157 protein-coding genes and 1 pseudogene are annotated in these 195,665 nt (G+C 36.0%); 76 read left to right on the plus strand and 82 right to left on the minus strand.

Translation table 11 applies throughout. The features are described from left to right. Positions 1 to 672: 672 nt before the first annotated feature. The 4 genes from IR022_RS06335 to IR022_RS06350 all read right to left on the minus strand — a co-directional run bounded on the left by IR022_RS06335 (position 673) and on the right by IR022_RS06350 (position 4,194). Positions 673 to 1,428 (minus strand): hypothetical protein, encoded by a 756-nt coding sequence (locus IR022_RS06335; RefSeq protein WP_194203081.1) that lies wholly within the window; start codon positions 1,426 to 1,428, stop codon positions 673 to 675. A gap of 17 nt (positions 1,429 to 1,445) precedes the next feature. Then, positions 1,446 to 2,183 carry a hypothetical protein gene (locus IR022_RS06340; RefSeq protein WP_194203082.1) on the minus strand — a complete coding sequence of 246 codons (738 nt, stop codon included), beginning with the start codon at positions 2,181 to 2,183 and terminating at the stop codon, positions 1,446 to 1,448. A 10-nt stretch (positions 2,184 to 2,193) separates the two neighbouring features. After that, positions 2,194 to 3,012 carry a hypothetical protein gene (locus tag IR022_RS06345; protein ID WP_194203083.1) on the minus strand — a complete coding sequence of 273 codons (819 nt, stop codon included), beginning with the start codon at positions 3,010 to 3,012 and terminating at the stop codon, positions 2,194 to 2,196. Positions 3,013 to 3,702: 690 nt separating this feature from the next. Further along, on the minus strand, positions 3,703 to 4,194 hold the full coding sequence (locus IR022_RS06350) for a hypothetical protein (protein ID WP_199330279.1): 492 nt from the start codon (positions 4,192 to 4,194) through the stop codon (positions 3,703 to 3,705). 434 nt (positions 4,195 to 4,628) lie between these two features. Between IR022_RS06350 and IR022_RS06355 the strand changes: the two genes are divergently transcribed. After that, on the plus strand, positions 4,629 to 6,119 hold the full coding sequence (locus IR022_RS06355) for a T9SS type A sorting domain-containing protein (protein ID WP_194203084.1): 1,491 nt from the start codon (positions 4,629 to 4,631) through the stop codon (positions 6,117 to 6,119). Between the two features lie 77 nt (positions 6,120 to 6,196). Here IR022_RS06355 and IR022_RS06360 read toward each other — a convergent pair whose 3' ends face one another. Together IR022_RS06360 and IR022_RS06365 are read right to left on the minus strand one after the other, a co-directional pair. After that, positions 6,197 to 7,906 (minus strand): RagB/SusD family nutrient uptake outer membrane protein, encoded by a 1,710-nt coding sequence (locus tag IR022_RS06360; RefSeq protein WP_194203085.1) that lies wholly within the window; start codon positions 7,904 to 7,906, stop codon positions 6,197 to 6,199. A 12-nt stretch (positions 7,907 to 7,918) separates the two neighbouring features. Then, a complete protein-coding gene (locus tag IR022_RS06365) occupies positions 7,919 to 10,966 on the minus strand; it encodes a SusC/RagA family TonB-linked outer membrane protein (protein WP_194203086.1) in 3,048 nt (1,015 codons plus the stop codon). 271 nt (positions 10,967 to 11,237) lie between these two features. On the opposite strand from IR022_RS06365, the gene IR022_RS06370 reads away from it, so the two are divergent. Both IR022_RS06370 and IR022_RS06375 read left to right on the plus strand, forming a co-directional pair. Continuing rightward, complete coding sequence (locus IR022_RS06370; protein ID WP_050708874.1) at positions 11,238 to 11,738, plus strand: GNAT family N-acetyltransferase; 501 nt, start codon at positions 11,238 to 11,240, stop codon at positions 11,736 to 11,738. A gap of 110 nt (positions 11,739 to 11,848) precedes the next feature. Further along, on the plus strand, positions 11,849 to 12,487 hold the full coding sequence (locus IR022_RS06375) for an HAD family hydrolase (protein WP_194203087.1): 639 nt from the start codon (positions 11,849 to 11,851) through the stop codon (positions 12,485 to 12,487). Positions 12,488 to 12,620: 133 nt separating this feature from the next. On the opposite strand, the gene IR022_RS06380 is transcribed toward IR022_RS06375, so the two are convergent. Genes IR022_RS06380 through IR022_RS06390 form a run of 3 tightly spaced genes read right to left on the minus strand, consistent with a single transcriptional unit; the run spans position 12,621 to position 15,355 of the window. After that, on the minus strand, positions 12,621 to 13,199 hold the full coding sequence (locus tag IR022_RS06380) for a hypothetical protein (protein WP_050708876.1): 579 nt from the start codon (positions 13,197 to 13,199) through the stop codon (positions 12,621 to 12,623). 30 nt (positions 13,200 to 13,229) lie between these two features. Then, on the minus strand, positions 13,230 to 14,753 hold the full coding sequence (locus tag IR022_RS06385; RefSeq protein ID WP_194203088.1) for a PKD domain-containing protein: 1,524 nt from the start codon (positions 14,751 to 14,753) through the stop codon (positions 13,230 to 13,232). 5 nt (positions 14,754 to 14,758) lie between these two features. Then, complete coding sequence (locus IR022_RS06390; RefSeq protein WP_050708878.1) at positions 14,759 to 15,355, minus strand: hypothetical protein; 597 nt, start codon at positions 15,353 to 15,355, stop codon at positions 14,759 to 14,761. Positions 15,356 to 15,936: 581 nt separating this feature from the next. Between IR022_RS06390 and IR022_RS06395 the strand changes: the two genes are divergently transcribed. Further along, positions 15,937 to 16,563, plus strand: coding sequence for an NUDIX hydrolase (locus IR022_RS06395; RefSeq protein ID WP_194203089.1), 627 nt, complete (start codon positions 15,937 to 15,939; stop codon positions 16,561 to 16,563). Between the two features lie 61 nt (positions 16,564 to 16,624). Here the strand turns inward: IR022_RS06395 and IR022_RS06400 are convergent, their stop codons facing one another. From IR022_RS06400 to IR022_RS06410, 3 genes are all read right to left on the minus strand, one after another. After that, entirely contained in the window at positions 16,625 to 17,491 is an 867-nt protein-coding gene (locus tag IR022_RS06400; RefSeq protein WP_194203090.1) for an alpha/beta hydrolase, read from the minus strand. 96 nt (positions 17,492 to 17,587) lie between these two features. Continuing rightward, positions 17,588 to 18,538 carry an aldo/keto reductase gene (locus IR022_RS06405; protein ID WP_194203091.1) on the minus strand — a complete coding sequence of 317 codons (951 nt, stop codon included), beginning with the start codon at positions 18,536 to 18,538 and terminating at the stop codon, positions 17,588 to 17,590. Positions 18,539 to 18,586: 48 nt separating this feature from the next. Continuing rightward, positions 18,587 to 20,323 carry a thiamine pyrophosphate-dependent enzyme gene (locus IR022_RS06410; RefSeq protein WP_194203092.1) on the minus strand — a complete coding sequence of 579 codons (1,737 nt, stop codon included), beginning with the start codon at positions 20,321 to 20,323 and terminating at the stop codon, positions 18,587 to 18,589. Positions 20,324 to 20,586: 263 nt separating this feature from the next. On the opposite strand from IR022_RS06410, the gene IR022_RS06415 reads away from it, so the two are divergent. The 17 genes from IR022_RS06415 to IR022_RS06495 all read left to right on the plus strand — a co-directional run bounded on the left by IR022_RS06415 (position 20,587) and on the right by IR022_RS06495 (position 34,791). Beyond that, positions 20,587 to 21,141: a TerD family protein gene (locus IR022_RS06415; RefSeq protein WP_050708883.1), complete on the plus strand. Its 555-nt coding sequence runs from the start codon at positions 20,587 to 20,589 to the stop codon at positions 21,139 to 21,141. Positions 21,142 to 21,196: 55 nt separating this feature from the next. Then, positions 21,197 to 21,751 carry a TerD family protein gene (locus IR022_RS06420; protein ID WP_050708884.1) on the plus strand — a complete coding sequence of 185 codons (555 nt, stop codon included), beginning with the start codon at positions 21,197 to 21,199 and terminating at the stop codon, positions 21,749 to 21,751. 84 nt (positions 21,752 to 21,835) lie between these two features. Then, the gene (locus tag IR022_RS06425) at positions 21,836 to 22,522 is read left to right on the plus strand and encodes a TerD family protein (protein WP_050708885.1); all 687 of its coding nucleotides are present in this window, start codon (positions 21,836 to 21,838) and stop codon (positions 22,520 to 22,522) included. Positions 22,523 to 22,750: 228 nt separating this feature from the next. Continuing rightward, positions 22,751 to 23,848: a toxic anion resistance protein gene (locus IR022_RS06430; RefSeq protein WP_194203093.1), complete on the plus strand. Its 1,098-nt coding sequence runs from the start codon at positions 22,751 to 22,753 to the stop codon at positions 23,846 to 23,848. Between the two features lie 97 nt (positions 23,849 to 23,945). Then, a complete protein-coding gene (locus IR022_RS06435; protein ID WP_194203094.1) occupies positions 23,946 to 24,908 on the plus strand; it encodes a hypothetical protein in 963 nt (320 codons plus the stop codon). Between the two features lie 9 nt (positions 24,909 to 24,917). Next, positions 24,918 to 25,556 carry a vWA domain-containing protein gene (locus tag IR022_RS06440; protein ID WP_194203095.1) on the plus strand — a complete coding sequence of 213 codons (639 nt, stop codon included), beginning with the start codon at positions 24,918 to 24,920 and terminating at the stop codon, positions 25,554 to 25,556. A gap of 115 nt (positions 25,557 to 25,671) precedes the next feature. Further along, a complete protein-coding gene (locus tag IR022_RS06445) occupies positions 25,672 to 26,310 on the plus strand; it encodes a vWA domain-containing protein (protein WP_194203096.1) in 639 nt (212 codons plus the stop codon). A gap of 43 nt (positions 26,311 to 26,353) precedes the next feature. Continuing rightward, the gene (locus IR022_RS06450) at positions 26,354 to 26,989 is read left to right on the plus strand and encodes a vWA domain-containing protein (RefSeq protein WP_194203097.1); all 636 of its coding nucleotides are present in this window, start codon (positions 26,354 to 26,356) and stop codon (positions 26,987 to 26,989) included. A gap of 44 nt (positions 26,990 to 27,033) precedes the next feature. Then, positions 27,034 to 28,098 (plus strand): TerY-C metal binding domain-containing protein, encoded by a 1,065-nt coding sequence (locus IR022_RS06455; protein WP_194203098.1) that lies wholly within the window; start codon positions 27,034 to 27,036, stop codon positions 28,096 to 28,098. A 50-nt stretch (positions 28,099 to 28,148) separates the two neighbouring features. Then, complete coding sequence (locus IR022_RS06460; protein ID WP_194203099.1) at positions 28,149 to 29,693, plus strand: PP2C family serine/threonine-protein phosphatase; 1,545 nt, start codon at positions 28,149 to 28,151, stop codon at positions 29,691 to 29,693. 2 nt (positions 29,694 to 29,695) lie between these two features. Beyond that, entirely contained in the window at positions 29,696 to 31,195 is a 1,500-nt protein-coding gene (locus IR022_RS06465) for a helix-hairpin-helix domain-containing protein (RefSeq protein WP_194203100.1), read from the plus strand. Continuing rightward, positions 31,195 to 31,872 (plus strand): HAD family hydrolase, encoded by a 678-nt coding sequence (locus IR022_RS06470; protein WP_194203101.1) that lies wholly within the window; start codon positions 31,195 to 31,197, stop codon positions 31,870 to 31,872. The genes IR022_RS06465 and IR022_RS06470 overlap by 1 nt, the downstream gene beginning before the upstream one ends. Next, the gene (locus IR022_RS06475) at positions 31,850 to 32,686 is read left to right on the plus strand and encodes a phosphoribosyltransferase family protein (protein ID WP_194203102.1); all 837 of its coding nucleotides are present in this window, start codon (positions 31,850 to 31,852) and stop codon (positions 32,684 to 32,686) included. Before IR022_RS06470 ends, IR022_RS06475 begins: the two co-directional genes overlap by 23 nt. A gap of 167 nt (positions 32,687 to 32,853) precedes the next feature. Beyond that, positions 32,854 to 33,135, plus strand: coding sequence for a hypothetical protein (locus tag IR022_RS06480; protein ID WP_050708896.1), 282 nt, complete (start codon positions 32,854 to 32,856; stop codon positions 33,133 to 33,135). Positions 33,136 to 33,150: 15 nt separating this feature from the next. Next, entirely contained in the window at positions 33,151 to 33,402 is a 252-nt protein-coding gene (locus IR022_RS06485) for an HU family DNA-binding protein (protein WP_194203103.1), read from the plus strand. Next, positions 33,399 to 34,283: a LysM peptidoglycan-binding domain-containing protein gene (locus IR022_RS06490; RefSeq protein ID WP_050708898.1), complete on the plus strand. Its 885-nt coding sequence runs from the start codon at positions 33,399 to 33,401 to the stop codon at positions 34,281 to 34,283. The genes IR022_RS06485 and IR022_RS06490 overlap by 4 nt, the downstream gene beginning before the upstream one ends. A gap of 46 nt (positions 34,284 to 34,329) precedes the next feature. Then, positions 34,330 to 34,791, plus strand: coding sequence for a hypothetical protein (locus IR022_RS06495; RefSeq protein ID WP_194203104.1), 462 nt, complete (start codon positions 34,330 to 34,332; stop codon positions 34,789 to 34,791). On the opposite strand, the gene hisS is transcribed toward IR022_RS06495, so the two are convergent. Both hisS and IR022_RS20235 read right to left on the minus strand, forming a co-directional pair. Further along, positions 34,775 to 36,133, minus strand: coding sequence for a histidine--tRNA ligase (gene hisS / locus IR022_RS06500; RefSeq protein ID WP_194203105.1), 1,359 nt, complete (start codon positions 36,131 to 36,133; stop codon positions 34,775 to 34,777). The two genes, IR022_RS06495 and hisS, sit on opposite strands and share 17 nt — an antisense overlap. A 258-nt stretch (positions 36,134 to 36,391) precedes the next feature. Beyond that, complete coding sequence (locus IR022_RS20235; RefSeq protein WP_050708900.1) at positions 36,392 to 37,285, minus strand: helix-turn-helix domain-containing protein; 894 nt, start codon at positions 37,283 to 37,285, stop codon at positions 36,392 to 36,394. Positions 37,286 to 37,457: 172 nt separating this feature from the next. Here IR022_RS20235 and IR022_RS06510 point away from each other — a divergent pair, with 172 nt between their 5' ends. Beyond that, on the plus strand, positions 37,458 to 38,441 hold the full coding sequence (locus IR022_RS06510; protein ID WP_194203106.1) for a hypothetical protein: 984 nt from the start codon (positions 37,458 to 37,460) through the stop codon (positions 38,439 to 38,441). A gap of 107 nt (positions 38,442 to 38,548) precedes the next feature. Here IR022_RS06510 and IR022_RS06515 read toward each other — a convergent pair whose 3' ends face one another. The 4 genes from IR022_RS06515 to IR022_RS06530 form a co-directional block, all read right to left on the minus strand. Then, positions 38,549 to 39,208 (minus strand): oxidoreductase, encoded by a 660-nt coding sequence (locus tag IR022_RS06515; RefSeq protein WP_194203107.1) that lies wholly within the window; start codon positions 39,206 to 39,208, stop codon positions 38,549 to 38,551. A 30-nt stretch (positions 39,209 to 39,238) separates the two neighbouring features. After that, positions 39,239 to 40,618, minus strand: coding sequence for an NAD(P)-dependent oxidoreductase (locus tag IR022_RS06520; RefSeq protein ID WP_194203108.1), 1,380 nt, complete (start codon positions 40,616 to 40,618; stop codon positions 39,239 to 39,241). A gap of 72 nt (positions 40,619 to 40,690) precedes the next feature. Beyond that, positions 40,691 to 41,464, minus strand: coding sequence for a peptidylprolyl isomerase (locus IR022_RS06525; RefSeq protein WP_199330280.1), 774 nt, complete (start codon positions 41,462 to 41,464; stop codon positions 40,691 to 40,693). A gap of 221 nt (positions 41,465 to 41,685) precedes the next feature. Further along, positions 41,686 to 42,129, minus strand: a complete 444-nt coding sequence (locus IR022_RS06530; protein WP_194203109.1) for a DUF937 domain-containing protein — start codon at positions 42,127 to 42,129, stop codon at positions 41,686 to 41,688. Positions 42,130 to 42,331: 202 nt separating this feature from the next. Here IR022_RS06530 and IR022_RS06535 point away from each other — a divergent pair, with 202 nt between their 5' ends. Further along, positions 42,332 to 43,888, plus strand: coding sequence for a M20/M25/M40 family metallo-hydrolase (locus IR022_RS06535; RefSeq protein WP_194203110.1), 1,557 nt, complete (start codon positions 42,332 to 42,334; stop codon positions 43,886 to 43,888). A gap of 95 nt (positions 43,889 to 43,983) precedes the next feature. Here IR022_RS06535 and carB read toward each other — a convergent pair whose 3' ends face one another. The 4 genes from carB to IR022_RS06555 all read right to left on the minus strand — a co-directional run bounded on the left by carB (position 43,984) and on the right by IR022_RS06555 (position 49,553). Next, positions 43,984 to 47,202: a carbamoyl-phosphate synthase (glutamine-hydrolyzing) large subunit gene (gene carB / locus IR022_RS06540; protein WP_050708906.1), complete on the minus strand. Its 3,219-nt coding sequence runs from the start codon at positions 47,200 to 47,202 to the stop codon at positions 43,984 to 43,986. Positions 47,203 to 47,252: 50 nt separating this feature from the next. Further along, on the minus strand, positions 47,253 to 48,323 hold the full coding sequence (carA, locus tag IR022_RS06545) for a glutamine-hydrolyzing carbamoyl-phosphate synthase small subunit (protein ID WP_050708907.1): 1,071 nt from the start codon (positions 48,321 to 48,323) through the stop codon (positions 47,253 to 47,255). 299 nt (positions 48,324 to 48,622) lie between these two features. Beyond that, entirely contained in the window at positions 48,623 to 49,099 is a 477-nt protein-coding gene (locus IR022_RS06550; protein ID WP_194203111.1) for a hypothetical protein, read from the minus strand. A gap of 10 nt (positions 49,100 to 49,109) precedes the next feature. Continuing rightward, positions 49,110 to 49,553 carry a hypothetical protein gene (locus IR022_RS06555; RefSeq protein ID WP_194203112.1) on the minus strand — a complete coding sequence of 148 codons (444 nt, stop codon included), beginning with the start codon at positions 49,551 to 49,553 and terminating at the stop codon, positions 49,110 to 49,112. A 299-nt stretch (positions 49,554 to 49,852) separates the two neighbouring features. Here IR022_RS06555 and IR022_RS06560 point away from each other — a divergent pair, with 299 nt between their 5' ends. From IR022_RS06560 to IR022_RS06570, 3 genes are all read left to right on the plus strand, one after another. Continuing rightward, positions 49,853 to 50,026: a hypothetical protein gene (locus tag IR022_RS06560; protein WP_185099945.1), complete on the plus strand. Its 174-nt coding sequence runs from the start codon at positions 49,853 to 49,855 to the stop codon at positions 50,024 to 50,026. Between the two features lie 77 nt (positions 50,027 to 50,103). Further along, positions 50,104 to 50,469 (plus strand): hypothetical protein, encoded by a 366-nt coding sequence (locus tag IR022_RS06565; RefSeq protein WP_194203113.1) that lies wholly within the window; start codon positions 50,104 to 50,106, stop codon positions 50,467 to 50,469. 401 nt (positions 50,470 to 50,870) lie between these two features. After that, entirely contained in the window at positions 50,871 to 53,336 is a 2,466-nt protein-coding gene (locus tag IR022_RS06570) for an endonuclease MutS2 (protein WP_194203114.1), read from the plus strand. Positions 53,337 to 53,344: 8 nt separating this feature from the next. Here IR022_RS06570 and IR022_RS06575 read toward each other — a convergent pair whose 3' ends face one another. Both IR022_RS06575 and IR022_RS06580 read right to left on the minus strand, forming a co-directional pair. After that, the gene (locus IR022_RS06575) at positions 53,345 to 54,493 is read right to left on the minus strand and encodes an endonuclease/exonuclease/phosphatase family protein (RefSeq protein WP_194203115.1); all 1,149 of its coding nucleotides are present in this window, start codon (positions 54,491 to 54,493) and stop codon (positions 53,345 to 53,347) included. 376 nt (positions 54,494 to 54,869) lie between these two features. Continuing rightward, on the minus strand, positions 54,870 to 55,322 hold the full coding sequence (locus IR022_RS06580; protein ID WP_050708913.1) for a hypothetical protein: 453 nt from the start codon (positions 55,320 to 55,322) through the stop codon (positions 54,870 to 54,872). A 234-nt stretch (positions 55,323 to 55,556) separates the two neighbouring features. On the opposite strand from IR022_RS06580, the gene IR022_RS06585 reads away from it, so the two are divergent. Together IR022_RS06585 and IR022_RS06590 are read left to right on the plus strand one after the other, a co-directional pair. After that, positions 55,557 to 57,371 (plus strand): DUF349 domain-containing protein, encoded by a 1,815-nt coding sequence (locus tag IR022_RS06585; protein ID WP_194203116.1) that lies wholly within the window; start codon positions 55,557 to 55,559, stop codon positions 57,369 to 57,371. A 182-nt stretch (positions 57,372 to 57,553) separates the two neighbouring features. Beyond that, positions 57,554 to 58,054, plus strand: coding sequence for a flavodoxin (locus tag IR022_RS06590; protein WP_194203117.1), 501 nt, complete (start codon positions 57,554 to 57,556; stop codon positions 58,052 to 58,054). Between the two features lie 178 nt (positions 58,055 to 58,232). On the opposite strand, the gene IR022_RS06595 is transcribed toward IR022_RS06590, so the two are convergent. From IR022_RS06595 to IR022_RS06615, 5 genes are all read right to left on the minus strand, one after another. Beyond that, positions 58,233 to 58,676 (minus strand): acyl-CoA thioesterase, encoded by a 444-nt coding sequence (locus IR022_RS06595; protein ID WP_050710620.1) that lies wholly within the window; start codon positions 58,674 to 58,676, stop codon positions 58,233 to 58,235. A 22-nt stretch (positions 58,677 to 58,698) separates the two neighbouring features. Then, complete coding sequence (locus IR022_RS06600) at positions 58,699 to 58,992, minus strand: DUF721 domain-containing protein (RefSeq protein ID WP_050710619.1); 294 nt, start codon at positions 58,990 to 58,992, stop codon at positions 58,699 to 58,701. Between the two features lie 2 nt (positions 58,993 to 58,994). Further along, a complete protein-coding gene (gene recF / locus IR022_RS06605) occupies positions 58,995 to 60,095 on the minus strand; it encodes a DNA replication/repair protein RecF (RefSeq protein WP_050710618.1) in 1,101 nt (366 codons plus the stop codon). 135 nt (positions 60,096 to 60,230) lie between these two features. After that, positions 60,231 to 60,986 carry a DUF5040 domain-containing protein gene (locus IR022_RS06610; protein WP_194203118.1) on the minus strand — a complete coding sequence of 252 codons (756 nt, stop codon included), beginning with the start codon at positions 60,984 to 60,986 and terminating at the stop codon, positions 60,231 to 60,233. 93 nt (positions 60,987 to 61,079) lie between these two features. Continuing rightward, positions 61,080 to 62,450: an APC family permease gene (locus IR022_RS06615; protein ID WP_194203119.1), complete on the minus strand. Its 1,371-nt coding sequence runs from the start codon at positions 62,448 to 62,450 to the stop codon at positions 61,080 to 61,082. Positions 62,451 to 62,922: 472 nt separating this feature from the next. Here IR022_RS06615 and IR022_RS06620 point away from each other — a divergent pair, with 472 nt between their 5' ends. From IR022_RS06620 to IR022_RS06630, 3 genes are all read left to right on the plus strand, one after another. Beyond that, the gene (locus IR022_RS06620; protein WP_194203120.1) at positions 62,923 to 63,507 is read left to right on the plus strand and encodes a hypothetical protein; all 585 of its coding nucleotides are present in this window, start codon (positions 62,923 to 62,925) and stop codon (positions 63,505 to 63,507) included. 8 nt (positions 63,508 to 63,515) lie between these two features. Next, positions 63,516 to 64,103: a hypothetical protein gene (locus tag IR022_RS06625; RefSeq protein ID WP_194203121.1), complete on the plus strand. Its 588-nt coding sequence runs from the start codon at positions 63,516 to 63,518 to the stop codon at positions 64,101 to 64,103. 177 nt (positions 64,104 to 64,280) lie between these two features. Further along, positions 64,281 to 65,105 (plus strand): endonuclease VIII, encoded by an 825-nt coding sequence (locus IR022_RS06630; RefSeq protein ID WP_194203122.1) that lies wholly within the window; start codon positions 64,281 to 64,283, stop codon positions 65,103 to 65,105. A 136-nt stretch (positions 65,106 to 65,241) separates the two neighbouring features. Here IR022_RS06630 and IR022_RS06635 read toward each other — a convergent pair whose 3' ends face one another. The 3 genes from IR022_RS06635 to IR022_RS20335 all read right to left on the minus strand — a co-directional run bounded on the left by IR022_RS06635 (position 65,242) and on the right by IR022_RS20335 (position 67,359). After that, a complete protein-coding gene (locus IR022_RS06635; RefSeq protein ID WP_242053118.1) occupies positions 65,242 to 66,534 on the minus strand; it encodes an ammonium transporter in 1,293 nt (430 codons plus the stop codon). Positions 66,535 to 66,643: 109 nt separating this feature from the next. After that, positions 66,644 to 67,009, minus strand: coding sequence for a P-II family nitrogen regulator (locus IR022_RS06640; protein ID WP_050710110.1), 366 nt, complete (start codon positions 67,007 to 67,009; stop codon positions 66,644 to 66,646). A 119-nt stretch (positions 67,010 to 67,128) separates the two neighbouring features. After that, positions 67,129 to 67,359 carry a hypothetical protein gene (locus tag IR022_RS20335; RefSeq protein ID WP_194203124.1) on the minus strand — a complete coding sequence of 77 codons (231 nt, stop codon included), beginning with the start codon at positions 67,357 to 67,359 and terminating at the stop codon, positions 67,129 to 67,131. A gap of 10 nt (positions 67,360 to 67,369) precedes the next feature. Between IR022_RS20335 and IR022_RS20340 the strand changes: the two genes are divergently transcribed. Further along, complete coding sequence (locus tag IR022_RS20340) at positions 67,370 to 67,468, plus strand: DUF2933 domain-containing protein (RefSeq protein WP_194203125.1); 99 nt, start codon at positions 67,370 to 67,372, stop codon at positions 67,466 to 67,468. 684 nt (positions 67,469 to 68,152) lie between these two features. Here IR022_RS20340 and IR022_RS06655 read toward each other — a convergent pair. From IR022_RS06655 to IR022_RS06665, 3 genes are all read right to left on the minus strand, one after another. Further along, positions 68,153 to 70,324 carry an alpha-N-acetylglucosaminidase gene (locus IR022_RS06655; RefSeq protein WP_194203126.1) on the minus strand — a complete coding sequence of 724 codons (2,172 nt, stop codon included), beginning with the start codon at positions 70,322 to 70,324 and terminating at the stop codon, positions 68,153 to 68,155. Between the two features lie 157 nt (positions 70,325 to 70,481). Continuing rightward, on the minus strand, positions 70,482 to 73,424 hold the full coding sequence (locus IR022_RS06660) for a calcium-translocating P-type ATPase, PMCA-type (RefSeq protein WP_194203127.1): 2,943 nt from the start codon (positions 73,422 to 73,424) through the stop codon (positions 70,482 to 70,484). 82 nt (positions 73,425 to 73,506) lie between these two features. After that, on the minus strand, positions 73,507 to 73,944 hold the full coding sequence (locus IR022_RS06665) for a septal ring lytic transglycosylase RlpA family protein (protein ID WP_194203128.1): 438 nt from the start codon (positions 73,942 to 73,944) through the stop codon (positions 73,507 to 73,509). 198 nt (positions 73,945 to 74,142) lie between these two features. On the opposite strand from IR022_RS06665, the gene IR022_RS06670 reads away from it, so the two are divergent. From IR022_RS06670 to dnaA, 7 genes are all read left to right on the plus strand, one after another. After that, on the plus strand, positions 74,143 to 74,439 hold the full coding sequence (locus IR022_RS06670; RefSeq protein WP_050708077.1) for a hypothetical protein: 297 nt from the start codon (positions 74,143 to 74,145) through the stop codon (positions 74,437 to 74,439). Between the two features lie 13 nt (positions 74,440 to 74,452). Beyond that, the gene (gene zapA, locus IR022_RS06675; protein WP_194203129.1) at positions 74,453 to 74,755 is read left to right on the plus strand and encodes a cell division protein ZapA; all 303 of its coding nucleotides are present in this window, start codon (positions 74,453 to 74,455) and stop codon (positions 74,753 to 74,755) included. 236 nt (positions 74,756 to 74,991) lie between these two features. Further along, positions 74,992 to 76,521: a ribonuclease Y gene (rny, locus tag IR022_RS06680; RefSeq protein WP_194203130.1), complete on the plus strand. Its 1,530-nt coding sequence runs from the start codon at positions 74,992 to 74,994 to the stop codon at positions 76,519 to 76,521. Positions 76,522 to 76,716: 195 nt separating this feature from the next. Then, positions 76,717 to 77,724: a 2-hydroxyacid dehydrogenase gene (locus IR022_RS06685; protein WP_050708074.1), complete on the plus strand. Its 1,008-nt coding sequence runs from the start codon at positions 76,717 to 76,719 to the stop codon at positions 77,722 to 77,724. Between the two features lie 128 nt (positions 77,725 to 77,852). Next, a complete protein-coding gene (locus IR022_RS06690; RefSeq protein WP_194203131.1) occupies positions 77,853 to 79,190 on the plus strand; it encodes an N-acetylmuramoyl-L-alanine amidase in 1,338 nt (445 codons plus the stop codon). Between the two features lie 43 nt (positions 79,191 to 79,233). Next, on the plus strand, positions 79,234 to 80,127 hold the full coding sequence (locus IR022_RS06695) for an MlaD family protein (RefSeq protein ID WP_050708072.1): 894 nt from the start codon (positions 79,234 to 79,236) through the stop codon (positions 80,125 to 80,127). A gap of 301 nt (positions 80,128 to 80,428) precedes the next feature. Then, positions 80,429 to 81,829: a chromosomal replication initiator protein DnaA gene (gene dnaA / locus IR022_RS06700; protein ID WP_050708071.1), complete on the plus strand. Its 1,401-nt coding sequence runs from the start codon at positions 80,429 to 80,431 to the stop codon at positions 81,827 to 81,829. 54 nt (positions 81,830 to 81,883) lie between these two features. Here the strand turns inward: dnaA and IR022_RS06705 are convergent, their stop codons facing one another. Next, positions 81,884 to 83,275: a carcinine hydrolase/isopenicillin-N N-acyltransferase family protein gene (locus IR022_RS06705; protein ID WP_199330281.1), complete on the minus strand. Its 1,392-nt coding sequence runs from the start codon at positions 83,273 to 83,275 to the stop codon at positions 81,884 to 81,886. A gap of 184 nt (positions 83,276 to 83,459) precedes the next feature. Between IR022_RS06705 and IR022_RS06710 the strand changes: the two genes are divergently transcribed. The 6 genes from IR022_RS06710 (at position 83,460) to IR022_RS06735 (ending at position 87,537) form a co-directional block, all read left to right on the plus strand. Next, positions 83,460 to 84,041: a LemA family protein gene (locus IR022_RS06710; RefSeq protein ID WP_050708069.1), complete on the plus strand. Its 582-nt coding sequence runs from the start codon at positions 83,460 to 83,462 to the stop codon at positions 84,039 to 84,041. Positions 84,042 to 84,153: 112 nt separating this feature from the next. Continuing rightward, positions 84,154 to 84,909 (plus strand): TPM domain-containing protein, encoded by a 756-nt coding sequence (locus IR022_RS06715; RefSeq protein ID WP_050708068.1) that lies wholly within the window; start codon positions 84,154 to 84,156, stop codon positions 84,907 to 84,909. A gap of 135 nt (positions 84,910 to 85,044) precedes the next feature. Beyond that, positions 85,045 to 85,557 carry a ferritin gene (locus IR022_RS06720; protein WP_050708067.1) on the plus strand — a complete coding sequence of 171 codons (513 nt, stop codon included), beginning with the start codon at positions 85,045 to 85,047 and terminating at the stop codon, positions 85,555 to 85,557. Between the two features lie 168 nt (positions 85,558 to 85,725). Continuing rightward, complete coding sequence (locus tag IR022_RS06725) at positions 85,726 to 86,244, plus strand: mechanosensitive ion channel family protein (RefSeq protein WP_050708066.1); 519 nt, start codon at positions 85,726 to 85,728, stop codon at positions 86,242 to 86,244. A 90-nt stretch (positions 86,245 to 86,334) separates the two neighbouring features. After that, positions 86,335 to 86,817 (plus strand): single-stranded DNA-binding protein, encoded by a 483-nt coding sequence (locus IR022_RS06730; RefSeq protein WP_050708065.1) that lies wholly within the window; start codon positions 86,335 to 86,337, stop codon positions 86,815 to 86,817. Positions 86,818 to 86,940: 123 nt separating this feature from the next. Next, on the plus strand, positions 86,941 to 87,537 hold the full coding sequence (locus tag IR022_RS06735; protein ID WP_194203132.1) for a hypothetical protein: 597 nt from the start codon (positions 86,941 to 86,943) through the stop codon (positions 87,535 to 87,537). Positions 87,538 to 87,638: 101 nt separating this feature from the next. On the opposite strand, the gene IR022_RS06740 is transcribed toward IR022_RS06735, so the two are convergent. Beyond that, entirely contained in the window at positions 87,639 to 88,280 is a 642-nt protein-coding gene (locus IR022_RS06740) for an ExbD/TolR family protein (RefSeq protein ID WP_194203133.1), read from the minus strand. A 554-nt stretch (positions 88,281 to 88,834) separates the two neighbouring features. On the opposite strand from IR022_RS06740, the gene IR022_RS06745 reads away from it, so the two are divergent. Together IR022_RS06745 and proS are read left to right on the plus strand one after the other, a co-directional pair. Then, on the plus strand, positions 88,835 to 90,616 hold the full coding sequence (locus IR022_RS06745; RefSeq protein ID WP_194203134.1) for a biotin/lipoyl-containing protein: 1,782 nt from the start codon (positions 88,835 to 88,837) through the stop codon (positions 90,614 to 90,616). 279 nt (positions 90,617 to 90,895) lie between these two features. Further along, the gene (gene proS / locus IR022_RS06750; protein WP_050710381.1) at positions 90,896 to 92,377 is read left to right on the plus strand and encodes a proline--tRNA ligase; all 1,482 of its coding nucleotides are present in this window, start codon (positions 90,896 to 90,898) and stop codon (positions 92,375 to 92,377) included. 100 nt (positions 92,378 to 92,477) lie between these two features. Here proS and eis read toward each other — a convergent pair whose 3' ends face one another. From eis to ilvA, 3 genes are all read right to left on the minus strand, one after another. Continuing rightward, complete coding sequence (gene eis / locus IR022_RS06755; protein ID WP_194203135.1) at positions 92,478 to 93,701, minus strand: enhanced intracellular survival protein Eis; 1,224 nt, start codon at positions 93,699 to 93,701, stop codon at positions 92,478 to 92,480. 156 nt (positions 93,702 to 93,857) lie between these two features. Continuing rightward, complete coding sequence (locus IR022_RS06760; protein ID WP_194203136.1) at positions 93,858 to 94,763, minus strand: endonuclease/exonuclease/phosphatase family protein; 906 nt, start codon at positions 94,761 to 94,763, stop codon at positions 93,858 to 93,860. Positions 94,764 to 94,924: 161 nt separating this feature from the next. Next, positions 94,925 to 96,187 (minus strand): threonine ammonia-lyase IlvA, encoded by a 1,263-nt coding sequence (ilvA, locus tag IR022_RS06765; protein ID WP_194203137.1) that lies wholly within the window; start codon positions 96,185 to 96,187, stop codon positions 94,925 to 94,927. Positions 96,188 to 96,411: 224 nt separating this feature from the next. On the opposite strand from ilvA, the gene IR022_RS06770 reads away from it, so the two are divergent. The 3 genes from IR022_RS06770 to IR022_RS06780 all read left to right on the plus strand — a co-directional run bounded on the left by IR022_RS06770 (position 96,412) and on the right by IR022_RS06780 (position 99,996). After that, on the plus strand, positions 96,412 to 97,476 hold the full coding sequence (locus tag IR022_RS06770; RefSeq protein WP_194203138.1) for a hypothetical protein: 1,065 nt from the start codon (positions 96,412 to 96,414) through the stop codon (positions 97,474 to 97,476). A gap of 101 nt (positions 97,477 to 97,577) precedes the next feature. Continuing rightward, the gene (locus tag IR022_RS06775; RefSeq protein WP_194203139.1) at positions 97,578 to 98,648 is read left to right on the plus strand and encodes a hypothetical protein; all 1,071 of its coding nucleotides are present in this window, start codon (positions 97,578 to 97,580) and stop codon (positions 98,646 to 98,648) included. Between the two features lie 79 nt (positions 98,649 to 98,727). Further along, positions 98,728 to 99,996 carry a replication-associated recombination protein A gene (locus IR022_RS06780; protein WP_194203140.1) on the plus strand — a complete coding sequence of 423 codons (1,269 nt, stop codon included), beginning with the start codon at positions 98,728 to 98,730 and terminating at the stop codon, positions 99,994 to 99,996. 99 nt (positions 99,997 to 100,095) lie between these two features. On the opposite strand, the gene IR022_RS06785 is transcribed toward IR022_RS06780, so the two are convergent. Then, positions 100,096 to 101,655: an NAD(P)/FAD-dependent oxidoreductase gene (locus IR022_RS06785; RefSeq protein WP_194203141.1), complete on the minus strand. Its 1,560-nt coding sequence runs from the start codon at positions 101,653 to 101,655 to the stop codon at positions 100,096 to 100,098. Positions 101,656 to 101,932: 277 nt separating this feature from the next. Here IR022_RS06785 and IR022_RS06790 point away from each other — a divergent pair, with 277 nt between their 5' ends. The 3 genes from IR022_RS06790 to hemH all read left to right on the plus strand — a co-directional run bounded on the left by IR022_RS06790 (position 101,933) and on the right by hemH (position 104,921). Further along, positions 101,933 to 102,379, plus strand: a complete 447-nt coding sequence (locus IR022_RS06790; protein ID WP_194203142.1) for a YhcH/YjgK/YiaL family protein — start codon at positions 101,933 to 101,935, stop codon at positions 102,377 to 102,379. 36 nt (positions 102,380 to 102,415) lie between these two features. Then, the gene (locus IR022_RS06795) at positions 102,416 to 103,393 is read left to right on the plus strand and encodes a type I phosphomannose isomerase catalytic subunit (RefSeq protein WP_194203143.1); all 978 of its coding nucleotides are present in this window, start codon (positions 102,416 to 102,418) and stop codon (positions 103,391 to 103,393) included. Between the two features lie 559 nt (positions 103,394 to 103,952). Next, positions 103,953 to 104,921, plus strand: coding sequence for a ferrochelatase (hemH, locus tag IR022_RS06800; RefSeq protein ID WP_194203144.1), 969 nt, complete (start codon positions 103,953 to 103,955; stop codon positions 104,919 to 104,921). A 60-nt stretch (positions 104,922 to 104,981) separates the two neighbouring features. On the opposite strand, the gene IR022_RS06805 is transcribed toward hemH, so the two are convergent. The 7 genes from IR022_RS06805 to IR022_RS06835 all read right to left on the minus strand — a co-directional run bounded on the left by IR022_RS06805 (position 104,982) and on the right by IR022_RS06835 (position 112,821). Then, entirely contained in the window at positions 104,982 to 105,506 is a 525-nt protein-coding gene (locus IR022_RS06805) for a gliding motility lipoprotein GldH (protein ID WP_242053112.1), read from the minus strand. Beyond that, positions 105,454 to 107,064 (minus strand): stage 0 sporulation family protein, encoded by a 1,611-nt coding sequence (locus tag IR022_RS06810; protein WP_194203145.1) that lies wholly within the window; start codon positions 107,062 to 107,064, stop codon positions 105,454 to 105,456. The genes IR022_RS06805 and IR022_RS06810 overlap by 53 nt, the downstream gene beginning before the upstream one ends. A 53-nt stretch (positions 107,065 to 107,117) precedes the next feature. Further along, positions 107,118 to 108,236 (minus strand): ATP-binding protein, encoded by a 1,119-nt coding sequence (locus IR022_RS06815; RefSeq protein ID WP_050709923.1) that lies wholly within the window; start codon positions 108,234 to 108,236, stop codon positions 107,118 to 107,120. An 89-nt stretch (positions 108,237 to 108,325) separates the two neighbouring features. Beyond that, positions 108,326 to 109,276, minus strand: coding sequence for a methylenetetrahydrofolate reductase (locus IR022_RS06820; protein ID WP_050709922.1), 951 nt, complete (start codon positions 109,274 to 109,276; stop codon positions 108,326 to 108,328). A gap of 107 nt (positions 109,277 to 109,383) precedes the next feature. After that, on the minus strand, positions 109,384 to 110,718 hold the full coding sequence (gene rseP / locus IR022_RS06825; protein ID WP_194203146.1) for an RIP metalloprotease RseP: 1,335 nt from the start codon (positions 110,716 to 110,718) through the stop codon (positions 109,384 to 109,386). 80 nt (positions 110,719 to 110,798) lie between these two features. Next, entirely contained in the window at positions 110,799 to 111,947 is a 1,149-nt protein-coding gene (locus IR022_RS06830) for a 1-deoxy-D-xylulose-5-phosphate reductoisomerase (RefSeq protein ID WP_050709920.1), read from the minus strand. 7 nt (positions 111,948 to 111,954) lie between these two features. After that, on the minus strand, positions 111,955 to 112,821 hold the full coding sequence (locus IR022_RS06835) for a murein hydrolase activator EnvC family protein (protein WP_194203147.1): 867 nt from the start codon (positions 112,819 to 112,821) through the stop codon (positions 111,955 to 111,957). A gap of 359 nt (positions 112,822 to 113,180) precedes the next feature. On the opposite strand from IR022_RS06835, the gene spt reads away from it, so the two are divergent. Next, complete coding sequence (spt, locus tag IR022_RS06840) at positions 113,181 to 114,392, plus strand: serine palmitoyltransferase (protein ID WP_050709918.1); 1,212 nt, start codon at positions 113,181 to 113,183, stop codon at positions 114,390 to 114,392. 107 nt (positions 114,393 to 114,499) lie between these two features. Next, entirely contained in the window at positions 114,500 to 115,813 is a 1,314-nt protein-coding gene (locus IR022_RS06845; RefSeq protein ID WP_194203148.1) for a gliding motility-associated C-terminal domain-containing protein, read from the plus strand. A gap of 81 nt (positions 115,814 to 115,894) precedes the next feature. On the opposite strand, the gene IR022_RS06850 is transcribed toward IR022_RS06845, so the two are convergent. The 5 genes from IR022_RS06850 to IR022_RS06870 all read right to left on the minus strand — a co-directional run bounded on the left by IR022_RS06850 (position 115,895) and on the right by IR022_RS06870 (position 121,625). Continuing rightward, on the minus strand, positions 115,895 to 117,226 hold the full coding sequence (locus tag IR022_RS06850; RefSeq protein WP_242053114.1) for a TldD/PmbA family protein: 1,332 nt from the start codon (positions 117,224 to 117,226) through the stop codon (positions 115,895 to 115,897). Between the two features lie 59 nt (positions 117,227 to 117,285). Further along, entirely contained in the window at positions 117,286 to 118,614 is a 1,329-nt protein-coding gene (locus tag IR022_RS06855) for an NCS2 family permease (protein WP_050709916.1), read from the minus strand. A gap of 12 nt (positions 118,615 to 118,626) precedes the next feature. Further along, a complete protein-coding gene (locus tag IR022_RS06860) occupies positions 118,627 to 119,337 on the minus strand; it encodes a DUF5020 family protein (RefSeq protein ID WP_050709915.1) in 711 nt (236 codons plus the stop codon). A gap of 94 nt (positions 119,338 to 119,431) precedes the next feature. Then, complete coding sequence (locus IR022_RS06865) at positions 119,432 to 120,148, minus strand: DUF1003 domain-containing protein (RefSeq protein ID WP_050709914.1); 717 nt, start codon at positions 120,146 to 120,148, stop codon at positions 119,432 to 119,434. A gap of 40 nt (positions 120,149 to 120,188) precedes the next feature. After that, a complete protein-coding gene (locus tag IR022_RS06870) occupies positions 120,189 to 121,625 on the minus strand; it encodes a TldD/PmbA family protein (RefSeq protein WP_194203149.1) in 1,437 nt (478 codons plus the stop codon). 188 nt (positions 121,626 to 121,813) lie between these two features. Here IR022_RS06870 and IR022_RS06875 point away from each other — a divergent pair, with 188 nt between their 5' ends. The 12 genes from IR022_RS06875 to dapA all read left to right on the plus strand — a co-directional run bounded on the left by IR022_RS06875 (position 121,814) and on the right by dapA (position 141,773). Further along, positions 121,814 to 124,612 (plus strand): triple tyrosine motif-containing protein, encoded by a 2,799-nt coding sequence (locus IR022_RS06875; RefSeq protein WP_199330282.1) that lies wholly within the window; start codon positions 121,814 to 121,816, stop codon positions 124,610 to 124,612. 269 nt (positions 124,613 to 124,881) lie between these two features. Then, complete coding sequence (locus IR022_RS06880; protein ID WP_194203150.1) at positions 124,882 to 127,926, plus strand: SusC/RagA family TonB-linked outer membrane protein; 3,045 nt, start codon at positions 124,882 to 124,884, stop codon at positions 127,924 to 127,926. Positions 127,927 to 127,945: 19 nt separating this feature from the next. Next, complete coding sequence (locus IR022_RS06885) at positions 127,946 to 129,481, plus strand: RagB/SusD family nutrient uptake outer membrane protein (RefSeq protein WP_194203151.1); 1,536 nt, start codon at positions 127,946 to 127,948, stop codon at positions 129,479 to 129,481. Between the two features lie 60 nt (positions 129,482 to 129,541). Further along, on the plus strand, positions 129,542 to 130,576 hold the full coding sequence (locus IR022_RS06890; RefSeq protein WP_194203152.1) for a glycerophosphodiester phosphodiesterase: 1,035 nt from the start codon (positions 129,542 to 129,544) through the stop codon (positions 130,574 to 130,576). Positions 130,577 to 130,599: 23 nt separating this feature from the next. Next, a complete protein-coding gene (gene bglX, locus IR022_RS06895) occupies positions 130,600 to 132,867 on the plus strand; it encodes a beta-glucosidase BglX (protein ID WP_242053121.1) in 2,268 nt (755 codons plus the stop codon). Between the two features lie 160 nt (positions 132,868 to 133,027). Beyond that, positions 133,028 to 134,392 carry a glucoamylase family protein gene (locus tag IR022_RS06900; RefSeq protein ID WP_194203154.1) on the plus strand — a complete coding sequence of 455 codons (1,365 nt, stop codon included), beginning with the start codon at positions 133,028 to 133,030 and terminating at the stop codon, positions 134,390 to 134,392. Positions 134,393 to 134,552: 160 nt separating this feature from the next. Continuing rightward, positions 134,553 to 136,307 carry a family 43 glycosylhydrolase gene (locus IR022_RS06905; RefSeq protein ID WP_194203155.1) on the plus strand — a complete coding sequence of 585 codons (1,755 nt, stop codon included), beginning with the start codon at positions 134,553 to 134,555 and terminating at the stop codon, positions 136,305 to 136,307. Positions 136,308 to 136,368: 61 nt separating this feature from the next. Further along, entirely contained in the window at positions 136,369 to 137,133 is a 765-nt protein-coding gene (locus IR022_RS06910; protein WP_194203156.1) for a prolyl oligopeptidase family serine peptidase, read from the plus strand. Positions 137,134 to 137,376: 243 nt separating this feature from the next. After that, positions 137,377 to 137,994, plus strand: a complete 618-nt coding sequence (locus IR022_RS06915) for a 4'-phosphopantetheinyl transferase family protein (protein ID WP_194203157.1) — start codon at positions 137,377 to 137,379, stop codon at positions 137,992 to 137,994. A gap of 165 nt (positions 137,995 to 138,159) precedes the next feature. Further along, the gene (ligA, locus tag IR022_RS06920) at positions 138,160 to 140,157 is read left to right on the plus strand and encodes an NAD-dependent DNA ligase LigA (protein ID WP_194203158.1); all 1,998 of its coding nucleotides are present in this window, start codon (positions 138,160 to 138,162) and stop codon (positions 140,155 to 140,157) included. Positions 140,158 to 140,170: 13 nt separating this feature from the next. After that, positions 140,171 to 140,692 (plus strand): DUF6913 domain-containing protein, encoded by a 522-nt coding sequence (locus tag IR022_RS06925; RefSeq protein WP_050709903.1) that lies wholly within the window; start codon positions 140,171 to 140,173, stop codon positions 140,690 to 140,692. Between the two features lie 187 nt (positions 140,693 to 140,879). Continuing rightward, a complete protein-coding gene (gene dapA, locus IR022_RS06930; RefSeq protein ID WP_194203159.1) occupies positions 140,880 to 141,773 on the plus strand; it encodes a 4-hydroxy-tetrahydrodipicolinate synthase in 894 nt (297 codons plus the stop codon). Positions 141,774 to 141,852: 79 nt separating this feature from the next. On the opposite strand, the gene IR022_RS06935 is transcribed toward dapA, so the two are convergent. The 13 genes from IR022_RS06935 to IR022_RS06995 form a co-directional block, all read right to left on the minus strand. Continuing rightward, entirely contained in the window at positions 141,853 to 143,910 is a 2,058-nt protein-coding gene (locus tag IR022_RS06935) for a dipeptidyl-peptidase 3 family protein (RefSeq protein WP_194203160.1), read from the minus strand. A 210-nt stretch (positions 143,911 to 144,120) separates the two neighbouring features. After that, positions 144,121 to 145,239 (minus strand): universal stress protein, encoded by a 1,119-nt coding sequence (locus IR022_RS06940; RefSeq protein WP_050709900.1) that lies wholly within the window; start codon positions 145,237 to 145,239, stop codon positions 144,121 to 144,123. 7 nt (positions 145,240 to 145,246) lie between these two features. Next, positions 145,247 to 145,501, minus strand: a complete 255-nt coding sequence (locus IR022_RS06945; RefSeq protein ID WP_050709899.1) for a hypothetical protein — start codon at positions 145,499 to 145,501, stop codon at positions 145,247 to 145,249. Positions 145,502 to 145,557: 56 nt separating this feature from the next. Then, complete coding sequence (locus tag IR022_RS06950) at positions 145,558 to 146,286, minus strand: phosphatase PAP2 family protein (protein WP_194203161.1); 729 nt, start codon at positions 146,284 to 146,286, stop codon at positions 145,558 to 145,560. A 3-nt stretch (positions 146,287 to 146,289) separates the two neighbouring features. Beyond that, complete coding sequence (locus IR022_RS06955; RefSeq protein WP_194203162.1) at positions 146,290 to 147,048, minus strand: SH3 domain-containing protein; 759 nt, start codon at positions 147,046 to 147,048, stop codon at positions 146,290 to 146,292. 7 nt (positions 147,049 to 147,055) lie between these two features. Beyond that, complete coding sequence (locus IR022_RS06960) at positions 147,056 to 148,891, minus strand: BatD family protein (protein ID WP_194203163.1); 1,836 nt, start codon at positions 148,889 to 148,891, stop codon at positions 147,056 to 147,058. A 100-nt stretch (positions 148,892 to 148,991) separates the two neighbouring features. Continuing rightward, the gene (locus IR022_RS06965) at positions 148,992 to 150,251 is read right to left on the minus strand and encodes a BatD family protein (protein ID WP_194203164.1); all 1,260 of its coding nucleotides are present in this window, start codon (positions 150,249 to 150,251) and stop codon (positions 148,992 to 148,994) included. 5 nt (positions 150,252 to 150,256) lie between these two features. Beyond that, positions 150,257 to 150,997 carry a tetratricopeptide repeat protein gene (locus IR022_RS06970; RefSeq protein WP_194203165.1) on the minus strand — a complete coding sequence of 247 codons (741 nt, stop codon included), beginning with the start codon at positions 150,995 to 150,997 and terminating at the stop codon, positions 150,257 to 150,259. A gap of 71 nt (positions 150,998 to 151,068) precedes the next feature. Beyond that, complete coding sequence (locus IR022_RS06975; protein WP_050709894.1) at positions 151,069 to 152,091, minus strand: vWA domain-containing protein; 1,023 nt, start codon at positions 152,089 to 152,091, stop codon at positions 151,069 to 151,071. Between the two features lie 70 nt (positions 152,092 to 152,161). Then, on the minus strand, positions 152,162 to 153,145 hold the full coding sequence (locus tag IR022_RS06980; protein WP_194203166.1) for a vWA domain-containing protein: 984 nt from the start codon (positions 153,143 to 153,145) through the stop codon (positions 152,162 to 152,164). 14 nt (positions 153,146 to 153,159) lie between these two features. Next, entirely contained in the window at positions 153,160 to 154,269 is a 1,110-nt protein-coding gene (locus IR022_RS06985; protein ID WP_194203167.1) for a hypothetical protein, read from the minus strand. Between the two features lie 96 nt (positions 154,270 to 154,365). Next, positions 154,366 to 155,244 carry a DUF58 domain-containing protein gene (locus IR022_RS06990; RefSeq protein ID WP_050709891.1) on the minus strand — a complete coding sequence of 293 codons (879 nt, stop codon included), beginning with the start codon at positions 155,242 to 155,244 and terminating at the stop codon, positions 154,366 to 154,368. A gap of 123 nt (positions 155,245 to 155,367) precedes the next feature. Next, the gene (locus tag IR022_RS06995) at positions 155,368 to 156,360 is read right to left on the minus strand and encodes an AAA family ATPase (RefSeq protein ID WP_050709890.1); all 993 of its coding nucleotides are present in this window, start codon (positions 156,358 to 156,360) and stop codon (positions 155,368 to 155,370) included. 579 nt (positions 156,361 to 156,939) lie between these two features. Here IR022_RS06995 and IR022_RS07000 point away from each other — a divergent pair. The 3 genes from IR022_RS07000 to IR022_RS07010 all read left to right on the plus strand — a co-directional run bounded on the left by IR022_RS07000 (position 156,940) and on the right by IR022_RS07010 (position 159,624). After that, positions 156,940 to 158,202, plus strand: a complete 1,263-nt coding sequence (locus tag IR022_RS07000; protein ID WP_050709889.1) for a phosphoglycerate kinase — start codon at positions 156,940 to 156,942, stop codon at positions 158,200 to 158,202. 154 nt (positions 158,203 to 158,356) lie between these two features. After that, entirely contained in the window at positions 158,357 to 159,160 is an 804-nt protein-coding gene (locus tag IR022_RS07005) for a helix-turn-helix domain-containing protein (protein ID WP_194203168.1), read from the plus strand. A 95-nt stretch (positions 159,161 to 159,255) separates the two neighbouring features. Then, on the plus strand, positions 159,256 to 159,624 hold the full coding sequence (locus IR022_RS07010) for a VOC family protein (protein ID WP_194203169.1): 369 nt from the start codon (positions 159,256 to 159,258) through the stop codon (positions 159,622 to 159,624). Positions 159,625 to 159,692: 68 nt separating this feature from the next. Here the strand turns inward: IR022_RS07010 and IR022_RS07015 are convergent, their stop codons facing one another. The 16 genes from IR022_RS07015 to IR022_RS07090 form a co-directional block, all read right to left on the minus strand. Beyond that, positions 159,693 to 160,391, minus strand: coding sequence for a hemerythrin domain-containing protein (locus tag IR022_RS07015; RefSeq protein WP_050709886.1), 699 nt, complete (start codon positions 160,389 to 160,391; stop codon positions 159,693 to 159,695). Then, positions 160,388 to 160,987 carry a LuxR C-terminal-related transcriptional regulator gene (locus IR022_RS07020; protein WP_050709885.1) on the minus strand — a complete coding sequence of 200 codons (600 nt, stop codon included), beginning with the start codon at positions 160,985 to 160,987 and terminating at the stop codon, positions 160,388 to 160,390. Before IR022_RS07020 ends, IR022_RS07015 begins: the two co-directional genes overlap by 4 nt. 151 nt (positions 160,988 to 161,138) lie before the next feature. Further along, positions 161,139 to 162,122: an alpha/beta hydrolase gene (locus IR022_RS07025; protein ID WP_194203170.1), complete on the minus strand. Its 984-nt coding sequence runs from the start codon at positions 162,120 to 162,122 to the stop codon at positions 161,139 to 161,141. A gap of 102 nt (positions 162,123 to 162,224) precedes the next feature. Then, positions 162,225 to 163,853: a glycoside hydrolase 43 family protein gene (locus IR022_RS07030; RefSeq protein ID WP_194203171.1), complete on the minus strand. Its 1,629-nt coding sequence runs from the start codon at positions 163,851 to 163,853 to the stop codon at positions 162,225 to 162,227. 69 nt (positions 163,854 to 163,922) lie between these two features. Then, positions 163,923 to 164,729, minus strand: coding sequence for a rhamnogalacturonan acetylesterase (locus tag IR022_RS07035; RefSeq protein WP_194203172.1), 807 nt, complete (start codon positions 164,727 to 164,729; stop codon positions 163,923 to 163,925). 6 nt (positions 164,730 to 164,735) lie between these two features. Continuing rightward, a complete protein-coding gene (locus IR022_RS07040; protein ID WP_194203173.1) occupies positions 164,736 to 166,364 on the minus strand; it encodes a rhamnogalacturonan acetylesterase in 1,629 nt (542 codons plus the stop codon). A gap of 55 nt (positions 166,365 to 166,419) precedes the next feature. After that, positions 166,420 to 167,970: a glycoside hydrolase family 28 protein gene (locus tag IR022_RS07045; RefSeq protein ID WP_194203174.1), complete on the minus strand. Its 1,551-nt coding sequence runs from the start codon at positions 167,968 to 167,970 to the stop codon at positions 166,420 to 166,422. A gap of 114 nt (positions 167,971 to 168,084) precedes the next feature. After that, the gene (locus IR022_RS07050) at positions 168,085 to 169,044 is read right to left on the minus strand and encodes a pectinesterase family protein (RefSeq protein WP_194203175.1); all 960 of its coding nucleotides are present in this window, start codon (positions 169,042 to 169,044) and stop codon (positions 168,085 to 168,087) included. A gap of 82 nt (positions 169,045 to 169,126) precedes the next feature. After that, positions 169,127 to 170,782 (minus strand): RagB/SusD family nutrient uptake outer membrane protein, encoded by a 1,656-nt coding sequence (locus tag IR022_RS07055; protein WP_194203176.1) that lies wholly within the window; start codon positions 170,780 to 170,782, stop codon positions 169,127 to 169,129. Between the two features lie 17 nt (positions 170,783 to 170,799). Continuing rightward, a complete protein-coding gene (locus IR022_RS07060; RefSeq protein WP_242053117.1) occupies positions 170,800 to 173,949 on the minus strand; it encodes a SusC/RagA family TonB-linked outer membrane protein in 3,150 nt (1,049 codons plus the stop codon). Between the two features lie 134 nt (positions 173,950 to 174,083). Beyond that, positions 174,084 to 175,256, minus strand: coding sequence for a glycoside hydrolase family 105 protein (locus tag IR022_RS07065; protein WP_194203177.1), 1,173 nt, complete (start codon positions 175,254 to 175,256; stop codon positions 174,084 to 174,086). A gap of 110 nt (positions 175,257 to 175,366) precedes the next feature. After that, positions 175,367 to 176,749, minus strand: coding sequence for a polysaccharide lyase family 1 protein (locus IR022_RS07070; protein WP_194203178.1), 1,383 nt, complete (start codon positions 176,747 to 176,749; stop codon positions 175,367 to 175,369). Between the two features lie 34 nt (positions 176,750 to 176,783). Further along, positions 176,784 to 178,421 carry a glycoside hydrolase family 28 protein gene (locus IR022_RS07075; RefSeq protein ID WP_194203179.1) on the minus strand — a complete coding sequence of 546 codons (1,638 nt, stop codon included), beginning with the start codon at positions 178,419 to 178,421 and terminating at the stop codon, positions 176,784 to 176,786. Between the two features lie 107 nt (positions 178,422 to 178,528). Continuing rightward, complete coding sequence (locus IR022_RS07080) at positions 178,529 to 180,142, minus strand: DUF5123 domain-containing protein (protein WP_194203180.1); 1,614 nt, start codon at positions 180,140 to 180,142, stop codon at positions 178,529 to 178,531. Between the two features lie 19 nt (positions 180,143 to 180,161). Beyond that, the gene (locus IR022_RS07085; protein WP_194203181.1) at positions 180,162 to 182,078 is read right to left on the minus strand and encodes a RagB/SusD family nutrient uptake outer membrane protein; all 1,917 of its coding nucleotides are present in this window, start codon (positions 182,076 to 182,078) and stop codon (positions 180,162 to 180,164) included. A gap of 13 nt (positions 182,079 to 182,091) precedes the next feature. After that, complete coding sequence (locus tag IR022_RS07090) at positions 182,092 to 185,316, minus strand: SusC/RagA family TonB-linked outer membrane protein (protein ID WP_194203182.1); 3,225 nt, start codon at positions 185,314 to 185,316, stop codon at positions 182,092 to 182,094. 401 nt (positions 185,317 to 185,717) lie between these two features. Between IR022_RS07090 and IR022_RS07095 the strand changes: the two genes are divergently transcribed. From IR022_RS07095 to IR022_RS19940, 6 genes and pseudogenes are all read left to right on the plus strand, one after another. Continuing rightward, positions 185,718 to 190,148, plus strand: a complete 4,431-nt coding sequence (locus IR022_RS07095; protein ID WP_194203183.1) for a two-component regulator propeller domain-containing protein — start codon at positions 185,718 to 185,720, stop codon at positions 190,146 to 190,148. Positions 190,149 to 190,552: 404 nt separating this feature from the next. Then, positions 190,553 to 191,809 carry a DUF4861 family protein gene (locus tag IR022_RS07100; RefSeq protein WP_194203184.1) on the plus strand — a complete coding sequence of 419 codons (1,257 nt, stop codon included), beginning with the start codon at positions 190,553 to 190,555 and terminating at the stop codon, positions 191,807 to 191,809. A gap of 105 nt (positions 191,810 to 191,914) precedes the next feature. Continuing rightward, positions 191,915 to 193,321 carry a glucuronate isomerase gene (gene uxaC / locus IR022_RS07105; RefSeq protein ID WP_050709869.1) on the plus strand — a complete coding sequence of 469 codons (1,407 nt, stop codon included), beginning with the start codon at positions 191,915 to 191,917 and terminating at the stop codon, positions 193,319 to 193,321. 67 nt (positions 193,322 to 193,388) lie between these two features. Further along, on the plus strand, positions 193,389 to 194,426 hold the full coding sequence (locus IR022_RS07110; protein ID WP_194203185.1) for a sugar kinase: 1,038 nt from the start codon (positions 193,389 to 193,391) through the stop codon (positions 194,424 to 194,426). 111 nt (positions 194,427 to 194,537) lie between these two features. Continuing rightward, positions 194,538 to 195,320, plus strand: coding sequence for a gluconate 5-dehydrogenase (locus IR022_RS07115; RefSeq protein ID WP_050709973.1), 783 nt, complete (start codon positions 194,538 to 194,540; stop codon positions 195,318 to 195,320). 146 nt (positions 195,321 to 195,466) lie between these two features. Continuing rightward, positions 195,467 to 195,665: pseudogene (locus tag IR022_RS19940) on the plus strand (bifunctional 4-hydroxy-2-oxoglutarate aldolase/2-dehydro-3-deoxy-phosphogluconate aldolase); the annotation flags it as partial.

The following is a 195,665-nucleotide window of genomic DNA, read 5'->3' on the forward strand; positions in this document are numbered from 1 at the left end:
CCAATTGATAAAACGCCTGTTAATAAGAAAATAATCTTTTTCATTTTATTACTTGTTAGTTATTATATAGTTAGTTAGTTTATTCAAAGAAAGCAGCAGCATGTAATCTCTACACGCTGCTGCCGGACATAGTTGTGCCATAAGTAAAAGGAAATATCGTACTGATTTTGAACGACAAAAAACAAATAAATCAGCTACACGAAAACCTTTACCTGAACAACTATATATATTGGGGAAATATGTAAAAGCTGAAAAGAATATGTATAAAAAACGCAATAACAAAAAAAGACGGAATAATCCGCCTAAAATATTTTTATTACCAGCATGTTCGCTAGTTAGTCTCTCTCTCTCTCTCTCTCTCTCTCTCTCTCTCTCTCTCTCTCTCTCTCTCTCTCTCTAACATTTCAACGCACACAACCAAATCTAAATCGTTAAACTTTAGATTGTTATTAGTGGATATGTTTGTTAATTTTATTCTCATTGTTTGACTAAAGAGGTGATTTGTAGATGCAAATATAACGTTTTTTTTTATTTAAGCAAACAAAAAGTAGGAAATGATCTAAACCAGCTTTTTCCTACTTTTTTGTTTATAGTCGTATCTGATGATATTGTCACAATTCGGTAAAGAATATTTTTTATAAATTATATCTAATCATTTCACGATAAATGTAACTAACTTTCGTTACCAACAGCTATAGACCATATATAAGAGTTGGTATTAGTTATATCGTATTCAAGATATTCTGCAGCGGATAATCCGCCGACAGCCCTAAGCCAAATATAAAATGTACGGGATGTGACAGAATACGGAATTGCATATACAGCAGCTAGTGTACTATAAGTTATAGCACTTGTAGTACTGATAGATGCAGAACTACAGACCTGTCCCAGACTGCTAAAAGCAGTAGACGATTCCGAAAGGTCACATTCTATATTTACCATTTTACCTATTGCCGAATTCTTAAAAGCTGTAACAAAAGTTATCTCATAAGCGCCTCCCGGTATTGTAATACTTACACCGCTGTATTTCCGGCTATTGGTAATCCTGAATGGAGACAAAATGGAACTCAGCTCCGGTTCTAGGTATAATTGAGGATATGGTTCTATTGCCCAGTTTGCAGTACCTGTGATATCTTTTGTAACTAAGACTTTATCAGATGCTTGAAAACTGTCATTTAGCCTGAAAGTTCCATTAATATCGAGCCGTGTATTACTAGCCGCTGTAGTGTTGCCAATCACAAAAGAACCTTCATTGTCTATTACGATATCGTTGTTAAAACGGTTTATATTAGTTGTTTGCGAATTATCACTGCCTGCATCTATATTAAATATACCGAATGGGGTTTCTGTGTTGATACCTATCTGGGCATAACTTATACTGAAACTATAACATATAGTATAACAGAGGATTATTATTATTTTCTTCATTTTGGATAATTATTCGTTTAGCTATTTACAGGTATTGCCCAGAGGAAGGCATTGTTATAATAATTTATGTAATCTCCTATTATAGTGGAAGGTAATACTAAAATGCATCCCCATATATAATAGTCCTTATTTGTAGAGGTGTTATTGTTAACGAAGTACATAGCCGATGTTTGTATCAAACCTCCTGACTCAGCCATATAACTAAGCACCCTTCCTCCTACGGGAATAGAGTTTTTAACAGTGCTCGAGTCGTCTAAGTCCCACCAGATACAATAATTGTATCCAGATATATTAGAGTGTGTAGATACAAAGTGAATTTCCCATTGCCCGGGAGGAATAGTAATATAAGCTCCGGAATATTTGAAAGTAGTTCCTAATCCAACCCCATTTTTCTGATTAAGAGCACTTACAAAGCCTTCGACCCTGTCTCCGATATTCTTGGGCTTCCATGTTCCAACTCCGTTATCATCCGATGTTAGTATGAAGTTTTTCGCCGCAGATCCGTCATCTATACGGATAGGTCTCCCTTCTGTATTAACTTCCAGAGTTTGTGTAGGAGTAATAGTTCCTATACCGATGTTCCCATTCGCTAATACAACGATATCATCCGAGGTATTCGAAGACCCGTAAGTGTCCCCTTTAGAATCAATATGGAAAACTCCTTTTAGCGAGTTATTCGCTATGTTTATTCCGACTTGACCGAATAAACTATCAGTTATCGAAAAAATCAATATTATAATATATATATATTTCATCACAATTATTTTATAGGGTTACAGGTAATGCCCATAGCCTACCTTCGCCTGTATATCTTAGCGAATCTGTAGCAGGAATATTCAGACACTCTACATGTATATAGAATGTTTGAGGTGAAGGAGTTGTATTTTTGAGAATAAACAATCCTGTAAACGGCAGATATATTTGACTATTAAGAGAATGAAGCTTAGATTGCTCTAAGCCTGATGAACTAAATCTTTTATCGACAATTGTGGCCGCGTTTAGTACTGTCTGAGATGTTGATATATACCAAATAAGGTTAGAGGGAGGGAGGGCTTCTGTAGCCCCGCTTTTTGGTCTTCCTCCAAAAGTTGCATTGTATATAACCTGCCAAGTACCTTCTGATAATGAAATGGAAACCCCTGTATATTTGGTTTGCCCTCCGTAAATACAAAAGTAGTCGGCTATATTAGAAGATCCATTTGTAAATACATTTTGTAATTTCCCCGAAGCATCATCAGCTTCATTTGCAAGAACTAAGCTGCGCCCATGAGGTAAACCCCAGTATGTATTGCCCGAAGCATCAGATCTTAGTATACGATCATTAGCTTGTGTACCATCAGCAATACGTATTTTACCTCTTACATCCAGCTTTTCTGTCGGAGCGGCAGTACCGATGCCAACTTTACCATCATTAGTAACAATAACATCATCCGAGTCGTCAGAGGGTGCAGATAATGTTCCACCTGTATTACCTTTAGTGTCAACATGGAAAACACCTAACGGATTCATTGTATTTATGCCGACCTGAGCATGAGTTAGCCCAATTGATAAAACGCCTGTTAATAAGAAAATAATCTTTTTCATTTTATTACTTGTTAGTTATTATATAGTTAGTTAGTTTATTCAAAGAAAGCAGCAGCATGTAATCTCTACACGCTGCTGCCGGACATAGTTGTGCCATAAGTAAAAGGAAATATCGTACTGATTTTGAACGACAAAAAACAAATAAATCAGCTACACGAAAACCTTTACCTGAACAACTATCAATATATATATTGGGGAAATATGTAAAAGGAGAAAAGAATATGTATAAAAAACGCAATAACAAAAAAAGACGGAGTAATCCGCCTAAAATATATTTATTAACAGCATGTTCGCTAGTTAGTCTCTCTCTCTCTCTCTCTCTCTCTCTCTCTCTCTCTCTCTCTCTCTCTCTCTAACATTTCAACGCACATAGCCAAATCTAAATCGTTAAACTTTAGATTATTATTAGTGGATATGTTTGTTAATTTTATTCTCATTATTTGAATAAAGAGGTGATTTATAGATGCAAATATAAAAAAAATCTAATACAGAAGCAATTATTACAATATTATTTCCAATAAAGAAAAGTTATTCAACTTTATCATAATGAATGATCGTACTACAGAATTGATACGTTTTAAAGTCAATATTGGAGATAGAGAGGAGGAATGTAAAAATTCCTCCTAATTGGTCAAAATGGCGTTTACACAGTGGTTTATCTTTGCTATTCTTGAAAGTATTTCAAGTATGCTATTTAGACTTCTTTTTGATCATGTCTGTTATATAATCTGCGGTCTTTTCTGTCATCTCATCATCATATAATAGAGAGTTGGGAATTCTCAATGTAAAATATCCTTTTAGAAAAGAGTGATACGTCCTTTGCAAATCGGAAAATGCTTGTTTTGTATTTGTATTGTGATGCTTTCCGTCTACTTCTATATTTATTTTTACTGAGGGTATGGCTATATCTATTTTTTTAAAGCCGTCAAATTTTTCAAGTTCGGCTTTTACTTTTCTTGCTTTTAGTGCGAAATATAGTGTTAATGCGTTATCTGTTGTTGTGCCATCTAGTCCGTTGAGCCAATTTTGACATTTTCTGCATAGCGGTAGCCCTATTACATTGAGAGAAAATTCTCTAACCTTTATTTCAAGTTTACAATCACATTCTAGGCAGTAGTTTGCATTCCAATAGATCTCTTTATGTTCTAGTTTTGTAAATTGTTTTGGTTTTGTAAATTTCATTATTTTTAGTTTTAGTTTTAGTTAGTTAAGTATTATATTTAAAAATAATGGTAATGGATTTAATTTAGGTAATCATGTATTTTGAATTAACTTTATTTAACTTTTAACTTAAGTTTTATCATCGAAAACCTTTAGTTCTAAAAAAGTTAAAAGCCGAGATTATTTACTTTTTTTATCAGGACTATTTACCCACAAAGAACCGAAAACAAAGCGATAATGTTATCAATATTACTCACGTTTTTTTTGTATCATATTTGTACCATAAAACAATAATCTACTTATAATCATATATTATTTCTTTTGAAGAAGTGAAATAATTACTATTTCTATATATTATAAAAAGGGATGACCGCATTGGTCATCCCTTTTTTATTTAGGTTTTTATTTACTATTTTCACCTTCGTTTTATAATTTTAATTTAACTAATCACAAACATGAAAAAGACTTTATTCCTACTCTTATTAATGTGCTTATCATCTTTCGGATATTCACAAACAACTAAAGAACTACTCATCACATTTATAGACAAAGGAGGTGAAAAACAATGGACAGACGGCGCCGTAATTAAAGTTAGCAAAGTAAATAACCCGAATGAAGAGATACTAATGCGCGGAGAAAGTAGCAATTTTATGACTATAGATCTTGAGCCGGTGGAATATCTATTTCAGATTTTAGAAACTCCTCAGGGGTGGATACTAGATGAGCAAGGTCAAATACATGGAGCGCACCAGCAATTAAACCCTAGAGAGTTTATCGTTAATGGTGCTAATATTGAATCGTATGTATACATTCCTATAATAGCCAACAAAAAGGAATTACTAATTACATTTATTGATAAAGAATGGGTGAAACAACAGACAGACGGTGCAATAATAAGAGTTAGTAAGGTAAATAATCCAAACGAAGAGACATTCATATATGGAAGCGGAAGTGCTGCTATGACAATTGACCTTGAGCCAACAGACTATTTATTTCAGATTCTAGAAACTCCTCAAGGGTGGATACTCGATGAGCAAGGTCAAATACAAGGAGCACATCAACAGTTAAACCCTAGAGAGTTTATTATAAATGGAGCCAATATTGAATCGTATGTATACATTCCTGTAATAGGCAATAAAAAGGAGTTGCTAATTACATTTACGAATAAAGAAGGAGATAAGCAATGGACAGCCGGTGCAGTAATTAGAGTTAGTAAAGTAAGTAATCCCAATGAAGAGATACTAATGCACGGAGGAGAAGCCAATTCTATGACTATAGATCTTGAGCCGGTGGAATACTTATTTCAGATTCTTGAAGTTCCTCAGGGGTGGATACTAGATGAACAAAGCCAAATACATGGAGCGCACCAGCAATTAAACCCTAGAGAGTTTATCGTTAATGGAGCTAATATTGAATCCTATATATATATCCCTGTGATAGCGAATAAGAAAGAGTTACTCATTACATTTATTGATAAAGACTGGGTAAAACAACAGACTGGCGGTGCAATAATAAGAGTAAGTAAAGTAAGTAACCCGAATGAAGAGATACTAATGCACGGAGGCGGAAGTCCTGCTATGACAATTGACCTTGAGCCAACAGATTACTTATTTCACATTTTAGAGACCCCACAGGGGTGGATACTAGATGAGCAAAGTCAAATACAGGGAGCCCAGCAACAATTAAACCCTAGAGAGTTTATCGTTAATGGAGCTAATATTGAATCCTATATATATATCCCTGTGATAGAAATGAATAGCACTAGATCTTTAAAAATTATTGATGAGGTTAAAAGAATAGATTACATAAAGATTTTTGATACCCGAGGCGTATTAATCAAAGAGACCAAAGACATTAATTATAGTACAAATGACCTCCCTTCGGGATATTATATTATAGTTACAAAAACAGATAAAGGCATATCTTCTCAGAAAATCATAAAATAAAAATTCAACAAAAAAGAAAGCCCTAACTCAATCGAAATGATTAGTTAGGGCTTTCTTTTTATAAGGTTTATCCAATTTTATGGATTCTGAGTTAATTCACTTGGATAAGCATTAATTTCTGCTTGTGGTATAAAATGAACAACACGTAGATCAGTTGCAGGAATAGCTGTCATTGCATCATGAGGTCCCGGATAATTGCGAACCATATCCTGTCCATTACGATATACATCATAAGTACGATGAGCCTCAAAGCCTAACTCTAGCTGACGTTCTTCATCTATCAGTTGAGCAGCATTAGTTGCATTCAACGATTTATACTCTCCGCCAACAATAGCTCTACCTCGTATCTTATTCAGATATATAAGTGCCTGTCCATAATTTCCTTTCTTTGCAGATGCTTCCGCAGCATTTAAATACAATTCAGCCAAACGTGAAACTATAGGTGAGTGCAAATGCGATTCATTATCCTGTAGAGAACATTTGGTAACATAGAACATCGGGAATACACGATTCAATAACATTAAATAATCTTTCTCTCCTATGTATGTTTTTCCATTATAAACAATTGAGTATTGATTCTCTTCTGCATTTACTACAGTTAAAGGATATACTTGATCTCCAATTTTAATGTATAAAGAATTATCCTCATTATATCTTAATGCTTCCTGAACATAAGTATAACCGGTTTGTACACCCGATGCATTTTTAAGATCTGCTATAAAACGAAATGCAGGAGTTTTCTGTCCAGCCTCATCCTCTATATATTGTGGATCAATAAATGCCCAGCGGGCATCTTTTCCCAGTCCTGCTTTACGTAATAAGTTCAAATATTTTGCACTTGCATACATTTCACCCCAGCCTTGTCCTTGAATAGTGGCATACATACCACCAATGGTATTATAATAATCGTCACCCGAAAATTCAGAAGAAAGTCTCTTTATCGCAAATATGGTCTCAGTTTGACTACTTCCATCAGGAGGAAAAATGTTATACTTCATAAAATTAACTCGATCTAACAAAGCATAACGTCCCGACTGAATAACCTTCTCTGCATATTCAATAGAAAGATTAGCATATTCTGTATTAGGATTCTCATAAGTACCGCTCATATATAGGTAGATTCTAGAAAGCATTGCTTGTGCTGCTTCTTTTGTAGCATAAGCAGCTCTCTTCTCCACAGTCATCAGACTTTCCGCTTTTTTCAAGTCACTTATTGCTTGCGCGTAAGTATCTTTTACGGTAGCTCTATCTGGTAGTTGCAGGTTACTTACATCATCAGGTGTTCCGTCTAATAAGATGGGAACTCCCAAATTAGTTTCGGGTGATTGGTAATATGGACGACCAAAAACACGACACAGATAGAAATAACACATTCCACGGAGGTAATACATTTCCCCTATTTTTTGCTTTCTTTCTTTTGTGCTGGTTTCTTCGTCTGACATATTTATTAGATCACTAGCTTGAGATATTACTTTATAACTAGTATTCCAAAAGGTCGTTAATCTATAATTATCTTTTATATGCTGATATGAAATAAATGGATAAAAAGCATCCGTACTAGTACCTCTGATCATTATATTATCGGATGGGTACTCACCTACTCTATGCATTACATCAGCCCATCCTTTAAGATGTCCATAACATCCATTTAATAATATCTGAAATGCTGCCTCTTTATCTGCCTCTATTTGTTCCTTTGTATATGCATTATCCGGCAACCGTTCTAAATCACAAGAAGTGAAAATCAAAGTGCATATGACAGTAAATATTATATGTTTTAGTTTCATAAGTCTAAATTATTAAAGTGTAAGATTTACTCCGAATACAAATCTGCGTGTTTGAGGATATACTGATGTTGCAACTCCTGTTATGGTTGATGACTCATTACGAGTATCATAACGAGGAGGTATCTCAGGATCTACTCCGGAAAAATGAGTAATTGTGAATAAATTTTCACCTGAAACAAACAACTTCAAGTTAGAAACATAAGGGATTTTACCTGTAAGATTATAGCCAATCGTAAGATTTCTCATTTTCAAATAAGTACCAGTTTCAAGAAAGCGAGATGATGCCTTATTGGAGTTACTTGAATTACTATATTTAGCTAATGGGTGAGTAGCTATATCTCCCTCTTTTTCCCAACGACTCCAGCCACTATGAAGATTCATCTGATTTCTATCGGTATATGCACCATCCGAATCAAACTCTGCACGGGCATAATTATATATTTGACCTCCTACCGAATAATTAAATATTGCAGCTAAATCAAAATTTTTATAAACTAAGTTTGTAGCAAATCCCCCGAAAAAGTCAGGAGTATATTTACCAATAGGAACTTGATTAGCTTCGCTATATTTACTTGTAGTCACACGATTTCCGTCTTTATCAGTTTTAAGCCATAAAGGATTTCCATTTGCAGGATCTACACCAGCCCATTCAGCCAAATACCAAGTATCGGCATCTCTGCCCGGTGTGATTAGCTTTGAAGCTGATCCAGCAATACCACTTCCATCGCCTTTTATTATTTCCTTCTTCTGTCCATATAACTTAGTTACTTTATTTCTGTTCAATCCGATATTAGCATCTACAGTCCATAACAAGTCTTTATTCTTTATAACATCAACACTTATTGTTGCCTCAAAACCTTTGTTTTGTAATTCTCCCTCATTTCTCCAAATGCTGGTTACTCCAATAACGCCAGGTAATGGAACATCATATAAAAGGTCTGATGTTTTCTTATAATAATAGTCTAATGAAATATTTACTCTATTATATAGAGAAACATCTACTCCAACACCTGTTACAAATGATTTTTCCCAACCTAAATCGGCATTTGCTAATTGAGATATTACAGCTCCCGGCTCTCCATTATAACTTAATGGTTTTTGATTTTTTCCCGAGTCTGTAGTAAGAGCATATAAAGCCAAATGAGGATATAAGGCAGTAGGACGATTACCTACTGAACCATAACTAGCTCTTAATTTCAGATTGTTTATTTGTTGAACCTTAAAGAATTTTTCTTTATGAATATTCCATCCACCACTTATCGAAAAGAATGTACCATATCTAGTATTAGCCCCAAAGTTAGAAGCTCCGTCGTGACGAAGTGAAAATTGAGCCAAATACGTATCATCATATGAATAATTTATATTAGAAAGATACGACTGAACTGCCCAAGCCGAACGCCAACTAATTGCTTTTTCTGCTTTAGAAGCTACGCTACCTACTTCAAAGCCTGGAGCAAATCCAGTAGACATACTTTCGGTGTTCTTAGACTTAAATTCATTCCACTCATAACCTGCTACTGCATTGATATAATGCTTACCCATAGCCTTATTAATACGTATCAATTGATTCGTATATAATCTGTTATAAGAACGCATACTTTCAGTGATACGACCATTTACCGATTCTCCTGAAGATGAACGAGGATCAGTATATTCTGTGCCAGTTTTATTGAAAAATTTGTAGCTATTAATCGAAGCAAAAGTCATCCAATCAGTAATCTTAACATCAAAATCCATATTACTCATTACCTCATAAGCTTCAGACTTGCTATAATTCCATTGCAGATCGTACATATAGTTAGATCCTGTAGTATTTACCCAAGTAGGATTGGGTGCATTTCCAACAAGAGAACCATCTTCGTGATAAGGGCTATCCCAAGGTAAATTACCATACATCGCACTTACCGAGTGTTGTTGATCATATATGTCTTTTCGTGATCCCATAATCTGTGGTCTGATTGTTAATCGATCCGAAACCTTATACTCAACTTTCACCAAAGCATTGTATCTTGTATAGTCATATCCTTTTATAGCACCTGTTTCATCAAAAAGACCAAGAGATACAAATGATCTTAGTTTTTCATTACCTCCACTTATCGATACATTATAGTCTTGCGCAAAACCTGTTTGCGTTGCGTTATCCCACCAGTCGAAATTTCTATTTCTTAGGTTCTTGTCTTGCCACCACCAAGTATTCGAGAAGTTTTCTTTATTAGGGAAAGTAGTATACAAATCATAAAGTTCTGTTCCGTTCATTATACTAAATCGCCCGGAGTTCAGATCAGTAGCAGCAAATTTCGCTGATACATTTACTTGGGTTTTACCCATTTTCGCCTTTTTGGTAGTTACTAAAATAACTCCATTGGCTCCCTGAGAACCATATACAGCTGTAGAAGCAGCATCTTTTAACACTGTCAAAGTTTCTATATCAACGGGGTTAATATCACTGGCACTACTACCCATGATTACACCGTCAACAACCCAAAGGGGATCGTTACTTCCGTTAATCGTACTTTTACCGCGAATTATTATTTTTCCGGCTTCTCCAGGTTGTCCCGACCCAGGACTAACATATACACCGGGAGATTTTCCGGTAAGTAGATTTTCAACAGCAGGTGTAGTTGCATCCAATAGTTGTTGACTATCTAACGTTTGTAAAGCACCCGTAAGGCTCTCACGTCTGATTGTATTATAACCAACTACAACAACTTCACTTAAAGCTCTTGCATCTTCCTCTAGAGTGGCATTTACCACCGAACGTGAGTTTACTGCAACCTCTTGTGTTTTATACCCTAAAAAAGAGAAGATTAGTACTGCATTATTTGCATCCTGAACGGATAATTTATAACTCCCATCATAATCGGAAACGGTTCCAATTACCGATCCTTTTACTTTAACACTAACTCCAATCATGGGTTCTTTTTGCCCATCGATAATGGTACCTGTAATTGTAGTCTGCGCTAATATACTTCCCGTTGAGAGGAAAAGCATTAACACCCAAAAAGAGACTTTACTAAAGTAGCTCTTTGCTAAGTTTGTTTTTCTAATCATGTTTTTCATTAAAAGATAGTTTAATAATAAAAAAGATTGTGCGTTATGGATTTTGTTGTTGTTTTAGCAAAAACAGAACTACAAATATAGCAAACAAGCTATATTTTTTCAATAAATTTATGTTAAATAAGACAGCAAGGTTAAGAAGGTTAAAACAAATACAAAAACTATATAATGCACACTCATAAATATTAAGCAAATACATCATCGAAAATATCACTTTGATATACTAAATAACATATTGTTTTTAGTATTTTTGTAGTACTAGAAGAATACTATAATGGAAATAATACAAGCCAACACAAGTCATATATCCACAATACAGAACATTGCACTTAAAGCATGGGAAATAACCTATGCAGACATTCTCTCTCAAGAGCAGATGAACTATATGATTGATATGATGTATAGTACCGAGGCTCTAAAAAAACAGATGACAGAGCTAAATCAGTTTTTCTTATTAATCAAAACTGATCCTTTATCAAATATCCTAGGATTCATATCCTATGAGTTTAATTACCAAAATCAACCTAAAACTAAGATACATAAGCTTTACCTTTTACCCGAATCCAAAGGAAAAGGAATGGGAAGAATCTTAATTGACAAAGTTGCAACATTAGCTCAAACAGAGGGAAACAGTTACCTATCTCTCAATATGAATCGAGACAATAAGTCCATAGGATTTTATAAGCAAATGGGGTTTGAAATTGTAGGAGAAGAAGACAATGATATTGGAAGTGGCTATTTAATGGAAGATTATATCTTTGAGAAGAAAATATAGAATGCAAAAGCAAGAGCAACAAGGTATTATATCTAGATTCATCGAACACCTAAGCTTCAATAATTCAATGAACAAAGAACAAGGTTTTGACCTGAAAAAATATATAAATAATGAAAAATAACATTTGCGTTTTATTTGATATGGATGGTGTAATGATTGACACCGAACCTCAATACGATGTATTCTGGAAACATGCAGGGGATAGATACAATACTGGAATAGTAAATTTTGAGAAAGTAATAAAGGGAACTACTCTTCCCAATATCCTAAAAAAATATTTCTCACATTTAACACAAGAAGAGTTAAATACTTTATCTGAGAATCTCGACAAATTTGAAGCTAATATGAACTTCGAAGAAATACCGGGTTCTGTTAAATTCGTTGAAGAATTAAAAGCTAAAGGAATAAAAGTAGGATTAGTAACCAGTTCAACCGACACTAAACTAACCGCTGTAAATAAAGCCAAACAATTTGACAAGCTATTCGACACTATTGTATCAGCAGCTCGTGTAACCGAAGGAAAACCAAATCCGAGATGTTTTCTTTTGGCTGCAGAAGATCTAGGGGTAGATCCTAAGGATTGTATTGTATTTGAAGATTCGTTTGCAGGTATAGAGGCTGGCAAAGCTGCAGGCATGAAGGTTATTGGTCTATCAACAACTAACCCTGCCAACTTACTGGAAGACAAATGCAGTAAAGTAATACCCGATTTTAAGAGCTTTTCTGTTGAAGATCTATTCACAATATAAATTTCAGAAATAAAACCTAGAGGCTTCAAATTAATGAAACTTTATATAAAACAGAAGAAGCGTTTAATCTAGATTAAACGCTTCTTCTGTTTTATATTGCAATACGATACTCAACCACCAGAAAAACGGATTATCACCTAATTACAAATATTATATTCATATAGGCATCAAAATTAGCATTCCGAAGTACAGTATAATCCATCACCCCATTAGCATCAATGCTATTTATTGTCAATAAGGTAGGGTCATAATAAGTTACATAATAATACAAATCGGTAGCTGCAGCAAAACTAGGTATTGATGCTGGTCCTCCCGCACTAATGCTCATAGGTGTACTGAATTGATCTTTATATATCTTATATAAGTCTAACTGGGCATTACCAGGAACTGTTGTTTTGATATTTATAGAAGGCATATATAAGAACTTTCGGTTAAAAAGAGTCAGACAAGTCCAGGCTGGAGCTATTTCTGAACCTAAATTTTGAGATATGCAATTCTTATCGGTATCATATACTAACAGACTATTAGCAGGATTTGCAATTGCATTTTTCTCACTAGTTGTCATAGTAGGCAAAAGCAATCCCTTGTCATTATTGGGTGCATTAACGTCAAGTGCAGCACTTCGATGTGGGGTTTCGGTATTTATCCCTATTTGAGAATATACAGATAAATTAAGCCAGAGTAAAAAGAATACTAAATATAATTGTGTCATAAATAGATCAGCGTGAAATCATTCAAAATTTTATTGTTGTAATGCCGAATTTAACAATCTGGTTCGAACCATACGGTTGGTCATAATACTGCAATCTAAAATTCTCACCGAATAGTTTAGTGCCTTCAATGGTGTATTATCTGCTTTATAGGGTGTCACGACGATTGTATATGTTCCTACTGCAGAAAAGACGTGAGATTGTTTATAAATAGTAGTACCTAGAGCCACGGGCTGCTCAATAGTCGGGCTGCCATCTCCAAAATCCCATATTAATTTGACAGCATTTTCGGCTGGCGTACCCGACATGGTTATTTCAACTGTATAAGTCGCCTCATTTCCCATACAAGCAAATGATTGCCCTTGTACATCTGCGACAAAAAAAGCTGACATAAAATTAGGTAACCCAAAAGCAGCATCATTAATTAAATAGTTGGGAAAAAAGCGTACATCTGCCGAGGCATAATCTTCCTCGGGATTCATCACGACTACCATATCTTTATGACTTATTCTTACTCCATATAGTCGACCATCAGCAGCAAGCTGCAAACTCGATACATATACAGTATCGGCGGGTATATATGTTGCTTCTTTTGTTGTATTTCTCAAGTCATTCCACGTTATTTGTTGCAGGGGTGTCCGGCTATTAGTTGGGGAATAATTTGATCCGGTAATAAACACATTTTTTCCGGAAGGAGAAAAATCAAAATTATACCAATCCCAGTGTAAAGTAGACGGGTTTCGAACCCGTACATCAGAAGGAACTCCTGTTTGGGGATTAAATAGACCACTTAAAATGCTCGCACGTGGTTTACCTCCAGGCACTGCCGATATGAATTTAGTTCCATCGGAGGATGTTTTAAGATAGCCGGAAAAGGCATTAAAAAAAACACTTCCCGGAGGCTGTACTGCAAATGTATAGATCTTATGATTCTCTATTCCGGTAGGGGTAACTTCCCAAACGTGAATAACACACCCAGCAGTATCTGAGAGAGAAAGCCTACGGTGAATCAACCAAAAATTGGGGCTATTCCTCTTACGAGTTGCAGTAATATTTTCGTCTGTAGGCCCCGCTAATATTTGTACATTTTTAGTACTTGTTACAGCTCCATTTCCCCCATTAAGAGACATATCGACTATAGAATAAGTTATTCCGGCAGCTCCTTCATTATTCATTACAGATACAGCATAATATAAACTATTGCTCCCCGGTACAGGCAATATAATTCCCGATTGAGTTGAAGATGATCCTCCTAACATACCCGTTCCATTTGCCATTACTGCATTAAGGGGATTGTAAATAGTGACCCCATCTCCTGACATTAAAAGATTTCCTTCGGAATCGGAGATTGTAAACGATCCTTCTCCTGTATTTAGAGGCCCTTTTACAGGGGTAGGCATATCCGGTGTCGAAAGCCCTGCTGACGAAGTTACTGTTTGTAAATTATTGAAATTTAATCCGGAGTTAATTCCAAAATACCACCAATTTGCTTCTTTCTGAGCATATGAACTCGAAACGCAAACAATAAGTAGCATTGATATTATAATAGATTTCATGAGTTTTATTTTGTTACGAATACAACATTCATAAAAGAATCATAGTTTGCCTCTTCTACTATAGTATAGGATACTTTACCATCAGTGGATATGCTATTGATCTGTATTACCTGATTATCATAATAGGTGATATAATAATATAAATCGGTTGCTGATGGAAAATAAGGGATCGTGTTGGGTGCTCCTGCACTCTTAAAGAATGTCGTCTGATCGGCTCCTGTAAATTGATTCTTGTATTCAGTATATAAATCTACAGTAAAACTTCCTTCTGTTGAAGCATCAATTGCTATGGATGGCATGTAAAAAAAAGACGATTGATTGTCTTTAGCAGACAATGGAACCCACGATGGTGCGGCAGCTGTTCCTGCATTTTGATAAATACCATTAAGGTTTGTATCATAAACTAATAGACCTGAGGCAGGACTAGATATAGATAACCGCTGAGAGCTTGTCATTCGAGGAATAAGTACTCCTTGAGTAGTAGAAACAATATCTAATGCAGTACTAGCATTAGGGGTAGTGGTATTTATTCCAACTTGAGCATGACTGATGTCTATAGTCAAAAGGTGGAATAGTAATAGTAATAAAAATTTACTCGTCATCCTAATATATATAATTAATCATTCTATACAAAAGCTTCAAAACCGCAACTTTATGTAAGTTGCATAGATACAAGATTTAGTTTAATCTTTAATGTCATATACTTCAACAAACATCAAGATACTTTCTGAACACTATAGTAATCTATTTATTAAAAAAGATGGGTAATAATTATGGTATAAAATACAAAAGAGGAGGACATCTCTAGAATGCATGAAACTACAATCTGCATTTATCGAAAAATGAAATTACTTTATTTACAATGAAAAAAGTAGATGAAAAGACACTATTTGGACACAAAACTTTTGACCGTTTTCTCGCAATCTTATCTTGCAAAACCTAATTAACACTTCAATATTTTAACTCACCTCTCATACTTTATGACACAAAGATATAACTATTCTATTAAAAAACTACCACATCAAAATAGTCCAAACTCTTCATATTCTCTCTTATTAACTAAAAAACATCCTTTTAGAGTATCTAATATAGAAATTAAAAGAAATATTAACCATTTTAACAGCTCTTGCTTTGTAATAATTGTCAGATTATTCAGTTTTTATAGAATAAAGAAACTTTGAAAATGGGAATAGAAAAAGAACTTTTAGAAATAGCTCAACGAATTAGGGCTTTGTCGCAAACAGGCTTAGTATACTCTGATAATGAATACAATACCGAACGATATGAAGAGCTTGTTCATCTAAGCAATTCTATGACAGCACTTATTACTAACAATAAAGTGTCGACTATAGAAGGTTGTTTTCGGGTAGAGGACGATTATGTAACTCCTAAAGTAGATATAAGAGCAGTAGTATTTAATGACAAAGACGAAATACTACTCGTACAGGAGAGAGCCGATGGAGCATGGGCAATACCCGGTGGATGGGCTGATGTAGGATATTCTCCTAAAGAAATAGCAGTAAAGGAAGTAAAAGAGGAAACCGGGCTGAATGTTAAACCAATTCGGTTATTAGCAGTGTTGGATAAAAAATGCCATAATCACCCTCCTGCACCGCATTATGCTTATAAGATATTTATACTTTGTGAACTGATTGATGGAGAATTTACCTCAGCTTTCGACATTTTAGATAAAGGCTTTTTCAAACAAGACGAACTCCCTCCTCTTTCAGAAGAGAGAATACTGAAAAGTCAGATTAATCTGATGTTTGAATACAAAAATAATCCTGACAAAGATGCCATTGTTGATTAAAGCTTCAGCCCTATCTATATACTTTGGATAGGAGAATATATGCAGCCAGCTCGACTATTAATTATTGCATTGCAGCAATAATTATTTCTTTTGCCTCTTTTGCCTGAGGTATATTAAAGAGAGGGAAAAGATGTACCATATTCTCATATTCGTGATAAGAAAGATTTACCCCTTTTTCTAAGCAAATTTCCTTAAATTTATGGCAGTCCGGATATAAAAGATCAAGTGTACCCACAATCAAGGTCATAGGAGAAGCATCTGTATATTCGCCATATATAGGGCTAACCAGAGGATTCTGTAAATCGCCCATAGAATATACTTGCCCTGCATATTTAAGACCTTCACAATCGAGGCTTGGATCAATAGGTTGGAGCCTCTCTATTTCGGGATTTATCATTGAAACATCCATCCAAGGGCTGATCATAATCATGTGCTCGGGTTTCCGAAGATTATACTTAGTAATCAATTGAGACAATCCCAAAACGAGACTTGCGCCTGCTGAATCTCCAACAACAAATAACCGTCCTTTATTTGAGGAAATCTCTTTGTATAAGTTTAGAATAAAGTCGTAAATCTCTATATAGTCTGACTTAGGAATTAATGGATAATCGGGTATTACAATCTTATAGCCTAAGTTATCAGCAAAATAGGTGATAATCTCCCAATGAATAAGCGACAGTCCACAAGCAAAACCTCCACCATGCAAATAGTAAATAGTATCTGTTACTACTTGATCTTTTACTGATAGTGTATAGATTTTCGAACCATCTACAATAACTGTTTCTATATCGTATTTATTAAAAAGGCGATTGGGAGGCGAAACACTATCGTAGAAAGCCCCACCTATATACATATCCGTTTCGAGATTAGCTATTAATTGTTTTGTTCCTAATTTCCACAAGGCAGCTTCAAGAGCATCACTAGTCATATCTATATTTATTTATTGAACTGCAAAAATAACAAAAGTCCGACAATAAATATTTACTGCCGGACTTCTCTCCTATTTTATTCTTATTAAATTCGATTATACTTTGCTTACTGAATTTAGTTTTTCAAGAGCTTCTTTTCTTAAATTAATATCTACTGATTTAAGAATATCCAACTGACTTGCTTTAGATACACTTGCAATAGGTGCAGTTACAGACGGACGTGCCAGTAACCAAGCCAAAGCAATTTGAGCAGGTGTTGCATTATATTCTTTTGCCACTTCATGTAAAGCGGTCAGAATATTCTGTCCTCTATCATTGATATAATTTTTCAATTGTTCTTTTCTATTACTATGTGCAATATCTTCAATTGAGTTATACTTACCTGTCAAAAAACCACTTGCCAATGAATAATAACTAACTACTCCTAAATGGTATTCTTTTACCAAATCTTCATACTTTGTCTCGTATTGATTTCTATCATACAAGTTATACTCAGGTTGCAGACATACATATTCAGGGAAATTATTCTTTCGGCTCACCTCTATTGATTCGCGAATACGGGCAGGAGTCATATTAGAGGTTGCAATATAGCGCACTTTACCCTCTTTTACCAATTGAGCATAAGCTTCCAAAGTTTCTTCAAGAGGCGTTGACAGATCATCATAATGGGTGAAATACAAATCGATATGATCCGTTTGAAGTCTTTTCAAAGATTCCTCAACTTCACTCAATATATATGCTTTCTTTAATCCTCTGTGAGTCTCCGAAATTTGAGCACCTACCTTGGTGGCAATTGTCAATTGCTTTCTTTTACCTGATTTTTTCAGCCACTTACCAATAATAGTTTCAGACTCTCCTCCTTTATTTCCGGGAACCCATGCCGAATATATATCTGCCGTATCGATAAAATCAAAGCCTGCATCAGCATATTTATCTAATATATTGAAGGATTCTTTTTCATCAGCTGTCCATCCGAAAACATTACCACCTAGAGCAAATGGTACAACTTCTAAATCTGATTTTCCTATTTTTCTCTTTAATCCCATAATATCTATATTTTTAAAGCATTATATAATATTAAAAATCAACTAATTTTAAAGAACATCACGCCAATGCTTTAAATTACTCTTGGCGGTATCCCACACCTCATCTACTCGTCCTGACAATATCAATTTTGTCATAGACTTCGCAAAGCCTGTCATTTGAGACAATTCCAATTTAGGAGGCATTGCCAACGCATTTGGATCTGTTTGCACCGAAATCAAAACAGGACCTGCAAAAGCAAATGCTTCTTTTAAAGTTTCTTCTACTTTAGAAGGCTCATTTACTCTGAACGATTGCATTCCCATAGCGGTAGCTATTGCCGCAAAATCGGGATTGAACATATCTGTTTCATAATCGGGTAAACCAGCAACTTCCATTTCGAGTTTTACCATTCCTAACGATCTGTTGTCAAAAACCACCAATTTGATAGGTAGTTTATATTGAACAATTGTAGCCAAATCGCCCATCATCATAGAAAGACCTCCATCTCCGCAAAAAGCTATCACCTGCTGATCGGGGCGAGCAAAAGCAGCACCTATTGCCATAGGCATTGCATTGGCCATAGAGCCGTGACTGAATGAGCCCAACATTTCGCGTTCGCCTGTAGCCTGCAAATAACGAGCACCCCATACGCAACACATACCTGTGTCTACTGTAAAAATAGCATCTTTGTTTGCAAGCTTATCGATTACCGTTGCCAGATACTCGGGAGCAATTGTATCTTCACTGCCCGATCTGTCGGCAGCCATCGCCAAATGTTCTTTTACTTTGGCATATACTTTAAGCTGAGTTTTCAAAAAATCGTCATTCGATTTTTCGTTAATCAAAGGAAGTAAAGCTTCCAAAGTATCTTTTACATTACCGCCCAAAGCCATATCTACTTTTGCACGACGACCAATACGTTCGGGACGTACATCTACTTGGACTATCTTACATTTTTCGGGCATAAAGGTTTGGTAAGGAAAATCTGTCCCTAATAAAATCAACAGATCTGCATCGTGCATAGCAGCGTATGCTGAAGGTAAGCCTAACAAACCGGTCATACCTACTTCGTAAGGGTTATCGTATTGAACTGCCATTTTACCCCTAAAACTATATCCCACCGGAGATTTAGTAAGCGAAGCCAATTGTACTACTTCATCATGTGCTCCCTTTGCTCCTATTCCACAATATATAGTTACTTTCTCTGTCGAATTTATCAATTCAGCCAAAGCTTTCAGTTCCGAATTATGAGGACGATATATTCCTTTTGATGGTAAAAGATTAACTGTCGTTGGACTTTCGGCTGCATTACCTGCGGCAATATCTCCAGGTAAACCCAAAACAGCAACTTCTTTTTTATGAACCGTATGCTGCAATGCAGCCTGTAACATACGAGAAAACTGAACGGGTGTTGTAGCTATTTGATTATATCCGCTACAATCGTCAAATAGTTTTATAGTATTTGTTTCCTGAAAATAAGACATTCCGAACTCCGATGTTGCACATGTAGAAGCTATTGCCAACACCGAGGCATTACTTCTATGAGCATCATATAGTCCATTTATCAAATGCACATGCCCCGGACCACTACTTCCGGCACAACATCCAATACCATTTAATTCTGCTTCTGCCAGAGCTGCATAAGCACCTACTTCTTCATGACGAACATGTACCCACTTTACTGTATCATGGGTTCTTACTGCATCATTTACTTCGTTAAGGCTATCTCCTGTTACTGCATAAATATGCTTGATACCTGCTTCGTAAATCGTTTCGATTAATTGGTCTGCTACTTTCTTTGCCATAGTTTCTATTTAAAATTTGTATCCACTATAATCTATTATAAACACTCAAAAGTAAGTTTCGGATAGTTAGTAAGCGACGATTTTAACTTTATTAACAAATCAAAGGAAAGCTTTCTTTATTAAAGAATATTACAAAATAGTTCGCTATTCTTTTAATTCAGAAATTTAGAATTTCAAAGGAATTATTATCTTTGTGAGTATTAGCTCCTTGTCTAAGAGTAAGTTTTTGACTATAAATTTAACGAAATAAATACATTAGCGACATGGCAATTAATTTAACAAAAGGACAAAGAATCGAGATCGGTTTATCTAAAGTAGGTGTTGGACTAGGATGGGATCCTAACGAAAGTACCGGATTTGATTTCGATTTGGATGCATCAGCCTTCATGGTAGGTGATAACAAAAAGCTTCCATCTGACGATTTCTTCGTATTCTATAATAATCCAAAATCACCGGATGGTGCAGTTGAGTCTTCTGGTGATGACTTAACAGGTGGTAATAGCGATGGTGATGATGAAACTATTACTGTAGATTTGACTAAGGTTGATCCTAAAATACAAGAAATAGTTTTCACTGTAACGATTCACGATTACGAAACACGTAAACAAAATTTTGGACAAGTTCGTAACTCGTTTATCCGCATATATAATGCTCAAACAAATGAAGAAATTGCCAAATACGAATTGGATGAAGATTTCTCTATTGAAACAGCTGTAGAATTTGGCCGCTTATACAAACGTAATGGCGAATGGAAATTCGAAGCAATGGGTATCGGATACAAAGGTGGTCTTGAATATTTCGTTAATAAATTTGTTTAAGGTCACAGACCTATATAAATATTTCTACAATTTAAATTAAACAAGAAATAACGATATGGCTATAAATTTAGAAAAAGGACAACGTACAGAGGTAAAGTTACCCAGATTTGTTGTAGGTCTTGGATGGGACACAAATTCTTCGAGCACAGGTGGCGATTTTGACTTGGATTGCTCTGTTTTTGTCCTTGGCGACAATAAAAAGATTCTTACTGATGATTTTTTCATTTTCTATAATAACCTAAAATCGCCAGACGGGTCGGTAGAACATACCGGAGATAACTTGACTGGTGCAGGTGATGGCGACGATGAATCAGTAAAAATAGACCTTTCTAAAATAGATTCAAAAGCAACCGAGATCTGTTTCGTTGTAACGATTCATGACGCAGAGAACCGCAAACAAAACTTTGGTCAAGTACGCAACTCTTTTGTAAGAATCTACAATCCTGAGAATAACGAGGAGCTTTTGAAATACGAATTGGAAGAAGACTTTTCGATAGAAACAGCCGTAGAATTTGGTCGTTTATATAAACGCAATGGCGAATGGAAGTTCGAAGCTGTGGGTGTAGGTCAAAAAGGTGGTCTAGCAGATTATCTACAAAAATATAACTAATACTAAATCACAAACCTATCTTGTCTCATACTGATACATAGGGATGTCATTAAATAATTAAATCCACATTAATAAAATACTACTATGGCAATTAATTTACAGAAAGGTCAACGTATAAACCTAGAGAAAAGTTCAGGCGCAAAACTTGTTCAGTTTTGTGTAGGCGTAAACTGGGGTGCTATTGAATATCAAGCCGAAGAAGGCGGTTTTCTTGGTTTTGGAAAAAAAACAGTAACTAAAACTAAGGATGTAGACTTAGATTTAAGTTGCGCTATGTATGATGAAAACGGTAACTTAGTAGACCACCTATACTCTCCATTATACAGACCCGAGCTTCTTGCTCAATTTGGTTTAAATGCAGGTAAATTAGTTTCAATTACAGGAGCTATGCGTCACACTGGAGATGATCTGGAAGGTGATAAAGGTGGTGATGACGGTCTTGATAATGAGATTATCACTGTCGATCTTTCTAAATTAGGAACTAACATTCACCGTATTTTCTTCTTTTTGAACAGTGTAGGTGAAGAAGATTTCTCACAAGTTCCTTACGCTAAAATCAGAATGTACGAAGGTACTCCTGCTAAAGTAGACAGCGTATATGCTGAATATAATGTGGTTTCTGAACCTCAATACAGAGGGAAGAAAGCTCTTATCATGGGAGAACTTTACAAGAAAGGTGATGATTGGAAATTTAATGCGATTGGTGATGCATTCGAAGATGTATTCCTTGGACAAACTATCCAACGCATCTCTCAAAACTATGCTAAATAATTTTTAAGCATAATATATTTTTATCCTTTTTGCTTTTGTGTATCTTTATCAAGATTACATTTTAGCAAAAAGGATTTTTAAGGTTTAAGACCTTTTTATTAATTTGCCAAATCATAAAATTTTGATTGACATATTTTAGAATTATACAAGCGTGTAATTTCTTGCTAAAACAATAAAATAGGTCTGTGACCTTAAAACATTACTGATATTTTAAATAATAAACATAATATGGATACTACTAATAATAACATCCCGACGCCCTCTCTTCAGAGAATAGACAATCAAGGAAATATAAATCTGGAGAAACTAGATCAAAACGAAATCAGCAGATTGTCTGAGCTAAATAAAAGCTTAGTAGTAACAGATGTAAACTCAGTTCTAAATTATGGAGCCGATTTACAATCGACCATGGAAAAATACAGTAATGACTTTCTAAGCTCGGTCAGAACATTCAACTCAGGTGAAGTTGGTACACATATCAGCGATCTTCTTACCGAACTTAACTATATAGATGTAGATGAATTAAATCAAAGTGGATTCAAAGCCTTTTTGAGCAAGATTCCTTTATTGAAAAATATGGTTGTCAACGTAAAAAGAATATTCCAGAAATACGATACCGTTATTTCTAATGTTGACAAAATATCAAATAAAATCAAAGCAGGTCGTATCAATTCTTTGAAAGACAATACTGCTTTACAAACAATGTTTGACAACAATGTTGAATACATTAAGCAAATAGAACAGCTTATTATTGCAGGACAACTTAAATTTCAAGAGCTACAAGTAAAATTGGCTGAGATGGAAGGCAACCCTGCAAACTATAAAGATTACGAGATTTCGGACCTTAGAGAATATATCATGCGTCTCGACAAACGTCTTGCCGACATGAAAATTATCCGCTACGTAATGATGCAATCGCTAGCTCAAATACGTGTCGTACAAAACAACAATACCGCTATTGCAGACAAAGCTCAATCTATTATTTCGACAACAATACCTGTTTGGAAAAATCAGTTGACTATTGCAGTCGCTTTATACCGACAAAAAGCAAATGTGGAAATGCAACGCAAGGTTGCCGAAACCACTAACACTATATTAGAAAAGAATGCCGAACTGCTTCGTCAAAATAGTATTGAAGTAGCTCGCGAAAACGAAAATACGGTAGTATCTATCGATACATTGAAGAAAACAACTCAATCGCTTATCAGCACATTAGACGAGGTGAAGAAAATACACGAAGAAGGTATGCGTAACCGACAAGTGTTAGATAAAGAATTGCAAACATTAGAAACTGAACTTAGAAAAAACGTTCAGGGAGTTCGTTAATAAGGTCTGAGACCTTGATTCATCCTTTAACAGGTATATTGCCAAAATAATTATAGAGGAAATATACCTGATAAAAGTTGAAAGCACCCCTTTTTAAATGACCGATTACAGAACCGAAATATTAGATGCTTCGGATAAAATAATTCAGAGATTATACGACCTCATTACTTTTTTTGAGGATCCTGTAATCATGAAAATTTATCTGCAAAGTCAGGTCATTCATAAACTCTTTGAAGAGAACCCCGACATTGATATTAATAAGCTCGAATTATATCATATACAGTTTACATCCACGCTTATAGACCTTCTCGAAAAAATTAGAAAGAAGAACGAACGTGTTGTAAATATGATGGAAAATGAGATAGAGCTTAATTCTGACATGATTGCAAAATTAAAACAAGCAATTACTCAAGAAGGAGGATTTGAGTCTGAAAAGTTACAACAAGCTCAACGCATCACCCGATCTATCTACAATCTGCATAAAGCATTATCATCTCAATCGTCAGAATATCCCTACACTGACAACATTAATGCTTTTAGTCTTAAATATTACAAAGATTATTTCTTTGATGCCGATCCTCAATTGTTGACTTCATTAACAACATACAATCATTCGGATGCTTATAGAAATACATTCGGTGCTATTGACAAAAAACTATTGACCGATCTTGTCAAGAAGAGCTATAAGGTTCAATTCTGTTTTGGGATAAGGATCAATAATACATTGATGGAAATTTATAAGATTTGGGGTGAAGAAAGTTATTTTTCTTTTCAACCAACTAAGAATAATTTTCTGCCTTGTGATATAAATGTATTTCCTTACAAAGAGTGGGAAAGTGAGTCATCCAAGAAAGAACGATCTATAAAGGAGTTGATGCAGAAAAACCGTCAGCTAGAAAAAGATATAAAGTTCAATCTGCGACATATAGATTCTGACATTTCATTACTTCTGGATGAAAACCTGAAAAGGATAACCGAACTCGATTTTCTGGCAGACTTAGAGAATATAGATATTCAAGCTAATACGTTAAGAACGATGATCGAAACAAAAATGATATAACGATATAATATGAGACGACTTCCTGTATATCTGCTTTTGGACACCTCAGCCTCAATGAAAGGTGAGCCTATCGAAGCCTTAATAAAAGGAATCGATACTATGATAAGGGCTCTGCGACAAAATCCGCAGGCAATAGAAAGCGTATACATAAGTATCATCACATTCAGTAATACAGCACAAGTACTAATTCCATTGACCGATTTGGGATCATTTCAGATGACCGAACTGAAAGCTACGGGACAAACCGCACTTGGTGCTGCTCTTAGATTGGTTACAGATAGAATAAATTCGGAAATCAAAAGAACGATGGAAGAAAAAGGTGACTGGAAACCTATTGTATTTATTATGACCGATGGTGTTCCAATTGACGACTGGAAGAAAGGAGCCGATTATTTTGCAACCTGCAAAACAGCATACACCGTTGCTTGTGCAGCAGGAAGTCATGCTGATACTTCCGTATTGAAGCAGATAACTCCGCATGTTATCAGCCTCGAAAAGGCAGATGAGGATAGTATGTCTCGCTTCTTTTTATGGATGTCATCTTCTATCGGAACAACCTCTGTGAGGGTCGAAAGTAACGGAGATACTCTCGGACTACCTAGTCTGGACGAATTACCTCCACCCCCACCCGATATAAATATTCTTTGAGCTCTCAGCTCTTTTTGTTGCTTTGGCAACTATAGAAGCCTGAGTTAGCTATCTTAAAAAAACTATTGCATTAAATAGTTGAAATTACTTGAAACAAACATAAAACCTAAATAGCATGAGAAGATTACCCGTTTACTTAGTTTTAGATACATCAGGATCGATGCATGGAGAGCCTATTGAAGCTCTAAAAAACGGTGTACAGGTTCTTATATCAACCTTACGTCAAGACCCATACGCATTAGAAACTGCATACTTGAGTATCATCACTTTTGATTCTTCTGTAAAACAGGTTGTGCCTTTAACCGAGTTATCGATGTTTCAGATGCCAGACCTCAAAGCAAATGGAACAACTGCTCTTGGAGAAGCTTTGAGCGTATTGGCAAAAACGGTAGATAGTGAGGTTCAAAAAACAACAGTTAAGGACAAAGGAGATTGGAAGCCATTGATTTTTTTAATGACAGATGGCGCTCCTACTGATGATTGGCAAAAAGGATTGGACGAATTCAAAAAACATAAATATGGTATGGTTATCGCCTGCGCAGCAGGACAGAATGCCAATACCTCCATATTGAAACAAATTACAGAAACAGTAGTACAATTGGATAATGCCGATAGTGGAACCATCAAGGCATTCTTCAAATGGGTATCAGCATCCATAAGTCTTGGAAGCCAGAAAATTGAATCAGGTGGACAAGAAATTTCAGGATTGAGCGAGCTTCCGCCACCTCCACCCGAAGTAAATATTGTACTATAAATTATTCATTAAAGGTCTAAGCCCTTAAGATATAAGAAATGTTATGAGAAGATTACCAGTATATTTATTATTAGATACTTCGGGATCGATGAAAGGCGAGCCCATCGAGTCCGTAAAAGTAGGATTAGAATCTATGGTTTCGAGTCTTAGACAAGATCCGTTTGCTCTTGAATCCGTTTTCATAAGTATTATTACTTTCGATAGAGAAGTAAAACAGATACTACCTCTTACTGAACTCGAAAACCTGCAATTACCCGAAATAGTTACTCCCGAATCGGGACCCACTCATTTAGGGGAAGCCTTAGAAGTATTATGCAAAAAGGTCGACTCGGAAGTAAAACTAAGCACTTCTGATGAAAAAGGAGACTGGATGCCTTTGCTCTTCATTATGACTGACGGTAAACCTTCTGATCTACAAAAATATAATCAGATGATACCCGAAGTTAAGAAACGTAACTTTGCAAGTATCATAGCATGTGCAGCAGGTGTAAAAGCTGATACTAAACCATTATTAGCTCTCACTAATCAAGTATATTCTTTGGATACTACTGACAGTTCAACATTCCGTCAATTCTTCAAGTGGGTATCGGCATCAGTAAGCGTAGGGAACAGAAGTGTAGGTACAAGCAATGATATTGCACTACCTCCTCCCCCTCCCGAAATTCATACAGTTATTTAAGGTTATACCCTTTTAATTTTGAAGATTCTATTCACAACACACCTATGAGACGACTACCTATATACTTTTTAATTGATGTTTCTGAATCTATGATTGGGGAACCGCTTCAACATGTACAATCGGGAATGGAAGCCATCATAAAAGAACTTCGTACCGACCCTTATGCACTCGAAACTGTTTGTGTCTCCATTATAGCTTTTGCTGGTAAAGCTAAAAAGCTAAATTCGATGGAGGAATTATATAATTTCTACCCTCCCAAGTTACCTATTGGCGGAGGTACCTCTTTAGGTAATGCGATGAACTTCCTGATGAATGACATCGACGTTTCTGTAAAGAGAACAACATTGGAAGCCAAAGGAGACTGGAAACCCATAATCTTTCTATTTACCGATGGAGCCCCAACTGATTTAACTGATACTGCTTTTAGCAGATGGGGTGAAAAGTATCGCAAAGGAGCAAATATGATTGCTATTTCTATTGGCGACAATATGGATACAAGCATATTAACCCAAATAACAGATAATGTACTTAAACTGAAAGATACTGACGAGGTATCATTTAAGGCTTTCTTTAAATGGGTAACAGCTTCTATCAAAATAACAAGTATGAGCATTAGCGACTTGAGTAGCGATGATTTGAAACTAGCACCTTTCTCAGAAGATATACTCAGCAAGATAGAAATGGAAATGAGCGCTCCAATAAAAGTGGATGAAAATTTCGCGGTCATTCTAGGGAAATGTCAAACAACTTCTCAACCCTATCTCTTGAAATATCAAAAACGAATAGGCTCTAACGATTTCTCTCATTTTACAAGAGTAGGAGGTCATAAATTCAAATTTGTAGGAGCCTACCCTATTGACAATTCGTACTTCGATATGATAGACGGATACGCTAACGGTAACTTAAGCGGAAGCAAAATAAATACAGATGAACTTGTAGGATTTCCATCCTGCCCTTGTTGCAGTAACCAGATTGCCATTGGTCTTTGCATGTGTGGGAGCATTATGTGCGTAGGTGACGAGCCTATGAGCCATTGCCCTTGGTGTGGCATTCAAGTGTCGTTTAAAGGCTCGAACGGAGGTATGGATATAGGACGTACACGAGGATAAGAAATCCTTAACATGATTCCACTGGAAAATGTGGTAAAATTTGAGACAATATGGATTTTGAAAAGATCATAGCTTATCTGAACATTCAGCCCGAAGATAAAGAGAAACTCGCTGAGTTTTTTGAAAGGGAAGAAATCAGAGAATTTCTTTTACAAGAATGGGAAGTGTTCCTAAAAACAGACTGTTCGCCGGTAGAGGAAGATATTATTAATAATGAAAACTGTATTTCAGATAACCCTGATAACGATATAAATATGGCGATGATACCCAACATTCCCGAAGATGAGGAAACAAAAGCTCGTCAAACGGTAAATAATCAATACACAGATTCAAAAGACAATGATCTTGACCGAAAGTTGAAAAGCAAGCATATACAACTACAAAACGGGAAAGTGAATCAAGCTTATCAATGTTTATTCGACATTACCGTTTTCGATATTGCAGATATTGGCGATTTTGAATTAGTAGGATTACAAGAAATAGGATTGAAATTTAATCCTTTAACCGATCTTATCGAGGGAATACCCAATAAGGCAGGAGATCATCGCATTATACTAAAATGTAAACGTAGTGAATGGGATGAAGGCGATCCTATTTTTGAGCGTCCAATCACACTTATTATCAATCCCGATCCCCGTTCATTATGGAATAATATCCCTACTCCAACCAATATCGAATATTACAAGCCCGACTCAGATTGTAAATATGTAAAGGTCGAAAAGACAAAAGGAATTTTTGGCTTAGGAAAGAAGGAGCAGAAAGATATTGTTGCAGCAAGCCAACGAGGACGATCGCACGCTCACGAAGGCACACCTCGCGATGATGATTTCAGCATTACACATCAAGACGAAGAAGGATGGTACATAATAACTGTTGCAGACGGTGCAGGTTCTGCCAAGTATTCGCGACAAGGCTCACTTATTGCATGCCAAACGGTATCGGATATATGCAATACTCAATTCTGCAAATACAATAAAGAGGTTGATGAGCTGATCAAGGATTTTGAAAAAGACAGCTCCGATGTTAAGCGAAAAAAACTAGGAGATGCTCTATATAATATTATAGGTTCGGCTGTTTTCAAAGCATACAAGAATATAGAAAAAGAGGCTCAAGACAAAGAGAATCAATTAAAGGATTATGCGACCACTTTACTTGTGACTGTTTCTAAAAAATTTAAGTTTGGATGGTTCGTTGCTGCTTTTTGGGTAGGTGATGGAGGTATTGGCATCTACAATAAAGAAACTCAATACCTGAAAATTATGGGAGAACCCGATGGAGGCGAATTTGCAGGTCAAACCCGTTTTCTTACCATGCCCGAAATAATGCAACCAACTGAAATATATAAACGTCTCCGCTTCGAAATTGTAGAAGATTTCACGGCATTGATACTTATGTCAGATGGCATTACCGATCCCAAATTTGAGACAGATGCCAACTTAAACCGAATAGAAAAATGGAATAAGCTTTGGGAGGATATTACCTCCTCTGTTGATCTGACTGACGACAACGAAAATTCGGCAGAGCAATTATTACAATGGTTAGATTTCTGGTCACAAGGTAATCACGATGACAGAACGATAGCAATACTTTACTAATAATGAGCGATAAAATCATAACAATAAAAGCAACTGACGGTTCTACCGTTCAGTTTGTTGATAAAATAATAGGTTCGGGAGGAATGAAAGATGTTTATTTCAGTCCCGACAAGTCGTATGTAGTTGGTTTTTTCAGAGACAAGCAAGACTTCAACGCTAAAGATCGATTACAGAATATAACAGGCATCTATCGCGAACGCATCTTCCAACAAGAAGGTGGCGATTATTGGCAGGACTTATATTGCTGGCCTACAAAAATTGTTGAACACAACGGAAAATTAGGGTTGGTTTGTCCCACCTATCAACCTTGTTTCTTTTTTAAATATGGCTCGGTAAACAATGACTTCTTAGGAATAAAAGGTCGCGAAAAAGAAGGTAAATGGTTTGCTTCGGCAAAAAATCAAAATAGATTCTTAGCTCCTGAAGAAAGAGGCGATTGGTTTAAATACTTGCAAATCTGTATTCGCATTAGCAGAGCTGTTAAGCGCATGCACTCGGCAGGATTGGCTCACTCCGATCTTTCATATAAAAACGTTTTGGTAGACCCTACATCAGGTAGGGCAGCCATTATTGATATTGATGGTCTTGTAGTTCCCGGAAAATTTCCGCCCGATGTATTGGGTACACCCGATTTCATTGCTCCTGAGGTAATAGCAACTAAGCATCTTAAAATAGATGACCCTAATCGCAAACTGCCAAGCATCACCACAGACAGGCATGCACTTGCAGTAATGGTGTATATGTATTTACTATATCGCCACCCTTTGCGAGGAGGAAAAGTGCACGATTTGGATTCGGGCAAAGATGAAGAGTTATCGATGGGTGAAAAAGCTTTGTTTATTGAGCATCCGACAGACGATTCTAACAGAGTTAAATCTGCTCAATTACAAGCAAGCCAACTGCCACAAGCCGACCCCACCAAAATACCTTACACGGTATGTGGTCCTTATTTAAAAGAACTATTTGACAGAGCCTTTATAGATGGGCTGCATAACCCTCAAGCACGCCCCACAGCCAACGAATGGGAGGATGCTTTACTTAAAACAGTAGACCTCTTGCAGCCTTGTCAGAACTCTAAATGCTGGCACAAATGGTTCGTATTCGACAACAGCCGAAAGCCTAAATGCCCATTTTGTGGAACTGATTATAAAGGACAATTACCAGTCCTCAACCTATATTCATCACGCCACGAGGGGACATTCACCCCTGATAATTACCGCTTGATGGTCTATAATAACCAATACCTCTATATGTGGCACGTTAATAGAAATATCTGGCCAAATGAAAAATTGACAGACGATCAGAAAAAGCCCGTAGCTTACTTTGTTTTTCATCAAAACAAATGGTTACTCATAAACCAACGTTTAAACGATCTCGAAGACAAAACCGAGGGCAAAAAGATAGATATTGGAGAAGCCGTAGAGTTAACCGACAATAAACAAATACTCCTTTCGAAAGAGAACGGAGGGCGATTGATTGTCGTACAAATGGTAAACAACTAATGAATATAAAAAATATTTCGTTCGACCTTTGGATGACACTTATCAGATCTCATCCAGAATTCAAACTAAAGCGTGCCGAGCTTATTTCAGATACATTCAACATAAAGACTATATCGCCAAAAGAGATAGGTGGTTTTATACGTTCTGTTGACAATGTTTTTGATCGTTATAATATGATTAGCGGAAAAAAATTGTCAGCAAATAAGATGTATAAGGAGCTTCTACAAAGATTGGTTCCCAAAAGTGAAGAAGTTACCCTAGAGGCGGCAATAAAGCTAAGAGAGCAAGCTGATACTTTGTTTTTAGAGTATCGCCCAGTATTTATGAATGACAATATTCCTCAAATACTTTCACAGCTCAACAATGATGGATATATATTAAACCTATCAAGCAATACGGGTTTTATTGAAGGTGAGACTCTTCGAATGACATTAGCTGATCTTGGTATTATTGAATACTTCGATTTTCTGATTTTCTCGGACGAAATAGATGCATCTAAGCCTTCATCTCATTTTTTCCAACATGTGTACAATCATATCAATGCATCCAAAGAAGAAGTTTTACATATTGGGGATAATCCCAAAGCCGACTATCAAGGAGCAAAAAACTTCGGATTTAATGCCTTACTAATTACAGATCCTAATTATACGATTAATGACATCAGAACAAAATTATAAGGGCAACATTACTCATTTTAGTGGATTTCTAATTGAAAATGAAAATCAATTTGGTTTCTCTCCCGACGATTACTCCAAATTTAAATACGGGGCAATCAATATTGCTAAAGAATTTGGTTACCTCTTAGCTGAACGATTCATTGAAAACTGTTTCAAGGATCATTACGATGGTAAACAGATTGTAGTTTTACCTAGCGCATATTCGTATATTCCGACAGCCTCTTTTTTTATGAAAGTTTTTTTTGTGGAGAAGCTAAATCTGTTCCTGTATAAAAACGGATACCCGATCGTACAAGAGACTAAAATAAATAGAACAGTTACTTATCGTGAAGACTATGGCGAAATGTCGGCAGAAGATCGCTACAACTTAATCAGTGGAGATAGTTTTCATATAGATAAAGAATATATTAAAAATAAGCAGCTACTATTTCTTGATGATATAAAAATAACGGGTACACATGAACGTATTATCCTTAAAATGCTGAATGATGCACAGATATCTAACGATTGCTACATGCTGTATTTTGCAGAATTAATTAATTCAAATATTTCTCCAAAATTCGAGAACTATTTGAACAACTATTTTGTTAAAGACTTGGAGAAAGTTGACTGGATCATTAAAAATGAAAAATTCGTATTCAACACTCGAGTTGTTAAATACATATTGAATGCAGATTCGGACAAATTTGAGACATTCATCAGCAGGCAAACACCTGATTTCAAAAGAGATATATTGCATAACGCAATAGGAAATGAATATTTTAAATTTGAAAGCTACCTGAAGAACATCAATATGTTAATCAAATTTAGCTAAACACCTAATTAATTACGTATTAGAAAAAATTGGTTCCTGAATTTAACGGAAATTAATTTAATTAAAAAAGGATTAATCTCTGTTCTTTCTTCATTTATGCCGATTTTATTTTTAATTTTGCAGCAACTAGGAGATTCAAAATATAACTTATAATAAAAAAACAAAAAATGGCAAGCAGAACGTCCTATAATTATCAGAAGGAGTTATTAGTAAAACTGAAAGAAACTTTAGAAGTATTTAGAGAAGACATGTCAAATGTTGCTAGAAACTATAAGAACTCAGTACAAAATCTTCACGATAAAGAGGGTTTAATGGATGAAACATATGATGAGTACTACATCAATTATTTGAATCCTACGGTTGAAATTCTTAATAGCATACTTGAACGTATAGATACTGAAGACGTAGCATTTATAGAGAAAGAAATCAACTTCTTATCTAGCAGATAATATAATTAAATGATTATGGACGAGTCCAAATTGTGTGATAACATTAGGAATAACCTGAAAGCAAAGGGAATAAACATATCTGAAAAAGATGTGCATAATCTCTATGTCTCTACCCTGTCAAATATGTACGCCATACTTGATGAAGGACAGACTATTGAGGTTCCTGATTTCGGCTCATTTTGGAGAAAAAAGACGGAACCTACATCGGTGACGTTCTTTAAACCTATCGAAAGGCTTCTTGAGCGTATAAATACCAAAAGGAAATGAATAAGCAGACAGATCAATTGGAATTAAATCGAATTATTGCTCAGCAAACTCTATTAGATGAGAGTGTTGTGGAGGCATTTATCAGTCAGCTATTCATCGAAATAGAAAAATCTATTATAGTAGATTCTCATATAAAAGTTGATGGATTGGGGATTTTCAGAATAATAAAGAGTGGTGACTCTCACCGCATTTTATATCTGGGAAGCAATACTCCCATAGATAACTCTATAGATTTATCTCACATCAGCAGAGAAGCTGAAAACAGATACTCCGATACCCGAGGAACAGATACTGAGTTAGAACCAACATCTTCTCTTGAAGAGAACATCATGACAGAAGAGAAGGAAGTTGAGAGTAAAGTTTCAATTCCACAAGATCCACAGGATGAGGCTGACGCTATTGTTATCAGAAATTTCCTCGATTCTGAGAGAAATACAAATAGAAACAGAGTAGTTACCCCAACTAATCATCGTAAATCGAACTTAGTTAAGACCTGTATCATCACCTTAATTATCTTAGCTGTATTAGGAATTGGCTACATCATTCTCTCTGGTTCTTCAATTAAACCTAAAGAGAAGGTTATGAACAATATAACCTTCAAAGAGATGGATAATACTGATACGATTAATTACAGCCGAATAATAATCCCTGAATCTGATGTATCACTACAATATATTGCAAGAACGTATTACGGCAATGATATCTATTGGCCTTATATCTTTGAAGCGAATAAAAATATTGTAAACAATCAGTTCATAATACAAGCAGGATCTATTACTAAAATTCCTAAAATCGCAGTAGATCTTGTAGATCTACATAATGGCAATGAGGCATCTACAGTTCAAGCCCTTGGTGATGAAATTTATAAAAGCATTCGATGATCGAACAGTTTATATTTCATTCATAATTTAAATTTCACAAGCAAAGATGGGAAAATCTGGCAAATCGAGAAGGAAGAAAAGAACAAATTCAAACACAAAACATATATTTATACTATTTGTTGTTTTGTGTGTTCTGGCAGGAGGTTATTATTATTTAAAGATATATTCTCACGAGGAAGCGGTGGTAAACCCTACACTTGACGAAACGGCTCAATATAGTATCTTAGAGAATAGCGACTCTAGCAAATATATGGCTATAATTATATACAGAGACAATGTAAGTATAAATAGTATCTCCTCTACTTTTTATAAAAGTGAAATCTTCTGGCCTTACATATATATAGAAAACAAAGATGTAATAGTAAATCCCCTAAATATGGGTAGAGATGTAGTGCTTAGAATACCACGTCTTTCCGATGAATTACTTAATACTAATGATACTGCCAGCGTTAGGATAACTAAAGATCTTGCTGACAGCATCCTTAATAGTGTTATAGAACCAATTTAAGACAATCTTCGACGCTCAACAATTGTTGATCTCCTGATTGCATATTTTTGAGTGTTAGCTTTTGTTCTCTCATTTCATCCTCCCCTACAATAATTACATAAGGAATTTTATTTGAATCTGCATAAGACATTTGTTTCTTCATCTTTGCAGCTTCAGGATAAATTTCAGCCGCAATACCGTTTTGTCTGAACTTCCCTATAATAGGCAAGATATAATCTTCTTCAGCAGCACCAAAATTAACGAACAATACCTTCGTACTTGTTGTAGAATCTTCGGGATAGAGCTCTAATTGATTCAGTACATCAAAAATTCTATCTGCACCAAACGAGATACCAACTCCCGATACATTAGGTAAACCAAAAATACCTGTTAGATTGTCATAGCGACCACCACCGGTAATACTACCTATCTGAACATCCAAAGCCTTTACTTCGATAATAGCGCCTGTATAATAATTCAAACCTCGAGCTAGAGTCAAATCTAACTCTACTTCTGAACGAATATTAAGTAGCTTGATTTTATTCAAGATAAACTCAATCTCTTCAACACCCTTTAGTCCTATTTCTGAAGCTGACAAACTGTTTTTTAAAGTCACAAGCTTAGAAACATTATCTCCTTCTAAAAGAATTATCGGCTGTAATTTCTCTATTGCTTCGGCAGATATACCTTTAGACTGTAATTCTTCATTTACCTTTTCCAAGCCAATTTTATCAAGCTTATCAATAGCAACTGTAATATCTACAATCTTTTCTGGTTCACCAATTATCTCAGCAATACCCGATAGTATCTTACGATTATTTATTTTAGTGCAAACCCTTATTTTAAGACGGTTAAAAACTTCATCTATTATTTGGATTAGCTCTACTTCATTGATCAGTGAATCAGAACCTACCACATCAGCATCGCATTGGAAAAACTCGCGGTAACGCCCTTTTTGAGGACGGTCGGCACGCCATACCGGCTGTATCTGATAACGTTTGAAAGGAAATGTTATTTCATTACGATGCATCACCACATAACGGGCAAAAGGTACTGTAAGATCGTAACGTAATCCTTTTTCCGATATTTTAGTAGTCAGGCGATTCGAGTTTTTGGCAATCAGCTCGTCTTCAGATATACCTGACAAATAATCTCCTGAATTTAAAATCTTAAACAGTAGCTTATCTCCTTCTTCACCGTATTTACCCATCAAAGTAGAAAGGCTTTCCATTGCAGGAGTTTCTATTTGTTTATATCCAAACAGTTTATATACTTCTCGTATTGTATCGAAGATGTAGTTTCTCTTAGCCATCTCTTCAGGAGAGAAATCTCTTGTTCCTTTAACTATAGAAGGTTTTTGCATCAATTTCATTAATTAAGTTAGCTTTAATAGCTATACACATACATATGTATAAAGCTATTTATGCAAAGGTATATAAAAAGATATAATCTTAGAATAGTTTTATTAGAGGGAGAGTACTAAAATCCACACTAATATATGAAAAGTAACAGATGAGAGACAAATAAGGTTATAAAGGCAAAGATATGCTCATTTCAGTAGACTTTTACTTTCCATTCAGAGTCTTTCAAGCCATTTATATTCAAAAAAAATAAACAGCTGTTACTCATTCCTATATTGGAGAGGAGAAACACCTACATGATGTTTAAAATATCGACCAAAATGAGATGGGGTGGCAAAATTTAGATCATAGCTTATTTGTTGAATATTTGCATAGGTTGATTTTAGCATAGCCTTAGCTTCGAGAATAGTATATTCATCTATCCATTCTTTTGCATGCTTCCCCGTTAATTTAAATATTAAAGTAGAAAAATATTTAGGAGTAAGATATGCTTTGGCAGCATAAAACCCTATAGCCCTTTCTTTCTGAAAATTTGTTTCAATATCTTTTACAAACTTACGGAAAACCTTCTCACTTGCATTTAACGTATTCTTGTTGTTATTCTCGTTCTCTATTAATAATAGATTTGAAACTTCGCAGACCATTACACTCAAATAATTATATACAATCTGCTTACGATATATATTATTCTCATCCTCAATTACGCTCTCGATATAACTGAACAGAATGGAAAACAGTTCCATCTTCGAAAGTGGCAAAGAATGGCAAGGATATTCTCTCAACATATTCTGCAGATTGAAACTGTATTGATCGTTACTAAAATCAAAAAAACCAGGTTTCAAGCATATAATTTTAGCCCTGAAATCGTCACTTATTTCCATTACCTGAGATACTTTCTCCGGATGTATAATTATAAAATCGTTTTTATGGATTACATAAGTATCGTAACCTATATTGATTTTCAACGAACCTTCTTCACAGATTATAACAACACTAATATCTAATCTGACAGGGAAATCTGTTACAACCAAACGGCTAGAACCTTGCTCATTTTCTGTATAACTATTAAAAATGAAAAATTTATCTGACAATGAATTTGCAGATGAATGATTCAAAATAGTCTTTGTTTTTATATCCTTAATCTCGTCTTTCACAAAAACAACTTTTAAGATATCAAATATACTTAATTATTCCTCTTTCCATCTCAATACTCGACCTTTTGGATATTATTACAGCTCTTTGTGACAGATTTGAGAATGAGTAAATACGAACTTTGTCTCACAGAAAATTAAAAAGTATCTACTATTAAATAATCTATAAAATTCAATGAAACGATCGGCAATCTCTTTAATAATACTGCTAACAACACTCGCAACCACCAGTACCGCACAAATATCAACAGACAGTCTAACCCGGGGAGTAAGAAGCTTCGTTGCACGTAACTTCTCCGAAGTCCGTACATTCAATTTATATTGGGAAACAACCCCTGATCATGATTATACATTGATGCAAAATGGAAAGGAAATAGAAAACGGAAAATTTAGATCAGCAAACACAGTCAAGTTCTCAGCAACAGTTCCCGTTTTACTTCTTAAAAACTTCTCATTATATGCAAACGGGCAATTCAATTCTTATCAGTTTGAAGCAAACAACAAAATAAATGGAAACGAATCAGCTATATTCTCGAAAAATGAAGATGGTTATAATTATTATGAAGGATCTGTTACCGGAACTTACCGGACAAAAGCTGTAGGCAAACCTTTAATACTGATTGCTAGTGCGCTTGGTGACGGATGGCATAAAGGTTTTGGAAAAGCACAAGGTCTGTTTTCGGCTATAATGGTATTTAAACAATCTCCAACTACCAGCTTTAGCGTTGGTTTATACGGAACCATACTCTATGAAAAGATACCTGTGATACCTATAATCACTTATTGGCACGAGTTTAATCCAAACCTCAGTGTTGACATAACTTTACCGAGCAGGTCTTATCTACGCTACCAGCATAATAATCATCGTTTTTCTGCAGGTGCTTCATTGAGCAGTGAACATTTCTATATGGAATCGGGAATGGAGAATGTTCCAGAAGTTTCATTTTTTAATAGAGCAACCATTAAGCCCGAAATTGTCTATGAGTATATTATAAATAAACACTTCTATCTGATTGCTCGCTGTGGAGGATCAGCCCTTATAAATGGAGGTCTTTACGGTACAAACCGCAAAGGCATAGATGGAGATCCTTATGTAAAATTTAAACAACCAATGACTCCTTTCGTTAATGTTGGATTCTCTTATAATTTATTTAAATAAAGAGAATCTATAGAATTAAATATCACCTCACGTATCAAATAAAAATGAGGGCATAATAAATGTCCTCTACATTTGCTTTCAGATACTCTAAAGCTAAAAGCTAAATTTTATAAAGACTGGATTTGATTGGATTCGTAGATACTAAATCCTTCTTTTGGAGATTGTGCAATAGTATACATTGCTTGTGCCACTTTTTCGGCTTGTACAGGCTTATATTTTTTTAGTTTTCCGACTAATAAGAATGAAACAAGTTTCAATACAGCTTCTCCTATTTTCTCTTGGGCTCGTACCTCTTTACGAGGGCCTAACAAAGAAGCAGGACGAAAGACTGATGTACTTGATAAATTTACTTTTTTAATAGCTTCCTCAGACTCGCCCTTGGTTTTCAAATAGAAAACAGACGAACCTGCATTTGCGCCTATCGAAGTCACCATTAAATATTGTTGTACCCCATTTTCTTTTGCCATCTCAGCAAATCGAAGAGGATAATAATAATCAACTTTCTTGAAAGCTTCACGTGTTTTTGCTTGTTTGATTGTAGTTCCCAAACAACAAAATAAATCGTCACCCTGTACTAAATTGGCATACTTATCTAATTGATCGAAATCAATAACATGCTCAACTAATTTGGGATGCTTTCTGTTTATTTCTTTACGAACAAAAATAACAACAGAGCTATACTCTTCACTTTTAAGTAAGATATCAAGCAAGAAACTTCCGACTAAGCCGGAAGCTCCTAACAATATTGCGGTTTTATTATTGTTCATTTTTTTAGCAGTTCTAGATGTATAACAACCTTATACTCCTAATAGTTTTACAGCATCTACATATTGAGAAATACCCGAAGCCACACGCTTAGCTTCACGCATTGCCAGTACAACTGTTTGTGGAGTATGCACTACATCTCCTCCGGCAAATACACCTCTACGAGAAGTCATACCATAAGGATGTTCTTTAGTTGTAATATATCCACGCTCATCCACATCAATACCTAATGAAGTAGATACTATTCTGTTAGCAGGTTTAGAGCCAACAGCGAGAAATATTCTATCCACAGGTAAAGTTATTTCGCCATCAGCAGTATCAACCTTTAAACCCGATAGTATACGATTACCTTTAATATCTGTTCCTACAAACTCTTTTGTAGCTGCTTCTAACAAGAATTGAACTCCTTCAGCTTTAGCTTCTAGAAACTCTGATCTAAGAGCAGGCATATCTTCTTCTTTCTTTCGATATACAATAGTAACACTCTCCGCCCCCATACGCAAAGCCGTACGAGCTGCATCCATTGCCACATTTCCAGCTCCAATAATAGCAACTTTATCACCCGGTCTCAAAGGAACTTCTTCTCGGGCAATATCTCCACTTGCAAATAAGCTTACCATACGTAAGAAATATGCAGACTGAGAAACACCAAATAAATTACCGCCTTCGATATTTAACGATTGAGGAACCGAAGTACCCGAACCGATAAAAACGGCATCAAAACCTTCTTCAAACATTGCGTCTACCGTGACACTTTCTCCCACAATACAATTGTTGCGGAAAGTAACACCCAGAGCTTCTATTTTTTTAACCTCACGACGTGTTATTTCGTTCGGTAACCTGTATTCAGGAATACCATATAATAAAACGCCTCCGGGCTCTTTTTGTCCTTCAAAAACTACGACATTAAAACCATCCCGAGCCAAGTCTCCTGCAACAGTAAGACCCGCAGGTCCCGAACCAATAACAGCAACCTTACCTCTTGTTTTAGCCTTTAGTCGCTCTTTCGACAATCCCATTTCACTGTCGAAGTCAGCAATAAAGCGTTCCAGTTTTCCAACCCGAACAGGATTACCTTTTTTATTGAGAATGCAATGACCTTCGCATTGTTTTTCGTGCGGACATACTCTGCCACAAATTGCAGGAAGATTACTTTTTTCATTAATCAATTCCATTGCTCCACCAATATTACCTTTCGATAATTGATGTATCCATTCCGGAATTTTATGTTCGATCGGACAACCTTGTACGCATAACGGATTCTTGCAATTCAAGCATCGTTTAGCCTCATCAATGGCTTCCTTTAAAGTATAACCAGCATGTAACTCAGCCAGTCCTATAATTTGCTCTCTATCTATATCGCTATTCACTTTTTGTTTATTATGATTGTTCGAGGTAACAAATATAATCATTTTATGACACTTCGAGTAATCAATAAAACATATCACTCATATATATATTCTATAACAAGTGTAGTAATAACTTTATTCCACTACTATTTTTATATCCATCTTTATGTTTTCCACAGGACGGTCACTAGCATTTGTCTTCACTTTTTGTATTTGCTCTACAACATCAAAGCCTTCTACAACTTCACCAAATACGGTATATCCACCATCTAGCTTAGGTGTACCTCCAATTTCTTTATAAGCTTTTCGCTGCTCGGGTGTAAATACATTTGCAACATTAGTTGCAGCCTCTTCCTGAGCCTCAGCATATAATCGTTGTCTAAATTCGGCTAAAGAATCACGATCGCCACTACTGTAAAAGTCTTTAATAGCACTTTTATATTCTACTTGAAGCTCGTTAAATCTCGTTTGTACAGTTCTAGCCTGGCGTTCTTTTTCTATTTTAGTCAGATCTTTATCTGAATATTTCTTTCCTGTAACGATATAAAACTGAATAGCTGATGATTCTTTCTGAGGGTTTACATCATCACCTGTACGTGCAGCAGCTAAAGCTCCTCGCTTGTGGAAATATGTAGGTAATCTGAATTCTGCCGGAACTGTATAATCAAGATCGCCACCTCCTAAAGATGAACCATCGGCAGCAACTCTCGATTGAGGATCGCCTCCCTGAATCATAAAATCTTTGATTACACGATGAAATAACAAATCCTTATATGCACTGTCATTTACCAACTTCAAAAAATTATCTCTATGTAAAGGTGTATCATTATACAACTTTAGCTTGATATTACCAAGTGTTGTTTCGATTACAACTAAAGTATCCTTTTCTTGTGAATTAATATTGCTCATTGTTATAAAAATAAATAGTAATAAGGCCACTGACCTCTTTATTGTTCTTGTAAGTGTTGACATAGCTGACATATAATAACATGTTAAAATGGAAAGCACAAAGGTAAGGTTTTTTACTTATTTCTGATACATAAAATGAAAGACTCTCACAATGTTTACACCACATTATAAGAGTCTTTCGTTTTATATTGACTCAGCCTAAATATATAACATAGGCTTATTTACTTACCAAACAAACCGCCTAAAGCTCCTAGAATTCCTCCACCGCCTTTTCCACCGAATGCTCCCATAATCGATTCGATGCTAAATCCTTTATCATTAGGATCATTCACTTTTTGAGAAAACAAGCCCATTATGGCAGGTACAACTGCCGAAGCAATACTATTAGCGATATCTTTATTCAATCCTACTTTCTCGCTCAACGCATTTACTACTGAACTTTGCAGACCGCTCACAATATCTCCGCCACCTGCAAATCCACCACCTGAGAAAAGGCTGGTAATTGACGCTAGATTATCGGGAGTAAAATGCTCCTTCAATCCATCTACTATCGTAGAAGTGGTTGTTTCTACTGCTGCCTCTTTCTTATCTGCAGGAATTGCACTATTGTTGGTAATTGCAGGTAAAACCTGATCTTTCACTAAATCTATAATACCTTCTAACATGTTGTTTTAAATTTATGATAAGACTTAAAATCTTTGTGCTTCTTTTTTATTAAAACATGATCATTAATTTTTTGTTCAATGCAGCCAAAGACAATTTACAGTAACAATAGCAAAGTGTTGAGTCTTAATCCGCTCTTTATTAGAACCTAAATAAACATTTCAAGTTTCTGTATGTTAGATTATAATATAAAACATTGATTATATGAAAATAAAAGTTATCATCAGCATTATATTTGCTTTAATACTAGCACTTGTTATTATACTTTTTGTAAAAACTTTAGTTCATCCTTTTTACAAAACAGAAAGCACGAACAATGGTTCAACATTAAACACGTCTGCTTCTGAGAAAGCTATTAAACGTTTTGCGGGAGGTATTCGCATACCCACTATTAGTACAGATAATTATGAAGAAACAAACTTCAAGCCTTTTGATGAGTTTAAAGCATATCTATCAGAAGCCTACCCTATCATCTATAAAAACATGGACACTTTAACCGTAAATAAATACGGACTTGTATTCCATTGGAAAGGTAAAAACAAGAGTTTGAAATCCATTTTGTTTTTAGCTCATTACGATGTAGTACCTGTTATTGGTTACGATCCACAAACGGATACAGCTACAGATACCTTATTTCAACCTAATGACAATCCTATTGCACGTATAGACAGTATACAATCAAAATGGGACTATTCTCCTTTCTCGGGAGCAGTAGTTGATGGACGAATCTACGGACGAGGAACAATAGATATGAAATGCATGTTATTCTCTCTTTTTGAAGCTGCCGAGACCTTGATAAGCGAAGGGTTTCAACCAGAACAAGACATTTGGTTCGCATTTGGACAAGATGAAGAGGTTGGCGGACAGCAAGGAGCTGCTCTTATTGCAAGCTATTTCAAAGACAAAGGTTTAATCTTTGATGCTGTTTATGACGAAGGAGGTATAATAGCAGCACCCGGTTCTGCTTTAGAATCAATAAAGAAGCCGATGGCTCTTATTGGCACAGGAGAAAAAGGATTTCTTACATTAAGAATAAAAGCATTTGGACTAGGAGGACACTCATCAATGCCTCCGGCAAAAAGTTCGCTGGTTTATATTGCAGAGATTATAGAAAAGCTCAATAAAAATCAGATGAAAGCTCAGATAATACCTCCGATCACTTCATTCCTTAATAATATCGGAGGGGAGATGGATTTTATTTCGCGTATGGCTATAGCTAATCAGTGGTTATTGAAGCCTCTCCTATTTAGCTCGTTAAGTAAAAGCCCTACTGCTAATGCACTTATACGAACCACTACTGCTATCACCATGGCAAGGGGTAGCGATGCTCCCAATGTGCTCACATCGGTATCGGAAGTAACGGTCAATTTCCGCATTCTTCCGGGAGAAACTATTAATGATGTTATAAATCACGTAAAAGAGCTATGTAAGGGCTATGATGTAGAAATAAAAACGATGATAGCAAGAGAGTCATCTTCAGTATCTCCCGAAAACATAAATGCTTTTAAGGTAGTAAAGAAAACAATAGAACAACTCTATCCCAATGCTATCGTTTCATCCTATATTACAGTCGGAGGTACCGATGCTTATCAATACCAGGCTGTAAGTGATAATATATATCGCTTCTTACCTATTGACTTGAATTTATACGAGCAACGAACAATGCATAATGAGAACGAGCATATTACAATCGATAATTATGGCAAAATGATATGGTATTTCCAAGAATTGATGAAAACATATCAGAACGGACAGAATTAAATCACTTTTAAATATAAAAGAAGAGCGGTAGGAAATAATTTCCACCGCTCTTCTTTGTTTAGTATATCTTTTATCTGTATGCCAGATAATCAAATTTATTCGTACTCATCCCATGCTTTGATCTCAAGATCATCAATATCTACCTTACAGAATGCTTGGATAAACGCTGATGCTAATCGAGAATTTGTTAACAATGGAACATTAAAGTCGATAGAAGCTCTACGAATTTTGTATCCGTTATTCAACTCACCACTTGAGAAGTTCTTAGGAATATTCACTACTAAGTCAATCTCTTTATTCTGAATCATCTCTAAAGCTCCCGGTTTTTGATCTTCCGATGGCCAGTATACCTGAGTTGCAGGTACTCCGTTATCCACCAAGAATTTCTGAGAACCTCCGGTTGCATAGATATCATATCCTTTTTCGTGAAGCAATTGTGCAGCCTCTAACAATGCAACTTTAGATTTAGCAGGTCCTGTTGAGAACAATACTGTTTTCTTAGGAATGCGATAACCTACCGATAACATCGATTTTAGCATTGCATCGTGGAAATTATCTCCGATACATCCTACCTCACCTGTCGAAGCCATGTCAACTCCTAACACAGGGTCAGCCTTTTGCAGACGAGAGAAAGAGAACTGAGAAGCTTTGATTCCGACATAATCCAGGTCAAAAGCATTCTGACTTGGTTTCTCGACATCTTTACCCAACATTACCTGAGTAGCCAGTTCGATAAGATTTATCTTTAAGATCTTCGATACGAATGGGAATGAACGAGATGCTCTCAAGTTACACTCGATCACCTTTATCTCATTTTCTTTGGCTAGGAATTGGATATTGAATGGTCCTGTGATTTGTAGTGCATGAGCTATCTCACGAGCTACTTTTTTCACTCGGCGGATAGTTTCTACATACAGACGTTGTGCAGGAAACTGAATTGTAGCATCTCCAGAGTGAACTCCGGCAAACTCGACGTGTTCAGAAATGGCGTACATAACGATATCTCCCTTGTTTGCCACAGCATCGAATTCTACTTCTTTTGCATTCTCGATAAACTCCGATACAACAACCGGATGTTTTTGAGAAACCTCAGCAGCCAATCCTAAGAAGTTTTCCAACTCCTGATCATTAGAACATACATTCATCGCCGCACCCGAAAGTACATACGATGGACGTATCAAAACCGGATAACCGACTTCGTCTACGAAGAGTTTGATATCTGCTAGAGAAGTCAATTCTTTCCAGCGAGGTTGATCTACTTTTATTCTATCCAACATGCTAGAGAATTTGTGACGATCCTCTGCATTGTCTATACTTTTAGCTGTTGTTCCTAAGATGTTCACTTTAGCTTCATCCAGACGGATAGCCAAGTTATTAGGTATCTGACCTCCTACCGAAAGGATTACCCCGTGAGGATTTTCCAGTTCGATGATATCCATCACACGCTCGTAAGTCAACTCATCAAAGTACAGGCGGTCACACATATCATAGTCAGTAGAAACCGTTTCGGGATTATAGTTGATCATTACCGAGCGGTATCCTTCTTTGCGGACAGTTTGCAGGGCATTCACCGAACACCAGTCAAACTCTACCGAAGAACCGATACGATAAGCTCCCGAACCGAGCACAATAACCGATTTTTTATCTCCTAAATATTGTACATCATTAGTTCTACCATTATAAGTCAGATACAAGTAATTGGTTTGTGCAGGATATTCCGCAGCCAATGTATCAATCTGCTTAACAACGGGTACTATCCCATTGTGTTTTCTTATTGTACGGATATCTCTTGCTGCATTGTCTACAAGACTAGCATCCTTGCAAATTGTTTTCGCAATTTGAAAATCCGAGAATCCTTTTTGTTTCGAAGTACGAAGCAAATCAATTGGTAGCGATTGTATATCGTCGTATCTCTTTAATTCTTCCGAACATTTAAAGATATAATGCAATTTTTGCAAGAACCATCTGTCTATTTTTGTAAGGTCATGAATCTTTTCGATATCATATCCTTTAGCAAAAGCCTGATAAATATAGAATATACGTTTATCTGTAGGGTTGCTCAATTCGTAGTCGATATCATCTACCGGAAGAGGCTTGTTAGCCGTAAATCCGTGCATACCGATATTCAACATACGAAGTCCTTTTTGGATAGCTTCTTCGAAGTTACGACCGATAGCCATAATCTCTCCGACAGACTTCATACTTGAACCGATTTCTTTAGATACTCCATGGAATTTTCCTAAATCCCAACGAGGTATTTTTACTACGATGTAGTCTAGTGCTGGCTCAAAAAATGCACTGGTTGATTTGGTTACCGAGTTTTTCAATTCGAATAATCCATAACCTAAACCTAGTTTCGCAGCAACAAAAGCTAAAGGATAACCCGTTGCTTTAGATGCCAAGGCAGATGAACGGCTTAGACGAGCATTTACTTCGATTACACGATAGTCCTCCGACTCGGGATCAAAAGCATATTGTACATTACACTCCCCTACTATACCGATGTGTCTTACAATTCGGATAGCAATCTCACGTAACTTGTGGAATTCTGTATTTGTAAGTGTTTGTGATGGTGCAACCACGATACTCTCTCCGGTATGAATACCAAGTGGATCGAAGTTTTCCATGTTACAAACAGTCATACAGTTGTCATACTTGTCGCGTACAACTTCGTATTCTATTTCTTTCCATCCTTTTAGAGATCTTTCTACTAAAAGTTGAGAAGAGTAATTCAATGCTTTTTCAGCAAGAGCGCGTAGTTCTTGCTCGTTGTTACAGAATCCTGAACCCAGTCCTCCTAAAGCATAGGCTGCACGTACAATGATAGGATAACCTAGTTCGGCTGCCGCTTTTACAGCATCTTCGATAGATCCTACTGCCATACTTTTGATGGTTTTCACATCTATCTGATCCAACTTTTGAACAAACAATTCACGATCTTCGGTGTCCATGATTGCCTGAACAGGAGTTCCCAAAACTCTCAGGTTATATTTTTCAAGAATACCTTGTTCGAATAGTTGAACCCCGCAATTCAATGCAGTCTGTCCACCAAAAGCAAGAAGTATTCCGTCAGGTTTTTCCTTTTGAACTACTTTCTCCACAAAGTATGGAGTAATAGGTAGGAAATATATTTTATCTGCACTTCCTTCCGAAGTTTGCACTGTAGCAATATTCGGATTGATTAGTACTGTTTCGATTCCTTCTTCCTTCAAAGCTTTCAAGGCTTGAGATCCCGAGTAGTCAAACTCTCCGGCTTCCCCAATCTTTAGTGCTCCCGAACCGAGTACCAGTACTTTCTTTATATTTTTATCCATGTTGGCGTATATTTTTAAGAATCAGTAATAATGAAAAGGTCTGCGACCTCTTACAGTTTATCAAAAAACATATCGAATATGAAATCTGTATCAGTAGGTCCACTAGCAGCTTCGGGGTGAAACTGAGCAGAGAAGAATGGCTTCGTTTTGTGACGAATACCTTCATTAGTTCCATCATTTAGGTTGGTGAACAATGGTTCCCAATCTTCGCCTAGAGATGAATTTGATACAGCAAATCCATGATTTTGAGAAGTAATGAAACATCTTTCACTATTTGCTAATCTTACAGGTTGATTGTGGCTACGGTGTCCGTATTTCAACTTGTAAACAGTAGCACCTCCTGCTTTTGACAACAGTTGATTACCCATACAAATTCCACAGATAGGCTTACCTGTTTCCATTGCTTTGCGTATATTTTGTACTGTTACTTCACAAAAATCAGGGTTACCCGGTCCATTAGAAATAAACAATCCGTCAAACTCTATTTGATTAAAATCATAATCCCAAGGCACACGTATAAGAGTGATGTCTCTCTTCAAAAGACAGCGTATTATATTGTGCTTCACTCCACAATCTACCATCACTACTTTCTTAGCTCCGGTTCCGTAAGTGATAACTTCTTTACAACTCGCTTTTGCAACCTGATTTTCGATATTAGGGTCAAGAAAGTCAATTTCGTTCTCATCTCCAAAAACGATTTTACCTTTCATCGAACCTTTTTCTCTAAGAATTTTGGTCAACTCACGTGTATCAATACCATAAACTCCTGGAACATTATGCTCTTTAAGCCATTCGCCCAGACTTTTCTTTGCATTCCAGTGAGAATATTCATGCGAGTAATCTGATATAATCAAACCACTAATCTGAATTTTTTCCGACTCAAAAAAGTCTGAAATACCATTGGTAAAAGAATCCTCTGGAACTCCATAATTACCAACTAAAGGAAACGTAACTGTGAGGATTTGTCCTATGTAAGAAGGGTCGGTTAGACTCTCTGGATAACCCACCATAGCAGTACTGAATACCACTTCGCCGGCAGCCGCAGTTTCGGCACCAAAAGACCTTCCGTCAAAGATAGTCCCATCATCAAGAATCAATCGTACAGGTTTGTCTGTCTGCATTTTGCGATAGAATTATTATATTAAAAATGAGTGTTTATTCGTTCACAGGTAGGTAAAAAAAAGGAACAAGAGTTACGAGAACCTGTTCCTTTTATACCTTATATATTTTTTCGTTGTAATCATCTATAAATATCGTCTCAAATACCCTATGAATATCTGAGTTACAAAAGTAATAATAATATTGTAATATTAAAGCATATTTTATTGATAAATAATTATAAATTCATATCTAAAAAAGGATGCAGGCAGAAAATCATTTCCACCTGCATTATTCCTTTAACTAAATTCCCTATTCGTATTTATTTTACATCCAATTCCATTTGTAAACGAAACTCCTCTTTCGTTTCTTCCCACCGGTCGGCGACATTACCGAAAAGATTGAATGTATCTCTATCCATAAAATCATTTGTGTTCTTATAACTATGTATCATCTGATCGTAATAAGCCTCGGGAATACCTGTTTTTAAGAATTCTTCGCGACTCATCTCAAAAACCATACGATTATCTTTTACTTTGGTATATTTAAGCATTAATGTAGTTATAGATATGGCTAACTTTTTCTGCTCAGGTGTATATATTTTCATAGGAGGAGTAATCGAATCGCCATTGAACAGAAGGCTATCAGGTATAATCAGAATATCTTTGATGCTGTCCGGCCAATGCCATTCTGCGTCTTGCGGAGTACTATTCACTGCATTCCCAATCAATCCACAGATAGGAAATATTGCTAAAACTAATAATATAAATAATCCTTTCTTTACAATTCCTTTATTCATTTTGATGTTTTTACTTCATTAATTCCCACGACCCAAATCCTCCGTATTGGTCTCCAATCTGAAGGTATAATTCACCATTGCAATTGCTACTCTTTAGAGCTATTTCCGTGGATCTAACCCAAAATTTTGTAGCATGCAGGCTATCTAAAGTAAAAGCACCGCTTTGTACAGATACTCCGCATGTGATTATCGTATAAGGTAAGCTTTTAGGCACACAAGAATGAAATCTCACTTTCTTATAGCCTGCTGGAATAAATATTTTTTCCTTTACTGCCTGCATATCACTAACCTTGAAAAATCCACTTGTTTTATTTGAAAAAAGCATTTTTTGAGAACTATCCAGATTAATTCTTTGCCCTCCATGCTTTTCCGATTCAGCCACTAACCTGTTAATTTTACCCAAATCTACTATACCCTTCGATATTCCAATGGAGAAATTCCCATTTTTAAGCATTCCTTTTCAGAAACACGCAAGCTGTATCTATTATTTTTTATATCAACATGCTTAAACAGCCCATCATTAATCTCCGCTGAACTATCTACTTTCATCTTCTGGCTTAATACATTACTTATTTGCTTCTGTCTTGTCTCCATTTGCTTTTATTTATAATCAATTGATAAAGCATAAATAGTATACTATACTTCATTACATAGATAATTTTTATAGAAAGTAATAGACGAAATGAGCGATTTATCCATACTAAGTATATTTATTGTATTTTTGTATTTTACAATTTAAAATAGAACGTTATTATGATGAAGCCCCGTCTTGGTATGACTGCCCGAACAGGAGAAAAATGCCCAAAAAGTGGAGTATGGAGAGCTATGGGAGTACCAGAAACTGTTACACAATCAGTTTCCAGAGGAAACAGAATGCCTGCACTTGGCAATAAAAATGTAGGCTGGAAACTTGTTATTATGTTCTAAAAACATACTCAATATAATCGCTATTTTGTAGTTTATAATTATGACTTACAAGATAGTACGATAAAATGCCGACTCCTATGAAAAACCTACTATTATTAATCTTACTAAGTATTATTACAGCAAATCTATCGGCTCAATACAATAGAGATAGAGATGATATATATAGAAATATATCAATTGATATATTGGGTGATTTACAATATTACAATAGTAACGGTTCTAAAGCATCACTCAAGAAAAATATATTTGATGATGTAATATATAATGATAGCAGAAACAATGAAAGCAAATATACAAAAGAGCAATGGGCTGAGCTTTTAGAAAAATTTAATGGTGATAAGAAAGACTGTTTTGCTTGGCTTATCAGGTTAAACAAAGGCTACGAAAATCAAAAAAACAGAACATTCAAAGAATATATTCGGAGACGAAATACGAAAAGATAATAGAGGTAATTCAGAAACCTATAAACGCGATATACTTGGCAATCTTGTTTACGAAAATAATAAAAATCAAAAAGCTACTTTCACAAAAGAATTATCAGATAGATGGAAATATGAGGATAGCAAGAACAACAGAAAGAGCTATTCTTATAGCGAATGGGAGAAACTTATAGAAAAATACCATTCCGAAGAAGCTATATTCAAACTATTAGTAAACCAATATCTACTGTCCGATTTGTAAGTAACCTCTATATCATTTAATTATTCCCTTCTCTTTATTATCTTTGCATCCTCAAAATAAGTGCGGTAAATAATTGATGCTGTTATTTTCTGGCACAACCATTGTAAATAGAAATGCTTAACAAAGCAATAAACAGGTCTGTGACCTTTAGAGAAATAGAAAAGTGATATACCCCGATAATTTTGAATATAAGATAGGCTTCGATAAGATCAGACAATTTCTTACCGACAAATGCCTGAGCACCTTGGGAGAAGAGAAAGTATTTGATATGGCTTTTTCTTCCGACTTCGACTTGATACAAAGTCAACTTTCGCAAACAGAAGAATTTATACGCATCATTCAGGAAGAGGACAATTTTCCAGTCAATCACTTCTTTGATGTGCGTCCTGCACTGAAAAACATCAGAGTAGAAGGAACATGGTTAGACGAAAGTGCAGTATTTGACCTTCGCCGATCGTTACAAACCATCAGAGATATTGTTAGTTTCCTAAAAAAAGAAGATGAAGAAAATACCCCCTACCCACATCTACAAAAACTGGCGGGCGAGGTACTTATTTTCCCGCAACTTTTGACTAAGATAGATGCGATACTTGATAAATATGGAAGAATCAAAGACAATGCATCTTCTGATCTCAATCGTATCCGTAAGGAAATAACGCATGTATCGGGAGGTATTTCCCGAAGCTTAAATGCAATATTACGTGCTGCACAATCGGAAGGATTGGTAGAAAAAGATGTAACACCTACTATGCGTGACGGTCGCTTGGTAATACCCGTTGCCCCTGCCTTCAAGCGTAAACTAAAAGGTATTGTACATGACGAGTCGGCATCTGGTAAAACCGTATTTATAGAGCCTGCCGAAGTAGTGGAAGCCAACAATCGTATACGCGAATTGGAAAGCGAAGAACGCAGGGAAATTGTAAAAATACTTATTGCTTTTACTGACGAAGTACGTCAGTTGACACCCGATATAGTTCAATCGTATGAATTTTTGGCATGGATAGATTTTATTCGTGCTAAGGCTCGCTTTGCGTTAGATATTGAAGCTATAAAACCAACTGTTGAAAACAAACAACAAGTTGGATGGGATAAGGCGAAACATCCTCTACTCTATCTATCACACAAGAAACAGAACAAATCGATCATACCTCTTGATATTTGGCTAGACGACGAAAACCGACTACTCATTATATCAGGACCTAATGCTGGAGGAAAGTCCGTATGCCTTAAAACTGTCGGGTTACTGCAATATATGGTACAATGTGGATTACTCATACCATTAGCCGAAAGTTCTAAAGTTGGTGTTTTTGATAAGATATTTATAGATATAGGTGACGAGCAATCAATAGAAAATGACCTAAGTACATACAGTTCTCACCTTACCAATATGAAAATATTTGTGCGTAACTGTGATTCAAAGTCACTGTTGCTCATCGATGAATTTGGGGGAGGTACCGAACCCCAGATAGGTGGAGCTATTGCCGAATCGCTCTTGAAACGTTTTAACGAAAAAGAATCGTTTGGAGTAATTACAACGCACTATCAGAATCTTAAGCATTTTGCCAACGAACACAAGGGCGTTGTAAATGGTGCTATGCTTTACGATCGGCACTTGATGCAACCCTTGTTTACATTATCAATAGGTAATCCGGGAAGTTCATTTGCTATAGAAATTGCACGCAAAATAGGTTTGCCCGAAGACGTAATTGCCGAAGCCTCAGAAATTGTAGGTAGCGATTATATCAATATGGATAAGTATCTACAAGACATCGTTCGCGACAGACGCTATTGGGAAACCAAACGACAAAGTGTTCGACAAAAAGAAAAACGTTTAGAGGAAATAACCTCTCAATACGAAACAGACTTAACCGATGTTGGTAAACAACGTAAAGAGATTATTCGCCAAGCCAAGGAAGAAGCCCAACGTCTACTTTCGGAAGCAAATGCTAAAATAGAAAATACAATCCGCAGCATAAAAGAGGCTCAGGCTGAAAAAGAAAAAACGAAAGAAGTACGTCAAGGTTTTGCTGCTTTTAAAGAGAAGTTAGAAGCTGAAGATATTCAGACGGATGATAAAATCAGCCGTAAAATTCAGAAACTCCAAGAGAGAGAAAAGAACAAAAATGAAAAGCCCAAAGTTACTAAAGAAGAAAAATTACAAACTATTTCTGTTGGAGACAGCGTTCGCATGAAAGGACAAACGTCGGCAGGAGAAGTAATGGATATTCAAGGAAAGAATGCAGTTGTAGCTTTTGGTATGATAAAGTCAACCGTAAAACTGGAGACTCTCGAAAAAGTCAGCAAGAATCAAATCAAACGCGAATCTCAGAAAAGTACATTCGTCAGTTCTCAGACCAGCGATATGACTTACGACAAAAAACTGAACTTCAAACAAGAAATTGATTTACGGGGAATGCGTGGTGAAGAAGCCCTACAAGCTGTAATGTATTTTATTGATGATGCTATACAAATTGGAGCAGGACGTGTCCGCATACTTCATGGAACAGGCACAGGAGCTTTACGACTCATCATCAGAGATTATCTTCGCACAGTACATGGCGTGAAAAATTATCAGGATGAGCATGTTCAATTAGGCGGATCAGGTATTACAGTAGTAGATTTAGAATAAGTTTCTTTTTACTTAAACTTAAGCCAAGTCCAGATAGGGTAGTGATCGGAATATTTCACATCGCCTACCGTACAGTTATAAGATTGCAAATTGAGGCTGTGCATTATATAGTCTATTCTAAAATAAAATCCATCTTCGTGATAGGTAATTCCCATACCACGACCTGTATATTTAAAAGAATCTAAGAAACTCCCCTTTATCGTTTCGTACGCATACGATATGGGGGGTTCATTAAAGTCTCCACAAACAATCATAGCATCAGTCTTATCTCGTTGCAGCTTTATACAGTCCGCAATAATATTGGCTTGCACAGCTCTTGCTTTAAAAGCAGGATCCAAGTGACTACGAATAGTTTGAGTTACGGCATCCAATTTATTCCTATTTCTATCAATAACCAACTCTTTAAACAGAATCTTATCTTCGTAAGTAAGCCTATTAGACTCTAAGTGATTATTCACTATGGTTACCGACTTTTTACCTATCTTGATCTCATACATTCCCGAACCGTTAAAAGCACTTTCAATAGGTACTCTAGCTACTTTCTCAATAGGGAATTTAGAATAGCATGCCAACCCATACATACACGAATTTATAGTATCTCCCAATCTTATTATCGACCGATAAGGGTATTCAACCATTATTGCATCCAATTCCTCCAAAGAGATTATCTTATCCGTATTATTTTTGCTTTTTTTCTCCTCCACAGCAAACTCCTGCATACAAATAATATCAGCTCCACTATTGGCTATATACGAAAATATAGGATTGTTCCGAGCCTCATCCCCTGTTAACCAATCGAAGCCTCTGACATTATAAGACATAACCTTAAAGGTTTTAGAGGGGATAGTTTTAGTAGGAGAATTTAGAGGTATATAAGTACTGATGGCGCTCCAACAAAAAACGAGAGCCACAAATTGGATAACAGCATATTTCCAGCGAAGAAAAACAATCCATACAAGGAGAAAACAAATATTTATAAATAACAGAATTGGAAAGCCCAATCCGAGATAAGATACAAATACAAATTCGAACGGAGATGTTAGAGGTGCTAACGTAGAAAGAAACAACAATAAGAAAAATAATACGTTGAAAGACAGGATCATATACTTCAATCCTTTACTTACGTTTATTGCCCAATACTTACCTTTAATACCCATAGTTTATAACCCGTCTTTTCTTTTAAACAACGAAGATATACTTATCTGTTCAAATCGGTTGTATTCTTTAATACTCTTTAATAGAAAAGAAACAATAAACATCAACATTTGTTTGCTTAAGCAATAAACTAGGAAGCCATTTTATAGGAATAAGAAAGTCTCGGATATAAGCACAAAAAAAGTTTCTTCTATGCGAGAAGAAACTTAATATCTATAATAATAAAACCCGAATAGTGTTAGTAGCTTCGGGGTAGTTGTCTTAGAAGGGACATTCTACCCCATGCTTAAAAAATAATTAGTTAGTGTGCTCGAGAAAGCTCGTTCGTATTAATAGAGTACAAAAACTTCAAAATTCCATAAATGAGGAAAAAAAATATTAATCATTTTTGTAAGGAATGCTTTTCGACTCACAAATTTCAATGACTTGACTCTTCACTTTTTTCAAGTCATCGTACTTTAATCCACTGATATCCACTGTATATTGTTTACCATCGGTCTCTAACATTTTCAGATAGCTTATACCCAATGCAATTTCTCTTATACTAATCCATTCTGCTTTATATACCGACTTTTGATTAGGCATCTTTACATAAATACTATCCGAGTTCATAATAAATATAGGACGGGCAGCCCATACTGTTGCATTCAGAATAAGAATAGCTCCTAATACTATAAGAACGAGTGACGCAAAAAAATCGAAAGTAAAAGTATTGGCCAGTGCTTGCATTACCGATTGATATAATCCCAAAAGAATTGCATAACCACCAACAATAAAAAATAAAGTCTTTTGACTTTTCGAGTCATTATAATTAATTACATATTCATTCATAGTGCTTCTTTTTAATTTTATTTATGACAAAGGTAAAATATTAGCCGATATTCCAGACGTAAATGATTTCTAAAATAAAAACGTTTTTTCGCAATAATAGAACGAATATGCTTGAAAATCTGATAATATCAACAAAAATAAAGACAAGAAATAGTCTTAATACGGAAAAAATTTTATTAATTTGTGTTATAAGAAAATTAAGAAGTGGATTACCGAACCTAATTACCCCCTATTATGAATGAGAATATTGATCCTGCATTGCCTCTAAACGAAGAAACAGAGAATAAACAAGAGCAAGCAGAAGTAACTACTGAGCCTCAAGTATCAGAAGCTAAAACTTTTACAAAAGAGGAAATTATAAAGAGCTTACAAGAATTATCAGCTAAAACAGAAGTACCTACGCGTGCCGATGTAGATAATTTGAAACAATCGTTCTACAAATTAAAGTCTACAGAGAATGAAACTCTAAAGGAGCAATTTGTAGCTGATGGTGGTGATATTAATTCGTTTGTTCTTCCAAGCGATCCGCTTGAAGAAGAATTTAAAATACTTCTTAATACTATAAAAGAAAGAAGAGCTAAAGCTTTGGCCGATGAGGAAAAAGTAAAAGAAGATAATCTCCTAAAGAAAGAGAGAATTATTGAAGCTATAAAAAATCTAACTGAAAGCACAGACGATTTTAATAAACTATACAAAGAATTTAAAGACCTACAACAACAATGGAACGAGATTAAACTTATTCCTGCCGCAAAGGTTAACGAAATATGGAAAGCATATCAGCTGCACTCTGAAAAGTTCTATGATCTGATAAAGATCAATAATGAATTCAGAGATTACGACTTCAAAAAGAATTTGGAAATAAAAACTGGTATTTGCGAAGTTGTTGAAAAACTTCAAGAAGAATCAGATGTAGTTTCGGCATTCCACCAATTGCAGAATTTCCATCAACAATGGAGAGAAATAGGACCCGTTGCCAAAGAATTCAGAGACGAAATATGGGAACGCTTCAAAGCTGCATCTACTGAAATCAACAAAAAACATCAAAGCCACTTCGAAGAACTTAAAGGTCAGGAAGAAAACAACCTAACCGAAAAGACTGCGATATGCGATACTTTAAAAGCGATTGATTACTCTCAACTTAAAAACTTTAAGGATTGGGATGAGAAAAGCCATGAGATTATTGCACTTCAAGCGAAATGGAAGACAATAGGATTTGTTCCTAAAAAGGTAAACAGCCAGATATTCGAACAATACCGTGCTTTATGCGATACTTTCTTCGAGAAAAAAGCAGAATTCTTCAAACATCAAAAAGATGACATGGAAGAAAACCTCAACAAGAAGAGAGCACTTTGCGAAAAGGCTGAGGCATTGAAAGACAGTACTGACTGGAGAAAAACAACTGACGAACTTATTGCAATCCAAAAAGAATGGAAAACAATAGGAGCAGTACCTCGTAAATATTCGGATGCTATCTGGAAACAATTTGTAACTGCTTGCGATTATTTCTTCGAACAAAAGAACAGCAATACCTCTTCTCAAAAAGAAGAAGAGGTTGCCAACCTTGCCAAGAAGAAAGAAATTATAGAAAAAGTAAATGCTTTATCTGAACAAACAGATCTTGCTGATCCTATGGGTACTTTACGTGAACTTATGGATGAGTGGCATCAGGTAGGCTTTGTTCCTTTCAAAGAAAAAGACAAAATCTACAAAGAATACCAAGCTGCACTTGATGTTCAATTTGATCGTCTGAAAATGGATAAATCGGAGCGCAGACTTCAATCATTCAAATCGAATGTAGATGATATTGCTAAATCTGAAAGACCTAAAGGAAGATTGTTCAGAGAAAGAGACAAATTGATGCACCAATTCAACAAAGTAAAATCTGATTTGCAGACTTACGAGAACAACATGGGATTCCTTTCTATATCAAAAGGAGCTAGTGGTCTGTTGAAAGACATGGAGCACAAAATTCAAGATTTGAAGAACGAATTGGAACTTATTGCTCAGAAAATAGAAACTATTGATACCAATCTAAACTCTATCGATTAGTATTTAAAATCAAGTATATAAAGAAGGCAAATCCATTGATTTGCCTTCTTTGTTTTCCATAAAATAAAAAAATTAGGAAATACACACAAACATTATCTAGATTTGGATGTTATTATTTAAAATCACTTTAAATTATAACTTGACTATAAATTAATATAGAAAAGAAAAAAAAATACTGAATTATGAGTAAAATAGCGATCGTTTATGGAACTTCAACCGGTGCAACCGAAGGTGTAGCATCTAAAATTGAAAAAGTATTAGGAAATGCGGAAACTCAAATCTTCGACGTAGCCAGAGTTACTGTTGATCAATTGAAACCTTTTGATTTTCTAATTTTAGGAGCATCAACTACTGGTTATGGTGATCTTCAAGATGATTGGGACTCTTTCCTTCCTAAATTCAAAACACTTGATTTTACAGGAAAAAAAGTAGCATTATTCGGATTAGGAGACAGTTCTTCTTATTCTGATACTTTTGCAAACGGTATGGCTGTTATTTACGAAGCTATTAAAGACAATGTAAAAATTGTTGGAGCAGTATCTACAGAAGGTTACACTTACGATGACTCAGAGGCTGTTGTTGATGGAAACTTTGTAGGCTTAGCGTTAGACGAAGATAATGAATTTGACCAAACTGATGCTCGTATTGCTGCATGGGTAAAAGATCTTAAACAATACATTTAAGTATATACACTATATGACAACAAATGGCCCGACTTTATAGAGTCGGGCCATTTACATTTTATCCCTATTGTTTTAGCTATTTATGCCCCTCACAACGTTGGGATTATTTGATTCTAAAAAAAAGACTATCCTTCTCTATTTTTGAGGAATAGACAATCTTTTATTTGATCTTTTTTTTTCAGAATTTCAGTCCTTCAAACTCTGACATTCCATGTCTCCATATTTCGGGAACTGCCATTGCTTGATGTGTTTTAGGATTATATGCTACAACAACCGAATTACATCGGCACTTTATTTCACCCGTTAGTACATTTCTTACTTGTTGTAGAAAAACAACGCTTTTATTTCCAATTTTGGTGACCTTAGTATCTACTGCTACTTTTTCTTTATAAAATACGGGAGCTACAAAATCTACCTCTATGCGCGCTATTACTATTATCCCATCTGTCCAACTTACATACGACGTTCGCAGATTTTCCAAGTAATCGATCTTTCCCAGATCAAAGTAACTAAAGTATATATTGTTATTGATATGCCCCAATGCATCTATATCATTAAAGCGAATTTGTATTGGCAATGAACTTCTAAATATATCTTTCGATACTTCTTCTTTAACTTCCATTTTTTTTAGTATTGTATTGAACTTATCTGAATATAATGTCTTTTACAACGTTCAATCCGGCGTGAGTATTCAGATTTGCTATTAATTTATCCTTACACATTATTAGTTCCGAACGTAGAACCGATGATGTCAGATTTACATATAATATATTGTTTCTTAAATATACATTTGTAGTATATGATGCAATAACCGGGCCAAGGGTCTTTCCCCAACCACTTATCACACGACTTTCTGCCAGTTTACGTTTGAAGAATTCATTTTCCTCAAAAAACTGTTTCAGAACTTCGCCTAGACTTTCGGTATTTCGCTTTCTCATACTTACTTTAATTGATTAATTCCTCCACCTTCTACTTGATATAAACTATAATCACTATTAAGATCTTTAAGAATCTCATCCAAGTGATCTCTATTTGTATCTGTGATAAAAATCTGTCCAAAATTATCTTCTGATACTAACTTCACAATCTGCTCAACACGTGAAGAGTCGAGCTTATCAAAAATATCATCCAATAATAAGATAGGTGTAGTTGAGCCTGCCTTTTTCAAGAAATCAAATTGGGCCAATTTCATGGCTACTACATAAGTCTTATTTTGTCCTTGCGAACCGACTTTCTTGATTGAATAATCATCCATTCGCATATCTAAATCATCACGATGGATTCCGGCAGTTGTATAACCTAATATCTTATCTCTTTCGCGTTTTTGTTTCAATAACGCAACCTGATTCTCGTTTTCTAATTGCGATTCGTATTTCAACTCAACAGTTTCATTCGACTGACAAATAAAGTTATAGTAATACTGAAACGTGGGTATAAATTGCTCTATAAAAGCTTTTCGCTTAGCATATATAATATGACCTTCATAAGCTAACTGCTCTTCCCATAATTCGTAAAGTGAATCATCAGCCTGCATATCCGATTTCAGCAAGGCATTACGTTGCTGTAAAGCTTTATTATAGCGAATAAGGGCATGTAGGTAGTCTTTATCGAACTGAGACAACACAACATCCATAAACTTACGGCGTTCTTCGCTACCTCCCGTTATGAGATCCGAGTCAGAAGGCGAAACCATAACCAAAGGCAAACAGCCAATATGGTCTGACAGTTTTTCGTATTCTTTCTTATTACGTTTAAATTGCTTTTTCTGCCGTCTGCGTAAACTACAAAAGAACTCTTCTTCGGCCGCTCCGCCCAATAAGTAATATCCTTGGATCAAAGCAAAATCTGCATCGTGCTTGATATTCTGAGAATCAACCTGATTGTTATGACTTTTACAGAACGAAAGATAATATACAGCATCTAACAAGTTAGTCTTTCCCATCCCATTATTTCCTATGAAACAATTCAATTTCGGAGAGAAAGTCAATTCTGCCTGCTCTATATTCTTATAACCTAATATCGATATCCGTTCTAAAATCATATTAGCACAAAGATAATAAAAATAGAAAGAGCTTTATCTGATATTACAATTCATCTGTAGCCCCAAATTGATTAAAAAAGCATAAGCTCAAAGTGCCTATGCTTTTAAATCTCGTATTACAAGAAACTACATTTTTTATTTGATTGGCAATACTTTTTTCATTGTATCCACAAATATAGCAGCCATGTGTTGCTGTATAAATTTATCCTCACCCCTTAGTTGATGCCAGCCATACACAACTCCATCTATGGTTTCTGTATTATCGTCAGCATACAAGGTACTCATCTGCTGTTTTGTTACGGGATGAGGCGTATTCTTGGAAAATCCAATATACTTATCAAACTCTATAACTGGAAAGCCCCACTTTCGAGCTAATAAACGAACCGATTCATTATAAATAGGACGTGCATCATGCCAATGGGTTGACAGAACTATAATAACCGGTTTTCCGGACTGGGTATTGTAATATTTTGAATCCTTATCAAATTTCAGATTATAACAATCCGATATATATTTTTTAATAACATAATCGTAAGCGGCAGCATAATTAGAGCGATCGAAAGGAACTTTGTAATCTGCATAATCTTCCTTCAACTCCGAATTTTCGAATACATCCATATTATGCACATGCATTATCACAAATGCATCGGCATCCTCTAGCTCCTGTTTAGAATATAATGTACCCTTAACTATTCTATTTGCACCATCAGCAATTGCCTCAGCACCCACAGCTTTGTTTAGTGCCTTTGCGTCTAACTCCTTACAGCCAATTTCAAACCAACCATTCTGATAAGAAGCAAACGAAGCGCCCGTCATCAATATAGTGTACTTCTCTTGTGCGTATGCACACATAAAACCCAATAAAAAAATAAATAAAAAGAACTTTTTCATGATAAATAAAAGATACTAGAAGAACACGAGGTTTACTTAGTCAGTACACCTAGCCTCTAACTTAAACATTAATATTAAATACGCTAATTTGTTTTAATCCTCTAGATGGGATTTTCTAAATATAGGATAACAGAATAATCCAACAAGCAATAACCCTATGGATATGATCCAATAAATAACAGGTACGATAGAACCTATAAAACCGAAATAAAGAAATATTATTGAAAAGGCAAAAGCAAGAAACAGTCTTACGTTATTCGCTCTCGAAGATTGCATTTTTCCTTTCCTTATCAATACATATTCCGAGATTACAGTTACCAAATAAGTAGGCAAATTAATAAAAGCTGCTACCGTAGTTATATTCACAAAATGGGAAAGACCTTGAGTGTCACCACTTATGTCAGAGTAAAAATTCAAGAAAAAGAATATTGAAGTTATCAAGCTCGAAGCAATCAATGCCACATATGGTGTAGCATATTTGGGATGAATTTTAGCAAAAGATGCAATGAAAAATTTATCCTTACTTGCCGCGTATATACTTCTACCCGTAGTAAGAATCCAACCAGACAAAGCCCCAACTACTGATATCAGAATAGCCACATTAATAATATCGCCCCCCACATTTGTACCCAAAGCCAAATTAATAGCATCGGCAAATGGAGAGTTAGACTCTGCCAACTGATCTTGAGGTATGAGAGCAAAAAGTGAAATATTAATCAGAACATAAATAACTCCCACAATAGATAATCCCCAAATAACACTCCGCTGAATATTTCGTTCCGGATTCTTTATTTCCCCTCCCGCCATCGTCGAACTTTCGAGACCTGTAAAAGCCCAAAAGATTAAAGCTATTGCAGCCGAAAACATTGTAAAAATATCTGTTTCTCCTTGTAGAGACAAAGGTAATGAATTACTTCTAAACAGATCGAAATTTAAGTGAGGTATAGCCAATATAACAACTAAAATAAATACACTCGCTTTCAAAATGGTAGTAACGATACTAATCCATCCTGCAAACTTTACCCCACATATATTGATATAAGTAAATAACCAGAGGATAGACAAAGTAGCTATGAGTTTACAAACAGGAAAATCGAGTGCAGGAATCAGTTGAGCTAATTGAGTAAAAATAAGATCTACAATAGCAGCATTGCCTACCGCAGAACCAACCCACCAGACAAGACTTACTATATATCCCCAGAATTTACCCAATGCAGCTTCGGTGTAAACAACCGGCCCTCCTGCTTTAGGAATCGATCGGCTCAGATTACCATAGCTCAATGCAATAATTGTAGCACCAATAGCAACTATAACCCATGCTAAAATAATGATGGATGGTGTAGCCACCTTAGCCAAAGCCGAAGGCAGTCCAAAGACCCCCGAACCAATCATATTTCCTACAACAATAGTAATTGCAGCAACAAGACCCAAGTCTCTTTTAAGTGAAGTATTTTGAGAAGACATCTATAAATTATAAAAATGAACGCAAATATAAGAAACAAATATAGCTTGAGGATTACCCTTATTCGAATATTTCTTCAGTTAACTATTTCCTTACTTAAAGCTTTATTCTTCAATTGAAACGCCATCTAATTTAACATTAAATAAATCTCAAAAAATAATCATTCTACTTGATATTGAAAATTTTGTTTATTGTTTATTAATATCTATATTTGCCGTCTGTAAAGTAAGTATTTACAGAAAAACAACGACAACAGAATTAACAGATAAAATAAAAAGGTGAGTCTTAAATTTAACTATTTAAGTAGAGTATTGAATCTTAATAAGATATAAATTAAGATACAATATTACATTACTAAACAAACCTATAAGCTTGTTCAGATAAGTTATTATAACCTATTCGAGCAGAGGTATGTGCCTATAATAGCTTTTATCTTTAATTAGATTAAAAAATCTCCAATAATTTATATCGAGAATGAGAAAAATAATTCTACTATTAATCGGATTATCTTTTATTAGCCTAAGCTATTCGCAAGTCGGAATCAATACACAAAACCCACATGCCAGTGCTGCTCTAGATATAGAAAGTAGCACACAAGGTGTATTATTACCACGCCTGACAACAATTCAAAAAAATGCTATTGCTAATCCTGCATCGGGTCTTATAGTATATGATACCAATCTGAAGTGCATTTCTCAGAATGCAGGTACTCCTGCGTCACCTACATGGGTATGCCTTTCGCAGAAAGACACTCAAGCTAGTTCTTTTTACATGCCATCGATAGCTATAAATGCATCTGTTGCCGGAGTAGTCTCTACACCACTTGATTTATATGCTGAATACAAAAAACAATTCGGTTCACCAACGGTCGTAAGCACCGGAGGACCGGCTTCTATCCCATACTTTCCCATAGCAACAGACCTATATTATTATGTCACATATTACGACAAAGATGTTCTCAAAATAAGCAGTATAGCAGCAGACGGAAAAATGTCTTACGAAATACTGAAAGAGGCTGACTATAATTCTTTTATGAACGTGGTCTTTGTTGTTAAATAATCAGATATATGAAAACAATATATAAAGCTGTTATCCTTTCGTTACTTATACTACTCACACATCAGGCTCATAGCCAGATCGGTATATACACCGACACACCTGACAATAGTGCGACCCTTGATATAAATTTCGATGAAACCCACAAAGGGGTACTGATTCCTCAACTAACAACTACCCAGAAAGCTGCAATAACAACACCTGCTGCAAGCCTTTTAGTATATGATACAGATAAGAAATGCATTTCTCAGAATATTGGATCAGAAGCCGCTCCAACATGGACTTGTCTGACTTTATTTAATCGTCAGTTCTTTTACATGCCATCCATAAATATATCCACCAGCACATTAGGAGCTAGTTATATCGATTTGTATGCTCAATACAAAACTGAGTATGGCACACCTATGTTCGCCAGTGTAGGAGCCCCTGCTCTTATTCCACATTATCTATCGCCAACCGATCTTTATTATTATGTAACCTATCACGACCCAACTTTAATAAAAATAGATGGTATTGACGCTAACGGCGTTATGCGTTACACAACACTAAAAAAGGCTAACTACGATGCTTATATGAATATTGTATTTCTTATTAAATAAGATAGTAGCAGAGAAAAAATAGCATTATCCATAAAAGGTATATTTATCTAAATAGATTATATTTGAACAGTAATATAATTATGACCTTATTTAAGTAGGGGTGAATCATAATCACCCTTACTAAAAAGGTTTAGATATGAATTTGAAAAGCAGATCACCAACTTAACAAATAAAACTATGCTGGAAATACCTGAATCGAAAAACATAGGCAAGCAGCTCGCCGACGTTTTAATTGGAAAAACAATAATAGAAGTTATAAACGCGACAAGCCCTCATAGCTTTACATGGTACTACCAAGATCCTCTCAAATACGGTGAAACCCTAATTAATAGAGAAATAGAAGCAACAAAAGGTCATGGGGCATTTGTTGATATCTATTGTGACAAAAACACAACCATAACTGTGGGTGACGGAACTAATATTAAATACTATCCACCTCTTGAACCTCAACCTAAAAAGCATCAATTATTAATTGTGTTTGACGACAGAAGCTTTATCGCTTTCACTGTATCTATGTATGGCAGCATACAAGCTTACAAAGGAGTTCTGGACAATCCATATCATCAAGGCAGCCTTAATAAGATATCTCCATTAGAGGATTCTTTTGATGAAATATATCTTGATAGCATATTCAAAAGTGCAACTAAAAATATATCAATAAAAGCCCTTCTTGCCACTGAACAACGCATTCCGGGCTTAGGTAATGGCGTTTTACAGGATATTCTTTTTAATGCAGGTCTTCATCCCAAAAGAAAAATATCTACTATTTCGGATTTTGAAAAAGGAGAGTTGTTCCACAGCATAAAAACTACATTGGCCGACATGACTGATAAAGGAGGAAGAGATACCGAAAAAGATATATATGGAAAATCTGGACGCTACAAATCAATCCTTTCCAAAAAGACATATAAAGATCCTTGTTTAAACTGTGGAGATACCATTGTAAAAGAAGCGTATTTGGGCGGAAGTATTTACTTCTGCCCCACTTGTCAAAAAATCTAACTAATATATATATAAAACGGGGCTACCTTTTGGGCAGTCCCGTTTTATCTGTTTACACTAACCTATTGATTTCCTCAATAAAAAAAAGAATTTCAATATCTACATATTATCTACACACTATAACATTCTATTTTATTTATTCATCTTCAGTATATGCAATCTCACCGTGTTGAGATATATCAAGACCAATAGATTCCTCATCTTTACTAACTCGTAAACCTACAAGTTTATCCACAATAAGGAATAATATTATTGTACCAATAGCACTAAACGCAATTGAAGCCCCACTAGCTACTACCTGTATCCACAATTGATTCCAATCACCAAACAAAGCACCTTGTACACCATCGACACCTGTCACAAACCTTGTGGCAAATACCCCTGTAAGAATTGCACCGACAAGACCTCCGATACCATGTACACCAAAAGCATCTAATGAATCATCGTATTTTAATTTTGGTTTTACAAAAGCTACCATAACAAAGCAGATCAGAGCCGAAGCCAATCCGATGAAAAATGCACCCATTGCATCAACAGTTCCCGCAGCAGGAGTAATAGCTACCAAGCCTGCAACAGCCCCCGTACAAATACCCACAACGGTAGGCTTTTTATTAATAAACCACTCTAAAGACATCCATGTTACGGCAGCAACAGCAGTTGCCAGATGTGTTACCAGAAAAGCATTAGCAGCCAAGCCATCGGCAGCTAATCCGCTACCAGCGTTAAAACCAATCCACCCCAACCATAGCAAAGCTGTGCCTATAACCACAAATGGAATATTGTGAGGAGTTACAGGATGCCCCGTTGTGCGATACCCTTTACGACGCCCTAACATTACAGCCATTACAAGTGCCGATATACCTGCATTAATGTGTACGACTGTTCCTCCGGCGAAATCAATAGCGCCCATTTCTTGCATCCATCCGCCACCCCAAACCCAGTGCGCCATTGGATTATAAATAAGAATAGCCCATAGTATAGTAAAAAGTAAGAATCCTGAAAATTTAATTCTTTCAGCAAAAGCTCCAATAATCAAAGCAGGAGTTATTACTGCAAACATACACTGAAACATTACAAATAATATTTCCGGAATATTTCCGGCAGTTAGCGAATCAAGTGTAATACCATATAAAAAGACTTTATCGAAGCCTCCGATTACTGCTCCTAACGAACTTCCGCTTTCCATAAAGCCCGTACCAAACACCCAGCTATAACCTATCGCTATCCACTCAATAGTTATAACTGCTGTTATTATTAGACATTGCATCATTATACTCAGAATATTCTTTTGACGAACTAATCCTCCGTAAAACAAAGCCAATCCCGGTATGGTCATCATCAATACCAATACGGTAGCCACTATAATCCAAGCGGTGTTTCCCGAATCTAAAGTTGCTGCGGGAACTGCTCCTGTTACTTCTTGTGCCATTATTGCCGGAGTCGCTAATAATAATCCGGCTAATGCTGTATATCGAATTAATCTCTTTTTCATAATCACGTTTACCTTTTGATTTTTTGTACCTGATAACCTCTTTTTATTACTTTTCGTCTAAATCATCCTCTTTGTTATAAAGAGATTCGTCTCCGTGATCACCTGTGCGAATTCGTATCGATTGCTCAATAGAGGAAACGAATATACGCCCGTCGCCACTTTCGCCTGTATATGCCGATTTTAATATGGCATCAATAGATTTATCCACATTTATATTCCTTACTACAAATGATATGTAAATCCTATCAATAGCATTTATATCATAAGCAATACCTCTAAATATTAGTCCTTGCTTGGCATCGCCTTGCCCTTTAACATCCCACCATGACAGAAAATCGATATCTGCTTCGTGAAGAGCTTTACGTACTTCATTAAATTTGGATTTGCGAACAATCGCTTCAATTTTTTTCATCTTTTCATTTATTAAGGTCTCAGACCTATTTGTTACTTTGATTAGCATTCTCTACAACCGACAGTTATTATTAATTCAGATTGAAGTATATACCTACTGTTTATTATTACTTTATATTCTTATCTAAGTGTTATTCCGAATACAAAGTTGATATCTTCGTGAACCGGGTTTACTATCACATTAGCAAATATGGGTACACTGAACGAATCTGTTATTTTAATTTCTTTTGATGTCCCCAATTGCACTGATGTAAAACTGAATTTGTCTGTACCATAAATTGTACTAGCCCAAGGTGTAAAACCTGTACTAATTTTGAATCCAACTTCTTTTATTGAGAAAGGATAAGCCAATTCGACATAAGTGGAGAACGAGTTATCTCCGTTTACTTTTTTATTGGCTTGCCCCAATATGAATGTATTCCATGAAAGAGTAAGAGGAAAAGATTCAGGAAGAGTATAAGCTATGGCTGTTTCGAAAGAGTGCCCCACATTACCGGCAGTAGGAGCACTAAAATAATGGAATGCACCCTCACCATCCCACCAATAGTCGGTAGCGGTAATCGTAATGTTATTACTCGAATAAGCTGCATAAAAGTCTACCTCTTTATGATTATTACTTGTAACATCCACCGATCCCCATACACCTAGAGTAAATCCACTTAAGGATGCCGATACTGCCGGTTGTGCGCTTGCTCCGGCAGCTTGTTTGATTCCCCGCCAAACGTAACTACTAACAAGGTCGGCAGAAAGATTTGCCTTCAATTTTGATTCAGATTCAGATTGAGCTGAAACTTCAATAGTAGATAGTGAACAACATGCCATTAAACCTAAAATACACTTTTTGCCCCTCATACTCAAATTACTTTAAAGATGTTAATAATTTATATATAACAGAAATTTGAAACCTAAAACCTAAAATATGTGTCATATATCACACCCACACCACAAAAGTAAATCTTTTTGTTTAAATATGAAAGTTTTCAAAACACTTTTTAATCAAAATGTTTATTTTTATTTAATAATATATCAAAACGCTCTGTATTTACCAAATAATCTTTCCTTATGAACCAATCACAAAAAAAAAAGCGTCTCCACCTATTTTTCAATAGATGGAGACGCTTCGTCTTTAAATTCGTCTTTTATCTTATGGCAGGTAACCTACATATCTACCATATATTATTTTACTTCGTTCTATTGGACTTTCACTCGAAGTGTTCGGATACAAATTCCTTTTAAGTGTCCATGCTTCTTCCATTTTGTAAAAATCTATTTCAGAAGGATTATCCCCATTTAGCTTTTCTTCCAAATAGGCAAAATAGGCACTCCATCTTGGGTAATATACATCACGCAACAAACCCGACCACAACTTATAGGCATAATCTCTCAATCCTCCCTTTTCTGCTGCATTATGTGGCCCCCACGTGGTTATTTGTGTGCGTGCATTCCATTCATAGAGCTTCTTCTCAGCATCCGTGCTTCCTATCTTTTTAGATTGCTCCAACCATCTACCAAGCATAAATTCAGGCTTTGTTTCCAACAAACTGTCCTGAGCTAATATAAGTGCAAGAAAATCATGACTTAATTCTTTAAACCTCTCCTTATTTTGACTCTCATAAGCCTCGCTCACCTCCTTCTGTAAATAATACGCTTTATCTGATATTGCCTGACGGATAACTTCTATCAGATCATGTTCAAAATTGGCATTACCTCTATAATTATCTGCAACCGAAAGCATATATTGAGCAGTCAAACGTATAGAATCCGTACTGTAATAGATACGAGAAGTTCCCCATGAAGAAACGCTCTTAACCTCCAAGGCTGGTCGAGCACACAATACTGACTCAACAGGTCCTTCTTGGGTATAAGCTTTAGGGCAATTATATATTGTGTTTCCTAATATCTGCCAAGCTATTTTCAATGCTTCGTTTTCACCTCCATACCTAGTTGTAGCGTATTCGGCAAGCCATATATCCTTATTGATTTTCTCATTTCTCCAAGGCAATTCAAATAGCAACTCATACATCATTGGATTATTCTCTATACCCTCCATTGTTGCACCTACGCCAACCAAAGTTTGCCCGCTATTGTGTTGCTGTGCATTATAATACCCATCAATAAGAGCATCCATTTTCCCCATTAATCCGGGTCGTTCTCCAAAGTTGAGCAACATACAGTACACCCAATTATGTTTACCATAGCCATCTTCTCTATACCATGATGATTCTTTATCTCCCCACATAGGACGGCTTTCGCTAAACAGATCAAGAATAAGCAAATCTCCTTTGTCTAGATTCTCTATAATTTGTGGACGAGGATTAGCTTGCCACGCTTGTGCCACCCATGTTGCATCGGGATTAGCTTTCTTCATGGCTCGCATGATTGCTTTTCCAGCCAAATCAAGATCAACCCCCTCTATGCTTCCTCCCTCATGAAAGGGATCTATTGCATAATAGTTAGCTTTCCCGAATAGCTTTTCAAGTTCTGAATAATATAAATCAGCTATTTTCTCAAAATTAGGATCGGTCGGTTGCAAAAAAGCTGGTCGTCTAAAATCGCACCATAAGCCGGGATCAGAAACATTCACACCCAACTTTTCTTTCGCATTACTGGGTAACATACCTGCATATCCTGGAAATACGGGTTGAATACCGTACTCCCTCATACGATTTACTATATTCTTTTGTAGCTCAACTTGCTGCTTATACCACCGATCGGAGTTGGGACCACCCCACCCTTCAAGATTATTCATATGCCACCATGCAAGAAATCCAGACCCGGCAATAAACTGATTGATCTCATCTTTGGAATATCCCAACTTATCGAGCACATTATACCAAACTGTTTCTGTTCCGGTTAAAGCTAGTGGAAGATTCACTCCATGCAGAGCCATCCAGTCCAGTTCTTTTTCCCACCGTTCCCAATCCCAGAAAGCCATCGAATAAGAATATGTACAATAGTTGAGGTAATATCTCAATTGTTTCTCAGTTTCCCTTCTTTCTTTCTTTTTTACCATAGGTAATTTTTCAGGTAAGGTTGTTGTCATGGCATTCCACGAAAGATGTATGTGTGCATAATATTTCAGATACCAATTAAGACCGGTAGCAATACTCATATAATTATTTCCCCGAATCACAACTTTATCTTCGTCTTGATCAAGTTCGAAAAAATCTTTTTTCTGATTAGTCTCTATTAATTCAATTTTGAATTTTCGGGATGATCCTTTATCTATTCTTTCTAAAAGATTATTTACAGGATTAGCTTTAACTACAAAGCTTAGCATAGTCAATAGACTAAGTAGTAATAGGTGTTTTTTCATAGTTATTCATGGTTAATAAAAAAGTGGATAAATATATTATTACTTATCCACTTTCTGTGTTTTAAGGCTTCACGCCTTTTTATCGCTTTTGGTAAGTACGACTACAATGCTTAGTTGCAGTATTAAACACCAATATCATTCAATAAAATTCAGTCGATCATTTCTTTTGGAATAGTCTAACTAATTCACCAATCCAAAGAACGAATGATGTAGCACCAATTATGATTCCCCAATCTTTAAGCAATAAAGGTACTGTACGGAATACATCTCCTCCAAATGTTACAATCAATACCTGCCCTGCAAGAATAATTCCTGCTACAATTATAAATCCGAAACTATCTTTCATACCTGCAAAAGCAGATTTTCCTGTTTGGAAAGCTTTAGCATTAAACATATTCCAGAACTGTAACAATACAAATACAGTAAAGAAATAAGATAAGAAATAAGCATAACGATTTTCAGCATCTATATAATCGAAGAATGTATCTAAGTTTGCTTGTACATTGAAGTAGAACAACATTGCCATAAGGATACCGACGAATACAAGTCCGACAAATAATATTTTGCTTCTCATTGGAGGCGTAATAATAAAGTCAGTGTTTTTACGAGGCTTTTCATTCATCACATTCGGGTTAGGAGGTAATGAAGCCAGAGCTCCCGCAGCAAATGTATCCATGATAAGATTTACCCATAGCATCTGAGTTACAGTCAACGGCAATTCATGTCCGAAGATTGAACCTAAGAATACCAGAAGAAGTGCAGCAACGTTTATCGTTAATTGAAATAAAATGAAACGTTGAATATTTTGATACAACGAACGTCCCCACATTACAGCAACAGCAATACTGCTGAATGAGTCATCCAATAAAGTAATATCACTAGCCTCTTTAGCAACCGATGTTCCCGATCCCATAGAAAGACCCACATCTGCATGGTTTAAAGCCGGAGCATCATTCGTACCATCACCGGTAACAGCTACAATTTCGCCTGATTGTTTCAAAAGCGAAACCAAACGTTGCTTGTCAGAAGGGCGTGCACGGCACATAATCTTAAGACCTTTTATTCTATTAAGAGCTTCTTGATCTGATAATGCTTCAAAATCTGGACCTGTAATAATATTAAGATCCGAATCTTCACCATCTTTCCAGATACCAATTTGGCGTCCAATTTCACGAGCAGTAGCATATGTATCTCCCGTAACTATTTTTACACCAATACCAGCCTGAAGACATTCAGTAACGGCAGCAGGAACATCTGCTCTTACTGGATCAGAAATAGCTGTTATACCTTGGAAGATAAAATCTTTATCATGAGAATCAATGGCGGTTGAATCATCAGCAATTTTATAAGCAAAGCCTAATGTACGCATTGCTTGATTTTGATATTGAAAAAGTTGCTCTTCGATCTGCTCTTTTAATTCAGAAACGGGCACCAGTCCATTTTCAGTTTCAACAACCGAACATTTACCCAGAACAATTTCAGGAGCACCTTTTATATACATGATCTTACGAGGTTGTGCAGAAGTATTCGACTCTACAATTGTAGCCATGTATTTACGTTCAGTAGAGAAAGGCAATTGTTCCACAACCTTTGTACCTTCTCTCTCGTCCAGATAATTTATATTATTACTATGCAACCATAGAAGCAAGGCTCCTTCGGTTGGATTTCCTAAAGCTTTAGCTTTCGCAGAATCAGAATAATCTAAGAATGCTGTTGAATTAGTAGCAATATGCTCAACAATCATTTTACTGATTTCATTATCTCCTAATTTTTGGTCGTGAAGACTGTAAAAATTAGTATAAGAAACCTGCATTTGATTTTGGGTCAAAGTACCTGTCTTATCAGTACAAATAACAGTTGTTGCTCCCATCGTTTCACAAGCATGCATTTTACGTACCAAGTTGTTTGCTTTTAGCATACGGCGCATACTTAACGCCAAACTCAGAGTAACACTCATAGGAAGTCCTTCGGGAACAGCAACCACAACCAACGTTACGGCAACCATGAAATATTGTAGGATATGACCTGCAGTATCTAACGACACCCACGATGTTGGCTCCAACGGATTTACTCCGAATGCATAACCAATGGCTGCAAGAACAACAAATGCAAGAACACCAAATCCTAACCATTTGAACCATCCACCATTTTCTATACTGTCAGGTATCTCTTTATCTTTACCCATAAGTTCAAAAGCATCGTACACTATCGGCATCCAGACTTTAGACAATGCTATAACAGCACCAATAATAACAGCACCCACTAAACCTAATTGTCCTAGTGAATACTGTGGAGCATCGGGTGATTCATTGAAGAAAATATCTTTTACGAACAATACAGTAAAAGTAAGTGCGGCTAACACCATACCTACAACACCAATAAATTTAGCAAGAGAGTCTAATTGACGATTAAGAGGTGTTTGTCCTTCAACCATCTCTGCCGATTTTTCGGCAACCTGTCCAAACTCTGTAGCATCACCAACTTTGGCAACAACCATCGCTCCATGACCGTTGATTACTTTTGTACCTCTTAGTACATAGTTTGAAGGGTATGTAACCCCATCTTCAAATTCTTTTGGGTCTATCGTTTTATCAATGCTAGGCTCACCGGTCAAACACGATTCGTCCATCTGCATTGTTACAGCCTCCACTAACTCTCCATCAGCCGGAACTTCATTTCCGATTTCCAATAGAACTGTATCACCAACAACAACGTCGCGTTTTGAGACCTGACATACATTATTGTTACGAATTACCATAACCAAGTCATCATCATTAACCTGATTTAGTACATCAAATTTCTTATTTGCATCAAGCTCAAACCAAAATGCAACTCCGGTGGCCAGAAATATAGCACAAAAGATACCAATTGTTTCAGAGTAATGCCCTACCCCTTTGGTTATATGTTCTACAATAGCTATTCCTAAAGATAGAAACGCAGCAATAAGCAATATACGAATAATAGGATCCTCAAATTTTTCGAGGAAGAGTTTCCATAATGGCTCTTTCTCGGGAGGAGTCAATATATTCTCTCCATATTTTTTGCGGCTTTCGAGGACTTGCGCATCCGTAAGTCCTGTACGATGGTTTTTTTGTTCCATAAATAATTATAAAATAGCGTTTAATTGTTTTTACTTAGTGTTCAAATAATAGCAACGGATAGTCAACAGGCAATAAACAACATTAGTTGGCAAGAGGTTCAACTATCGTATCTGTTTTTAACTGAATCGAGGCCTCCAAAAGACCCAGTGTATCGGGAACTATATACTCGGAAACTTCTACGGTAGTTACTCCATGATGAATCATATCCAACTCCTTAGCTGCAATGTACGATATATCAACAACCCGCCCTTTTTTAAAAGGACCCCGATCTATAACTTCAACAACAACCTCTTTATCATTTTTAAGGTTCTTAATCAGAAGTTTAGTTCCAAAAGGATATGTTCTGTGAGCACATACAAAAATATCTCTTTTATATATTGTTCCGCTAGCTGTTTTACGATTATTGAATTTCTTTCCGTAGTAAGTCGCCTTACCTGTTTCGACTTTTGAAGGGGTTTGAGCCTTGATAACCGAGGCGCATAAAGACAGGAATAATAGTAGAGTAAGAGTACTTTTCATCTTTCTTATTGAGTCTATTTCAATTACAAAGATATTATAATTCAGGAATTATCAATATCCGTATATATAAAAAGAATAGACACCTATTGTAACTATTGACCATTAAACATGTTATTTAAAGTTTATTGTAGTATAAAAGTGGCTGTAATCTTTTGTTTATTCACAAATATCTGTATTTTTGTGTTGATTTAATTGTTTATGGCAGAAAAGCATGAGAAATTGCTCTCGGAACTTGAGTTTAGATTGCGTCAACTGATGTATCTGTGTGATTCTTTGAAAGAAGAGAATCAGGACTTGAGAGTCCAATTGGAGGAGAAAAACGGAGAAGTAAATCGTATCAATACCCAATTGGAACAATTGAATTTGAAATACAACAATCTGAAATTTGCAAAGACATTGACCGGAACTGATCAGGAAGGTGTTGACAAAGCAAAAAAAAGATTGTTGAAATTAGTGCAGGATGTAGATAAATGTATCGCGTTATTGAAAATATAAAGGCAGATAGATCATGAGTGAGCATTTTATCATAACATTACGTGTCTTAGATCGGTCGTATCGGTTAAAAATACATCGTAAAGATGAAAAGAAGTACCGAGATGCCGCTGTGGCAATAGAAAAGAAAACGAATCAATATAGGAATTATTTTGCCGAGTCTGAATCTAAAAGCTTGCTGGAACGAGATTATCTAACGATGACTACCATCCAAGCCCTATCGGATACAGCCGAATTAGAGGCTAATAATAAGTTGTTTGAGGATAGGGTTAAATCCTTGATTGATGAATTGGATACATATCTTAAAGATTCAAAGTAGAATTTCTTTTTTTGTGGCATAAACACTTGCGCTAATTGGAGATAAACAGTCGCCTGTTTCTTTTTCGATTAGTTTTTTTGCTTTAAGGTCTAAGACCTTTTTGTTCTTTTGAACAGCATGCGAGCTAAAAAAACGCCAGAATCAACGATATTGCCATAAATATTTATATCATTTGTCGTTAACTAGAATGTAGAATATCATAACAGATATATAATTGTGAAATTTAAAAGAGCCCTATGGAAATAGTATTTACGATAATCGCCTTTATTGTAGGCGTAGTAGTAGCTTGGCTCGTTCTTAACTTTGTAACAAATGCGAGACTAAAAAGACGTATTGAAGAATCGGAACGTGAAGCTGAGGTTATTAAGAAAAATAAATTACTTGAAGTAAAAGAGCAAGCCTTACAAATGAAGGCAGAGTTTGAGAAACAAGTAAATGCCCGCACTTCAAAATTGCAGGTTGCCGAAAACAAAGTAAAGCAACGTGAGCAAACCTTGAACCAAAAGCAAGAAGAAATACAACGCCGCAAAAGCGAAGTAGAGACTATCAAAGAAAATCTTGATAGTCAGTTGGAAATAGTAGACAAGAAAAAGCAGGATCTCGATAAACTTCACAAACAAGAAGTTGAAAGACTGGAAGCATTATCAGGACTATCTGCGGACGAAATAAAATCTAAATTGGTAGAAGCCCTACAAGATGAGGCAAAATCTGATGCTCAGTCGTTCATTAGCGAAATTATCGAAGAAGCTAAAATGACGGCTAATAAAGAAGCTAAAAAGATTGTTGTACAAACAATACAAAGAGTAGCTACTGAAACTGCTATTGAAAATGCCATTACGGTTTTCCATATTGATTCGGACGAAGTAAAAGGTCGTATCATTGGACGTGAAGGACGTAACATCAGAGCACTAGAAGCTGCAACAGGTGTTGAAATTGTAGTAGATGATACCCCCGAAGCAATCGTAATCTCAGGATTCGATCCAGTAAGAAGAGAAATCGCACGTTTAGCTCTGCATCAATTAGTGGCAGACGGGCGTATTCACCCTGCAAGAATCGAGGAAGTCGTATCTAAGGTGAAGAAACAAATTGAAGAAGAAATTATTGAAACAGGTAAGCGTACCGCAATCGACTTAGGTATCCACGGTCTGCATCCTGAAATGATTCGTATGATCGGTAAAATGAAATACAGATCTTCATACGGTCAAAACTTACTACAACACGCTCGTGAAACTGCCAATCTATGTGCTATTATGGCCGCAGAATTGGGACTTAACGTTAAGAAAGCAAAAAGAGCAGGTCTATTACACGATATAGGTAAAGTCCCAGATGATGAGCCAGAATTGCCTCACGCATTGCTAGGTATGAAACTTGCCGAAAAATACAAAGAGAAACCAGACATTTGCAACGCAATTGGTGCTCACCACGATGAGATAGAAATGACTACACTACTAGCCCCTATCGTCCAGGTTTGCGATGCTATATCAGGTGCACGCCCAGGTGCACGCCGCGAAATAGTAGAGGCATACATCAAACGTCTAAATGATTTGGAACAATTAGCGATGTCTTATCCAGGAGTGTTAAAAACATACGCCATACAAGCGGGTCGCGAACTTCGCGTTATTGTAGGAGCAGACAAAGTTGATGATGTAGAGACAGAAAAATTATCTGCAGAAATCGCTAAGAAAATTCAAGACGAAATGACATATCCGGGACAAGTAAAAATCACTGTTATTAGAGAAACAAGAGCTGTAAGCTTCGCTAAATAATAGTTTTAACGGATTTAAATAATATACAGAGTAAGGAGGTTCTTCATTGAAGAGCCTCTTTCTTATTTAACGAAAAACAACAATCGGTTTCTAATAATTTTAACCGAAACAACCTTTTGAATATTATATATTAACGCATATTTTGTTACATTTGTAGAAGTAATTGATATTATAAACATATAACTTATAAATGTTATGGCATACAAAGTGGCTGTATTTGATGCAAAACCTTACGATAAAGACACATTTAATAAAGTTAATGAAGTATACGGCTTCGAATTAAGCTTTTATAAAGAACACCTAGATAGATCGAATGTGGTATTGGCCGGAGGAGCCGATGCTGTTTGTATATTTGTGAATGCTAACGTTGATGCATACGTAATAGATAAACTATGCGAAATGGGAGTAAAACTTATAGCATTACGTTGTGCAGGTTTTAACAATGTAGATATAGCCTATGCTGCCGGCAAAATAAAAGTAGCACGCGTACCCGATTACTCACCTCATGCCATTGCAGAACATACGTTAGCCCTTATGTTATGCTTGAACAGAAAAGTGCACCGCGCTTTTATCAGAACTCGTGACTGGAACTTTTCATTGAATGGTTTCATGGGATTCGATATGTATGGCAAAACAGTAGGCGTTGTAGGGACAGGAAAAATCGGAAAAACAGTCATTGGTGTATTAAAAGGTCTAGGGATGAATATCCTTGCTTACGATTTATACCCTGATCATGCTTTTGCCGAAAAAAATGATATAAAATATACATCTTTAGATGAAATATATGCAAACTCGGATGTTATTACACTGCATTGCCCATTGACTAAAGAAACTGAATATTTGATCTGTGAAGAATCTATCGCTAAAATGAAAAATGGTGTAATGATTATAAACACAGGTCGAGGAAAACTTATACATACAAAACATCTGATTGAAGGATTGATCAGTCAAAAGATTGGATATGCCGGTCTTGATGTTTACGAAGAAGAAGGAGCATATTTCTACGAAGACTGCTCTGACAGTGTATTGACTGATGATGTTTTGGCTAGACTATTATCATTCAATAATGTAATTTTAACTTCGCATCAGGCTTTCTTTACACAAGAAGCAATGGGAAATATTGCAGATACTACATTTGACAATATTGCAGATTTCTTTGCAGGAAAAGAAATGAAAAACGAGGTTATCTACCAGGCTAAATAAAACATTAAGAATATGCTGCTTCGATTTAAGACTCTGAGGTAGCATAATCAATAAGATAAGGAATTGAGCTCTTCGGCTTAAAACTCTATCCATACTCATATTAAACACTTGATTCTCACTATTACTTTATGAAGAAGATATTATTAGTTCTTACCATCTTGTTTTTGGCGACATATACAACAATCTATGCTGCAGATGACAAATTTGTAGTGGTAATTGATGCTGGACACGGAGGTAAAGATGGTGGAGCAGTAAGAGGCACATATAAAGAAAAAGAAATCAACCTGAGTGTTGCTCTAGCTCTTGGTAAACTCATAGATTCGAATATGAGAGATGTAAAAGTTATCTACACCCGCAAAACCGATGTTTTTGTAGACTTATATAAACGTGCTGACATTGCAAATAAAGCAAAAGCAAATCTTTTCATCTCCATACATACCAATTCTACTGCTGCAAAAGTAACTACAGCATCAGGCGCCGACACCTATATTCTGGGGCTTGCTAAAAGTGAGGAAAATCTCGCGGTTGCTAAGAGAGAAAACTCTGTTATCTTGTTAGAAGATAATTACAATAAACGATATGAAGGATTTGATCCCAATTCTCCTGAATCAAATATAATTTTCGAGTTTATGACCGATAAGTATATGGAGCAAAGCTTACAATTTGCAAGTTTTGTGCAAAGTGGCTTTTCGGGAGTAGCAAGAAGAGTAGATAGAGGAGTACTACAAGCTGGTTTTCTTGTATTGCGTGAATCGGGTATGCCTAGCGTTCTGATCGAATTAGGTTTCATAAATAATCCGGCAGAAGCTAAATATCTAACTTCATCAACAGGACAAAGAAATATGGCTAGTGCTATATTTTCAGGTTTAGAAAAGTATAAAAAAGAGTTTGATAAAAAACAAGGTAAATCATATTCAGAAAACACTCAGGCAAGAAGAACAGAGCCTGTAAGATCTGATATAATAGTAGAAGATAGAACAGAAAGTACTGATAGCAGATCTTCTCAGGATACCAATAAAGCGAGTAAAGCAAACTCGAATAACAGACCGAAGTATATATCTAAAAATACAGATGTTAGTCAATTGACTTCGTCAAATACCACTAAAAGAACTCCGACTAAGCAAGAGCAATCTCGAAAAGTGGAATCAACTCCTGTAAAGACATCAACTCCTGTAAAAGAGAATAAAACAACTCAAAAGGTGAACAATAATACCAAGACTGTTGTTCCTTCTGGAACAGTAGAGTATAGAATACAGTTCTTAACTGGTGGTTCAAAACTCCCTTCCAACTCCCCTAAGTTTAAAGGGCTATCACCCGTAAGCTTTTACCAGGAAGGTACGACTTATAAATATACATATGGCTCAGCCACAACCGAAGCAGAGGCTTTGAAATTACAGAAAGAAGCTCGTACTAAATTTAAAGATGCTTTCATCGTTAGGTTTAAAAATAATGTACGTATCAAATAAGTGTTTTAGGATTTAAATTGCGTTTAATTGAATAAGATTATATATGAAAAAGAAATTTTCGAAAGAGGTTAAAATTGGAATTGCATTTGTTATTGCTTTATTTATATTATATTTTGGCATAAACTTTCTAAAAGGCATCAATGTCTTTAAACCCTCCAACTCATACACGGTGGTCTTTGATGACGTTACGGGTCTTACTCTGTCTTCACCCGTCGTTCTGAATGGTTTTCAGGTAGGATTAGTTTACTCAATGAAATTAGAAAATGATACTGCAAATAAAGTTGCTGTCATTTTAAATTTGGATAAAGGAGTAAGACTTAACAAAGGTAGCAAGGTGAAACTGGATGTTTCGTTAATGGGTACAGCTACTGTTATATTAGAACAAAATCCATATACAGAAGAATATTATACTATTGATGACCGCATTCCCGGTGTGCGAATAGCTGGAATGATGGAATCACTCGGAGGAGATGTCATGCCTCAGATTGGAGCATTGGTTCCAAAAATCGATTCGATATTGATTGGGTTACAACTTCTGGTTAACAATCCTGCTTTAGTGAAGTCGTTAGAGAATGTAGAGGTTATCACTTCGGACTTAGCAGTATCATCTAAGCAATTGAATCAAATGATGCTAAGCTTAAACAAGAATATCCCAACGATGACTAATAATATGACAACCGTTTCGAATGATCTTGCGGGAATGACTACCCAATTAAAATCTATTGATATAGCTTCATCATACAGCTCAATCGATTCTACACTTAGAAATGTACAAGGCTTAAGCTCTAGGCTTAACAGCAAAGATAGCTCACTTGGTCTTCTACTTAACGACAGAGCTCTTTATGACAGTTTGAATGTAACAATCAGCAATGCATCCCTGCTTTTAAAGGATGTAAAAGAGAATCCATCAAGATATATCAACGTAAAAGTTTTTTAACCCTTATTTAGAATGCGTCTAAATAAAAACAAAATGTAATAAATTGTTTACAATCCTTTAATGCGGATTTAACTCGGTCTTATTATTGTTAATATCTTGTAATCTATTGAAAGATAAAAGTTTATAACCAAGCAAACTTAAACCCTTTTAAACCATTGATTAGCAGACTCGTATAACTGATCCGAAAAACCAAATTTATTAGCACTTGTTTAAACTGAATTAATTTTCAAATTTTGTATAACCCTAACAGGGCAGAATGTAAAATAGTATAGAAATCAAAAAGTAGTATTGCAGACCTCCGATGAATAATAATGTCAATTTTTTATGGAATAAATGTTTGAATGTTATCAAAGATAATGTTTCTGAGATAACGTATCAAACTTGGTTCTCCCCTATTGTACCACATTCGTTTGAAAACAATGTGTTCACGATACAGGTTCCAAGTCAATTTTTCTATGAATATTTGGAGGATAAATTTGTAGATTTACTAAGAATGACTTTGCACCGCGAAGTTAGTGCTGAAGCTATACTTAATTACCGTATACTTGTTGAAAATACGACTAATACGCATGTTGATTATAGAGGTGATACCAAGTCGTTGAGTGTTGAAAGAATTACACCTAAGCAGGCGAATAGAATACCTAATCCTTTTCAGAAAACTGTATCGGTAGATTTCGATTCGCAATTAAATGCGAAATATACATTTAATAATTTCTTTGAAGGAGTAAGCAATAAACTAGCTAGAACTGCAGGAGAAACTATCGCTAATAATCCGGGTAAAACAGCATTCAATCCTTTGTTCGTTCATGGTACATCGGGAGTCGGTAAAACTCACCTTTGTCACGCCATAGGAACGTCTATATTAGATATGTTTCCCGAAAAGAAAGTATTATATGTTTCTGCTCACTTATTCAAAGTACAGTACACAGATGCTACTCGTTTCAATACTGTTAACGATTTTATAAATTTCTATCAAGGTATAGATGTTCTTATAATTGACGATATTCAAGAATTGGTAGGATTGGAAAAAACTCAAAATACGTTCTTCCATATCTTTAACCACCTGCACCAAAATAACAAGCAGTTGATTCTAACCTCCGACAAGGCACCATCTGAATTACAGGGTGTAGAGGAGCGTTTATTAACTCGTTTTAGATGGGGACTTACTACTCGATTAGAAAACCCTGATTTTGACTTAAGATCGAAAATTCTACACGATAAAATTTTACATGACGGATTAGCAATTCCGGCTGATGTTATCGAATTTATAGCTGACAATGTAACAGAGAATGTTCGTGACTTAGAGGGTGTAATCGTTTCATTGATGGCATATTCGGTTATCTATAATAAGGAAGTTGATTTAATACTTGCAAAACGAGTTATTGGTCAGGCTATTCGCAAAATCGAAAAGAAAAAAGTAACCATTGATAGCATTTCAGAAGTCGTATGCAAACACTTCAATATCAAAACGGAACTTTTACAAACGGCTTCGAGAAAAAGAGAGATCGTACAAGCTCGTCAAGTAGCTATGTATCTTTCGAAAATATATACCGAGTTGTCATTGGCTCAGATTGGGTCTGTCATTGGAAAGAAAAATCATGCAACAGTATTACATGCTTGCAGAACGGTAAAAGATCAACTTCAAGTTGATAAATCATTCAGAGACGATCTTGAAGAAATTGAAAAAGTATTGAAGAAATAAGCTACATTTCTATGAAAGCTTTTCTCAAAAATTATCTTTGAGACTTTAGCTTCTTTAGCGGACTATTAAAAAGGAATCCCACCACTCTCCTTGGTTTTTATGTAATTTATTATCGGGATCTTCCATCCAATACATATCATCAACATATAATTTATAAGTATACTCCCCTTTAGGGAGTTTCGTTTTATATACCCAATCGTTACCTTGCTTCTCGAACACGTCAGATTGAGTATCATTATTATTAAAAGTACCTACCAAAACAATCTTCTTTGCCCCACTCATTCCTCTAATTCTGAAAGTGACCTCTCCATCATTACCGCCAAAGAGCCCTACGTATATATTGTGAGGATTCATTTCTCGTGTTATTGAATATAATTGATCTGCATTCTTATATTCTTTATTAACTAAGTAGGCATTCGCCAATGATGCATGTACCATATCCGATTCAGGAAAATACTCCAGATTAAGTTTAAATATAGCTATCGCATCAGAAATTCGGCTACTATCTATGAGTTCGTAACCTAGCCTATCTAATTCTGATTCTGAAAAATTAAAAGAACCTTTGTCATTTACCCTTAGATATTTATAATATCCAATCGTTTCTTCTATTGTTTTATCTTGAAGATATACGCTTAGAGTATCTGCAATGCTTAGTGGAAACAATGACTTAATAGTTAAGTCATGTTTTCCATTGTCTAAAATATCCTTTAGTTTGATTTTTTTACTTATAGTAAAATCATAATTTTGATAAACCTGAATAGTTCCGTTCCTTAAGTCACAAACCTGCGAATAAACAGTAGCATTGTCCCAAGCTTTTTGAGCTGTTTCTAACAAAACTTCTGTTATCAAACCAGTAGTTAAAGCTTTGCTATTGAGTAGTTCGTAAGCCGTTTCACGACGCCAACAATTAGTCGATAATGTAGCTTTATCTTGCAGAGAATAATTTGTGAGTACAAATAAAGGATCTTTCTTTCGTATGATATAATTGGCATGTATAACAGCATAATCTCCGGTTTTATCGGCCACCATAATTTGTGCCTTTTCTTGCCATGTCAGATTAAATGTCTGAAGTAATTGGACTGCTTCTTCAACTGTGCGACATGATGATAATATTTTCTCGACTAAATACCCTTCATAGTCAGGCTTAGACAAATCTTTTACAATGGCTATCTTTTCGGGCAGAGCAGCAGCGTCGAAAAATAGCCCATACTCGTTCATACCTCCTTCGGGATACATCTCTTCAAATCCCCAGAATACATAACCATATTTATTATTTTCTGCTGGACGAACCCATAAATAAGAGTTCACACCCGGTACATAGTCTTCATTATTACCTACAAAAGTAGATTTCCCATTGGAAGCGATGAAAATAGTGCAAGCATCAATAAAATGCATATATAAAGCCGATGCGATTATTAAAAGGATTAGTGCCTTCAAGTGTTTCATTTTACAATAAATTTGATTCTGCTATACTATATAAGCTCACCATTCAAAGATATGTAAATTATTCGACTGATAATAAACACTTTATAATAATATAGAATGAAGATAAACGAATTAATGAAAATTTATTTAAACATCTTCTTATCTTTAGTGTTTACTAATTATAAGAGTTAAAAAAAATGTATTTATGAAGACTATAAAGTTTACTTTATTTATTGCTATTTTAGCAAGTGTGTTTTTATCCAGTTGTTCGTATAATACGATGGTGGAGAAAGAAGAAGCAACCTCATCGCAATGGGGGCAAGTACAAAATGCTTACCAACGTCGTGCTGATCTTATACCCAATCTGGTAGCTACCGTTAAAGGTTATGCAACCCATGAGGAACAAACGCTGACAGAGGTTGTTAATGCCAGAGCAAAAGCAACTCAAATTACTGTAAGTGCTGACGATTTATCGGAAGAAAATATCAAGAAGTACCAAGAAGCTCAAGGTCAATTAAGTGCTGCTTTAGGAAAGCTATTGATGGTACAAGAGCAATATCCCGATCTTAAAGCCAATCAGAACTTCCTTGCATTACAAGACGAACTGGCAGGCACAGAGAATCGTATTGCCGTAGAACGAAATAAATATAATGAGGTGGTCAAAGACTACAACCAATACATCCGTAAGTTTCCGCAAACAATATGGTCCGGATGGTTTGGCTTTTCCAAGAAAGGATATTTTGAGGCAGAAGCCAGCAGTCAAACTGCTCCTCAAGTTCAGTTTTAGTTTTTATAGTATAAAAATTGTTCAGAATGGGTTCGATATATAACTTATATCGAACTTATTTGTTTATAAAATACTATATTTAAGAACGAAAAAGACCTCAAAACATCACGATATGAATTCGTATTATAAGTTGCTATTAGTAGTATTATCGGTAATGATCAGCGGATTTACCCATGCTCAGAATATACCAGAGCCAATGTCACCACCTCGTTTGTTAAACGACTTTGCAGGTATTTTCAATGAGCAAGAGCGCAACAATCTGGAACAGATGCTACTCACATATAACGATACTACATCAACCCAGATATATGTAGTAACGGTGAAGGATCTCGAAGGCTATGATGTATCCGATTATGCCTTTCGCCTTGGAGAGAAATGGGGAATAGGACAAAAGGGTAAAGATAACGGTGCAGTTATACTAATTAAACCTAAGATTGGCAATGAGAGAGGAAGAGTATTCATAGCCACAGGTTATGGACTTGAAGAAAAACTTAATGATGCCAGAGTAGGTCGTATTATTGATAACGAAATGCTACCCTACTTTCAACAAAATGACTACTATACAGGCACTAAAAATGCGATTGGTGCTATGATTAAATATCTATCGGGACAATTTCAGGCAGACGAAGACTCTGATGAACTTACAACCGGAGACGTAGTAGTAAGTATATTACTTATCTTACTCTTTATATATTTTATAGCAAGAGCAAATAAAAACAATAAAGGAAACAGGTCATCAAGAGGTGGAGGTTTTCCACCGATAATAGGTGGAGGTTTCGGTGGTTTTGGCGGAGGCTCTAGAGGGGGTGGCTTCGGTGGAGGAGGCGGTGGTCGCTTTGGCGGAGGCGGTGCTGGACGTGGTTGGTAATAGATTTTTTCTATACTACATAACCTCTACAAAGAATTTTAAAACATGTAAGGTCTCCCCAAAATAACCTATCTTTGTAATAGTCACAGTCATTTAAGTATATATTTTATTATTAACTATAAAATAAAAGTCATTATGGTAAGTAAGAAAGTCGAAGACGCATTAAACAAACAAATTAATGCAGAATTTTGGTCAGGATATTTATATCTATCCATGTCAGCTCATTTTGCAAAAGAAGGTAAAAACGGATTTGCAAATTGGTTCAAAGTGCAAGCTTTGGAAGAAAACGATCATGCAATGAAAATTTTCAATTATATCCTAGCTCGTGGTGGGCAGGCAGTTATTAGTCCTATCAAAGAAGTTCCTCACACTTGGGCTTCTCCTTTAGACGCATTCAAGGCTGCTTTAGCACACGAAAAGCAAGTTACAGCTATGATTGATAATATTGTAACTCTGACAAACGAAGAAAAAGATTATGCAACACTATCTATGTTGCAATGGTTTGTTGATGAACAAGTAGAAGAAGAAGCAACTGCTCAAGATTTAGTAGATAGCTTAGAGATGATCAAAGACAACGGATTTGGTATCTACACTTTAGACCGAGAATTGAAAAGCAGAAAATACACTCCGCTTGCAAGCAACGATTAAGACATAAAATCGATAAAGAAAGAAAGGGATGGATTGAAGAATCTATCCTTTTCTTTTTCAATAAAAAAATATCACTTAAATTTGTTATTACTATTCTCTCAGTAACAACTAGTAGTAAACCTATACTTACCCCACTAACTAAAAGGGGGGAAACCTTAAACAGCGAATATGGAACGATATATTGTACAGATAATAGCAACTCTAATTTTAATAATATCTATACCCATAGTAAAGTATGTGGTAAAAAGATTGATCGTAAAATATGCAACATTCAGCAAAAAAATTGAGGCTCGCACCAAACAAGTTGTCAGAGTTTTCAATATAATGATAAACATAATGTTCGTCATCTGCTTTATCATTATTTGGGGAGTAGATCCTCGTAACTTACTGGTTGCCTTATCTTCTATTTTTGCAGTAATAGGAGTCGCTATGTTTGCACAATGGTCGCTACTAAGTAATATTACAGCAGGTATCATTATCTTTTTCACTTCTACCTTTAGAGTTGGCGATCACATCCGCATTCTGGACAAAGATATGCCTGTTGATGCCATAGTAGAAGATATATTATCTTTTCACACTCTATTGAGAACTCTTGATGGTGAAATTATTTCATACCCTAATTCTCTTTTCTTCCAGAAAGGAATATCCATAATCCACATTAAGAAGTGGGAAGACATCGAAGAATAATTTATTTGCTTCGGCAAAAAATATTATATTTGTTTCTTGATATAAGAACAAGGGAATTTAGAAATTGTCATAATATAAAAACAATCGGAGATGTCAGTAAATAAAGTTATACTAATAGGTAATGTAGGGAAAGATCCCGATATCAGATATTTTGATAATGGTAGTGCAGTAGTAAACTTTCCGTTGGCAACCACAGAGCGTGGCTATACTGCGGCAAATGGTACACAGATTCCCGATCGTACGGAATGGCACAATATTGTTTGTTGGAGAGGTTTAGCTAAAGTTGCCGAGCAATTTGTAAAAAAAGGTACTCAATTATTTGTTGAAGGAAAAATCCGTACCCGCTCTTACGACGATCAAAACGGAATAAAAAGATATGTCGTAGAAATATATGCTGATAATCTAGAACTTTTAGGTAAAAAGGGAGACTTTCAATCTGAAGGAAATACAGGTGGAGGATATGGACAGCAACAATCTTCGTCTTCTGCTTCTACAACATCACAATATCAATCTCCGACCTCATCTACTACGTCAACCCCATCCATCGACGAAGCAGATGACTTACCTTTCTAACTTTTATCTCAACTAAATACAACATAAATAAATGCAGATCTATATTCATTATATCTGCATTTGTTGTATATAAACAGCTTCTTAAGCTCATCTCTATATTATTTATATAAAGTTTATCTACTTATGATACTACTCAAGCCTCTCAATAAATACATCATTTTTATTGGATTACTCCTATCCTTGTTATTCAGTGCAGGATGTAGCGAATACACCCCCAAACCTAAGGGATATAATCGCATAGATGATATAGAAAGCGGATTTATTGAATATAACTTTCCAAAATTCTCATTTAAATATTCCGATCAGGTTCGTATAGACACGCTTCAATCGAAAGAAAAAGGTGAGATTTGGTTTAATATTGTTTATCCACAATATAATGCGACAGTTTATTGCACTTATTTACCTATTTCGGAAACAACTTTACCTAAACTATTAGAAGATAGTCATCGTTTAGCATACAGTCATGCGCTAAAGGCTGATGGTATAGACCAACAGATATACGTAAATGAAGATATAAATGTATCGGGAATGTTATATTCCATAACCGGAAATGTAGCGACACCTGCTCAATTTTATCTAACAGACAGCATCAAGCATTTTTTTAGAGGATCGTTCTATTATGCTGAAAAAGTAGATATGGACTCTGTTGCACCCATTACTGATGTTGTAATGAAAGATATCAAAGAAATGATAAATACTTTTACTTGGAAGAATAAATAGGAAATAGCTCACTATAAAAAAGATGAAAGCCGTAAATCAGCGTAGTTTCTGTTTTACGGCGTTTCAATCAAAAGTAGTAATAAAAGAGGGTTGTTTGATATTTATTTCGCTTGTGTTAAGCTAAAGTTGTTGAAATTTTCGATTAAATAATTGTCTCCTTTCTCTACATCTACAATAGCATATTTTGCAACGCTACATATTTGCATTTCGTCCAGAGTTTTCACCAAGTTATTATAAGTTGAACTACTGGTTGGTTTTACAATTACAGTTATACTTTCTCTTGATTTCTTAAGCTCAGACAATTGATCTTTGAATTGTTCTTCTGAAATCTCTTTTTTATATCTTTTATCTTTTAAATCCTTAACCTGTTGAGCTACATCTCCATTTCTCTTTAGGAGAACGTTTCTAAGCCCATTTTCCGATAAATCGGTCTTTTCCAAGAAGGCAGGATTATCAGACTTAGGTTTTCCCCAGTAATAAAATACTTGGTCATTCTCACTCAAGAGCAATGTAACCGTTTTAGACTCTGGAGTTTCATTGTCATTTCCATCAACCGTAGCCTTTGTAGGCATCACTATATCCATCACTTGAGGTGCGGAAAGTGTTGTACACAACATGAAAAACGTTATTAGCAACATATTCATATCCACCATTGGGGTGAAATCAACACGAAGATTCTTTTTTGCAGGTTGCGCTTTCTTCTTTTTGCCTCCATTATCGGAGTTTGTATTCATTTCAGCCATGACGATAAGAATTAAAGTTGTTTATAATTCGCTTGTCTACATTATAGAGTAAAATCAGATTAGAATTCCATAAAACATGAGAAGAAAAAATAGAGAAAAAAGCGAAAAAACATTCTTTTTTCAAATAATCAATTACACATCAACAGATTACAACAGATCAAAATATTCAAAGGAAATACTCGTTCAGATATTATAGATACATAAAATTATGAAATATAATTGTTGAAGAGAAATAGTCGAATCAATAACTTATTAACAGAGATAAAATATATTCTTTATAGCATCATTATAATGTATAAATTACAGTTTGATGGATGCATAACTTATTTTATTGCACACTTTTGAGTGATAAGTGCAGTTTTTTTAAATATCATAACTTTTTATATCAAATTGATAATTTTAATAACTCCTTTTTTCGTCTTAATTGAAATGAAAGCTCTAAATTTGTATACCCTTAACGAAGGTTTAATATTACAATAGAATTCACTATAATTTTAAGATCGAAATTGGCTTCCAAGAACCAATTTTATCTTTGAACATTACATAAAAACACTATGGGAAGAGAAATCAAATTTAGTCTCGTTTATCGTGACATGTGGCAATCATCTGGAAAATATCAGCCACGTGTAGATCAATTAACACAAATCGCACCAGTTATTATTGACATGGGTTGTTTTGCTCGTGTTGAGACAAATGGTGGGGCTTTCGAACAGGTAAATCTTCTTTATGGCGAAAACCCTAACAAAGCTGTTCGCGACTGGACTGCTCCTTTCAACGAAGTAGGTATTCAAACGCATATGTTGGAGCGTGGTTTAAACGGCCTTCGTATGAATCCTGTTCCAAAAGACGTACGTCGTTTGATGTTTAAAGTAAAATGTGCACAAGGAACTAATATATCTCGTTCTTTTGACGGTTTGAATGATCCACGAAATCTAGAATTATCAGTTAAGTATGCTAAAGAAGCTGGGATGATTTCTCAAACAGCTCTTTGTATCACTCACTCACCAATTCACACGGTTGATTATTATGTAAATTTTGCAGATAAATTAGTTGACTTTGGAGCCGATGAATTCTGTTTAAAAGATATGGCTGGAGTAGGTCGCCCTGCATTTTTAGGTAAACTCACAAAAGCTCTTAAAGACAGACATCCCAATATACCTATCGAATATCATGGTCATACAGGACCCGGTTTCTCGGTTGCTTCTATGTTAGAAGTAGCACGTGCTGGTGCTGATTATCTGGATGCTGCTATCGAGCCTCTATCATGGGGTATGGTACACCCTGATATTATCACATTGCAAGCAATGTTAAAGGATGCAGGATTTTCTGTGCCTGATATTAATATGAAAGCTTATATGGAAGCTCGTGCATTGACACAATCTTTCATTGACGATTTCTTAGGATACTTTATTGATCCATCTAACAAAATAATGACATCTTTACTTGTAGGCTGCGGTCTTCCTGGAGGAATGATGGGATCTATGATGGCCGACCTTAAAGGTATGCACTCTGCGATCAATATGGCACTTCGCAACAATGGCAAGGCAGAAGTTACATTAAATGACCTAGTGGTTCAACTATTCGACGAAGTTGCTTATATATGGCCTAAACTAGGTTATCCTCCCTTAGTAACGCCTTTCAGTCAATACGTGAAGAACATTGCTCTTATGAACATCTTCTCGATGGCACAAGGACAAGCTCGTTTCTCTAATATCGACAAAGATAGCTGGAATATGATTCTAGGCAGAACAGGTACATTGCCAGGTAAACTGGATGATGAAATTATCGAATTGGCTAAGTCTAAAAATCTTGAGTTCTATACAGGAAATCCTCAAGAAGAATATCCAGATGCTCTTGATACTTATCGCAAAGAAATGGATGAGAACGGTTGGGAGTATGGTGAAGATGATGAAGAATTGTTCGAATTGGCAATGCACGATCGCCAATACCGCGATTACAAATCGGGATTAGCTAAAGAACGTTTCAATGCTGACTTGGAAAAAGCAAAAGCAGCAGCTGGAGCTCCAATCATCGTTACACGCCCTATAGTTGAAATACCTAACTTCGATATAGAAAAAGTAACAGAAAAATATCCTGATGCTCAACCAGTACAAGCTCCTGTTTCAGGACAAGTAATCTGGCAGATTGATCTAGCTGACGAGTCTACTGCTCCTGTAGTAGGAACAACAGTTAAAGAAGGTGATATTATTGCTTTCATTCAAGCTTACTATGGTATTGAAGAAGTAAAAGCTTTGAAATCGGGTAAGATTGTTCAAATCGAAACAAAACAAGGTGCTAAGGTTCAAAAGAATCAAGTACTTGCATTTATCAACTAAGATAAATTTATATCCTATACTCACATAAGTTTATAGGGTTTATATAATAGTAAAAGCAGTAGGATTTTATCTTACTGCTTTTTTTAATTAAGAGGAGCGAGCAATCGGCTTGTAAAATGAACCTTTTTCTATTATACAATTGTCTTTTTTGCTAACTTTGCAAATACTTAAGGTTACAAACCTTTCTATTGCTTTGGCTAGTACAGTAACCAAAGATAGTTACAACTATGAGAGGCGGTAATAAACATTCAAATTACTCAAGAAAAGTTATAATAACACATGGCAAAAGAGCTTAAAGAACTGACTCCAAGAAGTCAGGATTACAGTCAATGGTATCTTGATTTGGTACTAAAAGCAGATTTAGCAGAAAACTCTGCTGTACGTGGATGTATGGTTATTAAACCATACGGATATGCAATTTGGGAAAAAATTCAACGTCAGTTGGATGATATGTTCAAAGAAACAGGTCACGAAAATGCATATTTCCCGCTTTTCATCCCCAAATCATTCTTAAGCAAAGAAGCCGATCACGTTGAAGGTTTCGCCAAAGAATGTGCTGTTGTAACTCACTATCGTTTAAAGAACGATCCTGATGGAAAAGGTGTAATAGTTGATCCGGAAGCAAAACTGGAAGAGGAACTTATCATCCGCCCAACATCAGAAACTATTATCTGGAATACATATCGTAACTGGATACAATCATATCGTGACCTGCCTATATTGGTAAATCAATGGGCTAATGTAGTTCGTTGGGAAATGCGTACACGCTTATTCCTACGTACTGCTGAATTTCTTTGGCAAGAAGGACACACTGCTCATGCAACAAAAGCAGAAGCAGAGGAAGAGTCTAAAAAGATGCTTGAGGTATATGGCGAATTTGCTGAGAAATATATGGCAATGCCAGTAGTAAGAGGCGTAAAATCGGCTTCGGAACGTTTTGCAGGAGCTATTGACACTTATACTATTGAAGCTTTGATGCAAGATGGAAAAGCCCTTCAATCGGGAACATCTCACTTCTTAGGACAGAATTTTGCTAAAGCTTTTGATGTGAAATTTACTGATAAAGAAGGAAAACAAGATTATGTATGGGCAACCTCATGGGGAGTTTCTACTCGCTTGATAGGAGCATTGATTATGGCTCACTCTGATGACAATGGTCTAGTGCTTCCTCCAAAATTAGCACCTTACCAAGTAGTTATAGTACCTATCTACCGTAGCGAAGAACAACTTGCTCAAATTAATGAGAAAGTAGCAGGAATTGTTTCTGCATTAAAGAATTTGGGTGTCAGTGTAAAATATGATAACTCGGATAATAAGAAACCGGGATGGAAATTCTCTGAATATGAACTTAAAGGAGTGCCAGTTCGTTTAGCTATGGGTGGTCGCGATCTTGAGAACAACACTATTGAAGTGGCTCGCCGTGATACTTTGACTAAAGAAACTGTATCTTGCGACAACTTAGATGTGTATATCAAGAATCTTTTAAATGATATTCAAGAAAACATCTACAAGAAAGCGCTTGATTTCAGAGCAGCTAGCACAATCAACGTAGATACATACGAAGAATTTAAAGAAAAAATAGAAGAGGGTGGATTTCTTATGGCTCATTGGGATGGAACTCCTGAGACTGAAGAGAAAATTAAAAATGAAACCAAAGCAACCATCCGTTGTATACCTTTAGAGGGAGATAAAACTCCAGGTAAATGTATGGTAACAGGTAATCCTTCTACTCAACGAGTTGTGTTTGCCAGAGCATATTAAGGTTATAAACCTTTTTAAATATACTCTTAAATATATAACAAATAAGCGAAGCCCTATGTCAGACATAGGACTTCGCTTATTTTATAGACTAAAAAAGCAATTAAAAATAATCAGAAAAATAGGGCTGATTATCTGGAATTATTTGTTCAAGTATTTCTAATGTGCTACTATCAGCCTCAATACGCTCTATCTTATGCAAATAAGACGGGCTACGATAAGACATTAACATAGTAGTCAAAGTTTGAATATCTAAATAGACAGCTTTACCTACTACTTCATTTGTAGGCGTAAGCTTTCCTTTTTCATTTTTAGAGAGACCAAATACTCCATTATTCCATTCTGCAATAGAATCTGAAACGACAAAATGGAAAGGCGTAAAGATATCTGACTCTTTAAAGGGGAAGTTATTCAAAAACTCAGTTACATCAACTATCCTTGCCATATAATAAGGCTCAATAGTCTCTTTAATTTGCCCATCATCTAAAAGAAAATGAAGAGGGTCATTCTTATAGATATTTCCTTGTACCTCATCTACCATCGAATAATGAGCATAGACAAAATTCCAAAGACCTACCCTAGCCTCTTGATTCAAATAAATAATATCTTTGATATGAAATATATCTTCTTCTATCCAATATAAAATATACCCCTGCGGAACATCATCTTTATCATAATAGACGGCAGCCGTCCGTTCATCTTCGTTTTCCCATCTCCAATACTCTTCCCACTCTTGTTTTCCTCGAATTAAAGCACCATGATTACTTCGTGCAAATTTATCATAAACAGCAATCACATCTTTATCGGTAACGGGAAGTCTCTCAGCAAAACCTTTTACACCAACATTTTTAGGTATTTGACTATCCTTTATAGTAAAAGTCAAATGATCGGACATTATCTCCCACCCCTTACGTCGATAATAGGGTATTGAATAAGGATAAAGGTAGGAGATCCATTGCCCCTTATCCCTCATTATTTGCAGTCCCGATTTTATTAAATCGTTCATCAAACCTAAATTGGCATACTCAGGATATGTACCAACACCTGTAAGACCACCCATCGAAAATATTTTTCCATGAATATTTACCTGACAAGGATAGATACATAATTGTGACACTAACTGATCTTCGTTGAACCAACCAATCACATCGGCATTTTTAAGGATCGGACGCTTCGATTTTACGATCTCCCCATCCTCGTATCCACTTTCCTGAATATCACTATTTGTTACCTGAAACACATATCGTAACAACTCATTAAACTGGTCTATGTACTCTAATCCAAAGGGTTTTAATGTTAATCGTTCTCTTATTTTATTCCTTTCCATAACCAGATTTATGTTATTTTCTAAAAGTATTAAATCTCCTTATTTAACGGGATACAGAAAAAATTGTTTACTGCACATCCTTTATTCGATTCAGAATAGGGTTATAATAAGAAAAGGAGGAATATCTCCCTCCTCTTTTATCTTGCTATTAATATATTACTTATAGCTCATATCACTTCTTTTAACAGGCTCAATTATCCATTCAGCATTAACTAAAACAGGAAAGTGATCTGATGGAAATTTTCCGATGTTATAAGTATCTGTCAACATTCCCCATCTATTAGTTTGGAAATGTTTGCTAAAATAGATATGATCTAATATTTCGTTATTACTTATGATACCTCTGTCCAATGCATCTAATTGGTCAAGAGGTTTACCCCATGCATTAAATGAAGAGTTGTTTGCATATGGTTTTTCAACATCATAATAAGTATCTCTCAAAACTCCCGAATTGTTGATAATTTGAGCCCACGAACTATTCATTCCGCCATTAAGGTCACCCATAAATATCACAGGATTATCACCTGCTATTTCTTTAATCTTAGCCAGTACCAGTTTACTACTCTCATTACGTGCATAATCTTTCTCATAATCGTAGTGTGCACTGAATGCGAAGAATTTCTTTCCCGATTCTATATCCTGCAATTCGACCCAAGTACAAATACGATTACAACAAGGCGCATCCCAACTTTTAGAAGGAACATCGGGAGTTGCAGACAACCAGAAGTCACCTTTATTTAATAATTTATATTTAGCCGTTTTATAAAATATAGCAGAATGTTCTCCTTGATTATTTCCATCTCTACCCTCTCCGTAATAGTCATAGCTGGGTAAAGCAGCCTTCATATCTTCTAATTGATGTGGCAAAGCTTCCTGCGTTCCGAAGAAATCAAAATCGTGATACTGCACTAATTTAGCAATATACGGGGAACGATCATTCCACATATTACCCACATCCGATGGATTATCGTTTCGAACATTATAAGTTCCTACATTAAAATTTTGTGCATTAATAGCAAAGGCAGCCATTAGTAGTACTGCACTGATAAAAAATTGTTTCATGATAAAATAAATTTGAGAACTAAAGGTAATAAGTAAAACTAAGTATTTAATAATATATTCTCAGAATATAACGTTCTATAACTGTTTTACCAACCAAAGTAACAAAAGAAAAAGAGACATAATAAATTACGCCTCTTACCTTATCTTCATTAAAAGATAAACTATACTATATATTTCCCCAAGTCGCTATTTGGATCAAGCTGGGTAAAATCGAGTCCATATTTAAGCATTCGGGAAATCAAATTATCGTATTCTCCTACCGTATCTACTTCTATACCTATTAGCGCAGGACCATTTTCACGATCGTTCTTCTTCATATATTCGAAACGAACAATATCGTCATGCTCAGATAAAACTTCATTTACAAAATCCTTAAGCGCATTCGTACGTTGTGGAAGTCTGATGATGAAGTAATGTTTCAAGCCTTCAAAAATCAAAGAGCGTTCTTTGATTTCTTGCATACGGTTAATGTCATTATTACTTCCGCTTACTATGCAAACTACATTCTTTCCTTTTATCTCCTCCGAATATTGATTCAAAGCCGTAATAGCTAATGCTCCCGCAGGCTCTACTACAATAGCATCTTTATTGTATAGCTTAAGAATAGTAGTACATACTTCACCCTCCTGAACCAGGCAAATATCATCTGCAACTTTCCTGCAAATAGGATAAGTTATATCTCCCGCACGTTGAACCGCTGCTCCATCAACAAACTTATTTATATGAGCTAGTGTTACCGGATGCTTCTCATCGAAAGCAGCCTTCATACAAGGTGCTCCCGCAGGTTCTACTCCTATTATTTTGGTATTGGGCGAATGATCTTTTATATATGCACCCACTCCAGCGCATAGACCACCTCCTCCAATAGGAATAAAAAGATAGTCGATAGTTCCTTTAGGAATTTCTTTTAAAATTTCGAGACCTATTGTACCCTGCCCTGCTATCACCTGAGGATGATCGAAAGGAGGAATAAAAGTCATATTATGCTCTTTTGTATATATTTTTGCAGCATTGGCACAATCGTCGAATGTATCTCCAACCAAGACTATTTCGATTTTGCCATTACCAAACATTCTCGTTTGCTCTATCTTTTGCTTAGGTGTAATTTTCGGCATAAAAATAACGCCTCTCACACCCATCTGATTGCAACTATAAGCAACTCCTTGTGCATGATTACCGGCACTGGCACACACCACTCCTTTTTTCAGAAGCTCGGCATCCAAACAACTCATCATATTATACGCACCTCTTAACTTATAAGAACGTACTACTTGCAAGTCCTCACGCTTCAAATATATATTTGAGTCGAAAGTACGCGATAATGAGAGATTTAATTCTAGTGGAGTTTTTCTGATAACCTCGCTCAATCTGATTGCAGCTTCTTCAATATGAAGATCAAATTCTTCAGTAATTTTTGGTAGCATTTAATTTTGTATCGTTACATTTTGCATTGGCAAATGTACAAATTAGATAGATTATATACACGATATAAATACTGTAAATAATTAGACAGAGATTATTCTGACCTAACTATCTATTATGCAACACCATTACAAAAACACCAGAAAGGTCTAAAAGTTTCTTTTTATTGAATATCCTCAGATTTATTTTACCTTTGTTATTACTCAAACACTAAATAAGCTAATAGATGAATCATAATCTGGAAATACAAAAGATATTATTGAAATTGGATACATTATCGCATCCAGAAGATAAAATAAATTTACTGAAACAAGCCATTCAGATTGCAGATGCTAATAACGATCTCGATTGGGGGTTCGATTTACGTCTTGATCTTATATCACAAGAAAAAGACACATCGCATTGTACTGAAAGTTTTCCTGCCTTTACGTGGATACTTAGTGCTTACGATTCTAACTCTGAATTATTTAATGAAGATGATTTTCTTTGGGAATACAAATGGATGGCAGCCGCAGCAAGGCGTAATGTGAACATTTCACGTCAGCAAGTAGAATCTATTATGGCTGATCTTAAAGTAAGGATGGAACGCAACGGATATACTCCTCGCGGATATTACAGCGTAATGATCTATTGGAATCTATTCATTGGCGATATGCAGGAAGCTAATAAATACCTAGAGCTACGCGATAATACAACACGAGATAGAATGTCGCACTGCCCCGCTTGTGAACTAGATACAAGAGTAGAAATAGAACTTATAGAAGGTCAGTTTGACAAAGCTATTACTACTGCAAATGATTTAATTACTAAAAAGCTTACGTGTGGCGTTATGCCTCTCTCCACTTTTTGTAATTTGACTTATTACCTGTCTAAAGCAGGTGATGAAAGAGCTGCCGAGTTCTTCGAAAAAGCAGAAGAGGAAATTGCTGAAGCAGAAGAAAACGATTCTTCTCTTATTTCGAATATATCAGATCTTATTTATTATCTGAATAAGTATGATAGAAACAGAGGTTGGGAATATTTCCAAAAATATGCTGAGTGGGAAATTGGAGCAGAGGATTCTATTAGTTTCGACTTTTCTAAAAACATTCTGACTTTATTGAAAGAGGATGGGCAAAAGCAATTGACTATGAGCGAAAAGCTTCCTTATTTCAAAGCAGATGGTAATTACAATATAGCTGATCTTTACGATTATTATTATAAGAAAGCAAACGAATTGGCTCAACAATTTGACGCTCGTAACGGAACCAATTCGTTCTCGAAAGCGTTAGAAGAAGTTGTATCAGTGTAACTAAAAGTTGTAAGCTTTTCACTGCTTTCGTTAATATACAGATTATAGCTTATGACAATCGGAAAGTATTTCATGAAATACTTTCATTTACTTAAAATAGAATGAATTATAATCTAGAGATACAAAAAATACTTTTAGAAACTGAGAATTCCAACAACGCAGACGACATAATCAAGTTATTAAAGCAAGCAATTCAGATTGCAGATGCCAATAATGATATAGATTGGGGATTCGATCTCAGAATGGATTTAATTCGTAACGAACAGTTTACTGCTCACTCGCGTGAAAGTTTTCCTGCATTTGCATGGATTTTGAATGCTTATGATTCTGATCCCGAATTCTTTTCGGAAGAAGAAATTCTGAATGAATACAAATGGATGGCATCTGTATCATACAATAATCTGAATATATCGAAAGCACAAGTAGAAGCCATTCTTGAAGATTTTAGACAGAGGTCTATCAAATATGGAATGAGTAGTCGCGAATATTACAATGTAATGGCTAACTGGTCTCTATTTCTGGGTAGCAGAGAAGATGCACGTAAATATCTCGATTTAAGAGATAGTGAAGCGGAAGACAACATGACCTCTTTGAGTAATGACCTCATTACAACCATATATGTTGAAATGTTTGAAGGAGACTTCGACAAGGCTATTTCTCATATTCAGGAGTTCATGGCAAAGAAATCTGTCCACAAGATGAATCATATACCTGTTTATAGTGGGCTTATCTATTATTTTGGAGGAAAGATGAATGATCCGAGAGCAGCCGAATATTTTGCCGAAGTTGATAAAGAATTTTCCGAATTAGCTAATTTTCCTTTTCAGCTATACGAAGTTACTTTAGTGATGTACTATATGTCTAAGCATGAAAAAGAAAAAGCATGGATATATTTCTGTAAATATGTCAACTGGGAGATTAGTGCGGAAGACGGCATTCGATTCGACTTTGCAGCCTCTACACTTGCATTATTTAAAGGAGGAGGTACTCGGGTTATAGAAGGTATAAATAGCGATCATACTTATTACAGAGAAGATAACACCTATAATCTGGATGATCTGTACAACCACTATTATACTATTGCAACCAATTTGGCACAACGATTTGATGAGCGAAATGGCAATACCCATTTTAGCGAACAATTAGACGAAGTGCTTCAACAAATAAAATAAGGTCTCGGGAATATAACAGCAAATACTATTATCATTTCCGAAACATGCCGTTTTATATTATCATTAACTTAGAATAGTCATGAGCCAGCCTTTAGCAGAACGCCTACGTCCCAGATCATTGGACGAATACATCGGTCAAAAACATTTGGTCGGCGAAGGAGCCGTATTACGCCGAATGATAGAATCGGGTCGTGTTCCCTCTTTTCTTTTATGGGGACCTCCGGGTGTAGGAAAAACAACTCTGGCTCAGATAATAGCAAATACGCTTGACACCCCTTTTTACACATTAAGTGCTATTAACTCGGGAGTAAAAGATGTACGCGAGGTTATAGATACGGCAAAAAAGAATACTTTTTTCAATACCACAAAAAGTCCTATTCTTTTTATTGATGAAATTCACCGTTTCAGTAAATCTCAACAAGATTCACTTCTTGGAGCTGTAGAAACAGGTGTGATCACATTGATTGGGGCAACTACCGAAAACCCTTCTTTTGAAGTCATTCGTCCGCTTCTTTCACGCTGTCAGGTTTATGTCCTCAAATCTTTAGATAAAGCTGATCTCCTTGAACTAATACAAAGAGCAGTAACGCAAGACCTTATTCTCAAAGAAAAAAATATAGATATACAAGAAACGGATGCTCTCCTTAAATACTCAGGAGGTGATGCCCGAAAACTATTAAATATACTTGATCTTGTAATATCGGCAGATGAAGGTGATACCATTATTACAGATAAGATCGTAACAGAACGTCTGCAAGAAAACCCAGCAGCCTACGATAAAGGTGGGGAGATGCATTATGATATAATCTCGGCATTTATCAAGTCTATTCGTGGAAGCGATCCTGATGCTGCTATATATTGGCTTGCTCGCATGGTTGCAGGAGGTGAAGATCCTAAATTCATAGCTCGCAGGTTAGTTATTTCGGCAGCAGAAGATGTCGGTTTAGCAAATCCTAATGCCTTACTTTTGGCAAATGCATGCTTCGATGCCCTTCAAAAAATAGGATGGCCCGAAGGACGTATTATTCTGGCTGAGACTACAGTTTATTTGGCAACTTCTCCCAAAAGTAATTCGGCTTATTTGTCTATCGACAAAGCTTTAGCATTAGTTGAAGAGTCTGGGAACTTACCTGTGCCTCTGCATCTACGCAATGCTCCGACCAAATTAATGAAAGAGTTGGATTATGGCAAGGAGTACAAGTACGCTCATGATTATAAGGATAATTTTATCCAACAAGATTATATGCCTAAGGAAATAAAAAACACTAGATTCTGGGAACCACAAGCAAACCCTGCTGAATCAAAAATATTGGAACACTTACGTAAATTGTGGAAGAATAGGTATTAAAATCACATACCTTTTATAATCTATACTTTTATTTACTACCACTAAAAAGTAAAGGGTGAATAATTATTCACCCTTACAATATATCATATCAATTAGTAATTAGCCCTTTAAAACATTTGCTAAAGCTTCAGCACAACGCTCACCATCCATTCCGGCAGAAACTATTCCACCAGCATAACCAGCACCTTCACCACAAGGATAAAGACCTTTTATCTCCACATGTTGCATTGTTTCTCTATCACGCAAAACACGAATAGGCGACGATGTACGACTTTCAACAGCTAATAAAACAGCCTCATTAGTCAAATAACCTTTATAGCTTGCTCCTACTTTTTGAAGTCCATCTTGTAAACGTTGTAAAATGAATGGAGGTAGCCAATCATGCAAATTAGACGATACAATACCCGGAGCATATGATGTTTTGGGTAATTCTGTACTTTGTACATTATTCACAAAATCGACCATAAGCTGTGCCGGTGCAACCTGAGTTCTACCACCCGCAATCCAAGCTTTTTCTTCTATGTCTTCTTGAAATTTCAAAAGTTCAAGTTCTCCATATTTTTGGTATTCGGGAAAATCTCCCGGATGTATTTCTACAACAATTCCAGAGTTTGACCATTTCGATCCACGGTTAGAAGGTGACATTCCATTTACAACCAACTGACGCTCTCCACTGGCAGCAGCTACAACAATTCCACCCGGACACATACAGAACGAATACACCCCTCTATCTCCTGATTGAACCACAAAGCTATACTCAGCAGTAGGTAGGTATTCTCCTCTTCCTTCGGGACTATGATACTGTATTTGATCAATCAAATGTACCGGATGTTCTACACGAACGCCTATAGCTAGGCCTTTGGCTTCTATCTTTACCTTTTTATCATGCAACATGTAATATACATCTCTAGCCGAATGACCAGTTGCTAATATTACATATCCTTCAAATATCTTACCGGTATTAGTTTTAATCCCTTTTACCTCATTGTTTTCGATGAGTAACTCATCCATACGAGTTTCGAAATGCACTTCTCCGCCTGCTGAAATTATTTGCTCACGCATTTTTTGAATAATTGCTGGCAATTTATCTGTACCAATATGGGGATGTGCATCAATCAAAATATCAGTAGTTGCACCATGTTGACAAAATACATTCAATATTTTATCTGCATTACCACGTTTTTTACTCCGTGTATATAATTTACCATCCGAATATGCTCCTGCACCACCTTCTCCAAAACAATAATTAGAGTCGCCGTCAACAATGTGCTCTCTATTAATTGTAGCTAGGTCTTTTTTACGCTCTCTTACCGATTTGCCTCTTTCAACAACAATCGGTTTAACTCCTAGCTCTATTAGTCGTAAAGCGGCAAACAATCCACCGGGACCTGCTCCAACTACTATCGCCTGAGTTGCATTGCTTACATCAGGATACTCTGTTTGTTCGAATAACACTTCGGGTTGAGATTCTCCTATATATAGGCGAACACGCAAATTAATGAAAATATTACGCTGACGTGCATCAATAGAACGCTTCAATATACGAACGTCTGTAATTTCAGTCATTTTCGTATTAGTTCTATCAGCAGCAATACCTTTAATAAGGTTAATATCTGCAGCTTGATCGGGGCTTATTCTTAAATCTATATCTTTTTGCATAAAAAATTCAGTCTTTAATCGCAAAGATAAATGAAAATAAAATAGATTACCCTCTTAATAAACTATCTCTATTAAAAAATATGAAAAGAATACCACTATTCAGAAAATAATATTACTTTTCAAAAGATTAAATAAGGTACTTCTAATTCCTATTAAAGCACTAAAGATTGTTTAGCAGAGATTGTTAGAGCAACAATAAATACTTTACTCTACTTATTCGTATTCTATTCTTGCAATAAATTGTTACTTTTGTCTATAATCTTAAATAAAAAACATCATGATAATAGACAGTATTGAAAAAATTTCAAACTATGAAAGCTTGAATCCATTTTTTCCTAAAGCCATTGAGTTTATCAAATCTTTGGATATGAAAAACCTTGCACTAGGAAAAGTTGAAATAGACGGACAAAATATATTTGCAATCATTAGTGAAAGCAATCTAAAAACTCCGGAACAGGCTAGATTAGAGGTACACAATAAGTATTTGGATATACAAATACCCGTTTCTAAGGCTGAAGGCTTTGGATGGATCGAAAGAAGCAGTTTAAAAAAAGTAGCAGTTCCTTTTGACACAACTAAAGACATTCAATTCTTCGAAGATAAACCTACTGTTAGATTTGATTTGATGCCGGGTAACTTTGTTATCTTTTTTCCGCAAGATGGACATGCTCCATGTGTCGGGGAAGGCTCGGTTATTAAGATTGTTATAAAAGTAAAAATGTAATAATAAAAAGATATTAATCAAATTTATATAACAATCATGAATTTATATCCACTGAAATTCAGTCCAATCCTCAAGCCGATCATTTGGGGAGGATCTGATATTTGTAAATTTAAAGGTATCACTCCCCAACAAGACGGAATAGGTGAAAGTTGGGAAATATCGGGGGTTGAAAACAACATTTCAGTTGTTGACAATGGAGACCTTAGAGGTCTTAACCTTCAAAACCTAATAGCACAATATAAAGAGAGTCTTGTAGGAAAACATGTATTTGAGAAATTTGGAGCAACATTTCCTCTTTTAATCAAATTTATAGATGCTAGAGACAATCTATCTATACAGGTGCATCCTGATGACGAATTAGGAATGAAAAGACATAACTCATTCGGAAAAACCGAGATGTGGTATGTTATCAATGCAGCGCCAGGAGCTTTCCTTTATTCAGGATTCGCCAAACCTCTTAGTCCCGACGAATACGTAAAAAGTATTGAAGACAATACCTTTGTAGACTATCTGGCTAAACACGATGTAAAAAAAGGGGATTCTTTCTTCCTTCCTGCAGGACGTGTACACGCTATCGGTGCAGGCACATTTATCGCAGAAATCCAACAAACATCTAACATTACTTATCGTATCTACGATTATAATCGTAAAGATGCAAATGGTAATGGCAGAGAATTACATACAGAGTTGGCTAAGGATGCAATAGATTTTAAATTGTATGATAACTATCAAATAGATTATTCACACAAAGCCAACGACACTGTTCAATTGGAATCGTGTAAATATTTCACAACAAATCTATTGGAACTAGACAAACCTCACACTCAAGACCACAATGATAAAGATTCTTTTATAATCTATATCTGTATGGATGGTAGTTGTGAAATTAAAGATTCTAATAATACAACAATAGAATTGAAACAAGGCGAGACTTTATTAGTACCCGCAGCAAATACAAAAAGCATCACGATTACTCCTAATAGTTACGTTCAATTATTGGAAACTTATGTATAAATAAGTATCCTGAGAAATCAAAATATCTGATATTCAAGTTACAAAGAGGGATAGAGTTTTTTTACTCTATTCCTCTTTTTTTATTACAATATAGACAGATAGAATTAACCTTATTGAGAATTACATTAAGTGTATAAACAACTCTAATTCTAAACATATTAAGAAAAAGCTTAACTACTAAAATTTTAGTATTACAGGGACAACATATAATAGACGAACAGAGTTAATCCACACTAATAGAATTTTCAAAACATTACTAATTAAACAGATAAAAAGATCAATCATATTAATTACTCTAAAATCTGATTAATAATCTATTAAAATAGAATACACTAAAAAGCTATTCTAAAGTAAAACAACAATCAAATAGTATAAATAAAATCAATCAGGCAAGAAATTATTATTTTATACGAGAAAGATTCCAATTAGTAATTGGCGTAATTCTTGTCTTTGAGCCTATTCTCCTAAAATGGAACTCTGAGTAATGGCAATAATCAATAATTTATTGTATTTTTATACTTATTACTCTTAAACATATATTTAATTGCAATAAGATCAAATGAGAGGCATTCTTATCATCAATACAGGAAGTCCCAAGACTAAAAATAGAGAAGACGTCAAATTCTTTATTGGGGCTATGTTATCTGACCCGTTGGTAATGACAGCACCGGATTGGCTTAGAACAACGCTTGCTACTAAAATTATAGCACCGCTGAGAGCCTCTAATTCGGCATCACACTATTCTCTCATTTGGGATGATAAACATACCGAATCCCCCTTATTATACAATACACAACAGTTAGCTCAGAAGATAGAGAAAGCTACCAGCATGCCTGTAGAAATAGCCATGCGCTATGGTTCGCCTTCTATCCCTGAAGCACTAAGTAAACTCAAAGCGAAATGTGCAACTTTACATGAAGTAGTAGTTGTGCCTCTTTTTCCTCAATATGCACAGTCATCTTATAAGACAGTGGTAGAAGCTATTGGAAATCATTTTTATAAGAAGCCATATTCTTTTAGATTGAAAATAGTAGAGCCATATTATGATGATCCCAACTACATACATGCTTTGGCAGAAAGCTTGAGGCCTCACATAGCAAAAGGATATGACAGATTGGTATTTAGTTTTCACAGTTTACCGCTGACACATGTTGAAATAGGGTGGGAAAAAGGAAAAGACTTTGATTATGTATATCAAATCAAAGAAACGGTAAGATTAGTTAGTAAAGAGCTAGATATTGACCCTAAAAAGAATAGGATTGTTTATTCTTCGGCAATTGGTCGTAAATGGCTGAAACCTGACTTGAATGAAACTATGAAACAGCTCCCCATTGATGGAAGTAAAAGGGTTATTACTATTACTCCGGGATTTCCGGCTGATAATTTAGAGACTCTCTATGATATAGGTATTGTAGCCAGAGATAACTTTATGAAAGCAGGAGGTGAAGAATTTACCTTTGTTCCTTGCTTAAACTTTGAACAATATTGGGTTGAAGGTCTTATTAAAATAATAACGAATAAAGTATAACTTATAAATAGCCGCATCTACTTCTATATTACTCAGAATAGCGGTAGACAAACAAAAGACTTAATTTTGAGCACTTTCAATCTTAACTCCTATTTTCTCAATACCTAACAAAGGTTCATCACGCATGCCATGCACAATCTTCAATTGATAGTTACGCTTTTCAGAAAACACTACATTCTTCTTGTATAGTAAAGGCAATTGATACAAAGAGCCAAAACCTGAACCATGCCACTTACCTAGTTTATCAGCCAATTCATACTGCTTTTCTTCAAGAGTAAACACACTATCTTCAAAATTATCCAAAGCATATAACCAGATATTCTGATAGGGATAGTCTGAGTTATTTACCAACTCTATCGTCACATCCAAAGGCGTATTAAGAGGAACAGATATTGAGTCTATATCGAAATAAAGCGTATCGAGCCTACTCCAACTAGCATCCTTAAGTTCGCTAAAACGATAATATGCCTCTCGTTTTTCACACGAGAGACATACAAATACTATTATTAATATACTTATTATGTATATAAATTTATCCTTCATTCTGAGGCGAATTGTCATTTCGGTTATTATTCCGATTTTCATTATTACGAGGTCGATTTTTGAATCTGTTGTTATTATTTCGACTCTTGCTACGCTGTTGATTAGGATTAGATTCTCTGTTTTCGGGATTAACAACAGCTACATCTTTAGGCTCACGTTCTGTTGCTTGAGCAGCCTCAGCCTGAGGGCGTCCACCACCTTTTACAACCTTCTTCTTCCTATTTTTATTATTAGCATTGTTATCAAAACGATTGATATTATCCTCTAAGATATCCATAGCTCCGGCTTTTTCCTGAACTTCAACATTCTCGATGTCTATTCTCACAGGTTTATTTCCGTTTCTATTCATCTTTATCACCTCATATACACGATCTTTATTTACTGTCACTAAATTGGCAGCAAAATGTTTATCGGTAGAATAAGTCATCATACCCGAAAGTATATCTGTCTTAAAGTGGAAAAATGCACCATCTTTCGTATCCAGTACAATTTCACGAGAAGGCAATTTCTTTTGAGCCTCTACATAAGTATCTACTTCATAATTAAGACAACATTTCAGTTTACCACATTGCCCAGCAAGTTTTTGAGGATTTAAAGATATATCCTGAAAACGAGCCGCAGACGTTGATACCGAAACAAAGTTAGACATAGAACTTGAACAGCATAATTCTCTACCACAAGGTCCAATCCCTCCTACTCTTCCTGCTTCTTGGCGAGCTCCGATTTGTTTCATTTCAATTTTTACACGGAATTGCTCTGCATAAACCTTGATTAACTGACGGAAATCGACACGCTCATCAGCAATATAGTAAAATATAGCTTTGTTACCATCGCCTTGATACTCTACGTCGCTGATCTTCATATTCAGATTTAGACTCTCTGCAAGTTCACGAGCTCTAAGCATTGTTTTATGCTCCAAAGCCTTTGCTTCATTGAATTTCTCAATATCCAAAGGTTTAGCAACTCGATAGATTCGCTTCTGCTCACCTTGTTGTCCTCTATTATTACTTTTCTTCATTTGCAGAAGAACAAGTTTTCCTGTTAAAGTAACTTCACCGATATCATGTCCAGGAGTAGCTTCTACTGCAACAATATCGCCTTTATACAAATCAAGATTATTACTATTCAAATAATAACCTTTACGTGTATTTTTAAACTGAACCTCTACCATTTGGGTCTCTAATTGAGACTCTGGCATGTCATAAAGCCAGTCAAAAACCTCTAGCTTATGAGTACCTTTACTACTACTTCCACAACAGCCTCCACCTGATGAACACCCTCCGGACGAACAGCCGCCTGAAGAACAACCACCCGATGAGCAACCTCCACCGCCTGACGAACAACAGCTTCCTCCTGTTGATGCTGCCGGAGCAGCCGATTCTGATGATGAACCCGCAGCAGCCTCAGCTTCAGCCTTTTTCAAGGCTCCACCACAAGCTCCTCCCGGATTTTTACCACAACCACAAGCCTTCACTGTCAGTCCATTTACTATAACAGTTTGTTTCTTTCTACCGCATGTACAACCAGTTGGCGTTTTGCATGTGCCTAAACAATCGTTTACCGGTTTGTACTGTTTATTGGGATTTAAATTAAGTTCCATAATGTTTAAAAATAAAACAAAGCCCCTTTTCCGACTTTGTGGGTTTATATTATTTATCTTTTCAAAAGCATGGTTATTTTAAGACATAAGTCAAAAAAAACCATCTTTGCATTTACATTCTGCTCAATATGTCGTTCTGCCAACGCCAATTCAGCAGTAAAATCTATTATGTTTTTTTCGTTGATAAAAGGTGCAAAACGAGTTCCAAAACGGTTCTCATCCTGATTTAGATATACCATTTCCGAGTGTCTGAGGTTACTGACAAAGTACTCTCGTATCATTCGCTGACAATATACTAAAAAATTCTTTTGCCTTTCTCTTCCAACCGTTGCTATTTCATTAGCAATAGTCTTGATATCTTTGATACTACGAGCATAAGAAGCTCGCATCATCTGTACAAAAAGATTAAAGAAGAACTTATGTTCTTCATCTAAACTTATTGTTTCAACAGCTTTCAGATAGCTACCATTGGCAATGTGGGCTACCGAAACAGCATCTTCGGGTAATATATTATAGTCAGACTTCAAGGCTTCAACAATAGCACTTTCTGTTATATTGTGAATATTGACACGCTGACATCTCGACTGTATTGTTGTTATAATCTGATCGGGCGTGTTAGAGACTAATATAAAAACAGTTTTATCATAGGGTTCTTCTATGATTTTCAACAATTTATTAGCACAAGCCTCGTGCATTTTTTCAGGTAACCAGATGATCATCGTTTTATACTTGGCCTCATATATCTTAAGGCTAAGTTTACGGATTATCTCTTCACTTTCTTTGGCATAAATCATACCCTGAGCATTCTCTGCACCAACATATGCAAGCCATTGGCTTAGGCTAAAATAATGATGTTCACCTACAAAAGTTCTCCATTCATTTATATAATCATCACACACCTCTTTTTTATCTTTCTTTATTACAGGAAAAACAAAATGAAGATCGGGATGCGCCAGTTTCTTATATTTAAGACAAGAACTGCATTTTCCACAAGAATCATTATCCTGAGGGTCAAGGCAGTTCAGATATTGGGCATAAGAGATTGCTAGAGATAATTTACCTATCCCTTCTGGTCCGCAAAAGAGTCGGGCATGAGGTATAATACCTTTTTTTACCGAACTTATTAATTGCTCTTTTACGTCTTCCTGCCCTATTATATCTTTAAAAAACACTTTTCTTTATCTTCTTTTTTAGAATAATCACTTGTATATTATCAAACTGCGGAGTCTTTTTTACTTAAACAAGTCCAAGACTTATTTAATTAATATACCTCTTTAGCTATACGACGTACACTTTCGGTAGCCATTAATGCATAAAAATGAATGCTAGGCACTCCGTATCGAATCAATTCTTTACATTGCTTAATACCCCACTCTATACCCACTTCTTTTGCCTCAATATCCGATTTGCATTTTCTCAATTCGGCAGCAAGTTCTTCGGGGATATCTGATCTGAATGTTTTAGGTAAAAGAGTCAGATGATTGATCTTATAAATTGGTTTAACTCCCGGAATGATAGGTATAGTAATACCTTCGGCACGACAGCGTTCTACAAATGAAAAATATTTACTGTTATCGAAAAACATTTGAGTCACAAAATATTCTGCACCTTGCGCCTGCTTCATTTTCAGATAATAGATATCCGACTCTAAATTAGGTGCTTCTTCGTGCTTCTCCGGATAACACGCCATTCCATAAGAAAACGGAGTTTCGAAACGTTCGAAATTACTTCCATCCGCGGTTATGCCTTCGTTAAACTGATTTACTTGTATTTGCAGATCTGTTGCGTATTGATTCATATTACCCGCCAATTGATCAGACTCTAGCTTATGAGCATCACCCCTCAATAATAAAAGATTATGAATGCCTAAGAAGTTTAAATCGATCAAAGCATATTCTGTTTCCTCTTTACTGAAACCTTTACAGATCATGTGAGGAATAGCTGTAATATTGTACTTGTTCTGTATAGAGGCTGCAATAGCCACAGTGCCCGGGCGTTTTCTTACATTCACCTTCGTTACTGTTCCATCGGGCATCTCCTTATATATATTCTCGCTATGGTGCGTTGTAATATTTATATACTTAGGGTCAAACTCAATCAGCTTATCTATTATATTGTACGCTTTCTGAATACTATTTCCTTTTAAAGGAGGTAATATCTCAAAAGAGAAAGCGGTTTTTCCATTATTTTGAATTAAATCTGTGACCTTCATTATCCGTATTTACTCTTTAAGTAATGTGAATATTTGATGCTATATTTTAAAGTTATAGCTTAACTATAGTTATTTTACTTGCCTGAATAACCAAAAGGTCTGAGACCTTATTTAAATATTGCTTTAAATATATCATTTCCGTTTGCATAAATCAGCAAAGCAAAAATAAATACCATCCCTGCTAGTTGAGCATACTCCTGAAATTTTTCATTTGGTTTTCGGCGAGTAATCATTTCATATAGCAAGAACATTACATGTCCTCCATCCAACATTGGTATTGGTAAAATATTCATCACAGCAAGAATCACAGATAAAAATGCTGTCATAAACCAAAACGCTTGCCAATCCCATGTAGCAGGAAACATACTTCCTATTCCTCCGAATCCGCTTATGTTTGATAAACCTTCTTTCGTAAATACAAATCGCAATTGAGCAACATATCCTTGAATCGTTTCTTTTGCAAGAGTTACTCCTGCCGGGAATGAAGCAAAAAATCCAATTTCATCATGTTTCAACTGGCAAATTTCAGTTAAAGGAATAGATGTAAAACCCAAAACACCTAAACTATCAACAATGGCAGTTGTTTGCATTAAGGAGTCTCCACGATAATACCCAATCTTTACCTCAGAGTTAAGATTTTCGCTGATACTTCTTCTTATCCCGCTAAAAGATTCTACTGCTTTATCATTTATTGTTACAAGACTGTCACCTTTAATTAAACCACTCTTATACGCTGCTCCACCTTGGATAACACTATCTACAATTGAAGGAATTTTCATTTCGTAAGCCAGTCTCTTTGAGGCTATCATCTCCTCAAAAAAATTCTCAGGCATAACTATTGTTTTCAATTCTCCATTACGTTCTACAACAACTTCTTTTGCATCAGCAAATTTCATCAGAGTATTCATATCCGTATTGTTCATACGATATTTTAATTCCCTTCCATCCGCAGTTATTATTTTATCTCCATTCTCAAATCCTGCTTTTTTGGCGACTTCACTAAATTCCATTCCTTGATTTACACTTTGAAACGGAATATAAGAATCACCCCATGAGAAAAGAATCATCGCATAAATAAAGATGGCTAGAATCACATTAAATAATACACCGCCAATCATCACCAATAGACGTTGCCATGTAGGTTTCGATCTAAATTCCCAAGGTTGTTCAGGCTGTTGCATTTGCTCTTTATCCATCGATTCATCAATCATTCCAGCAATTTTCACATACCCACCAAGAGGTAACCAGCCGATACCATATTCTGTATCGCTATTTTTAGGCTTAAACTTGAATAAAGAAAAACCTATATCAAAGAAAAGGTAAAACTTTTCAACCTTTATTTTAAATACTCGGGCAAAAAAGAAGTGTCCGAATTCATGGACAATAACCAATATTGATAAACTTAGAATTAATTGTAACGCTTTTATGAAAAATGTTTCCATCAGTCTGTTTTAGAAAATAAATAATTAAGATCGTTGATCTTTTTCTATAATTTGTTCGTGCCGTAACCCTTGTTTTTCAACTAGTTTACAAAACCGGAGGCAACTTCCCGGGCTTCGATATTCGACTGTACATAGTCGTCGTATGTTGGTCTCTCTACAAATGAAGCCTTTAGCATTGTTTTCTCAATGATTTCGCTCATTTCAAGAAATCCTATTTTTTCTTTTAAGAAAGCTTCTACTACAATTTCATTTGCAGCATTTACTATACATGGCATATTTCCACCCTTATTAGCCGCTTCGAAAGCAAAAGCCAGATTACGGAAACGATCCATATCAGGCTCTTCGAAGGTCATAGTACCCAACTTAAATATATCGAGACGCTCGAAGTTAGATTTCAAACGATTCGGATAGGCAAATGCATACTGAATGGGTAAACGCATATCAGGCAATCCCATTTGCGCTATTATAGAAGAATCCTCAAACTGCACCATAGAATGGATTATAGATTGTGGATGTACAACCACCTCCACTTGACTAGGAGTAAGTCCAAACAGCCATTTAGCTTCGATCATTTCGAACCCTTTATTCATCAAGGTTGCCGAATCAATAGTGATTTTAGCCCCCATATCCCAATTAGGGTGTTTCAGAGCCTGATGTTTAGTCACTTTTTGCAACTCGTCTTTACTGAGTTTTCGAAAAGGACCTCCCGATGCTGTGAGTAGTATTTTTTCAATCGGACTATTCTCTCCATTTAAACATTGGAAGATAGCCGAATGTTCCGAATCCACAGGCAATATAGGCACTTTGTTCTCTAAAGCCAATTCGGTTATCAATTCACCTGCAACAACCAACGTTTCTTTATTAGCTAAAGCGATAGGCTTTTTTGCTTTTATAGCACTGATTGTGGGTGCCAAACCGGCATAACCAACCATAGCAGTCAGAACAATATCTATCGGTTCGCTTTGAACGACCTGAACAATAGAATCCATTCCTGCCCAAACTTTAATTGGCAGATCAGCTAAGGCATCTTTTAATGCCTGATATTTATCTTCATTAGCAATCACAACAACCTCAGGTTGAAATTCGCGGGCTTGTTTCACCAGCAAATCCAAGCTATTATTTGCAGTGATAGCATATACCTCAAACTTATCGGGGTGCTCTCTAACCACATCTAATGCTTGCGTTCCTATTGATCCTGTTGATCCTAATATAGCGAGTTTACGTTTCATCTATTTTTTAGAATGATATATATAATTCTGGATTGATAGGGTTACCCTTATACCAAAGCTCGAATTGTAATGTTTTCTTTTCTGAATTATCTTTTCCACTACCTACCATAGCAATAGCCTCACCGGTTCGAACTTTATCTCCCGTTTTCTTCAAAACCATTGATACTCCTTTGTAAACAGATATAAAGCCATTTTTATGTTGAAGTTGCATAATGTATCCATTGTCCGCATATCCAGCAAATACAACAGAGCCTTCGAGCGTAGCTACCACACTTTCGCCAGCCGTTACTATCTGAACCCCATAGTTACGAGAAGGAAGATTAAATTTACCTGTAATTATACCCTTAATCGGGCGAAAGAAAGTCACTCCTTCGGTAGGAGTAGCGTCTGAAGTAGAAATAGTTGATAAGTTATACTTCTCTGCATCTTCATATTCCGAACGATATTTGCGTTCGCGATCAGTACTTTGCAAAGATTTATCTGTTTCAGAGATAGTCACAGTATCCACTTTATTTTCGGAGTCAGGCTGAACCTTTCCTGCAAAAATATCTTTTATGTTGTCAAGATACGCCAACTGATAACTTTGCTGACGCTCCAACGAATCGACCTGAATAGCTGCGCGAATGGCTTGTTCCCTGATCTCAGAATCAAGATAACCCGGTAAATAGTTACGGATAGGTGTTGTTATAATAATAACTGAGGCAATAACCATCAGTATGAAGAAAGAAGTAAGATACAACATAATACCATGAAACATAGAAACACGAAGTTTCCACACTTCTTCAAGTGTATTTTCATTTAAAATAGATAAACGGTACTTAAAATGTAGTCGTTTCCAAAAACTATGTCGATTCTTATCTTTTCTTTTTGCCATTAAATTATTCCACTCCCTAGTATATTGATGCTTCCAGATACGTTAAAGGATTATATCCCGTTTCAAATGTGGCATCTATCCGAGAAATACAAAAAAGACTTACGTACCTATTCATTATCTCCAATATAATCAAGAATGCAAATTTAATAAAAGAAACACAGATTGTGGCTTTGCATTTTAGTATTTCATTAAAGAAAATTAAATTAGATCATTTTAATTCGTTTAATAGCACATTCAGTAAAATATTTCCACCAAAATCGTTTCTTTAATTTTTTTTAGCTATTTTTGCAGCCTGCTTTTTTTGAGAAGAAAAGCTTGAAAAAGTAGTTATAATTAATATTCCTATTTATTATAAAGTTATGAGCCTATTAAGTAATAAGCTATATCGATATGATGCTGCCAGAAATGCTCGTGCGGCAGGTATCTATCCTTATTTCAGAGAAATTCAAAGCGATCAGGACACTGAGGTCGTTATCAATGGTAGAAAAGTCTTAATGTTTGGCTCAAACGCCTATCTAGGATTGACTAATCACCCTAAAGTTATAGAAGCTTCTATCGCTGCCACCCGTAAATACGGAACTGGTATGGCGGGTTCTCGTTTTCTAAACGGAACGCTTGACATTCATGTTGAGTTAGAAAAGAAATTAGCTGCTTTTGTTGGTAAAGAAGATGCTTTAGTATATTCAACCGGATTCAATGTAAATCAAGGCGTAGTTGGTTGTATAACTGGTCGTGAAGATTACATCCTCTGGGACGAATTAGATCACGCATCTATTATCGAGGGAAACAGAGCTTCGCTATCTACAAAGTTGAAATTTCGTCACAACGATATGGAATCTTTGGAGAAACAACTTCAAAAATGCGAACCAGACAAAGTAAAACTTATTGTAGTTGATGGAGTATTCAGCATGGAAGGTGACGTTATTAACTTACCTGGAATTGTTGAGTTATCTAAAAAATACAATGCAAACATAATGATCGATGAAGCTCATGGATTAGGTGTTTTCGGTCGTGATTTCAATGGTAAAGGTGTTCATGATCATTTCGGATTAACCGATAACATGGATCTTATCATGGGTACTTTCAGCAAATCACTAGCATCTATCGGAGGTTTTATCGCAGCAGAAGAAACAATTATCGATTATCTTCGTCACAACTCACGCCCTTATATATTCAGTGCGAGTGTAACTCCGGGAGCAACTGCTGCCGCTAATGCAGCTCTTGATATATTGATGAGCGAACCCGATCGTGTAGAGAATCTGTGGAATATTACTAATTACGCATTGAACGGCTTCCGCCAATTAGGATGTGAAATAGGACATACAAGCAGTCCGATTATACCATTATACATCAGAGACAACGAGAAAACATTTATTATAACTCGTACTCTATTCGAAGAAGGTATATTTGTAAATCCAGTAGTATCACCCGCAGTTGCGCCTAAAGATACACTAATTAGATTCTCTCTAATGGCTACTCATACTAAAGAACAAGTAGACATTGCCTTAGATAAAATCGGAGCCATTTTCAAAAAAATGGGTGTACTTGCAAATAACATGGAAAAAGCTTAAAACAAAGCTTACTACATAATAAAATAAAACCCTCTTTCGTTAAGAATAGAGGGTTTATTGTTCAATAAAGTCTCAAAACACTATCTTAGCAAGAAATTCCATACAGAATGAAGTATCTTTTAGCTAATCTTTTATTATTATTCACCCTCACCCTATCCGCACAATATACTGTGTCGGGCGGGCTAGGACAGCCATACGAATATACAGAAGGACTAGCAGGTACGGGCATAGAGAAAGTTTATCTATTAAATACTTTTTCGGGAGCAAGTATATCTTATACATCCGATGCAGCGGTAGTACGTTTCTATAAGTACACACGTTCTATTGAAGATAAAGTATTAATACCTTACGCTGAAATCTCAACGAGCAATAGTGGAAACAAAACCACCTACACTATAAATAATCTTCAGGATTCAAGAGGATATTTCGCTGAAGTAAACGGAAAAGCTAATCCCATAATATGGATTATAGATTACAGTCAACATTTACCCATCTTCAACTCTATCGAACCAGACAGATCTGCTGAAACAGAAGAACAGTGTACTGTTTTGAGATTACTTATTGATAAATCTGACGATCTACATTATTATTCTACTATTGGAGGAGAATACTCTGTACTTAGAAAATACACTATAGAATACGCTGATCTGGATGGATCAACTAAAGATTTCACACCTCTGATTAGAGAAATAGGTCCAATTGATATAGGTACATATCGAACAATTGATGCTCCTTTGACGAATACCAAATTCAAAATAAGTGGAGATCAGTTTGCTGAACACTTCCAATTAAACATATACAAAGAGAGTACAGATTATACTGCCATTGCAACCAAAGTTTTCATTGTAGCCGAGCAGGTTTCAGCAAGTGCTTCAAATGGGGTAACCTCAGATTTAGGAGGTTCTGCTCCAGCCGAAATAAACTTCTATGGATATGCCAATGAACCAACGGCACATTTCTATACATGGTTTATTTACAACACCTCCGATTTGGAGAATGCAATAGTACGCTACACTGATCGAAACATTAGATTTACATTCAACGAATCTGGAAACTATAAAGTTGTTCTGGAATCTGTTAGTAGAGGTCCGTCTTGCCTAACCAGCACAAGTGTAGAATTTTCAATATCGGAATCTTCGCTTGAAAAACCACCGAATTATTTCTCCCCTGATGCAAATAGCGAAACAGCCAAAGTGTTCAGAATAGGAGAATATAAATCATTAATCAGGTTCAAATGCTCTATATTCAACCGATGGGGAAACAAGATATATGAGTGGACAGACCCGTCGAAAGGATGGGATGGTAAATATAATGGCAAGTATGTAAATACTGGTGTTTACTTCTGGGTTATAGAAGCATTAGGCTCTGATAATAAACGATACAAAGAAGCCGGTGATGTAAATGTGATTCGCAGAAAATAAGATTATCACCTTACAACAACAAAAAAGATGGAAGTGATACTTCCATCTTTTTCTATTATAAATAATTCTCGGTTCTAATCTTTATAACCCACTAAAGCTAACATTTTCAAATAAAAGAGAAGGTATTTGTCGAGATGAATTTAGAGAAAGAGGGTCATTACCAACCTCTATTAGGTTATTCCATAAGTCAAGTACATTCCCTGTAATATTCATCTCACTGATTGGAGTGGTTGCAATACCGTTCTCAACCCAAAATCCTTCTATTCCGAAAGAAAAGTCTCCTGTAGTACTATTAGTATTTCCACCATTGAAGCCTGTCACCCAAATACCATGATGCATCAATTCTAGCAATTGTGTATGATTGCGAGTTCCATGCTTCAATTTAATTATAGATGGGGATGCAATAGTAGGTAATATATCTAATTTAAGAGCATTATATGTATCAACAAAGTAAGTATTTAAAACACCTTTATCGATCAACACTTGATCTTTTGTAGCAACCCCTTCACCATCGTACCAGCGCGATCCGAATGAGCGTTTCAAGTGAGGATTATCAGTCACAGTAAGCTTGTCCGATACTATCTTATCACCTAATCGATCTAATAAAAATGTACTTTTCTGCTGAATTGCACTTCCGTACATAGCCGAAATAAGTGGAGATAATAATTTCATCGAAACTGTATTATCCAAAATAAGATTGTACTTACCCGATCGTATTTTAGTTTGACCAAGTTTTTGCAATGCTCTTTTGAATGCTTTCTGAGAAATTCCTTCTTTTACCAAATCAGACCAATACAATTTACTATCGTACCAATAAGATTCGGGACGGGCATCTCCCGCAGTTTTCAACGCAACCTCAGATGTAAGGCTGAAAGCTGTATCTTGTATCTCACCTTCAAACCCATTACTAGCCACCATATACTCTGCTCCACACCCATCATCATAACTCGATACAACGGATACTATTTTCGGATCGGTTCCATAAATTTCCTCTACTGTTGCCTTCGCTAGTTCTAGTTTCTGGTCTACAGAATAATCAAAGAATGTAGGATCAAATAGATCCAGATCTTCATTTTTATCCGATTTGTAACAGCGTGCCATATCGGGTAATTGGCGACACAAATCTGGCGCTAAAAATCGAGTAGAAGCAATGCCATCTTTTATAAAAGATTCTAACTCCAACTTTTCAAGCCTATTCGTAGAAAGAGTTCCATATCTACCATCTACATATAATTCTACATATAGCTTATTTTCTGAACTCTGGTGCAATTTATCTAATTGACTATTTCGATACTCAAAAGAATTATTGTTGGCAACAGTTAAAGATACTCTCGATGCAGAACACCCATTCTTCAAGGCTATATTCATTGCCCACTGTGCTATACTTTTATTTTGATCTGTTATAAGATTCATTTTTTTCTTTTTAAGTAAATAAAACAATTACAGTTACACTTCTTACTGAAATATCTGTTTTACATTTTCTCCCAAATGTGGGCAGCATCAAGTCCTAACTTTATTATAAACAAAATTGCCAATACGTATATTACAGCCGAAACATCTTTATATCTGCCTGATAATATTTTCACAAAGAAAAAGGTAAGAATACCAAACACAATTCCTTGAGCAATACTATATGTAAATGGCATAAAAATCAATGTAACAAAAGCAGGTAATGATTCTGTGATGTCATTAAAGTTAATTTTAGCCACTGCCGAAATCATAAATAAACCTACAACAATAAGTGCTGGAGACGTTGCTGAAGCAGGGACGATAAGGAAAAGAGGTGCAAAGAACAAAGCCAATACAAACATAAAAGCAGTACTTACAGAAGTCAATCCCGTACGCCCTCCGGCTGCAACGCCTGACGAACTTTCTACATAGGCAGTAATGGGACTTGTACCAAGCACTGCACCAACAGTTGTACCTAATGCATCAGCAAACAGCGCCTTTTTAATTTGTGGAAAATTTCCTTCACTATCTGTCAGTCCTGCCTTAGAAACAACGCCTATAAGAGTTCCTACAGTATCAAATAGATTCACAAACAAGAATGTAAATACGACTAAGGCCATATCGAAACTAAGCACCTTATCCCATTCGAACTGAGCAAATGTTGGAGCTAAAGAAGGTGGCAAACTTACCCAATTACCTTCGGGAAAGTGAACAACTCCCGCAAAAACACCTCCAATGGTAGCAGCAACTATACCTATAAGAATAGCTCCATTTACATTGAGAGCTAATAATGCACCTGTTATAACAACACCAGCTAATGCTATCCAGACATGTGGATTTGCCATATCACCTAAAGAAACCAACGTTGCATCGTTACCAACTACTACTCCGGCACTTTTTAATCCCACTAATGTTATAAATAAACCTACTCCTACTGGAATAGCTTCCTTCAAAACTCGTGGAATACTTTTGACGATCAGTTCCCGAACATTAAAGAATGTGAGAAGGATAAAGATAATACCTTCTATAAAAACTGCAGTCAAAGCAAATTGCCATGTATACCCCATAGTCAACACTACGGTAAAAGCAAAGAAGTTGTTAAGTCCCATTCCCGGAGCTTGTGCTACCGGCAAATTGGTGAAAAATGCCATGAAGAGTGTTGCAATAATAGAACCTAAAACCGTAGCTGTAAAAACAGCGGCTCTATCCATATGAGCCTCTCCCAAAATATTCGGATTTACAACCAGAATATACGACATGGTCAGAAAGGTAATCAACCCTGCGAACAACTCTGTACGAACAGTTGTATTATTTTCTTTTAGTTTAAAAATTTTCTCTAACATATTATTCATTGATCTATTGTATTAGAAAGTCCATTTACCTGCAATAGTAGGAAATACATATAGCTTATTATTATAGTTGGCATAAAAATTATTGGTAATTTCTATTTCACTCCCAAAGGCTATATTTTTGTCTATGTTATACCAGAACTGAGGTTCAGTCAACAATATAAATTTCTTACCACCTTTACCTGTTACTCTGTCTTTATTTTCTGTCCACACATCAATAAATCCCGTTAATGTCACTTTATTATTGAATAAGTTAGTATTCCAAATACCTGTCCACTGTACGTCGTGGCTCGCTTTATCAAAAGTATTGTACTTATAAACCAAATAAGTACTAATAAATACTGAACCAAAAGCATGATCGTACGCCCCTCCTACCATATATGCGTTGGGAATGGAAAAACCAGAGAAGTTGTCACCTCTCACAATCCCCCCATTAAATTCGATGTGAGGCATAATAGGACTATTACCAACCTTTATATTTCTATAAATCTCCATGTAAGCCAAACCTATATTGCCCTTGCTTTGATTAAAATCAAAATCGATAAAACCAAAGGTAGAACCCCATTTATCGGGCTTGAACATCTGAAATGTTGCTGTAAAATAATTTCGTGGAGCAACATCATTATTCAAAGTGTGACGTGGATCGAAATGTAATTGAATTTCCTGCGAATAAGAAAGAATGGATACTGCGAATAGAAGTAACGAAAGAAGTAAATGCTTTTTCATAGATTTCTTTGCTCGATTAATTACTTTTTAATTATTTATATACTGTTTTATTTAGCCGGAATAAGGTAAGTCTCAGACTTCGGATATTTATTAGTCAAAATTGATTATTCTTATTATTTTTCTCTACTTGCGCCAATATATCATTCATCATTTCTATTTGAATCTTCTGAATCTCAATAAGGTCTTGTTGTTGGTATATCATCAAATGATCTATCTTTTCATGCAACGCTCTTACTTCTAGTTCCGATTTTAGATTAACCATGTAATCTTTTTTAGAACGATCTCGATCTTTTTCCTCCTGACGATTTTGGCTCATCATTATTATCGGAGCCTGTATAGCAGCCAAACACGATAGCAGAAGATTTAGTAGAATAAATGGATAGGGGTCGAATCCTTTATTGGCAAACCAAAATATATTTAATGATATCCATAGAAAAATAAAAACGCCAAAAGAGATAATAAAAGTCCAGCTTCCTCCAAAAGTGGCCACTTTATCTGCGACTTTCTGACCTGCTGTTAATCTTTGATTTTGTTCGTCGTCAAGTTTATCTGTTAAAGTTGAACGATCTTTTACCGAAGACAATACTTTTTGTTCGAGATCAGATAATGCACCTAACTGATCGGTAAGATATGCCGAAATGTATTTTTCGCGAAAAAGGTTCATTTCCGGAATTGCAAGAAATTTACTCCTATCAAAATCGGGATGTTCTTTTTGAATCAATTCAAGAATAGATGACCTAATTGATGTTCCCGAAATCCTTTGGGAGATCGGAAATTTTTCTTTTGATATATCACTTATAAATTCTTTCATTACATGCTAATTTAACAATGCAAATTTAAAACTGAATTCACTATTCTCCCCCTACTGTCAGTTTACTAACTAAAACCGAAGGAAGACCTTGTCCTACGGGTACACTTTGTCCATCCTTTCCACAAGTCCACGAGCTTTCATCAATTTTCAGATTATTACCCACCATAGTAATATCAGCTAAAGCTTTCGGACCATTTCCTATAATGTTAATATCTTTTATAGGTTGAGTCAGTTTTCCATTTTCTATTAAATAACCTGTTTTTACATAGAACGTAAAATCACCTGCACCTATCTGAACTTGCCCATTGCTGAAATTATCAACATACACACCTTGTTTTACACTCGCAATCATATCTTCGTTGGTCATATTACCCGATTCCATATACGTTACGCGCATACGGGGCATAGGTACATGGCGAAATGATTGGCGGCGTCCGTTACCTGTTGGCTTCACACCATAATAGTTAGCACTGATTCTATCATGTAAATAGCTTTCGAGAATACCATTTCTTACGATATAAGTCTTTTGGCTTTCAATACCCTCATCATCAAAATTTATAGCTCCTCTGGCAAATTCTATTGTACCATCATCTACTACATTTATATTGGGATTACAGATCGTTTTCCCTAAAGAATCAGAAAATATAGATACGTTTTTGCGATTAAAGTCTGCCTCAAAAGCATGCCCTATCGCCTCATGCAGCAATATACCGGAACCTCCGGCACCCATCACAACAGGCATTTCGCCTCCTTTAGGTTTTACAGCATCAAACATTAGTGCTGTTTGAGAGACTGACTCTCTTGCCAATGTTTCAATAAGATCTTCATTCAAGAATTCAAAACCTTTGCGATAAGCACGTGAAGCAAAACCATTTTCTATTTTGCCATTCTGCTCCATAGTACATCCTCCATACATAATAGCCATCGGACGATAATCCCACGAAAGGGTACCTTCCGAATTGAAAAACAGAATATAAGATGTCGAGTGATTCAAACTAACACTCGCTTTTATTACTCGCGAATCCATTTCGAATATTCGCGCATTGAGTTTTTCTATAAAAGACTTTTTCTCATTTACTGAAACATCTTCCCACGATTTCCCAACCTTATAATAATTAGGAAAATGAGCTTCTGTTATATTTATAGGATTACTTTGCTTAGGTGCATGAGCAATTCCTGCGGCAGTTCGGGCAGCTCTAAGCATATCGGGTAACACTGTATTTTCAACATAAGCATATCCTGTTTGCTCTCCTACGACTACCCTGACACCTACTCCGTAATCGATATTCGAAGAGGTTCTGTTTACCTCTCCATCTCGAAGAGATATACTGCTGTTTATAGTGTGCTCAAAGTAAAGATCGGCATAATCGCCTCCTTTAGCCAAAGCTTCATATAATACCTTTTGTAAATCCTCTGTTGTCACACCAAAATGTGTCAAAACAGCCTGTATATTTATATCATTATTAAATTCTATCATCTATAAGTCTTTTTCAAGTATCTATCACCATACTCAATTATATCTATCTTAGGCACAAAACTTATCTAAGATTAGGCACATTGGTACCCTTTAATATTTTCACACATCAAAATTAATCTATTTTTCTATATCTTTATCTTTTCATTACAGAAACCATACCAGATATACAATAAAAAGTCAGTAAAAAGATGATCCGTTATCTATTTTTGATACTAATAAGTGTCTTTATATTATCACATTCACCAATAATAGCCAACAATCCTAACATTATAAACTTCAGCAGAAGCGATTATCAAGCCGGTAATAAAAACTGGTCTTTAAGCGAAGACGAAAAAGGAATAATGTACATCGGAAACGATCTCGGATTATTGGAATTCGACGGAATTGATTGGAACTTGAATAAATTACATAAAGCAGATGTAGTGAGAGCTATATATGCAGCCTCTAATCAGACGATATTTACTGGAGGATACGAAGAATTCGGTCGATGGGACAGAGATATTAGCGGAATACTTAAATATACATCGCTTAGCGACAACCTTCCGGGTGGACGACTACACAATGATGATATTTGGAGAATTTGGAAAAGGGACAATCTCGTTTATTTTCAATCCTTTAAAAACATTTACATCTACGATCAGAACAATGTTTATAAATTTCCACAAGAAAAGGACATACTATTTCTGATAAAGGTCAAAGATGAATTATGGATTCAGGAAATGGCGGGAAGTCTTTTCAAAATCGTAGGTAACCAATACGAAAAAATAGCCGGCAGCGAAATCTTCTCAAAAACCGAAGTCAGAACTGTACTTCCTACACCCGACAATAAATACATCATAGGTACATCGTCAATGGGGCTATATATTTACGACGGCTCAGAGTTCAAAATATGGAACAGCAACAAATCTCTCATTGATGGTAGCGTGAACTGCGGTCTGGCTGCAAGTAATGGTAATTATTACTTTGGAACCATATTGAGTGGTATTTATGAGGTATCTCCTAATGGCAATATTACAAATCACTTCAACACCGAAACATACTTACACAACAATACAGTACTATCATTATATGAAGATCGCTCTAAAACAATTTGGGCAGGTCTGGATAGGGGAATCTCTTGCATACAGTATCTAAACGGAATAAGTTGCATGACTGATCCTACTGGTAAAATTGGAGCTGTTTATTCTGCTTCACTATATAAGGGTAAACTATTTATAGGAACTAATCAAGGTGTATATTATATTGACAAAAATGATCTTTATAGTATGAATGCACTATCCAAATTTACACTCCTTCCTAAAACGGGAGGACAAACCTGGAGTTTGAATGTTATTGATGACAAGTTGTATTGCTCACATAATCAAGGATTATTGATTATTGATCAGAATCTATCTGTGACATCTCCCTACTCTATAAATACCGGTGTGTTTTATACTATGGAGAAAGACAAAGATCACCTCTTGCTTGGTACTTATATTAGCTTGATGTCCATAGACAAGAAAACTCAAACTCTCCATGTCCTAAATCAAGTACAAGAGCCAATAAAAAAAGTACAAACAGATCACTTGAATAATGTTTGGTTACAACATATGAATAAGGGAATATACAGAACCCGACTCAATGATGATTTTTCTAAAATAGAATCATTTAAGTATTATGGTAATGAAGACAAACAAGATATTCCGTATAAACTGAAACTTTTTAAAGTAGGTGGACGCATAGCCTTTTTAGGAAATAATAAATTCTATACATACAACGATATTGAGGGAACTATCGTTCCAGAGCAAGCTTTAAATGACTGTTTTAGTAGCATTTCGGGTCTCAAAGAGGTTGTGAACATCACTCCTGAGAATTTCTGGATTATCGGAAACGATCTTATCTACAATGTAGTGTACAATGACAATAGAGCTCAAATAAAATTTATAATTGACATCGGTTATAAGAACTTTTCGATGATCGACAATTTCGAAAACATAGTTACTCTAGATGACGATCTGAGCCTCATCTGCTTAGATAATGGCTTTTTGCTTTGTAAGAACAAAGTGACAGCAAAAAATGATCCTATAGCCCAACCCTATTTCAAGTCCATTAAAATTTCCAATGCTAATGGTGAATCCGTTTATCTGGATAATAATTTCAATCAAATAAATCATTCCTTCAACACAATAAAATTTCGATTCTCAACAGCAGAAACTCTTACTCGAAATATCTCCTTTGAATATAAATTAGAGGGCTTAGACGATCAATGGCATGCACTAAAGAATCAAAATTTTATGACCTATGAACGTCTGCCCAAAGGAAAATACACTTTCATCGTAGTAGCTGTAGATAGACAAGGGAACAGATCTGAAGAAATACAATTTCCCTTTGAAGTCTTAGCCCCATGGCATCAATCAGGATGGGCTGTTCTTGCTTATTGCCTCTTGTTTATTATGCTTATTGCCTCTATAATACTTTATATTCAGTATAAATACAAAAAAATACATTTGAAGAAGCTTCGTACGTTAGAAACTAAGCGTCTTAATCTTATTAATGAACATTTACAAAAAGAAGTTGAAGAGAAGAACGCTGAACTTCTATCTCAAACCTCTTTTATAATACAGCGAAATGAACTTATTCTAAAGATAAAAAATGAAGTGGAAGAATTTTCAACTAAACAAAATAACAAAACTCTAACACCTCTATATCAAAAAATAAATACTTTACTAAACAGCAGTCTAGATAGCGAAGAAGATTGGAAAACATTTCTTATTAAATTTGAACAGAAACATACAAATTTCTTTAAAAAAATAAAGGAAACTTACCCCCAACTTACAGCTAATGATTTACGACTTTGCGCATGTCTCAAGCTAAATTTAGATTCTAAAGAGATAGCTACATTAATGAATATTTCGGTCAGAGCAGTAGAAAACAGCAGATACAGACTACGTAAAAAGCTTGAAATCCCTTCTCATCAGCACTTAAATGACTTCTTTTTACAAATATAAGCCCTCTAAAACAAAAACATAAATATGTAATATATAAATAATTACATTTATCTGAGTAGTAATAATGAGGTGCTCACATTGTTAAATCGGAGGCAGATGTATTCGTTATGCAAAAAATCTCGTACCCACTGAACTTACTGTTTTTACATTTGTTCTAAATCATTTACAGAAAATAAGATAATAGTTCCCAAAATTCTTTATGGCGTCTTTAAGGAATATTATACTTATCAGAAGGAATGAAAAATGTTTAACAGTAAAATCAGAAATCCATGAAAGAAACTAGATTAACCTCTATGAGGAGAATGAGCATGAAGCTTTGTCTTCTGCTATTCTTAATCTTCTCAGCAAGCATTTCAAATGCATTTGCTCAGACTACAGTTACAGGAGTAGTCACCGATGAGCAAAAAGATCCACTACCAGGAGTTAGTGTCACAGTAAAAGGTTCCACAACAGGAACAGTTACCGATTTTGATGGTAACTACTCTATTAATGCGAAAGCAGGTGACATTCTTCAATTTTCATTCTTAGGGATGAAGCCCGAATCAATCACAGTTGGATCAAGAACTAAAATTGACGTTGTTTTAACTGATGATACACACCAACTAGAAACTGCAATTGTTATTGGTTACGGTACAGCGAAAAAGAGAGACCTTACCGGATCTATTGTAACAGTAAAAGGAGATGATGTATTCACTAAACCAGCAACCAATCCTTTAGCTTCTATCCAAGGTAAAGTAGCTGGGGTTCAAGTAATAAACACGGGTAAAGCTGGTCAAGATCCAGAGATTCGTATTCGAGGAACAAACTCAATCAATGGATACAAACCTTTATATGTAGTAGACGGATTATTTAATGACAACATTAATTTCCTGAATCCTGCAGATATAGAGACTATGGAAATTCTTAAAGACCCTTCATCTCTAGCTATTTTTGGTGTACGTGGAGCTAATGGTGTTATCATTATCAATACAAAAAGAGCTAAAGAAGGCCAAACTTTAGTAAACATTAATACTGCTTTTGGTTTTAAGAAAGTTGTAGACAAGGTTAAACTTACCAATGCTTCACAGTTTAAAGAACTTTACAATGAGCAATTAGTAAATCAAGGAAATAAACCTTATGATTTTACAAACTGGCAAGCTGATACAGACTGGCAAGACGAGATCTTCCAAACAGGATTCATGTCAAATAGTAATATTAGCATAACAGGTTCTACTGAAAAAAGTACATTCTATTTAGGTGTAGGCTATGCTTCTGAAGAAGGAAACATTCAGCATGAAAAATTTGGCAAAGCAACTGTAAATTTCAGTAGCGACTATAAGCTGACTAAAGACATTAAAGTTGGATTCCAATTTAATGGAGCAAGACTAACTCCTGCTGACCAAAAAGAGGTTCTTAGAGCTTTGAGAGCAGCTCCAGTAGCACCGGTATTCAATGAAGAATTCCAACTATATCATGCACTTCCTAGCTTTCAAAAAGGCCAAATAGAAAACCCAATGGTTGATGTTAGTGCAAGAAACAATACAACGAAAGCTATAAACTATCGTGGTGGAGGTAATATTTACGGAGAAGTCAACTTCCTTAAGAACTTCAATTTCAAAACGATGTTTGCTCTCGACTACAGATCAGATGACAGCCGTACATACACCCCTATAGTTGCAGTATATGATCCGGCGATTCTAGGACCTAACCCTATTGATACTTTAGGTACTAAAAGAACAGGTATCAAACAGATCAAAGTAGATGAAACCAAAATACAAGCTGATTATATATTAACTTATACTAATAAAATTAATGATCATAACATTACAGCAACAGCAGGTTTTACTACATTCTATAATAGCTTAACTAGTCTTACTGCTGAAAGAGCCCAAGGTAATGGATTACCAATACCTAATAACCCAGACAAATGGTATGTAAGCATGGGTGATCCCAGCACATCTAAAACAGAAAGTAAACAATGGGAGAGATCTACAGTATCATTTCTAGTAAGAGCTCTTTATAGCTATAAGAACAAATACTTATTCAATGGTTCTTTCCGTCGTGATGGTTCTTCTGCATTCTACTATACAGGAAACCAATGGCAAAATTTCTACTCCGCTGGTGGAGGCTGGGTTATGTCAGAAGAGAACTTCATGCAAAATCAGTCTTTTATTGACTTCTTAAAGATAAAAGGATCTTGGGGTACATTAGGTAACCAAAATATGGAGACTCCATATCCTGCACAACCTCTTCTAACAAATGAAATATCTGCTATATTTGGCAATCCATCAGTAGAATATCCTTCATATTCATTGAAGTATATTCCAAATCCCAATTTAAGATGGGAAAAAATAGAGGCATGGGAAGCTGGCTTTGAAATGAATATGCTTGCAAATAGATTGCGCTTAGAAAGTGTATATTACAAGAAAAACACAAAAGACCTTCTAGCTGAAATACCTGGTATTGCAGGAACAACTCCTGGCTTAGGAAACTTAGGTGAAATTCAAAATAAAGGTTTTGAAGTAGCTGCTTCTTGGAGTGACAAGATTAATTCCGATTGGGGATATAGCATAAGTGGTAACCTAACCACAATAGATAACAAAGTAAAATCGCTTGTTCAAGATGGCTATACAATCATAAAAGGAGATAAAAACATATCACATACTACAGCCGGATATCCTATTGGATTTTTCTATGGCTATACAGTAGATGGTGTATATCAATCTGATGCTGACATAGCTAATTCTCCAAAGAATACTTTGACCACTGTAAAACCGGGAGATCTTAAATTTAAAGATATGAACGGTGATGGCCAAATCACAACAGCTGATAGAGGTATGATCGGTAATCCAACTCCTGATTTCACTTATGGTATCACATTAGGACTTAATTACAAAAACTTTGATGTAGGTATTGATTTCATGGGTGTAGCAGGTAATGACATTTATAGAACTTGGGATAACTACAACTGGTCTCAATTCAATTTTATGGAGCACAGACTTAACAGATGGACTGGAGAAGGAACATCTAACTCTGAACCTATATTGAATACAACTCGTACAATCAATAACGAAAATTCTACTTATTATATCGAAGATGGTAGTTTCTTCAGAATTAGAAATATTCAATTAGGCTATACTTTCGATCAAAATGCATTGAAAAAAGTACGTTTAAAAGCATTAAAAGTATTTGTAAATGCTCAGAACTTAAAAACTTGGAAAAACAATACAGGTTATACACCTGAATTAGGAGGTGATGCTACTGCATTTGGTATTGACAATGGTTCTTATCCTATGCCTGCAATATACACTTTTGGTCTAAATCTTACTTTCTAATTATATAAAAAATATTTTTATGAAACGATTAATAAAAAAATATATACTTCCGGCAGTACTTATAGCCGGACTATCTCTAACAAGTTGTAGTGACTTTTTAGATAGAAGCCCTCTTGGTGATTTAACAGAAGATGATGCTCCCGGTGGTATAAATCAAGGAAGAGTATTCCAGCTTTACGGACTTATGAGAGGTTACAATATTACAGCTGGCATACCCGCTTTCGCCATACATAATTTCCGTTCTGAAGACTCAGAAAAAGGTAGTGATGCTGGTGATGGTTCCGATCAAGCAGCCTTCTTTGATGACTTTGAGTACAATACAACAAATGGAGTTTTAGCTAGCTATTGGACTGAAAACTACAAAATCATAGTTAACTGTAACACTGCCATAAGCGGTATTGAAGGACAATCAACTAAAACAAGTCAAGACACAATCAATTATGCTGAAGCTAAATTTTTCAGAGCATATGCTTTCTTTAATTTAGTAAGAGCTTTTGGAGAAGTGCCTAAGATAGATTTTAGAGTGACAGATCCTGCACAAGCAAATATTGCGAAATCGCCAGCAGCAGATATATACGCGCTTATTGATGCAGACTTGGAAGTAGCTGTAAAATACTTACCTACCCACTGGTCAGATAGCTTTACTGGTCGATTGACCTGGGGAGCAGCAAGATCATTACAAGCCAGAACTTATATGATGCGTAACGATTGGACAAATATGCTAGCTGCATCAAAAGAAGTTATAAACTCAGGCTTCTATAACCTAAGTACTCATTACGATAAAATCTTTACAGATGAAGGAGAAAACTCACCTGAATCAGTTTTCGAATTACAATGTTTAGCTACTGCAGCTAAACCAAATTCAGGAACTATAGGAAGTCAATTTGCAGAAGTACAAGGCGTAAGAGGTAGTGGTCAATGGAACCTTGGATGGGGATGGCATATGGCAACTAGCATACTTAAGGATAAAGCATATGAAGCAGGAGATCCACGTAAAGATGCAACTCTATTGTATTTCCGTCGCCAAGTTGGTAATGTGATTGATCCCATCACTCCAGAAAACACCAATACACCATTTGGAGAATCTCCAATATCTAGTGCAATGGGAGCTGCATATAATAAAAAAGCATATACTGACCCGGCTTTACGTAAATCGTTTACAAATGCTGGATTCTGGGTAAATATTAGATTAATACGCTATGCAGATGTTGTTTTGATGGCTGCAGAAGCTTCTAACGAACTAGGTATGAGTTCAGATGCTCTAAACTATTTGGAACAAGTTAGAAGTCGTGCTCGTGGTAACAATGCATCTATCCTTCCTAAAGTTACAACTAACGGTCAAACTGAGCTAAGAGATGCTATCCGTCATGAAAGACGAGTAGAGCTTGGTCTTGAACCAGACCGTTTCTATGACCTAGTACGTTGGGGAATTGCAAAAGAAGTATTACATGCTGCAGGTAAAACAAATTACCAAGACAAGCATGCATTACTTCCGATACCTCAGGTTGAAATAGATAAATCAAATGGAGTATTAGTTCAGAACCCTAATTTCTAAATAATAAATTTATATAATAGGGGCACATTTTTGCCCCTATTATATTTTTATCTAAATCCCATGAGAGCTCAAAAAACAATATTATTCCTATTAGTTTGTATGTCTTGTTTATCCATTTCAGCAACAACAATATTGCCTACCCTTGACAAATATACTATACCCGTCAATGTAAAAGGAGCTGCGATCGGTAGATTTATATCCTCAAATAACGAGAATGTAACTTTAGCAAAAGACACATCAAACCTATTTCTAATTGACCAATCCGGTTATATTAGATTAAAACCAAATGTAGAACTCTCTGCATCATCACCCTTCAGATACGAAATAATAATTAAAAGCAGTTGTGGTAATAAAGCTTTCGAATTAGTGAAAGATGAATTTATTCACAACAAAGTAATAGCTCACCGAGGCGCATGGAAAAATCATGAAGCCAGTCAAAACTCGATGAGTTCATTAATAAATACAATAGAATTAGGATGTGAAGCTGCCGAATTTGATGTTTGGTTATCATCCGACAATAAAGTGATTCTATCTCATGACCCAACAATAGGTGGCAAGGTTGTAGAAGATACTCCTGCTCAGACATTGATGGAGATTCCATTAAAAAATGAAGATTTTGTTCCCTCACTTGAGGCATATCTTGAATGTATACAACAACAAAATAAAACACGTTTGGTATTAGAACTTAAAGGTTCACAAAAAGGAAAAGAGCGTAGCTTAGCTCTTGCTGACTCAGCTGTTCAGCTCGTTCATAAATACAAGGCTCAGGCTTGGGTTGACTATATTAGTTTCGACTATGAAGCCCTGCTACATGTAAAACAATTAGACCCTACAGCAACTATTGCATATCTGGAAACTAATAAAACCTTGGAAGAATTATCTGCTGCCAAAGTAGATGGAATAGATTATCATTATAGTGCTTTTTATAACGATGAAAAGCTTGCAGAGAAAGCTAAACAATTGGGCTTAACAACCAATGTTTGGACAGTAAATACCGAAGAGCAAATGCAACATTTGCTGCAACAGGGTGTAGATTATATTACTACTGACGAACCAGAATTACTTTTGAAATTTATTGAAACACATTATAAATAATAGATATGAAAAAACTATTAACTATGCTTTTTTGTTGTGCCGCAATTAGTGTTGGAGCACAGCAGAGTAATGCAAGAGATGTAAAAATGGATCGATTCATCGACGATCTGATGAGTAAAATGACTCTCGAAGAGAAAATCGGGCAGCTCAACTTACCTAGTGCCGGAGACATTACCACCGGGCAGGCAAAGAGTAGTGATATCGCTTCTAAGATCAAAGAAGGTCAGGTTGGAGGATTATTCAACATCAAAGGAGTTGCTAAAATCCGCGATGTACAAAGAGTAGCTGTAGAAGAAAGTCGTCTGAAAATTCCATTGATTTTTGGAATGGATGTTATCCACGGATACGAAACAGTATTTCCTATTCCATTAGGTTTAGCTGCAACATGGGATATGAAAGCTATCGAACAATCGGCTCGTATTGCTGCAATAGAAGCTAGTGCTGATGGTATATTTTGGACATTCAGCCCAATGGTAGATATTTCACGTGATCCACGTTGGGGACGTGTTTCTGAAGGAAACGGAGAAGATCCTTTCTTAGGTGGAGCAATTGCGAAAGCAATGGTTCGTGGTTATCAAGGAGATAATACCTATTCGGATAATACTCACATTATGGCTTGTGTAAAACACTACGCTCTATATGGTGCAGGTGAAGCAGGACGTGATTACAATACAGTAGACATGAGTCGTATTCGTATGATGAATGAATATATGTACCCATACAAAGCTGCTATTGAAGCAGGTGTAGGTAGTGTTATGGCATCATTCAATGAAGTAGATGGTGTACCAGCTACTGCAAACAAATGGTTAATGACAGACGTACTTCGTAAACAATGGGGATTTGACGGATTTGTTGTAACTGACTATACCGGAATCAGCGAGATGGTTGAGCATGGTATTGGAGACTTGCAGGAAGTTTCAGCACGTGCACTTAAAGCTGGTGTAGATATGGATATGGTAGCTGAAGGTTTTACAGGTACTATCGCTAAATCTCTAAAAGAAGGAAAAGTATCACAAGCTGATATTGACTTGGCTTGTCGTCGTATTCTTGAAGCTAAATACAAATTAGGTCTATTTAAAGATCCTTACAAATATTTAGACGCTAAACGCGCTAAAAAAGAAATATACACAGATGCCAATCGTGCTGTAGCTCGTAAAATAGCATCAGAAAGTTTCGTACTTCTAAAAAATGAAGGAAATGTTTTACCTCTGAAAAAACAAGGCAAAATTGCAGTAGTTGGTCCATTGGCTAATACTCGCTCTAATATGCCCGGAACATGGAGTGTAGCTGTTAATCTTGACAAACCTCAAACTGTTATCGAAGCAATGCAAGCAGTTGGTGGCAAAGACGTAAAAGTTGTATATGCTAAAGGTAGTAACCTAACAGCAGATGCGAAATTGGAAGAGCATGCAACTATGTTTGGACGCTCATTAAACAGAGATGACCGTACTAAAGAACAATTGTTGAACGAAGCGCTTGAAGCATCTAAAGATGCAGATGTTATTGTTGCTGCATTAGGTGAATCTTCTGAATTCAGTGGTGAAGCTAGTAGCCGTACTAACATAGATATTCCAGATGTTCAAAAAGAACTTTTAGCAGAACTTCTAAAAACAGGTAAACCTGTAGTATTAGTTCTATTCACTGGTCGTCCATTGACTCTTACTTGGGAAAATGAAAACGTACCTGCAATCTTAAACGTTTGGTTTGGTGGTAGCGAAGCTGCTCCTGCAATTGCAGACGTAGTATTTGGAGACGTTAATCCTAGTGGTAAATTGGTAGCAACTTTCCCACAAAATGTAGGTCAAATTCCACTTTTCTACAATCACAAAAATACAGGTCGTCCATTAGGAGAAGGCAGATGGTTTGAAAAATTCCGTAGTAACTATTTAGATGTTAGCAACGAAGCTCTTTATCCATTCGGATACGGATTGAGCTATACTCAGTTTACATATGGAGATGTTGCGCTTAGCTCTTCACAATTGGATTCAAATGGAGAACTTACTGCTAGCATCACTGTTACAAACAGCGGAAAATATGATGGAAAAGAAGTCGTTCAATTATACATTCGTGATATAGTTGGAAGTGTAACTCGTCCCGTTAAAGAATTGAAAGGTTTCGAGAAAATAGAATTAAAAGCTGGAGAAACTAAAACTGTAAGTTTCAAAATTACTCCTGAATTACTTAAATTCTATAACTACGATTTAGAATATGTATTTGAACCAGGAGACTTTGATGTTATGATTGGTGGTGATAGCCAAGATGTCAAAACAGCCCGATTCACTTTAAATTAAACTGTTCTTAGGTTCTATAATTTCAAGAGAAAGAGGTTGTCAGAATAATTTCAGGCAATCTCTTTCGATCTTTAACCTGTAGACCTATTTATACTTTGCTTAGGCTATATCGCCTATATCATTCTAAAGCATATCATTAAATATTTTTATTATTTATCTTATGAAAAAGGTATTAACGCCGTTTATAATATTTAGTTCTTTATTGGTCTTTACAAATTGCAAAAACACCAATAATAATACGGACGTCAGTAAAGAAAACCCATCGGTACAGATTACTGATGAAGCTCTGCTTGATAGTGTTCAACGTCGTACATTCAATTACTTTTGGGATGGTGCAGAACCAACAAGCGGAATGGCTCGCGAACGTTATCATATAGATGGAGAATATCCTCTGGATGATGCGAACGTAGTAACCTCAGGAGGTAGCGGTTTTGGTATCATGGCAATTATAGCCGGTATAGATCGTGGCTATGTTACCCGTGAAGAAGGTGTAGCGAGAATGGACAAAATTGTTTCATTCTTGGAAAAAGCAGATAGCTTCCACGGAGTTTATCCTCACTGGTGGTATGGAGAAACTGGTAAAGTAAGAGGTTTCAGCGACAAAGATAATGGAGGTGACTTAGTAGAAACATCATTCCTTATGCAAGGTCTTTTGGCTGCTCATCAATATTATGTAAACGGAACTGATACTGAAAAAGCTGTAGCTGCCCGTATCGACAAACTATGGAGAGCTGTAGATTGGAACTGGCACCGTAATGGCAAAAATGTACTATACTGGCACTGGAGTCCTGAGCATTCTTGGGAAATGAACTTTGCTATTCATGGTTTCAACGAATGTCTGATTACTTATGTTCTTGCAGCGGCTTCTCCAACTCACGGAGTACCTGCGGAAGTATATCACGAAGGTTGGGCTGAAAACGGAGCAATAGTAGAACCTCATACAATAGAAGGTATTAAACTGAACCTACGTTACCAAGGAACAGAGGCTGGTCCTTTATTCTGGGCACATTATTCTTTCTTAGGATTGAATCCTACCGATCTAAAAGACGATTATAGTCCTAATTATTTCGAAGAAATGAAAAACTACACATTGGTTAATCGTGCATACTGCATCCGTAACCCTAAAGGTTTTAAAGGTTATGGCGAAAATTCATGGGGACTAACTGCTAGTTATTCTACTGTTGGATATGCAGCTCACGAACCTGCTGAGAGAGGCGATCATGGTGTAATTACCCCTACTGCTGCTCTTTCTTCAATTGTTTATACACCCGAAGAGTCAATGAAAGTTATGCGTAACCTTTATTCTATGGGAGACAAAATGTGGGGTAAATATGGTTTCTATGATGCATATAGCAAAACAGACAATTGGTATCCTCAACGTTACTTAGCAATAGATCAAGGTCCAATCTCTGTAATGATAGAGAACTACCGTAGCCAATTGCTTTGGAAACTATTTATGAGCCATCCTGATGTTCAAAATGGATTGAAGAAATTAAATTTCGGAAGTCCTTCTTTGAAAAAATAAGATCACATACCTTTTTATTGCCTAGCAAAGTATAATAAACAGAAAAAGCTATTATATAATGCAGCAATAGATATGTAACATTCTTTGATCAATTAAGATACAATAGAGAGCTTGTTGCAAAAACAAGCTTTCTATGTTTATCACTTATCTAATAACCATCATGAAAATATTCAAATACACTCTACTACTTATGTTATGTGCTTTGGGATTAAACACTTATGCACAGCAAAATACATATTGCAACCCCATAAATATTGATTACGGATATTGCCCGATTCCCAACTTTACGGAATGGGGTAAACATCGCACCTCTGCCGATCCTGCCATTGTTAATTACAAGGGAGATTACTATCTTTTCTCGACAAATCAGAGCGGATATTGGTGGAGTAGTGATATGCTGAACTGGAACTTTGTATCGCGTCCTTTCCTTACACAAGAAGCAGTAGAGCAAACAGCCAATAAGTGGGACGATCTTTGCGCTCCTGCGGCATGGACAATGGGTGATACACTTGTTGTTTTTGGATCTACATACTCTCGTATTTTCCCCATTTGGATCAGTACCGATCCTAAGAATAATAAATGGGAAAAAGCTGTGGAACATTTTGATATCGGAGGATGGGATCCTGCATTCTTTACCGATGACGATGGCAAACTCTACATGTACAACGGAAGTAGCAACGTATATCCGTTATATGGTATCGAATTAGACAGAAAAACATTCCAACCAATAGGAACCCGAAAAGAGTTATTATTGACGGATGGAGATAAAATAGGATGGCATCGTTTCGGCGAGCATATGGATAATACTTTCCTTAAACCATTTATGGAAGGTGCATGGATGACAAAACACGATGGTAAATATTACCTGCAATGGGGAGGCCCCGGAACAGAATTCAGCCACTATGCAGATGGATATGCGGTAAGCGATAGCCCTCTTGGATTTTTTGAGCATGCATCTTTACCTTTGAGCATGAAAGCCGGAGGCTTTATACGCGGAGCTGGGCATGGTGCTACTTTCCAAGACCGTTGGAATAACTATTGGCATACATCAACTATGGTTATCAATGTAAAGAATAACTTCGAACGCCGTATCGGAATATGGCCTGCTGGATTTGATAGCGAAGGCAATATGTATTGCAATACTACATTCGGAGATTATCCACACTATATTCCAACAGGAGAAGCCGATCATTTGAAAAGCCAATTTACAGGATGGATGCTTCTCAACTACAACAAACCGGTACTGGTATCATCTACTTTGGGCACACATTATGCAAATAATATTGTAGACGAGAACATTAAAACTTATTGGAGTGCTAAAACGGCTGATAAAGGAGAATGGCTAATCTCTGATTTAGGCGAAGTTTCAACAGTATATGCCGTACAGCTTAATTACGCTGATCAGGATGTTGAATTTCTTGGAAAAACTTCCGGAAAATTTCATCAATATAAAGTATATTCGTCTTTAGATGGTAAAAAGTGGGATGTATTGATAGATAAAAGCAACAATAAGACAGATGTTCCTCATGACTATGTACAACTGGAAAAACCTGTTAAAGCACGCTACTTGAAGCTTGAAAACATCCATATGCCTACCGGTAAATTTGCCATCTCTGGATTCCGTGCATTTGGATTTGGAGCGGGTGAAAAGCCTAGCGCCGTTGAACAGTTTATGGTATTACGTACAGAAACAGACAAACGCAGTGCATGGTTGAAATGGAAACCTGTTGAAAACGCTTACGCTTATAATATCTATATCGGAATAGAACCTGATAAATTATATAGTAGTGTTATGGTTCACAATGTAAACGAGTATTATTATGCGGGTATGGATAGAACCAAACCTTATTATTTTGCAATTGAAGCCATCAACGAAAACGGTACATCAACTTGGACACGAGGAGAAGCTAAATAAGGTCTCATACCTTTAATAAAATGCAGTAATAAATGTTCAAAACGAATTAATTATTAACAATATGAAATCGAAATTATTAATTGTACTCTTGTTTTTCTGTTCCACTCTTACTTATGCACAGTTTGAGGCAGCAAGCTATATGATCAACGGTTACACCCTACCCTATCAGGTAATGTTTCCGAAAGATTATGATGCAACCAAACAATATCCACTTCTGGTATTCTTACACGGAGCGGGCGAACGTGGTGATGACAACGAAAAACAGCTTACGCATGGTAAAGATTTCTTGATTAATAATTTTCAAGCCGAATATCCTGCAATAGTTATTGCACCTCAATGTCCTGCCACAACTTATTGGGCAAACGTAGAAAGGCAAACTTTCAAGAATCAAACTACATTTATATTCGGTCTTTCGGATAAAGCAACTCCTTCCATGGAGACTTTAACCTCGTTAATAACCAATTGGCTGAACTCTGGAAAAGTAGATCAAAGTAAAGTATATGTAGGAGGTCTATCGATGGGAGGTATGGGCACATACGAACTCCTGTGGCGTATGCCAAATACTTTTGCAGCAGCTTTTGCTATATGCGGTGGTGGAGATGTTTCTAAAGTACAATATTACACGAAGAATACAGCTCTTTGGATATTTCACGGATCGGCAGACAATGTAGTTCCCGTACAGTTTTCGCAACAAATGTACGAGAATCTAAAAACTGCAGGAAACGAAGTTAAATACACCGAATATCCCGATGTTAATCATGGCAGTTGGGTAAATGTATTTCAAAATAAAGAACTAGTTCCGTGGTTATACAGCCACAAAAAATGATTTTTCATAGAAATCAGTTTAAGAGTCTTTGAGTATCTAATACTTAAAGACTCTTTTTTTAGAAGCTAAAATCTTTTTGTTGTTTTGATTAATAAAGCCATTGGAATAAAGTTATCATTTGACAATATATAATTAAATGCTTTCTTTTACTTATTTAGTACATTTGCCAAGTGTAACAACTAGCATCTAACAACACGATGTATAGGTCTAATAGGTCTGAGACCCTTATTTAATATTAAAACAATGCTTATTTATAAAGAAGAAAATAGTAACTACAAGTGGGGAATCTGGAAAATGGAGGAAGCCCCTGAGCTACTACTGTCTCAACTCAATAATAAGCAGGACTTAGTCGATTTTACACAAACGGTGTCTTCTTCTGCCCGAACATTCGAACGGATAGCTGTAAGAGTGCTTCTTAAAACTCTTTTGAATGAAGAAAAGACAATAAATTATCATCCTAACGGAAAACCATATTTCGAAGATCAATCTATAAATCTATCAATATCGCATACTAAAGATTATGTCGCTGTTATACTTTCTCAATCTCCATTGGTAGGTATTGATATAGAATACATTTCCGACAGAGTAAAGCGTGTTCGTTCTCGCTTTATTTCAGATTTGGAATATATCGACTCCGAAAATGAAATAATACATCTGCTACTACACTGGTCGGCTAAGGAAACAATGTACAAAGCCTTAAGCAAGGAAAAGATAGACTTAAAGAACAATTTTCACATTCATTCATTTGCACCTCAGCAGCAAGGGAGCTTCAAAGCTTCTGAAACATTTACCGAAAACAACCTTCAATTTCAGATACAATACATTGTTACTGATGATTATGTTGTAACATATACGGTTTAAGATTTGCACTCATAAAATATTTCTAATTAATTTCGTATTTTTGTATCACATCTCAATAAGATCACACATCTTATTATTGCTTTCGAAGGGTATAATAACCTAAAAAAGTATAGCTTCTATCATAAAGCAATAAATATTTAATGTTACTTAATAGCATATCAACAAATGGAATCCATCGGGCAGCAAATAGAACAGTTAAGAGAAGAACTGAACAAGCATAATTACAATTATTATGTGTTGTCTAACCCCACAATATCAGATTTTGACTTCGATAAGAAAATGCAAGAACTTATCGACCTAGAAACTGCTCACCCTGAGTATGCAGACTCAAGCTCACCTTCACAACGGGTAGGTAGCGATATTACTAAAACATTTAATCAGGTAGAACATATCTATCCAATGCTTTCACTTTCGAATACGTATTCGGAAGCCGAAGTAGTGGAATTTTACAATAGGGTAAAAAAAGATTTGAACGATGATTTCGAGATTGTTTGTGAATTAAAATACGATGGAGCTTCTATCTCTCTTACCTATACCAATGGAAAACTAACTCAAGCAGTAACCAGAGGAGACGGTGTAAGAGGAGACGACATTACGGCCAATGTGAAAACAATCAGAAGTATACCGTTATCATTAAGAGGCAATGATTATCCTCCTTTATTCGAAATAAGGGGAGAAATACTAATGCCTTGGCAAGTATTTGAGGATTTAAATAAAGACCGAGCAGAACAAGAAGAGAACCTTTTTGCAAATCCGAGAAATGCAACATCTGGAACTCTTAAGTTACAAGATTCTAAGATTGTAGCATCTCGTAAACTGGATGCTTATTTATACTATATGCTTGGTGAAAATTTGCCAGCAAATGGTCATTACGAAAACCTACTAAAGGCTCGCGAATGGGGTTTCAAGACATCCGATGCTACCATTAAATGCAGCACTTTAGAAGAAGTATTTGCTTTTATAAAGAAATGGGATGTAGAAAGAAAGAACTTACCTGTTGCTACCGATGGTATCGTTCTGAAAGTAAACTCTTTATTGCAACAAAAGAATCTAGGATATACAGCCAAATCGCCCCGATGGGCTATTGCATATAAGTTTCAGGCAGAGCAAGAGGTTACACGTTTATTGTCTGTTTCATATCAAGTCGGACGAACTGGAGCAGTTACTCCCGTTGCAAACCTCGATCCCGTAAAACTATCGGGAACCACAGTTAAACGAGCATCACTATATAATGCCGATGCCATTGATGCACTAGATTTGCATATCAACGATATGGTATATGTAGAAAAAGGAGGAGAAATAATCCCTAAGATTACTCGTGTAGATATTGATACCAGAGAGGCAGGCAATCCTAAAGTCGAATTCATCACAGAATGTCCCGAATGTGGAACAACTCTGATAAGAGACGAAGGAGAAGCCGCTTATTACTGTCCAAATTATATGGGATGTCCTCCGCAAATTAAAGGACGAATAGAGCATTACCTTACTCGTAAGGCAATGGATATTGCAGGTGGTTCGGAAACCGTGGAACATCTCTTCAATGCAGGATTGATACACAATGTTGCAGACTTATATACCCTACAATGGGAACAAGTTGCAGAATTAGAAAGATGGGCTGAAAAGAGTGCCAAAAACCTAATTCAAAGTATTGCCGATTCAGTAAATATACCCTATCCAAGAGTGCTTTATGCATTAGGAATACGGTTTGTGGGAGAAACGGTAGCTAAAAAAGTAGCTAAAGCTTTTCCTTCAATAGACTTATTGATGCAAGCAACTGTTGAACAACTTGTTGAAGTAGACGAAATAGGCGAACGCATTGCACAAAGTATAGTTGATTTCTTCAAGAAAGAAGAAAATCAAGATATTATTAGTAAATTACGTCAGTTTGGAATACAATTCGAAACATGTGAGAGTATTACAGATCAACATACCAATAAATTAAGTGGCTTGACAATTGTAATAAGCGGAACATTCGAGAAGCATTCGAGAGACGAATATAAATCACTGATAGACCTAAATGGGGGCAAAAACAGTGGTTCTATTTCTGCTAAAACAAATCATCTGTTGGCTGGTGCCAATATGGGACCTGCTAAATTAGAGAAGGCGCAGAAACTAGGTGTAAATATCCTCACAGAGGATGAGTTTTTAAAAATGATAAAATAATCATACTTAATATATGCTGGATTATTTTTTACAAAGAAGTATACAATCTCAATTAAAGAACAACAAGAGACAACATAGATTCCTCAATTTTGAGAGAATGCAAAATGTTGTTGTGTTATTTGACATTCAGGACTGGGAAATGGTGGCTCCTATTATCGAGGATCTACAAAACCATGGCAAATACGTTATGCCATGGACAGTAAAGCTCAAATCGGTACAAGGACAGGCATCATTGCCTACCCTACCATCTAATGTGAGAGTTATAGATACTCACAAGGATCTTGATTGGAAACGTTTGATTCGTCCTGTTATACTTACTGAATTTGATAATCTGAAATACGATACTTTTCTCGATTTATCATTAGAACCGAATGATTACACAAAATCTCTACTTGTACGTAACAAAAGTAATTTCTGCTTGGGTTTTACAAAGAAAGAAGAGAAATTGTATGATTTTATAATTTTAAAAGAAGAAGATCAAAGCCTTTTCGAAGCATACGAACAATTGAAAATTTATCTGGCACATATACAATAAAGGTTTTGCACCCTTTTATTGCTTCGATAAATAGAATAACGATAGATAGTTATAATTGTAATATTACAAATTGACACTTCTATTACTGAAAAAGAGACTTATAGTATTTTACACTAGTTAAAATTGTGTTATCTTTACATCAACTTTCAGAAAGAAGGTCAACAAGAAAAAAGATTGAATTGAACTTATGTCAAGAATTAATCTAAGAGGTGTAGGAGTCGCTTTTATTACTCCTTTCAAAGAAGATGAGAGTGTCGATTATGAAGCTCTGATCAGACTTGTTGATTATCAGATACAAAACAACACCGATTATCTTGTTGTACTGGGAACAACCGCCGAAACTGCTACTCTGACGGAAGCTGAGAAAACAAAAATTGTAGAAACCGTTATCCATAGAGTAAACGGAAGAATACCTATTGTTTTGGGCGTTGGAGGAAATAATACCCGTGCAATTGTCGATAAGTTGAAAAACGATAATTTCGAAGGAATTGACGCTATACTATCTGTCGTTCCATATTACAATAAACCCTCACAAGAAGGTATATACCAACATTACAAAGCAATAGCAGAAGCATCTAAGCTTCCGGTTATACTTTATAATGTACCCGGACGTACAGCAGTAAATATGACTGCTGAAACAACCCTGCGTTTAGCCAATGAGTTCAGTAATATAGTAGCTATCAAAGAAGCTTCGGGAGATATGGCTCAAATGGATGATATAATCAAACGTAAGCCTGAAAATTTTGATGTCATTTCTGGAGACGATGGCATTACATTTCCTCTTATCACATTAGGCGCAATTGGTGTTATATCCGTTATAGGAAATGCTTTTCCTAAGGAATTTAGCCGTATGACTCGTCTTGCACTTGAAGGAGATTATCAAAGTGCACTTACTATACATCATAGCTTTAGCGAACTCTTCAAGCTTTTATTTATAGATGGAAATCCTGCGGGAGTAAAATCGATGTTGCACATGATGGGATATATCGAAAATAAACTTCGCTTGCCATTAGTACCTACTCGTATTACTACATTCGAGCAAATACGATTGGTATTAAATGAACTGAATATAAAATGCTAGTTTAAAATACAGCTTAGTTATTATAAAAAGAGCTTGCAATATTTTGCAAGCTCTTTTCTATTATATAAGTATAGCACTATCAATTATAGGTTGGCAGTGAAGAGAAGTCTTTAGAATATCTCAACATTTGCTCTACATAACCTTCATTATACGAAATCTTGACATCTTTAATCTTACCGTCTTTGTCCGTTACAGCTTCAAAAACAGGATTCACAAAACCTTTATATGGTTTTAAGTTAAGAGCTTTGTATCTATCTAACACCTCAGTAAGTAGTTTTTGATCTACTTGCACCGCATAATTCTCAACTAAACTCTTAGCACCATTAAAATCGCCTTCTGATTTCACACGCTGTATTTCAGCCAATAATTGTCCGAATAGGTTGCGAAGTTTAGCATAGTCATTTACAACAACAAAAGTTTTTCCGTCACGTTGTTTAAATTCAACCACATTATCAGCTTTTCCTTTTTCATACACCCATCTGGCAATTAATTGACGATTACGCATATGTGCTTCCTCTATAGTTTTTCCAGGTTCGATACGGGTCAACTGAGTCATCAATCCGTTCATCATAAAGCGATAGTACTCTGCTTTGAAAGCATCTGCACTTGGTATAATACCTAACTCTACCAATTTGGGATCAGCAATATAATACAACCCGAATAAGTCGGCACGAGCTTCTTCAATAGTAGAACCATAAGCTTTCAGAGCATCAGGATCAACTCCCGGCATTAATTGTCCTGAACCATGTCCTAGTATTTCATGTAAATCGGTATGTAATACATCAGTAATAAAACCATATTTATGAAGTAAGTCCAATTCAACTGAAGACCATACAAATTCCTGACTGAATCCGCTATGTTCAGCAGCTTTATCATACGCCTCCATGATGTTTTCGATTGTTACCGATTTAGAGCCATAATCCTTACGTATCCAGTTCGAGTTGGGTAAGTTTATACCAATGGGTGTAGAAGGATAACAGTCGCCTCCTAATTGGGCAACAGTAATAACCTTAGCAGTTACACCTTTCACCTCTTCTTTGCGGAAACGTGGATCAACTGGAGAATGGTCTTCAAACCATTGTGCATTCGTACTGATTATCTCTGTACGTTTTGTAGCTTCGGTATTCTTAAAGTTTACCGTAGATTCCCAACTAGCTTTCATTCCCAAAGGATCGCCATAGCTTTCGGTAAAGCCATTCACAAAATCCACACGTGACAATGAGTCTTGAACCCAAGCAATAGCATATTTATCGAATGTTTTCAAATCGCCTGTTGTATAGAATGAGATAAGCTTTTCGATAACGGTCTTTTGCGCATCGTTTTCGGCAACTCCTTTAGCCTTTTCAAGCCATCCTACAATACGTTCTATTGCCGGAGAATACAATCCTCCCACTTTCCATACTTTCTCTACTAATTTGCCGTTCTCTTTTACTAAACGACTATTCATTCCATACATAATGGGTGTAGAGTCGTTTGGATTCTTCATTTTAGCATAGAATGCCTCTACTTCTTCTTGGGTAACTCCATCACCATAGTAATTGTTAGCTGATGTCTTGATTAAGTCTACACCATCTGCCTGATTTACTTTTTTAGCCATCACATTCGGGTCGAACATCACCGGCTCTATCATTGTAAAGAAATCCTCAACAGTTTGATTTTCCATTACCGGAACTTTATCTGCAGGAAGTTTTTTGACTTCTGCTTCAAAAAATTCTTTTGAGAATCCCGGTAAAAACTTTTCCTCTCCATAATGGTGATGAATTCCGTTCGAAAACCATACTCTTTTCAAGTAAGTTTCGAATTCTTGATAATTCTTATCTGCTTTATCTCCACTGTAATTTGCATATATAGCTTCGAGTGTACGACGGATTGCCAGATTATACTTTCCATTCTGATCATACAATATATCACGACCTTCGGCTGCTGCCTGAGCTAGATAATATATCAATTCTTTTTGCTCCAAACTCAAAGATTCGAATTCAGGAACTTTATAACGCAATATCTGCAAATCTGCAAATGCGTCTACCTCATACGTAAAATTGTCATCTTGAGAAGTTGTATTCTGGGAATTATTTCCTCCACAACTGCCAAAGACGATAGACAGTCCAGTCATTGCCATCGCTATTGTCTTCTTCATTAGTTTATTAAATAAATATTATTTTTCGGGTATCTTCTTGCTTATTAGTTTTTCGGTTTTATATTGAAAGAGAGAAACACAATCATCAGCTATCACCTAACAACGGCACATCAAATAATTACTGATGCCTATTTACAACAAATATAGAATCTACCCGATAATAAACGGGTGGATCCTATATTTGATTATGCGTGTAAAACAGATAAGTAGTTACCCCCGTAAAACAAATAACGGAATATCTGATTGAAATAACATTTTGCGAGATACACTAGGACGGAACATACGTGTAAATAGATTCCTCTTAGCAGTAGTTAACGCTATAACATCAATGTTAGCATCTTGAACAAATTGCTCTAAACTAACAAGACTATCGGTACTTGATATCAGTTTATAATCAATCTTGATATTACTATATTGCTTTTCGAAATACGATTGTATTCCTTCTAATTTTATTAAAGTCCATTTATCCGTTTTCTTATCCTCAATATGAGTCAAGTGGATTTTAACCTCTTCATGATTGAAGAACTCCATCATAGCCGCAAATGAAACTAAATCTCTTTGGCTAAAATTAGTCAGAAAAGATATATTCTTTACTTGACGGAAATCGGTAAAAGTTGTTCTCTCTGGGATTGCCAATAAAGGTATTCCGGTCATCTCAATTACTTCTGCGGTAACACTTCCGATAAGGTCAGCACTTTTCTGATCTTTTCCTCGTGTACCCATCACTATCAACGAAGGCTTGTAATCCTTAGCATAAGCTACAATTTCTTCTTCCGGCAATCCTTCTTTCAAAACATAAGAATAATTGATTGGAGGAAATTCGCCACTAGCTATTTTTTGATCGATAGTACTACATAATTTCTGAATATCTCTATTTACTCTCTCTAGTATATTCTGAAAATCCGCTTCCTCTTTACCTTGGTAAGCAAATGCTTCTGCCATAGGCAATGCAGTAGGATAATATGGATTAAAATATACGTGAACAATCTTAACCTTAGCCTTTATTTCTTTGGCTAAATTAAAAGCTATGCGACAAGCTTTTAATGAGTAATCGGAAAAATCGACAGGAACCAAAATACGCTTGCGCCCATCATCGGTTCTATAAGTTTCGGGTTCACTGTAGCTAAATAAGTTACGACTCTCCACTACATTCAAAGCCTTAGGTAAATCCGATTCTTTTATTTTAATACGTACTCCTGTGGTAGCATTGGAATCTTTATCCCCCACATCTTCCATCAACACTGAGATGTTTTCGCTCTCAAGCACCGATTTCAAAATCTGAGCCTTTTCATTTGTATGAATGGCAAGTGTTACTAATTTATCGCTCATAATCTATTTACTTTTTTTCTTTATCAATCATCTCTAAAGCCATATCCAGTATAGAGGTATCTTCGAGTAGCACAATCCCACCATTGGGACCTGATTCGATATGTACCCCACAACTTTCGCCGTCTTTATAACTATGTCCTCCGAAGTAATTCCATACGGTTTCTACAGTTAGGTTCAATTCTTTTGCCATTTGATGGATACTTCCATCGGGCAAACTGTCTTTAATCTTACGAAGCTCATTGTATGCAATGGTTTTTGTCATGATGAAATATGTTAAGGTTCAGACTAAAATTGTTGCTTTAAAATTAAGCAATCATTTTAAAAGAACCAACGAAACCCGTACATAAAATTCATAAAGCTTATTATAAAAAGTGTTATGACTATTACACCTATGGTTAAGCACACAATATTAGCTCGAAGATGAGAGTAGGCAGGCACCTTTACTTCCTCGGTTGTTTCTTTAAGAAATTTTAGCCGCCCGTATTGAAAGAACAGATACACTAAAAAGCCTACTATAAAACCCAAAAATATGCCGCCTATAACATCCGATATAAAATGAACACCTAAATATATACGTGAATAACATGTTACTGTTGCCCACGAAAATATAACGACTGTAAACCGCCTGTATCTAAAAACAAGAGAAAGAAAGGTTGCAATACCAAAACCATTGGCTGCATGAGCCGAAATAAAGCCAAATCGCCCCCCTCTATAATTGTTTACAATAGTTACATAATCTTTAAAATCGGGGTGATGACTAGGACGCAATCTTTCAAATATTGGTTTTATTACTCCTGCCGATAATTGGTCGCACAATGTGCCTAATAGAATCATACTGAATAGAAGCAATAACCCTAATTTCCAGTTTTTTTTATAGAAAAAAATCCCCAACCCGACCAATACGAGAGGAATCCAAGTTGCTTTACCACTGTACATCCACATAAAACTGTCCCAAAAGACATTATGGAATTCATTTAACCAAAGAAAAGTTTCTCTTTCGTAAGGTAAAATCTGTTCAACCAGACTCTCCGGGTTCGTTTCTATCATGTATTATATAATTTCTAATTTATCTTCCTGTATCCATCCCACACTACCATCTGCAATTTCTATTTCGTACCAGCTACCATCCACTTTGGTTATAGTAACTTTAGTACCTGCATGCAAAATGAATAACTCTTTGGATGTTGTGTTAGGCGAACTAACTACCGGTGCCGAGCCAGCCATAATAATTGCCGTATCCCTATTCTCTACATTTTTCTTCTGAGTATATGCAAATACATTTGTAAAAATAAGAAGTCCAAACAATACGATTCCTGCATAAAATCCGGTTTTCTTTAAAGTTAATTTAGCACTAAAGAAAAACAGGAATAGACTACCTATTAAAAGAACAAAGAATACGATTGATAACACAGCCCAACTATTAGAAGGAAGAAGGTCTCTTACCCCTTCAAACCACATTTTGAGAAAGAAATTATCTGCTGTAAGAATCTTGTCTTCTATTTTTGTTTGAGCATACTCAATATTATGCTTTATATCTCGATCTCCAGGACTATATAACTGAGCCCGCTCATAATTAAGTATAGCCTGCGGTACTTCATTCACTCTAAAATATGCATTCCCCAAATTATAATATAATTCAGATGAGACTTTACCTTGTTCTTTTTGAGCTTTTATCTCCCCTTCAAGAAGAGTTATCGCATCTCTGAAGTCTCCCTCCTGATATGCTTTTGCTGCTTGTTCAGCCACATTTTGAGCACTTATGCCAAATGTGGAAATTATGATTAAAAATGATACTAATAGCTGTTTCATAGCAATCTTACTTTTTTATTCTAGAATTCTCCATTTCACCAATTGCATCTACTGCATCTTTATACAGATCGTCCATTGCAGTGTCTGATTCAACAGGAGCATAACGAGCAAACTCACAAGTATCCAATATAGAAATAAACTTAGCTATAAGCTCCTCTGAAGCTCCAAATCGAATAAGTTCTTGCTCTATATTATCTCTACTTAATTCTGCCACCGGAATAACAAGCTTATCACTCAAATATCCCCAAGCTGCACGTAATACCTCCTCATAGAATTGTTCTTTCTTATGAGCTTGTAGATATTTACCTGCCAATTTGAGACGCTTAATTGCAACTTTGTTAGCTCGTTTAGTTTTCATTCTTGCAATATCTGCATTCTCTTGAATTTGCTTACGATATAGAATAAAGAAAATTATAAATAACAATGAAGGTATTATATACCATAACCAATAACTAAGCGACCCGAAAACAAAACTATCTACAGAAACTAAAGCTGGTTGGCCTGTTTTAATGTGTCTGATATCCTGCTCTACCTGAACATCCGATTGAGTAAAACTCGTTGCCGAATTACTTCCTGCATTAGGATCTTTGGCTACATTAAGAGTATATTCGGGTGTAGAGATTGTTTTGTACGATCTCGTTTTAATATCAAAGTAAGATAATGTCAAAGGTGGTATTTTGAATGTACCTTGATAACGAGGAATAAATAGATATTCAATCGTTTTTGTACCAGTCAATCCATTATCTGTATATTTCAGATCATTTGTTATCTTAGGGTCATACGATTCAAAGTCCTTAGGAAGTTCTAGTTCTGGAGTTTTAATTAATTTCATATTTCCCGTACCCGAAATCACAAGCTTGATCGTAACAGGATCATTCGCTTTTATGTCCGTAGCCGAAATAGAAGGTGTCATAGAGAATGTTCCTACTCCGTTTGAGAAATTTGCAGGCTTTCCTTCAGGTAATGGACTTACATCAATAGTAAGAGGACTTGTAGTCATTGTTTTCTTAACATCAGTCATTACATATTGAGGTCCAAAAAACGTTTGAACAGTTTTACCCGACTTCACATTAAATACCATCTCTATCTTACCCGATGGTATAGTTATCTTACCCGATCGTTGAGGAAAGAGAAGAGTTCTTCTCAAATCTACAGCATAATAGTTTCGACCATTATAATGTTCAAAAACCATCTGACGAGTTGGGGTTAAAGGTTGTTCTTCAACCATAAAGCCGTCAAACTCGGGAAATTCAATTTTTCCTATATCTCTAACTTCAAGCGTAGTATAAAAGCGGAAAGTCACCACAAACGACTCTTGTTCAGAAACTTTCGATTTAGAAACAATTGCTCTGATAAAAGCATCCGTAGAATTTATATTCTGAGCTGTAGAAGTTGCAGCCGAGGTTTGACCTCCTCCACCTCCACCGTTACCAGATTGCTGAGCCTGTGCATTTTTATCGGGAGGCAATACTTTGACCTGAACCGAATTCGATGTATAGCTTTTTCCGTTAACCGTTATCGAAGCTGCAGGAATAGTAAATGTACCTTCCGAATTAGCATTTAAAGTATAGATATACGACTCCGAAGAATCGGTAGTTACATTACCGTTGATAATCTGCGTACTGGAACTCGTAGATATAGCCGGTCCATACAAGATATCGAATCCTTTGATTGATGATGGTGCATTAATATTACTACCTTCCCCTCCCTTTAATGTATAAACGAGTCTAAACTGATCTCCTTTAGCAACCGCAGCGGGAGCATTGGCTGTAAACTTTACATTCTGTGCATTTAGTCCTAAACTAAGGAATAAAAGTGTCCATAATAACAAATGTCTTTGCATCTTTTGCCTGTACATTATCATACTTCTTTAACTAATCCCTTTTTATATAAATACTCTTTTAATCTGATCTGTCATATTTCTGCAAATATAATTATATATCTCAATATCGGCTGGCAACCACAGTTCCTTTAATCTTATGTTCGGCTACGGCAATAGTATATTCCGAGGATGTAAGCACATTGTAAGTACCCGATTCAGGATCTAAATAAACAAACCTCGCAGGAGGAATTCTATACGTGCCAGATTCCTTTGCAATGATAAGATACCCAAAAGTTTTATCACTTTGTATCCCCGAATCACCAAAGAAAGAATAATCCTCACTTTTCAGATCATATATCTCAAGACCATTGGGTAAGTCTAAAATGGGAGCCGAGGCTAAGCCCAAATCACCAATACCTTCAATAGTTAGCTTTAACGCAAAAAGTTCTCCAACCTTGACCTGAGAACCTTTGATTTCCGACCGTAATTTAAATTTACCTATTGCATCGGAAAAGTCGTCGGGCTTATTTTTAGGTAATGTAACAACTCTTACAGAGATTGGTTCAGACCTTAGCAGTTTATCCACTCCTTCACCTCTCTTTTCGCCCGGATAAAGACCTTTTCGAGGCTCATCCAAAGCCCGTTTATCAAATGTAAATGCAGCCTGAACTTCGGGTATAGTTAGTTTACCTACACGATTGGGATATATTACAATTTTCCTCAGATCAGACACTGAGTATAACCCTCCATTATATTTTTCCTGCCTAAAAACAGGAATACCCTCATGATCATAGAAGGGCTTACCACCGACCTCAAAATCAGCCAGTACCGGATAGTCAGTATCCTTAACCTCAAGTATAGGTACTTTTGTATATAATTGACAAGACAAGACGATAGCCTCATCTTCATATATTTCCGTCCTCGAAACCTGCGTTCTCAAAAAAGCATCAATATCATACTGAAAATGCTCTGAATTTTCGCCCTCAGCCAATACCTTTAATTGAACTTCGACAGTCTTGTATTCTACCCCTTCAATTTCGACAGTAGATACGGGCATAGAAAAAGTACCTTTTTCTTTCGCCTCTACAATATAGAGATAGGATTTCCAGACTTCATAATTTGTACCAGAATGACTGGCATTATTAGAAATATGAGGTCCGCTTTTTATTTCAAAATTATCGCTAAACCTAGGTACTCTAAAATTCAGACCATCCCTTGCTCCTTTTAAAACATACTCCAAACGAAATGTTTCGCCTACATTCACCACCGGAGGAGTCCTCACTTCAAAACTTATATTGTCAGCAGTTAACCCTCCACTAAAAATAGATAGTAAAATAAGAATAAGAAATTTAGATGCTGTCGCATTATGTGTAACACCCATCTATCTTACCAGTCTTTATTTTGTTTCCTATTATTTTCGTTCTGTTTCTTCCTTTCGGCAGCTTTCAGTTGTTGAACACGCTCTTGTGTTTCTTTTTCGTCCTGCTCAATAGCTTTCAAGAGTTGCTGAATATTCTCCTGCGACATTTGATTTTGCTGATCCTGTTTTTGATCGTCTTTCTTCTGATCTTGTTTTTGATCCTTGTCTTTATCCTGATCCTTGTTTTGATCTTTATTCTGGTCCTTATTTTGATCCTTGTTCTGATCTTTGTTTTTATCTTTATCCTGGTCTTTATCTTTGTCTTTATTATCCTGATCTTGAATCATCTTTTGAACCGTTGCCAAATTGTATCTGGTTTCCTCATCATTAGGATTCAATCGTAGCGCTTTTTTATAAGCCTCCATTGATTGTTTTAATTCCTTTTTTCTCAAAAAAGAATTACCTACATTATGCCATGCTGTACTCATCTTTACAGGATCGGTATTTTCAGCAGCCAGGTATTGTTGATATGTTTTCAACGCCTCATCAATATTGCCTTGTTTATAATATGTATTTGCCAAATTATAAATAGCCTCTTTTGATGATGCGTTTTTAGTTAAAGCAGCTTTATAACTAGCTTCGGCAGCATTGTATAATTGCTCTTTATATGAGTTGTTTCCTTGTCTGATAGCCTTTCTTACCTCACGTTGAGCAAAAAGCCCGAAAGAAACAGCTAGCATTAATATAGTAAGAGTTATTTGTTTCATAATCACCTTATAAGTACTTTCAACTTTTTTTCGTCATATAGTTCTGTCTAAAGCAGAAGTGCTGACCTTTATTATCTAAATAATCTTATGTTTCTGAATATTCTATTTTTCTTATCGAAAATACATATTTCAACCAATAACAGAATCAGCATACACCAAGCAAAGAATTGAAACTTCTCATCATATTCAGAGTATGCACTGCCTTCTACATTTTTCTTTTGCAGTTTATCAAGCTCTGCTTGTAAGCTTTTCAATGCATTGTTCGAGTTATCAGCTCTTACATACATACCTTTTCCTGCCTGAGCGATTTGCTTACACATATCTTCATTCAATTTAGTGACAACAATATTACCTTCATTGTCTTTCTTCATTTCATTGCTCGTTGGAGATACCGGAATAGGCGAACCTTCGGGTGAGCCTACACCTACTACATTGATCTGAATACCTGCAGCTGCAGCTTGTTCTGCCAATTGAACTCCATTGTCCTCATGGTCTTCACCATCAGTAATAAGAATTATCGATTTATCGACTTCTTTATCATTCGTAAAACTATTCATAGCAATATTAATAGCACTACCAATTACAGTTCCTTGAACGGGAACTAAAGAAGGATCTATATTTTCGAGGAATATTTTTGCTGATTGAATATCCGTAGTCATCGGTAATTGTACATAAGCCTCTCCGGCAAATACTACAATAGCCACTTTATCATTCTTTCTCTCATCAATGATTCGAGTAAGTATTTGTTTAGCCTTAGATAAGCGGTCAGGGTTTACATCTCGTGCCAACATCGAATTAGATACGTCAATGGCTATCACCAATTCGATACCTTTCTTATCTACTTTTTCTATTTTAGTGCCAAATTGAGGACGGGCAGCTACAATTACGCCAAAAACAATTACAGCAAAAATCAGCCAAAATTTCAAATACGAACGTTTTAAAGAAAGTTCGGGCATTAATCGCTTTATCAGCTTTAAGTCTCCCAATTTCTTTACAGCTTTTAGTTTCTGTATATTCAATAGGATAAATCCTACTACCAAAACAGGTAGTATAAACAACAGATACAAATACTCGGGGTTAGCAAATCGAAACATATCTAAATTTTATATTCGGTGAGGTCTCAGACCTTTTTATTACTATTCAATATCATATACATTACTGTACTTATGGAATACTACGGAATATTGTTCGGCGCAATACAAGTTCGCCCAACAATAAAGCTATAGCCATCAAAGCATAAGGCAGATACAGTTCTTGTTTACGGGTAACTTTGTTTACACTGATCAAGTATTTTTCCATTTCATCAATCTGTGTATATATATTCTTAAGACTTTTATTATCTACTGCTCTGAAATATTCTCCACCCGTAACAGATGCTATTTCCGATAGCGTTTTTTCATCTATATCAACCGGTACATTCTGTATGCGTTCACCAAAAGGAGTCATAACCGGAGCAGGTGCAGTACCTTGCGTTCCCACACCAATTGTGTAAACACGTATACCATAACTTTGAGCAAGTTCGGCAGCTGTTATTGGAGCAATCTGTCCTCTATTGTTAGAACCATCAGTCAATAATATAACCACTTTAGATTTCGATTGACTATCCTTTAGTCTGTTTACCGCATTAGCCAATCCTAGCCCAATTGCAGTACCATCTTCTATCATACCCGGTCTTATTTCGTGCAAAAGATTCAGAAGAACACCATGATCGGTAGTCAGAGGAGCTTGAGTAAAGCTTTCTCCGGCAAAGATCACAAGTCCTATTTTATCTTGTTCACGATCCGAAATAAATTCAGCCGCTACTTTTTTGGCGGCTTCTACCCTATTAGGCTTTAAGTCTTGTGCTAACATCGATCCCGACACATCAAGCGCCATTACAATATCAATACCTTCCGATTGTGATGTTTCCCACGAGTTACTCGCTTGAGGACGTGCTATAACTATTATAACTAAAGCTATTGCAACAAGCCTTATTACAAAAGGGAGATGTCTCAAATGTACTTTCCAAGATGATCCTATACCTCTGAAAGCAGCAGTAGACGACATTTTGATAGTCGCTTGTGCCTTCCTCAATTTAAGGATGTACCACACAATAAGTGGGATCAATAATAAAAGCAAAAATAAATATCGAGGGTTTGCAAATTCCATTTTGGACTTATTTTTTAGCTATTAGCATTCGTTGATTTATTCTCCTTACCGTCTTTGTCGCCGGTAATCCGCCAATTTATAGGCTCTTCCTCATGTGGGGCATTATTACCCTGATTAGGTTCGTTTGGATCAGTAGGTATTATAACCTCTTCTTTTTTCGTTTGATTTACAAACAAATAAGCATTGACCAAACTTAAATCGTTTTCATCAGGAAATGGTTTATATTTAGCGAACTTCACTAAATCTGCTAATTTCAATACCTGTTTTAAACTATCAGTAGAAGAATCGGCAATCATGAAATTATTCACAATATTGAGTATCTCATCAGATGTCATTTCAAAAGCACTAACACCAAAACGATCTTCTATATATTTTCTTAAAATATCGGTAACCTCTGTAAAGTACTCTTTTTCCTTCCCTTGCTGCCAAAGTTTCTCTACTTTCACATGGTCTAAAGCATGCAAAGCTATAACGTGTGGAGGCTCAACAACAACTGGTTTGAAATAGTATCCTTTCTTCTTTTTCTGTATATACATATATATACCGATTCCTATCGCAGCCAAGATTAATAGTATAAGTAAACCTATACCAATATAGATAAGATAATCCTGCCAAACGAAAGGTGGTGTTTGGATCGCTTTTATATCATAAACTCCTAATTTGTCAAACTCTATTGAATCGGTCTGTTGCGTATTTAATTGCTCCAGATAACTCAATGTTGCTTCCGACAGATTAGGCGATACGACCTTCAGTCCAAATCCATTTGATTCTATCGTATCCTTACCGTCTATAACCGGTATAAATGGTATGTGATACAAGGCTGAATCGAACGAAGTAACTATATACTTTTGAGTTATAGTCATTACTTCATGTGCATAGATAGTATCAGGCTTAGGCATTGCAAGTACCTCTACTCCACTTACCAAAGTATCGGCAAAAACAGGCATTACCACTTGCCGTCCTTTGGGTGCAATAACTTCTAAACTAATAGTAGCTTGCTGTCCTATTGCTATTTCATAAGGTTGTACAGTTGCTTTAGCTGTTGATCGTTGAGCAACAACTGAAAACTGTATAGAAATACAACTTAATAGAATAGTTAGTATTAATATTTTTTTCCTTAACATAAATATTCTGACATAATTTAAGGTCTTAGACCTATTTTATTACTTTGGTAAGAATGACAATTTTACCTTAATGCACAAAACTGCAAAAGGGAATTATCATCTCATATAGTTTCGTTTTTGAAATAAAGTCAAAAGACCCTTCACATAATCCTGATCTGTACTCATAGAAACATTATCTACCCTACTCTTTGTGAAAGATTGCTGAACCTCAAACAACATTTTTTGATAATGCCTATTATAACGCTCTCTTACTTTTTTAGAAGAGGTATCAACCCAAGTTTCTTCCTGGGTTTCGGCATCAACCATCTTCATCAAACCAACCGAAGGCAGTTCAACTTCTAGCTTGTCATATATCTGCAATGCTACAAGATCGTGCTTACGATTAGCGATAGTTAAAGCATTCTGATAATCAAACACATCCAGAAAATCGGAGATCAAAAAAGCTGTACATCTCTTTTTTATGGCATTAGTCAAAAACTTCAATGCCATAGTAAGATCGGTTTGTGTATGGGTGGGTTGAAAATCGAGAAGTTCACGAATTATGTATAGAATGTGTTTCTTTCCTTTTTTAGGAGGTATAAACTTCTCTATTTTATTGGTAAAGAATATTACTCCTATCTTATCATTATTCTGAATAGCCGAGAAAGATAAGGTCGCCGCAATTTCAGTAATGATATCGCGTTTAGTTGCATTCTGAGTTCCAAAGTCGAGACTTCCAGAAACATCAACCAGCAACATTACCGTCATTTCGCGCTCTTCTTCAAAAATCTTGATGAAAGGCTTGTTATATCGGGCAGTCACATTCCAATCAATATCGCGAATATCATCTCCATAATTATATTCCCTTACCTCCGAGAAAGCCATCCCCCTGCCTTTAAAAGCAGAGTGATATTGTCCTGCAAAAATATTGCGAGACAATCCCCGAGTTTTGATTTCTATCTGACGTACTTTCTTTAGTAATTCACTTGTTTCCATGTCCTACGTTTTCTTTAAGGTCACAGACCTTTTTATTGCTTTGGTCAGCATCGCAACTTTAATATGTTGCAATGCTATAATAAAAGGATACTCGTTTTGTATCGGTTATTATCCAACCGAGGATCAAGGAACTTCTATTTTGTTTAGGATTTCGCTAACAATCTCGTCAGAAGTAGTATTACTTGCTTCCGCTTCGTATGTAAGACCGATACGGTGACGTAATACATCGTGAGCAACAGCTCTTACATCTTCGGGAATTACATATCCTCTACGTTTGATAAATGCATAAGCTCTTGAAGCTAGTGCTAAACTGATAGATGCACGAGGTGAAGCACCAAATGCAATCATATTCTTCAACGATGGAAGACCATTATCAGCAGGGAAACGTGTTGCAAATACAATATCGACAATATATTTCTCTATTTTTTCATCCAAATATACATCCTTTACAACTTTACGAGCTTCAAGTATTTCATCAGCTTTCAATACTGGTTTTACTTCTTCATAAGCGTCATTGATATTTTGACGAAGAATTAGTTTTTCTTCTTCTTTCTTAGGATAGTTAATTACCACTTTCAACATAAAACGGTCTACCTGAGCCTCTGGTAATGGATATGTACCTTCTTGCTCTATCGGGTTTTGAGTTGCCATTACTAAGAATGGTTTTGGTAATTTCAATGTAGTTTCGCCAATAGTTACCTGACGTTCCTGCATGGCCTCAAGTAAAGCACTTTGTACTTTAGCTGGAGCACGGTTAATCTCATCCGCTAATACGAAATTAGCAAATACAGGTCCTTTCTTGATAAGAAACTCTTCGTTCTTTTGACTGTATATCATAGTACCGACAACATCGGCAGGCAACAAGTCGGGAGTAAACTGAATACGGTGATAATCTGCCTCAATTAACGAAGCTAGCGTTTTGATTGCAAGCGTTTTTGCCAATCCGGGTACACCTTCCAACAATATATGACCATCAGATAATAGTCCGATCAATAGTGATTCGACCAAATGCTTTTGTCCGACAATCACCTTGTCCATACCCATCATTATCATATTAACGAACGCACTCTTACTCTCTATACGTTCATTTAATTCTCGAATATCAACTTGAGCCATAAGTAGAAAATATTATATTGTTATTTTTTGTTTTTCGTTAAAAGCGTGACAAATTTATAAATGTTAAATGTCAGAATGAATATTTTGTCGTTAAAAAAGATTAAGCCATCCATACTATTTCCAAATCATTCCCAAACTCAACAAATCCACTGTGAATGTGCCTTTTCAAGCCTATAAAAATCCTCATAAAAAGTTGCATGATCAACTTCTAGAAAATCTATTATTACAGAAAATATGTCTATATGTTTCTACCAAGGTACAACATGACACAATAAATAACCATCTCTCTAACGATTAGGCGTAAAAATAGTCAATAAATCCAATTATCAGTACATAATGAATCTTGTTTTACTTTTATTAAGGTCTCAAACCTTTTTACCACTTTCACGCATATAATAGGCGGAGATAATTATAATTATAAAATAGGACATTAAATATTTCACATTACTTAGATGTTTTTGTAATAGAACAAAAAATATCTTCAAACATAATTTTGTATATTTGTGTCCCTTTGGATTCAAAACCCACTTAGGAAAAGCTAAAACGATAAAAACCAAATATTTTTAATTACAAACAGTTATGATAACAATTGACAAATTCAACTTTGCCGGTAAAAAGGCATTTGTGAGAGTTGACTTTAATGTGCCTCTTGATGCTAATTTCAACATCACTGATGACACACGTATCCGTGCAGCTCTTCCTACTTTGAAAAAAATTCTTGCTGACGGAGGTAGCCCAATCATTGCATCGCACTTGGGTCGTCCTAAAGGAGTTGAAGACAAATATTCATTGAAACACATTCTTGGACACGTATCTAAACTTTTAGGTGTTGATGTTCAATTTGCGAATGACTGTGCTGGTGAAGAAGCTGCGATGAAAGCTGCTGCTCTACAACCAGGAGAGGCTCTTTTGTTAGAAAATCTTCGTTTTTATGCTGAAGAAGAAGGCAAACCAAGAGGTTTAGCTGATGATGCTTCGGATGACGAAAAAGCTGCTGCTAAAAAAGCAATCAAAGAAAAACAAAAAGATTTCACTAAAACTTTAGCTTCTTATGCTGACGTTTATGTGAACGATGCATTTGGTACTGCTCACCGTGCTCATGCTTCAACAGCATTGATCGCTGATTATTTTGATGCAGAACATAAAATGTTTGGATTTTTGATGCAAAAAGAAATTGATGCTGTAGATAAGATCATGCTAGATCCTGCACGTCCATTTACTGCAATCATCGGAGGATCTAAAGTTTCTTCTAAAATTGATATCATCGAAAACCTACTTTCTAAAGTAAACAACCTTATCATCGGTGGTGGTATGGCATTTACTTTCGAAAAAGCTAAAGGTGGAAAAATTGGTAACTCTCTTTGTGAAGATGACAAACTAGAGTTGGCTAAAGAAATTATGGCTAAAGCGAAAGCTAACAACGTAAACATAATACTTTCTAGCGACGCTAAGTTAGGAGACAAATTCAGCAACGACGCTAATACTCAGTTTGCAGAAGCTAATGCAATTCCTGACGGATGGTCTGGTTTTGATATTGGTCCTAAAGGTGAAGCTGAATTTTCGGAAGTTATCAAAAACTCTAAAACTATTCTTTGGAATGGTCCTGTTGGAGTATTTGAATTCGACAATTTTGCTCACGGATCTGAAGTAGTTGCTAAAGCTATTGCTGAAGCTTCTAAACACGGAGCTTTCTCTCTTGTAGGAGGTGGCGACTCTGTTGCATGTGTAAATAAATTTGGTCTTGCTGATCAAGTTTCTTATGTATCAACAGGTGGTGGTGCTTTACTTGAATTTATCGAAGGTAAAGTTCTTCCTGGAATCAAAGCAATCAGAGGATTTTAAGTTAAGAGCTTAAATACATAAAGTAAAAAGAGCTTATTCCTAATTGGAATAAGCTCTTTTTCTATCTAAGATTTAAATGTCCTTTTTTTACAATTACAAAAACAAATTATCTTCTAACTTTGAAGTTCTGCTAATTACTATATTCTAATCTGTTATGGAGACTTTCAATATTATATATCCATCACCTGCACTAGCTCCCTACATCAGGTATTACTGGTTATTGAAAGTAAATACTGTTTCCGTAATATCAGAAACTAGCATTCCTGTTGGTTGCATCAACCTAATCTTTCACAGAGGAAGCAGAATGTTTTCGGAGCCTACCAAAGAGCTGCAACCACAATCATTTATCGGAGGGATATCAACCGAATTTACAGAACTTACCTCAACCGGAAATGTAGATATGATAGTTGTGGTTTTCCAACCTTTCGGAGCCAGAACCTTCTTTCCTCTACCTATGAGTGAGTTTTTCAATAATTGTATTTCAGTAAATGACATTGGAGATATTTCACTGCAAGAATTAGCTAATCGGATACAAGACATTCGAGACAGTAAATTATCTATTGAACTTATAGAGAGACATTTTATAAAGCAACTACATTCTTTTGATCACTACAACTATAAACGAATAGCTACAGCAATTGAAGCCGTTAACAACCAACCACAAATAGACGTCACCACCTTATCAGATACAGCTTGTCTCAGTTATAAACAATTCACGCGTATATTTACTGAGCATGTGGGTGCCAAGCCTAAAGAATTTACACGAATTATCCGCTTTCAAAGAGCGTTATACGTTTTACAAACAACCCCTCAGATAAGTCTTACCCAATTGGCTTTTGAATGCGGTTATTACGATCAGCCTCATCTTATAAAAGAGTTCAAAGCCTTTTCAGGTTGCACACCTTCCGAATTTGTGGCAAAATGCTCACCTTACTCCGACTATTTTTCGACACTTTAGCAAATGTCTTTTTTTTACAAGTTTACAGTAATACACAATCCTACTTTTGTAAAATCAAACAGAGAAAATCAAACTTCTCACTAAAATCAGATTTTATGAAAAATTTAATTGCATTTTTTGAAATCCCCGCAGTAAATCTAGACAGAGCTATCAAATTCTATCAATCAGTACTCAATACTCAATTCACCGTCTGCGATTGGGGCAAAGAGAAAATGGCATTCTTTCCCGAAGAAGATGGCGTATGTCCCGGTGCCATCTCATGGTCAGACCTCTTTAAACCCTCAAAAGATGGTGTCCTAATTAGCTTGAATTGTAAGAACATGGAGACTTCTCTATCTTTAGTGGAAACAAATGGAGGTAAGATAACTATTCCCAAAACTAAAATTGAAGGAGACAACAGAGGTTATTTTTCAGTCTTTATTGACTCAGAAGGTAATAGTATAGGACTATATTCTGATTTCTAAAAAAAATAGAAGAGTCAGTATTTATTAAATACTGACTCTTTATATCTAAATCCATTTAGTGTTATGTATTAAAGAACACCTTTCTCTATTGTTTTCACACGAGGGATAACAAGGCTATCTTCGATAAAAGTATGCGATGCTAATTCTTCTTCCGACATATATAGTTCAAGCAAAATATTAGTCATTAAAGATTGGTCTTTCACTCCTGATACATATTTAAGCAAGATACGTTTCAAATCGGCAATCTTTTCTTCTATATTATTGTGTCGCTCTTCAAAAATATTGATAGAGTATTTATCTTCATTCGACTTATTCATTAAAGACTGAACATATGGAAATACCGTATTGTCTTCGTACTTCATATGATCATATACTTCTTTCTTGTAATTATCAAAGAAGTCTAATACCAATTTTTCGAGACTCGATTCTTCTTCCGAAAAGATCAGCTTCAATTTCCTTCTGATATTAGGCAATCTACTTTCCAAGAAATACTCATGAGAGCATTTCAAGTAATACAAAAAAGGTTGTAGAGGAAGCTTGTTAAAGACTTCTTGCACATTCATGATAGGCTTGTTTGACTGAATATTTGCCAAGAACAAAAAACATTCAGCATCAAAATTGTATTGCTCGCAAACAGCACCAACACTTTTATCACCAAATCCTAACGAAAATTTAAGGCGAGTCAACAAAAGCAATAATTTGTAATCAGCATCAATAAGATCCGACATTTTCATTGCCTTACTATATTTTACCGTTATATTGCTCATAATTTTATGTCTTTAATGTCCACTAATTTATTTAATATTGCATAGATTGTAAGTCCCGAAACACTATGTATCTCTAACTTTCGCCCTACATTTCGTCTGTGTGTAATAACTGTATGTATTGATATATTGTGGTGTTCGGCAATCTCTTTGTTGCTCATTCCCTTTACAATACTTATTAATATTTCTTTTTCACGGTCACTTAATTCGCTCTGATCCGAAACTTTTGATATATCTTTATTCAGACATGCCGAGAGTACTTCTTCAATCTTAGATTCCGAATCGTTTATTCTGATCACAGCATCGTAGGACTGATAGAATCGCTCATCTATCATATTGTACACCAATGCAATCAAAGGTATATGTTTCTCAATATTTAAATGTTGTCTTACATCTCCTTTGTGCGTATGCCCTAATAACATCGGATTGATGAGTACAGCATCCGGTTTCAATATTCCAAGCTGATAATTAATATCCTCCAATTCTTTCAGTTCAACCACCTTCGAAACGATAGGTAATTGAGATAGAGTGTATACTAATCCCTTTCTTATTATATATGAAGTTTCAGCAACCGCTAAGACTTTACTTAAATTTGCCATTGTTTCAGCTTCTTATCTAGAATCATTCTTTATAAGCACAAAGAACGTTATTTAAATCCGAGCAGACAAGCATTGGTTTAAAGTTTAACAGAAAAATATTACATCAGATTATTGATACATCGACTTTTAAGCAAAAACACCTTCGCAATACCTAGAATACTTTATTTAAGTAATCGGTCATATACTTTACTGTTGGCTCAAACCATGGTTCGAATAACCAAAAGGGGTGAGGTGCATCGGGTAAAGAATGTATTTCGGTACTAATATTATACTCCGCCAGTTTCTCTATCAGCTCATCGCGCCCACCATGAAACCTAGGTATAGAACTATTTATAAAACATACAGGAGCAGACTCTTTCGTAACCCAATAAACGGGTGAAGCCTCTATCCAAAGATCTTTATTCTCCTCATAAGTAGCTCCAAACCATTTGAGCGAGGCAGATACTTTATTTTTCGAGATCGCGTCCAAAACTCCATCAAGAGATTCTTTTGTTGTAAGATCCGAAACTCCATCTATGTTTATCACAGCTTGTACCTTACTTGTATGGTTTGGATATTCCTCTATTACTGTTTCATTGGTCTCCTGCCCATTAGTTACACCTAATAAGGTTGCAAGTTGTCCCCCTGCCGAGCAGCCTGATACAGCTATTCGGGTTGTATCAATACCATATTGATCTGCATTAGCACGTATCCAGCGAAGAGCTGTTTTAAGATCGTTCACCGCTGCCGGATAAAGGGCTTCGGGAGATAACCTGTATTCTACCGGAATGGTAACATACCCCTTAGCAGCTATTTGTTGTGCCATTGGAATTTGCAGCGATAAATCGCCCGAACTCCAGCCTCCTCCATGTATCATCAATAAAGCAGGGTATTTCTTTTTATCATCGGGGCGATAAAGATTGAGATGTAAAGATCTGTTTGCAGAAGGTCTGGAATATACTATTCCTTCCTTTGCAATAACATTATCAGGCAAGTGAGGCCTCACTATTTTTATATACGGACGCTTCTTACGTTCTTTTATATAGGTATTGTAAACCGTAAAAGATGTATCACGAGGTATGCCATCAATTATAACCTGAGCAGGCAGCACACTCCCCACTAACAAAAAAATGACTACTATAAATAAATGTCTCATAAGCTATTTTCTAAATGAATTAAGAGCAGAGGTAAAACTACTTTACAAACCTCCGCTCTTAATAACCATAACTAGATAAAAAAAATTAATAATCAATGTTGATTATTTTTCCAACCTAAACCAGTCTACATCGACCCTTCCACCATCGTTCTTGGGAATAGGACGAGAGCAGAATGTGCCAATCTTAGCACCAATCCATTTACCTTCTTTCGCTTTAAACTCATTACCTAATGTTATATATTTTTTGTCATCAATGCTATAACTGAATATACATTTGTTTCCCGAAGTCATTTTCACGCGTAAATAAACAGTAGCATCTTTTAGATTTACAGATGAGTTAACCGACTCTTTTGTTCCTTTTTCTGCATTTATACATTCCGATTGAGAAAGTACAAATCCATCAGGAGTATTCTCAAAGGATAGTAAGGCATAATCTAAGCCCATAACTACTAATCCTGTTCTTTCTCCTGTAAATCGAGGTTCAGGTTTTAGAGTCAGTTTCATTGTAGCAGTAAAGTCAGGGGCAGGAATCTTTTGCAAGAGAAGATTCGGAACGTCCCACAAACTTTTATAATCGTCTGTAATAGGCACTGAATACAAATTCAAACAGCCTTGCTCTTTATTCGCAAAATGCCACCACGATTGAGGGTTACCATGCCATTGCCATTGTAAGCCTAAAGTATTGGTAGAAAACTCATCACTTTCGGCAGGTGTAGCAATAGGATATGTTTTACCCACGTTGGGTTTCTTATATGTAAGCACAGGTTCACCACAACCATCGCCATCCTTGTCTACACCAATTACAGGCCAATCATTTTTCCAGACCATCGGTTGAAGATGCGTAATCCTACCCACTGCTCCTACATCCTGAAAATGTATAAACCAATCTTCACCTGTTTGAGTATCTACCCATGCTCCTTGGTGTGGTCCGTTAATGGGTGTTTTTCCCTGATCCATCACCACTTTTCGCTCATAAGGCCCAAATATATCTTTCGACCTCAACGCCAATTGCCAACCTGTAGCAACACCACCTGCAGGAGCAAATATGTAATAATATCCATTACGTTTATAGAACTTTGGTCCTTCAATTGTAGGATCTAGATCGTGTCCGTCATAAATAATACGTGATTCGCCTACAGCTTTCGTCCCATCGGGAGTAAGTTTTGTTACAGCCAAAAGACTTTTTATCCCTGCACGACTACCTGCATAAGCATGAGCTAAGTACACATCTCCATTATCGTCAAAAATCGGACAAGAATCTATCAGACCTTTTCCTTCCTTCACCATCACAAGAGGTTCCCATGTACCTGCCGGATCTTTTGTTTTAGTCATAAATATTCCTTGATCGGGATCTCCATAGTAAATATAGAATTCACCTTTATGGTATCTGATAGCAGGAGCCCAAACTCCGCCGCCATGCTCTACTTTCGAGAAGATAGAATCGGGGGTCAGTTTATCAATAGCATAACCAATAACAGTCCAATTCACTAAATCCTTCGAATGAAGTATTGGTAATCCCGGTACACAGTTAAAACTAGATGCTGTCATATAGTAATCATCACCAACCCGACAAACATCGGGATCGGAATAATCAGCATACAAAATCGGGTTTTTATAAGAATCATTACCCAGATCGGCAACCCATGTTTTAGAAATACTATTTTGAGCATTCATACCCGACATTACGCAGCATAGCAATAAGCCAAGTATGCTTCTTTTGATTATTTTCATTGTTTTAAGCAATTAAAAAGATTTACTGATATATTTTATAGACATAACATCATCTGCATATTACGCCAATTAATGCAATACAATAGGTTGAGACCTTAGCTCTTTTGTCAAAGATTTAATTCGGTTCTCTTTTAATCCCTCTACAAATAACGATGCCATTATTCGCGCCCCATTTTCTTTGAAATGAGTATTATCTATTTTTCCATCCGGAAAGATTTTATTTTCTCCGGCTTCGATATGCAAGAATAATGATGCTGACTGATCTTTTCCCATATTAATCAACAAATCCTTACTCTTTTCATACATATCTATCATCTCTACATTTTTATGTTTGGCTACTTGCCGAGCTAATTCTACATACTCTCCATGCGAATCAAGAAACGTTCCTTTCGCATCAAAACGTCTCCTTACAACCGAAGTACAAATAATGGGTTTTCCTCCCTTTGCTTTCACTTCGTCTACAAAGCGCGAAAGATTTTCAACATATTGTTTGGGAGGAGTATAACGATCGGGGCGATCTTCTGCCGAATCGTTATGTCCAAACTGAATAACTACATAATCTCCCTTTTGTACATTGTCTATAATTTTCTGCCACCATCCTTGTTCTATAAAGGTGCGCGAACTTCTCCCATTTTGGGCATAATCCTCTATTACTACATTTTCATTAAAAAAATCCGGTAGAAGTTGCCCCCATCCTCGTTCGGGAAAAGCTTCCTTAATACTGTCACCAGCAATACTATCCCACACATTTTTATACAAAGGTTTAAGTGCCATAGTAGAATCTCCTGCCATAAATATATGGAGAGGTCTTTTTGTTCCTGCAAAAAACAAACACAGGGTAATAAAAGCGATAGATACTATTAGTAGTCTTTTCATTCCTAATTAATTATAATCGAACAGCAGTCCTTTAAACCGAACATTCTTTAGATTGATATATTTATCTGACGCCTCCATCTTACACCAAGGATAAAACCGAATATAAAATGTGTCCCCTTGAGGTATCTTCAAGACTTTATTGAATGTATATGTTTTGAATTTCTCATTGGGCAAATCGTCCATCACTGCAATATCTTCGCTTTCTGAGAAACTTCGATCTGTAGATGCCAAAGCTGTAAAGGTCATATATTTGCCACCAACAGCTCCCATTTCGAAACTTAATGAGTCTAAATACAATGTGCCTTTTGGTGCTGTTATTGCTAACTCCAAATAACGAGAAGCATCCAAATCAATATCTCCTACAGGCCATTTATTATCCAATGTGGTTAATAACACTTCGTTATTATGTTCTATGAACTTTAGACCTACAGTTTCAGCTCTTATTTCAATATTATCCTTTATTAATGTGGTATCCCGACGGATTACAGACCAGTCGGTTTGCACTCTTTTTGCACCTCTTATGGAAATACCTTCACCCTTTATCTCTATTTTTTGATGTACTTTATCATCGACCAATAATATCAACTCACCCTTATATTTTTGGACTTTGTTCGGACTAAATTTAACAAAAATAGGATTGCTTAAATTACCATCGGTATACGATATTGACAATTCCTTTTGAGTGTTTCCTTTTTTGGTGGTCAATAATTCGAATGGCGACTCTACTGACAGTTTTATTGTTCCCGACTTTGGATTAAGATTTAATCCTTGTAATGTAAACATCTTCACTGTTGATTTCCCTAAAAACTGAGATCCGAAGTCTCCTTCTGATGGTTTTATATTTATATCGGACGACAATGTTAGGTAATCAGTCAATATGCCTTGCCTCATTAAATCCTCAACAGCCAATCTAGCATACAATATTCCACCCATTGCTTTAAGATGAGTATTATCGTTATTAGCGTAGATTATCTCTTTCGACTTTTCTGCACCATATTCTAAAACCATCTTCTGTGTCAGGAGTGTCATATCCACTAAAGGAACCGATAGGTCAAGGGCAAGAGACCGCATCGCCATAGGATAGTTCATTGTTGAATCGTCAGGAGCCAGCTCCGTCAAGCTATGCAATCCTTGACCCGTGATTTGATTATTTTCATCGAATAATCGCCTTACAATAGGAGTAAATAGAATAGGTATAGCACCCCTCTCACGCGATTCGTCTATATATCTTTTAAGATAGCCTTGATATTGTCCCCAAGCAGCAGTACCGCGCCCGGTTTCATCATTCGGGTCTGTATCCAATCCATTGGCTTTCTCGTCATTATGCCCAAACTGTATAAAAACATAATCGCCCGGCTTTAGACTATTACGTAGATTCTGCCAAAACTCATAATAAAATGATTTTGAGCTTCGTCCGTTTTTAGCAGTATTCACCGATTGAATATTACCTTCGAGAAACAAAGGCAGCATTTGCCCCCACCCTCTCATTTCTTTTTCTCCACTATTCTTGTCCTCATCGTAGTTCGCCATAGTTGAGTCTCCAATAGTTAGAATCTTAATTTGAGCACTAAGAGTTCCTCCTAAGAAAAGAGAAAAAAGAAGTAATGAACTGATAAATAATTTACAATATCTCATATATTAATAGGCAATTGACATTATACAGACTAAGACAATAGAAAAGTCTGTAACTTTATTTATCTAATCTTGGTGTTTTTACATTATTCAAAAAATTATTTCCCCATATAACATTACTGTTCTTTATCTGACAGAAGATATCAGTGGGAACTAATTGAAAACAGTTATTTACTAAAACATTATCAACATTGGTCAATTCAACAATCGGCTGATTGCTTAATGGAGCTTTCGATCTTACATTATTCAAAACAATGTTTTTACAGTCATCAAAAGCAAAAGATGCACCTTTTTTCACTGCTAAATCGACATTGTGAAATTGAATATTGGTTGCTGTTTTAGCAGTGAATCCTTCATCTGCAGTCATATTTATATTCGAAAATGAAATTTCAGATATTGGCATTTCGCTAATACCCGTTATATAGCCCACCTTTTTGACATCGCTCCCCGTAACATCACTAATATGCACATTACGAAATACAGGTGTACGATCAGAAACAGGCTCTTCCTTAGAATCTTTATCATAGAATAAGTCGAAGATAAAAGCATTACGTTGAATATTATTCATCACAATATTGGTAACTCTTATTTCTTCAACAATACCACCACGACCTCTCGACGATTTTAAGCGGATACCTGCATCTGTTCCGTTAAAAACACAATTAGAAATAGTAACTTTTTTTACCCCTCCCGACATTTCGCTACCAATAACAACACCTCCATGTCCGGCAAGCATTACACAATTTGTTATGGTTAAATTTTCACAAGGTCTGCCATATATGCGACCATCCTCATCACGTCCCGATTTAATGGTAATACAATCGTCACCTACACTTATAAAACAATCCGAGATACGTACATTTCGACACGATTCGGGATTAATTCCATCCGTATTATGTCCTTTAGGATTACTTGACGGGTTATTAATTGTTACACCATGTATCACAATATCATCGCATCCAATAGGATTGATTGTCCAGAAAGGTGAGTTTACAATGGTAATACCCTCTATGTGGATATTCTTACACTCCAAAAACTGGATAAAAGGAGGACGGAAGAATTTACGCTCTAGAGTCTTCTCATAATAAGGCGAAACCTTTATATCTTTATTAGCATCCAGCCATTGTTGTTGCAATTGGTTGATAGACGAAGTTTTTCCAGTTGCATTAATCTCATTTATGAAACGTCTTGACTCGTCCCACCATTTGAAACCTTGTCCGTCTATCTTTCCACGACCTTTGATGGTGATATTTTCGACCTTCTCGGCATGAATAAGTGGTGACAGACTATTCATAAACACACCCTCCCAACGTACTTTTACGAAAGGAAGATAATCTTCGAATCTGTCAGAGAAACTGAGTACAGCACCCGACTCCAAATCCAAGGTTATATTACTTTCCAAATGAATGGCAGCTGTTAAGTAATTTCCGGCAGGGAAATAAATAGTTCCTCCACCTTCCGATGCAGCTTTTTTAATTGTTTTATTGATTAAATCTGTGCAGATTTTCTTTCCTGTCACATCAGCACCCAAAGTTTGCATATTGTAAACTTTAGCTTCTAAAGCCAATAGTGATAGCGAAAATATAATGAGTAAGAATGTCTTCTTCATAGTTAAACGTTTTTAAAGGCTCAATTCTTTTAAGTAAATGAAAGTATGTAATGATCTATCCAAAAGTCACAACAGACTATTACAATTACCAAAGCAACAAATAGGTCTGAGACCTTATTGTTTATTATTTATTGACGGATTCCAATTGTCGCATCCTTTTAGGGCATTGGCAATTGTATATTTCTCTGCTTCTTTCTTCGTTAATATTTTTGCCCACTTTACTCGTCCTGAGGTATTCGCACCTTCTCCCGAGTTGTTGTATTCCATATAGCGGGCTGTTTTTTCATTCTCCGGATTTCTCCAGTTATCCCAACCTTCAGGCTTAATACCTTTAGGTAGTTGGGTGTTCATAAATAGCGTCATAGCATAAGCACGCCATGGACGACCTAGATACATTTCGTTAACCCCTTCGGCTAATTTTACTGTACAATTATTGAAAATATATCCAAATTCTATATCCTCAGGAGTATTAGCTGCCGTGATATAAGAATTCTTCTTGCAATAGATTTCGCAACGCTCGAACCAACATGTAGATGGTCCAAAAATAAAGTCGGTAGTACCTTCAATGTAGCAATCTTCAAAGTATTGTCTTTGTCCTTGCTTTCCGGCATAAATAGTATCCTGATGCCCTAAGAAACGGCATTTACGGAATATAACTCTATCACCTTCTACATGCAAAGCTACAGCTTGCCCTAGTTGAAGCGATGAGTTTTCGATGGTAAGATTCTCTACTGTAATATCATTTCCACGAATAAGGAACGTATATGTTTTGAATGTTCCCATCTTATTTATATTAGCATGATCGTCATAAGTGATGATGGTCTTTTCCATATCCTCGCCCAACAGTGTCACATTTGTAAGATATGAATGAAGAACCAATTTCTCTTTATAAACTCCTGCTCGAATATAGATTGTTACAGGTCCAGCAGGATCAAATGCCCTAACTGAATCTATGGCTTGCTGAATGGTACGGAAATGTCCTCGTCCATTACGGTCTACAACAATATCATGTTCACCTTGAGCGAAAATAACCAATGAAGTAAATAACAGGCAGAGTAAAATAAGTTTTTTCATAAGATCAAAAATTGGGTTAATATCGTAAAGGGTAAATAATATATTACCCTTTACGATTTTTATCTAATAGACACTAAAATGATTAGTATCCGGGGTTCTGTTCTACTTTTGCATGATTCAGATTGATTGCCGATAAAGGTATTGGGCGTAATATTTTATTTTGTCCATCTACGCCTTTAAAATATTCGGCACCAATAATATTTGGATTGTATTTCACAGCATATTCAATCAGTTTCCCTGTACGCTTCAAATCCATCCATCTATGGTATTCACCTGCAAGTTCTCGTCCTCTCTCATCCAGAATAAAATCGATGGTCAATTCTGATTCTGTTATGCTCATATTATAACCTGATGCAGCAGCACGATTCCGAACGGCATTTATTCGTTCCACAGCTTTTGCCTTATTACCTGCTTTTAAGTAAGCTTCGCAGGCAACCAAATAACTTTCGCCAATACGTGCCAACACCACATCTCTCGTACTGCTTTTGGTACTGAATACAGAAGTAGGATCGTCAAACTTACGTACTACGGCTACACCATATACATCACCAGACATTGCTGCGGTATAAGTAGTAGGCTTGCCTGATACTGTAAGTGTATTTTCCTGCATGGGTATAATAATTGTTTTAGCCCTTGTAGCAGGGTTTGCTGCACGCCATGCTGCAGTATCTGCAACTTCCCACACGGGCGGATAATAATACAGCACCTTAGTTGTGTTCAACAGACTGGTCTTAGTATATAGGTCATAATAACTATTATACAATTGAACCATAAATGTACCTTCGTAACGAGTATCGCCTTTAGTGAACAATTGATGTAAACGAATAGTAGGAGTAAGTGTTGATGTTGTGTACTTGTGTCCATCTTCAACTCCACCCAGATACGTGCCGAAAAATGCTTGCTGCATATTTCCATCGTTACTTGGATCAGATATTGACGATGCATCGTACTGTACAGACCATATTACTTCGTTATTCTTTTCGTTAGTAGGCCAAAACAAATCATTAAAGCTAATAGATAATGCTTGTCCACCTATTGCTAAATCAGCATATTCGGCAGCTTTAGAGAAATCTGCTACCGTACCAAACGCCTCGTAACCACGACATAAATACGTTTTAGCTAGAAAATGATTCACAGTCCTTTGATCAACCTTTCCAAACAGAGTTGTTTTGGCTGGTAAAGTATTTTTGAGATCTTCCATTTCAGAAATTATGAAAGCATATGTATCCGTTGCCGAATTGCGCTCAAATGCTACTATCGGAGAGTCTATCATATCTGTTACAAGAGACACGCCTCCAAAATGTTGAACCATCAAATAATAGTAATAGGCACGAATAAATCGGGCTTCTGCTTTATATTGCTCTAATTTATCTGTTTTCTCAGTATGATCTGCATAATAAATAGCCGTATTTGCCAACTGAATGCCTGCATAACAGTTTTTATAAAATTTTGTAACATCCGAATCGGAATCCAATAACCCTTTATAGGTTCCTAATCCATCGGGTACTTTATTCCGACCTGCCGCATACAAATCTGTTCCTGCAGAAAAAATCCAAGGCTCTATTCCATATATTGCACGTAAAGAAGAATATACAGTATTTATCAGGCTTTCGTAACCTGCTGCCGTTCCATAAAATTCGTCTCTCGGAACATTCGATTTATTATCCTGTTCCAAAAAATCACTACATCCTGCCAATGGCAGAATAAATAGGAGTAATATATAATATATCTTTTTCATTTTGCTCTGTTTTATTATTAGAACTTAAGATTTACACCAAACTGATAAGTTATTGAACTTGGTCCGCCACTACCATCAGAAAGAGAAGCAGAAGCCCACTCAGGATCGTACCCTTTATAATCGGTAAACACAAAAGGATTCAGAACATTTACATAGAATCTAAGATTAGATACACCTATGTTTGTCAACATCTTACGAGGAAGTGTATATCCTAGAGTGATATTCTTAACCCTCACAAATGATGCATCTACATAATTATTAGATCCCGGTTCAGCGTCACTAGATATACTCCAAAATGAACCACCTCCATTATTTACTCCACTATTATTGGGATAAGGAAAAGCCTGGCTGTTACGTCCGGGAGAGACTCCAACTGTACCATCAGCATTTAGGATAGGAGTGCCTGCGGGAATGTAGTAATCCATCTTTAATTTATTACGTCCACGATCTTTATAGTCGGTAAATTCTTGCATAAAAGGACTCACAACATTAACACCTTGTTTTGTATAGATTGAGAAAGAGAAATCAAAATCTTTCCAGTTCAAATTAGAAGTAAAACTACCTGTCCAATCGGGTAAAGCCGATCCTAGAATCATTTTATCTTTTTCATCTATAACATAATTCCCATCACGATCCAGAACTTTTGCCTGCCCTTCATACTGTCCATATTTAACAGCTTCGGCAGCCTCGGCAGCAGTCCAAACCCCAGTTATTTTATAGTTGTAAAGAGATTCTAAAGACTCTCCAATAAATAGCTTATTACCTATATCATCAACCTTTGCACCATAAAGTTCTACAATTTCATTCTTATTAGCTGCAAATACGAAAGTAGTTGACCATTGCAAATCTTTTGTAACAATATTGGTAGTTGTAAGAGACAACTCTATACCACTATTTCTAACCTTTCCTACATTATCCCACATGGTACCACCATAAGCTCCTGTTTCGAGAGGCATAGTACGTTTATAAATAAGATCGGTAGATAGTTTATTGTAATAATCAATTGTTCCGTTGATACGTCCTCCGAAGAAACCGTAATCGAGCCCGAAGTTGAACTCTTTTGATTTTTCCCACGAAAGATTAGTATAAACCAATCCGTTAGGACCAAATCCATTGGCTAATACGCCACCATAATCATACCAATATTTGGTGCTTGCCAAAGCTTGTGTATCATAAGGTCCTACTCCACCATTATTTCCGGTATAACCAAAACTGGCTCTTACCTTAAGATTGCTTAATGCATCAAATTTCATGAAATCTTCTTCCGAAGCTCTCCATGCTAATGCCATGGAAGGGAACATACCCCAGCGATTGCCATCCGAGAATTTAGAAGATCCATCCCAACGGCTCGATACTGTTGCCAAATATTTTCCTTTGTATGTATAATTAAATCTCAGAGCATGAGACAACATTGTTATGCGTTGAAAATCGCTCTTTACTTTTTCGATATTAGCTGCCGATTCTAAGTTATGGAAGCCTGTATCAAAAGGCATATCATTAACACTGATATAATCACTATTAAATTGATTGTCATAAACACTGAAAAGGTACATACCATTGAAATCATGATCTCCTATAGTCTTCTGATAATTAATCTGATTATCCCACGTATAAGTAAATCGTTCTTTATTTGTTAGTGTTGCCGCATTTACCTTTTTAGCATACTGAGCAGCAGTATTTACGCCGTTAAAAATACCCTGACGGCTCTTGTTATAAGTGGGTAGAAAACTACTTTTCATAGTAATCTCTTTAATTGGGGTATACTGAACATATACGTTTGCCAATACATCATAAATCTTTGTATTATCAACCGAATTTTTCATATCGATAAGAGGATTTATGATCCCCGAAAACTGTCCGGTACTCTCAAATATATCTTTTCCTCCGGGAAGTAATACCAAATCACCATTTTTATCATAAGGAATAAAATATGGATTGGTTCTGAAACTGTTCAAAACAGCATTATTACTACCAAAGTCTTTCTCGGTCAAGGCCATATTTGCAGAAAAGCCAACCGAAAATTTATCATTAATCTTATTATCTACAGAACCTTTAATATTATATCTTTTGTAGTTGTCATTAACAAAAACGCCGTCTTCATCCTGATAACCTACTCCGATACGATAAGCCAGATTTCTGTTATTACCATTTATACTTATAAAATGATTTTGTTGTTGTCCGTTTTGTGTAACCAAATCGGGCCAATCTGTATAGTTTTTGGTTCTGAATATTTCTTTCATTACCTCACTCCCTCCATTCCAAAAATTATTTAGATCTCCACTTGTAATGCCATATTCGGGTATACCCGTTGCATATGCATTTTTCAGTTGAGCATTAGTCATTGTAGTATATCTCGCAAAACGATAGTCAGAGAACTGATCTCCACTCATAAACTCGGGCATACGAGCAACTGCCACCGAACCATAATAACCATCGTAAGAAACAGAAACTTTACCGGTATCAGATGGTTTTCCCTGCTTGGTTGTTACCATAACAACTCCATTAGTAGCTCTCGAACCAAAAATAGCAGTAGAAGATGCATCCTTTAAAACATCAAGACGCTCAATATCTGCAGGATTTAAGAAATCGATACCATCGGTTACAACTCCGTCAACAACATAAAGAGGGCTTCCTCCTTGCATAGAGCTTTTTCCACGAATCTGAATATCAAATCGCCCACCCGCTCTACTCGAATTTTGAGCAATATCAACCCCTGCAACTTGTCCTTGCAGAGCTTCCATCACACTGGTTGTACCTTTAGCTACAATATTATCTGCCGAGACACTACCAACCGAACCCGTAAGGTCGTTCTTCTTCATAGTACCGTAGCCGATAACAACAACCTCGTCTAATTGAGAGAAATCTTCTCTCATAACAATATCTATAACAGACCCAGTGATAGCTATATCCTGAGCTTTCATACCAATATACTTGGCTTCCAGAGTTTTTGCAGTACTTGGAACAGACAACGAATACTTCCCGTCTAAATCTGTTATTGTACCTGTAGTAGAACCTTTCACTGAAACCGAAACCCCGATTAAGGTTTCTCCTTTTGAGTCTGTTACCGTACCCGATATTCCTTTTTGCTGTGCATACGCACTTTGCCAAGACACAAGGAAAAAGAGGGCACACATTACAGACAACGTCTTCACAATTGTCTTTTGCATGGTGTGGTTAAATTAAGAAATTAAGGTCTAACGTTTTGATTTATAAAGTTAACTTGTTGCAATAGTAAAGTATATTTACCAGTTTCACGGGGGACATTTTGACTACTCAGGGTAGTCAAAATGTTTTTTCTTATTTATTTACCTAATAATAAACTCAACATTATAAACGGCCCAACCGCTTTAGGATCATTATCCCTTATAGGTTCTAAGATATAATACTCGAAACTTCCATCACGATATACCTTTTCTCCACCCAGCCCTGCTACCGAACAACCATCGGTTATAGAAATTGTTCCATCAGCTTCTTTCTTCAAAAATCGCTTAACAAATTGTCCATATGCTTTTTTTCCTTTTTGTAAATATGATTTATCCAAATATCCCTTTTGTGCACCTTTTACCCATGTATATATAAACATGGCAGACCCACTCGATTCAACATAATTGCCTTTTCGGTAACCCATATCGGTCACCTGATACCACATACCGGTTTTAGGGTCTCTGTATTTTTCAACAGCAGCACTTACGTTTTGTAAGATTTTTATTATTTCGGGTCTTTGAGGATGGTCTTTTGGTAAGTAATCCAAAACATCTACAATTGCCATCATGTACCAGCCTATACTGCGTGACCAAAAGTTTGGAGATAGTCCCGTTTCTTTATTTGCCCATCTTTGTTCGCGACTTTCGTCCCACCCATGATAATATAATCCCGTTTTAGAATCATATAGGTATTTATGTGCATCCAATATCTGCAAGGTAACCTCATCAAATAACTCCGGCTCATTAAAGACCTTACCATATTCAGCTAGAAACGGACAAGCCATATAAAGACCATCCAACCACACCTGATGTGGATATATCTTTTTATGCCAAAAACTGCCGTCTGCCGTACGTGGATGAGTTTTCATCTGGTTACGCATCAATGTCATTGCTTTTTTGAAACGTTCCTCTTTTGTTTTTGCATAAATTGGGAATAGTATCTTTCCTGTGTTGACCCTGTCGATATTATATTCTAAGGGTTTGTATGTCTTGATTTCTCCATCTTCGGAAATCATCAGATCCGCATAAGAATAGGCATAATCAAAATATTCCTGATTATTTGTTTTCTGCCATGTTTGAAGTATTGCTTGCAGCATTAAACCATGACAGTAGTTCCACTTAGGTTCTTTCGAGAAATCAAGCATCCACGATTCGGGATTCCTCTTTATTTCAGAATTAACCATCCATACCGAATAGGGCTTTTTCGCGAAAGCCGATCCACTACAAATAGTTGCAAATAGAATAATAAATATCAAAAATTGTTTTTTCATAATTCTTTCGATTTGTTAGGTAAACAACAGCAAATATTTGGATTATTAGCTCCACATAGAAACTAATAGATGTATTGTAATTACAGAATAATAGTCTGAGAACTCAACTATTATTTCATTATATCTTCAACTAAACTATTCAGATAGACTTCAAGATAAGTATATCCTTCTGAATTGATTTCAGTTGCCTTTTTATTCGGATAATTAGCCTCTAACCATCCATCGGGAACTCCATCTCTGTTAGAATCTAAAACTACATCTTGTGGATTGAAGCTGTACACTTCCCACCCTCCAACATCGTTTTGAGAATCAATCATTCCCGGTCTTGTCTTACTATCACGAGAAGCTCTTACAGGAGTCAATCCATCTCTTACTTCGGTTATAATACGTGTATCCGTTTTATCCCTTTTGTAGCTGGCTCCACTCTTTGTTAATACTTTTGTATAAGCTTTTTCAGCATCGTCGGTTTCAACAGAAGGAACTTCAAATGGTACTAACGATATAAGTTCTTCTTTATTCTTAGTTGACGGATTTGGTTGCAGGCCAAGTATATTATTTTCGGTTGTTGCTTTATCATTACAGATATAATTTCCAGCAAGGTAGAATTGCCCCCAGACACCTTCAGTTTGCTTATTGGCTCCTTCATCGGCATTGGGTGAAAATATTCTGTTAGGATGAGAAGATGTTGCTGATGCTTTGTAATAGTTATTTACAAAGTTGTATCTGCCACCCTCTCCTGCATATCCGCTATTGCTTCCCCAATTATAAATTACATTATTTCTGAAGTCTACTAATTCTAATTCGGGAGTAGCAGTATATCTGCTTCCACACATCCGTGGATTGCGACTATCGTGATGTGCCAAGAGATTATGATGGAAAGATGCTTTCTGACCACCCCATATTCCTCCATAACCATGGCTTCCTTTTCGGTGAACTGACGCTCTCAAGCTCTCTGATAAGATAGACCATTGTAAGGTAAAATTTTCGTTATCATAAAAAGACCCACACTCATCGGTACTCCAACTTAAAGAGCAATGATCTATAATAACATTTTTATTCTTATTACCTGACAAAGCATCGTCTTCAACGCCAGACAAATCGCCCATTCTAAAGCGCATAAAGCGAATGATGACGTTATCTCCGGTTATTTTTACCGGATAATTAGCAATACAAATACCATCACCGGGCGCACTTTGCCCAGCAATGGTTGTATTTGATAAAATATTTAATTTCGATTTCAGATGAATCACTCCTGCAACCTTAAACAAGATAACCTTCGGTTCTTCTCCTTTGAGACACCAGCGAAGGCTACCTTCTCTCGTGTTTTTATTCCCGACAACTGTGTCTTGCAAAGTATTTACATAATAAACATTTCCTCCACGTCCTCCGGTAGTGTACATTCCTCCACCTTCGGCCCCCGGAAATGCGAGAGTCTGGGCTTGAATGGTACAACAAAGTAATATCCAACACAAAAACAATAGTATTTTTTTCATAATCCTTTGTTTTAAGATTGTAGTGTTATATTATCTATTCTTTAATAATATTCTCAGGTTTAAGGCTCTTAGGCAACTTTATATTCTCGGTAAGTTTACCTGTGATTTTCACAACTTCTTTTAATGAATTCGGATATTTCAATCCCGTAGCATCCATATTTCTTACATTGTTAAGAATCAAGGCAGGTCCTTCCTTAGCTATTATTTTCACATTCTTAAATGTGATACCATTAGATTCAGACAATTCGCCTCCATAAGTTGCAGTTATAGTTGTATTCTCTAAATTGATATTTGTTATGTTCATTTCGGGCAAGCCATTGAAATACATCGCACGTCTTGCATTTCTTGAAGTTAGATTCTTCACATAGATGTTTCTGAATACAGGGGTCGTCTCATCTACCGCATAAGCAACATTCTCCGCTGGCGTTTCGTCTCCATCTTCCAGAGCCTCGGATGCTGATTTACCTCCGTAATACAGATCGAACAAGAATGATTCGGTAGCTATATCGAACATATTTATATTGTTGACATAAATATTCTCCACAACACCGCCTCTTCCTCTACGGCTCTTAAATCTTAAGCCGACATCTGTTCCTAAAAACTGACAGTTTGAAACCGATATATTACGAACTCCTCCCGACATTTCACTTCCTACAACAAAACCACCATGCCCTTGAAATACTTTACAATTATCAATAATTACATTTTCGGTAGCTAATCCACGACGACGTCCATCCTCATCCTTTCCCGATTTGATACAGATTGCATCATCTCCTACATCGAAAGTACTATTTATTATTATAGAATTTGTACACGACTCTAAGTCCAATCCATCTCCATTCTGAGAATAACCCGGATTACGAACAAATACATTATCTACAATCACATTCTTGCACATTAATGGATGTATATTCCAACTCGGAGAATTTTCGAAAAGAACTCCTTCGAGTAAAACGTTTTCGCATTCGATGAAACTAACCATTACCGGACGTAAAAAGTCTTTTACCGAATTCCATTCTTCATCAGATAGATCTCCTTTAGGAACATTCATATCGCTCATGTCATTCCCTTTTAGAGAACCTTTTGTCGGAAACCAATAATTACCGTCTTTAACAACACCTCCCGATTTTACAACTCTTTGCCAATGACTATCCGTTACTTTGCTTTTCTTCAAAGGTCTCCAAGCATCACCAGAACCATTAATAGAACCTTCGCCTGTAATAGCAATATTTTTCAAATTACGACCAGAGATGGGAGACTGACAACGACGAGTATCAAGTCCTTCGAATACTGTATGTACCAATGGGTACAAGTCGAAGTCTGATGAAAACAGAATTAAAGCTCCCTTTTCCAAATGCAGATTTATATTCGATTGAAAAACAATAGGACCTGTATACCAAATACCCGAAGGTACAGTAAGGGTTCCTCCTCCTTTTTTTGATAAAGTCTCTATCGCTTTCGCAAAAGCTGTAGTATTTAAAGTGGCTCCATCGGGTACTCCTCCAAAATCAGCAATTGACATATTATTGGCTGGAAATACCGGACGATCTAACATCGGCATTTCGAAGGGTAAATCTTTATACAAATAATTATATCTGTCACCGGCATTAAGTAAACCTGATACCAGCAAACAAGCAGTCAGGATAACTACAATCTTTTTAAATGTGTTCATTCTTTTTCTATTTTAATAAGGGAAGTAAGATTACAGACTTTATCTATTGCGTTATAGCTATAAATCTTACTTCCTTATCTTAATTTATAATTAGCTCTTTATTTCTCTTACCACCAACGAGGATCTCCAGGTTGCTTATCGCCACCTATACTAGTATCCTTAATCTTGAAATTACCGGTTGATGGATCAGTAAATAAATTGGTAGAAGTATTATTATAATCTGATACTCCCCTCAATGGATAACCCGAAGCAACTGTATAATCGGTTGTTCTGTATGAGTCAGAAACAAATGCCGATTCTATCTTAGGATTGGTTGCACGTGTAGAAACAGAAGCATCTGATGCAGCAAATAAACAGTTGTTTATAGCTAATTGACCTGCCATATTAGCAGCCTTTCCATCAAAGTTTATAATATATTTATCCTTTGCCTGTGCATCATAGAATGTACAGCGATCAATGCTTACTGCTCCCGGTTTTGCCTTGCAAGTAATAACATTTGTATTGTTCAGTTTATATACTGTACTATTTGTCAAGTTAATACTTCCTACTGATACAGCTGCAGCATCAATAGATACAAGACCATAGCTTCCAATATTTGTAATTATACAATTGTCTATATCAATCAGTCCCACAGTTAATGCTGCACGCATACGGATTATTCCTCTAAATGAAGATATATCACAATTATCCATTTTGAATTCAGAGATTGATCTTGCAGTAGTCGGATTATCATTTAATACATAATCGGCCGCAGCATCAGTTCCCGAAACCTCCATGTTGTGTATCCAGATTTTAAAGTTCGACACCGAATTATCCAACTTTATTTCTTTGAAGTTAATAGAAGCTTTGCCCTCACCTGCTAGTCCCCATAAAGTAAGAGACTTGATGTGTGCAGGAAGTGTCCAAGCATCACCTATCTCAAATTTTGCAGTAGTAGGAATTACCAACACAACCTCAGTATCTGTTATAGCGTTTAAGAAGTCAACAATATTTTCAGTTCCTTTCATGACATATTGTTTTCCATCACCCGATATTTTTTGAGCAGTAGTAAACGTTTTTGCTCCCTTTCTTTTCTCTCCGTTATAAATTTCAATACTGTATGCTGTATTCTGCTTAAGGTCTTTTAATTCGAATTTACTCTCAGATATCTCTGATGCTGATAGTTTTATTTCTTTCTTATTAAGGCCTCCTCCTGATAATAAAATATGAGTTACTTCTGATTCGGCTTCCCATGTTACAGTTGCCGAACTTTCTGTAATATCACCTACTGCATTTAAAATCTGCTCACCGGGAGTTTTAAAAGTTAAAGCTACCCATCTAGACTCTGGTAAATTGTTATTCGACGTTACCTTCATACGTACAGAGTATCTGATCTCAGGATCGAGCTTTTTTACTGTAGTGATGTATAACTTTGAAACAGATGTAGAATCGAGAACAATATCTTCAACTGGTATTTCAACAGTATTAGTTATTGTCTTGAACTCTAAACTATCCTTACTAAATTCTAAAACATACGATCCTGCATGAGGAACACTCGAAAAAACGAGATCAATAGATGTAGCTCCGATTCTTGATGTTTCGAAAGTTACAGGACTAAATATCCGATTGTAGCTATCGTCCGTTGCCCAGTCATTTACATCCTCGCAAGATGTGAAACTCACTATGAGTCCTAGAATAAATAGACTACCTAATATATATTTTAATAAAAAATTCTTTTTCATTCGGTTTACTTTTAATGGGTTAATAGCCATAAGAATTTGTAACAATTCCTTGGTAATCACCAATCACACTACTATGAATAGGGTATAAATAACGGTTAGCACATACACCATTATTATCTTTGAAGAGTCCTGAACTAAATAGCTGTATTCTTTCTTTATAGCTTCTTTTATTGTCATCCGAAAATCCCGACATCCATTTCACTTTAGTATATCCTCTTGCCTTTAATTGATTGTCATCTAAGGCCTCCAATTCAGTATTTACTGCGTAATAGCTTGTACTGTCTTTATCGATGTTCTCTCTATCCGCTTTGTATTTGTAGTATAAATTCTGAGGTATTGATGTATATTCTTTATCAAATATGCGGGCAGTTCCTCCGTCAATCATAGCTTGGAATGCACTGCGTTGATCTAAGATTTTTTCCTCTAACAGATTCCAACGAATAAGGTCAAATTTGCGAATAGCTTCTCCTCCAAACTCCCACGCACGCTCATTTATTAGAGCTTTGAAAAATTGTTCTTTGGATGATAAGTTATTCACATAATCCGCTACATTCTTCGACTCATCTTTTGTTCCGGCAAAGGCTCTCGCACGTACCTCTTTCAACGCATTTTTGGCAGCATCCGTAGGTCCGTTTAGCTCATTTTCGGTTTCGGCAAACATCAATAACACATCAGCATATCTCATATTGATCCAGTTTACACCATATCCCCATTTACCATTTGCGTCTTTGTTTTGATCCAGCCACTTCGTATTTTCAGCCATCCAACGTTGATCCCACTTCGCAAAGTTGTACGATAGCGGATTACTTTGAAATACCTCTTTCTGATCGCCACTCGCATTACTATACGCTACTGTAGCAATCGTAGCATCCCTACGAGGATCTTGTGGTTCGAAAGAGTAATAATAGTAAGCACTTGTATTTACAACATTCGAGTTATTGCCATATCCATATTTGGTATTAGTATAAAATCTCACACCAATACTATATCCTATTTCTCCACTTTGACTTAAACCTAGTGCTACTTCATAAAGGTTTTCGCCATTAACACCATCGGTCTTCAATGCACACACATCTTTCCAAATATCTACGTAGTTAGATTTCAATCTATATTTGCCACCACTTATTATCTCCTGACACTGTGTATGTGCAATCTTATAATATTCGAGATAGTCTGATCTTCTTTCTGTTGGATATCCCGGTTTATCTCTCAAAGAATACCCTCCCCTAGTTAATGCTATACGAGCGATCAGTCCTTTTACAAAACCCTTACTGATTCTTTCGGCACTAGAATAAGATACCGAACCGGCACTCTCTCCTACCCAAGGCACATCTTTTTCTATTGACAAAAGTTCTGTTATTAAAAACTCACAGATTGAATCTCTATCTGTTTTAGGCAGGTATACATTCGATAAGTCATTTTTGGTTGGTTCTGTTTTAAAGGGAACATCACCCCAGTGTTTAACCAGTTCATAATATCCCATAGCTCTTAGAGTTTTGGCTTCTCCCAGCAAAGTTTTCATTGCTGCTTTTTCTTTGTCGGTACCTAACATCAGAGGACTATTTTCGATACCTTGAATCACCAAATTAGAACGTTCGATCATTTGATAGATTCTCGTCCAAATAAGTGTTGAATTTCCAGCAGTTGCATAATAGTTTGAAACTCCCCTATTTGTATTCTGATTGTAACTCGCCTCATCAGCTCCTACAAATTCTATATCATTATTGGTACTCCAGTTTATTGATAAACGTTGTGCATACATCTGTGCATCTGCTATACGATCATAAATACCTTTCACGGCAGACTCGGAGTAATAGACAGAAGTATATATCGTTTCGTCTGTCATCTTCGAATCACTGCTTGTTTCCAGAAAATCGTTACAAGATGAAAACACCAACGAAAAAGCTGCTATGTATATATATATTAGTTTTCTCATTATACTCGTTTTTTTAGAATGTTATGTTTATACCACCTACAAATGTTTTGGATTTTGGGTATGCAGAATAGTCTACCCCCGGAGTAAACGGACTGTCTTTGTCGCGTGTACTCACCTCAGGATCTGGTCCCGAATAATTTGTCCAACAATACAGATTATAACCTGTGGCGTATATACGTAGTGATTCTATCAGCCACTTTTTAGTCATCTTTTTGGGTAATGTATAACCAAATGTCAAATTATTTAGTCTAAGGAAAGATCCGTCCTCAATTGCCCATGAATGAAGAGTGGTAGTAGTCATCATCGGATGCCACATTGTTTTACCTGCATTCAGTTCTTGTAAAAGAGCAGGATTGGCATTCTTTCCCGAATAGATATTATTTCCTGTTGAAGGGTCAATCGTTGTAAAACGATTTTCTAGAGCCATAATAGAAGATAAATTCTGATTTTTACGTGTTAGTAAAAATGAAGTATTATCTAATTTGTTAGCATTATAAATATCATTACCATACGACCAATTGAAAAATACAGAGGCATCGAATCCTTTATAAGTAGAATTAAAACCAAAACCACCTGTATGTTTAGGAAGCGCATTTCCTATAACCTTTCTATCGTTTTCAGTTATTTTATCAGTACCATCATCAGCTATTTTCTTTAGCTTCAATGCTCCGGGTCCGAAATAACTACCATTACTAATTAAGGAACTGTTATCAGCAACGCCTTCATTAATAACCCATACGTTTTTGCTTTGATCCCAAGTAAAATCATCAAAGCTGTACATTCCGTCAGTAACATAGCCATACATCTGACCTAGAGGACTTCCTTCTTCGATCAAGAAATCGTAAGTAGGCTCTGCTTGACCATTCCAGCCCGATCCGTATAATTTAGATTTAGTATTACCATTCGAAAACTTATCAACCTTGTTTTTATTGAATGCAATATTGAATGTTCCCGACAGTGTAAAGTCTTTATTATCTATGATGTAAGCATTCACCGAAAACTCAAGACCTCTGTTAGAAGTTTGTCCAATATTCTGATATTGCCCATCATATCCCGATGTTGTTGGAATTGGAGACCTTACAATCAGATTCTTCGTAATATTATTGTATAAATCGATCGAACCTGAGATTCTGTTTTTGAGTATTCCAAAATCAATACCGAAGTTGCTCGAATAAGTAGTCTCCCAAGTTAAGCCATTACTTTTTAGAGTCGCCGATGGGGTTAATATACTTGTCGCCTTTTCATTGGGATAGAAAACACCAGAGCTTGAAGAGGTATACTCTTGTCTCCAAAACGGATCGACACGTGCATTACCTACAGCTCCATAACTCAATCGAACTTTAAGATTATCTAACCATGAATTTTGAGTGCGAAGAAACTCTTCTTCAGACGCTCTCCACGCCAATGCTCCCCCCGGAAAGAATCCCCAAAATAAACCAGGACCAAATACACTAATACCATCTTGACGTGCAGTAAAAGTCATCAAATATTTATCTTTCAAGTTATAGTTAACACGACCGAAGAATGAAGACATTCTTTGTGGTTCTCCAAGACTAGTTACTATAGGTTCGGCTTGACCATTATTCATCGCAGCCAATACTTCTTTTGCGGAAAAATCTACCGGAAAATATCTTGCTTCTACAATCTTTCTATTCATCACTCTTTCGCTAAGCTCCTGCCCTGCCAAAACATCAAACTGATGAATTTTATTCAGATTGAAGTTATAAGATAGAGTATTAATTAAACGCCAATCATGACCTTTGTCATCTGTTATTCTGGCTACAGGTTGCCCTGCATATGTTTTAGAAACACCCGTTCCGCTTGTCCAAACATTATCGGTATTGTTTTTCAAGAACGCATAACTAAAGGTACTAGAGAATCTTAGTTTATTGATAATGTCCCAATTAAGACCCGCAATATAAGTGTTATTGAATTTATTTACTTTCTTATATTCATTAGTAATATCGTCAACCGGATTATTCAGTGCGCTATTAATACCTGCCTGATCATCGTCATCGCTATTAGAAGGGTCTAATCCTGCCAATCCTTTCGTTGGACTATATTTTACGGCATTGCGTAACTTTGTATTAGAGCCTGAACCTGCTGAAACACTAGGTCCTGTGATAACCTCATTCGTAACGCGGACATTAAAATTCATACTCAGATTATCCTTTATCTGACTGCTTACTTTAAAGTTTACATTATCGCGCTTATAGCCCGAATTTATCATAATATAATCCTCATCGTTACGAGTAAGGCTCAAGCTATACAAAGCCGCTTTGTTACCGCCCGATACACCAACATTATAATATTGTTGCGTACCTGTATTTCCAAACACCTTGTCTTGCCAATTGATTCCGGGATCAGATTTATAAATATCCAGATCTTGGAATCGTCCATATAGTTTCTGAAACGAAGTAGTTTGATCTAGCTCATGTTGATAATATACATACTCATAAGGGCTAAGAACTTCGATAAAATCGTTTGTCTTTTTTGCTCCGTAAGAAGCATTGAATGTGACAGAAATTTTTCCTTCTCTCCCGCTTTTGGTTGTAATAAGAATAACCCCATTCGCACCATTTGCTCCATAAATAGCAGTAGAAGCAGCATCCTTCAATACATCGATGGAAGCTATATCAGAAGGAGGAATATCTGTGATAGTACTTACGATGATTCCATCAACCACATATAGTGGTGCATTATCCTGAGAGATAGATGTACCACCACGTACTCTGATACGTATATCAGCATCCGGAGATCCTTCTGCAGCTACAACACTTACCCCTGCCAAACGACCGGTAAGAGCTTCAGCAGCCGAAGCAATAGGTAAATCTTTCAATGATTTTTCGGAAATAGAAGCAACAGATCCTGTTAGATCCCTCTTCTTTACTGTTCCATAACCGATAACCACAACCTCATCCAATTCCGAGTGATTATCTTCCATAACTATATCAACAACTGCACCTGCAATAGGTACTTCTTTTGATATCATTCCAATATAAGAAGCTACAAGAGTTTTTGCCCCCGTAGCCACAGAAAGAGTATACTTTCCATCAAGATCGGTAATTGTACCTGTGCTTACGCCTTTTACAGCCACAGAAACACCGATTAATGCTTCTCCTTTGGTATCTGTTACCGTACCGCTTACCATCTTCTGTTGAGCATATATATTTTGCCCGTATAGAAAACAGAACAGAGTACAAACCAGAACCAAAATTTTAATACTTGTTTTTTGCATGGTTATTCAAATATGTTTAATTAGGTTAACACTTTAGTTTAGATTAACAGTTAAGTAGTTCGATTCAACTGCAATGTTAATTTATATTATTTACGAACATAGGGGATATTTTGACTAGAAGGGGTGGGAAATCTGATATTGCCCTGCAAAAGCATCAAAATAACCTATCCGAATAATTGATAAGAAGCACACTCACGTACAATATAGAAATGTCTGAGGAGGCAACTAGAGCACCTTTTGCGTAACATTATAAGAGAACCACTTCTCTAAACCCATCCAAAAAGTCAACAAAACAGGGGGATAAATACTCTTAGAAGCGGGGTCAAATTGATTTATTAGTTGATCTATTCCCCATTTTTCGAGAAACAAAGTTATATTTGTGAACAGTCTATACCAATCAAATGATAAACCTACGTTTTCTTACGTTGATCTTCTTTTTTACGATCAACATAACCTTATTCTCGCAACCAAAATGTTATTTCGAACATTATGGAGCAGATGATGGACTTCCTCAGCATACCGTTATGGATATTCTTCAGGATAAGAAAGGTTTTATGTGGTTTTCTACGTGGGATGGGCTCAGCAAATTTGATGGCTATAAGTTCTACACCTATAAGATTCAGGCAGGGGATGCATATCACATGAGAAGTAACCGTATCGATTACATCTACGAAGATCAATATGGTTATATCTGGACACTGTCTTATGACAGAGAAGCACATCGATTCGATCCTAAAACTGAGCGTTTCATGGGAATCAGATCTTTGGAAGAATACAAAGATTTCAATTTTACAACTACATCAATTCTTCCCATGCCATCGGGAAAAGTTTGGCTTCTTTCCGAAAAAATGGGATGCGTTTCTATCACAGGTTCAGCATTCGATGTTCAAATATTTAATATCCAGAATAAAAGCATACAAGCCAATCAGGTATATAGTATTCATGAAGATAAAAATAAAACATCATGGCTACTTACAGATAATGGGCTATATAGTGTTTCGGAAGATGGCAAAACGATCAGCAGTCATTTTGCAGAAAAAGAATACAACGAAAACAAACCCATGCAGAGTTTCTATTCAGCCATGGAGATTAACAATCAGATTTGGTTTGGCTCGGATAATGGACGAATATGGATTTACAACAAAAAAGATGGGCAATTCAGCCTCTTCGAAACACATTCTCCTTCAAGGATAAAGCAATTAGAAAACATTGATAATAATCAGATCTTAATAGCCACAAATAGTGATGGCTTTTTCATATACGATTCTAAAAAAGAAGATCTCAAAAAATTCACGACAAAGAATTTACCGGCTATGCCTGTCAATGATATAGTATCGTGCTACATCGACAAATCAAACAATATATGGTTCGAATTAAATTATCAGGGAGTATCACGATTCGACATCAAAACACAGACTATAAAACATCTGGCTACTAAAACAGAGAATTTCAGCTCGATTGTCTTTCCTCCCAATTTCTTCATTTTCGAAGACAATGAGAATCGTATTTGGGTACATCCTCGAGGGGGTGGATTTGCATTGTACGACCCTATAAGAGAAGCATTAGTGCCTTTTTATAACGAACCGTCTTCTCCAACATGGCGATTTTCGGACATGCTTCATGCAGGGTTTTCAGACAAGCAGGGAAACCTCTGGCTAAGTACCCGATCTCATGGTTTAGAAAAGATAATATTCAACAACGATGTATTCAAATCGACCATTGTTGATAACAATACTCACTCAACCATTAACAATGATGTTCGCTGTATTTTTGAAGATAGCAACCAAAATTTATGGGTATCAGCTAAAGGAGGAAAGCTCTTTGTCTACGATTCAACTCGTACCCAAATTGGCTATTTATGTAAGAATGGCAAAATAGAGTATGGGGAATCAATAGACGGTATATGTTATGCTATGCTAGAAGATGACGAAAAAAACATATGGGTAGGCACCAAAGGCGAGGGTATATACAAACTCACTCCTATAAAAGACTCTAAACAGTATAAGATAACTCAATATAAAAACTCGCCTAACGACCTTTACAGCCTTAGTCACAACAGTATATACAGTCTATTTCAGGATGTAAAAAAGCGAATATGGGTCGGAACCTATGGAGGGGGACTCAATCTGATTGATCCCAATGAAGAGGGACGATTTATCAATTATAAAAACAATCTGAAAAATTATCCAAATCAACTAGGTTATCAGATTCGAATAATTTCATCAGACAAATATGGTAATATATGTGTTGGAACAACCTTCGGACTGATTATGTTCTCGCCTAACTTCGAGTCCGTTAGTTCTATTGACTATAAATCATACAGCAGAATCCCCAATGACAATAATAGCCTGAGTGGAAACGACATATATGACATCTGTACGACTAAAACAGGAGAGACATATTTGGCTACATTTGGTGGTGGACTGAACAAAGTAACAAAAGTAAATGAGAATGGTTTTCCAGAGCAATTTGTATCTTTCACTGCTAAGAACGGATTACCATCTGATGTAATTCTTTCCATTACCGAAGATTACCGAGGTAAGTTGTGGATTACAACAGAAGGAAATCTAACAAAGTTTGATCCCGTTAAAACATCATTCGAGACATATAGTGAGATCAACCGATTGATTGAAGGACAGAATTTTTCAGAAGGAGCTCGTTACGAGGCTAAATCAGGAATCATATATTTTGGATTCTCAAAAGGTTTTATCTCCATAAATCCCGATAAGATCAATGATAATACTTTTAGACCCTATGTAGCACTTACAAACCTACAGATATCAAACAAAAGTCAATCCATTGGAGAAGACTCTCCTTTGGGCATCAATATTGACGATGCTACATCACTAGTTCTAAATTACAAACAGAATTTTATAAGTATAGAGTTTGCTGCCTTAGATTACATTGAACCTAAGCGAATTATGTATGCATATAAACTGGATGGTTTTGACGAAGATTGGATAATAACAAAAGATCAACGCATAGCCAACTATACAAACTTATCGCCCGGCGAATACACATTCCGAGTAAAATCTACTAACAGCGATGGTATATGGACTGACAATGAACATGTTTTAGAAATAAAAATTACGCCTTCTTTCTGGCAAACAGGTTGGGCTTATTTCTTATATTTCAGTCTCTTTATAGCTGCCCTTTTCATTATTTTACGAGCAATATTTCTTTATTATCGATTAAGAGACAGAGTCAAATTAGAACAAGAGCAAACCGAAATGAAGACTCGTTTCTTCACTGATATTTCGCACGAAATACGCACTCCTCTTACAATGATAGTATCTCCTGTGGAGAATATTATTGAAGATAAAAAGACGCCTTCGGAGGTGAAAACCCAACTTCAATTGGTATTAAAAAATGCCAATAGAATGCTCGATATGGTAAATCAAATTCTAGATTTCAGAAAAATACAAAAGAAAAAACTCAATATTCAACAAACAAACATAGGCTCTTATATAGCATCTATTTGCGATAATTTCTATGACGCTGCAGCCGAACAAAAGATAAAGCTAAATGTAGAAAACAGGGCAGGTGATACTAAAATATGGGTAGATAGAGACAGTATCGAAAAACTCATGTTCAACCTACTTTCGAATGCCTTAAAACACACTCCTGCGGGTAAAAACATCGACATACTTATTTCCGATGTATCTAAAGACAACACCGTATTACTTCAAATAAAAGATGAAGGAAGAGGAATGACCAAAGAGATTCTTAATAAACTGTTCACTCGTTTTGCCTCCTTCAATCTCGATAAGAATAAACCAAGCACGGGTATCGGCTTATCCATTGTAAAAGAAGTTGTAGACAAACATCACGCTAGTATTTCGGTTTCGAGTGAAGTTGATAAAGGCACTTGTTTTACAATTAAATTTTTGACAGGTATACAACATTTTGAAAACGATGACAATATTATCTGTGTATATAATGAGATTGAGAAAGAGCAAGCACCTATCTCTTCTGATAAAAATACAGAAGAAAACAACAGCAATAATACGATTGAATTAACCGAAGAACCACCACAAAGAGAAACGGTACTTATAGTAGAAGACGACTCTGATTTGAGACAGTTTATAAGAACTATTTTAGAGGCTCATTATGATATATTAGAAGCCGCCAACGGAAAAGAAGGTTACGACAGTGCAATAACCAATCTGCCCGAATTCATTCTCAGCGATATTATGATGCCTGAGATGGATGGTGTAGAATTACTCCAAAACATTAGAAAAAATGCAGAAACGAGTCATATTCCCTTCATATTGCTTACAGCTAAAACCGATATTGAAAGTAAGTTATCGGGACTCGATTATGGTGCAGACGATTATATAACAAAGCCTTTTAGCGTAAAATACCTCAGAGCGAGAATCGATAATATAATAGAACAACGTAAAAGATTATACGATTTTTATTCAATAGGCAAACAGTCTCCTGCCTCTAGCTCTGCTTTGCCAACAGAGAAATTAGAGACCGAACATCAAATCACTCAACAAGATGAGTTATTCATCAAGAAGATTAAAGAGGTTATTGAAAAAAACATCGATAACAGTGATTTCCTCATCGACAATCTTGTAGCCGAATTAGCTATGAGCCGCACTGTCTTCTTTAAAAAACTAAAAAGCCTTACAGGTCTTGCCCCTATTGAATTTATTAGGGATATTAAAATTAAGTATGCAGCACGCTTAATAGAATCTCAACAATATACCATAAAAGAAGTATCCTTTATGATCGGAATATCCGACACTAAATATTTCACCCAATGTTTCAAAAAAATATTCAATATGACCCCAAGTGAATATAAGAATATAAAAAAAGACTTGTAAAACGGCTCAATTCGCTTATACTTAAGTAAATTTTCTTACTTTCGTCAAATTATTTCTCTATTACACTGAAAAACATCGTCCCTTTAGCCGAGTATCGGTAAATACTTAATGAGATATTATTCAACTATAATAACCATTGTGTTTACGATTACCAAAGCAACAAGAGACTTTGACGCCTTAAATCTACGGGGTATAATTAATCAAAGTCAAAATATCCCCCATATCCTAACAGGCTCATCAATATATTTGTAATAAGAGGGTAATAAAACCTTAATAAATCTGAATCAGGTCAAAAAATGCATGAACAAGGTCAAAAATGACATTCTCTTATATTTGAGTTATTCTACCTTTGTTTGCCAATAGAGTTTACACTTTAGATCTGATATACTTTAGTTTAACATACCATGAATAAACTTACGAATATGAATATTTTTCGTTTTTCTCATCAAGGTGTATTGATGATTACCACTCTGCTATTGTCATCTAGCCTATCAGTCAACAAAGCATTCTCTCAAACAAAAGATTTGATCATTGAGAATAAAGGTTCAAAGTCTATTGTAGATTATACTTTGGAAGTTCCCGTATCTGATTTAAAACTTCCTTTAGGCAATTATATTGGAATTCTTCCAGACAATAGTATTGTTCCTGTTGAGATCTGTACTGATATAAATAATAAAGAACTAGCAATTCTTCCTATTAGTAAATTGAATGCAGGAGAGAAGCAAACTATCAAAATACAAAGAGGCTCAAGCAACTTATACCCAAAACGTACCTATGCCGAATTGGCGCATAAAATAGGTGGAAATTTTGAAGGCAATAAGTATGTGGGCGTACACTCTTGGGTAAAACCCAATAAAATCACACTTCCCGGCAGTTTCACCGACCACTCATATTATATAAAATACGAAGGTCCGGGATGGGAAAGCGATAAGGTTGCTTTTCGTTTTTATCTAGATAATCGCAATGCAATTGATGTATTCGGAAAAAAGACTACAGGTATTGTACTTCCTGCTGTGGGAGTAGATGGTTTTGACAATTATCACAATATGGCGCCTTGGGGAATGGACAATATGAAAGTAGGAAAAGCTTTAGGTATAGGATCTATAGCCAGTTGGGATGGAACCAAAGCTGTGCGTGTAGATACTAAAGATAGTACTACTTGCTATATACCCGCAGACGGAAAAATTCGCTCACAAGTAAAAACCATTTATTACGGATGGAGTGCTAATGGAGTAAAGTGCAATCTAACTTCATTAATCTCAATTGATGCAGGAAGTAGAGCTTCACACATGGAATTACTTGTTGACAAAGCTGTACCGAATATAGCTACGGGAATTATCAAAGATAAAAATTCGGAGCTTATTGTTAGTAATGATAAAAACAGCGAATGGTCATATATTGCAACTTTCGGAAAACAAAGTCTTAATAATGACATGCAAGGTTTGGCTGTTTTTGCAAGAACCAAGCAGATAAAAGAAATTACAACAGACGAACTAAACCATGTACTTGTTCTTACTCCTCAGAACAATACTGTTGAATATTACTTTATGCCAACATGGGAACTAGATTCTGAACCTGTTGTAACTAAGGCTGATTTCTTGAAATGTATTGATGAAGTACTAAACCGACTAAATAATCAAATACATATTGTCATCAAATAAGATATCAAATCGTTTAAACATTTCAGCAAATAAATAAATTATAAGCTGCTATAACTAGAAAACATATCATCAAATACTTTTAACTACTTAAAAGGACTAAATATCATGAAAAACTTTTTAGACAAAAATTTTGTACTGGAAACAGAAACCGCACAAGCGTTGTATCATGAACATGCAAAAAGCTTACCTATTATTGATTATCACTGCCACTTAGACCCTAAGCTTATTGCTGAAGACTACAAATTCGATAACCTAGGCGAAATATGGTTGGCTGGCGACCACTACAAATGGCGTGCAATGCGTACTAATGGTATAGACGAACGCTTTTGTACAGGAAAAGATACTAGTGATTGGGAGAAATTCGAAAAATGGGCCGAAACAGTACCATATACAATGCGTAATCCACTCTATCACTGGACTCACCTTGAACTAAAAACAGCTTTTGGTGTAGAAAAAATCTTGAAACCAGAGACTGCTAAAGAAATATATGATATATGTACTGCTAAATTGCGTACTCCTGAGTTTTCGGCTCGTGGGTTGATGAAGCACTACAATGTAGAAGCTGTTTGTACCACTGACGACCCGATTGACAGCTTAGAATATCATATCGCACTCAAAAAAGAAGGCTTCCCGGTTAAAGTACTTCCAACATGGCGTCCTGACAAAGCAATGGCAGTAGAAGTAGCTGCTAACTTCAGAGCCTATGTAGAAAAACTATCTGAGGTATCAGGAATCACAATCAGCAACTTTACTGACTTGATTTTAGCATTACGCAAACGTCACGATTTCTTTGCTAGTGTAGGATGTAAATTATCAGACCATGGAATAGAGGAATTTTATGCAGAAGACTATACTCAAAGTGAAATAGATGCAATCTTCAACAAAGTATATTCAGGAAAAGAGCTTACAGGTGCTGAAATCATTAAGTTCAAATCTGCGATGTTAGTTGAAGGGGCTATCATGGACTGGGAGAAAGGATGGACACAACAATTCCATTATGGTGCTATTCGTAACAACAATACCCGTCTGTTTAACCAACTGGGAGCAGATACCGGTTTTGATTCTATCGGAGACTTTACGATTGCTAAAAACATGTCAAAATTCTTCAATAGACTAGATACAGATAACAAACTAGCCAAAACCATTATATACAATCTTAACCCACGCGATAATGATCTGATTGCCACCATGATTGGTAATTTCCAAGATGGATCGGTAGCCGGAAAAATACAATTCGGTTCAGGATGGTGGTTCTTAGATCAAAAAACAGGCATGGAAGCCCAAATGAATTCATTATCTAACCTTGGATTATTAAGCCGTTTTGTTGGTATGCTAACCGATTCTCGCAGTTTCTTGTCATACCCAAGACATGAATACTTTAGAAGAATACTTTGTAACCTGATAGGTAATGATGTAGAACAAGGCTTACTACCTTCTTCTGAATTACCATTTTTAGGACAATTAGTAGAAGATGTATCTTATTACAATGCTAAGAACTTCTTTAACTTCTAAGTTCACAACCTTCTAACAAAAAAATAATAACCCATCAAAGGTCCATGACCTTAATCCATTAAATCATATGAAAAAAGTAGTGACTTTCGGAGAAATCATGCTAAGACTATCATCTCCCGGCTATCAACGCTTTATACAATCCAATAACCTAAATGCCACCTTCGGAGGCGGTGAAGCCAACGTAGCCGTATCCCTATCCAATTACGGCATACCCACCGATTTTGTAACCCGTCTACCCAAAAATGACATAGCAGAATGGTGCATATCAGACCTTCGAAAATACAACGTAGGAGTAAATAACATACAAAGAGGCGGAGACCGAGTAGGCATCTACTTCCTCGAAACAGGAGCCGTAGCCAGAGCCTCCAAAGTAGTCTATGACAGAGCAGGATCAGCCATAGCCGAAATCCAACCCGGAATGATCAACTGGAGAGAAATCTTCAAAGACGCCCAATGGTTTCACTGGACAGGAATAACACCCGCCCTATCACAAGGAGCAGCAGACGCCTGCCTAGAAGCTATCAAAATAGCCAATGAAATGGGAGTAACCGTATCAACCGATCTAAACTACCGTAAAAACCTTTGGAAATACGGAAAAACAGCCGATCAGGTAATGCCCGCACTCGTAGAAGGATGTGACATCATACTGGGAAATGAAGAAGACGCAGAAAAAGTATTCGGTATCAAACCCGAAGGATTTGACGTAGCTCACACAGGCGGAGAAGTTAATGCAGCAGAATTCGAATCCGTATGTACCCAAATGATGAAAAGATTCCCCAGAGCCAAGAAAGTAATTATTACTCTAAGAGGTTCTATCAATGCCAATCATAATACATGGGGAGGTTGTCTATATTCAGACAAGCTATATCAATCAAAACGGTATGATATTAGCCATATTGTAGACCGTGTAGGTGGTGGTGATTCATTTATGGGAGGACTGGTTTACGGACTAATCACTTATCCTAAAGACGATCAACAAGCTCTTGAATTTGCGGTTGCTGCTTCGTGCTTGAAACATACCATTTATGGGGATTACAATCTGGTAACTGTTGCCGAAGTTGAGAACCTTATGAAAGGTGATGGTTCGGGAAGGGTATCCAGATAAAAAATTGGCAGTAAGTATTTAACTCCACATTATTTAATAATAACAAACAGTTACACTTACAATTGTCAAAGTAATAAATAGGTCTAAGACCTTAAAGTTAGAATAAAAAAAATGCAAGATCAATTTTCCCTAAAAGATAAAGTAGCCTTAATTACAGGAGGAACTTACGGAATAGGGATGGCTATGGCACAAGCCTTAGGTAAAGCCGGAGCCACTATTACATTTAATGCAAGAAGTGAAGATAAAGTAAGAGAAGCAGAGCTAGAGTGCAGAGCTTTAGGATTGGATGCATATGGTTATACTTGTGATGTAACCGTTGAATCTCAAGTCCGATTAATGGTAAGCGATATTTCGCAAAAACATGGAGATATTGACATTTTGGTAAATAATGCAGGAATCATCAAAAGAATTCCAGCTTTAGAAATGTCAGTAGAAGATTTCAATGAAGTCATAAATGTTGATTTAACAGGTCCTTTCATTGTATCAAAAGCGGTAGCTCCGGGAATGATACGCAAAGGAGGAGGCAAAATAATCAACATCTGCTCCATGATGAGCGAATTGGGTAGAGAAACTGTAACAGCCTATGCAGCGGCAAAAGGAGGTCTGAAAATGTTGACTAAAAATTTAGCTTGTGAATGGGCTGAATACAATATACAAGTCAATGGCATAGGACCAGGTTATATTGCAACTCCCCAAACAGCAGCATTGAGAGAAGAAGGAAACCCATTTAATGATTTCATAATGGCTAAAACTCCGGCTGCACGCTGGGGAACACCTGAAGATCTTGAAGGACCAACTGTTTTCTTAGCCTCTAAAGCATCCGATTTTATCAATGGTCACATACTATATGTAGATGGAGGGATTCTTGCTTATATCGGAAAACAACCCAAGTAAGGTATTAAACCTGCTTAAATAAGAATATAAAAGGTAGATATGCATAGTTTATTTTAGATTGTAGCATAGTTATTTCGGTTATAAATGATTAGTGTACTGCATATCTACTTTTATAAAAAAAAGGAAATAAAAAAAAAGTTCAACATATGTCACGATTCAGCCGCATCGAAGCCTGTCAAGCCATGGCCAGCACAGGAATGGTTCCCGTCTTTTACAACAACGACCTGGAAACCAGCAAACAAGTAGTCAAAGCCTGTTACCAAGGAGGCGTTAGAGCCTTCGAATTCACCAACAGAGGAGACTTCGCACACGAAATATTCGCCGAACTAGTCAAATGGTCAGCCC

Origin of the sequence: Dysgonomonas sp. GY617, assembly GCF_015233815.1 — a bacterium.
Classification (GTDB): Bacteria; Bacteroidota; Bacteroidia; order Bacteroidales; family Dysgonomonadaceae; genus Dysgonomonas_A.

Excerpts from the sequence above, each read along its gene's own strand:
- IR022_RS06735 (WP_194203132.1), top strand. The coding sequence starts at position 86,941 with ATGATACTACTCAAGCCTCTCAATAAATACATCATTTTTATTGGATTA.
- IR022_RS07055 (WP_194203176.1), bottom strand. The coding sequence starts at position 170,782 with ATGAAAAAGATATATTATATATTACTCCTATTTATTCTGCCATTGGCA.
- IR022_RS07025 (WP_194203170.1), bottom strand. The coding sequence starts at position 162,122 with ATGAGACATTTATTTATAGTAGTCATTTTTTTGTTAGTGGGGAGTGTG.
- proS (WP_050710381.1), top strand. The coding sequence starts at position 90,896 with ATGGCAAAAGAGCTTAAAGAACTGACTCCAAGAAGTCAGGATTACAGT.
- IR022_RS06360 (WP_194203085.1), bottom strand. The coding sequence starts at position 7,906 with ATGAAACTAAAACATATAATATTTACTGTCATATGCACTTTGATTTTC.
- IR022_RS06905 (WP_194203155.1), top strand. The coding sequence starts at position 134,553 with ATGAAAATATTCAAATACACTCTACTACTTATGTTATGTGCTTTGGGA.
- IR022_RS06535 (WP_194203110.1), top strand. The coding sequence starts at position 42,332 with ATGAAAATAAAAGTTATCATCAGCATTATATTTGCTTTAATACTAGCA.
- IR022_RS06520 (WP_194203108.1), bottom strand. The coding sequence starts at position 40,618 with ATGATTATATTTGTTACCTCGAACAATCATAATAAACAAAAAGTGAAT.
- IR022_RS06730 (WP_050708065.1), top strand. The coding sequence starts at position 86,335 with ATGTCAGTAAATAAAGTTATACTAATAGGTAATGTAGGGAAAGATCCC.
- IR022_RS06790 (WP_194203142.1), top strand. The coding sequence starts at position 101,933 with ATGATAATAGACAGTATTGAAAAAATTTCAAACTATGAAAGCTTGAAT.
- IR022_RS06635 (WP_242053118.1), bottom strand. The coding sequence starts at position 66,534 with ATGGCACAAGAAGTAACAGGAGCAGTTCCCGCAGCAACTTTAGATTCG.
- IR022_RS06925 (WP_050709903.1), top strand. The coding sequence starts at position 140,171 with ATGCTGGATTATTTTTTACAAAGAAGTATACAATCTCAATTAAAGAAC.
- IR022_RS06740 (WP_194203133.1), bottom strand. The coding sequence starts at position 88,280 with ATGGCTGAAATGAATACAAACTCCGATAATGGAGGCAAAAAGAAGAAA.
- IR022_RS06560 (WP_185099945.1), top strand. The coding sequence starts at position 49,853 with ATGATGAAGCCCCGTCTTGGTATGACTGCCCGAACAGGAGAAAAATGC.
- IR022_RS06950 (WP_194203161.1), bottom strand. The coding sequence starts at position 146,286 with ATGATAGAAACGAACCCGGAGAGTCTGGTTGAACAGATTTTACCTTAC.
- IR022_RS06425 (WP_050708885.1), top strand. The coding sequence starts at position 21,836 with ATGGCAATTAATTTACAGAAAGGTCAACGTATAAACCTAGAGAAAAGT.
- IR022_RS06405 (WP_194203091.1), bottom strand. The coding sequence starts at position 18,538 with ATGGGATTAAAGAGAAAAATAGGAAAATCAGATTTAGAAGTTGTACCA.
- IR022_RS06995 (WP_050709890.1), bottom strand. The coding sequence starts at position 156,360 with ATGGCTCAAGTTGATATTCGAGAATTAAATGAACGTATAGAGAGTAAG.
- IR022_RS06760 (WP_194203136.1), bottom strand. The coding sequence starts at position 94,763 with ATGAAACAATTTTTTATCAGTGCAGTACTACTAATGGCTGCCTTTGCT.
- IR022_RS06400 (WP_194203090.1), bottom strand. The coding sequence starts at position 17,491 with ATGACTAGTGATGCTCTTGAAGCTGCCTTGTGGAAATTAGGAACAAAA.
- IR022_RS06485 (WP_194203103.1), top strand. The coding sequence starts at position 33,151 with ATGGACGAGTCCAAATTGTGTGATAACATTAGGAATAACCTGAAAGCA.
- IR022_RS06885 (WP_194203151.1), top strand. The coding sequence starts at position 127,946 with ATGAAACGATTAATAAAAAAATATATACTTCCGGCAGTACTTATAGCC.
- IR022_RS07110 (WP_194203185.1), top strand. The coding sequence starts at position 193,389 with ATGAAAAAAGTAGTGACTTTCGGAGAAATCATGCTAAGACTATCATCT.
- IR022_RS07050 (WP_194203175.1), bottom strand. The coding sequence starts at position 169,044 with ATGAAAAAACTTATTTTACTCTGCCTGTTATTTACTTCATTGGTTATT.
- IR022_RS07115 (WP_050709973.1), top strand. The coding sequence starts at position 194,538 with ATGCAAGATCAATTTTCCCTAAAAGATAAAGTAGCCTTAATTACAGGA.
- IR022_RS06435 (WP_194203094.1), top strand. The coding sequence starts at position 23,946 with ATGACCGATTACAGAACCGAAATATTAGATGCTTCGGATAAAATAATT.
- recF (WP_050710618.1), bottom strand. The coding sequence starts at position 60,095 with ATGATTTTAGAACGGATATCGATATTAGGTTATAAGAATATAGAGCAG.
- IR022_RS06725 (WP_050708066.1), top strand. The coding sequence starts at position 85,726 with ATGGAACGATATATTGTACAGATAATAGCAACTCTAATTTTAATAATA.
- dapA (WP_194203159.1), top strand. The coding sequence starts at position 140,880 with ATGTCAAGAATTAATCTAAGAGGTGTAGGAGTCGCTTTTATTACTCCT.
- IR022_RS06865 (WP_050709914.1), bottom strand. The coding sequence starts at position 120,148 with ATGAAAGAATTTATAAGTGATATATCAAAAGAAAAATTTCCGATCTCC.
- IR022_RS07075 (WP_194203179.1), bottom strand. The coding sequence starts at position 178,421 with ATGAACACATTTAAAAAGATTGTAGTTATCCTGACTGCTTGTTTGCTG.
- IR022_RS07040 (WP_194203173.1), bottom strand. The coding sequence starts at position 166,364 with ATGAGATATTGTAAATTATTTATCAGTTCATTACTTCTTTTTTCTCTT.
- eis (WP_194203135.1), bottom strand. The coding sequence starts at position 93,701 with ATGGAAAGGAATAAAATAAGAGAACGATTAACATTAAAACCCTTTGGA.
- IR022_RS06975 (WP_050709894.1), bottom strand. The coding sequence starts at position 152,091 with ATGTTTCGATTTGCTAACCCCGAGTATTTGTATCTGTTGTTTATACTA.
- IR022_RS06870 (WP_194203149.1), bottom strand. The coding sequence starts at position 121,625 with ATGATAGAATTTAATAATGATATAAATATACAGGCTGTTTTGACACAT.
- IR022_RS06890 (WP_194203152.1), top strand. The coding sequence starts at position 129,542 with ATGAGAGCTCAAAAAACAATATTATTCCTATTAGTTTGTATGTCTTGT.
- IR022_RS06690 (WP_194203131.1), top strand. The coding sequence starts at position 77,853 with ATGAAGAAGATATTATTAGTTCTTACCATCTTGTTTTTGGCGACATAT.
- IR022_RS06350 (WP_199330279.1), bottom strand. The coding sequence starts at position 4,194 with ATGAAATTTACAAAACCAAAACAATTTACAAAACTAGAACATAAAGAG.
- ilvA (WP_194203137.1), bottom strand. The coding sequence starts at position 96,187 with ATGCTACCAAAAATTACTGAAGAATTTGATCTTCATATTGAAGAAGCT.
- IR022_RS06830 (WP_050709920.1), bottom strand. The coding sequence starts at position 111,947 with ATGAAACGTAAACTCGCTATATTAGGATCAACAGGATCAATAGGAACG.
- IR022_RS07005 (WP_194203168.1), top strand. The coding sequence starts at position 158,357 with ATGGAGACTTTCAATATTATATATCCATCACCTGCACTAGCTCCCTAC.
- IR022_RS06970 (WP_194203165.1), bottom strand. The coding sequence starts at position 150,997 with ATGAAACAAATAACTCTTACTATATTAATGCTAGCTGTTTCTTTCGGG.
- IR022_RS06415 (WP_050708883.1), top strand. The coding sequence starts at position 20,587 with ATGGCAATTAATTTAACAAAAGGACAAAGAATCGAGATCGGTTTATCT.
- IR022_RS06845 (WP_194203148.1), top strand. The coding sequence starts at position 114,500 with ATGAAGTATCTTTTAGCTAATCTTTTATTATTATTCACCCTCACCCTA.
- IR022_RS06985 (WP_194203167.1), bottom strand. The coding sequence starts at position 154,269 with ATGTTAAGGAAAAAAATATTAATACTAACTATTCTATTAAGTTGTATT.
- carA (WP_050708907.1), bottom strand. The coding sequence starts at position 48,323 with ATGCAGACAGACAAACCTGTACGATTGATTCTTGATGATGGGACTATC.
- IR022_RS06805 (WP_242053112.1), bottom strand. The coding sequence starts at position 105,506 with ATGAAAATCGGAATAATAACCGAAATGACAATTCGCCTCAGAATGAAG.
- IR022_RS06420 (WP_050708884.1), top strand. The coding sequence starts at position 21,197 with ATGGCTATAAATTTAGAAAAAGGACAACGTACAGAGGTAAAGTTACCC.
- IR022_RS07080 (WP_194203180.1), bottom strand. The coding sequence starts at position 180,142 with ATGAAAAAGAATTTTTTATTAAAATATATATTAGGTAGTCTATTTATT.
- IR022_RS07060 (WP_242053117.1), bottom strand. The coding sequence starts at position 173,949 with ATGCAAAAGACAATTGTGAAGACGTTGTCTGTAATGTGTGCCCTCTTT.
- IR022_RS06355 (WP_194203084.1), top strand. The coding sequence starts at position 4,629 with ATGAAAAAGACTTTATTCCTACTCTTATTAATGTGCTTATCATCTTTC.
- IR022_RS06710 (WP_050708069.1), top strand. The coding sequence starts at position 83,460 with ATGAAGACTATAAAGTTTACTTTATTTATTGCTATTTTAGCAAGTGTG.
- IR022_RS06980 (WP_194203166.1), bottom strand. The coding sequence starts at position 153,145 with ATGGAATTTGCAAACCCTCGATATTTATTTTTGCTTTTATTATTGATC.
- IR022_RS06365 (WP_194203086.1), bottom strand. The coding sequence starts at position 10,966 with ATGAAAAACATGATTAGAAAAACAAACTTAGCAAAGAGCTACTTTAGT.
- IR022_RS06595 (WP_050710620.1), bottom strand. The coding sequence starts at position 58,676 with ATGGAAGTTAAAGAAGAAGTATCGAAAGATATATTTAGAAGTTCATTG.
- IR022_RS06875 (WP_199330282.1), top strand. The coding sequence starts at position 121,814 with ATGATCCGTTATCTATTTTTGATACTAATAAGTGTCTTTATATTATCA.
- IR022_RS06480 (WP_050708896.1), top strand. The coding sequence starts at position 32,854 with ATGGCAAGCAGAACGTCCTATAATTATCAGAAGGAGTTATTAGTAAAA.
- IR022_RS06610 (WP_194203118.1), bottom strand. The coding sequence starts at position 60,986 with ATGAAAAAGTTCTTTTTATTTATTTTTTTATTGGGTTTTATGTGTGCA.
- rny (WP_194203130.1), top strand. The coding sequence starts at position 74,992 with ATGGAAATAGTATTTACGATAATCGCCTTTATTGTAGGCGTAGTAGTA.
- IR022_RS06470 (WP_194203101.1), top strand. The coding sequence starts at position 31,195 with ATGAATATAAAAAATATTTCGTTCGACCTTTGGATGACACTTATCAGA.
- IR022_RS06615 (WP_194203119.1), bottom strand. The coding sequence starts at position 62,450 with ATGTCTTCTCAAAATACTTCACTTAAAAGAGACTTGGGTCTTGTTGCT.
- IR022_RS07045 (WP_194203174.1), bottom strand. The coding sequence starts at position 167,970 with ATGAAGAAGACATTCTTACTCATTATATTTTCGCTATCACTATTGGCT.
- spt (WP_050709918.1), top strand. The coding sequence starts at position 113,181 with ATGAGCCTATTAAGTAATAAGCTATATCGATATGATGCTGCCAGAAAT.
- hemH (WP_194203144.1), top strand. The coding sequence starts at position 103,953 with ATGAGAGGCATTCTTATCATCAATACAGGAAGTCCCAAGACTAAAAAT.
- IR022_RS07095 (WP_194203183.1), top strand. The coding sequence starts at position 185,718 with ATGATAAACCTACGTTTTCTTACGTTGATCTTCTTTTTTACGATCAAC.
- IR022_RS06850 (WP_242053114.1), bottom strand. The coding sequence starts at position 117,226 with ATGAATCTTATAACAGATCAAAATAAAAGTATAGCACAGTGGGCAATG.
- IR022_RS06345 (WP_194203083.1), bottom strand. The coding sequence starts at position 3,012 with ATGAAAAAGATTATTTTCTTATTAACAGGCGTTTTATCAATTGGGCTA.
- IR022_RS06450 (WP_194203097.1), top strand. The coding sequence starts at position 26,354 with ATGAGAAGATTACCAGTATATTTATTATTAGATACTTCGGGATCGATG.
- IR022_RS06335 (WP_194203081.1), bottom strand. The coding sequence starts at position 1,428 with ATGAAGAAAATAATAATAATCCTCTGTTATACTATATGTTATAGTTTC.
- IR022_RS06770 (WP_194203138.1), top strand. The coding sequence starts at position 96,412 with ATGAATCATAATCTGGAAATACAAAAGATATTATTGAAATTGGATACA.
- IR022_RS06440 (WP_194203095.1), top strand. The coding sequence starts at position 24,918 with ATGAGACGACTTCCTGTATATCTGCTTTTGGACACCTCAGCCTCAATG.
- IR022_RS06340 (WP_194203082.1), bottom strand. The coding sequence starts at position 2,183 with ATGAAATATATATATATTATAATATTGATTTTTTCGATAACTGATAGT.
- IR022_RS06965 (WP_194203164.1), bottom strand. The coding sequence starts at position 150,251 with ATGGGTGTTACACATAATGCGACAGCATCTAAATTTCTTATTCTTATT.
- IR022_RS06960 (WP_194203163.1), bottom strand. The coding sequence starts at position 148,891 with ATGCAAAGACATTTGTTATTATGGACACTTTTATTCCTTAGTTTAGGA.
- dnaA (WP_050708071.1), top strand. The coding sequence starts at position 80,429 with ATGAATAATAATGTCAATTTTTTATGGAATAAATGTTTGAATGTTATC.
- IR022_RS06390 (WP_050708878.1), bottom strand. The coding sequence starts at position 15,355 with ATGACGAGTAAATTTTTATTACTATTACTATTCCACCTTTTGACTATA.
- IR022_RS06550 (WP_194203111.1), bottom strand. The coding sequence starts at position 49,099 with ATGAATAAAGGAATTGTAAAGAAAGGATTATTTATATTATTAGTTTTA.
- IR022_RS06855 (WP_050709916.1), bottom strand. The coding sequence starts at position 118,614 with ATGAATAATATGTTAGAGAAAATTTTTAAACTAAAAGAAAATAATACA.
- bglX (WP_242053121.1), top strand. The coding sequence starts at position 130,600 with ATGCTTTTTTGTTGTGCCGCAATTAGTGTTGGAGCACAGCAGAGTAAT.
- IR022_RS06575 (WP_194203115.1), bottom strand. The coding sequence starts at position 54,493 with ATGGGTATTAAAGGTAAGTATTGGGCAATAAACGTAAGTAAAGGATTG.
- IR022_RS06745 (WP_194203134.1), top strand. The coding sequence starts at position 88,835 with ATGGGAAGAGAAATCAAATTTAGTCTCGTTTATCGTGACATGTGGCAA.
- IR022_RS06910 (WP_194203156.1), top strand. The coding sequence starts at position 136,369 with ATGAAATCGAAATTATTAATTGTACTCTTGTTTTTCTGTTCCACTCTT.
- IR022_RS07015 (WP_050709886.1), bottom strand. The coding sequence starts at position 160,391 with ATGAGCAATATAACGGTAAAATATAGTAAGGCAATGAAAATGTCGGAT.
- IR022_RS07035 (WP_194203172.1), bottom strand. The coding sequence starts at position 164,729 with ATGAAAAGACTACTAATAGTATCTATCGCTTTTATTACCCTGTGTTTG.
- rseP (WP_194203146.1), bottom strand. The coding sequence starts at position 110,718 with ATGGAAACATTTTTCATAAAAGCGTTACAATTAATTCTAAGTTTATCA.
- carB (WP_050708906.1), bottom strand. The coding sequence starts at position 47,202 with ATGGATAAAAATATAAAGAAAGTACTGGTACTCGGTTCGGGAGCACTA.
- IR022_RS06670 (WP_050708077.1), top strand. The coding sequence starts at position 74,143 with ATGGCAGAAAAGCATGAGAAATTGCTCTCGGAACTTGAGTTTAGATTG.
- IR022_RS06640 (WP_050710110.1), bottom strand. The coding sequence starts at position 67,009 with ATGAAAAAAATTGAAGCGATTGTTCGCAAATCCAAATTTAATGAAGTA.
- IR022_RS06835 (WP_194203147.1), bottom strand. The coding sequence starts at position 112,821 with ATGGCAAAAAGAAAAGATAAGAATCGACATAGTTTTTGGAAACGACTA.
- IR022_RS06820 (WP_050709922.1), bottom strand. The coding sequence starts at position 109,276 with ATGAAGGTCACAGATTTAATTCAAAATAATGGAAAAACCGCTTTCTCT.
- IR022_RS06695 (WP_050708072.1), top strand. The coding sequence starts at position 79,234 with ATGAAAAAGAAATTTTCGAAAGAGGTTAAAATTGGAATTGCATTTGTT.
- IR022_RS07065 (WP_194203177.1), bottom strand. The coding sequence starts at position 175,256 with ATGAAAAAACAATTTTTGATATTTATTATTCTATTTGCAACTATTTGT.
- IR022_RS06380 (WP_050708876.1), bottom strand. The coding sequence starts at position 13,199 with ATGACACAATTATATTTAGTATTCTTTTTACTCTGGCTTAATTTATCT.
- hisS (WP_194203105.1), bottom strand. The coding sequence starts at position 36,133 with ATGCAAAAACCTTCTATAGTTAAAGGAACAAGAGATTTCTCTCCTGAA.
- uxaC (WP_050709869.1), top strand. The coding sequence starts at position 191,915 with ATGAAAAACTTTTTAGACAAAAATTTTGTACTGGAAACAGAAACCGCA.
- IR022_RS06465 (WP_194203100.1), top strand. The coding sequence starts at position 29,696 with ATGAGCGATAAAATCATAACAATAAAAGCAACTGACGGTTCTACCGTT.
- IR022_RS06455 (WP_194203098.1), top strand. The coding sequence starts at position 27,034 with ATGAGACGACTACCTATATACTTTTTAATTGATGTTTCTGAATCTATG.
- IR022_RS06775 (WP_194203139.1), top strand. The coding sequence starts at position 97,578 with ATGAATTATAATCTAGAGATACAAAAAATACTTTTAGAAACTGAGAAT.
- IR022_RS06860 (WP_050709915.1), bottom strand. The coding sequence starts at position 119,337 with ATGAAAAAGCATTTACTTCTTTCGTTACTTCTATTCGCAGTATCCATT.
- IR022_RS06665 (WP_194203128.1), bottom strand. The coding sequence starts at position 73,944 with ATGAAAAGTACTCTTACTCTACTATTATTCCTGTCTTTATGCGCCTCG.
- IR022_RS06495 (WP_194203104.1), top strand. The coding sequence starts at position 34,330 with ATGGGAAAATCTGGCAAATCGAGAAGGAAGAAAAGAACAAATTCAAAC.
- IR022_RS06460 (WP_194203099.1), top strand. The coding sequence starts at position 28,149 with ATGGATTTTGAAAAGATCATAGCTTATCTGAACATTCAGCCCGAAGAT.
- IR022_RS06685 (WP_050708074.1), top strand. The coding sequence starts at position 76,717 with ATGGCATACAAAGTGGCTGTATTTGATGCAAAACCTTACGATAAAGAC.
- IR022_RS06705 (WP_199330281.1), bottom strand. The coding sequence starts at position 83,275 with ATGAAACACTTGAAGGCACTAATCCTTTTAATAATCGCATCGGCTTTA.
- IR022_RS06375 (WP_194203087.1), top strand. The coding sequence starts at position 11,849 with ATGAAAAATAACATTTGCGTTTTATTTGATATGGATGGTGTAATGATT.
- IR022_RS06410 (WP_194203092.1), bottom strand. The coding sequence starts at position 20,323 with ATGGCAAAGAAAGTAGCAGACCAATTAATCGAAACGATTTACGAAGCA.
- IR022_RS07085 (WP_194203181.1), bottom strand. The coding sequence starts at position 182,078 with ATGAGAAAACTAATATATATATACATAGCAGCTTTTTCGTTGGTGTTT.
- IR022_RS06810 (WP_194203145.1), bottom strand. The coding sequence starts at position 107,064 with ATGGAACTTAATTTAAATCCCAATAAACAGTACAAACCGGTAAACGAT.
- IR022_RS06990 (WP_050709891.1), bottom strand. The coding sequence starts at position 155,244 with ATGGAAACAAGTGAATTACTAAAGAAAGTACGTCAGATAGAAATCAAA.
- IR022_RS06590 (WP_194203117.1), top strand. The coding sequence starts at position 57,554 with ATGAGTAAAATAGCGATCGTTTATGGAACTTCAACCGGTGCAACCGAA.
- IR022_RS07090 (WP_194203182.1), bottom strand. The coding sequence starts at position 185,316 with ATGCAAAAAACAAGTATTAAAATTTTGGTTCTGGTTTGTACTCTGTTC.
- IR022_RS06720 (WP_050708067.1), top strand. The coding sequence starts at position 85,045 with ATGGTAAGTAAGAAAGTCGAAGACGCATTAAACAAACAAATTAATGCA.
- IR022_RS07020 (WP_050709885.1), bottom strand. The coding sequence starts at position 160,987 with ATGGCAAATTTAAGTAAAGTCTTAGCGGTTGCTGAAACTTCATATATA.
- IR022_RS06510 (WP_194203106.1), top strand. The coding sequence starts at position 37,458 with ATGAAACGATCGGCAATCTCTTTAATAATACTGCTAACAACACTCGCA.
- zapA (WP_194203129.1), top strand. The coding sequence starts at position 74,453 with ATGAGTGAGCATTTTATCATAACATTACGTGTCTTAGATCGGTCGTAT.
- IR022_RS06935 (WP_194203160.1), bottom strand. The coding sequence starts at position 143,910 with ATGAAGAAGACAATAGCGATGGCAATGACTGGACTGTCTATCGTCTTT.
- IR022_RS06445 (WP_194203096.1), top strand. The coding sequence starts at position 25,672 with ATGAGAAGATTACCCGTTTACTTAGTTTTAGATACATCAGGATCGATG.
- IR022_RS06430 (WP_194203093.1), top strand. The coding sequence starts at position 22,751 with ATGGATACTACTAATAATAACATCCCGACGCCCTCTCTTCAGAGAATA.
- IR022_RS06530 (WP_194203109.1), bottom strand. The coding sequence starts at position 42,129 with ATGTTAGAAGGTATTATAGATTTAGTGAAAGATCAGGTTTTACCTGCA.
- IR022_RS06555 (WP_194203112.1), bottom strand. The coding sequence starts at position 49,553 with ATGCTTAAAAATGGGAATTTCTCCATTGGAATATCGAAGGGTATAGTA.
- IR022_RS07070 (WP_194203178.1), bottom strand. The coding sequence starts at position 176,749 with ATGAAAAAAATACTATTGTTTTTGTGTTGGATATTACTTTGTTGTACC.
- IR022_RS06525 (WP_199330280.1), bottom strand. The coding sequence starts at position 41,464 with ATGAGCAATATTAATTCACAAGAAAAGGATACTTTAGTTGTAATCGAA.
- IR022_RS07030 (WP_194203171.1), bottom strand. The coding sequence starts at position 163,853 with ATGAAAATAATCAAAAGAAGCATACTTGGCTTATTGCTATGCTGCGTA.
- IR022_RS07100 (WP_194203184.1), top strand. The coding sequence starts at position 190,553 with ATGAATAAACTTACGAATATGAATATTTTTCGTTTTTCTCATCAAGGT.
- IR022_RS06945 (WP_050709899.1), bottom strand. The coding sequence starts at position 145,501 with ATGACAAAAACCATTGCATACAATGAGCTTCGTAAGATTAAAGACAGT.
- IR022_RS06655 (WP_194203126.1), bottom strand. The coding sequence starts at position 70,324 with ATGAAAAAACACCTATTACTACTTAGTCTATTGACTATGCTAAGCTTT.
- IR022_RS06395 (WP_194203089.1), top strand. The coding sequence starts at position 15,937 with ATGGGAATAGAAAAAGAACTTTTAGAAATAGCTCAACGAATTAGGGCT.
- IR022_RS07010 (WP_194203169.1), top strand. The coding sequence starts at position 159,256 with ATGAAAAATTTAATTGCATTTTTTGAAATCCCCGCAGTAAATCTAGAC.
- IR022_RS06565 (WP_194203113.1), top strand. The coding sequence starts at position 50,104 with ATGAAAAACCTACTATTATTAATCTTACTAAGTATTATTACAGCAAAT.
- IR022_RS06600 (WP_050710619.1), bottom strand. The coding sequence starts at position 58,992 with ATGAGAAAGCGAAATACCGAAAGTCTAGGCGAAGTTCTGAAACAGTTT.
- IR022_RS07000 (WP_050709889.1), top strand. The coding sequence starts at position 156,940 with ATGATAACAATTGACAAATTCAACTTTGCCGGTAAAAAGGCATTTGTG.
- IR022_RS06955 (WP_194203162.1), bottom strand. The coding sequence starts at position 147,048 with ATGAAACAGCTATTAGTATCATTTTTAATCATAATTTCCACATTTGGC.
- IR022_RS06515 (WP_194203107.1), bottom strand. The coding sequence starts at position 39,208 with ATGAACAATAATAAAACCGCAATATTGTTAGGAGCTTCCGGCTTAGTC.
- IR022_RS06385 (WP_194203088.1), bottom strand. The coding sequence starts at position 14,753 with ATGAAATCTATTATAATATCAATGCTACTTATTGTTTGCGTTTCGAGT.
- IR022_RS06620 (WP_194203120.1), top strand. The coding sequence starts at position 62,923 with ATGAGAAAAATAATTCTACTATTAATCGGATTATCTTTTATTAGCCTA.
- IR022_RS06715 (WP_050708068.1), top strand. The coding sequence starts at position 84,154 with ATGAATTCGTATTATAAGTTGCTATTAGTAGTATTATCGGTAATGATC.
- IR022_RS06370 (WP_050708874.1), top strand. The coding sequence starts at position 11,238 with ATGGAAATAATACAAGCCAACACAAGTCATATATCCACAATACAGAAC.
- IR022_RS06630 (WP_194203122.1), top strand. The coding sequence starts at position 64,281 with ATGCTGGAAATACCTGAATCGAAAAACATAGGCAAGCAGCTCGCCGAC.
- IR022_RS06780 (WP_194203140.1), top strand. The coding sequence starts at position 98,728 with ATGAGCCAGCCTTTAGCAGAACGCCTACGTCCCAGATCATTGGACGAA.
- IR022_RS06940 (WP_050709900.1), bottom strand. The coding sequence starts at position 145,239 with ATGAGCGATAAATTAGTAACACTTGCCATTCATACAAATGAAAAGGCT.
- IR022_RS06475 (WP_194203102.1), top strand. The coding sequence starts at position 31,850 with ATGACATCAGAACAAAATTATAAGGGCAACATTACTCATTTTAGTGGA.
- IR022_RS06660 (WP_194203127.1), bottom strand. The coding sequence starts at position 73,424 with ATGGAACAAAAAAACCATCGTACAGGACTTACGGATGCGCAAGTCCTC.
- IR022_RS06785 (WP_194203141.1), bottom strand. The coding sequence starts at position 101,655 with ATGCAAAAAGATATAGATTTAAGAATAAGCCCCGATCAAGCTGCAGAT.
- IR022_RS06625 (WP_194203121.1), top strand. The coding sequence starts at position 63,516 with ATGAAAACAATATATAAAGCTGTTATCCTTTCGTTACTTATACTACTC.
- IR022_RS06880 (WP_194203150.1), top strand. The coding sequence starts at position 124,882 with ATGAAAGAAACTAGATTAACCTCTATGAGGAGAATGAGCATGAAGCTT.
- IR022_RS06580 (WP_050708913.1), bottom strand. The coding sequence starts at position 55,322 with ATGAATGAATATGTAATTAATTATAATGACTCGAAAAGTCAAAAGACT.
- IR022_RS06915 (WP_194203157.1), top strand. The coding sequence starts at position 137,377 with ATGCTTATTTATAAAGAAGAAAATAGTAACTACAAGTGGGGAATCTGG.
- IR022_RS06795 (WP_194203143.1), top strand. The coding sequence starts at position 102,416 with ATGAATTTATATCCACTGAAATTCAGTCCAATCCTCAAGCCGATCATT.
- ligA (WP_194203158.1), top strand. The coding sequence starts at position 138,160 with ATGGAATCCATCGGGCAGCAAATAGAACAGTTAAGAGAAGAACTGAAC.
- IR022_RS06490 (WP_050708898.1), top strand. The coding sequence starts at position 33,399 with ATGAATAAGCAGACAGATCAATTGGAATTAAATCGAATTATTGCTCAG.
- IR022_RS06900 (WP_194203154.1), top strand. The coding sequence starts at position 133,028 with ATGAAAAAGGTATTAACGCCGTTTATAATATTTAGTTCTTTATTGGTC.
- IR022_RS06585 (WP_194203116.1), top strand. The coding sequence starts at position 55,557 with ATGAATGAGAATATTGATCCTGCATTGCCTCTAAACGAAGAAACAGAG.